The following is a 229,528-nucleotide window of genomic DNA, read 5'->3' on the forward strand; positions in this document are numbered from 1 at the left end:
CCTCGGCAACGGCCTCGGCCGTGTCGACGGCAGCGGTCGCGGCCTTGCGCGTCCGGCGGCGGACGGGCTTGGCGGGAGCCTCGGTGACCTCCGCGGCGACGGTCTCGACGACGGCCTCGGCCGCCGGCGCCGTCTCCACGACCGCGGACTCCACGGCCGTGACGGACTCGGCGGCCTTGCGGGTCCGCCGACGACGGGGCTTGGCCTCCGCGACGACGCTCTCGGCGGTCGTCACGGCAGTCTGAGCGGCCTCGGTCACCGCGGGCTCCACGAAGGTCGCCGCGGGCGTGGCCGCCGCGACCGGCTCCGTGGCACCGCTACGCGTACGCCGACGACGGCGCGGAGTGCGGGGCTCGGAGACCTCGGCGTCCGCGGGAACGGACTCCGGCGTGGCCGCCGGAGCCGCGGGGGAGGCGGTCGCCTCGTCCAGCGGCGTGCCGTTGCGCGTGCGGCGACGGCGGCGCGGCGTGCGCGCCGGGCGCTCGCGCTCGGCGGACGACGGCGCGGAGGAGCGCCCGCCGCGACCGCGCGCCCCGCGGCCACCGGTCTCACCGAGGTCCTCGACCTCCTCGGCCGCGAGCCCGGCGCGGGTGCGCTCGGAGCGCGGCAGGACACCCTTGGTGCCGGCCGGGATGCTGAGTTCCTCGAAGAGGTGCGGGGACGTGGAGTACGTCTCCGGCGGGTCGTTGAAGGTGAGCTCCAGCGCCTTGTTGATCAGCTGCCAGCGCGGGATGTCGTCCCAGTCGACGAGCGTGATCGCCGTACCGGAGGCACCGGCGCGGCCCGTACGGCCGATGCGGTGCAGGTACGTCTTCTCGTCCTCGGGGGACTGGTAGTTGATGACGTGGGTGACGCCTTCGACGTCGATGCCGCGCGCGGCGACATCGGTGCAGACGAGGACGTCGACCTTGCCGTTGCGGAAGGCGCGCAGCGCCTGCTCGCGGGCGCCCTGGCCGAGGTCGCCGTGGACCGCGCCGGAGGCGAAGCCGCGCTGCTGGAGCTGGTCGGCGAGGTCCGCCGCCGTCCGCTTGGTGCGGCAGAAGATCATCGCCAGACCGCGGCCATCGGCCTGCAGTATGCGCGCGACCATCTCGGCCTTGTCCATGTTGTGCGCGCGGTAGACGTGCTGCGAGATGTTGGCGACCGTCACGCCCTCGTCGTCAGGCGCGGTGGCGCGGATGTGCGTGGGCTGCGACATGTACCGGCGGGCGAGGCCGATGACCGCGCCCGGCATGGTCGCCGAGAACAGCATCGTCTGGCGACGCGCCGGAAGCATGTTGATGATCTTCTCGACGTCGGGCAGGAAGCCCAGGTCGAGCATCTCGTCGGCCTCGTCGAGGACGAGCGCCTTGATGTGCTTGAGGTTGAGCTTCTTCTGGCCCGCGAGGTCCAGCAGACGCCCGGGGGTGCCGACGATGACGTCGACGCCCCTCTTGAGGGCCTCGACCTGGGGCTCGTAGGCACGGCCGCCGTAGATGGCGAGGACGCGTACGTTGCGGACCTTGCCGGCGGTGAGCAGGTCGTTGGTCACCTGGGTGCACAGCTCGCGCGTCGGGACGACGACGAGGGCCTGCGGTGCGTCGGTGAGCTGCTCGGGCTGGGCCCGGCCCGCCTCGACGTCCGCGGGGACGGTGACGCGCTCGAGGAGCGGCAGGCCGAAGCCCAGCGTCTTGCCGGTGCCGGTCTTGGCCTGGCCGATGACGTCGGTGCCGGAGAGGGCGACCGGGAGCGTCATCTCCTGGATGGGGAAGGGGTTGATGATGCCGACGGCCTCCAGGGCCTCGGCCGTCTCGGGAAGGATTCCGAGCTCTCGGAAAGTCGTAGTCAGGGTGCTGCCTCTTCTGTGTGCGCGGTGCGAGGCGAGCGCGGGGGTCGTGTCGGACCGTGCCGGGACGTCGGCCGCTTGTCAGGCGGGCCGAGTGGCATGGGACCACTGCCGACGCTCTAGCGCTCGTACCGCTGAGGGTGTCCCTCCGGATGTCGTACGCACAGTGCCGTACGGACGAGGAGGGCTGTCGGGTCGGAGCCGATCGGGCCACCGACCGGGCATCCTCATTCGTGCGGCCCGTCGAATACTCGCCGGGCGCATTACCACCATACCCTGGAATCGCGCACATGCGATGGCCGATTCGGTCACGTCGTCGGCGTCACACTGGTTGACCAGGGACTTCCGTCCTGCGGTGAGCGGGCTATTGTGCGCTTCATGACGACGCCTGACAACGCCGCTGAGAAGCCCGCCGAGGCCACCGACGCCGCCCCGGCGGCAACCGGAGTCGCCGCCCAGGACTGGGACACGGCCTCCGCCGACCCTCAGTACCGCGCCGCGGTCGTGGACCTGCTCGGAGCGCTCGCGTACGGCGAGCTCGCGGCGTTCGAGCGGCTCGCCGAGGACGCCAAGCTGGCGCCCACGCTGAGCGACAAGGCCGAGCTGGCGAAGATGGCCTCCGCCGAGTTCCACCACTTCGAGCAGCTGCGCGACCGGCTCGCGGCGATCGGTGCCGAGCCGACTCAGGCAATGGAGCCCTTCGTCGCCGCCCTCGACGGTTTCCACAAGCAGACGGCGCCCTCCGACTGGCTGGAAGGGCTCGTCAAGGCGTACGTCGGCGACTCGATCGCCAGCGACTTCTACCGTGAGGTCGCCGCGCGCCTCGACTCGGACACCCGCGGTCTCGTCCTCGCCGTCCTCGACGACACCGGCCACGCCGGGTTCGCCATCGAGAAGGTGCGCGCCGCGATCGACGCCGACCCGCGTGTGGGCGGCCGCCTCGCGCTGTGGGCCCGCCGGCTGATGGGCGAGGCGCTGTCCCAGTCGCAGCGTGTGGTCGCCGACCGGGACGCGCTGTCGACGATGCTCGTGGGCGGTGTCGCGGACGGCTTCGACCTCGCCGAGGTCGGCCGGATGTTCTCGCGGATCACCGAGGCACACACGAAGCGGATGGCGGCGCTGGGCCTGGCCGCCTAGGGCTCGTCGGACAAGCCATGGCCCGGGGCCGCCTGCGCGGCCCCGGTCAGCTGTGGTCGTGCGGTCGGTGGTGTGCCCGGTCCCGGGCATGACCCAGCGCGTCGCTCAGCGCCTTGCGCAGGGGGTCACGCCGTCGCCGAGCGGCGCCGAAATCTTTCCGCCGGACGGAGCAGCAGGGACAGCAGGGCCGCAGAGACGGCGGCCGCGCCGAGCAGGATGACCAGGAAGTGGCCGGCGCCCAGAGCGGTGTGCGTCAGGAAGGCACCGAACAGGGCTCCGGCCACTCCGGTCGAGAGCACCAGACTGCGGGCGGGCAGCCGGTGCGGCAGGCGGTACGCGGCCGCCCACGCCAGTGCGAAACCGAGCAACGCGGAGCCGAGCGTTTCCAACAGCATGGTGGGGGTCCCTCCCGCACGGCCGGGTGCAAATCGGTCGTAGGCGGTCTTACCCGTGACGTGCGGAATGCAATCCTCCCCAATGATCGATCCGTGCTCCGAGCGGGGCTGTCACGGACGTGCCCGCACCACCGCCCACACCCGTCGCGGGCAGGGCGGCCAGGGCGTCGACGGCGGAGCGGAGCAGGCGGAACGGGTCCGGCGGTACGAGCAAGGGCCCGGTGACGTCGTCACCGGGCCCTTCATGCTTCCGCTCGCCGAACTACAGCGCGCTGAATCCCACCTTGCGCTGGGTGGGCTCGCCGAGCTCCACGTACGCGAGGCGGTCGGCCGGAACCAGGACCTTGCGGCCGTGGTCGTCCACGAGGCTGAGCAGCTGCGACTTGCCGGCCAGCGCCTCGGACACCGCGCGCTCGACCTCTTCCGGGGTCTGACCGCTCTCCAGAACGATCTCGCGGGGCGCGTGCTGCACGCCGATCTTGACCTCCACGGCTTTGTCCCTCCGACGGTCAGTGATGTGCGCGTCCGTACGCGCCGTACGCAGCACACATTAGCCCGGTGAGGGGACGTACACGCTCCGCCCGAGAACGCCAGGAGCGAACAGGGGACGGGAACAAAATGCCGGTCAGTGATGATCCGTGCCGTGCAGGGGGAAGCCCGCGATGCCCCGCCAGGCCAGCGAGGTCAGCAGCTGGACCGCCTGGTCGCGCGGAACACTGCGGTCACTGTGCAGCCAGGAGCGGGCCACCACCTGGGCGAGTCCGCCGAGACCCGAGGCGAGGAGCATCGACTCGGCGCGCGAGAGACCGGTGTCCTCGGCGATGACCTCGCAGATCGCCTCCGCGCACTCGTGCGTGACCTTGTCCACGCGCTCGCGGACCGCGGGTTCGTTGGTCAGGTCCGACTCGAAGACCAGCCGGAAGGCGCCGCCGTCGTCCTCGACGTACGCGAAGTAGGCGTCCATCGTGGCGCGCACGCGCAGCTTGTTGTCCGTCGTCGACGCGAGCGCCGTCCGCACGGCCTGGAGCAGCGACTCGCAGTGCTGGTCCAGCAGAGCGAGGTAAAGGTCGAGCTTGCCCGGGAAGTGCTGGTAGAGGACCGGCTTGCTGACGCCCGCGCGTTCGGCGATGTCGTCCATCGCGGCCGAGTGGTACCCCTGCGCAACGAACACTTCCTGGGCGGCGCCGAGGAGCTGGTTGCGCCGTGCCCGGCGCGGCAGTCGAGTGCCCCGCGGGCGTGCCGCCTCTGTCTGCTCGATGGCTGTCACGCCGCCTCCCAAAATCGTCCACATGCGGTGTGCGCCGCGCGGCCATCGTACTTTTCGGTAACCGTGCTGTGCGCGGTGCGAGCGCAGAATTTCACGGACCGGACGCGACCGATAGCGCGCAGAGCGGCCCGAATCGGGTGAGATGCATTCCATCTCACCGCGACTTGCCTGGTCAGCGGCGTCCCGTCACCGGTAGTCGTCCTCGTTCAGCTGTACGACCCTGGCCTGTTCGGCGAGATCGGCCTCGTTGGCGTTGAGGGGGTCGCCCGGCGGTACGGCCACCTCTTCCACGGGGTCCAGCTCGGTGCGCTGCTCGGCGGTGTCGGCCTCCGGGGCTTCCTCGTCGAGGATCTCCCGGAACTGGTCGTCGAACGTCCCGGGGTCTGTCGGGTCGACTGTCATGATTCCTCTTCCCGAACGGTGCGCGTGCGTTGCCTCACGCGTACGAGTGCCCTCGACTGAAGCCTAGGAGACACGAGATCCGGACGCTATGCGATCCGCACGCCATCTGTGACGGCGAACACATGAACCACTGCGTGATCGTCTCGTAACATTGCCCGCATGTCTTCGACCGAGCTGCCGCCCGCGCTGGCCACCACCGTCACGCCCCGGGTCGGCGCCGTCAGGGTCGGAGACGGGGAGCGGCTGCGATCGGTCGGCCTTCCGGGCATCACCCTGACCGTGCGGTCGAGACCGGCGACACGCAAGGGACGGCCTCCCGCGCTGTACGTGCACGGCCTCGGCGGTTCCTCGCAGAACTGGTCGGCGCTGATGCCGCTCCTCGACGGGCTCGTGGACAGCGAGGCCCTCGACCTGCCCGGGTTCGGCGACTCCCCGCCGCCCGACGACGGGAACTACTCGGTCACGGCGCACGCACGCGCCGTGATCCGCTATCTGGACGCGGCCGAGCGCGGCCCCGTGCACCTCTTCGGCAACTCGCTCGGCGGCGCCGTCACGACGCGTGTCGCGGCCGTACGCCCCGACCTCGTCCGCACGCTCACCCTGGTCTCGCCCGCGCTGCCGGAGATCCGCGCGCAGCGCACCGCGTGGCCGACCGCGCTGCTGGCCCTGCCCGGAGTGGCGGGGCTCTTCACCAGGCTCACCAAGGACTGGAGCGCCGAGCAGCGCGTCAGGGGGGTGATGGCCCTCTGTTACGGCGACCCCGGCATCGTGACGCCGGAGGGGTTCCGGCACGCCGTGGAGGAGATGGAGCGCCGACTCGCGCTCCCTTATTTCTGGGACGCCATGGCCCGCTCGTCACGCGGGCTGGTGAACGCGTACACGCTCGGCGGCCAGCACGGACTGTGGCGTCAGGCCGAGCGGGTGCTCGCGCCGACCCTCCTCGTCTACGGGGGCCGGGACCAGCTCGTCGGCTACCGCATGGCCCAGCGCGCGGCCCGAGCCTTCCGCGACTCCCGGCTGCTGTCCCTGCCGGAGGCGGGGCACGTGGCGATGATGGAGTACCCGGAGACGGTGGCCACCGCGTTCCGTGAACTGCTCGCCGACGCGGGCGAGCAGACCTCCCCGTCCGGCACCGGCGCGGGAAGCTGAGGCGGGGCGTGGGACGTCACAGTCGCCGGGGGCGGAACGGCAGGACCGACACCTCCGAGATACCCGAGATACCCGCGGTTCCCGAGCAGGAGGCGGGTCGCGCACGGGGTGCCGCCCCGGGGGCCGCACCGGCCGCGGGCCAGACCCCGGGCTCCGGTTTCCCGTCCGCCCGGCGGGGGTCGATTCCGCCGCAGGGGGCACCGGGCCCACGGGCCGCGACGGACGGGACGCCTGCGCAGGGTGTGCCGCGGTTCTCGGACGGGACGCCTGCGCACGGTGTGCCGCGTTTTCCGGACGGGACGCCCGCGCGCGGTGTCCCGCGGTTCTCGGACGGGACGCCTGCGCACGGTGTGCCGCGTTTTCCGGACGGGACGCCCGCGCACGGTGTCCCGCGGTTCTCCGACGGGACCCCCGCCCACGGTGTCCCCCGGGTGCGCGGTGGCCATCCCGAGCAGCGTGAAGCCGGCGGAGGCTGGGGCGAGTTCGGGAGCGCCGGGACGTCCGGTGCCCCGGGCGGGGCACCGCAGGGTGCGCCCCACGGCGCGCCGCCCGGTTCCACGGGTCCCCGGATCCCCCGTCAGCGCCAGGAACCGGGCTCCACGCCCCGCCAGGCGTACATCGACGCGTTCGACGCCGACGAGGACGAGGACCGCGACGTCTTCGCACCGCGCGCCGGCACCTTCGCGACCCGTGGCGAGGAAGCCCACCGCGCCGACCCGTACGGCTCCGTCACCGACTGGGACGCACCGGACGCGGAGACCGGCGAGAGCCCGCTGCCGGACACCCAGGAGAAGGCGCAGGGCAAGGGCGGCAAGGGGCGCGCGTTCACCGGGATCGCGGCGGCAGCCGTCACCACCGTGCTGGCCGTCGTGGTGGCCGGACAGGTCGTCTCCGGGCGGCAGGACGCCAGTGCGCACGCCCGGTCCACCGGTGGCGACCGCCAGACGCACGACTCCGCCTCGCGCGGCGACGACCGGCCGACCCCGGCCGGGGTGCCGAGCGCGGTGACGCTGACCTACGACCAGAAGATGGCCAGGACGTACGCGCTCGGCGCGACGCTCAAGGGCTCGGGGAAGTTCGACACCGTCCCCGGCTTCGACAAGGCGCCGGGCAAGGGACGCAAGTACACCTATCGCGTCGACGTCGAGCGGGGCCTCGGCCTCGACGCCGCGCTCTTCGCGCAGGCCGTGCAGAAGACCCTGAACGACAAACGGAGTTGGGCCCACGGAGGTGCCCGTACCTTCGAGCGGATCTCCTCCGGCAAGCCCGACTTCGTCATCACGCTCGCGAGCCCGGGCACCACCGCCACGTGGTGCGCGAAGTCCGGGCTCGACACGACCGAGGACAACGTGTCGTGCGACTCGGCCTCGACCGAGCGGGTCATGATCAACGCCTATCGCTGGGCGCAGGGCTCCGAGACCTATGGTGATCGAATTCACTCCTACCGGCAGATGCTGATCAACCACGAGGTCGGCCACCGGCTCGGATACGGCCACGTCAGCTGCGACAAGGACGGCGAACTCGCCCCCGTGATGCAGCAGCAGACCAAGTTCCTCGACCACGACGGGATCCACTGCAAGGCCAACCCCTGGGCGTATCCCGGGAGTTGACAGCAGGCCCACAGGTCACATTGACATGCGGCGAAAGTTCGTTCATATTTCTCCGCATGTCGCCTCGTCACGTCTCCGTCCGCGCCGCCATTGAGCTGGCGCTGATCGGCGTGACCGCACTCTGCGTGGCCGACATTCACTGTCGCTGACGCCCGCCCCCGGCGAGTGCGTCGCTCTTCCTCTCGTTACTCCTTCTCCGTGTGCCGTCTTTCGTGACGTGCGCGGTCCGGTCGGATGCCGACGCCTGACGCCCTGGGCGAACTCTGCGCTCTTCCGTCTCACATTGCGTCAATCAGTCTCACCATTCGAGAGGTCGTCTTCCGATGCGTCATCCGTCCGTCATAGCGCGCCGCGTGGCCGCGGCATCCGTCAGCCTGGTCGTGGCAGCGGGCGCCGCCGCGTGCGGGCCGAAGGACAACGATGCCAGCAGCGCCGGTGCCGACTCCAAGCCGCAGAAGGGCGGCACCCTCACCGTCCTGAACGCCAACCCGCAGGAAGACTTCGACCCGGCGCGGCTCTACACCTCCGGCGGCGGCAACGTCCCCTCGCTCGTCTTCCGCACGCTCACCACGCGCAACCGCGAGAACGGTGCGGCGGGCGCCCAGGTCGTCCCCGACCTCGCCACCGACACCGGTCGCCCGAGCAAGAACGCGACCGTGTGGACGTACACCCTGAAGAAGGGCCTCAAGTACGAGGACGGCACGCCCATCACCTCCGCCGACATCAAGTACGGCATCGAGCGCTCCTTCGCCGCCGAACTCTCCGGCGGCGCCCCCTACCTGCGGGACTGGCTGATCGGCGGCGCCGACTACCAGGGCCCCTACAAGGACAAGAAGGGCCTCGACTCGATCGAGACGCCCGACGACCTGACGATCGTCTTCCACCTGAACAAGCCCGAGGGCGAGTTCCCCTACCTCGCCACGCAGACGCAGTTCACGCCCGTCCCGAAGGCCAAGGACACCGGCACGAAGTACGAGGAGCACCCCGTCTCCTCCGGCCCGTACAAGGTCGTCAAGAACGAGAACGACGGCGAGCGGCTCGTCCTGGAGCGCAACACCCACTGGTCCGCGTCGACCGACGCCGAGCGCAAGGCCTACCCGGACAAGATCGACGTACGGTCCGGCCTGGACTCGTCCGTGATCAACCAGCGGCTCTCCGCGTCTCAGGGAGCGGACGCCGCCGCCGTCACCACGGACACCAACCTCGGCCCCGCCGAGCTCGCCAAGGTGTCCGGCGACAAGGCCCTCGCCGCGCGCGTCGGCACCGGTCACTTCGGCTACACCAACTACCTCGCCTTCAACCCGAAGGTGAAGCCGTTCGACAACCCGAAGGTCCGCCAGGCGATCTCGTACGCCGTGGACCGCACCTCGGTGATCAACGCGGCCGGCGGCTCGTCGCTGGCCGAGCCCGCGACCACCTACCTGCCCGACCAGAAGTCCTTCGGCTACACGCCGTACGACCACTTCCCGGCGGGCAAGTCCGGCAACCCGGCCAAGGCCAAGGAGCTGCTGAAGGAGGCTGGCTACAAGAACGGCCTGAGCATCACGCTCACGCACTCCAACAGCAAGGACTTCGAGACCAGCCCCGAGATCGCCACGGCTCTCCAGGACGCCCTGAAGAAGGCCGGGATCACCGTCAAGCTCCAGGGCCTCGAGGACAACGACTACAGCGACAAGATCCACAGCGCCAAGACCGAGCCCGGCCTCTTCCTCGCCCACTGGGGCGCCGACTGGCCCTCCGGCGGTCCCTTCCTGGCCCCCATCTTCGACGGCCGCCAGATCGTCAAGGACGGCGCCAACTTCAACACCGGCTTCCTCGACGACAAGTCGGTCAACGCCGAGATCGACGCGATCAACAAGCTGACCGACCTCGACCAGGCCGCCCAGCGCTGGGGCGCCCTGGACAAGAAGATCGGCGAGCAGGCGCTGACCGTGCCGCTGTTCCACCCCGTCTACAAGCGCCTGTACGGCAAGGACGTCAAGAACATCGTGATCAGCGACTGGACCGGCGTGCTGGACATCTCCCAGGTCGCGGTGAAGTAGCACCGTGAGCGAGGCACTTGTCGCCTCTCAGGCCCCCGGGACGGACTCCTCCGTCCCGGGGGCCTCGGGGGCCCGTCAGTTCTGGCGGCGGCTGCGAGCGCAGCGCGCCGCCCTCGTCGCGGCGGGCGTCGTCGCGCTGCTCGTCCTGATCGCACTCGCCGCGCCGCTGCTCACCGCGATCGAGGGCCAGGACCCGACCACCTACCACCCCTCCCTCGTGGACTCCGCGCGCGGCGGTGTGCCCGTCGGCCCGCTCGGCGGCATCGGCGGCGACCACTGGCTCGGCGTCGAACCGCAGACGGGCCGCGACCTCTTCGCCCGCCTCGTGTACGGCGCCCGCGTCTCGCTCGGCGTCGCGCTCGCGGCCACGCTCGTCCAGGTCCTCATCGGCATCGTGGTGGGGGTCGCGGCCGGTCTCGGGAACCGGTGGGTCGACCAGCTGCTCAGCCGGGCCACGGACGTCATCGTCGCCATGCCGCTGATGATCATGTCCCTCGCGTTGCTCGCGATCGTCCCCAGCAGCTTCCCGCGGCCCGTGCTCGTCGCGCTCATCATCGGTCTGGTGGCGTGGGGTTCGATCGCGAAGATCGTCCGCGCTCACACGCTGACCCTCAAGGAGCTCGACTACGTGGCCGCCGCCCGGCTCAGCGGCTGGGGCGCCTGGCGCGTCGCCCGCCGCGAGCTGCTGCCCGCGCTGGCCGCGCCCGTCATCACGTACGCCGCCCTGCTCGTCCCCACGAACATCACCGTCGAGGCGGCGCTCAGCTTCCTCGGCGTCGGTGTGAAGCCGCCGACGCCGTCCTGGGGACAGATGCTCACCGCGGCCGACATCTGGTACCAGGCGGCCCCGCAGTACCTGCTGCTGCCGGCCGGCGCGCTGTTCGTCACCGTGCTCGCGCTGACCGTGCTCGGCGACGGCGTGCGCACCGCACTCGACCCGCGCGCCGCCTCGCGGCTGCGCATCGGCACGGGACGCAGGCGGGAGGCCAAGGCATGAGCGCCCTCAAAGGGCTGAGCGGCTCGCTCGCCGGATTCCCGGGCTTCGCGCTGCGGCGCCTGGTCGGGGCCGTCGTCACCCTGTTCGCGATCTCTGTGATCATCTACCTCGTCTTCTACGTCGCGCCCGGCGACGTCGCACAGATCACCTGCGGCCCGCGCTGCTCGCCCGCCCAGGTGCACCAGGTCGCCGAGCAGTTGCGGCTCGACGACCCGCTGTACGTGCGCTACTGGCACTTCCTGCAGGGCGTCTTCGTCGGCCAGGACTACTCGACCGGCACGTCCGTGCAGCACTGCGGTGCGCCCTGCCTCGGCGTCTCCTACCAGAGCGGCCAGCAGGTCACCCAGCTGATCTGGGCGAAGCTGCCGGTCACCTTCTCGCTCGTGCTCGGCGCGATGGTGCTGTGGCTGATCCTCGGCGTCGGGACCGGTGTGCTGTCCGCCTGGCGGCGCGGCCGGTTCACCGAGCGGGCGCTGACCGCCGTCACCCTCGCCGGCACGGCCACCCCCGTCTTCGTCATCGGCCTGGTGCTGATGATCGTCGTCTGCGGACAGCTGCAGCTGCTGCCCTTCCCGCAGTACGTGCCCTTCACCGAGGACCCCGAGCAGTGGGCGTGGAACCTGCTGCTGCCCTGGCTGTCGCTGGCGCTGATCGAGTCCGCCAAATACGCCCGTCTGACCCGGTCCTCCATGCTGGAGACGCTCGCGGAGGACCACGTCCGCACCTTCCGTGCGTACGGAGTGGGGGAGCGCTCGATCATCGGGCGGCACGCCCTGCGGGGCGCCGTGGCGCCGGTCATCGCGCTGAGCGCCAACGACTTCGGGTCGGCGATCGGCGGCGCCGTGCTGTCCGAGACGTTGTTCGGTCTTCCGGGGCTCGGGCGCGAACTCGTGCACGCGGTGACCGTCGTCGATCTGCCGGTGGTGGTCGGCATGGTGCTGGTCACCGGCTTCTTCGTGGTCCTGGCCAATGCCGTCGCGGACGTGCTGTTCGCGGTGGCCGACCGACGGGTGGTGCTGTCGTGAGTCCTGCGGAAGCCGACGACGGTGTGCTGCGTGCCGTCGGTGACGGTGTGCTGCCTGCAGCCCGTAACGGGGTGCTGCCTGCAGCCCGTAACGGGGTGCTGCGTGCCGTCGGTGACGATGTGCCGGGTGCCGTCGGTGACGGCCGTGGTGCCGGCGGGGACGGTCTCGCCGAAACCGGTGACGGATCCGGTCCCGCCGCTCCGGGCGGCGGGAGCCTTGTCGAGGTCACCGACCTCTCCGTGGCGTTCGGGGACCTGCGCGCCGTCGACGGGCTCTCCTTCCGGCTGGAACGGGGAGCCGCGCTCGGACTCGTCGGCGAGTCCGGGTCCGGCAAGTCCACCGTGGCGTCGGCCCTGCTGGCGCTGCACCGGGGCACCGGAGCACGGGTCGGCGGCGCGGTGCGGGTGGCCGGCGTGGACGTACAGGCGGCCTCCGACGACGAACTGCGGCGGCTGCGGGGCGGGAAGGCCGCCATGGTCTTCCAGGACCCGCTGTCGTCCCTCGACCCGTACCACGCGGTCGGCGACCAGATCGCCGAGGTGTACCGCGTGCACACCAGGGCGTCACGGCGAGCGGCACGCGCGCGTGCCGTCGAGGTGCTCGACCGCGTCGGCATACCGGACGCGGCCCGTCGTGCCCGTTCGCGTCCGCACGAGTTCAGCGGCGGCATGCGCCAGCGCACCCTGATCGCCATGGCCCTGGCCTGCCGGCCCGACCTGCTGATCGCCGACGAGCCGACCACGGCCCTCGACGTGACCGTCCAGGCCCAGATCCTCGACCTGCTGCACACCCTGCGCGAGGAGACCGGCATGGGGCTGCTGCTCGTCACGCACGACGTCGGGGTCGCGGCCGAGAGCGTGGACGAGATCCTCGTCATGCGCCACGGGCGCGCCGTCGAGCACGGCCCGGTCGGAACCGTTCTCGGGGCACCCCGCGACACGTACACGCGTGAACTGCTCGGTGCCGTCCCGCGGGTGGACGCACCACGTGTCGCCGAGGGCGACGTCGGCGACGAGACCGTCCTCGAAGCGGTGGGGCTGCGGCGCGAGTTCGGCACGGGGAAGCGGCGGTTCGCCGCCGTCGACGACGTGTCGCTGACGGTCCGCCGGGGCGAGACCCTCGGCGTCGTCGGCGAGAGCGGCAGCGGGAAGACCACGCTGGGACGGATGCTGGTCGGGCTCCTGGAGCCCACCGCCGGCACGGTCCGCCACGAGGGGCGCGAGCAGACCGGCGTGAGCCCTTCGGTGCAGATGGTCTTCCAGGACCCGGTGTCCTCCCTCAACCCCCGGCGCAGCGTGGGCGAGTCGATCGCCGACCCGCTGCGGGCCCGAGGCGAACGCGACGAGGGCCGGATCGAGGGGCGCGTGCGGGAGCTGCTGGAACGCGTGGGCCTCGACCCGGACCACTACGACCGGTACCCGCACGAGTTCAGCGGCGGGCAGCGGCAGCGGGTCGGCATCGCGCGGGCCCTCGCCGCGGAGCCGCGCGCCATCGTGTGCGACGAACCCGTCTCCGCGCTCGACGTCACCACCCAGGCCCAAGTCGTCGCCCTGCTCGGTGAGCTTCAGCGCGAACTGGGGCTCGCGCTGGTCTTCGTGGCGCACGACCTCGCGGTCGTGCGCCAGGTCAGCGACCGGGTGGCGGTGATGCGGCGCGGCCGGATCGTCGAGTACGGGCCCGTCGACGAGGTGTACGAGTCCCCCCGGGACCCCTACACCGAGCAACTGCTCGCCGCCGTACCGGCGCTCGACCCGGAGGTCGCGGCACGGCGCCGTGCCGCCCGCGGGGAGCCGGCGACGGCCTGAGCCGCAGGGTCGGCATGCGCGGTGCGGTTCGAGCGGGGCCGTCGGCACGTGCGGAGCGGTCCGAGAGGTGCAGCGTGCGCGGTGCGGTCCGAGCGGTGCCGCCGGCGTGTGCGCGGTGCGGTTCGAGCGGGGCCGTCGGCATGCGCGGTGCGGTCCGAGCGGGGCCGTCGGCATGCGCGGTGCGGTCCGAGGGGGGCCGCCGGCGTGCGCGGTGCGAGTGGCGCCGTCGGCGCGTACGGCCAGGCATGCGTGACGACGAAGCGTAGTCGCATGATCTCTTAGCGCGACAGAACGCGGCCTGCGCGGGAAAGTTACGACCGTTCACCCCTTTTGGTGGCGTGATGGACAACCGTCCGTCGCGCCACCGTCATGTCCGCATACGTTCTTCCCGCTGCGAGCCGCCGGGTCAACGGCGGCTCCCCATATGGGAGATCGGGGGTGTGGTCGTGCGCATCGGACTGCTTACGGAGGGTGGCTATCCGTATGTGAGCGGTGACGCCAGACTCTGGTGCGACCGGCTCGTACGCGGGCTCGGGCAGCACGAGTTCGACATCTACGCGCTCAGCCGCAGCGAGCGCCAGGAGGACGAGGGCTGGATCCAGCTGCCGCCGCAGGTCAGCAGGGTGCGGACGGCGCCTCTGTGGACCGTCGAGGACGACGGGGTGGTGTACGGACGCCGGGCGCGGCGACGCTTCGCCGACGCATACGGAGAGCTGGCGGCGGCCGTGTGCGAGGGGCCGGGGGCTCCCGACGGCTCGGCGCTCGGCGGCGGTGCGGGAGCCCATGACGACCCGGCGACCTCCGCCGGCGTTGAGGCGGACCGTTTCGGCAGCGCGCTCTACGCCCTCGCGGAGCTCGCCCGCGACGAGGGCGGTCTCGCCGGCGCCCTGCGTTCGGAGGGTGCCGTGCGCGCACTGGAACGCGCCTGCCGTGCGCCCGGCGCGCTGCGCACCGCCCGCACGGCGCGCGTGCCCGACCTGCTCGCCTTCGCCTCCCATGTCGAACGTGCCCTGCGGCCCCTGTCGCTGGACTGGTACGAGGGCGACGGACTCGACTCGGTGGACCTCTGCCACGCCACCGCGGGCGGCACCGCGGCGCTGCCCGGTCTCCTCGCCCGGCACTTCGCCGGTGTGCCCCTGCTGGTCACCGAGTACGGGGTGCAGTTGCGCGCGCACTACCTGGCCTCCGCCACCGTCGGCGAGAGCCCGGCCGTACGCGCCCTGCTCGCCGGGTTCCACGGCAGGCTCGCCGCCGAGGTCTACCGCGCCGCCGCGCTCATCACGCCCGGCAACACGCACGCTCGCCGCTGGCAGGAGCGCTGCGGCGCCGACCGCGCCAAACTGCGCACCGTCTACCCCGGCATGGAGGCGTCCCGCTTCGCGGACGTGGGGGAGAGCGCGGAGGGCAGCGGATGCGCCGACCCGGACACGCTGGTGTGGGTCGGGCGCATCGAACCCGCCAAGGATCTGATCTCGCTGCTGCACTCCTTCGCGGAGATCCGCAAGGAGGAACCGAAGACGCGGCTGCGGATCGTCGGCGCGCCCGCCGACGGCCCCGAAGGCACGACCTATCTGGCCCACTGCCGGGCCCTGGCCGCCCAGCTCTTCCCCGACGAGGCGGAGGGCGTGCACGCCGTCGGCGACAACCCGGTGTCCTTCGAGGAGATCGGCGGCCCCGAGGTCCCCAGCCTGGCGGAGGCGTACGCCTCCGGAGCCGTCGTCGTGCTCTCCAGCGTCGTCGAGGGCTTTCCGATCAGTCTCGTCGAGGCCATGTTCTGCGGTCGCGCGACCGTCTCCACGGACGTGGGCGCGGTCGTCGAAGTCATCGGCGGTACGGGGCTGGTGGTGCCGCCCCGCAATCCGCGGGCGCTGGCGGAAGCGTGCGTGACGCTGCTGCGTGACCCCGAGCGCCGTGAGCGCCTGGGCGCGGCCGCGCGCGCACGCGCCCTCGAACTGTTCACCGTCGAGCAGAACGTCGCCGCCTTCCACGGCATCTACCTGGAGATCGTCTCGCACTCCCCGGTCCGGCGGGTGGTCGTGGACGAAGAGGGCGAGCCGTTGCCCTTCGGAGTTCCCGCGGAGGCCCATGTGCCGGGCCGCTGGACCGAGGTCCGTCCCATGGCCGTGGGCCGGCCGCGTTGGGCGGCGGGTGCGCCCGTGCGCGCCACGGTTCCCGTCCCCGCGGGGGAGGGAGCGCGATGAGCGAGACGACCGGACCGCGCGCACCGGGCGGACCACACACCCTGCACGACCTGGACGACCTGGACGACCTGGCCGGCCTGGGCGGCGGGGGCTTGGACAGCGAGGACGCCGGGGACTCGGGCGACGCGAGCGGCCGGGACGCGGGGGGTGCGAGCGACCGAGAGGCGGGTGACGCGAGCGGGGGAGCCGTCGGCGGCGCGGGTCGCATCGGTGAGTCTGCCGGCCGGGACGGCGGCGGCGCCGGTGAACGGAAACGCAAAGGTGGTGCGAGCAGCAGTGAGGGGAGTGCGAGTCGTACCGACGGCGCGCGCAGGCCCACCGCGCGCCGTGGCGCCGCGGACCCCGTGAAAGCGCTCATGCACCGGCACCGCGAACTCTGCGAGCGCGCGGTCGACCCGCTGGAGATCGCCGCCGGTCTGGAGGCCCACGGTGTGACCGATCGGACGGCCACCCGATTCCGCCACCGCGACGTGTTCTCGCTCGCGGAGGAGATGTACGCCCGTGCCTCGCGCGACGGCGAACACACCCCGCGCCCGGAGGAGCCGGAACGCTCCGGTGCGCGCGCCGACTGGGCGGTGCTCGCCCTGCTGCCCGGCGTCCTCTGCCTGGCGGCCACGCTCGGACTGCGCGTCACCGAGGGCAGGCCACGCCTCGCGGTGGCCGCGGCCGGCGTCCTCGCCGTGACCCTCGGTCTGCGGTACGCCCTGCGCCGCGGCCCCCTGAGCGCCGGTCAGCGCACGACCGGCGCCACCCGTGGCTGGATGTGCTGGCTCGTCGCCTACGCCCTCCTCGGTGACGGACTGCTCAGCGCCGCGCTCGACGGCGGACCCGACGGCCCCTGGCCGCTCGCCACGGCACCTGTGCTGGCCCTCTCGACGGCGTGTGCCCCGGCGGCCTGGTGTGCGCAGCTCTTCGTGGTGAGCGCCCGCCGCAGACTGACCGCAAGCCGCGGCCTCGACGAGTTCGCCACCACCGTCCGCCCCCTGCTCCTCGGCGTGTTCGCCCTGTTCCTGTGCACCCTCGGCGGGCTGCTCGCCCTGAGCGCGACCGTGCTCGACGAGCCCCCCGCCTACACCGGGGCCGGCGCCCTCGGCGCCCTGCTCCTGCTCGCCCGTCTGCTGACGGCGCGCGGCTTCACCCACGCGCCCGCCGTGATGCTCGCCGGCGCCGGAGCCACCGAAGCGATCGCGCTCGCCACCGTCTTCGCGGGCCGCCTGCCCGGCTGCTCCTTCCTCGCCACGCCCGTCGAGACCGTCGTCGAGGCCTGGGGGCCCGGCGCCGTACCGGCTCTGGTGTGCGGCACGGCGGCGTTCGTCCTGCTCGTCCACTCGACGCGCACCCTGACCAGGGCCTCCGCCCACGCACTGCCCATCGAGGCGGTGTGAACCGTGCTTCCGCGCCCGGTACCCGAGCACGGACCCATTTCTCCCGCGGGGCCGACACCGCGGGCCCTCTCCCGACCCACGGCATCACCTGAAGGAGTAAGCCAGATGATCACCTCCCGAACCGGAGAGTCCGCCCCGGGAGCCGCCCGATGAGGGTCCTGCTGATCGGAGCCAACGGATACCTCGGCCGCTTCGTGGCCGACAGACTGCTCGCCGACCCGGCCGTGCAGCTCACCGCGCTCGGCCGGGGCGACGACGCCGACGTCCGCTTCGACCTCGCCTCGGGCAGTCCCGGCGCACTCACCCGCTTCCTGGACGCGGTGCACCCCGGAGTCGTCATCAACTGCGCCGGCGCCACCCGCGGAGGCGCCCGCGAACTGACCCGGCACAACACCGTCGCCGTCGCCACCGTCTGCGAGGCCCTCCGCCGCAGCGGCTGCGGGGCACGGCTCGTCCAGATCGGCTGCGGCGCCGAGTACGGGCCCAGCCAGCCCGGCTCCTCCACCGCCGAGGACGCCGTGCCACGCCCCGGCGGCCCCTACGGCGTCAGCAAGCTCGCCGCCACCGAACTGGTCCTCGGCTCCGGCCTGGACGCCGTGGTCCTTCGGGTCTTCTCACCCGCCGGACCCGGCACACCCGCCGGATCCCCGCTGGGCCGACTCGCCGAGGCCCTCCGCCGCGCCATGCAGTCCGGCGACGGCGAACTCAAACTCGGCGGACTCGGCGTCCAGCGCGACTTCATCGACGTACGCGACGTCGCCCGTGCCGTCCACGCGGCCTCGCTCTCCGCCGCACAGGGCGTGATCAACATCGGTTCGGGACGTGCCGTACGACTCCGCGACGCGGCCGCCGTCCTCGCCCGGGTCGCCGGCTACGGCGGCGCCCTGCACGAACTCGACGGCCCTCCCGGCCCCCTGAGGACATCCATCGGCCACCCCCGCAACGAACCGGACCACGCGGCCCCGGTCGCGTACCCGTACCCGGACGGCTGCGGCAGCTGGCAGCAGGCCGACGTGCGTACCGCACGCGACCGGCTCGGCTGGCGGCCCCGCATCAACCTCGAGGAATCCCTGGCAGACATCTGGATGGAGGCGGCATGCCGTATCTGACCAGCACCGCAGCCGGCACCGCGAGCACCGACCTCAAGGTCGGCTTCGGCATCCCCGGCTATGCACATCCCCTCGTCGCTCCGCTGGAGTGGGCCGAACTCACCCGGCCCGGCGCCCCTTTGCACTGGGTCGCCCTGAACGTGTCCAACGGACCCGGCAGCCGTCCCGACCCGCACTGCCTGGAGGCCGTCGGGCGGCTGCGCAACGCGGGCGTACGCGTGCTCGGGCGCCTGGACGCGACGTACGGCGCGCGCGCCTTCGGCGAACTGGTCTCCGACGCCCAGCGCTACATCGACTGGTACCGGGTCGACGGCTACCTCCTCGACCGCTGTCCCACCGAACGCACCGCGCTCGCCGAGGTCCGCCGGACGGTCGGCACGCTCCGGACGCTCCGTGAGGATGCGCACATCGTGCTCGGGCACGGCGCCCACCCGTATCCCGGCTACGCGGAGAACGCCGACCAGCTGGTCACCTTCTCCGGCTCCTGGAGCGACTACCGCTGGTCCCAGGTCGCCGAGTGGACCGCCGACTACCCGCCCGAGCGGTTCTGCCACTTGGTGCACAGCGTGCCGCGCGGTCATCTCGACGAGGCGCTGCGCATCGCCCGCTGGCAGGGCGCCTCGACGATCTACTTCACCGACCGCACCGATTTCGGTGGGCGGGCCGACCCCTGGGAGACGATGCCCGGCTACTGGGACGAAATCGTCTCGCGGATCGGAACGGGTGTCTCGGAATGAAGAAGGGCGTGGCAGTGTTACGGGGAGAACAACTGTAGTGATTGACCGACCAACGGAGCCCCCGTGTCGCTGCCACCCCTGGTCGAGCCGGCTTCCGAGCTCACCGTAGACGAGGTCCGCAGGTACTCCCGCCACCTGATCATCCCCGACGTGGGCATGGACGGGCAGAAGCGGCTGAAGAACGCCAAGGTGCTGTGTGTCGGCGCCGGCGGCCTCGGATCGCCGGCGCTGATGTACCTGGCCGCGGCGGGCGTGGGCACGCTCGGCATCGTGGAGTTCGACGAGGTCGACGAGTCGAACCTGCAGCGCCAGATCATCCACAGCCAGGCGGACATCGGCCGCTCCAAGGCCGAATCGGCCCGCGACTCCGTGCTGGGCATCAACCCGTACGTGAACGTGATCCTTCACGAAGAGCGGCTCGAAGCCGAGAACGTGATGGACATCTTCAGCCAGTACGACCTGATCGTCGACGGCACGGACAACTTCGCCACCCGCTACCTGGTCAACGACGCGTGCGTGCTCCTCAACAAGCCGTACGTGTGGGGTTCGATCTACCGGTTCGACGGTCAGGCCTCCGTCTTCTGGTCGGAGCACGGCCCCTGCTACCGCTGCCTCTACCCGGAGCCCCCGCCGCCGGGCATGGTCCCCTCCTGCGCCGAGGGTGGCGTGCTGGGCGTGCTGTGCGCGTCCATCGGCTCCATCCAGGTCACCGAGGCGATCAAGGTCCTCACCGGCACCGGCGAGCCCCTCGTCGGCCGACTGATGATCTACGACGCCCTGGAGATGCAGTACCGCCAGGTCAAGGTCCGCAAGGACCCGAACTGCGCCGTCTGCGGCGAGAACCCCACCGTCACCGAGCTCATCGACTACGAGGCCTTCTGCGGCGTCGTGTCCGAGGAGGCCCAGGAGGCGGCGGCCGGTTCGACGATCACTCCCAAGCAGCTCAAGGAGTGGATCGACGACGGCGAGAACATCGAGATCATCGACGTCCGTGAGATCAACGAGTACGAGATCGTCTCGATCCCCGGCGCCAAGCTGATCCCGAAGAACGAGTTCCTCATGGGCACTGCCCTGGAGTCCCTGCCGCAGGACAAGAAGATCGTCCTGCACTGCAAGACGGGTGTCCGCAGTGCGGAAGTCCTCGCCGTCCTGAAGTCCGCGGGCTTCTCCGACGCGGTCCACGTCGGCGGCGGCGTGATCGGCTGGGTCAACCAGATCGAGCCCGACAAGCCGGTCTACTAGGCATACGCCCTCTTCGGAGGTGGGGCCCGGCACTCTGCGTGCCGGGCCCTTTGCCGTGGGCCGAGGGCACCCGAACCGGTGCCCTCGGCCCCCGCGACCTAGGAGGCGCAGACCTTGCCGTCCTTCGGCACGGTCCCGTCCAGCAGATACCTGTTCACGGTCGAGTCCACGCAGTCGCTTCCGCTGCCGTACGCGCCATGGCCCTCGCCCTTCCAGGTGAGCTCCACACCGACGTCCTTGCCCAGCTCGTCGGCCATCTTGCGAGCGCCCTCGTACGGTGTAGCGGGGTCGCCGGTGTTGCCTACGACCAGGACCGGCTCCGCACCCGGTGCGCTGACCTCCGGGTTGTCGAACTGGCCCGCCACCGGCCAGTCGTGGCACCAGCCCGCCGTGTCCCAGCCCATGAAGTCGCCGAAGACGGGCGAGATCTTCTCGAACTCGGGCAGCAGCTTCCTCGTCTCCTCGGGAGTCGGCCGCTGCTTGTCGTCCAGGCACGATATGACCCGCTGTGAGTGTGTCGTCGTGCCGTAGTGCCCCGAGGGGTCGCGTTCGTTGTAACCGTCGGCGAGCGTCAGCAGCTCCGAACCGTCCCCGTCCTCGGCTGCCTTGAGCGCGCTGGTGAGGCTGGGCCAGCCCTGCTTGCTGTAGAGCGGCAGGACGATGCCGGTGAGGGCCAGCGTCTGGGTGAGCTTGCGTCCGCCGGAGGCGGGCAGCGGCCGGGCGTCGATGCGCTTCAGCAGGTCCACGATCTTCTGCGAGCCCTGCTTCGGGTCCTGGCCGGTGGACTTCAGATAGTCGTCCAGGGCCCGCTGGAAGCCGAGCGTCTGGTTCTTGGCGTGGCCGACGGTGTCGGCACTCGGGTCGACGACGGCGTCCAGCACCAGGCGCCCCACGTTCTTCGGGAACAGGTGGGCGTACACCCCGCCCAGTTCGGTGCCGTACGAGATGCCGAAGTAGTGCATCTTGCGGTCGCCGAGGACCTCGCGCATCAGATCCATGTCGCGTGCCGTGTCCGTGGTCGACACATGGGACATGAGCTTGCCCGCGGCCTTCTCGCAGCCCTTGCCGAAGTCCGTGGCGTCCTTGAAGTACGTGGCTTCCTCGGTGGCGTCGTCCGGTGTGGCGTCCACCGACTCGGCCGCCTGGATGTCCTTGTCGCTGCGGCAGCGCACCCCTTCGCTCGCCGCAACGCCGCGCGGGTCCCAGCTCACCAGGTCGTACCGGTCGTGGAGGGAGCCGACGATCGAGCCGTACGACGGCATGGTGGAGATGCCCGAGCCGCCGGGTCCGCCGAAGTTGAACAGGAGCGAGCCGATGCGCTTGTCCGAGCCGCCCGTCGCCTTCGAGCGGATCACCGCGAGGCCGATCGTCTCGCCGTCCGGCTTCGCGTAGTCCAGCGGGACCTTGAGCGTGGCGCACTGCCAGTCGCTGCCCGGCGCGGGAGAGTCGGACGTGCCCTTGCAGCGGCCCCAGTCGAGCTTCTGCGAGGTGAGTTTGCCGGGCAGCCCCGACGGTGTGCCCGAAGAAGGCGCTGTGGACGACGACTTGTCGCCGCCCTTCCCCTCGTCCGTGTCTTCGCCGGACGACCCACTGCTGCAACCGGCCACCAGCAACGCGGCGGCGGCCGCGGCCGTCCACCGTGCGAAACGTGCCATGCGCTTCCCCCCTCACCCGTGGTCCGCCCGATCCGCGGATCACATGCAGGCAATAGTAGGCGGCGGCGCCCGAAGCCGTCACAGCCTGTGGATAACTCATTGACCTGCGGTTTTCTACGAACAGACGGTTCCAGCGGGCGGGATGGTTCCCTCCAGCAGATAGCCGTTCACGGCGCCTTGCACGCACTTGTTCTTGCTGTCGTAGGCCCCGTGCCCCTGGCCCTTGTACGTCAGCTCGACGCCGACCCCCTTGCCCAGCGCCTCCACCATCTTCCGGGCGCCCTCGTACGGCGTGGCCGGATCGCCGGTGTTGCCGACGACCAGGATGGGCGCCGCACCGGCGGCGGCGACGTTCGGGTGGTCGGCGGCGCCCGCCACGGCCCAGTCCGTGCAGCTGATCATGCCCCAGGCCAGATAGTCGCCGAACAGCGGCGATGCGGCCCGGAACTGCGGCAGCCGCGACAGCACGAAGTCCGGGGTGTAGCGCGGCTTGTCGTCCGCGCAGTTGATGGAGATGTTCGCCGGGACGAGATTGCTGTACTGGCCGTTCGCGTCGCGTCCGTTCATGGAGTCCGCCAGCAGCATGAGCACTTTGCCGTCTCCGTCGTAGGCCTGCTCGAGACCCTCGGTCAGGTACTCCCAGAAGTCCTTGGAGTACAGCGCCTGGGCGATGCCGCTGGTCGCCGCGGTCTGGGTGAGCTCGCGGGGGAAGACGCCGGGGATCGGCTTCACTTCGAGGTCCTTGAGCAGCTTGGCGATGCGGTCCTTCACGTCCTGAGGCGTGTCGCCGATCGGGCAGTCCTCGACCTTGGAGGTGCAGTCCTTGGCGAAGTTGTCGAGTGCGAGCTGGAACCCCTTGGCCTGCCCGAGCGAACTCTGCTCGGGGTTCTGCGTCGGGTCGACGACCGCGTCGAACACCGCGCGTCCCACGTTCTTCGGGAACAGGTGGGCGTAGACGCCGCCCAGTTCGGTCCCGTAGGAGATGCCGAAGTAGTGCAGCTTCGCGTCGCCGAGGACCTGGCGCATCAGGTCCATGTCGCGGGCCGCGTCCGTGGTGCGCACATGGGGGAGGATCGTGCCGGAGTTCTTCTCACAGGCATCGTTGAAGTTCCTGGTGTTCTGCAGGAACTCCTTCTGCTCCGCGGTGTCGTCCGGCGTGGCGTCCTGCTGGAAGAACTCGTCGAGCTGCTGGTCGTCCTCGCATTTCACGCCCGCGCTGCGGCCCACGCCGCGCGGGTCGAAGCTCACCAGGTCGTAGCGGGTGCGCAGGGCGGCGTAGTCCTCACCGAAGGCGGGCAGCGTGGTGACGCCGGAGCCGCCCGGGCCGCCGAAGTTGAAGATGAGCGAGCCGATCCGCTTGCTCGGGTCGCCGCTCGTCTTCGCCCGGATCAGCGCCAGCCCGATCGTGTCGCCCTTGGGATCGGCCCAGTCGAGGGGCGCCTTCATCGTGGCGCACTGCCACTCCGTGCCGCCCGGCAGAGGGGACGGAGCGTTGCCCCCGCCCTCGGACTCGGAGGGTGCCGGGCACTCCTTCCAGCTCAGCTTCTGAGCTGTCAGATCCTCGTCCCCGTCCTTGTCCTTCGATCCGTCGCTGCAACCCGCGAGCAAGGAGATCAGCACAACGGCGGTCAGGGTCAGGGCAGCGGCGCGCGACTCGGGAGGGTTCGGCATGTCCCCATCGTGCGGTCGTACGGGGCGGTGCGCGCGGGGCGCGGGCCGTGTGGGTGAGTGCGCCGCAGCGCCCGGACCAGGTGCTTCGCGGTAGGCGCGACAGCGGTGCGCGCGACGCCACGGGCAGCGGTGCGCGGCAGTACGCGGGGCGGCGCGCGGCAGTACGCGGGGCGGTGCGCGGCACTACGCGCGGCGGTGCGCGCCCGCGCCTTCCGGCTAGAGCGCGCCCTTGCGCGTCAAGTGGTTGAAGAACAGCCAGCCCGGCAGCACGGGCAGCCACAGCGTCAGCAGCCGGTACAGCAGGACCGCGGGCGCCGCGACCTCCTTGGGGAGCCCGACGGCGATCAGACCGACCGTGAGGGTGGCCTCGACGGCGCCCACGCCGCCTGGGGTCGGCGCCGCCGACCCCAGCGCGTTGCCGGCGAGGAAGACGACGGCGACGCTGGCGAGGCTCAGCGTGGTCGACTCCTCGTGGCCGAACGCCCGGATCGACGCGTCCAGGCACATCACGAAGCAGGCGGTCAGCAGCAGCATGCCGCCGATACCGGTGACCAGCTTCTGCGGCCGCTGGAGCACGTCGAGCATGCGCGGCACCACGCCGGCGAACAGGGAGCGCACGCGCGTGACGACGAACTTGCGCAGGAACGGGACCGACGTCACCACCAGGACCAGTACCGCCACCGTCAGCAGGCCCGCGATGACCGTGCGGGACGGCGACAGGGACGGTGTCTTCTCGGTGCCGGTCAGATAGCCGAAGGAGAGCAGCATCAGGATGTGGCAGCCGAGGCCGAACAGCTGGGAGGCGCCGACGCTCGCCACCGCGAGACCGGGCCGCACCCCGGCGCGCTGGAGGAAGCGCGTGTTGAGCGCCACACCGCCGACCGCGGCGGGCGCCACGATCTTCACGAACGAACCGGCGACCTGCGCCGCCACGGTCCGCGCGAACGGCACCCGCTCGGGCACGAAGCCCAGCAGGCTCATCGCCGCCGCGACGTAGCTGAGCGCCGAGAACAGCACCGCCGCGGCGACCCAGCCCCACTCGGCGTTGTCGAAGAGGGTCCCGAACTCGATGTGGGTGAGCTGCGTCAGCAGGAAGTACGCGCCGATCGCTCCGGCGATGAAACTGATCAGCGTGCGCGGTCTGACCCGCTCCAGGCGGGCGGGCTCGACCGGTGCCTGCGGCCTGATCAGCAGCACCTGGTGGCGGATCTGGGTGAGCAGGTCCTCCTCGCGCGCCTCGTCCAGGGCCTCGTCTATCGCCCGCTTCTCGGCACGCTGCTCCGCCCGCACTGCCTTCTTGCCGGGCTTCTCCTGCACGGACGTGGCGTTCTGCCGGGCCTCCTCCGCGCGGGCGAGCTTGTCCTGCCGGGAGGCCTCGAGGACGGCCTCGCGCTCCCGGTGCGCACGCTCCCGGGCGAGCTTGCGCAGCGTCGCGCGCGTGGAGCGCGTCAGGGCGATCGGCTGGAGCATCGGCAGACAGTCCGCGACCGCGTCCGGGCCGAGCACGCCGACCGCCGACGCCACCGCGCGCTCGGCGCCCACCCGCAGTCCGAGCGTGGTGACCAGCTGGGCGATGTCCATGCGCAGCAGCAGGTCGCCGGCCGCGATCTCGCCGCCGCGCAGATCGGTGAGGATCACCGTGCCGGAACGATCCACCAGAATCGCGTCGCCCGCGAGCCTGCGGTGCGCGATGCGGCGGGACTGAAGGGCCTGCACCTGGTGCCAGGTGTCGCGCAGCAGGTCGTCGGTGATGAGCTCGTCGGGAACCGCGTCGAGGGTGCGCCCGCCGGTGTGCTCGTAGACGAGCATCACGGCGTCCGGGCCCAGCTCGGAGGTCGCGATCAGCTTGGGTGCGTTGGCGCCGGCCGCGATGGCCGCGTACGCGAGGAGTGCCTCCTGCTCCAGTGCCTGGCGCAGTGACTGCAGGCTCCGGCGGGTGGTGATGCCGCGCAGGGTCAGGCGTCGCCACACGCGGTAGAAGAACCCCTGCGCCTGCTGCTCACGGTCGACGACCGTGACGTCCAGGGGCCGGCCGTCCTCCAGGGTGACGAAGTAGCGTCTGCCGCGGTCGCCGTTCTCCGTGGCGTCCGGCGCTTCCTCGCGGGCCGCGCTCACCGGGTGGAAGCCGACGTGGCGCAGGCCGGCCATGAGCGTCCGGCCGGTGGGTCGCACGTTCGGTGAGCCGACCGCGTACAGCGTCCCGTAGGCGACGGTCCAGCCGATGAGCACCGTCAGGATGATCGAGAACGGCGTCGTGTAGCCGGTGACCAGCATGGAGAAGGCGTCCAGGAGGAGCACCACCCAGAGCACCGCGCGCCAGCGCGGTCTGCGGGACATGCCGACGGCCGTCATGTACGCGATGACGGGTGCGAGATAGCCGTGCACCGGGTCGGTGAGGGCGTGGATGTCCCCGGGGGACGGCTGGGTGAGGGCTTCCTGGATGGAGTCCGGCGCCGCCTTCGCCACCCACAGGTCGGTGGCGAGTGTCACCCCGTGCGCGAGGACCGCGGCGAGCACGCCGTCGGCGATGCGCAGCCCGTCCCGTTTGATCAGCCGCTCGATCGCGAAGGCGACCGGCACCAGGAGGATCGCGATGCTCGACGCCAGACCCGCGATCTTGATGAGCAGGTCGGGCGCCTGGCCGGTGCCCTTGTTGATGTCCTGTTCGAGCCCCGAGGTGGTGCCGTGCGCGAACGCGGCGATGGCGAGGAGCACGACGATCGCGAGGACCCCGACCAGAAGCCGCATCAGATCGGACGGACGGTGCACGCGCGCGGGGAGCAGGGGCTCGTCGCCCTCGACCTCGTCCGTGTGACCGTCGTCCGTGCCCGCCTCGACCTGCGCTTCCACGCTCTCGCGGGCTTCAGCGGCGGTCTCGTCGGCGGCCGTGGGGACGGACCCGTGGTTCTTCTTGCCCCCGTCGTTCACCTCGGCGCCACCGGTGTCCGGGCGTGACGAGGCCTCGGAGGTGCCCTCTGCGTCTTCGGGGTGCACGCTCTGCTGCCTCATGGTCTCTTCTTGATCTCGTATCACCAGTCACCGCCCGGACGATGGTGGCATGCCCGACCGACACACGGGGGCATCAGGGTGCAATACGGGGGCGCACAGTCTGCCCGAAGCACGGCGGCCGGGGCGAGCGGTACGCACAGTGGTCGCCGCGTCGCACTGTCGGTGGGGTGGGGCAGGATGGGACGGATGAGCGAGGAGAGCCTTCCGGCGGACGCGCTGCCGGAGTATGCGGAGCGGGTCCTCGACGTCGCCGAGTCGATCCCGCCCGGACGTGTGATGACGTACGGCGACGTCGCGGAATGGCTGGAGGAGGGCGGGCCGCGCCAGGTGGGCCGCGTGATGGCCCTCTACGGAGGAGCGGTTCCGTGGTGGCGTGTCATACGCGCCGACGGCGTGCTGCTGCCCGGTCACGAACTGGAGGCGCTCGCGCGCTACCGCGAGGAGGGCACGCCGCTGAGGGAGGCGGGCCGGTCCTCCGAGGGGCATGTGCCGCGCGTCGACATGAGACGAGCGCGATGGGACGGCGGCGAGCACGCGGAAGGTCACACCTGACAGCTTCCGCCATTCGAGGGGCGGACGGGGCGCCTGTGGCCCGTACGAGGGAAACGAGGCACATCCGTGACATGCCGTACGTTCGTGGTGCGGGGGACGTGAGTGACGCGGGTGATGTGAGGGAAGAAGGGGAAGCCCTGCTTCCGCGAAGCTCACCGGCGTAGCGTCTTCGGCGCGCACCTTCCTCACCCCGCGGCCACCGCGCCCCATGCGCGGCGGTCCTTCCGTCCGTCTCCCGACCACCGTCCCCCGACGACGGCGCTCCGCGCCCGCAGTGACGAACCGCACAACCACCAGGACCGGCGAACCACGTGAGCTCCTCTTCCTCCACCAGGCGCCTGACGCACCCCTCGGTGCGTCAGGGGGCCCGCGGCGCGTACCGGCTGGTGCGTACCCCGCCGGCCCGGGTGGACCCCCCTCGTCTGGACGCGGGGCAGCGTGCGGTGGTTGACCACAGGAGCGGTCCGCTGCTCGTCCTCGCAGGTCCGGGCACCGGCAAGACGACCACGCTCGTCGAGTCCGTGGCCGCCCGGATCGCCCGCGACGGCGACCCGGAGCGGGTGCTCGTGCTGACGTTCAGCAGAAAGGCCGCCGTCGAGCTGCGCGACCGCATGGCGCTGCGCATAGGGGCCGCCCGTGCGCCCCAGGCCACCACCTTCCACTCCTTCTGTTACGCCCTCGTGCGCGCGCAGCAGGACAGCGACCTGTTCGTGGAGCCGCTGAGGCTGTTGTCCGGCCCCGAACAGGACGTGGCCGTGCGTGAGCTGCTCGCCGGGCAGCCCGACCTGGAGCGGCTCGGCCTCGCGCATGTGCGCTGGCCCGACGAACTGCGAGCCTGCCTCACCACGCGCGGCTTCGCCGACGAGGTCCGCGCCGTCCTCGCCCGCAGCCGTGAACTGGGCCTCAGCCCCGACGCCCTGGACGCCTTCGCCCGCCGCATCGGCCGTCCCGACTGGGGCGCGGCGGCGGCCTTCCTCGCCGAGTACCTCGACGTACTCGACATGCAAGGGGTGCTCGACTACGCGGAACTGGTCCACCGCGCGGTGCTCCTCGCCCGGCGCCCCGAGGTCGCCCGGCATCTCGCCGCGCGGTACGACGCGGTCTACGTGGACGAGTACCAGGACACCGACCCCGCGCAGGTACGGCTGCTGCACGCCCTAGCGGGCGGCGGACGTACCCTCGTCGCCTTCGGTGACCCCGACCAGTCGATCTACGCGTTCCGCGGAGCCGACGTCAACGGAATCCTGGACTTCCCCGACGCCTTCCCGAGCGCCGACGGCCGTCCGGCACCGGTCGAGGTGCTGCGGACGTCCCGCCGCTCCGGCGCGGCCCTGCTCTCGGCCACCCGCCTGCTCACCCAGCGCATGCCGCTGACCCGCCTGCCGGCGGAGAAGGTGCGCGCCCACCGCGAGCTGTCGCCGGTCCGGGACGGGGGCCGCGTGGAGGTCCACACGTACCCGACGCCCGGTACGGAACTCGACAACATCGCGGACCTGCTGCGCCGCGCCCACCTCGAGGACGGTGTCCCCTGGGGCGAGATGGCCGTCCTGGTGCGCGCGGGTGCCCGCACGATCCCGACGATCCGGCGGGCCCTCACGGCGGCGGGGGTCCCCCTCGACATCGACGGCGACGACCTGCCGCTGCGGCACGAACCGGCCGTCGCACCCCTGCTCGCGGCCTTGCGGGCGGTGGCCCGCGCGGAGGACGCCGGCCCGGAGGACTCCTCCCCCGAGGTGGGCGAGCCGTCGGACACCGAGACCACCGAGGCCGATGGGGGCGCCGGTGCCGATGGTGTGGAAACCAGTGACGTCAACAGCGGCCACCCTGGTGCCGATGGTGCGGACGCCAGTGACGTCAACAGCGGTGACGCGGGTACCGATGCTGTGGAGGCCGGTGACGCGGAGGGCGACGCGACTGTCGGTGACGTGGAGGCCGGTGACGCGGAGGGTGATGCGACTGCCGGTGGCGTGGAGGCCGGCGACGCGGACAGCGGTGACGTGGAGGCCGGTGACGCAGGCACCGACGACGTGACGGCGACCGCGTCGTCCTGGCTCGACACCGAGACCGCGCTCGCCCTGCTCGCCTCCCCCCTGGCGAGCATGGACGCCGCCGATCTGCGCCGCCTGGGCCGTGCGCTGCGCGAGGAGGAGCGCGCCGCCGGGAATCTCGTACCGCCGCCGTCCGACGAACTGCTCGCCCGTGCGCTCGCCGAGCCGGAGCGGCTCGTCGCGCACGACCCCGCGTACGCCCGCGGGGCGCAGCGGCTGGGTGCCCTGCTGCGCAAGGCACGCGAGCGCCTCGCCGGCGGCGGGACCGCCGAGGAGGCGCTCTGGGACCTGTGGGAAGGCACCCCGTGGCCGCAGCGCCTGGAGCGGGCCGCCCGCCGCGGCGGCGCGGCCGGGCGCAACGCCGACCGAGACCTGGACGCCGTCTGCGCGCTCTTCGCGACCGCGGCCCGCGCCGAGGAGCGCACCGGCGGCCGGGGCGCCCTCAACTTCCTGGAGGAGATCGAGGCCGAGGACATCGCCGCCGACACCCTCACCCGCAGGGCCGTGCGCCCCGACGCCGTGCGCCTGATGACCGCACACCGCTCCAAGGGCCTGGAATGGCGCCTGGTCGTCGTGGCCGGGGTCCAGGAGGGCCTCTGGCCCGACCTGCGCCGCCGTGGCTCGCTGCTGGAGGCGGACCGCATCGGCCGTGACGGGCTCGCCGAACCCCTCACCCCCGGCGCCCTGCTCTCCGAGGAGCGGCGACTGTTCTACGTGGCCGCCACGCGCGCGCGTGAACGCCTCGTCGTCACCGCCGTGAAGGCCCCCGCCGACGACGGCGACCAGCCCTCCCGGTTCCTGACCGAGCTCGGCGTGGAGCCGAAGGACGTGACCGGCCGCCCGCGCCGTCCGCTGGCCGTCGCCGCGCTCGTCGCCGAACTGCGCGCCACGACCGTCGACCCGCGCGTCTCGGACACCCTCAGGCAGGCCGCGGCCCAGCGCCTCGCCCGGCTCGCCGCACTCGCCGACGAGGACGGCCGTCCGCTGGTCCCGTCGGCGCACCCCTACCGCTGGTGGGGCATGTACGAGCCGACCGAGAGCAAGGTGCCGCTGCGCGACCGCGACCAGCCCGTCGTGCTGTCCGGGAGCGCCCTCGACCAGCTCGCCAACACCTGCGCCCTCCAGTGGTTCCTGGGCCGCGAGGTGAAGGCCGACGCACCCGCCACCGCCGCCCAGGGCTTCGGCAACGTGGTGCACGTCCTCGCCGACGAGGTCGCCTCCGGGCACACCCCCGCCGACCTCGCCGTCCTCATGGAGCGCCTCGACTCCGTGTGGAACGCGCTCGCCTTCGACGCGCCCTGGAAGTCCGCCCAGGAGAAGGAGCACGCGCGCGTGGCGCTCGAACGCTTCCTGGAGTGGCACGTCATGGACCGCACCGGCCGTACGCCGGTGGCCAGCGAGCACGACTTCGACGTCACGCTCGACGCGGGCTCCTACGAAGTGCGCATCCGCGGCTCCATGGACCGGGTCGAGGCGGACACCGAGGGCCGCGCCTACGTGGTCGACTTCAAGACCGGCAAGCAGGCGCCGACCGCCGCCGAGGTGGCCCACCACCCGCAGCTCGCCGTCTACCAGCTCGCCGTCCGGGAGGGCGCCGTCGACGACGCCTTCGACGGTGTGCGCCCCGAGCCGGGCGGTGCCGAACTGGTCCAGCTGCGCCAGGGCGCCGCCAAGAAGAACGGCGGGGAGACGCTACCCAAGGTGCAGGCCCAGGAGCCGCTGGAGGGCGAGTGGGTCGGCGACCTGCTGGCCACCGCCGCCGGGAAGGTCCTCGACGAACGGTTCTCGCCGACCGCCGGACAGCACTGCACACACTGCGCCTTCCGGGCATCCTGCAGCGCCCGGCCGGAGGGACAGCAGGTCGTCGAGTGAGCCGCAGCCCTGGGACCGCGCAAGCGAGCCGGCCGGCGCCCCGGGACCGCGTCGGCGAGTGAGCTGCCCCGGGACCGCGTCGGCGAGTGAGCCGCCCCGGGACCGCGTCAGCGAGTGACGTACGGCACCACACGTGCTGACCAGCGGTTCTTCCGCCCCGACGGCCGATGTGGCCCCCGCTGTCAGTGGGCGCCGCTAGCCTCTCTGACGTGTCCGCCCGTATCACTGATCCCGAGCAGCTCAAGGAGCTCCTCGGGATCCCGTTCACCCCGGAGCAGACGGCCTGCATCACCGCACCGCCAGCCCCGCAGGTGATCGTGGCCGGAGCCGGCTCGGGCAAGACCACGGTGATGGCCGCGCGTGTGGTGTGGCTGGTCGGCACCGGCCAGGTCGCCCCCGAGCAGGTCCTCGGCCTGACCTTCACCAACAAGGCCGCCGGCGAACTCGCCGAGCGCGTCCGCAAGGCACTGGTCAAGGCGGGCGTCACCGACCCCGACGTCATCGATCCGGACAACCCACCGGGCGAGCCGGTCATCTCCACGTACCACGCCTTCGCCGGCCGCCTGTTGACCGACCACGGCCTGCGCATCGGACTCGAACCGACCTCCCGGCTGCTGGCCGACGCCACCCGCTACCAGCTCGCCGCGCGCGTGCTGCGCGAGGCACCGGGGCCGTTCCCGGCGCTGACCCGCTCGTTCGCCGATCTGGTCGGCGACCTCCTCACCCTCGATTCCGAGCTCGCCGAACACCTCGTACGCCCCGAGGACCTGCGCGCGTACGACGCCGGGCTGCTGCGCGCACTAGCGGGCGCCAAACTCACCAACGCCGACCTGCGCAAGGTCCCCGAGGCGGCGGCCGCCCGGCGGGAACTCGCCGAGCTGGTCGGGCGCTACCGCGCGGCCAAACGCGAGCGCGACCTCCTCGACTTCGGCGACCAGATCGCCCTGTCGGCCACCCTCGCCCGCACCCGCCCCGAGGTGGGGGAGATCCTGCGCGACGAGTTCCGCGTCGTCCTGCTGGACGAGTACCAGGACACGTCGGTGGCCCAGCGCGTCCTGCTCGCCGGACTGTTCGGCGGCGGCACCGGACACCCGGTCACCGCGGTCGGCGACCCCTGCCAGGCGATCTACGGCTGGCGCGGCGCCTCCGTCGCCAACCTCGACGACTTCCCCGACCACTTCGCCCACCGTGACGGCCGCCCCGCCACCCGTCAGGCGCTCAGCGAGAACCGCCGCAGCGGCGGCCGCCTCCTCGACCTCGCCAACGGCCTGGCGGAGCCCCTGCGCGCCATGCACGCGGGCGTGGAGGCACTGCGCCCCGCACCCGGAGCCGAGCGCGACGGCCTGGTCCGCTGCGCACTGCTGCGGACCCACGCCGAGGAGATCGACTGGCTCGCCGACTCCCTCGCCCATCTCGTACGCACCGGCAAGGCGCCCGGCGAGATCGCGGTCCTGTGCCGTACGGCCGGGGACTTCGCCGAGATCCAGGGCGCCCTCGTCGCCCGCGACATCCCCGTCGAAGTCGTGGGCCTCTCCGGCCTGCTGCACCTGCCCGAGGTCGCCGACCTCGTCGCCGTCTGCGAGGTGCTCCAGGACCCCGGAGCCAACGCCTCCTTGGTACGGCTGCTCACCGGTCCGCGCTGGCGCATCGGACCCCGCGACCTCGCTCTCCTGGGCCGGCGCGCCCGGCTGCTGGTGTCCCACGCGCGCGTGGGAGCCGACGACGACCCGGAGCGCCGGCTCGCCGCGGCCGTCGAAGGCGTCGACCCGTCCGAGGTGATATCGCTCGCGGACGCCCTCGACACGTTCCTGGAGCTGCCCATCGCGGCCGAGGGGGACGACGACGGGCTGCCGTTCTCGCCGGACGCGCGCGTACGGTTCGCGCGGCTCGCGGCGGAACTGCGCGACCTGCGCCGCTCGCTCGCCGACCCGCTGATGGACGTCCTGCACCGGGTGCTCGCCGTCACCGGCCTGGAGGTCGAGCTCTCGGCCTCCCCGCACGCCCTCGCCGCCCGCCGCCGTGAGACCCTGTCGAACTTCCTGGACATCGCCGCGTCCTTCGCCGCCGGCGACGGCGAGGCGACCCTGCTGGCCTTCCTCGGCTTCCTGCGCACCGCCGCGCAGTACGAGAAGGGCCTCGACAACGCCCTCCCGGGCGGCGAGAACACCGTCAAGGTGCTGACCGCGCACAAGTCCAAGGGCCTGGAGTGGGACGTTGTCGCGGTCCCCGGCCTCGTCACCGGAACCTTCCCCAGCAGCCAGGGCCGGGAGAAGTGGACCGCCCAGGGCAAGGTCCTGCCGCACGAGCTGCGCGGCGACGCCGACACACTGCCCGACGTCGAGACCTGGGACGCCAAGGGCCTCAAGGGCTTCCACGAGGCCATGAAGGACCACCAGCACACCGAGGAACTCCGTCTCGGCTACGTCACCTTCACCCGCCCCCGCTCCCTCCTGCTCGGTTCCGGCCACTGGTGGGGCCCCTCCCAGAAGCGGCCGCGCGGCCCCTCGGACTTTCTGCACGCCCTGTACGAGCACTGCGCGGCCGGACACGGCGAGATCGAGGTCTGGGCCGACGAGCCCGCCGAGGACGAGGAGAATCCCGCCCTCCAGGAGGCGGCCGCCGACCACGCGTGGCCGCTCCCGCTCGACGAGGCGGCACTCGCCCGCCGTCGCGCGGCCGCCGAGACCGTACTCGCCCACCTGGAGCGGGTCGCGTCGCACGAGGAGGCCGGTCCCGGGACCTGGCAGGCCGGGCCGCGGGCCGCGCACGACCCGGCGTCCTACGACGACCCCGACTGGCCGCCCCCGCCGGACGACGACGAATCCCTCTACGGGCCGCCCGACGAGCCGCCTTACGAAGAGGGCGACTTCGCCGACGGAGACCCCTTCTCCGACGACGATCCGTTCCTGGACCACGCTCCGGTGCCCGACGGCGATCAGCTCTCCGCCGGCGATCAGCACTCCGACAGAGATCGGCTCGCCGGCGGCGACCAGCGCTCCAGCGCCGATCCGTTCCCCGAGGGCGATCAGGCCGACTGGGAATCGTGGACGACGGACCGCCCGGCCGGACGGCCGACGGTTCCCCGTCAGGCGGCCGGCCCGGGAAGCCGTCCGCATCGCGAGGGCCCCGGGCAGCTCACCCCCGAGGAATCCCGCACCCTCGCCTCCTGGGACCGCGACCTGGACGCGCTGGCCGGGGAACTGCTGCGTGCCCGCGCGACGGTGACCGACGTCCCCCTGCCGGCTTCGCTCACCGCGTCGCAGCTGCTGCGGCTGGCCGCCGACCCGGACGGCTTCGCGCAGGAGCTGGCACGTCCCATGCCACGCCCCCCGCAGCCGGCGGCCCGCCGGGGCACCCGCTTCCACGCCTGGGTGGAGTCCCGCTTCGAGGAGCTGCGGCTGCCGATGCTGGGGCCCGAGGAGCTGCCCGGCACCGACGCCGAGATCGCCGACGAACGTGACCTGGAGTCCCTCAAGGAAGCCTTCGAACGCACTCCGTACGCCCAGCGCACCCCGTACCGCGTCGAGGCGCCCTTCCAGCTCGCCATCGCCGGACGCGTCGTGCGCGGCCGCATCGACGCCGTCTACAAGCAGGGCGACGGCCGGGCGGCGACGTACGAGATCGTCGACTGGAAGACCAGCCGCGCCCGTACGGCCGACCCGCTCCAGCTCGCGCTCTACCGCCTCGCCTGGGCCGAGCAGCAGGGCGTGCCCCCGGAATCCGTCACGGCCGCCTTCCTGTACGTCCGCAGCGGCGAGGTCGTCCGGCCCGAGCTGCCGGACCGTGCCGCGCTGGAGCGGCTGATCGTCGAGGACCCGACGGGCTCCCGGGACGGGTCACCGGGGGAAGAGCAGGGCTCCCGGGACGGGTCGCCCGAGGAACCGCCGGGCGGACACGCCTCCGAGGGCGGATAGGCTCGTGAGCATGAGCAAGCCCGTTGACAACGCCGTCAGCACCGTCCGTGCGTACATCCAGACCCACCGAGCCGCCTTCCTCGACGACCTCGCGGAATGGCTGCGCATCCCCTCCGTGTCGGCCCAGCCCGACCATGCCGCGGACGTGGCACGCAGCGCCGACTGGCTTGCCGCCAAGCTCTGGGAGACCGGTTTCACCACCGCGGAGGTCTGGCCGACCGCCGGTGCCCCGGCCGTCTTCGCCGAGTGGCCCTCCGACGACCCCGAGGCACCCACCGTCCTCGTCTACGGGCACCACGACGTGCAGCCCGCCGCCCGCGAGGACGGCTGGGACAGCGAGCCCTTCGAGCCGGTGATCCGGGGCAACCGCCTGCACGCGCGCGGGGCCGCCGACGACAAGGGCCAAGTGTTCTTCCACACACTCGGTGTCCGCGCCCACCTCGCCGCCACCGGGCGCACCACCCCGGCCGTCCACCTCAAGCTCCTGATCGAGGGCGAGGAGGAGTCCGGCTCCCCGCACTTCCGTGACCTCGTCGAGGCGCACGCGGATCGCCTCGCCGCCGACGCGGTGATCGTCTCCGACACAGGCATGTGGTCCGAGGACACCCCCACGGTGTGCACCGGCATGCGCGGTCTCGCGGAGTGCGAGATCGAGCTGCACGGCCCCGACCAGGACATCCACTCCGGCTCCTTCGGCGGCGCCGTGCCCAACCCCGCGACCGCCGCCGCCCGCCTCGTCGCCGCCCTGCACGACGAGCACGCGCGCGTGGCCGTGCCCGGCTTCTACGACGGCATCACCGCACTCACCGACCGCGAGCGCGAGCTCTTCGCCGAGCTGCCCTTCGACGAGGAGACGTGGCTGCGCACGGCCAGGTCGACGGCCACCCACGGCGAGGCCGGCCACACCACCCTGGAGCGCATCTGGGCCCGTCCGACCGCCGAGGTCAACGGCATCGGCGGTGGCTACCAGGGCCCCGGCAGCAAGACGATCATCCCGTCCTCGGCCATCGTCAAGCTCTCCTTCCGGCTGGTCGCGGGGCAGGACCCGGACCACATCGAGAAGGCGGTACGCGCCTGGGCCGCCGAGCAGCTGCCCGCCGGCATCCGGTACGAGATCACCTTCGGCGCGGCCACCCGCCCGTGCCTCACGCCCCTGGACCACCCGGCGCTCCAGTCCGTCGCACGTGCCATGGGCCGCGCCTTCGAGCAGCCGATCCGCTTCACCCGGGAGGGAGGCTCCGGGCCCGCGGCCGACCTTCAGGAAGTCCTCGGGGCCCCCGTGCTCTTCCTCGGGATCTCCGTCCCGTCCGACGGCTGGCACGCCCCGAACGAGAAGGTCGAACTCGATCTCCTCATGAAGGGCGTCGAGACGGCAGCCCACCTGTGGGGCGATCTGGCCGAGAACTGGCGCGAGGCACACTGAAGGAGCCGATCCGCGCCCTGGAGGGCGTCCCGCACACCCGTCCTGCTGAACCGCCCGCCGAAACAACCGTTACACCGGGGGAGTTGGAAGCACCCGTGACCACCTGGACCGACAGCACCGCCGACCGTCCCATCTCGCTCACCGCCCCGAGCGGCATCGACCGCGCCGCCCACCACCGGCTCGACGAGGCCTGGCTCGCGGCGGCCTGGAGCCACCCCACGACCCGTGTCTTCGTGGTCTCGGGCGGTCAGGTACTCATCGACGAGACCGCGGACGGCACCACCGAACTGGTGATGACGCCCGCCTTCGAAGCGCCGCTCACCGAGGCGCACCGTTACTTCCTCGGCACGGACGACGACGGTGTGAGCTACTTCGCACTGCAGAAGGACACGCTGCCGGGCCGCATCGACCAGTCCGCGCGCCCGGCGGGCCTGCGCGAGGCCGGACTCCTGCTCTCGCCGCGCGACTCGGGCCTCATGGTGCACGCGGTCGCCCTGGAGAACTGGCAGCGACTGCACCGGTTCTGCTCGCGCTGCGGCGAACGCACGGTCATCGCCGCCGCCGGTCACATCCGCCGCTGTCCCGCCTGCGGGGCCGAGCACTACCCCCGCACCGACCCGGCCGTGATCATGGCGGTGACGGACGACGCCGACCGCATCCTGCTCGGCCGCCAGGTGCACTGGCCCGAAGGACGCTTCTCCACGCTCGCCGGCTTCGTGGAGCCCGGTGAGTCCATCGAGCATTCCGTGCGCCGCGAGGTCTTCGAGGAGGTGGGCGTCACGGTCGGCGAGGTGGAGTACGTCGCCAGCCAGCCCTGGCCCTTCCCCTCCAGCCTCATGCTCGGCTTCATGGCCCGTGCCACCTCGTCGGAGATCGACGTCGACGGCGAGGAGATCCACGAAGCCCGCTGGTTCTCCCGGGACGAGCTGCGGGCCGCTTTCGAGTCCGGGGAGGTGCTGCCTCCCTACGGAATCTCGATCGCGGCCCGCCTCATCGAGCTCTGGTACGGCAAGCCCCTGCCCACGCGGGCGGTCGCTTGATCCGGCTCAGACGCCGATCTTCTGCTTGACCTGCGCCAGCGAAGGGTTCGTGAGCGTCGAACCGTCCGGGAAGAGAACGGTGGGAACCGTCTGGTTTCCGCCGTTCGCCTTCTCCACGAACGCCGCGGACTGCGGGTCCTGCTCGATGTTGATCTCCGTGTACGCGATGCCCTCGCGGTCCATCTGGCTCTTCAGCCGACGGCAGTAACCGCACCACGTGGTGCTGTACATCGTCACAGTGCCCTGCATGTCTTTTGCGCTCCTTCACGGCTCGGGGGTGCGTCGTAGCTGCCAGTGGAACGCAAGTGACCTGCCCGGCATTCCCACCGGGGGTATGCGATACGTCGCTCCTGATCCGGCCCTCCCGTCGGATCAGGAGCGTGACGCCTGTCGCATTAGTACGACTGCGGGCGCCTCCCTGTGGACAACCGGCTCGTGCGCCTCCGGCGACCTGGCAGCATGGCGGGGTGACAGCAGCAACGCACTCCACCCTCTTCCCGCAGGTTCCGGACACGGCCGACGCGGTGCTCGACGGGCTCGACCCGGAGCAGCGCGAGGTCGCCACCGCGCTGCACGGTCCGGTGTGCGTGCTGGCGGGGGCGGGCACCGGCAAGACCCGGGCGATCACCCACCGCATCGCCTACGGGGTCCGGGCGGGGATACTCCACCCTTCCAGCGTGCTGGCCGTCACCTTCACCAACCGCGCCGCCGGCGAGATGCGCGGCCGGCTGCGCCAGCTCGGCGCCGGGGGAGTCCAGGCCCGCACCTTCCACTCCGCCGCCCTGCGCCAGCTCCAGTACTTCTGGCCCAAGGCGGTCGGCGGCGGCCTGCCCCGGCTCGTCGACCGCAAGATCCAGCTCGTCGCGGACGCGGCGGCCGCCTGCCGCATCCGCCTCGACCGGGGTGAGCTGCGGGACGTCACCGGCGAGATCGAATGGTCCAAGGTCACCCAGACCATCCCCGCCGACTACGCGGCCGCCGCCGCCAAGGCCGGACGCGAGGCCCCCCGCGACCCGGCCGAGATCGCCCAGATCTACGCGGCGTACGAGGACCTCAAGCGGGACCGCGCGGTCATCGACTTCGAGGACGTCCTGCTGCTGACGGTCGCCATCCTTCAGGACCGGCACGACATCGCCGAGCAGGTTCGCTCCCAGTACCAGCACTTCGTGGTCGACGAGTACCAGGACGTCAGCCCGCTCCAGCAGCGCCTGCTCGAACTGTGGCTCGGCGAGCGCGACAGCCTCTGTGTGGTGGGTGACGCCAGCCAGACGATCTATTCGTTCACCGGTGCAACTCCTGACCATCTCCTCGACTTCCGCACCCGCCACCCCTCGGCCACCGTCGTCAAGCTCGTCCGCGACTACCGCTCCTCGCCCGAGGTCGTCCATCTGGCCAACGGCCTGCTCGCCCAGGCCCGTGGCCGGGCCGCCGAACACCGCCTCGAACTGATCTCGCAGCGTTCCCCCGGCCCCGAGCCCGTGTACGCGGAGTACACGGACGAGCCCGCCGAGGCCGAAGGAGCCGCGCGCCGCATCCGCGACCTCGTCGCCTCGGGCGTCCCCGCGGGCGAGATCGCGATCCTCTTCCGTACGAACTCCCAGTCGGAGATCTACGAACAGGCCCTCGCCGACGCCGGTGTGCCCTATCAGCTGCGTGGTGCCGAGCGGTTCTTCGACCGTCCCGAGGTGCGAAAAGCGGGTGCCGCGCTGCGCGCCGCGGCCCGGTTCGGCGGCAACGACTCACTGCTCGACGACACCGTCGACCTGCCCTCGCAGGTCCGTGCCGTGTTGTCGGGCGAGGGCTGGACCAGCCTGCCGCCCGCCGGTTCGGGCGCGGTCAGGGAGCGCTGGGAGTCGCTCGCCGCCCTGGTGAACCTCGCGCAGGACTTCGCCGCGGCCAAGCCCGCCGCCACGCTCGGTGACCTCGTCGCCGAGCTCGACGAGCGGGCGAGCGCGCAGCACGCTCCGACCGTGCAGGGTGTCACCCTCGCCTCCCTCCACTCCGCCAAGGGGCTGGAGTGGGACGTCGTCTTCCTGGTCGGCGTGGCCGAGGGCATGATGCCGATCACCTACGCAAAGACCGACGAGCAGATCGAGGAGGAGCGCCGCCTCCTCTATGTGGGTGTCACCCGCGCCAGGGAGCATCTCTTCGTCTCCTGGGCGTTGTCCCGCTCGCCCGGCGGACGCCCCGGCCGGCGCCCCAGCCGATTTCTGGACGGCCTGCGCCCCGGCTCCGTCAGAACCGCGGGCCGCACCGGGTTCGGCGGTGCGGGGGGCATCGAGCGGGGTGTCGGGAGCAGTGGCGGTCCGGCCGTGCGGCGCACCGGCCGGACCCCGGCTCGCTGCCGGGTCTGCGGCCGCACCCTCACCGACGCCGGTGAGATGAAGCTGATGCGCTGCGAGGACTGCCCCTCCGACATGGACGAGGGTCTCTACGAGCGGTTGCGCGAGTGGCGTGCGGTGCAGGCGGAGCGCAGCGGACAGCCCGCGTTCTGCGTCTTCACCGACAAGACGCTCATGGCGATCGCCGAGACCGTGCCCGAGGACGAGCGAGAGCTCGCCCGGATCCCCGGCGTCGGAGTACGCAAGCTCAACCGCTTCGGAGCCGATGTTCTGACCATCTGCGCAGGTCAGGACCCTGAGGGGGAAGACGAGGGTGACTGATGCAAACTCGTCGAAAAAATAGTTTGCGCATGCCCCAGCAATCCCCATAGGTTCTAAGCACGGAAACGGCGGCCTTCTCCAAGGCCCCGCTTCCGTGCTGTACTTAATAACCGTCGGACCGGCTCACCCTGGTCCCCCAAGACGCCGAGAGGAGGCGATTCCAGTGATCAGCATCAACGCCAGCTCCATCAGCACCGTCAAAATGACCGATCGCTCGGTCGTCTCCACGTGCATGCTCGGCGTCTCGAACCTGGGCACCGGTCTGTCCGGCATCCGTGCCGCCCGGCCGGCGTCCTCCCTGTCTCTCGCGGGCCTTCCCGTCCGTGAGCGCAATGAGCGACCGACCCAGGCACTGGAAGCGGCAGTAGTGGCAGAGGCGCAGGCCTATGCCTTTGCGGCGGCCGGTGCCGGAGCCCTGAAGCAGACGACGCAGCACCACACGATGTGGGCCTTCCGTGGGCCTGAACCCTGGAGTGATCCAGCCTGATCCTCGATCAGGCCGGCGCCTTCAGGGCCGCGGAACCCCACCCGGGATCCGCGGCCCTTCTGTTTGTCCCCGACCAGGGACGGCAGAGCGAAGGGGCCTCGGGACAAGAAAAGAACCCGGTACCAGCCGCCAACCGGCCAACAGGCCGGCACGACCAGACGAGGAAGACGAACCGTGCAACTCGAAGCGCACGCCCCGTCCGTACCGCCTTCCGAAACGATCCCCCCGCCCGGCCTCACGGAGGACTCCACCTTGATCCCGCTCACCGCGCTCACCGCGCTCGACGACGCCATCGAGAACCTCGGCGTACCCGTCCCGTGCCGCTCCTACGACCCGGAGGTCTTCTTCGCCGAGTCGCCGGCCGACGTCGAGTACGCCAAGTCCCTCTGCCGCACCTGCCCGCTGATGGAGGCCTGCCTCGCCGGCGCCAAGGAGCGGCGTGAGCCCTGGGGCGTCTGGGGTGGCGAGCTCTTCGTCCAGGGTGTCGTCGTGGCCCGCAAGCGGCCGCGTGGCCGCCCGCGCAAGAACCCGGTCGCGGCATGAACATCCGCGGAACCATTGATCGCCCCCTGACGCACGACCCCAAGAAGCAGGCCCCGATGAAGCCGTCCACCAGCGAGCCCGCCGGCTCCGCCATCCCAGACTTCACCACCACCGGCGCGAACGACTCGCGTCAGAACAGGACCCGAGAGATGCAACTCATCCCAGAAGCCTTGGCTCGTGCGCATATGCACGAGCGACTGCACGAGGCCGAGCAGGAACGCCGGGCCGTGCGCCTGGCGACTGCCCGCCGGATGCAGCGTCGGGCCGAGCGCGCTTCGATGCGAGCCCGGCGCGCGCTGGCCATGGCGGTCATGCAGTAAGCCGAAGCAGTCGCAGTCAGCAACTCCTCGCGGGGGTCGGTCCGAAGGGACCGGCCCCCGCGGTGCGTTGTGCCGGGCCGTGCACCGGTCGCGGGGATATCGTCGCCGAGTGACGAGTCTTCCCGGGGACAGTGACAGCACCGACTCCGCACCGCGGTCCGACGGCGGCGAGGACGAGCGCATCGTGTGCGCATGCTGTGGGACCCCGGCCGACGGTCCCCAGCCGACATGGACCTGTTCCGTGGAGAACGGCGCCCGCCATTACTTCTGCGACAACTGCGCCCGCAGCAACCTCAGGGCCATCGAGGGCCGGCTCGACTCGGCCTGGTGGTAGCGGCGGGACTCACGTCCCGCTCGCCGACGCCTCGCCGTTCGGCAGGGGTTTCGCGGGCTCACGCCTCCGCCGCCGACACCTCCTCGTCCACCAGGTCCTCGGCCAGGTCCTCCGCGATCTCCTCGTCCGTCAGGAACCCCGGCAGCCACTCCTCCAGTTCGTCGCGCAGACGGACCGTCGCACCCAACTGGCACAGGACACCGATGGTGCTGAGCGTCACCCGGTGTATCAGCAGGTAGGACGGGGGCAGGTTGAGCTGCTTGCCCAGCTGGTAGGCGGGGGAGCGCGGGTCGGCGATGCGGGCGGCCTGACTGCGCATCCAGCCTCGGGTGAAGGTGAACTCGTCCGCCTGGGCCGGCTCGATGATCGGCAGCAGATAGTCCAGGACCGCGTCGGGGTCGAGCTCTATGGACTCCTTGACGAAGCCTTCCTCGCAGAGCAGTCCGTAGACCGACTCGGCCTCGCCGTCCAGGGTCATGCGCAGGGAGTGGCCGATGGGCAGGGGCAGCCCGCCGGGGAGCCGGTCCACCGTGCCGAAGTCCAGCACGCCCAGCCGCCAGCCGCTCTCCTCGTCCGGGAGGAGACGGAAATTCCCCGGGTGCGGATCGGCATGCAGCAGTCCGGTGCGCGCAGGCCCCGAGAAGAGGAAGCGCGCCAGCAACTGTCCGGCGCGGTCCCGCTGCTCCTGACTGCCGTCGGCGATCACCTCCGACAGGGGGGTTCCGTCGATCCATTCGGTCACCAGGATCTGGTCGCACTGGTGGACCACGGCCGGCACGACGACGTCCGGGTCGTCCGCGAACTCCTCCGCGTGAGCCGTCTGGGCCTGCGCCTCCAGGGCGTAGTCGAGCTCCTCGGAGACCCGGTCGCGCAGCTCCGAGATGAGCGGCTTGATGTCCATGCCGGGGATCAGCGGACCCAGAAGCCGGGCAAATCGGCTCAGTTGTGTCAGATCGGACAGGAGGGCCTCGCCCGCTCCGGGGTACTGGACCTTGACCGCGACCTCGCGCCCGTCGTGCCACACGGCCCGGTGCACCTGGCCGATCGAGGCCGCCGCGGACGGCTTGTCCTCGAACTCCAGGAACAACTCGGACCAGTCCTCGCCGAGCCGCTCCTCGAGCACGGAGTGGACGGTGCGGGTCGGCATGGGAGGCGCCGCCTCCTGGAGTTTGGTCAGTGCCGCGCGATAGGGCCCGGCGACCTCCTCGGGGAGCGCCGACTCGAAGACGGACAGCGCCTGCCCGAATTTCATCGCGCCGCCCTTCAGCTCGCCGAGCACACGGAACAACTGCTCCGCCGTGCGCTGCTGGAGCTCGCGGCCCACGATCTCCGCCGACTTCCCGCCGATCCGTTTCCCGAGGCCCCAGGTCGCCCGCCCGGCGAAGCCGAGCGGTAGCGCGGCGAGTTTGGCGGTACGGGTGACCGCCTTCCGGGGAAGATCAGACATGCGCCCTCCAAGTCCCAGACGGCCGTGCCGCGTACGGCTGTTGCCCCGCCATTGTCTCGTGCGGCCCGGCATCCTCCGAGGGGCGCTCCCCCTCGGCTTTCGTCCCGGCGCCGCAGGGGCATGCAGCATGCCCCCGGACCGGCCTCGCGTGCCAGTCGAATCCGGGAATCGACGCCTCCCAGCGCGCCCCCGCGCTGGAGGGCAACTCCCCGTCCAGGAAGGTGAGTACATGCCCCGCGGCCAGTCCGGCGACACCGGCCGCCAGGGCGAGATCGCAGGCGGGTACCCGGTGCGACTGCCCCGAGCGCCACTGCGCGACCATACGGGGCCAGGTCGGATCCCGGTCTGCTCGCCCCTGGTCGAGACAGCCGGCGCACGCCGTCTCACCGGGGAGCACCAAGGGGCCGACGACCCCGGTGCCCTCGACGACACCCGCATAAAGGTGGGGTGTTCCGGAGGCGATCAGCGGTTCCGCCGCGACGGGATCGGGTGCGTGGACGGCGACGCCGTCCCGGGGAGCGAGGACGACCAGGGCCAGCGCGGGGACCCGCTCCGACTCCGTGGCCCTCGCTCTCTCCCTCTCCTTCTGTTTCCGCTCGGCGGACATCCGGGGCGGGCGGTCGGGTGCGGCTCGGCGCGTGGCGCGGCGGGCGGCGTCCTCGCGGCGCTCGCCGACGGAGTCGGCGGGCAGCCCGCCGGGCGCCACGTCCCACGGCTCGACGCACCCGACGTCGCGCACCTCGACCTCGCCCACGCCCGCGCCCGCGAGAAGGGAGGCGAGGACCACACCCACGCGTCCGGCCCCGCGCACCTGCACCCGCAGGGAACGACGGGTGGCGAGGCGCCTGATGGCGTCGCCCGGATCCGGTGAGACGAGGGACAGGGAAGCGAGGTCCGGCCGCAGCCGGTCCAGGACGTCCCTCTTCTCGCGCAGGGCGTCCGCGGCCGGGCCGCCGCCGGTCGCGTCGTCCAGCAGACCGGACCGGGCCAGCCGGTCCACCAGCTCGTCCACACGGTCCTCGGGCAGCCCCATGCCGCGTCCCTGCTCATGCAGCAGCGGCAGACCGCGTGTCCCGTCCAGCAGATCGAGGAAGCCGGCCGTCGCCGTGTCCATCGGGCCGAGCACCATCGCGTGCGCCGGTGCCATCCCGAACTGCACGGTGTCGAGATCCCGCCAGCCGCGCCGCAGCGCGGGCTTCACGATCGGATGCATGACCTACCCCCGTAGCCCGTAGAGCGTCCTCGTGTGCCGCCGGCGGTGTGCCTCCCACGCCGCCGACCGAGTGCCAGCATGCCCGTCCGTGACGAACCGTGCCGAAAGTTGTCCACAGGCGGCGGGGTCAGTCGTACAAATCAAGCGCTCGGGGTGCGGATCAGCATCGAACCGTCCCGGGGGCGGGACTTCCCCCATGTGCAGCGGGTAACGTCGTGGCGTGCCCGCCGACCCACTGCACCGCGCCGGAAAACCACAGCGCAGCACGACGAGCCCGCCGCCGAGCGGCTCGGTGGCGAGCGCGATCGAGGTCCGAAGGAGCACGCGACGGCGCAGAACGGTCTCCGCGTACCGCGAGGGCGATCGCACCGTCGTGCTCATCCCCGCCCGCATGTCCGAGGCGGAGGAACAACGCTGGGTGACCGTCATGCTCGACAAGCTGGCCGCCCAGGAGAGCAAACGGCTCCTCGGGGACACCGAGCTCGCCGAGCGTGCCGAGCGCCTGTCGGAGCAGTACTTCGACGGCCGGGCCCGTCCCAAGTCGGTGCGCTGGGTCACCAATCAGAACACGCGCTGGGGCTCGTGCACCCCGTCCGAGGGCAGCATCCGCCTGTCGCACCGGCTCCAGGGCATGCCCGAGTACGTCGTCGACTACGTTCTCCTCCACGAGCTCGCCCATCTGCTCGTACCCGGACACGGGCCGCGCTTCTGGCGGCTCCTGGAGGCATATCCGCGCACCGAGCGTGCCCGCGGATACCTCGAAGGTGTGGTCGCCGCCGACCGGCTGCCCCATTCGCCGGCCGCGCGCGAGGAGTAGGGGCGGTTCACCCACGTCCCAAGGGGCGATTGTGTACCGGGTCTGTACCGGCTTCGTCCACTCCCGGAGTTTGCCGTTAGCCTGACGCGACGCACTCGCATTCGGGATGGGGGACGGTCGTTACGCATGGCCAGGGAATTCCAACGCGGCCACAAGGCCAGGATCAGTGACCTCACCGCGGGCACCGATCTGTACGTAGGTGTGCAGATCGCCGGCCCCGGACTGACCTTCGACATCAGTTGCTTCGGTCTGGACGCCGACGAACGGCTCTCGGACGACCGGTACTTCGTCTTCTTCAACCAGCCGAAGTCCCCCGAGGAGTCCATCCAGCTTCTGGGCGCCCAGTCGGGCGACACCGAGTCCTTCCGCGTCACCCTCGACAGGATCCCGGCGCAGATCCAGAAGCTGTCCTTCACGGCGACCATCGACGGCTCCGGGCAGATGTCGCAGATCGCCCCCGGATACCTCCGAATCGTCGCGGGTGGCGAGGAGGTGGCCCGGTACTCGTTCAGCGGCGCGGAGTTCTCCACGGAGCGTGCCGTGATGCTGGGCGACTTCTACCTGAAGGACGTCTGGCGTTTCGCCGCGGTGGGCCAGGGCTTCGACGGCGGCCTCGACGCGCTGCTGAAGAACTTCGGCGGCGAGGTCGCCGAGGAGGAGCCCGCCGCGCCGCAGCCGCAGAGCGGGGCCGCTCCGTCCTTCGCCCCGCCGGCCCAGGCCACCGCGCCTCCCGCGTTCGGCGCCCCGGCCGCTCCCGCCCCGGCTCCGGCCCCCGCGCCGCAGCCCGCCGCGGGCTTCGCTCCGCCGCCGGGAGCCACGCCGCCCCCCGCACCGACGCCCAGCGCGCCTCCGGTGCACGCCGCGCCGACCATCATCGCGCCCCTGAACCCCCCGCCGGGCGGCACCGTGCACCCGCCCGGCCCCGCGCCGTACGCGCAGCCGCCGGGGCAGCCCGGCCCGCCCCCGGGCTACGGCCAGCAGCCCCCCGGCCAGACGGCCCCGATGCCTCCCGGCTACGGGCAGCAGCCGCCCTCCGCGCCTCCCGGTTACGGCCAGCAGGCCCCGCCCGCGCCCCCCGGCTACGGCCAGCAGCCGCAGTACGGCCAGGTGCCCGGCCAGTACCCGGGCCAGCCCGGGGCCCCCTCCCCGTACGGTGCGCCCCAGGGCGCCCCGCAGGGCGGTGCCGGTGTGGCGGCGGCACTCGGCGCCTTCAAGGAGACGCCCACCGGCCAGCGATGGACGCAGCAGAACAAGAAGCTCGTCCGGGTCGACCTCGGTGTCGGCGGCCAGCCCGTGCTCGCCCGCCAGGGCAGCATGGTGCTCTACCAGGGCAAGGTCGACTTCAGCTACAAGGGCGCCGGGTTCGCCGGCCGGATCGTGGGCAACGCGACCGGCCAGGAGATGCAGCTGATGCGCTGTACCGGCCAGGGCCAGGTGTTCCTCGCCGAGAACTCCACGATGCTGCACCCCATCGAGCTCCAGGGCGACGCGATCTGCGTCTCCGCGGAGAACGTCCTCGCCTTCGACGAAGCCCTCCAGTACGAGGTACGCCGCATCGAGGGGCACGGCATCCCCGGTGGCGCGCTGTTCACGATGCAGTTCCAGGGGACCGGCACGATCGTCGTGAAGACGCACGGCGCCCCCGTGGTGCTGCCCGTGACACCGACGACGTTCGCCGACTGCAACGCTGTCGTCGCATGGTCCGCGGCCTCCCAGGTGGTCGTCTCCAGCCAGGTGCGGATGCGCCGGAACGCGTACCCCGGAGACACCGGCGAGAGCGTGAACCTCCAGTTCCGCGGCGCGCCCGGCAATTTCATCGTCGTCCAGCCGTACGAGGTCTGAGGGAGCCCGTCATGAACCAGCCACTCGCGGGCTTCGCCCCTGCACCTGTGTCCGCCCGCATGGAGAACCACGGCAACCACATGCTGAAGGTCGCCATGCAGACCGGAAGCGACCTCCTCGCGCGCGTGGGGTCGATGGTCGCCTACGAAGGGTTCGTCCAGTACGAGCCCAATCCGCCCGCCGTACGCCAGATCGCGCGCGACTGGGTCACCGGCGAGGGCGCACCCCTCATGAAGTGCTCGGGTGACGGCCTGCTCTACCTCGCCGACTACGGGGCGAACGTGGTCGTCATCAACCTCAACGGGGACGCGATCTCCGTCAACGCCACGAACCTGCTCGCCTTCGACGCCCACCTCCAGTGGGGTGTCGAGCGGGTGAAGGGGCTCGCCAAGTTCGCCGGGCAGGGCCTGTGGAACACCAAGATCTCCGGTCAGGGCTGGGTCGCGCTGACCTCCCGGGGCAAGCCGATCGTCGTCGACTGCGGCGGTGGTGAGGACGAGACGTACGTCGACCCGGACGCGCTCGTCGCCTGGTCCCCGAACCTCAAGGTGAAGGGCAAGCGCAGCTTCAAGGCACAGTCGCTGATCGGACGCGGCAGCGGCGAGGCGTACCAGATGGCGTTCTCCGGGACGGGCATCGTCGTCGTGCAGCCCAGCGAGGACAGCACCGACCGCCTCCGAGTCCGGGGCTGAGGGGGAGCAGGACACCATGCAGAGCTCGCTTTTCGGCTACAACGAGCAGCAGACCCAGGACCGCTACAGCCTGCAGAACTCGCAGATGCTGCGGGTCGTCCTGGAGGGCCACGACGACATCCTCGCCCGCAAGGGCACGATGGTCGCGTACCAGGGGCTCGTCGAGTTCGACGCCGAGTACCAGAACAACAGCCAGCACCGGGCCCGCGCCTACACCGGTGAGGGCCTGGACCTGATGCGCTGTCATGGGCAGGGGACGGTCTACCTGGCCAATCTCGCCCAGCACGTGCACGTCATGGACGTGGACCAGGAAGGCCTCACGGTCGACAGCAGCTACGTCCTCGCTATGGACTCCTCGCTGCACCACGAGGTCATCGCCGTCGACAGCCAGTACGGCATCTCCGGCTCCGGCAAGTACCAGCTCAACATCACGGGACGTGGCAAGGTCGCGCTGATGACCTCGGGGATGCCGCTGCTGATGCAGGTCACGCCCGACCGGTACGTCAACTGCGACGCCGACGCCATCGTGGCGTGGTCCACCGGTCTGCGGGTGCAGATGCAGGCGCAGACGCACTCCTCGGGTGTGTGGCGGCGCCGCGGCAACACCGGTGAGGGCTGGGAGCTCAGCTTCATGGGGCAGGGCTACGCGCTGGTGCAGCCCAGCGAGCTGCTGCCGCCGCAGAACGCCGTGATCGGCCAGGGCCTGCGCGCCCAGTACGGCATGGGGCAGCACGGCGCGCACGCGCAGAACCAGGGCAACGCCTGGAGCTGACCATCGGATGACGGTCCCGGATCCGACCGCCCACGTCAGGGGCCCGGATCCGACCGTCCGGGCGACGGTTCGGCTTCGACCGTCCAGCAGGCAACGTAAGGGGCGACCGCCACTGCGGTCGCCCCTTACACGTTGCTCAGGGTCACAGGCGGGCGCGCGTGGCCTCCACCAGACGGACCACCGACTCGTCGGCCACGTCCGCGACCTCGTCGTAGGCGAACCAGCGCAGGTCCAGGGACTCGTCGCTGATCGCCTCCACGGCCCCGGACGGAGCGAGCGCCGCGTACTGCACGTCGAGGTGCCAGGCGCACGGCGTGTGATGCCGGTCCAGGCGCACGGGGCCGCCGGGCAGCAGCGTCAGACCCGAGACGCCCGACTCCTCGGTGCCCTCACGCAGGGCGGCCGACGCCAGGGTCTCGTCGACCGGCTCGCAGTGGCCGCCCATCTGGAGCCACATGCGCAGCTTCTTGTGGAGCGTCAGCAGCACACGCCCCTGCTCCGGGTCGATCACCAGGGCACTGGCCGTGATGTGCCCGTCCCGGCAGGCCTTCCACATCCCGTCCGGATGCGCGGCGAGATGGTCCAGGTAGGTCTGGCACAGCTGTTCCTGGCCCTCGTAGCCCTTCAGGACGAGGACCGCGTCGTCGTGCAGGTTCACTCGGCGCCGTCACCCTTGTCGTCGTCCTTGGGGGCGTCGTCCTTGCTGAGGTCCGTCTTGCCCTCGGAACCGCCGGCCGCCTCGCCGAGCATCTTGTCGAGCTCGGAGAAGTCCAGCTGCTCGCGGTGCACGAAGCCGTCCGGGTCGTCCAGGTCGGACGCCGTGGGCAGCATGTCCGGGTGGGCCCAAAGGCCGTCACGGCCGTCGACGCCGCGCGCGTCCGTGAGCGAGGCCCACAGGCGCGAGGCATCCCGCAGACGGCGCGGACGCAGCTCCAGACCGATCAGCGTGGCGAACGTCTGCTCCGCGGGACCGCCGGTGGCGCGGCGGCGGCGCAGGGTCTCCCGCAGCGCGTCCGCGGACGACAGGCGCGGCTTCGCGGCCGAGTGCACGACCGCGTCCACCCAGCCCTCGACCAGTGCCAGCGCCGTCTCCAGGCGGGCCAGCGCGGCCTTCTGCTCCGGGGTGTCCTCCGGCTGGAACATGCCCTGCTGGAGCGCCTGCTGGAGCTCCTCCGGGTTCTGCGGGTCGAACTGGCCGACCACGTCCTCCAGCTTGGCGGTGTCGACCTTGATCCCGCGCGCATAGCCCTCGACCGCGCCGAACAGGTGCGAGCGCAGCCACGGCACGTGCGCGAAGAGACGCTGGTGGGCCGCCTCACGCAGAGCGAGATACAGGCGTACCTCCTCCTGGGGGATGCCCAGGTCCTTGCCGAACGATTCGATGTTCAGCGGCAGCAGCGCGGCCTTGCCGGCCGGGCCGAGCGGCAGACCGATGTCCGTCGAGCCGACGACCTCGCCCGCGAGCACGCCCACGGCCTGCCCGATCTGCGTACCGAACATGGCGCCGCCCATGGAGCGCATCATGCCGATGAGCGGGCCCGCCATGGCCTGCATCTCCTCGGGCAGGACGTCGCCCATGGCCGCTCCGACGCGCTCGGCGACCGGGTCGACGAGCTCCTTCCACACCGGAAGGGTCGCCTCGACCCACTCCGCGCGGCTCCAGGCCACCGCGGTCCCGGCGCCCGAGGGCAGCGACGTCGCGTCGTCCAGCCACAGGTCGGCGAGGCGCACGGCCTCCTGGACCGCGGAGCGCTCGGAGGGGCCGATGCTGGAGTCCTTGGTGCCGTCGGACGTGCCCTGGGCGACCGTCTGGCGGGCGATCTGCTTGGCCATGTCCCAGTTCACCGGGCCGCCCTCGTACGAGAGCATCTGGCCCAGCTGCTGGAACGCGGCGCCCAGGTCATTGGGGTTCATGGAACCGAACATGGCTGCGAGCGGATTGTCGGCGCCGGGGCCACCGGCTCCGGGCAGCCCGAAGCCGAACGGTCCCTGAGCACCGCCGCCCTGCTGGTCCTTCTTCTTGCCCTCGTCGCCGTTCTCCGGCTCCTCCGGCGGAAGGCCGAATCCGAATGGGGTGTCACTCACGGGGTTCCTCGGCTGGTAAGGCCGCCGGTTCTTCCCGACGGCGGCTGCCCACAACACCACCCAGCGTAGACACCACAGCCCGATCGGGCCTCAGTGCTTCGCCGACTCTCGGCCTGCGGCAGGATGGATGCCACCTGGTACGGACGCGTCCTGCGCATCCGTTACTGAAGACAACCGCTGGAGACGCCCGGTGAGTTCCCCAGATCCGCAGGTTCGCGCAGCGCGAAACCACTCAACCAGCCCCGCCTCGCGCGGCCCCGTCGTCGCGGTCACCGGCGCCGCGGCCGGCGTGGGAGCCCTGCTCACCGAGCGGCTCGCCGCCAGCGAGGCGATCAAGCAGGTCATCGCGATCGACGAGCGGCGCGGCGAGTGCGCGGCGGCCCAGTGGCACATCCTCGACGTGCGGGACCCGGCGATCGCCGAGAAGCTGCGCGGGGCGGACGTCGTGGTGCATCTGGCGCTCGACCTCGATCTGGAGACGGACGCGGCCGCCCGGACCGCCTACAACGTCCGGGGGACGCAGACCGTCCTGACCGCCGCCGCGGCGGCCGGGGTCCACCGGGTGGTGCTGTGCACCTCGGCGATGGTCTACGGGGCGCTGCCCGACAACGAGCTGCCCCTGTCCGAGGACGCGGAGCTGCGGGCGACGGCCGAGGCCACGGGCGTCGGCGACCTCCTGGAGATCGAGCGGCTCGCTCGGCGGGCGCCGCGCGCGCATCCCGGTCTCAACGTCACGGTGGTGCGGCCCGCCGTCCTCGTCGGCGGTACCGACACCGCGCTGACCAGGTATTTCGAGTCGCCGCGACTGCTCGTGGTGGCCGGGTCGCGGCCCGCCTGGCAGTTCTGCCACGTCGAGGACCTGTGCAGTGCCCTGGAGTACGCGGTCGTCGAGAAGGTCGAGGGGGAGCTCGCCGTCGGGTGCGACGGATGGCTGGAGCAGGAGGAGGTCGAGGAGCTGAGCGGGATCCGGCGGATGGAGCTGCCGTCCGCCGTGGCGCTCGGGGCGGCCGCGCGACTTCACCGGATCGGGCTCACCCCTTCGCCCGCCGGGGACCTCGCGTACACGATGTACCCGTGGGTGGTCAGCGGGAGCCGGCTGCACGACGCCGGGTGGCGGCCGCAGTGGACCAACGAGGAGGTTCTCGCGGAGCTGCTGGAGGAGGTCTCCGGGCGGCACACCGTGGCGGGGCGGCGGCTGGGGCGCAAGGATGCGACGGCGGCGGGGGCCGCGGGGGCGACGGTTGCGCTGTTGGGTACGGCTGCGTTGGTGCGGCGGGCGCGGAAGGCTCGGCGGCGCATCTGAGGGTGTCCTCGGGCGCCGGGCTCCCTTTCCACCGGGTGGCTGCTTCCATCTGGGGTGGCTGTTTCCGCCGGGCTTTCCCTGGGGAGCCGTCGCCGTCCGGCCGGGGTGATCGCCGGCTTGTCCCGCGGCAGGTGTCGCGGGCGGCGCTTTTCGCCCCGTCCGCCCCTTTCCGTCCCGTTGTCCTGGGGGCTGCCGCCCCCGGACCCCCGCGTCGGCCTGGACGGCCTCGTCCTCAAGCGCCGGACGGGCTGAAAGCACCCCCCGGCGCGGAGCTGGACGGCGCCCCACCGGTGCGTCCGTTCTGTAGGAGGCTCCAAAGGGGCACGCGCGTGTGCCGGGGGAATGGTCTATTTCTTGTTGTCAGTGGTGTGGGGCACGATGGGCTCATGGCATCCACGAACGACCATCCCGGTGAGCAGGCGGCGCAGGACGCGATCAGGCTGATCGCCATCCGGGAGACGCCGCTGTCGCTGGACGAGGTCTTCAAGGCGGTGGGGGACGACGCCGCCGGCGGGACGGCGCTGTTCGTCGGGACCGTGCGGAATCACGACGGGGGTGCCGACGTCGACGAGCTGGGGTATTCGTGTCATCCCAGCGCCGAGGCGGAGATGCGGCGGATCGCCGAGAAGGTGGTCGCCGAGTATCCGGTGCGGGCGCTGGCCGCCGTCCACCGTGTCGGGGACCTGAAGGTGGGGGACCTCGCGGTCGTCGTCGCCGTCTCCTGCCCGCACCGGGGCGAGGCCTTCGAGGCGTGCCGCAAGCTCATCGACGACCTGAAGCACGACGTGCCGATCTGGAAGCACCAGAAGTTCTCCGACGGCACGGAGGAGTGGGTCGGCGCCTGCTGAGGGCCGACCGGGTGGCGCCTGGTCCTCCGGTTGCGTAACTCGCCCCCTGCCGTGAGCGTTAGCACTGCGGATGGTTAATCTGCTGATCAGTCAGTTGCGGTCGCTCATGGGGTTGGGAGGTCGACATGGCGGCGCTTGCCTGGTTGCTGATTCCGCTTGTGGCTGCGGTCGGTGCCGGACTGTGGGGCAGTTGGGCCGGCCGGAATCGCAAGACGGCCGGGGACGGTGTCGAGCTCGCGGGATACACGCGCTTCCGCGAGGCCATGGAGCGGACCGAGGTCCGGGCCGAGGCCAAGGAGAAGTCGCACTCCGACGCCCACTGATCCCGCCGCTCCGCGCCCCCGGACGGACGGCCCCGACGGTGCGCTTACAGCACCGTCCCGTACTGTCGTTCCATGCCACGCCGCACCGCGACGATGCTCGCCTCGACACTCATCCTGATCGCGCTCCTGTGCGCGGGGGTGTTCATCAAAGTGCCGTACTCGGAGATGTCCCCGGGTCCGACGGTGAACACGTTGGGCGACCACGACGGCGAGCCGGTGCTGCAGATCTCCGGTCACAAGACGTACCCGGCCACCGGGCACCTGAACATGACGACGGTCCGCGTCACCAGCGCCGACTACAACATGAACCTCGTCGAGGCCGTCTACGGCTGGCTGGCGCACGACAACAAGGTCGTGCCGCACGACACGCTCTACCCGGACGGCAAGACCGAGGAGCAGTCGACGCAGGAGAACGCCGAGGAGTTCAGCCAGTCCCAGGAGAGCGCGAAGGTGGCGGCGCTGAAGGAACTGGACATCCCGGTGAAGTCCTGGGTGATCGTCTCCACCGTCCTCAAGGGCTCCCCGGCCGAGGGCCGACTGCACGCCGGTGACGTGATCAAGGCCGTCGACGGCACCGTGGTGAAGGCGCCCGACGACGTCGCGAAGCTGGTCACCGAGCACAAGCCCGGCGAGAAGGTCGTCTTCACGATCGTGCCCGCCAAGGAGCAGGCCGCGGCCGAGAAGGAGAACCGGACGGCGACGGCGACGAAGGACGTGACGATCACCACGGCCAAGTCCGACGACGGCGGGACGCAGCGCGCGATCGTCGGGATCTCGGCCGGGACCGACCACACGTTCCCGTTCACCGTCGACATCAAGCTGGCCGACGTCGGCGGACCGAGCGCCGGCCTGATGTTCTCTCTCGGCATCGTCGACAAGCTGACCCCCGGCAACCTCACGGGCGGGAAGTTCGTGGCCGGCACCGGCACCATCGACGACAACGGCAAGGTCGGCCCGATCGGCGGCATCGAGATGAAGACGGTCGGCGCACGCCAGAAGGGCGCCGAGTACTTCCTGACGCCCAAGGACAACTGCGCGGCCGCCGCCAAGGACACCCCCGCGGGCCTCACGCTCGTCAAGGTCGACACCATCGACGACGCGCTGAACGCCCTCAAGGACATCAAGTCCGGCAACACCGCCGCCCTGCCGAAGTGCTCCGCCAAGGGCTGAGCCGACCACAGCCGTTCGTCCCCGGACGGGGACGCACCCCGCCCTCGTCCCCGGACGGGGGCGCACCTCGCGGCCGGGCCGCCCCCGCCGCGACGGTCAGTCCGCGAACGTCGCCGAGAGTGCCTCAGCGAGCCCCGGCACCAGGTCCGAACCGGTGAGCACCTCGGTCGCGGCGTCCTTCTCGCGCAGCCGGAGCGCGGAGTCGCGGGTGCCGTCACGCAGCACGCCGACGGTCATACGGACCTCCTGGCGGTCCGGGTGCTCGGCGACCCAGCGCGCGAGCTTCTTCTCGCTGAGACCCTCCGGGACGGAGGCCTCGGCCGACGGCGGCAGCATCAGCCGCTCCACGGTGAGCGCGCAGCCGATGACGGCGTCCGGCCACGCGATGGTGCCGAGGAACTCGTCCAGCGCCTTGCCGGCGGGGATCTCGTCCTGCTCGATCGGGGTGAGACCGGAGGTCTCCTGCTGCTCGTCCGCCAGGCCGAGCTGGGCGGCGAGGCCGGGTTCCTGGGCCCGCAGCCGTGCGGTGTCTACGAGGGCGAAGAGGCGAGCGGGCTGGTCCCAGCCGAGGCCCGAGGCGTACTCGTCGATCTCGAGTACGGCCCGGGTGAGGGGGGTCGCTGCCATGGGAGTGTTGGACATGGTCACAATCCTGCCTCGTTCGTACCCGAATCCGGGAACCGAGTAAAGCGTGAGTAAGTTGCATAGATGAGGCCCCACGATCACGGAGCCTTGCGGACGGTCCACCATCACGGGGGCCTGACGGATCAACAGCGACTTCGAGGTGCGCACCTTGGCTTTCCAGATGCCGGACCGCGGCGGAGGCCCGACGGGGCCACGGATCAGAGTGGGCCGACCGTCCCGGCGTGTCCGGACCCTGCTCATGACACTGGGCGTGCTGGCCGTGCTGGCCATGGCCTTCGTCATGTTCGCGGGGTTCTGGACGGACTGGCTCTGGTATCGGTCGGTTCACTACTCGTCGGTCTTCACGACCACCCTGTGGACCAAGATCGGACTGTTCTTCGTCTTCGGCCTGCTGATGGCGGCCGCGGTCGGGGTGAACATCTGGCTCGCGCACAAGATGCGCCCGCCGCTGAGCGCCATGTCGATGGAGCAGCAGAGCCTCGACCGCTACCGCATGGGCATCGCCCCCTACAAGCGGTGGCTGCTCCTCGCGATCACCTCGCTGGTCGGGCTGATCGCCGGCGCGTCCGCCTCGGGCCAGTGGCGCACCTGGCTGATGTGGGTGAACGGGGTGCCCTTCCACCAGAAGGACCCCCAGTTCCACCTGGACGTCTCCTTCTACGCCTTCGACCTGCCCTGGTACCGCTTCCTGCTCGGCTTCGGCTTCGCCGCCGCCGTGCTCTCGCTGATCGCGGCCGCGCTCACGCACTACCTGTACGGCGGGCTGCGGATCACCAGCCCGGGGGCGCGCGCCACGGCAGCTGCGACCGGGCACCTGTCCGTGCTCCTCGGCATCTTCGTCGCGCTGAAGGCCGTCGCCTACTGGCTCGACCGGTACGGGCTGGCCGTGAAGTCCAGCGACTTCAAGGCCACGGGCAACTGGACGGGCCTCAGGTACGTCGACGCGAACGCGTACCTGCCCGCCAAGACGATCCTGTTCTGCATCGCCGTCATCTGCGCGCTGCTCTTCTTCGCCACCCTGTGGCGGCGCACCTGGCAGCTGCCCGTGATCGGCTTCGGCCTGATGGTGCTCTCGGCAATCCTCATCGGCGGCCTGTACCCGGCGATCGTCCAGAAGTTCCAGGTCCAGCCGAACGAGCAGGCCAAGGAAGCGCCGTACGTCGAGAAGAACCTCAAGGCGACGCGTGAGGCGTACGGGATCGACGGCACCGACGTGACCGACTACCCGGGCGCGAGCACCACCAAGGACAAGACCAAGCTGCGCGACGACGCGGACAATGCCGCGAGCATCCGTCTCATGGACCCGAACGTGGTGTCGCCGACCTTCCAGCAGCTCCAGCAGGTCCGGAACTACTACGGCTTCCCGTCGAACCTGGACGTGGACCGCTACAGCAAGGACGGCAAGGACCAGGACACGGTCATCGGGCTGCGCGAGCTCAACCTCCAGGGCATCCCGAAGAGCAACTGGATCAACGACCACTTCCGTTACACGCACGGTTACGGCGTGGTCGCGGCCAAGGGCACCGAGGCCGACTCCGAGGGCCGGCCCGTCTTCACCGAGTACAACCTGCCGTCCCGCGGAGACCTGGGCCAGTACCAGCAGCAGATCTACTACGGCGAGAAGACCACCCAGTACTCGATCGTCGGCGGTCCCCAGAAGGAGATCGACTACTCCGACGACAGCGGTGAGAAGACCACCAGCTACAAGGGCAAGAGCGGGGTCAGCCTGTCCAGCCCGGTCAACCGCGCCGCGTACGCGGTGGCGTTCGGCGAGCCGCAGATCCTCTACTCGGGCGCGATCGGTGACGGTTCGCGGATCCTCTACAACCGCACGCCCAAGGACCGGGTCGAGGCGGTGGCCCCGTGGCTGACCATCGACGGCGACGCCTACCCGGCGGTCGTCGACGGGAAGATCCAGTGGATCGTCGACGCGTACACGACCACGAACGGCTATCCGTACGCCTCTCGCACCACCCTCGGTGACACGACGGCGGATTCGCTGACGGCGGCCAACAACCAGCGTGCGGTGGTGGCCCAGCAGAACCAGGTCAACTACATCCGCAACTCGGTGAAGGCGACCGTCGACGCGTACACCGGTCAGGTCAAGCTCTACCAGTGGGACACCAAGGACCCGGTCCTGAAGACCTGGATGAAGGCGTTCCCGAACACGGTGGAGTCCAAGGACTCGATCTCGCCGTCGCTGATGGCTCATCTGCGGTACCCGCAGGACCTGTTCAAGGTCCAGCGCGAACTGCTCACCCGCTACCACGTGAAGGACGCGCAGACGTTCCTCAGCGGCAGTGAGGTGTGGCAGATCCCGGACGACCCGACCAACAAGTCGGGCGACGCCGTGCCGCCGTACTACCTGAGCATGAAGCTGCCGGGCCAGACGTCCCAGGCCTTCTCGCTGACGACGACGATGACACCGAACGGCCGGGACAACCTGAGCGCGTTCATGTCCGTCAACGCCGAGGCGGGCACCGGCGATTACGGCAAGATCACCATCCTGAAGCTGCCCACCGGAAGAACCGTCGACGGACCCAAGCGGGTGCAGAGCCAGTTCAACTCCGAGCCGTCCATCGCCGAGTCCATCAGACTCCTCAGAGGTGGCGACTCGGAAGTCGAGTACGGCAATCTGCTGACTGTTCCGCTCGACGGTGGACTCCTCTATGTGGAGCCCGTCTACGTACGCGGTGGTGACCTCAAGTACCCACTGCTGCGCAAGGTGCTGGTCACGTACGGAGGCAGCACCGCCTTCGAGAACACGCTCGGTGAAGCCCTCAACAAGGTCTTCGGAGCGAACAGTTCGACCGTGCCACCGAAGAACGAGGGCACCACGAAACCGCCCACGTCGAACAACCCGACGGTCCAGGAGGCGTTGAACGACGCGCAGAAGGCCTTCGACAAGGGCCAGGAAGCCCTGAAGAAGGGCGACTGGCAGTCGTACGGCGAGGCGCAGAAGGATCTTGAGGACGCGTTGAAGCGGGCCGAGGACGCCCAGTCGAAGGCCGACAAGACCGCGGGCGGCAGCGGCAACAATGCGAACAAGACCAGCGACAACGCCGACAAGAGCAGCGACAAGAGCTCGGGCGGCGGCTGAGCGAAGGCACACCCCGCGCCGTGATACGGTTGGCTCACAACGGCGCGGGGTGGAGCAGCTCGGTAGCTCGCTGGGCTCATAACCCAGAGGTCGCAGGTTCAAATCCTGTCCCCGCTACTGAAGTCGAGGGCCCGGATCCTGATCAGGATCCGGGCCCTCGACGTGTGTCACGCCACGCCGAGCCACCCGCGGTGACCTGGTGTCTCGTGCGAAGTGCTGCTTCCTGCGTGGGGAGTTGGGAAAACTGTGTTTGACTTGTCTCTCTGTGGGCATGTCGACAAAACGCTGAAGTGACCTCACTGGCTGCGGTATACCAGGTGTACCCAGGTTGCAGGTGGTGCGACGATGGACGTTATGGGGGACAAGGCAACTCTGTTGGAAACGGGGCGATTTGCGCAGCCTGCCGACTTTGAGCAGTCTGCGGATCTCGCGCAGCCTTCCGACCGGGACGAGGCCGGCGAGGCCGCCGAGGAGGCGCGTCGGCGGCTCGCCGCCGAGAGCGGCGACGTCGAGGCGATGAGCGTCCTCGGCGCGATGCTGCTGCGCCGCGGCGATCTCGACGGAGCCGAACCCCAGCTGCGCGCCGCCACCGCGGCCGGTGACCGTGCCGCCGCCAACAACCTCGGCGTCCTCCTGCACCAGCGCGGATATCCCGAAGAGGCCGCCGGATGGTGGCGGATCGCCGCCGTCGCCGGGTCCGCCGCCGCCGCGCACGCGCTCGGCCGGCACCACCGCGAGCGTGGCGACGAGCCCGCGGCCGAGTACTGGCTGCGTCAGTCCGCCGAGCAGGGGCACGCCCTCGGCGCGTACGCGCTCGCCGATCTGCTGGAGCACCGCAGCGACGTCGGCGCCGAGCAGTGGATGCGAGCCGCCGCCGAACGAGGACACCGCGAGGCCGCCTACCGGCTGGCCCGAACGCTTGACCGGAAGGCCGCCGACGCGGGCGAGAACGGCGCCGACAACGGTGTCATCGGTGTCATCGGCGCGGCCGGCGAGGAGGCCGAGCAGTGGTACCGGCAGGCCGCCGCGCGCGGCCACCGGCGGGCCGCGCTGCACCTCGGAGCGATCCTGGAGAAGCGCGGCGACCTCAAGGAGGCCGGGCGCTGGTACCTGACGTCCGCGAAGGACGGCGAGGCGCGGGCCGCCTGCGCGCTCGGCTTCCTGCTGCGCGACGCAGGTGACACGGAGAGCGCCGCCGTGTGGTGGCTGCGTGCCGCGCAGGACGGCGACGGCAATGCCGCGAACGCGCTCGGCGCGCTGCACGCCGAGCGCGGCGAGACGCAGACCGCCGAGAGGTGGTACCGCGCCGCCATGGACGCGGGCGACGTGAACGGCGCGTACAACCTGGGGCTGCTCTGCGCCGAGCAGGGCCGGACCGGGCAGGCCGAGCAGTGGTACCGGCGGGCCGCGTACGCGGGGCACCGCGAGGCGGCGAACGCGCTGGCGATCCTGTTGCTCCAGGTCGGCGACGCCGCGGGGGCCGAGCCCTGGTTCTCCAAGGCCGCGGAGGCCGGCAGCGTCGACGCCGCGTTCAACCTCGGGATCCTGCACGCCGGGCGGAGCACGGAGGACGACGACACCGCCGCGCTGCGCTGGTACGAGCGGGCCGCTGCCGCGGGCCACACCGAGGCGGCGCTCCAGGTCGCCATCGCACGGCTGCGGGAGGGCGACGAGCAGGACGCCGAACGGCATCTGCGGTGCGCGGCGGGCGGTGGCAGCGCGGAGGCCGCGTACCGGCTCGCCGCCGTGCTCGACGCGCGCCGGCCGCCGGCGCCCGCCCACGAGCTGGGTGAGCCCGCGCAGGAGAAGAGCGAGTGCGAGGAGTGGTACGAGCGGGCGGCGTCCCAGGGTCACCGCCGGGCGCAGGTGCGGGTCGGCATGCTGGCCGCCGCGCGCGGGGACGTGGTGGAGGCGGCCCGGTGGTACCGGTCCGCGGCGGAGGCCGGGTCGCGGAACGGCGCGTTCAACCTCGGGCTGCTGCTCGCCCGCGAGGGGAGCGAGCCGGAGGCCGCGCTGTGGTGGACCCGGGCGGCCGACGCGGGGCACGGGCGGGCGGCGCTCCGGCTCGCCCTCGTGTACGCGCGACGCGGCGAGCTCGCCGAGGGGCAGCGGTGGGCCGACCGGGCGGTCTCCCTGGGGCCGGCGGAGGTGTCCGAGCGGGCCGCTCGGTTGCGGGACGCCCTCCGGGAGGAACTGTCCGCCTGACGCTGCGCGGGCCGTGGGTGGTTTCGGTGCCGGGGAGCCGCGGGCTGTTGCTTGGCCCCCGCCGCCCTTGCCGGCACTGGGCGGCCGCGCGGGCCCGTTCTCGCCCCCGCCGCCCCTAGCCGTCCCGTATCGGGGGCTGCCGCCCCCGGACCCCCGCTTCGGCCTGGACGGCCTCGTCCTCAAGCGCCGGACGGGCTGGATGTCGCGGTGCTGCGCCGCCCCCGTGCCCGTGCCGGACGGGCTGGATGTCGCGGTGCTGCGCCGCCCCCGTGCCCGTGCCGGACGGGCTGGATGTCGCGGTGCTGCGCCGCCCCCGTGCCCCGCGCCGGACGGACCGGGGGCGCTCGGCGAGGGTGGCTTCGTGGCGCGCGCTCAAAGCGATTTGCGCTGGTCCACATGGTTGACGTAATGTTCAGTTCACCGACGCGGGGTGGAGCAGCTCGGTAGCTCGCTGGGCTCATAACCCAGAGGTCGCAGGTTCAAATCCTGTCCCCGCTACTGAAGGCCGAAGGCCCGGAACCAATGGTTCCGGGCCTTCGGTGTGTTCCCGGCCGGGTCGGCAGGAGCGGCGCAGGGCCGGGGAGAGCGCTACGGAGGCAAGGCGAAGGCCCCGGCACCTGTCACAGGTGCCGGGGCCTTCGTGTGCGTTCTAGGCCGCCGCGCAGTTCGGGCAGACGCCGCGGTACGTCACCTCGACGTCCGAGACGGTGAAGCCGAAGCGCTCCGAGTCCGGAAGGTCGGCGAGCGGATTGCCGTCCGGATGCACGTCGCGGATCGCGCCGCAGCGGGCGCAGACCAGGTGGTGGTGCGGGCGGTGCGCGTTCGGGTCGTACCGCTTGGCGCGCTTGTCCGTGGCGACTTCCAGCACCTCGCCGAGCGAGACCAGCTCACCCAGCGTGTTGTAGACGGTCGCCCGGGAGATCTCGGGCAGCTTGACCACGGCCCGCGCATGCACCTCGTCGGCCGTCAGATGGACGTGATCGCCGTCGAGGACCTCGGCCACGACACGTCGCTGCGCGGTCATCCGCCATCCGCGTCCGCGCAGCCGTTCCAACAGGTCACTCATGAGAGTCAGCGTATCAGCAACGGGACCAGTTCACGAATAGGTGTGACTTTGGATGCTGGCTTGACTTAGACAATGTCTATTGTAGGGTCGAGATCGAAGTCGGCCGATGGACAGGATTGGCCTGGAACGACGCAGGAGGCGCACGTGACGCAGGGACCGCTTACGACGGAGGCCGGCGCGCCGGTGGCCGACAACCAGAACAGCGAGACCGCGGGCGTCGGCGGCCCGGTCCTCGTCCAGGATCAGCTCCTGATGGAGAAGCTCGCGCACTTCAACCGTGAGCGCATCCCGGAGCGCGTCGTGCATGCCCGGGGCGCGGGCGCCTACGGCACCTTCACGGTCACCGCCGACGTCACCCGGTACACGCGTGCCGCGTTCCTCTCCGAGGTCGGCAAGCAGACGGAGACCTTTCTGCGCTTCTCGACCGTGGCCGGCAACCTGGGCGCGGCGGACGCGGTCCGCGACCCGCGCGGCTGGGCGCTGAAGTTCTACACCGAAGAGGGCAACTACGACCTCGTCGGCAACAACACCCCGGTGTTCTTCATCAAGGACGCCATCAAGTTCCCCGACTTCATCCACACGCAGAAGCGCGACCCGTACACCGGCTCGCAGGAGGCGGACAACGTGTGGGACTTCTGGGGGCTGTCCCCCGAGTCCACGCACCAGGTGACCTGGCTGTTCGGCGACCGCGGCATCCCGGCCTCGTACCGTCACATGAACGGCTACGGCTCGCACACGTACCAGTGGAACAACGAGGCCGGCGAGGTCTTCTGGGTCAAGTACCACTTCAAGACCGACCAGGGCATCAAGAACCTCACCCAGGCCGAGGCCAACCGACTCGCCGGTGAGGACCCCGACTCCCACCAGCGCGACCTGCGCGAGTCCATCGAGCGCGGCGACCTCCCGACCTGGACCGTGCAGGTGCAGATCATGCCGGCGGCGGACGCGGCGACGTACCGCTTCAACCCGTTCGACCTCACCAAGGTGTGGCCGCACGAGGACTACCCGCCGATCGAGATCGGCAAGCTGGAGCTCAACCGCAACCCGCAGAACGTCTTCGCCGAGGTCGAGCAGTCGATCTTCAGCCCCGCGCACTTCGTGCCGGGCATCGGCCCCTCGCCCGACAAGATGCTCCAGGGCCGCCTGTTCGCGTACGGCGACGCCCACCGCTACCGCGTCGGCATCAACGCCGACCACCTGCCGGTGAACCGCCCGCACGCCACCGAGGCCCGGACCAACTCCCGTGACGGCTTCCTGTACGACGGACGCCACGGAGGCGGGAAGAACTACGAGCCCAACAGCTTCGGTGGGCCGTTCCAGACGGAGCGGCCGCTGTGGCAGTCCACTTCGGTGACCGGCGGGACCGGCAACCATGCGGCTCCCGTGCACGCCGAGGACGACGACTTCGTGCAGGCGGGCAATCTCTACCGTCTGATGTCCGAGGACGAGAAGGGCCGGCTCGTCGAGAACCTGGCCGGCTTCATCGCCAAGGTCTCGCGCGACGATATCGCCGAGCGCGCGATCGACAACTTCCGGCGTGCGGACGGCGACTTCGGCAAGCGGCTGGAGGCCGCGGTCCAGGCCCTGCGCGGCTGACCACCAGCAAGGGAACGCTTGTCGTGGGCGGCGGGCCGGATCTCCTCGGTGTCCCGAGGGGGTCCGGCCCGTCGGCATGGGCGGGGACGAGGGAGTGCGGGTCAGGCGGGCACCTGCTGTCGCGCCGGGGCCCAGCAGCGGATGATGTCGCGGACCGAGACGATGCCGACCGGGCCGCTGTCGTCCAGCACGATCAGATGGCGGAAGCCGCCGTGGGCCATCGCCGACGCGGCCTCCTCCAGCGTCCAGGCGGGTGCGGCGAAGACGACGTCGGTGGTGGTGTGGGTGCCCGCGGTCTCGGCGTCCGGATTCTGGTCGTGGGCGAGGGAGTTGAGGATGTCGCGCTCGGTGAGGATGCCGAGGCCGGAGGAGTCCTCGTCGAGGACCACGGCCGCGCCGACGCGGCGTGCGGACATCAGGCGGGCCGCCTGGCGGAGGGTGTGTGCCGGGCCGATGGTGAGGACCACCGTGCTCATGGCGTCGCGGACGAGCATGGACGGAGCCACCTCCTACGAATCCCTCGCGCTTGCGAGCGGGTTCACAAATTCACAAGTGGGGGGATTCTCAGGGTGGCAGTTAAAGAGAGGGTCAACAAGAGGGCGCGTGCGGCGAGTTCGGGGCGCCCGGGGAGTGTGCGCAGGAGTCCCGGTTCAGTACCGCTGGTTCAAATACCCCAGCAGTTCGTCGTGCAGGACGCCGTTCGACGCGGCCGCGTTGCCGCTGTGCGGGCCCGGACGGCCGTCGAGGCCGCTGAACGAGCCGCCCGCCTCGGTCACGACGATCGCGTTCGCCGCCATGTCCCAGAGCGACAGCTCCGGTTCGGCGCAGATGTCCACCGAGCCCTCGGCGACCATCATGTACGGCCAGAAGTCGCCGTATCCGCGGGTGCGCCAGACCGCCCGGGTGAGGTCGAGGAAGCCGTCGAGGCGGCCCTGCTCCTCCCAGCCGCTCAGTGACGAGTACGCGAACGAGGCGTCGGCCATGCGCGAGACGCGCGAGACCTGGAGCCGGGACGCGGAGGAGAGACTGCGGCCGGAGAACGCGCCGTGCCCCTTCGCCGCCCACCAGCGGCGGCCCAGCGCGGGCGCGGAGACCAAGCCGACGACGGGCTGGAAGCCGCCCTCGCCCGCCTCCATCAGAGAGATCAACGTCGCCCAGACGGGCACGCCGCGCACGTAGTTCTTGGTGCCGTCGATCGGGTCGACGACCCAGCGGCGCGGGCCCGTGCCCTCGATGCCGTACTCCTCGCCGAGAACCGCGTCGCGTGGCCTCGCCCGCTGGAGCTGACCACGGATGAGCTCCTCGGCGGCCTTGTCCGCCTCGCTCACCGGCGTCATGTCCGGCTTGGTCTCGACCTTCAGGTCGAGGGCTTTGAACCGGTCCATCGTCGCGGCGTCGGCGGCGTCCGCGAGGACATGGGCGAGACGCAGGTCATCGAGATAGTCGGGCATGACCGAACCGTATCTGCCCGCGTCAGGCCGGGGCTACACGGGCCGAGGATCATTGCGGCACCGGCAGGTGGGCGGGCACCCGGCGCGTGCCGGCCTCGACCGGTCGGCGGCCTCCGGCGCTGCGGCACCCGTGCGGCTCGCGCGCCCCGGCCGGTGCGCGTGCGGGACGATGCGCGCCCCTCGGGGCCACCGCGAACCCTTGACAGTGCCTTTGTGCGCGTCAAATCTGAGCTGCAGACTCGCTCGCCCCAGGGAGGCGATGATGCCTGCAGCGCGGGATTCCCTCTTGGACGCCGCGTACACGGCGTTGGCGCGTCGCGCATGGTCCGCGGTGCGGATGGTCGATGTGGCCGCCGTGGCCGGAGTGTCGCGCCAGACGCTGTACAACGAGTTCGGGAGCAAGGAGGGGCTCGCGCGGGCCCTCGTACGGCGGGAGGCGGACGCCTATCTCGCCGGCGTCGAACGGGCGCTGGCGGGGCACACCGACGCGCGGGACCGGCTCGTCGCGACCGCCGAGTGGACCGCTTCGGCCGCGCGGAGCAACGCGCTCGTGCGGGCGATGCTCACGGGGTGCTGGAGCGAACGGCTGCCCGCGCCGACGCTGTCGGCGGTGCCCTCGTCGTCCGCGGTGCCCGCGCAGCGACGGGCCGACGGGCCGCTGCCCTCACCCGTGGACTTCGTGGCGCTGGTGCGCGACCGTGCCGTCGCGGCGCTCGCCGCCTCTCCGGCGGACACGGCGGAGGTGGCCCGTTCCTGTGAACTCGTCGTCCGGCTGGCCCTGTCCTGCGTGGCGGCACCGCCCGGAGACGGCGGGGTCACCGATCTGGTGAAGACCGCGCTGGCACCGTCCCACCGGCTGGGCATCTGAGCGGTCCGCACGGGAGGGGCGGGTCTGCGGGACGGCGGGGTCGGCAGAGCCTGCGGGCCGCCTGCGGGACTGACGGGACTGACGGGACTGACGGGGTCGGGCAGAGCCTGCGGGACCGCCGAGACCCACGGAGCCGACGGGACCGATGGGCGGTACGCGCCTGTGGCCCGCGCCCGTATCGCGGCCCGCGGCCCGTATCGCGCTGCCCGGCGCCCCCGCGAGCGAGCGCGTGGCTAGTGGGCCGATCCGGACAGTTGCAGCCCGATGACCCCGATGATGACGAGGCTGATCGAGACGATCTTGAGGGTCGACACCAGGTCGCCGAGGAAGATCATGCCGTAGATCGCGGTGCCCGCCGCGCCGATGCCGGTCCACACCGCGTACGCGGGACCGACGTCCAGCTTCTTCAGGGAGAGGGTCAGCAGGCCGAAGCTGCCGAGCGCGAAGACGCAGAAGGCGACCGTCGGCCAGAGTCTGGTGAAGCCGTGCGAGAGCTTCAGACAGACGGCGAAGCCGGTTTCGAGCAGTCCCGCCACAACGACCAGCAGCCACGCCATTTCTTTTCCTCCCGTGTCCGCACGTCGACTGCTTCGTCTGGGGCGGACCCGGCCGGCGGCCCCGGACGCGGTGCGTGCCGGGCGGCGTGGGGTGTGCCCGAACCTCTCCGGGTCGCTCGGTGTGATTATGCATTTGCCGACCGGCCAAACCCTTACCGACGGGCCGCGGACGCAAACACCGCCGAGGTCAGATCGTCCCTCGGACACCTGGCCACGGCCGCCGCGGCCCTCCTGGTCAGTCTCCCTCGTGGCGCTCCCGCGTCGCCAGCAGACGGCGCAGGGAGTACAGCCGCTGCGGATCCGCGTGGCCGTCCGCCACCCATTGGTCCAGCGCGCAGTCCGGCTCGTCGTGGCTGCAAGCGCGGGGGCAGCCCTCGGTGCCCGGTTCGAGATCGGGGAAGGCGTGGATGACCCGCGACGGATCGACATGGTGCAGACCGAAGGAACGGACGCCCGGGGTGTCGATGACCCAGCCCTCGTCGTCCGAGAGCGGCAGCGCCAGCGCGGAGGTGGTGGTGTGCCGACCGCGGCCGGTCACCGCGTTCACGTGTCCTGTCGTACGCCGCCGGTCGGCCGGGACGAGGGCGTTCACCAGGGTCGTCTTGCCGACGCCGGAGTGCCCCACGAAGGCGGTGATCCTGCCGTCCAGCTGTTCGCGGACCCGGTCCGCCGCGTCGCCGTTCTCCAGCTCCTCACGGCTGGTGACGACGTACGGGATGTCCAACGCGCCGTACAGCTCCAGGAGTTCGTCCGGCGGGGCGAGGTCCGACTTGGTCATCACCAGCAGCGGCTCCAGACCACCGTCGAACGCCGCGACGAGACAGCGGTCGATCAGCCGGGGGCGCGGTTCCGGGTCGGCGAGCGCGGTCACGATGGCGAGCTGGTCGGCGTTGGCCACGACCACCCGCTCGTACGGATCGTCGTCGTCGGCCGTGCGGCGCAGGACCGAGTCGCGCGGCTCGATGCGGACGATGCGGGCGAGCGTGTCCTTCTTGCCGGACAGGTCGCCGACCAGGGCGACCCGGTCACCGACGACGGCGGCCTTGCGACCCAGCTCGCGGGCCTTCATCGCCAGCACCACGCGGTCCTCGACGAGGCAGGTGAGACGCCCCCGGTCGACGGTGAGGACCATGCCCTCGGCCGCGTCCTCGTGCTTGGGGCGGATGTTCGTACGGGGACGGTTGCCCTTGCGGTTGGGGCGCGCGCGGATGTCGTCCTCGTCGGTGTGCTTGCCGTAACGGCGCATGATCCCGGTCCGCCCGTCAGTTCCCGAGCATCCCGGCCCACAGCTCGGGGAAGTCCGGCAGGGTCTTCGCCGTCGTCGCCACGTTCTCGATCTGCACGCCTTCCACCGCCAGACCGATGATCGCGCCCGCGGTGGCCATGCGGTGGTCGTCGTAGGTGTGGAAGACGCCGCCGTGCAGGGGGCGCGGGCGGATGTGGAGGCCGTCGGCGGTCTCGGTGACGTCGCCGCCGAGTTCGTTGATCTCCTTGGTGAGCGCGGCCAGCCGGTCCGTCTCGTGCAGACGCAGGTGGGCGACGCCGCGCAGCGTGGAGGGCGAGTCGGCGAGTGCCGCGACCGCCGCGATGCCGGGGGTCAGCTCGCCGACCTCGCCCAGGTCCACATCGACGCCGTGGATCGCACCCGAACCGGTGAACTCGAGTCCGATGTGGGTCAGTTCGCAGGAGCCGCCCATCTCGGTGAAGATCTCCCGCAGCCGGTCGCCCGGCTGGGTGGTGCGCACGGGCCAGTCGGGGATGACGACCTTGCCGCCGGTCACCAGCGCCGCGGCCAGGAACGGCTGGGCGTTCGACAGGTCCGGCTCGATGATCAGGTCGCGGCCGAGCAGTGCGCCCGGCGTGACCCGCCAGACGTTCGGCTCGCCGCCCGACTCCGGGGTGTCCACCTGGGCGCCGACCGCGCGCAGCATGTCCACCGTCATCCGGATGTGCGGCATGGAGGGCAGGGTGGAGCCGACGTGCCGCACCTCCACCCCCTGGTTGAAGCGCGGGCCGGAGAGCAGCAGGGCGGAGACGAACTGCGACGAGGAGGAGGCGTCGATCTCCACCGGGCCGCCGTCCAGGGCGCCGCCGCCGTACACGGTCAGCGGCAGCGCGCCGCGCGCGTCGTCGTCGATGCGGGCGCCGAGCAGGCGCAGGGCGTCGATCACGCCGTTCAACGGGCGCTCGTACGACCGCGGGTCGCCGTCGAAACGGATGGGGCCGTCGGCGAGCGCGGCGACCGGCGGGAGGAACCGCATCACGGTGCCCGCGTTGCCGACGTCGACCGTGGCCGGGCCGCGCAGGCCCGAGGGGATGATCCGCCAGGCCTCGCCGGAGGAGTCCGGGCCCGCGGCGACCGTGGAGCTGGAGGCCACCGTCTCCTCGATGCCCACGCCCATCGCGCGCAGGGCGCCCGCCATCAGCAAGGTGTCGCGGGAGCGCAGCGGGCGGCGCAGCCAGCCCGGCTCGGAGGCCAGCGCGGCCAGCACGAGAGCGCGGTTGGTGACCGACTTGGACCCCGGCACGTGGACCGTCGCGTCGACGGCTCCGCTCGCGTGCGGGGCGGGCCAGAGGGCGGTGTGGGCGGGGTTCACGGTCATGCGCCCCACTTTAGTGGCTGGCGATGGATGGAAATCTTGATCAAAAGCGGCGAAACATGAGCGAAACAGCCCTCGGATGCGTGCGCGGGCGCGGGCTGTGTCAAGTGCGGCGCCGCCTCTTGCCCGCTTGGGCGCGAATGTGGCGCACTTCCCGGTCCGCACGACGTCCCGCGATCTCACGCGGCCCCACGCCCGCGCGCACGCCCACGGCCCCGCGCGCACGCCCCGCCCCCGCGCCGCGCTCCGGAAGGCGGCCCGCCAGGGACGCGCCCGAGAGCCCTTCGGACCTGCCCGGACTCGGCTCAGGACCCGTTCGGAGTCCGCTCAGGACCCGCCCGATATCCCCTCGGGACGCGCCCGAGATCCGCTCGGCCCGGCCCGGAGTCCCCGCGGGCCGCGTGCCGGGAGCCGACCCGGCCGGCCCGGAGCCCGCCCGGACGGTGGCGCGGACGGTGGCCCGGCCGTCACACCTCCAGCAGCCACCGCCCGCCGCCTATCAGCGAGCACAGCGACACCGCGTGGAAGAGGAACAGCCACATCCCGGCCGGCACGTGCGTGAGCCGCGACAGCTGGTCCGCGTCGGAGTCGCCCGCCCCGCCCCGGCGCCGCTTGGCCTGGAGCTCGAAGGCGGGCCGGACACCGCCGAGCAGCAGGAACCACGCCACCGCGTACGCGAACGCCGCCTGCACCTGCGGTCCCGCCAGCCAGGACACCAGCAGGAAGGTGCCGCCGGTGGCGATCACGGTGAGCGCCCCGTACGCGTTCCTGATCATCACCAGCATGGCCACGAGCAGGGCCGTCGCCAGCCACAGCAGCGCGGTGATGTGCCCCGCCGCGAGCAGGGCGGCGCCGCCCAGGCCGAGCAGCGGGGGAGCGGTGTAGCCCGCGGCGGCGGTGAGGATCATGCCCAGCCCCGTGGGCTTGCCCCGGCTGACCGTCAGGCCGCTGGTGTCGGAGTGCAGCCGGATACCGCTGAGGCTGCGCCCCGTGAGCAGGGCCACCAGACCGTGGCCGCCCTCGTGGGCGATGGTGATGGCGTTCCGGGACACCCGCCAGACGCCGTGCGGGACGATCACCGCGAGGGCGGCGACCAGAGTGGCGATCACCACCCACAGGTCGGGGTCCGGCTGACTGCCGAAGACCTGGTCCCAGAGGCTCGCCAGCGAGGTGGATGCGGTGCTGTCCATTGTCTGCGGTGGCTCCCTGTGGTGTCGCGGAATCTGGCAGTGTGGCACGTATGTGCGGACGGTATGCAGCGAGTCGCAGGCCCGAGGATCTCGCAGGAATCTTTGAGGTCGAGAAGTGGGAGCCCGAGGAGACCCTGGCCCCCGACTACAACGTCGCCCCGACGAAGGAGGTGTACGCGGTTCTCGACCGTCCTCTCAAGGACGCGGACAGTCCGAAGCCGGTTCGCCAGCTGCGCCGGCTCAAGTGGGGACTCGTGCCGTCCTGGGCCAAGACGCCCGAGGGCGGCGCCCGCATGATCAACGCACGTGCGGAGACGGTGCACGAGAAGCCCTCGTACCGCCGTGCCTTCGCGGCCCGGCGGTGCATCATCCCCGCCGACGGCTACTACGAGTGGGTCACCGCGGCGGCCGAGCGCGAGCTGGAGGTCGAGGGCAAGAAGAAGCGTCCGCGCAAGCAGCCGTACTTCGTCACGCCGGCCGACGGTTCGGTCTTCGCGATGGCCGGACTGTACGAGTTCTGGCGCGACAGGACGCTCCCCGACGATCACCCGCAGGCCTGGTGGGTGACGTGCTCCGTGATCACGACCGAGGCCGAGACCACGCCCCTGGCGGTCGCACCCGCCGACGGGCCGTACGCGCTGGCCGACATCCACCCCCGGATGCCCCTGATGCTGACCCCGGACCGCTGGGACTCCTGGCTCGACCCCGCCCGCACGGACGCCGAGGACCTCCGCGAACTGCTCGCACCGCCGCCCGCCGGACTGATGCGCGCCTACCCCGTCTCCACGGCCGTCAGCAACGTCCGCAACAACGGCCCGGAGCTGCTCAGGGAGCTGGAGGGCCCCGAAGAGGGCACACTCTTCTGACGTGACCGAGACCACTGGGACGACCGGGACGAACGAGACCACCGTGACCACCGAGACGATCGAGACCGACGCCGGCACGGCCCGGATCACCTGGCACCGGGCCGCGAAGGCGCGGCTCGTCCTCGCCGCGAGTCACGGCGCGGGCGGCGGCATCGAGGCGCGCGACCTTCGTGCGCTGGCCGCGGTGCTGCCCGCGCACGGCGTGAGCGTCGCGCTCGTCGAGCAGCCCTGGCGGGTGGCGGGCAAGAAGCTGGCACCCGCGCCGAAGACGCTGGACGTGGGGTGGCGCGGACTGTGGCCGGCGTTGGTGCGGCCGGGCCTGCCGGTGATCGCCGGGGGACGCAGCGCCGGCGCCCGCGTCGCCTGCCGGACCGCGACGGAACTGGGCGCCGCCGCCGTGCTGGCCCTCAGCTTCCCGCTGCACCCGCCGGGCAAGCCGGAGAAGTCCCGCGCCGACGAACTGCTCGGCGCCGGGGTGCCCACGCTCGTCGTCCAGGGCGGCAACGATCCGTTCGGGAAGCCGGAGGAGTTCCCCGAGGGCCCGTACGAGCTGATCGAGGTGTCGTACGGCGATCACGGCTTCGCGGTGCCGAAACGGGCTCCGCTCGGCCAGGACGAGGCGCTGAAGATCATCACGGACGGTGTCGCGAAGTGGACCGCGTCACTCGGGTGACGCACGGGAATGCCGGGCGGCGGACAACTGTTGTGTGGAGCAGACAGCACGAACCGTGCTGACCGTTCCGAGGAGAGGAAGTCCGCCGCATGGGTTCGACCATCTGCCCGAGCCGTCGCAGCAGCGCTGACCTGGACTGGACGGTGCTGCACGCGGGTAAGAACGCCCCTATTCGGGCGGCGGGTGGGCCTGATGTTCGTCTATCCTCCGATTCCAGTGGGACCGGTCTCGGTCTCACGACATCGCTTGAGGAGGTGGGTCCGGTCACTGGGACCGACGCAGGGACCGAACACGGCCAGGCGGAGCAGCCCGAGGGCCAGGGCACGGGCACGGAGTCGTCCGCCGAGCGCACCGCGCGCTTCGAGCGGGACGCGCTCGAATTCCTCGACCAGATGTATTCGGCCGCCCTGCGCATGACGCGCAATCCGGCCGACGCCGAGGACCTGGTGCAGGAGACGTACGCGAAGGCGTACGCGTCCTTCCACCAGTTCCGCGAGGGGACCAACCTCAAGGCGTGGCTGTACCGCATTCTCACCAACACCTTCATCAACTCGTACCGCAAGAAGCAGCGCGAACCTCAGCGCAGCGCGGCCGAGGAGATCGAGGACTGGCAGCTCGCACGTGCCGAGTCGCACATGTCGACGGGACTGCGCTCCGCCGAGTCGCAGGCGCTGGACCACCTGCCCGACTCGGACGTCAAGGCGGCGCTGCAGGCGATCCCCGAGGAATTCCGCATCGCGGTCTATCTCGCCGACGTAGAGGGCTTTGCGTACAAGGAGATCGCGGACATCATGGGGACACCCATCGGTACGGTGATGTCCCGGCTCCACCGGGGCCGTCGCCAATTGCGCGGCATGCTTGAGGACTACGCGCGTGACCGCGGGCTGGTTCCGGCCGGCGCCGGAGAGTCGAACGAAGCGAAAGGCTCGGGCTCATGAGCTGCGGAGAGCCGCACGAGACGGATTGCAGTGAGGTACTCGACCATCTGTACGAGTTCCTCGACCATGAGATGCCGGACGCGGACTGCACCAAGTTCGAGGTGCACTTCGAGGAGTGCTCCCCGTGCCTGGAGAAGTACGGCCTCGAGCAGGCCGTGAAGAAGCTGGTCAAGCGGTGCTGCGGCCATGACGACGTGCCGACGGACCTGCGCGCCAAGGTCATGGGCCGCATCGACCTGATCCGCTCCGGGCAGGCTGTGCCCGAGCACGACGTGACCGCGACGCCGCAGGAGTCCTGACTCCCGGCGCGGCGTCGCCTCCTCACGGAGATCGTCCACCAATCACCCGAACGTGCTAATCCGCGGGCTCCGAGCCCGCGGATTCGTTCATACGCGTCCCCGTGCAGTCCCCGCCGCCCTAGGCTCCGGAGCCGGAAGCCGGGGAGGGGGCGAGGAGATGGGGTCGGTCCAGGCGTGGGCCCGCGTCTACGTGGCGTGTGTCGCCCTCGCGGCCCTGGCCTGTCTGGCTCCGCTGCCCGACCTGCGCGCCCCGTGGTGGATCGTCGCGCTGATGGCCCTGCTCTACGCCGGGTGCGAGCGGATCCCGCTCCGGCGCGCCTCCAGAACCGCCCATGGCCGCGATGCCCCGCCGGGGATGGGCACGTTCCTCCCCGTGCTGCTGGCCGGGGCCTTTCTGCTGCCGCCCCCTGCCGCCGCGCTGGTCGCCGTGCCCGGCGCCCTGCTCACCCGGGTCGAACAACGCCCGCGGTGGCTGCGTCGTGTCTGGCGCGCCGCGCAACTCGCCGTCGCGGTCTGGACGGCCTCCCGTGTGCACGGGGCGCTGGGCGGCCGGGACGCGGTCCTCGCGCCCGACTTCCCGTACGCGCTGCTGCCCGCCGGGGCGGCGGTGCTCACCTTCTGCCTGGTCCTGACCGCCCTCGACGGTGGCATCCTGGCGCTCGCCGAACGGGTGCCGGCGCGCGCCGCATGGCGCGGGCTGTTCGCGCGCTCCCTCGCGCCGGTCGGCGTGCACGGGCTCGCGGGGCTGATGATGGCGGTCCTGTGGCGCAGCCCGTACGGGCCCGTCGCCGCGCTGCTCGTGCTGCTGCCGATGTATGTGTCCTGCTGGGTGTTCGCCCAGTATCACCGGGAGCGGGCCGCCCATCAGGCCACCATCCGCGCGCTCGTCCAGGCCGTCGACATCAAGGACGGCTACACCCGCGGGCACAGCGAACGGGTCGGCCAGGCGGCCATGATGATCGCGCGGGAACTGGACATGGACGACCGGCGCGTCGAGGTGCTCCGGTTCGCCGGCATCCTCCACGACGTCGGCAAACTGGGCGTCCCGACGCGGCTGTTGCGCAAGGACGGCCCGCTCACCCCCGAGGAGCGGCGGGTGATCGAACTCCATCCCGAGTACGGGCACGAGATGGTGCGGGGCATCGGGTTCCTCGGGGAGGCCCGGTCGGCGATCCTCCACCACCACGAGCGGCTCGACGGAAGCGGATACCCGTACGGCCTGGTCGGGGCGCAGATTCCCGAGTTCGCGCGGGTCGTGGCCGTCGCGGACGCCTTCGACGCCATGACGTCCACCCGCTCCTACCGGCGGGCCCGGCCGGTGCCCGCCGCGCTGGCGGAACTGGAGCGGTGCGCGGGAGCGCAGTTCGACCCCGGGATGGTGCGGGCGCTCGTCCGGGCGCTCTCCCGGCACGGCTGGCATCCCGTGGTCACCGCGGACACCACGTCGCCGGCCGGCGTCCCGGCGGGCCCGCGGGAAGCGGGGAGCCGCCAGGGCCCCGCGCCAAGCGGCCCCGGCCCGAACGGCTCCCGCCCGCCGGGCCCGCCCGCACCCGACGGCGGCCCCGCCGCCACGCGCGCGACCGACGTCCGGGCGGACGGTCCGCGTACGAGCGGCAGCCGGGCGGACGGTCCGCGTGTCGCCGGGCCCCGGGCGGGTGGCTCGGGTGCGGCCGGCCCTCGGGCGGACGGGCCGCCGGTGAACGGCACCCGGCCGGATGGCCTTCGTGTCACCGACCCCCGGGCCGGTGGCCCACGTACGGCCGAGTCCCGGGCGGACGGTCCGCGGGTGAACGGTCCGCGGGTGAACGGGACGCGGGTGAACGGGACGCGGGTGAACGGGACGCGGTCGGGTGGCTCGCATGTCACCGAACCCCAGGCCGGCGGCCCGGGCACGACCGAACCTCAGGCCGGCGGCCCGGGCACGACCGAACCTCAGGCCGGCGGCCCGGGCACGACCGAACCTCAGGCCGGCGGCCCGGGCACGACCGAACCTCAGGCCGGCGGCCCGGGCACTACGGAACCTCAGGCCGGCGGCCCGGGCACGACCGAACCTCAGGCCGGCGGCCCGGGCACGACCGAACCTCAGGCCGGCGGCCCGGGCACGACCGAACCTCAGGCCGGCGGCCCGGGCACGACCGAACCCCGGGCCGGCGGTTCGCGTGCGACCGGTGCCCCGCTGGACGGTTCGCGTGCGGCCGGGGCCCGGCGGGTCGGTCCGTGGGCGGGTGATGCCGAAGAGGACGGCCCGCCCGTGAGCCAGGCGCCGTCCGGTGCCGGCGGCGGCCCGCGTGTGAACCGGCGACCCTTCGAGGGTGCGGTGTCCGGTGCCGTGCCGGGGGACGGCGCGTCGCAGGAGGACGGTGTCCGGGGTGGCCCCGAGGACATCGGGATCGGGAGGGGCTCATGAGCCTGTCCCGGCCGCTCCCGGCGCCCGCCCTCACCCGTTCGGGCACGGCCTCCTTCAGCGCCCTCGCCCGCACGGGTGCCGCCCTGCTCGGGCTCGCCGCCCTCGCCTCCACGCTGTGGAACGGGCTCGACGACCGGGGCACCGCCCTCGCCTTCGGCCTCCTCGTGACCCTCGGGGAACTGACCCGCTGGAGCGGCGCCGAGGAACGCGAGTCCGCGCCGCTCGGTGCCGCCGCGGCCCTGTCGTACGCCCTGCTCGGGGAGCAGGCGGGACGGCCCAGCGAGCACGGTGCCCTCCAGGTCGTCGCCGTGGTGTCGGCCGCCACCCTGCTCGGCAGCGTGCCGCACGTGGCCAGGGGCCACGCGCCCACCACGGATCACCTCACCCGGCGGGTGCTGACCGTCGGCTTCGCCGCCATCTGCTTCCAACCGCTCTACAACCAGGGCAGGTTGCTGGAGTGGGGCGGTCCGGCGTACGCGGTTCTCCTGGTCGCCCTGCTGGTGCTCACCGCGCTGTGCGACGCCGTCCTCACGGCGGCGATGGCGCACTCGCGCGCCCGGTGGCCGTTCGGGCCGCTGCTGCGGGACGAACTGCGGGCCACGCTCGGCATCGGATCGGCCGTCTGCGCGACCGGGGCCGTGATGTCGCTGGCGGTCGCCGTGGTCGGACTGTGGGCCCTGCCCGTCTTCTCGCTCCCCCTGCTGCTCACCCAGCTCTCCTTCCGCCGGTACGCGGCCGTGCGGGTCACCTACCGGCAGACCATCGCCTCCCTGGCACGGGCCACCGAGATCGCCGGGTACACGCCCGTGGGGCACGCACGCCGGGTGGCGGCCCTCAGTCGGGCCGTCGGCCGGGAGCTGGGGCTCACCGCGCCCGACCTCGTCGTGCTGGAGTACGCGGCACTCATGCACGACATCGGCCAGCTCAGTCTCGTCGACCCCGTGCCCGCCGGGGCCACCGCCGCGCTGTCCGCGGACGAGCAGCGGCGCATCGCCCTGCTGGGCGGGGCCGTCGTCCGCCAGACCGGGGTGGACGCCGAGGTCGCCGTGGTCGTGGAGCGGCAGGCCGACCCGTACCGGGAGCAGCCGATGACCGCGCGGATCGTCCGGACCGTGAACGCATACGAGGAGATGGCCCGGGAAGCAGGACCCGGAGGGCCGCTGGCCGCGCTGGAGAGACTCCGGCTGGCCACGGCCCACGACTACCAGCCGGAAGTGGTGGAGTCGCTGGCCAGGGTGCTGTCGCAGAACAGGGCCGACGGGTGAGAGCCTCGGACCGGAGACGGCGACCGGGCACCGACGGCCGGTCTGACCTCGCCCCGGGCGGGGTAACCCATGGGTAATGAGCGCCCGTCCGACGGTACGTGGTTGGATGCGAGGAAGAGGGTGTTCGGGGGCACGGGCCAGCCCGGGGCTGCACTGTCTTCAAGGGACTCTTCGAAGGACCAGCAGGCGGGAAACGCGAGGAACTGGCAGGCGGGAATCGTGAGGATCTTCGGCAAGGGACGGCACCGGCCCTCCGCCTCATGGCGGCAGGCCACCGACCGTGCGTTCACGCTGATCGGCGACGGCCGGTACGAGGACGCGGGCGCGCTGCTGACACGCGCCGCGGACCTGGAGCCGTGGCTCTCCGAGTCCTGGTTCAACCTGGCTCTGCTGCACAAGTTCCGGCACGACTGGGAACAGGCACGGGCGGCGGGCCTGCGGGCCGTCGCGCTGCTCGACCGGGAGACCGGGGCGCCCGACTGGTGGAACGTGGGCATCGCGGCCACCGCCCTTCAGGACTGGCCACTGGCCCGGCGCGCCTGGCAGGCGTACGGGCTGCGGGTGCCGGGCGGCGCCGCGGTCTCCGGGGAGCCGGTGGGCATGGACCTCGGCAGCGCTGCCGTACGGCTGTCCCCCGAGGGGGAGGCCGAGGTGGTGTGGGGGCGGCGGCTCGACCCCGCCCGTGTGGAGGTGCTGTCCATTCCGCTGCCGTCCTCCGGACGGCGCTGGGGCGAGGTCGTGCTGCACGACGGGGTGCCCCATGGGGAGCGGACCACGGCCGCCGGACACGCCTACCCGGTCTTCGACGAGATCGAGCTGTGGGCGCCCTCGCCCGTTCCCACCTGGGTGGTCCTCCTGGAGGCCGCCACCGAGGACGACCGTGACGCGCTGGAGCAGCTCGCGGCGGACGCGGGCTTCGCCGCCGAGGACTGGTCGTCCTCCGTACGGCTGCTGTGCCGGATGTGCTCCGAGTCGCGGATGCCGTCCGACGAGGGTGACGGCGAGCACCTGGACCCGCACGACCACAGCGAACCCGGGCACCCAGGGCCGCTCGGCCACCGCACCGACGGGCAGCTGTGGGTGCCCGAGCGGGAGTGCGGTCTCGCGGCGCCGGCCGCGCTGGTGCGCGGTCTGCTGGACGGCTGGGTGGCCGACAGCCCCGACTCCCGGGACTGGCGGGACCTGGAAGAGGTCTGCTGAGCGCGCTGGTCCGACGGCCGCGGAAGCCGGCCGGGCTGCGACCGTCCCGCGGGATCGCCGGGAAGTCACCCGGTCGCTCCCCGTAGGCTGTACTCGCAGAATTTCCCAAGGTTTGAGGAAGGCGTACGTCGTCATGGCGCAGCAGGACACCGATCAGCAGCACGCGGGCGTGCTCCCCGTGGACGACGACGGCTTCGTCATCGACACCGAGGACTGCGAGGAGCGCGAGACGGCCTACCGCGAGCGCGGGACCTCGCGGCCGATCACGGTCGTCGGGAATCCCGTGCTGCACAAGGAGTGCAAGGACGTCACGGAGTTCGGCGCGGAGCTGGACCAGCTGGTCGCGGACATGTTCGCCAGCCAGCGCACCGCCGAGGGCGTCGGCCTGGCCGCGAACCAGATCGGCGTGGACCTGAAGGTCTTCGTGTACGACTGCATGGACGACGAGGGCAAGCGGCACGTCGGGGTCGTCTGCAACCCCGTGCTGGTCGAACTGCCCGCCGAGCTGCGCCGTCTGGACGACAGCAACGAGGGCTGCCTCTCGGTGCCGACCGCGTACGCCCCGCTCGCCCGTCCCGACTACGCCGAGGTCACCGGGCAGGACGAGAAGGGCAACCCGGTCAAGGTGCGGGGCACCGGCTACTTCGCCCGTTGCCTCCAGCACGAGACGGATCACCTGTACGGCTACCTGTACATCGACCGTCTCTCCAAGCGTGAGCGCAAGGACGCGCTGCGGCAGATGGCCGAGAACGAGCCCCGCTACCCGATCGTGGCGAACGACTGAGCGGTCCGGCGACCTTCCCGGGAGCGGCCGAGCCACCCGGCGCCCGCCCTCGCGAACGACTGAGACACAAAATGACAGCTGGGACTCACGACCTCTCGTGAGCCCTCTCGAACGGCGCCTGGCCAGGGAACCTTCCTGACCAGGCGCCGTTCGTGTGTGCGTCGCACGTTCGATCCCTTGTGCTCCTCTAGTGATCCATATTCAGTCACACAAGGGGAGATTCTCGGCACCGTGGGGTAGTGAGTGAAGCAAATCCGTTCCCAGAACGGTCAGTTGTGGTGCTGAATGGGAAGGCGGGGATACGCAACGGCGCACGCCCGGCACAGGGAGGGGCGTACCGCCAACAGGCGGCTGAGAGGGGTTTGTTCGTGCATGCTTTCTCACACGGCACTTCATCGACACCGACAGCGGTCGCGGTTCCACCAGCGCTCTCTCTTCCGGTGATCGAGTCAGAGTTTCCCCGTCAACTGCACCCGTATTGGCCCAGACTCCAGGAGAAGACCAGGACCTGGCTCCTCGAAAAACGGCTCATGCCGGCGGACAAGGTCGAGGAATATGCCGACGGCTTGTGCTACACGGACCTCATGGCGGGCTACTACATAGGCGCCCCCGACGACGTCATGCAGGCGATAGCGGACTACAGCGCCTGGTTCTTCGTCTGGGACGACCGGCACGACCGGGACGTCATCCACGGCCGGACCGACGCCTGGCGCAGACTCAGGTTCCGGCTCCACGCGGCCCTCGACTCTCCCGGGGACCACCTGCACCACCCCGATCCCCTGGTCGCGGGGTTCGCGGACAGCACGGTGCGCCTGTACTCGTTCCTCGGCAAGAAGTGGAACGAGCGGTTCGCACTCCACTTCCATGCGGTGATCGAGGCGTACGACCGAGAATTCCGCAACCGTACGTCCGGCACCGTCCCCACGGTCGACGCATACCTGGAACTACGCCGACTGACATTCGCGCACTGGATCTGGACCGATCTGCTGGAGCCCAGCGCGCAGTTCGAACTTCCCGTCGCCGTACGGAAAAACCCGGCCTATGAGCGTGCGGCACTGCTCAGTCAGGAATTCGCCGCCTGGTACAACGATCTGTGTTCGCTTCCCAAGGAAATAGCGGGTGACGAGGTCCACAATCTCGGAATCAGTCTCATTCATCACGACGGGCTGACACTCGAAGAGGCGGTCACGGAGATAAGGCGGCGCGTCGAGGAATGCATCAGTGAATTCCTCGTCGCCGAACGGGACGCATTACGGTTCGCCGACTCCCTCATGGACGGCACCGTGGAGGAAAAGGCGACGGGCGTCGCCGTCAGGGCGTGCATCGGAAATATGCGGAACTGGTTCAGCTCCGTGTACTGGTTCCACCACGAGTCGGGCCGGTACATGGTCGACAACTGGGACGACCGCTCCACACCCCCGTACGTCAACAATGAAGCGGCAGGTGAGAAATGACCGTCGAGTCATCCCCCGAGCTCTCGGCCGCGCCCGACCGGGCGGCACCCCCGCGGACTCCGGCCCCCCGTGCGCCGGAGCTGTCCGTCCCGCCCCTCGCGGGCGGCGGTGTGCCGGGCCTCGGCCACGGCTGGAAACTGGTCCGCGACCCGCTGGGCTTCCTCGCCCAGCTGCGCGACCACGGCGACGTCGTCCGGCTCAAGCTGGGCCCCAAGACGGTGTACGCCGTCACCACTCCCGCGCTCACCGGGGCGCTGGCCCTCGATCCCGACTACGAGATCGGCGGCCCGCTGTGGGAGTCCCTCGAAGGACTGCTGGGCAAGAAGGGCGTCGCGACCGCCAACGGACCGCTGCACCGGCGCCAACGGCGCACCATACAGCCGGCGTTCCGGGCCGACATCATCCCCGAGTACGGGCCGATCATGGAGGAGGAGGCGCGTGCGTTCGCGGCCCGCTGGGAGCCGGGGACGGCGGTCGACTGCACCTCGGAGTCGTTCCGTGTCGCCGTCCGGATCGCGGCCCGCTGCCTGCTGCGCGGCAAGTTCATGGACGAGCGTGCGGAGCGGCTGAGCATCGCGCTCACGACCGTGTTCCGCGGCATGTACCGGCGCATGGTCATCCCGGCGGGGCCGCTCTATCGGCTGCCCCTTCCCCCATTGCGCAAATTCGACCACGCATTGGCCGATTTGCATGACCTCGTCGACGAGATCATCGACGAACGACGGTCATCTGGTCAAAAGCCGGACGATTTGCTGACGGCATTGCTGGAAGCGAAGGACGACAACGGCGACCTCATCGACGAACAGGAGATCCACGACCAAGTCGTCGCGATACTCACGCCCGGCAGCGAAACCATCGCGTCCACGATCATGTGGCTCCTCCAGGTCCTCGCGGAACATCCGGAACAGGCGGACAAGGTGGCCGCAGAGGTCAAATCCGTCGTGGGGGACCGGCCCGTCGGATTCGACGACGTCCGGAAGCTGTCCCACACGAACAATGTCGTCGTCGAGGCGATGCGGTTGTGCCCCGCCGTATGGATATTGACGCGGCGGGCGGTGACCGAAACCGAGCTCGGTGGCTATCGCATTCCGGCCGGTGCCGACATCGTCTACAGCCCGTACGCGATCCAGCGCGACCCCCGCTCGTACCGGCAGCACCTGGATTTCGATCCCGAGCGCTGGCTTCCGGAACGGTCCAAGGACATCCCGAAGTACGCGATGCGCCCGTTCAGCCTGGGCAACCGGAAGTGCCCGAGTGACCACTTCTCGATGGCGCAGCTCACCCTGATCACCGCGACCGTGGCGTCCCGCTGGCGCTACGAGCAGGTGTCCGGGTCCAATGACACGACCCGTGTCGGCATCACCCTGCGCCCGCACAAGCTGCTGCTCACGGCACGTCCGCGCTGATCCCGCGCGCCCACCGGCGCACCTTCAGGCCGCCCGCGGGCCCCTGAAGGTGCGCCGGTACGTCTGCGGGGTGGTGCCCAGGATCCGGACGAACTGATGGCGCAGGGCCGCCGCGTTGCCGAACCCGGTCCGGCTCGCGATCGCATCCGTCGTCTCGTCCGTGGCCTCCAGCAACTCCTGTGCCAGCAACACCCGTTGACGCAGGATCCAGCGGTACGGGGTGGTGCCCGTCTCCTGCTGGAAGCGGCGCGCGAAAGTGCGCGGAGCCAAGTGGGCGCGGGCCGCGAGCTGTTCGACGGTGACGTCCTCGGCGAGGTGCCGCTCCATCCAGGCCAGCACGTCGCCGATCGTGTCGCCCGGGGAGCGGGGCAGCGGGCGCTCGATGTACTGGGCCTGACCGCCGTCGCGGTGCGGGGGCACCACCATCCGGCGGGCGATGGCGTTGGCGACTTCCGGGCCCTGCTCCTTGCGGACCAGGTGGAGACAGGCGTCGATGCCCGCGGCGGTGCCGGCGGAGGTGAGCACCGGGTCCTCGTCGACGTACAGCACGTCGGGTTCGACGATCGCCCGGGGATGGCGGCGCGCGAGCTCCTCCGCGTGGCGCCAGTGCGCGCTGCACCGCCGTCCGTCGAGGAGCCCGGCCGCGCCGAGGGCGAAGACCCCGGAGCAGACACTGAGGACCCGGGCTCCGCGGCCGACGGCCCGGCGCAGGGCCTCCAGCAGTGCGGGCGGGTACTCCCGGCCGGTGAAGTTCTCGCCGGCCGGGACGACGACGAGGTCGGCCTCCTCGACCCGGTCGAGGCCGTACGGGGTGGACAGGGTGAGGCCCGCGACGTGCGTACCCAGGTCCGGGCCCTCGGCCGAGGCGACGGCGAAGTCGTAGACGGGCAGGCCGTCGTCGCTGCGGTCGAGCCCGAACACCTCGCAGACCACGCCGAGTTCGAAGGGATGCACGCCGTCGAGCAGGACGGCGGCCACGTTCTTCAGCATGCGCCCCAGTGTGCCGTGGAAGTGGCAGTAATTCGAGGGTGTGCGGCAGTACTGCCACTGCCGGTAAGGAGTGAACGGCGCGACACTAGTGTCCATGAACGCACTCATGGACAACTTCGTCGGAATCCTGACCGTCCTGGGGATCTTCGGAGCGGTGGCCCTCCCGTCGCTGATCGGACTCGCCCACGAGCGGCGCGTGGACAGGCAGCTGAGGGAGGCACGCTCCCGCGCGGAGGCCGACCGCCCCGGGCGCGGGGCCCTGCCGCCCGCGGGCGGTGAGCGCTCCTCACGGACTCACGGCTTCGTCACCACCACGGTGACCGCCCACTCCTGAAGCCCCTCGCAGGAGATCCGGGCCGGATCGCTCGGGCACAGCGGGCGGGACGAGGTGAGCCGCACCGTACCCGCCGAGACGGCCTTGAACGCGGAGGACGCGTCACCGGCCTGGAGGACGACACCGCTGTTGGTGGCCTCCAGGCCGCTGCCGCCGGCCTTGACGGGCGCCCACGGCCGCGCGGACGTGCCGTCCAGCCCGATCCGGATCACCTCGCCCACGGACAGGCAGAACGTACGGCCGGTGTCGGTGGCGGCGAGCTCCGCCCGTGCCGCGGCACAGCCCTTCGGGGTGGTGGGGGCAGGTGACACGGTGCCGCTGCCGCCCGCTTCGCCCCCGCCCTGCGTGCCGCAGCCCGCGAGAAGCAGTGCCAGCGCGGCGAGGGCCGGCATCCGGTGGTGGGTCGTTCGGCGCATGAGATGACCTCCTTGCCCTTTGGACGTGCCACGGGCGCCCCAGGATCCACTCGCTCCTGGACGCGGTGCCACGGCCAGGCAGCTCCCGCCCCGCCGTACGCGCGACACGGCACCGCGGCGAAGGCCCCGCCGGCCGGGCGGCACGCGGGACACGGCGCCGCAGCGAAGGCCTCGCCGGCCCGGCTGGGCGCCGCGGGGCCGGCGCGACACGACGACGCCGGGCCGCACAAGCGGCCCGGCGTCGCCCACGGTGCACCCGTCAGAAGTCCTCGTCGAGGTCGACGGTGCCCTCCACGGCGACCTGGTACGCCGACGGGCGCCGCTCGAAGAAGTTGGTCAGCTCCTGCACGCCCTGGAGCTCCATGAAGGAGAACGGGTTCTCCGAGCCGTACACAGGCGCGAAGCCCAGCCGCGAGAGCCGCTGGTCGGCGACGCACTCCAGGTACTGGCGCATCGAGTCGGTGTTCATGCCCGGCAGACCGTCACCGCACAGGTCGCGGGCGAACTGCAGCTCGGCCTCGACGGCCTCCCGCAGCATGTCCGTCACCTGCTGCTCCAGCTGGTCGTCGAACAGGTCCGGCTCCTCCTTGCGGACCGTGTCGACCACCTCGAAGGCGAACGACATGTGCATCGTCTCGTCGCGGAACACCCAGTTGGTGCCGGTCGCGAGGCCGTGCAGCAGGCCGCGGCTGCGGAACCAGTAGACGTAGGCGAAGGCGCCGTAGAAGAAGAGCCCCTCGATGCACGCCGCGAAGCAGATGAGGTTGAGCAGGAAGCGGCGGCGGTCCGCCCTGCTCTCCAGCCGGTCCAACTTCTCGACCGAGTCCATCCACTTGAAGCAGAACTCGGCCTTCTCGCGGATGGAGGGGATGTTCTCCACGGCCGCGAAGGCGGCGGTCCGGTCCTCCGGGTCGGGCAGATAGGTGTCCAGCAGCGTCAGATAGAACTGGACGTGGACCGCCTCCTCGAAGAGCTGCCGGCTCAGGTAGAGCCGCGCCTCCGGGGAGTTGATGTGCTTGTACAGCGTCAGCACCAGGTTGTTCGCCACGATCGAGTCGCCCGTCGCGAAGAAGGCGACCAGACGGCCGATCAGGTGCTGCTCCGCCGGGGACAGCTTCGCGAGGTCGGCGACGTCCGAGTGGAGGTCGACCTCCTCGACGGTCCAGGTGTTCTTGATGGCGTCCCGGTAGCGCTCGTAGAAGTCGGGGTAGCGCATCGGGCGCAGAGTCAGCTCGAAGCCGGGGTCGAGCAGGTTCTTCTCGGTGTTCGGGGCGGTGGTCACTGGCAGGCCTCGCAGGACTCGGGGTTCTCAAGGGAGCAGGCGACGGCGTCGGGGTCGGCCACCTGCTGGACGGGGATGGTCTTCTCGGGCTGCGCCTGCGCCTGGGCCGCGCGGGCGATGCGGGTCGCCGGGCGCGAGCGCAGGTAGTACGTCGTCTTGAGGCCCTGCTTCCAGGCGTACGCGTACATCGAGGAGAGCTTGCCGATCGTCGGCGTCTCCATGAACAGGTTCAGCGACTGCGACTGGTCCAGGAACGGGGTGCGCGCCGCGGCCATGTCGATCAGGCCGCGCTGCGGGATCTCCCACGCCGTGCGGTACAGCGCCCGGACCTCGGCGGGGATCCACGCGAAGTCCTGCACGGAGCCGCTGGAGTCGCGCAGCGCCTCCCGGGTGCGCGCGTCCCAGACGCCGAGTTCCTTGAGGTCGGCGACCAGGTAGGAGTTGACCTGGAGGAACTCGCCGGAGAGCGTCTCGCGCTTGAACAGGTTGGAGACCTGCGGCTCGATGCACTCGTACACGCCCGCGATGGACGCGATGGTGGCGGTGGGCGCGATGGCCAGCAGCAGCGCGTTGCGCATGCCGACCGCGGCGATGCGTTCCCGCAGTGCCGCCCAGCGCTCCGGCCAGGTCGGCTCGGCGTCGAAGTGGTCGGGGTGCAGCACACCGCGGGCCGTACGGGTCTTCTCCCAGGCCGGCAGCGGACCGTTGCGCTCGGCGAGGTCCGCGGAGGCCTCGTACGCGGCGAGCATGATGCGCTCGGCGATCCGCGTGGACAGCGCCTTCGCCTCGGCCGAGTCGAAGGGCAGCCGCAGCTTGAAGAAGACGTCCTGGAGGCCCATCGCGCCGAGGCCCACCGGGCGCCACCTGGCGTTGGAGCGGCCCGCCTGCTCGGTCGGGTAGAAGTTGATGTCGACGACCCGGTCCAGGAAGGTCACGGCCGTGCGGACGGTCTCGTCCAGCCGCTCCCAGTCGATGTCGCCGTCGCGCACGAAGGCGCCGAGGTTGACCGAACCGAGGTTGCAGACCGCCGTCTCCCCGTCGTCCGTGACCTCCAGGATCTCGGTGCACAGGTTCGAGGAGTGGACGGTGTGGCCCGGCTCGGCGGTCTGGTTGGCGGCCCGGTTGGCGGCGTCCTTGAAGGTCATCCAGCCGTTGCCGGTCTGCGCGAGGGTGCGCATCATCCGGCCGTACAGGTCGCGGGCCGGGATGGTCTTCCGGGCGAGCCCGGCCTCCTCGGCCTTGCGGTACGCGGCGTCGAACTCGTCGCCCCACAGGTCGACCAGCTCCGGCACGTCGGCCGGGGAGAACAGCGACCAGTCACCGTTCTCGTTCACCCGGCGCATGAACTCGTCCGGGATCCAGTGCGCCAGGTTCAGGTTGTGCGTGCGCCGGGCGTCCTCACCGGTGTTGTCACGCAGCTCCAGGAACTCCTCGATGTCGGAGTGCCAGGTCTCCAGGTAGACGGCCGCCGCGCCCTTGCGCCGGCCGCCCTGGTTCACCGCGGCGACCGAGGCGTCGAGGGTCTTCAGGAACGGGACGATGCCGTTGGAGTGTCCGTTCGTGCCGCGGATCAGCGAACCGCGCGAACGGATGCGGGAGTACGACAGCCCGATGCCGCCCGCGTGCTTCGAGAGCCGGGCCACCTGGTGGTAGCGGTCGTAGATGGAGTCGAGCTCGTCCAGCGGGGAGTCGAGGAGGTAGCAGGACGACATCTGCGGGTGCCGCGTACCGGAGTTGAAGAGCGTGGGGGAGGAGGGCAGGTAGTCGAGGCGGCTCATCAGGCGGTAGAGCGCGGCGACTTCGTCCACGGAGCGGACGGTGTCGTCCTCGGCGAGACCCGACGCCACCCGGAGCATGAAGTGCTGGGGTGTCTCGATCACCCGGCGGGTGATCGGGTGGCGGAGCAGATAGCGGCTGTGCAGGGTGCGCAGGCCGAAGTAGCCGAAGCGGTCGTCGCCCTCGACGTCGACGAGCGCGTCGAGGCGGGCCGTGTGCAGGCGGACGAACTCCGCCGTACGGTCCGCGACAAGACCCTCGCGGTGGCCGACGGCGACCGACTCGGAGAAGGACGCGACGCCCTGCGAGGCGGCCTCGGCCGCGATGCTGATCGTCAGCAGCCGGGCGGCCAGCCGCGAGTACGCGGGGTCCTCGGAGATGAGTCCCGCCGCCGCCTCGGTGGCCAGCTCACGCAGCTCCGCCTCGTCGGCCCGTGCGGACCGGCCGCGCAGCGCGGCGGCCGCGACCCGGCCGGGGTCGGCGTCGGGGAGGTCGGCGGTGAGATCGGTCAGGATCCGCAGCAGCGCGGTACCGGGACCGTCCGTCTCCACCGGGGCCTGCTGCGCTGACGCTGAAGCCGGATCGGCTGGCGCGATGGTCACGTGGGGCTCTCCCTGCTCGGCACGGGGCCTGTCGGGAGGCACGGAGGCACACGGGGGCGCCGGCCGGAGGGCAGCGCACCGCGTCCACCGGCCCATTCCGCGAGGCCCGGACGTCGTCGGCACCCGGGCCGGACGGCCGGGGTGCGCTGTCGACAGGTCCTCGGACTGAAGCCAGCGCGTGCAGGCGGATACGCGAACACGCACAAGTACACCGTTGCGGGACAGTTCCGGATTCGCACCGGATTCCCCTGCGGCGACAGCGAGCATGAGCATACATCTTGTGCCGGGCTGCGGGACCACCCCCACATGTTGTGTCGTGTCGGCTTCGGAGGGTGGCAGAGGAGCTGTCAGAGCGTCAGTTCGTAGGTGAGCAGCCGGACGTCGTCCAGTTCCGGGATCGGGTTCCAGTCGCGGTCCGGGGTGCGGGTGAAGCCGAGGCGCTCGTAGATCCGGTGGGCGGCGTGCATGGAGTGCTGGGTGGACAGCACGATGCGTACGCAGCCCTCCGTGGCCCGTGCGCGGTCGACGCAGTCGCGGACGAGTGCCTCCCCGGCACCCCGGCCGCGCGCCTCGCGGGCGACCGCGAGCATGCGGATCTCGGCTTCGCCGGGGCGGGCGATGTCGGCCATGGCGCCGCCGCGCGGCACGAAGGTCACCCCACCGAGCAGCCGCCGCGCGCCGGGCGCGGACTCGCGTTCGACCGCGACGAGCACGTCGGCCGCGGCGGCGCGCTTGGCCACGTCCCGCAGCTCTCCCAGGTACGCGTCGCTCTCCCCGAAGTCGAGCAGTCCGTCGCGGAGATAGGCCTGGGCGGTGATCTCGCCGAGGCCCGGGTACTCCTCGGGACGCGCGACGCGGATGACTATGTCCATGCGCACAGTCTGTGGGAGATCGCGCGGGAGGGCCGCCGAATTCCCAGGGGGCGGGGCACTCTGTCGACGTCGCCCGGCCCCGGCGGCCCGCCCGCACCTGTGCCGGTCGGACCCGGCGATCTGCACCGGCCCGTCGGCGTCGGTCGGACCCGGCGGACCCGCCCCGTCGCCGGCCCGGGCGGTGGGACCTGTCACCGTACGACGGCAGGACCGCGGGCGCGAAAAGACCGCGGCGCCCCCCTGACCGAGGGGCGCCGCGGAGTGTGGAACCGTTGGGTCAGTGGGCCGCCACCGGCAGCTCGACCTCGACCCCCGGGTCGCCCGCGTCCGCCGTGTAGTCCTCGGCGGACGTCTCGTCGACGCCGTCCGGGGCCTTGAACGCACGCAGCGCGAACGTGAGGACGACCGTCACGACCACGTTCAGGGTGAACGCCGTGAAGCCGATGTAGCCGATCTCCCCGATGCCGGGGATCTCCTTGGCGCTGCCGCCGAAGTGCTTCTGCGTCGGCGAGGCCACCCCGTACGCGGCGATCGTGCCGTAGAGCATGCCCACGGCCCAGCCGGCGAGGAGCGCCCAGCGGTGGAACCAGCGTGTGAACAGGCCGCCGACCAGGGCCGGGAAGGTCTGCAGGATCCAGATGCCGCCCAGGAGCTGGAAGTTGATGGCGACCGTCTTGTCCATGGTGAGGACGAAGACCAGCGCGCCCACCTTCACCAGCAGCGAGACCAGCTTGGAGACCTTGGTCTCCTGCTGCGGAGTGGCGTCCGGCTTGATGAAGTCCTTGTAGATGTTGCGGGTGAAGAGGTTCGCGGCGGCGATCGACATGATGGCCGCGGGGACCAGCGCGCCGATACCGATGGCCGCGAAGGCCACACCCGCGAACCAGTCCGGGAACATGTTCTCGAACAGCTGCGGGATCGCGAGCTGGCCGTTGGTGACCTTCACCCCGGCCGCGATCGCCATGAACCCGAGCAGCGCGAGCAGGCCCAGCATCAGCGAGTACAGCGGGAGGATCGTGGTGTTGCGGCGGATCACCTCACGGCTGCGGCTGGACAGCGTCGCCGTGATCGAGTGCGGGTACATGAACAGCGCGAGCGCCGAGCCGAGCGCGAGCGTGGCATAGGTCCACTGGCCCGCCTCGGGAGGCACGAGCCCGCCCGCGCCGGCCGCGGTGTACTTGTCGCCCGCCGCCTTGAAGATCTCGTCGAATCCGCCCAGCTTGATCGGGATGTAGATGATGGCCACCGCGATCACGATGTAGATCAGGGTGTCCTTCACGAACGCGATCAGGGCGGGGGCGCGCAGGCCCGAGGAGTAGGTGTAGGCGGCCAGCACACCGAAGGCGATGAGCAGCGGAAGGTCCTTGACGAACCAGTTGGTGTTGTCGCCGCCGCCCACGCCCATCACGTCCAGGACGGCCTGGATGCCGACCAGCTGGAGCGCGATGTACGGCATGGTCGCCAGGATGCCGGTGATCGCCACGGCCAGGGACAGACCCTTGGAGCCGAAGCGGCCGCGCACGAAGTCCGACGTCGTCACGTATCCGTGCTTGTGGGACACCGACCACAGGCGCGGCAGGAAGGTGAAGATCAGCGGGTAGACCAGGATCGTGTACGGCACGGCGAAGAAGCCGGCCGCGCCCGCCGCGTAGATGGCGGCCGGTACGGCCACGAAGGTGTACGCGGTGTACAGGTCGCCGCCGAGCAGGAACCAGGTGATCCAGGTTCCGAACGACCGTCCGCCCAGGCCCCATTCGTCGAGGCTGTGCTCGTTGTCGGCCTTGCGCCAGCGCGCGGCCAGGAACCCTACGACCGTGACGGCCAGGAAGAAGAAGATGAAGACGCCGAGTGCGACGCCGTTGACGCCGTCCTTCATGCTCCGGCACTCCCCTCGGCGGATGCTTCGGCACCCTCGGCGGAGGCCGGGGCGCCCTTGGTGGAAGTGCGGGTGGCGGCGGAGGCGCGGGCCCGCTGGTCACGTCGCCACAGCTGGTACGCGACCATCGTGAGCGCTGTTGAGATGAGCACCCACGCCATCTGGTACCAGTAGAAGAACGGGATGCCTATGAAGGCCGGGTCGGCCTTGGCGTAGGAGCCGACCCACAGCATCGCCACGAACGGCGCGAGCAGACACAGGGCGATCACCACGCGTACCGGTGTGACCACCGGTGGTTTCACTTCAGGCACATCTGACATACGGCGACTCCGTCCCCTCGCTGATCACCTGTGTAGCGCGCAGGCAATGTAGGCGACGGCGTCAGCAAAGCGGAACCCCTCGTCCGCATATCGGTCCCCAACAGCAATGAGACCGCGACGCCCCGTCAACTCGACAGCATGCGAAGCGGCGTCCCGGACGCCGCTCCCGACGGGGTGCGCGGGCCCGTTCCGGCGCCGCCGACCGGGTGCCCCTAGTCCTGGGGGCGCTTGAGGCGGGCCACGAACTTGTACCGGTCGCCCCGGTACACCGAACGCACCCACTCCACCGGCTCGCCCTGCTTGTCGAGCGAGTGACGGGAGAGCATCAGCATGGGCAGGCCGACGTCGGTGCCGAGCAGCCCCGCCTCGCGCGGGGTGGCCAGCGAGGTCTCGATGGTCTCCTCGGCCTCGGCGAGATGGACGTCGTACACCTCGGCGAGCGCGGTGTAGAGGGAGGTGTACTTGACGAGCGACCTGCGCAGCGCGGGGAAGCGCTTCGCGGACAGATGGGTCGTCTCGATCGCCATCGGCTCGCCGCTCGCCAGGCGCAGCCGCTCGATGCGCAGCACCCGGCCGCCGGCCGAGATGTCGAGCAGGCCGGCGAGCGTCTCGTCGGCGGTGATGTAGCCGATGTCCAGGAGCTGCGAGGTGGGTTCGAGACCCTGCGCGCGCATGTCCTCGGTGTACGAGGTGAGTTGGAGCGCCTGGGAGACCTTCGGCTTGGCGACGAAGGTGCCCTTGCCCTGGATGCGTTCGAGACGGCCCTCGACGACCAGCTCCTGAAGGGCCTGCCGCACGGTGGTGCGCGAGGTGTCGAACTCGGCGGCGAGGGTGCGCTCGGGCGGTACCGGTGTCCCGGGCGGCAGGGTCTCCGTCATGTCGAGCAGGTGCTTCTTCAGGCGGTAGTACTTGGGCACGCGCGCGGTACGGATGGGCGCGCCACCCTCGTTCTCCGCACTGCTGACGTCGGTGCTCATGCTCTGCCTTCCCGGCTCCGGATGCCGAAGCGGCCGACCTACGCATCGGCCACGGCTCACATCGTGGCACGGCTTCATGTGCGAGTACCCCCCGCACCTTCCGTGATCCCCTCTATATACCGTCGGCTCACCCGTTGGTCTAGTCCATCGCGGACGCGCGGCCTGTGCGTCGCGTGTCGGTGGTCCGGTCGGGGCACCGGGTCGGACGCTTGAACACTCCTGCCCGATATGCGGATTACCTAGTTAAAGGTCCCTGCATATGTAGGTCCCATAACGGACGGTCGGGGTGCCCGCGAATGTCTTGACACCCCCCTAGGTCTAGGCCAAGCTCCCCGTACTGGTCTACACCATTGGTCCAGTCCCGGCCCCACGGGCGGTACGGCGTATGTCACCGCGGGGAGGCAGGGGGGTTTGTGGCATCCCTGAGGAGGGTGGCGTGAAGCGCAAGCTGATAGCCGCGATCGGTATCGCGGGCATGATGGTCTCCATCGCGGCATGCGGGGACAGTGACAACAAGTCCGGGGGGTCGGGCAAGGGCGCGGACGCCAAGGAGCTGACCGTCTGGCTCACCGTCGACGCGCAGAACAACTGGCCCGAGCTGGTCAAGGCCGCCGACGCGGCCGTCAAGGCCAAGCACCCCGGCATCAAGATCAACCACGAGTACTACGGCTGGCCGGACAAGAACACCAAGCTCGACGCGGTCCTGGCCACCGACAAGGCCCCCGACGTCGTCGAGATGGGCAACACCGAGATGCTCGGCTACATGGTCAAGGGCGCCTTCGCTCCCCTGGACGCGAGCAAGTTCGAGAACTCGGACGCCTGGCTGGACGGCCTCAAGGCCTCCGTCACGTACGAGGGCAAGACCTACGGCGTGCCGTACTACGCCGGTGGCCGCGTCGGCAACTGGCGCAAGGACCTCGCCGCCTCCGTCGGCGTGAAGACCGCGCCGAAGACGTACAAGGACCTCACCTCCGCCCTGGACAAGATCCAGAAGAAGGAGGGCAACAAGTTCAACGCCTGGTACCAGCCCACCCGTGACTGGTACGCCGCGATGTCCTTCGTCTACGACGCCGGCGGCTCCATCGCCAAGGAGGAGGGCGGCCAGTGGAAGGCCAACCTCTCCTCGCCCGAGTCGATCAAGGGCCTCACCGAGTTCAAGAACGTCGTCGACAAGTACATGCACGGCGACAAGACCAAGGACGAGTCCGACCGCTACATCGTCTACGGCCAGGGCAAGTCCGGCATGATCTTCGGTGCCGCCTGGGAGGGTGCGACCGCCGAGGACCCGAAGAGCGACAAGACCGGCAAGCTCAAGGGCAACCTCGAGAACTTCGTGATGCCCGGCCCGTCCGGGAAGAACCTCCCGGTGTTCCTCGGCGGCTCCGACCTCGCCGTGCCGGTGAAGTCCGACGCGCAGGCCGTCGCCGGCGAGTGGATCAACGCCTTCACGGGTGCCAAGGGCCAGAAGGGCCTGATGGACAAGGGCAACCTGCCCAACAACAAGACCGACCTCGCGACGCTGAAGAGCGACCCGAAGACGGAGGTCCCGGCCACCGCGGCCGAGTCCAACTGGTTCGTCCCGATGGCGCCGGGCTGGGGCCAGGTCGAGAAGGCCCAGGTCCTGCAGACCATGCTGCAGAGCATCGGCACCGGCAAGAAGTCGGTCGAGGCCGCCGCGAAGGACGCGGACGCCGCGATCGACAAGGTCATCAACACCAAGTGACCTGAGAGCAGGGCCCCGTCGGTCCTCCGCCACGGAGGGGCGGGGCCCTGCCTTCCGTACGGCACGGCCGTGCGGGGCTCTGCTTACGTACGACCAGAGGGACCGCTGAGGAGCGCGCGATGAGTGCCGCAGACACGACCACCCCTGCCAAGGTGCCGCCCCCGCGGCAGGCACCGCCACCAGCCGTCCCGAAGGCGCCACGCGCACGGCGGAGTCCGGGTGGAGTCGCGCTTCCCTGGATGCTGCTCGCGCCCTGTCTGCTGATCCTCGCGCTCGTCCTCGGCTATCCGCTCGTCCGCCTGGTCACGCTGTCCTTCCAGAAGTTCGGGCAGTCCCAGCTGTGGGGCTTCCAGCCCGCCGAGTCGGTCGGCTTCGACAACTTCAGCAAGGTGCTCGGCGACGGCGAGTTCTGGGCCGTGGTCGTCCGGACGTTCGTCTTCGCGGCCGGGTCCGTCATCTTCACGATGGTCGTCGGCATGCTGATCGCTCTGCTGCTCCAGCGGGTCTCGGGCTGGGTGAAGACGCTCATCAACATCGCGCTGGTGGCCAGCTGGGGCATGCCGATCATCGTGGCCACCACCGTCTTCAAGTGGCTCTTCGACTCCGACTACGGCATCTTCAACGCGCTGCTCAGCAAGCTGCCGGGCGTCGACATGATCGGCCACAACTGGTTCGCGAGCGGTCCGCAGGGACTGGCCGTGATCATGCTCCTGGTGGTCTGGGGCGCGGTGCCGTTCGTCGTCATCACGCTCAGCGCGGGGCTCACCCAGGTGCCGCAGGAACTGGAGGAAGCCGCACGCCTCGACGGGGCGGGCTCCTGGGGCGTCTTCCGGTACGTCACGCTGCCGATCCTCAAGCCCATCGTCGTGATGCTCACGACGCTCTCCGTCATCTGGGACATGGGTGTCTTCCCGCAGGTCTTCGTCATGCGAGGCGGCCACCCGGAAGCCGAGTTCCAGCTGCTCACCACCTACTCCTACGACCGCGCGTTCGTCGTCAACGACTACGCGCAGGGATCGGCGATCGCCCTGCTCACCGTGTTGCTCCTGCTCGGCGTGGTGGCCGTGTACATGCGTCAGATGCTGAAGATCGGAGAGGTCGAATGAGCGCCGTCGCCACCCCGGGACGTACGTCCTCCCCGCAGCGCGAGGGCTCCGGGCCCAGCAAGGCCCGCAAGTCCAAGGCCGGCTGGAACCTGCTCGGACTGCTCGTCTTCGTCACCGCGGGATTCCCCGTCTACTGGATGCTGAACACCGCGTTCAAGCCCGCCAAGGACGCCATCGACCCCGATCCGAGCCTGCTGCCCACCGGGCTCACGCTCGACAACTTCCGGCGCGCCCTCGACATCGCCGACTTCTGGGGGCCGGTGGGCCGCAGCCTGATCGTCTCCCTGGCGGTGGTCGTGATCGGCGTCGCCGTCGGCCTGCTCGCCGCACTCGCCATCTCCCGCTTCGCCTTCCGCGGCCGGAAGATCGTGATCGTCGGCATCCTCGCGGTCCAGATGGTCCCGCTGGTCGCCATGATCATCCCGGTCTTCCTGCTGCTGAACGACCTCGACCAGTACGACAAGCTCTCCGGCCTGATCATCACGTACCTGACCTTCATCCTCCCGTTCACGGTCTGGACGCTGCGCGGCTTCATCGTCAACATCCCGAGGGAACTGGAGGAAGCGGCCATGGTCGACGGCTGCAGCCGCACGGGTGCCTTCGTCCGCGTGGTCTTCCCGCTCCTCGCCCCCGGCATGGTCGCCACGTCCGTGTACGGGTTCATCCAGGCGTGGAACGAGTACATCTACGCCCTCATGCTGATGAGCCAGAAGAACCAGACGGCCACCGTCTGGCTCGGCAACTTCACCACCAAGCACGGCACCGAATACGCCCCGATGATGGCCGGTTCCACGATGATGGCCGTGCCGATCGTCGTCCTGTTCCTCATCGTCCAGCGCAAGATGGCCGCGGGGCTGACCGCGGGCGCCGTGAAGGGATAACGCCACCCGATGACGACACTCGCCAGTGGTACCACCGCGTCCAATTCGGCCCAGGACGGTCCGACACGCGACGCCCTGACCGTCCTCCAGCCCGGCTTCACGGGCACCACGGCCCCCGACTGGCTGCTCCGCCGCCTCGGCGAGGGCCTCGCCTCGGTCGGCCTGTTCGGCCGCAACATCGCCTCGCCCGAGCAACTGGCGGCCCTGACCGCCCAGTTGCGCGCGGAGCGCGACGACGTCCTCGTCGCCATCGACGAGGAGGGCGGCGACGTCACCCGCCTGGAGGTGCGCACCGGGTCCTCCTTCCCCGGGAACCACGCGCTCGGGGCGGTGGACGACGTCGCGCTCACCCGGGACGTCGCCCGCGAACTCGGCCGCCGCCTGGCCGCCTGCGGGGTGAACCTCAACTGGGCGCCGTCCGCGGACGTCAACTCCAACCCGGACAACCCGGTCATCGGGGTACGGTCCTTCGGCGCCGACACCGACCTGGTGTCCCGGCACACGGCCGCCTACGTCACCGGACTCCAGTCCGCCGGCGTCGCGGCCTGCACCAAGCACTTCCCGGGACACGGTGACACGGCCGTCGACTCGCACCACGCGCTGCCGCGCATCGACGCCGGGCTCGACGTGCTCCAGTCCCGTGAACTCGCCCCGTTCCGCGCCGCGATCGCCGCGGGCACCCGGGCCGTGATGAGCGCGCACATCCTCGTCCCGGCGCTGGACCCCGACCGGCCCGCCACCCTGTCCCGCCGCATCCTCACGGGCCTGCTCCGCGAGGAACTCGGCTACGAGGGCCTCATCGTCACCGACGGCATGGAGATGCAGGCCATCGCCGCGACGTACGGCATCGAACGCGGCAGCGTCCTCGCCATCGCGGCCGGCGCCGACGCGATCTGCGTGGGCGGGGGACTCGCCGACGACGAGACCGTGTGCCGCCTCCGCGACGCCCTCGTCGCGGCGGTCCGCGGCGGTGACCTCCCCGAGGAGAGGCTCGCCGATGCCGCCGCCCGGGTGCGGGCGCTGGCCGGCTGGACGGCCGCCGCCGCACGCGAGGCGGCAGCCGCGGACACGGAGGAACGGGCCGGGATCGGCCTGGTCGCCGCCCGCCGCGCGCTCACGGTGACCCACTCCGAGACGTACGCGCCGCTCACCGAGCCCCCGTACGTCGCCGCTCTCACCCCGGTCGCGAACATCGCCGTCGGTGACGAGACCCCCTGGGGCGTGGCCGCGGAGCTGGCCCGGCTGCTGCCCGGGACCGAGACGGGCAGCTTCACCGGTGAGGGCGCAGGCCCCGCAGCCCTCGAGGCCGCGGGATCCCGCCGCATCGTCGCCGTCGTGCGCGACGAACACCGTCACCCGTGGATGGCGGGCGCCCTCGACGCCCTGCTCGCCGTCCGCCCTGACACCGTTGTCGTGGAGATGGGCGTACCCCAGGCCGCGCCCCGGGGCGCCCTGCACATCGCCACGCACGGCGCGGCGCGCGTGTGCGGCCAGGCGGCGGCGGAGGTCGTCGTCGGGGCGTGACCCACGACGTGCGAAGGCGCCGGGTGCCCTCGGGGGAGGAGCACCCGGCGCCTTCGTGTGCACGCCTGCGGGGGATCGCCTTCGCATCGACGGCGCGGTGCGGACGCTTCCGTGCGGTCGTCCTCGCACCGACCGGCCGCGAGCTGTCGGCACCGCCGACGGCACCGGGAGCGGCGACGGCACAGGGACCGGCGACGGCGCCGGCGCGGGGACCGGCGACGGCACCGGCAGCGGCGCCGGCGCGGGCGGACGGCGCGGCGGCCGGAGACCCGTCGGCACCGGCAGAGCAGGGGCCAGGAGACAGCGGGCGAACGTGCCGGACCCCGTGGTCCGGCGCGCGCGATCCGGTCGGCGGCGGAGCCTAGATCCCCTGCCAGTCGGGCTTGTTGGCGAAGGTGTGCCGGAAGTAGTCCGCCAGCTTCAGCTTGGAGGCGGCCGCCTCGTCCACGACGACGGTCGCGTGCGGGTGGAGCTGCAACGCGGACGCCGGGCACACCGCGGCCACCGGTCCCTCGACCGTCGCGGCCACCGCGTCCGCCTTGCCCTCGCCGGTCGCGAGCAGCACCAGGTGCCGTGCCTCCAGGATCGTGCCGATGCCCTGGGTGATCACGTGGTGCGGGACCTGCTCGATGTCGCCCTCGAAGAACCGGGCGTTGTCGACCCGGGTCTGCTCGGTCAGCGTCTTGATCCGGGTCCGCGAGGCGAGCGAGGAACACGGCTCGTTGAAACCGATGTGCCCGTCCGTGCCGATCCCGAGGAGCTGGAGGTCGACCCCGCCGGCGGACGCCAGCGCCTTGTCGTACGCCTCGCACGCGGCCTGCACGTCCGCGGCGGTGCCGTCCGGACCCATGAACGCGTCCATGCCGAGACCCAGCGGCTCCAGCACCTCGCGGCGGAGCACCGAACGGTACGACTCGGGGTGCTCGGCCGGCAGTCCCACGTACTCGTCGAGCTGGGCGATCCGCGCCCGCGAGGCGTCCACGGCACCGGAGCCCACCTTGGCCGCCAGCGCCTCGTAGATGGGCAGCGGGGTCGAGCCGGTGGCCACGCCGAGCAGGGCGTCGGGCTTGCGACGGAGCAGCTCGGCCATGGCTTCGGCGATCAGCTCGCCGCCCGCCTTGGCGTCCGGGACGATGACAACTTCCACGCTGGGCCTGCCGATCTGGAGAGGGGACTCAGGGGACTCAACCGGAACCCGAAAGGGGACACATGTGGTATAGACCAATCTAGCAGAGGCCCCGCCTCACGTCGCCCCGGAGAACGCACCCGGACACCCCGCCCCCAACCGGACATGTCCGCTCCCGTTCACACCACCACCCCTGCCCGGACGCGCGTGCCCCCGCTCCCGGGAGTGCAATGGAAGCCGCGCACCGACTCACGAGGAGGCACCATGACCGCCACGCCCCCGGAATCCCAGGGCGACCGTCCCGGCCGGATCATGGCCCGTGAGATGGCCGAGCAGCCCGACGTGATGCGCCGGATCCTCGACTCGGGAGCGCCGCGGATCCAGGACGTGGCCCGGCAGGTCGCCTCCCGCTCGCCGCGCTTCGTCCTGCTCGCCGCGCGGGGCACCTCCGACAACGCGGCCCTGTACGCCAAGTACCTCCTGGAGATCCGTCTCGGCATGCCCTGCGGACTCACCTCGATGTCCACGATCACGGCGTACGGCGCACGGCCCGACCTCAGTGACGTCCTGGTGATCACCGTCAGTCAGTCCGGTGGCTCGCCCGACCTCGTCGCCTCGACCCGGGCCGCCCGGGAGGCCGGTGCGATCACCCTCGCGGTGACCAACAACCCGGACTCGCCGCTCGCCGCCGTCTCCGAGTACCACATCGACATCATGGCCGGGCCGGAGAAGGCCCTCCCGGCGACCAAGACCTACACCGCCTCCCTCCTCGCGCTGTATCTCTTCGTCGAAGGTCTGCGCGGCGGGGACGGCGCCGCCGCGAAGGTGCTGCCCGAGCTGGCCGCGGGACTTCTCGCCCGCCAGGACGAGGTCAGGGCCCTCGCCTCCCGCTACCGATTCGCCGGGCGCATGGTGATCACCTCCCGCGGCTACGGCTATCCCACCGCCAAGGAGGCCGCCCTGAAGCTGATGGAGACCAGCTACATCCCCGCGCTGTCCTACTCCGGTGCCGACCTCCTGCACGGCCCCCTCGCCATGGTCGACAACATCTCCCCGGTGATCGCGGTGGTCACCGACGGCCGCGGCGGCGAGGCGCTCCAGCCCGTCCTCGACCGTCTGCGCGGGCGTGGCGCCGACCTCGTCGTGGTGGGCCCGCGGGCCCAGGTGGAACAGGCCTCGGCCGGTTTCGTGCTGCCCACCGAGGGCGTCGCCGAAGAGGTGCAGCCGATGCTGGAGATCCTCCCGCTCCAACTGCTGGCCTATGAGGTCACCATCGCCCGCGGCCAGGACCCGGACGCGCCGCGTGCCCTGGCGAAGGTGACGGAGACCCACTGACAGAGGCGCCCCGCACCCGCACGACCTGCCGTTGCGGCACCAGGTCGGCGCCCCGCCCCGGCGCTACGTCAGCGAACCCCCTGTCGCGTCCAGCCAGGCCCCTGTCACCCAGCGCCCGTCGTCCGAGACGAGGAAGGCCACCACGTCCGCGACGTCGGCGGGGGTGCCCACTCGGCCGAGGGCGGACAGTGCGGCGGCGCCCGCCCAGGCCGCTTCGTCGGCCCGCAGCCAGTCGGCATTGACGTCGGTGTCGATGATGCCGGGCGCCACCGAGTTCACGGTGATACCGCGGGGGCCGAGGACCTTGGACAGGTCGCGGGTGAAGACGTCCAGGGCGCTCTTCGTCATCGCGTACGCCATCTTGTCCGGCATCACCGCGTTGCGAGCGAGTCCCGACGATATGTTGACGACCCTGCCGCCGTCCCGCAGGCGGGAGGCGCCGTACTTGGTGATGAAGTGGGGCGCTCGCACGTTCACCGCGAAGACCCGGTCGTACTCCCGCTCGTCGATCGCGCCGAAGGGCTGCGAGGTGCCGATCGCCGCGTTGTTCACCAGGATGTCCAGGCCGTCCGCCTGCCGGTCGAAGGCCTCCCACAGGGCCTGAGCGTCGCCCGGCGGCCCCAGCTCCACGCCGATCGTGAACGCCGAGCCGCCCGAGGCCTCGATCGCCGCGACCGTCTCGTCCGCCGCGGCCTCATTGCTGCCGTAGTGCACGGCCACCCGCGCACCGTCCCGCCCGAGCCGCTCGGCGATGCCCCGCCCGATGCCCCTGCCGCCACCCGTGACCAGTGCCGTCCTGCCTGCGAGCACACCCATGTCGGCACCCCCTCCGCATTTGCCTAGTGATCGCTACAGAAAAAACCGTACAACGACCCGACGACATTTCTCTAGTACCCGCTATAAAATCCACCCCATGGTGAGCAGGCAGCAGACCGAGTCCGGAACCACCGCGCGCACGGGCGTCGAGGCCGTGACCAAGCAGCGCGGCCGGCCCCGCTCCTTCGACCGGGAGACCGCGTTGGAGAAGGCGATCCTGGCGTTCTGGGAGCACGGGTACGAGGCGACGTCCGTCTCCGACCTCACCCGGGTCATGGGCATCGGTGCCCCGAGCCTGTACGCGGCCTTCGGCGACAAGCGGTCCCTCTTCGACGAGGTCGTCCGTGTGTACGGCACGCGGTACGGGTCCTTCGGCGAGCGCGCGCTGGCCGAGGAGCCCACCGCCCGTGCCGCGGTCGAGCGGATGCTGCGCGAGGCCGCGGCGGAGTACACCGCTCCGGGCCGCCCGCACGGCTGTCTGGTCATCCACGCCGCCACCAACTGCACGTCGCCGGAGGTCGAGGAGGACCTCCGCGAGCGGCGCAACGCGAACATCGCCGCGTTCGAGAGTCGTATGAAGGCGGGCATCGCCGCGGGCGAACTGCCCGCCGGAACCGACGCCGCCGCGCTCGCCCGCCACACCGGCGCGATCGTCCAGGGCATGTCGCAGCAGGCCCGTGACGGCGCCACGAGGGAGCAGTTGGAGGCCCTCGCCGCGCTCGCCATGGCCGTCTGGCCCGATTCATCGGCCAATCCGGCCCGTTCACGAACCGAAGCGGGTTAGTCTGCGTGATGGACAGTGCTGCATGTTGGATAAACAGACAGCGGCGAACACCTGCCGACGCATGGACAGAAGGCATGCGGGCGCAGGAGCATGGACGCGGCAGCATGGTCTAGTCCACAATGATGGTGCGACTGAACAAGCCTCCGTCTTCCCCGCACAGGAAGGCGGACCGAGGAACCGGCGCTCTCTGCCCTGACTGCACCGGATCCTCTCTTCGGCCGACCGGGACCGCACACCCCGCGGCCGTTGTTGCTCCGGGCTGCGGTGCCGGGAGGGTTGAGGGTCCCTCCCAGGCGCCGCGGCCCGCGGGTGTCTCCGGGGCCCTCCGAGGCCGCCGTACGAGCCCAGAGGCGGCCGTTTTCGAGGCCTGCCGCATCCGCCGGGTACGCTCGCACACGTGCCCTCCATGAACGACCTCGTACGCCAGCACACCGCCCTCGGTGACTCCGATCTCGAGTGGCTGCACCTGCTGGTCTCGGAGTGGCAGTTGCTCTCCGACCTCTCCTTCGCCGACCTCGTGCTGTGGGTTCCCACGCGTGACGGCACCCGCTACGTCTCCGTCGCCCAGATGCGGCCCAACACCGGCCCCACCTCGTACCAGGACGACATGGTCGGCCATCTCGTCCCGCGCGGCCGCCGGCCCATGCTGGACGCCGCGCTCGACGAGGGCCGGATCGTGCGCGAGGGCGACCCCGAGTGGCGCGAAGAGGTCCCGGTGCGGGTCGAGTCGATTCCGGTACGGCGTGAGGGGCGCGTCCTCGGCGTCATCGCCCGCAACACCAACCTGCTCACGGTGCGCACCCCGAGCCGGCTGGAGCTGACGTATCTCCAGAGCGCCTCCGACCTGGCGCAGATGATCGCCGCGGGCACGTTCCCGTTCCCCGACCAGCAGGTCGACATGGACGCCTCCCCGCGGGTGGGCGACGGGCTGATCAGGCTCGACGCGGACGGCATCGTCCAGTACGCCTCACCGAACGCGCTGTCGGCCTACCACCGCCTCGGCCTGGCCTCCGACCTCGTGGGGCACAACCTCGGCGTGACCACCGCCGAGCTGGCTCCGTCCCGCGGCCCGGTGGACGAGGCGCTGTCCAAGGTCGCCAGCGGCTGGGCGCCCCGCGAGTTCGAGATCGAGAGCAACGACGGCGTGATCCAGCTGCGCGCCATCCCGCTCAAGCCCAAGGGCACCCGGGTCGGCTCCCTCGTCCTGCTCCGTGACGTCACCGAACTGCGGCGCCGCGAGCGGGAGTTGATCACCAAGGACGCGACCATCCGGGAGATCCACCACCGGGTGAAGAACAACCTCCAGACCGTGGCGGCGCTGCTGCGCCTGCAGGCCCGGCGCATCGAGTCGGACCGGGGCCGCGAGGCACTGGAGGAGGCCGTGCGCCGAGTCGGTTCGATTGCGATCGTGCATGAGACGCTCTCTCAGAATCTGGACGAGCGCGTGGAGTTCGACGAGATCGCGGACCGGGTGCTCGCCATGGTCGCGGAGATCTCGCCCGGCAAGGTCACCGGCCGGCGCACCGGCCGCTTCGGGATCCTGGACGCCGAGGTCGCGACCCCGCTGTCGATGGTCCTCACGGAGATCCTGCAGAACGCGCTGGAGCACGGCTTTCGCGAGGGCGACCGGGGCACCGTCGAGGTCTCCGCGGTGCGCGGCGGCACCAGCAAGGAGGCCCGTCTGCTGGTCACGGTCCAGGACGACGGGGTGGGTCTGCCCGAGGACTTCGACCCGCACCGTTCGGGCAACCTCGGCCTGCAGATCGTACGGACGCTGGTGGAGGGCGAGTTGGGCGGCACCTTCGACATGGTGGCGGCCCCGGAGCGCGGCACGCAGGTGATCCTGGACATCCCGGTGCGGGGCCACAAGTAGTCCCGCCCGGCCGGGCGGGAGCGGTTCGCCCTGCGGCCGGCCTGCGCGACGGTGGAGCAATCCACACGGTCGCAAACAGCAATGAGCCCCGGATCACCAGGTGATCCGGGGCCGAAAGCTCGTTGCTCAAATGCGCATCGGGGGTACTGCGCGCTGCGGCTCGGGGGCGGGAGATGCGTACTCGCTGTACGCGCCGCCAAGCCCAGGCTCGTGCGGGGTGGGGTGTCAGGCGGAGGCCTGACGAGCCCGGTTGCGGGCGGCGCGACGCTTCATGGCACGGCGCTCGTCCTCGCTGAGGCCACCCCAGACGCCGGAGTCCTGGCCGGACTCGAGCGCCCACTGCAGGCACTGCTCCATGACGGGGCAGCGGCGGCAGACGGCCTTGGCTTCCTCGATCTGCAGCAGCGCAGGACCGGTGTTGCCGATGGGGAAGAAGAGCTCGGGGTCTTCCTCGCGGCAAACGGCGTTGTGACGCCAGTCCATGGCTGCTACCTCTCCTTGGTATTACATGCAAGTTGCTTGTGAATGTGAACGCTTTCACGAATCCCTCAACAAGTGAAGGGCCGACTGTCAGGTTGCCTGACGTGGTCCTGTGATTTGAGGAGGGGTTCTGGCTCTCTGTGGGGCCGATGTTGCGGGCCGTCCCGATCGCCACGTAGAGACTCGCAAACCTCAGCGGCGGATACAACCCCTTCCGGAAAGTTTTTTTTGATTCCTCGGTGTCGACTAGGTCACAGCCGTACTTCCATGGGGTGGATCCTGGCCTAAACGTTCGAGTGAAAGGACTTTGGCCCCTTCTACTCACACAATCACACGCAGTGCACGGCGTACGCCTGTGAACGTCACGCTTGTTCGCAGCCCGAGGTGGTCACCGTCCATCTGGAGGGGCAGCGGGACCTTCGAATGCAAGGTGAAGTCTGTCAAGTCGTGCAGGGAGACGGCGTGCTTGCCATGGGGGCCGCGCTCGGGGGACGAAGTGAGCAACTGTGTGGCATACCGGGCAACCGAGGCCGTCGACATGCGGCTGAGACCGAGTACGTCGAGCCCGGTATCGAACGAAGCCTTAGGCGAGGCGTACACCGGACGATTGCCGAGAAACGTCCACGGCGAGGTGTTGCAGATGATGGACAGGACCAGATCGGTCACCGGGTCCACGCCGGGGCGCTCCAGCGTGATCGTTCCGTGCCGGCGGTGAGGTTCGTCCAGAAACTGGCGCATCACCTGGCGGAGATACAGCGCATGGGTGGAGCGCTTGCCGCGCTCGCGCTGCTGCTCGACGCGCCCGACCACCCCCGCGTCGAAACCGAGTCCGGCGCAGAAGGTGAACCAGCGGGACGGCACGGCTTCGTCCTCCGTGCCGGGAGTGCCCGAGGCGAGACCCAGGCCGACCGTGCGCTCACGGCTCTCGCGCAGCGCGTCCAGCAGGGCGCCGGTCGCCTCCACCGCGTCGTTGGGCAGGCCGAGGGCACGGGCGAAGACGTTGGTGGAGCCGCCGGGGACCACCGCGAAGCCGGGCAGCCGGTCCGGGGCGGGGCCGTCGTGGAGCAGTCCGTTCACGACCTCGTTGACCGTGCCGTCGCCGCCGAGGGCGACGACCAGGTCTATGTCCTCGCTCTCCGCGGCCTGTCGGCCGAGATCCCGGGCGTGCCCGCGGTACTCGGTGGTGACCGCCTCCAGCTTCATCTCGCTGGCGAGCGCGTGGATCAACACGTCGCGCGTGCGCGCACTCGTGGTGGTTGCTGCCGGATTGACGACGAGAAGTGCACGCATGGGTTGCAGCGTACCTACTGGGGGGTACCGGGCCCAGAGCGAGGTAGGGATCGGGTAAGAGATCGCAACGTGAGCCTGCGCACGTCGGACGCGCTCCGGCGCCGCCCCCGCGCCCCGGCCGCCGCAGCGCCGACGGCTACCCTTCAGGGGTGAGCGCTGAGCAGAACCCCACCACTTCGCACGCCCCCGCCGCGGAACCCCGACCCGCGAGGCTGACCGCCGCGGCTGCGCTGGCCGCGCTGCAGGGCCTCGCCCTCGTCGCGGGGGGCGTGTACGTGCTCGTCCGGGGTTTCACGGGCACCCCGGACAGCCGGGGGCAGGCCATCACCGGCGGCGTCACGCTGATCGTGCTGGCCCTGCTGCCCTTGCTGGCGGCGCGCGGACTGCTGCTGCGCCGCTCCTGGAGCCGGGGCCCGGCGCTCATCACCCAGATCCTGTCGCTGCCCGTGGCCTACACCCTGCTCCAGGCCGACAGCGTCGCGATCCCGGGCGGCATCGCGCTGGCGGTCGTCGCGATCGTGGGCCTGGTGCTGCTGCTGAACCCGGAGACGACGAAGGCCCTCGGCATCCGAGGGCCCGGCGCCGACGCGCCCGACCAGAAGTGACCGGCCGGGGCGCCGGCCGACGGGGGCTGTAGCCGGCCTCCGTCCGGGGCCGAGGCGGCCGGTGCGATCGGCAGTGACCGGTCGGGATGTGTTTGTCGATCGGGTCGGTGCACCTGTGCCATCGGGCGGACCTGTCGCGGGATCCGGTGTGCTCGGAGGTGACCGGTCCGTGCGCGGGACCCGGGCAGGGGCGGAGGTGTTCAGCCGGTGCGGGAGGCGTCCGGGGCGTGTCCGGTGGGTCCGGAAGCGGCCGAGGACGCGGTGGTCGGACCGGACGTGGTCGGTCGTGACCGATCATGACTTGGTGGGGCCGGAAGGGGCCGGTGGTGGGTCCCGACGAGACCGGAGGTGACCGGTCGGTGCGTGGGACCCGAGTGGACCGGAAGCGCCCGATGCGGCGCTGAATCGCCCGGTGGGGCCGGGGTGACCGCGGACGTGTCCGTCGGACCGGGGTGACCGGTCGGCGCGGAGCGGTTCCGCGGGGGCAGCGGCCCAGAGCGGTCCCGCAGGGCCGGCGGCGCGGAGGTCTCCCACGAGGTCGGCGGTGCGGGGGTTTCGATCAGGGCGGGAGGGGTCGGCGGGGCCGGCTCACTCCTCGACGAGGAGCTTCTCCCGCAGCTGGGCCAGGGTGCGGGCCAGCAGCCGTGACACGTGCATCTGGGAGATGCCGACCTCCTGGGCGATCTGCGACTGCGTCATGTTCCCGAAGAAACGGAGGAGCAGGATGCGCTTCTCCCGCGGCGGCAGATCTTCGAGCAGCGGCTTGAGGGACTCGCGGTACTCGACGCCCTCCAGCGCCTCGTCCTCGGCACCCAGGGTGTCCGCGACGGCCGGCGACTCGTCGTCCGTGTCGGGCACGTCCAGGGACAGTGTCGAGTAGGCGTTGGCGGACTCCAGGCCCTCCAGCACCTCTTCCTCGGAGATCGCGAGCTTCTCGGCCAGCTCGTGGACGGTGGGGGAGCGGCCGTGCAGCTGCGAGAGCTCCGCGGTCGCCGTGGTCAGCGCCAGCCGCAGCTCCTGGAGGCGGCGCGGGACGCGGACCGCCCAGCCCTTGTCGCGGAAGTGCCGCTTGATCTCGCCGACGACCGTCGGCGTCGCGTACGTCGAGAACTCGACGCCGCGCTCGGGGTCGAAGCGGTCGACCGACTTGATCAGGCCGATGGTGGCGACCTGCGTCAGGTCGTCCAGCGGCTCGCCGCGATTGCGGAAGCGGCGGGCGAGATGCTCCACGAGCGGGAGGTGCATGCGGACGAGCTGGTTGCGCAGCTCCGCGTACTCGGCGCTGCCCTCTTTGAGCTTGCGCAGCTCGACGAACATCGCCCGTGCACCGCTGCGGTCCTGAGGGTCGTGCTCGATGTGCTGGGCGCTCGGCCCGTGCTGCGCGCCCTGCACGCTGTGTGCCCCTGGTTTGTCGTGTCGCTCTTGCTCGCTCATAGTCCCGCCCGTCACCAGCCGCCGCCCTCCCGAGGACGTGCTCAGCGCGGCACCCTCCGGATCCCGTTGTCCATCGCCCCGGCCGGAGAGCTCCTCCCGTTCGTCCTCGTCGGTCCGCGGTTCGGCCGCGGCCTGCGCGACGACCGGTGAGGCGCCGTCCTCCGGATGCGGCCGGGCCTGCTCGGGAATGCCGTCGACGCCGTCGACGCCGTCCGCGGTCCGCCGCGGCCCGTCGAGGCCGTCGACGCGCCCGGACGGAAGCTCCCGTGTGCCGCGCTCTTCGTCCCGCACCGGCCCGTCCCCGTTCCTCACGCCGGCCCGGGTCCCGCGCCGCGCTGTTTGTAGAGGCTGATCGACACGGTCTTGTCCTCGGCGACGGAGGAGTCGACCTTGCCCGCGAGCGCCGAGAGGACGGTCCATGCGAAGGTGTCCCGTGACGGAGCGTGACCGTCGGTGGTCGGCGCGGAGACCGTCACCTCCAGCGAGTCGTCGATGAGCCGGAAGACGCAGCTGAGCACCGAGCCGGGGACGGCCTGTTGCAGCAGGATCGCGCAGGCCTCGTCCACCGCGATGCGCAGGTCCTCGATCTCGTCGAGGGTGAAGTCCAAACGGGCCGCGAGCCCGGCCGTGGCCGTACGCAGCACCGACAGGTAGGCACCCGCGGCCGGCAGCCGGACTTCCACGAAGTCCTTCGTCGCGGGCTCGCCTGCGATCTGGGACACCCTCACCTCCATGGTGGTACAAGCTCTTTCAGGGGCCGAGGGTCGCCCCCCGGGTAACGCGCTATGTCGTTCAGCCGTGACGCTACCGCGCTCCCAAGTGTCCTGTCCTGGGGACCCCGCCCCTTGCTGTCACTCATAGTAAGCCTATGAGTACGGACAGTGGCTAGGGGTCTGCGGGCCCAATTAGGAAGAGCGGGCGCCGGGTTGACGTACCCAGGCGTCAGACGGTCGAACCGTCCGGATCGCCGGTCACACGCGTATGCGATCCGCGGGCTGTTCCAGTATGCCTGCGTCGTGTCATACGAGTACGTGGTCGACGAAGCACCAACGCCAGTTCTCCCCGAGCTCGAACGTGCGCATGATCGAATGCCCGGTGGTCTTGAAGTGCTCCGTCGCATGTTGGAGCGGAGAGGAGTCGCAGCAGCCGAGGTGCCCGCACTCCAGGCACAGGCGCAGCTGCACCGGGTGCGTGCCGGCCGCGAGGCACTCCAGGCACGTCTCGCTGAGGGGCTGGGGTTCGGGGTGCGGCAGCGCTTCGGCGTGCGTGCACTGTTTCATGATGGCCAGGTTACGTCGGGTGTGCGGGAAGTCGCGCGAAAACGAGGGCGGGCGGAAAGACAGATGCACGTTTTGCCACTGCTGTTGCTGGTCGCGGGAAGCGCCGCGGTCGCCGGGGCGGCTCGCCGCACACCGGTGCCCGCGCCGCTCCTGCTCGTCGCGGCGGGCCTGGTCTTCTCGTACATCCCGGGAGTGCCCGTCTACGAACTCGATCCCGAGATCGTGCTGCCGCTGGTGCTGCCCCCGCTGCTGTACACGGCGGCCACCGACAGCTCGTACCTCGACCTGAGGGCACAACTGCGGCCCGTCGCGCTGCTGTCCGTCGGCTACGTCCTTTTCGCGACCCTCGTGGTCGGCTGGGCCGCGTACCTGATCGTGCCGAGCCTGCCGCTGACCGCGGCGCTCGTCCTGGGCGCGGTGGTCGCGCCCCCGGACGCGGTCGCCGCGACGGCGGTGGCGCGGCGCGTGGGCCTGCCCTCGCGGATCACCACCATCCTGCAGGGCGAGTCCCTGGTGAACGACGCGACCGCGATCACCGCCTACAAGGTGGCGCTCGCCGCCGCGATCGGCGAGGGCGCGACGTGGGCGGGCGGCATCCGCGAGTTCCTGATCGCGGCGGTCGGCGGTGTGGCCGTCGGTCTCGTCCTGATGATCCCGATCCACTGGCTGCGCACCCACATGAAGGAGGCGCTGCTCCAGAACACGCTGTCCCTGCTGATCCCCTTCGTCGCGTACGGGGTCGCCGAGCAGCTGAAGGCCTCCGGCGTGCTCGCGGTGGTGGTCGTCGCCCTCTACCTCGGGCACCGTGCCTGGGAGGTGGACTTCGCGACGCGGCTCCAGGAGGAGGCCGTGTGGAAGATGGTCGCGTTCGTCCTGGAGTCGGCGGTGTTCGCGCTGATCGGACTCCAGCTGCCGGTCGTCCTCAAGGGGCTCGGGCAGTACGAGGGCACGAGCGCCGCCTGGTACGCGCTCGCCCTCTTCCTGGTGGTGGTCGCGGCGCGGTTCGTGTGGGTGTACCCGGCGACGTTCCTGCCGCGGCTGTTGTCCGCGCGGATCAGGAAGCGCGAGGACAACCCCACTTGGAAGGGCCCCTTCATCATCGGCTGGGCCGGCATGCGCGGCGTGGTCTCGCTGGCCATCGCCTTCTCGATCCCGCTGACCTTCCACGGCGGCGAGGCCTTTCCCGACCGCAACCTGATCCTGTTCCTGACCTTCACGACGGTCATCGGGACGCTGGTCGTGCAGGGGCTGACCCTGCCGCCGCTGATCCGCCTCCTGAAGCTGCCGGGGCGCGACGTCCAGGCCGAGACGCTCGCCGAGGCCAATGCGCAGGCGCAGGCGTCCCGGGCCGCCGAGCAGCGGCTCGACGACCTGCTCACCGACGAGCGCAACGCCCTGCCGCCGCCACTCGCCGACCGGCTGCGCGGAGTCATGGAGCACCGCCGCAACGCCGTCTGGGAGCGGCTCGGCGCGGTCAACCCGGTGACCGGCGAATCGGCCGACGACACCTACCGGCGGCTGTCCCGGGAGATGATCGGCGCCGAGCGCGAGGTCTTCGTGAAGCTGCGCGACCTCCGCTTCATCGACGACGAGATGCTGCGCACGCTGCTGCGCCGGCTGGACCTGGAGGAGGCGGCGGCCTACCGCGAGACGGCGTAGGGCGTCGGTGCGCCGGCGCCGTCCGGGTGCGCCGCACCCTCAGGGAAGCGGTGCCGCGGTGATCACCGCGGCCACGGTCGTGCCGTGCGGGAACGCGCCCTCCTCGGCCAGGGCGACAAGTCCGTACAGCATCTTGGCGACATAGAGACGTTCGACGGGCAGCCCGTGCCGGTCCTCGAAGTCCTCGGCGAAGGCGTCGAGTTCGGGGGTGGTGCGGGCGTAGCCGCCGAAGTGGAAGCGGTCGTCCAGGGACCACAGGCCACGGCGGGCGCCGAACGCGGCCCGCTGGAGGGCCAGTACGTCGGCGTCCAGGAAGCCGCCCTTCAGGACCGGAATGCCGAGGGCGCGGCGGCCGGGGGCGAGTCCGGCGGCCAGGCCCGCGAGGGTCCCGCCGGTGCCGCAGGCGACGGCGACGACGTCGGCCGCGTCGCCCAGCTCGCGGCCGAGCTCCTGGCATCCGCGCACGGCCGGGGAGTTGCTGCCGCCCTCGGGCACCACGTACGCGTCCTCGGCGTCCACCGCCCGCAGGATTCCGGCCAGCGTCTCCGGTTCCGCCTTGGCGCGGTACGTCCGTCTGTCGACGAAGCGCAGGCGCATGCCGTCGGCCGCGCACCGGGCGAGCGAGGGGTTGAGCGGGCGTTCGGCGAGCTCCTGGCCGCGGACCACGCCGAGCGTCGGGATGCCGAGGAGACGGCCGGCGGCGGCCGTGGCCCGCAGATGGTTCGAGTACGCCCCTCCGAAGGTGACCACCGTGCGGCCCGCCGCCGCCTCCAGGTTCGGGGTCAGCTTGCGCCACTTGTTGCCGACCAGCTCGGGATGGATCAGGTCGTCCCGCTTGAGCAGCAGCCGGACGCCGTGGCGTGCGAACCGCTCGTCCCCGGCCTCCAGCAGCGGCGACGGCAGCCGCGGCCGCAGCACGGCGGCGCCGGCCGCCCCGGCGGCGGGAGGCTCGGGGGCACCGGCGGTGTCCTGGACGTCGGGGCTGGTCATCCGCCCATTGTCGGACACGTGTCCGGAGCGGGCGCGGGCTGGGTTCACGGAGCGGGCGCCACCGCCTCGCGGCCGGCTCCGGTGCCCCGCCTCGCAGCCCGCTCCGGTGCCCCCGCCTCGCGGCCCGCTCCGGTGCCCCCGGTGGCGCGCGCCTGTCTCGTCGCCCCGGGGAGACGGCACAGCACGGGTCCGCGCTGCCGGCCAGGTTCCGTCGGTCGACGCGGGGCCACTCGGCTCTTTCCCCTCCGGCCGGCGCGGGGCGGGCCGGTTGCTTCCCTCCCGGCGGACACGGGCGGGGCCGCCGTTTCTCCTCCGGCGGGCGGGACGGGTCACCGTGGTCGGTCCCGGAGGCAGGGTCCCGCGCCGGGACCGACGGGGCTGCCGCCCACGCCGGTCATGACTACCGCCGGTCCCCGACCCTCCGGCCGGCGCGCGGCGGCCGTTCTCCCTCCGGCGGGCGCGACGGCCTGGCGCCGCAGGCCGGTCACGACCGTCGCCGGTCCCCGGCTCCCGCCCCTCGGGCCGGTGGGGGCGGGTCGCCTGCTTCTCCTTCGGCCGACGCGACGGTTCACCGTTGTCGGATCTCGAGGCCGGGTCCCGCGCCCGGTCCGAACGGGCTGCGGTTGCCGGCCGGTCATTACTGCCGCCGCCCCGGATCAGGTCGCCGGGCTCCCCTCCGAACGGGCTGCGGTTGCCGGCCGGTCACTACTGCCGCCGCCCCGGATCAGGTCGCCGGGATCCCCTCCGAACGGGCTGCGGTTGCCGGCCGGTCACCACTGCCGCCGACCCCGGACCAGGCCGCCCGGCTCCCCTCGGCCCCGGACTCTCCGGATCGCCCTGGGCCGGACCGGCCGCCCCGGCCGCCCCGGCCGCCCCGGCCGGACCGGCTGGACCGGACGGGGCGGCGGTCGCCCCGTCACTTCAGGCGGTCGCGGATGCGCTCCCGCATGGATCGCATCGTGAAGCCCCGCGGGTCGATCTTGCCCGGCTGCCATTCGAGGTGGCCGATGACCGAGCGTTCCGTCCAGCCGTGGTGGCGGCAGATCGCGGCGGAGACCCGCTCGACGGCCTCCAGCTGTGCCTCGGGCCACGGGTCCTCCCCGTCGCCGAGGTTCTCGCACTCGAAGCCGTAGAAGTGGCGGTTGCCGTCGGTGTTCGCCTCGTTGTCGTGGGGGAGTGCCTTCTCCGCGATCACCGCCCGCAGGACGTCGTCGTCGCCCAGGCCCGCGTGGTTGGCGCGTCCGTAGCCGACGAGGTGGACGACGCCGTCCTTGGTGATGACGCCGTGGCACAGCGGCCCGGGCAGTTCCGAGTGGCCCTTGCGGCAGATCTCGACGGTGCGCTCGCTGCCGGAGGTCACCGTGTGATGGATCATCACGCCGTGCACCGGACCCCACGGGCCCTTGTGGTTGCGGTTGTGATGCTCCCAGTCGCCGACCTCGACGACGGTGACGCCTTCGTCCCTGAGCCGGTCCAGGAAAGTACGCGCGGACATGGGTGGGGCCACGGCCGCCTCCTTCGTGCTGCACGGCGGCCACCTTTCGTGGCCGTCTCGTACCGCAGCTCTACCCGCAACAGCGTGGCCGGTACTACTCGTTCGCACAGCGTGCGAGCCGATCCGGACATGCGGGACGGAAGCGGTGGAACCGGTGGATCGGCGGGCCGGGTGGACCGCCCCACCGGCCCGGCGGACCGCCGAACTGCTGGGCCGGTGGCCGCCGGGACCGCGAAATCCGGCCGGGCCGCTCAGGAGTGCAAGAACGCGTCCCCGTGCGCGGCGATGTGACTCTCCAGGGCCTGGAGGGCCTGCTGGGTCGCCTCGGGAGTGCCGCTGCCGCGCCGCTCCGCGTAATACGCCGCGCCGAGTTTCTTCAGGAGGTCGCCGCCGGCGCGCTGCGCCTGCACCTCGTCGAGCTTCTGCTTGCCCTGTGTGAGGCCGCGCTGCGCCTGTTCCTTGGCGCGGTCCAGGAAGCCTGCCACTGCCGTCTCCCTTCGTTGTCCGTCGCTGGGTCAAACGGTTGGCCGGATCTTGGAGTTCCCTGGACAGAATCGCGGCCAGTGCCCACTCGCCGGTGATCCATTCCCCCTCATTCGTGTAATAGCACCGGCACGCTCCGTGATGGAAGGCTGGTCGGCGCAGATCAGTGCACGACCGGGAGGGCAATTCATGTCGGTAGGCGAAGAGGCCCGCGCGCAGCAGGGCAAGCCGCAGCAGAGCCTCGGCACATCCGCCGCGCGGAACCTGGCCACCACCACCAAGTCCGCACCCCAGATGCAGGAGATCAGCTCCCGCTGGCTGCTGCGCATGCTTCCGTGGGTGAACGTGCAGGGTGGCACGTACCGAGTCAACCGGCGGCTCAGCTACTCCGTGGGCGACGGCCGCGTGACGTTCGTGAAGACCGGCGACCGGGTCGAGGTCATCCCGGCGGAGCTCGGCGAGCTGTCCGTGCTGAGGTCGTTCGAGGACCAGGAAGTACTGGGCGAGCTCGCCCAGCGCTGCCGGCAGCGGGAGTTCGCACCGGGCGAGGTGCTCGCCTCGTTCGGCAGCCAGGCCGACGAGGTGTTCCTGCTGGCGCACGGCAGGGTCGAGAAGATCGGCACCGGTCCCTACGGGGACGACGCGGTCCTCGGTGTCCTCGCCGACGGCGCCTACTTCGGCGAGCAGGCGCTCATCGACCCGGACGCGATCTGGGAGTACACGGCTCGCGCGGTCACCTCGGTCACCGTGCTCACCCTGCCACGCCAGGACCTCGAACAGGTCGCGGAGCGCGCCGACTCCCTGCGCGACCATCTCCAGAGCCTGCGCTCCATCCCGGCGCAGCGCACCAACAAGTACGGCGAGAAGGAGATCGACCTCGCGGCGGGCCACACCGGTGAGCCGGACATCCCCGGCACCTTCGTGGACTACGAGGCGGCGCCGCGCGAGTACGAACTGAGCATTGCCCAGACCGTGCTGCGCCTGCACACACGTGTGGCCGACCTCTACAACCAGCCCATGAACCAGACCGAGCAGCAGCTCCGGCTCACCGTCGAGGCGTTGAAGGAGCGCCAGGAGCACGAGCTCATCAACAACAGGGAGTTCGGACTGCTCAACAACTGCGAGTACGACCAGCGGTTGCAGCCGCACGACGGCGTGCCCAGCCCCGACGACCTCGACGAGCTGCTCAGCCGACGGCGCGGCACCAAGCTGTTCCTCGCGCACCCGCGCGCGATCTCCGCGTTCGGACGCGAGCTCAACAAGCGCGGTCTGGTCCCGGAGACCGTCGAGATGGCGGGCAACCGCATCCCGACCTGGCGCGGGGTGCCGATCTTCCCGTGCAACAAGATCCCGGTCAGCGACACCCGAACGACCTCGATCATCGCCATGCGTACGGGCGAGGCCGAGCAGGGTGTGATCGGCCTCCAGCAGTCGGGCATCCCGGACGAGATCGAGCCGAGCCTGTCGGTGCGCTTCATGGGGATCAACGAACAGGCGGTCATCTCCTACCTGGTGACGGCGTACTACTCCGCCGCCGTCCTCGTGCCGGACGCCCTCGGCATCCTGGAGAACGTCGAGATCGGCCGCTGGCGGTGACGTCACCGCACGCCGGGCGCCGTGTCCCCGTCCTGCGGGGCGGGTGCACGAGGGGGTGCGCGCCCGGCAGCCGTGGAGTTGCCATTGTCCGCAGACCCTCCGAGGCGGTCCCATGGGTGAGTTCATGACGGACACGAAGCAGGGCCCGACCGAGATCCTGGAAAGGCGGAGCCCCACCGGGAGGCCCATGGACAGGCAGGCCCTGCCGGGTCCGCTCGACGGGCAGGAGGCGGCGGGCATCCTGGAGCGCGCGCGGGCGTCCGTCGACCCCGAGCTGCGCAGGGCGATCGACACACTGCCCGGCTCCATGCGCCGGGTCGCGCTGTACCACTTCGGCTGGGAGCACGCCGACGGCACCCCGGCGGCGGGCAACGCGGGCAAGGCGATCCGGCCCGCGCTCGTGCTGGCCGCGGTCAGGGCGCTCGGCGGGCGGCACAGCGCGGCCGTGCGGGCCGCGGCGGCCGTGGAGCTGGTCCACAACTTCACGCTGCTGCACGACGACGTCATGGACCGGGACACCACCCGCAGGCACCGTCCCACCGCATGGACCGTGTTCGGCGACGCCGACGCGATCCTCGCGGGGGACGCGCTCCAGGCGCTGGCCCAGCAGCTGCTCGCCGAGGACCCGCATCCGGCGTCCTCGGCCGCCGCCGCCCGGCTCGCCGCCTGCGTCGTCGAGCTGTGCGCGGGCCAGCAGGCGGACACGGCCATGGAGAAGCTGGGCCCGGACGAGGTCACCCTCGACGACTGCCTGGTCATGGCCGAGGCCAAGACGGGAGCGCTGATCGGCTGTGCCTGCGCGGTCGGCGCGCTCTACGCGGGGGCGGACGACGAGGACGTCGCGGCGCTGGACGCGTTCGGCCGTGCGGCCGGGCTCGCCTTCCAGCTGATCGACGACGTGATCGGGATCTGGGGGGACCCGAGCCGCACCGGCAAACCGGCCGGAGCGGACCTCATCGCCCGCAAGAAGTCCCTGCCCGTGGTCGCCGCGCTCGGTTCGGGGACCCCGGCGGCGGACGAACTGGCCGAGTTGTACGGAGTGCCGTACGGGGAAGGAGACGCGGGAGAGCTGGAGCGCACGGTGCAGGCCGTCGAGCGGGCGGGCGGCCGTGACTGGGCGCAGGTCCAGGCGGCCGACCGGATGGCCCGGGCGATGCACGAGCTGTCCCGGGCGATCCCCGACCCGGAGGCGGCGGGCGGCCTCCTCGCGCTGGCGGAGTTCGTCACGCGGCGCAGTAACTGACCGGAGCGGCGCGCAGGTCACCCGGCCCGCGCGCCGGCCGCAGGCCCCGGGGCCCGGTTCCGTACGGCACCTGACCTCCGTACGGCACCGGGCCCCGGACGGGGCGGGTCCCGCACATCCCCACGGTGTGCGGGCTCCGCCCCCTTTCGTCGTCCCCGGTGCGTGGCCTCCGGTGCCCGCCCTGCGCGGAGACCGACTAGGCTGCAACGGCCATACGATCAAGGTGAGTTGGGGCGAAGGGCGGGGCGGGACATGGGCGTGGCGATCCGGGCGGCGGACGAGGGCGACAGAGAGCTGGTCGTCCGGCTGCTGGACGAGGCCTTCCAGGACGATCCGGTCAGCGGCTGGGTCTTCCCGGACGAGGCGGACCGCCGTGCGACGCACCACAAGCTGATGGCCGCCTTTCTCGACGCCGTGCTGGCCGAGGGCCGGGTGGACCTGGCCGAGGACGGCACGGCCTGCGCCCTGTGGCTGTCCGTCCCCGCCGGTGACCACGGCGGGGGAGACGCGGACGAGGAGGGTCCGGCGCAGCTGCGCGAGGCCGTCGACCCGGGCAACGAACGCGTCGAGCTGATCGGCCGGCTGACGGCGGACATCCACCCCGCGGGCCGCGCCCACGAGTATCTGTGGATGATCGCCGTGGCGCCGGAACGGCAGGGCGAGGGACTCGGTACGACGCTCATCCGGTCCGTCCTCGACCGCTGCGACCGGGAGGGCCTGCCCGCGTATCTGGAGGCGAGCAGCGCGCGCAGCCGCGCGCTGTACGAGCGGCTCGGGTTCGCCGTCGAGGGCCGCCCGCTCGACCTGCCGGACGGGCCACAGATGTGGCCCATGTGGCGCGAGCCGCAGGACTGAGGCGTCAGGCCTCGGGCACGATCGTCGCCACGATCCGTTCCAGCAGCTCGTCCGGGACGGCGACACCCGGCAGTACCCCGTCCAGGACACTCGGCAGGGTCAGCTGCTCCAGGAGCAGCCCGAGCACGGCCAGGTAGAGCACCGTCACGGTCTCGTCGCCGCCGGGCAGCCCCGCCGCCCGGTGGAACGCCATGCCCTGCTCCAGGTCACCGCGCACCGAGTCGGTGTACGAGGCCCGCAGCGCGGGGCGGCGGGTGGCCTCCAGACGCATCTCGAACAGGGCCAGGTAGCCGGTGCGGTCGCCGGTGGCGCGGGCCAGCAGGTCCCGCATGAATTCCAGCACCAGCGAGCGGTCCTTCGGTCTGGTGAGCAGGTCGGCGAGCACCGCCGGGTCGGGGGCGAGGCGGGTGTGGAGGTGGGCGTCGACCTGGTTCAGCAGGTCGTCCCGGTCGGTGAAGTAGTTCGACGAGGTCCCCACCGGCACGGCGGCCTCACCGTCCACGGCACGGAACGTCAGCCCGCGCGCCCCCTCGCGTGCCAGCACCGCCACGGCCGCGTCGACGAGGGCGGCCCTGCGCTCCGGGTTCCTTGCCATGTGGACGTCCTCCGGGAATCCCCTTGTAACCACTACAGGTGAAGCACTATAACTGAAGTGGTTCGGCCGATGCGGCCGGACCACCGAACGTGTCGTCCACGAAAAGAGACCCGCTTGCGCAAGCTCACGTACTTCATCGCCTGCTCGATCGACGGCTTCATCGCAGACCCGAAGGGTGACTGGCAGTTCTTCATGCCGTTCGTCGACGCGGAGTACTTCGACTTCCTCAAGGCGGAGTACCCGGAGACCCTGGCGACCCACGGCCGGCAGGCGCTCGGCATCGACGATCTGGCCAACCGCCGCTTCGACACGGTGATCCAGGGCCGCGTCAGCTACGACCTGGCGCTGGACATCGGCGTGACCAGCCCGTACGCCCATCTGCGGGAGTACGTCGCCTCGCGCGGCCTCGCGGAGTCGCCCGACCCGAACGTGACGGTCGTCGGGGACGACGTCCTCGGGAAGGTCCGCGAACTCAAGGCCGAGGACGGCGAACTCGGGATCTACCTCTGCGGCGGCTCGCAGCTCGCCGGAGCCCTGATCGACGAGGTCGACGAGCTCGTCATCAAGACCTACCCCGTGGTGCTCGGCTCGGGTATGCCGATGTTCGGGTCCGGGTTCGACGTCGCCGAGTTCGCGCTCGACTCGGTGCGCACCTTCGAGAACGGCGTGCTCGTGCGCACGTACAGCAGGAAGCGCTGAGGCCGCCGCCGCAATACCCTGGGGTCATGGGCACCGACGAGCACGTCTGCCCCTCCTGCGGGCAGCCGGTCGACACGGTAGTGCGACGCCACAAGACCCTGGGCGCCTGGGTCCCCGTGTGGGGCCCCGGACCCTGCCACAACCCCGAGTGCGAGGCCGGGCTCGCCGAGCCCGGTCGGCACCCCGTCCATCAGCCGGCCGACGCGCCGGGCCGCACACCGGACGACGTGCCCGGCGGACGGGCGGACCGAGCGGCCGCCGACCGGCCGGAACAAGGACCGGGCGACCGTCCCGAGGAGCCGGCCCGCCCGAACGCCTCGCGCCCGAACGCCTAGGGAGCGGGCAATATCCGTGTGCGGGCCGCGGACGGGGGACCGTAGCGTGGGCGCATGCCTGAACCTCTGCTGCACATCACCGAGCGCTCCCTGTGGGACGCGGCCCGCGCGTCGGGCACGTACGAGATGTCCACGCGCGGCCGCACCCTCGGCGAGGAGGGATTCGTCCACTGCTCCACACGCCGCCAACTCCCAGGCGTGGCCTCCTTCCTCTACGGCTCGTACACCGGTCCCGACGAGCTCGTCGTCCTCGTCATCGACGCCGAGCGGGTCGGTGCGCCGGTGCGCTACGAGGCGATGAAGCCCGGGGGCGAGGAGTTCCCGCACGTCTACGGCCCCATCCCGGTGGAGGCCGTCGTGGACGTGGAGACCTGGGAACCGCAGACCGCGGGGCCGGCCTAGGGCCTGTCGAAACCCCCTAGGAGAGGCTGCCCGTCACGGGATCCCGGGGCGTCAGGCAGTACGTGCCGCCGGCAGGGTCCCGCATGACGTTCCAATGGGCGCCGCGTGCGACGAGGGCGGCACCGAGGCTCTCGTGGTGGGCGCGGACCGCGTCGACGTCCGAGCACGCGATGTCGTGGTGGGCGGACGCGGGACGCTCGTCGTCCCGGCGTTGCAGGAGGATGCGGAACGGCAGCGTCGCGGGCGGCCTGACCACGTGGAACTCCGGGAACGCGCCGGGCCGGGACGCCCAGCCGGTCAGCTCGCCCCAGAAGGCCACCTCGGCGTCGTACACGGACGGAGCCAGGTCCAGGCACACCTGGTCGAGGCGGCTGGTCGCCCCGCCGCCCGGGACCTCGACCACCGGTGGGCGCGTCGACTCGCCCTGCCAGGGCACCACGCAGAACGACTGCCCGCCGGGCGAGCGCAGGACGGCCCATCCCTCGTGCCCGGCGACGACCTCGGCACCCAGGCGCCGCGCCGACCGCACCAGCCCGGTCACGTCCTCGACGGCCAGGTCCAGGTGCGCGCCCCCGTCGCCGTCCTCGACGCCCTGCATCTTCACGCACGCGTCCGCTCCGTCGTGCAGCAGCGTGACGAACTCGTCCCGGTCGCCGCGCGGTGCGGACAACCGCGTCCCCGTGACGGCGGTCCAGAAGTCGTGGGCGGTGCCGGACTCCTTCAGGGGCCGGTCGACGAAGGCGTAGGTCCACCGGATCGGCTCGGTCATCGGGGCGCTCCCTGTCGGTCGGCCGGTACGGCTCGTACCGTCTCCCGCGCGATCAGCCCGCGCAACGAGGTTTTCACGCTCGCGACGAACGAGTCCCGGACGCCGGGCGGGAGGACGTCCAGGGAGAGGTACGGGTTGAGGTCCTCCAGCTCCACGAGCAGCAGTTCACCGCCGGGGGCACGGCAGGCGTCCACGCGCTGGACGCCGTGGTCGATGTCGTTCCAGTCGACGAACCGCTGGGCGAACTCACGGTCGGCCGCGGTCGGCTCGTACGGCTCCAGGGCCCACCGCCGGTCGGGGTCGGGGGCGTACAGGGCGTACTGGAAGGTGCGGTCGACGAAGTAGAAGGACACCTCGTAGCGGAAGTCGATACGGGGCTGGACGAGGACGTCGCCGTACGCGCGCCCGGCGAGCTGCTCGCGCGAGACGAACTCCAGGCCTATCGAGTCCGCGCCCAGCTTGGGCTTCACCACGTACTGGACGGCGTCGGGCAGCAGGCCCAGGTCCTCGGCACGGTCGACGGTGGGGATGACCGGATACCCGGCGGCCGTCAGATCGAGCAGGTACCGCTTGCCCGCCATGTCCCCCTTGCCGGAGAGCTCGTTGAACACACGCACACCGTCCGCCACCGCCCGCGCGCGGAATGCGTCGTACTGCTCCTGATAGTTCAGCACCGGCCCGCTGTTGCGCACGACCACCACGTCGAAGGCGTGCATCAGTCGCTCGGCGTCCAGCGGGTGGCACAGGGCGACGTCGAACGCCTCGCGCAGCCGGGAGGTGAGGAAGATGTCCTCGTCGCAGTAGCGGCGGCCCTTGGCCGGGTAGGCCAGGTCACTGACGAACAGGACGCGGGGGCGCGCGGACGGCATGGGGACTCCTCGGCGTTCATCGTGCTTTCTCGAACGCACTCTCTCAGGGACCGCCGCGTCCGGTGAAGCGGGGGAGGCCGCCGGCCGGGACGCGCCCGGCCGGCTCGGTCACTCGGCGACCGCGTCGCGCGACGCCGCGTGACGGGCGCGTGCGATGTCGGGGAAGCGCACCGTGAACAGGACGGGGAGGACGAACGCGGCGACGGTGAGCAGGGTGCGGGCCGTGTCCGCCTCCGGCCGGTAGCGCCACAGCAGCGCCCCACCGATGCCGCAGAGGGTGAACGCCGTGGCCCATACGACGGTGATGACACGGTTGACGTGCAGGAAGAGCGGACTGTTCCACCGGTTCTCGGGCACCTGGGTGCGGGCGATGCCGAGCGTGAAGGGGCGGCCGATCGCGAGCGAGCCCCAGGCGGTGACCGCGAGCCAGAGCGAGGAGAGCGGCGGGCCGTAATGGACGACGGCGGACGAGCCGGGCGCGACGCACGCGGCGACGGTGTAGGCGGCGAAGAACACGACGGCGCTGCCCTCGATCACCTGGGCGTCCCAGCCGCGGCCCGCGCGGCGCTGGACCGCGACGAGTCCGGCGGCCAGGACGAGGCCGGTGAGCGCGGCGACGCGGATGTCGACCGTGCCGGTGAGCGCGGCCACGGCGATCCACGGGACGAAGCTGCGGATGTAGCCCATGACGGTGGTCCCCCAGTGCTCGTGCGACCCGGGTTCGGTCGGACCCGGGGCCCTCAGCTTCTCGGTCACCTGTGCGCCTCGGCACGGGGAGAAGATGCAAGACTCGGTGCAGGAAGCTGCACGGGACGGGGGGACCGATGAGCCTGGAGAGCCTCGGGCTGACGCATGATCAGGAACGGGTCTACCGCTATCTCCTGCGCACACCGCACGCCGACCCCGACGAGGCCCGGGCGGAACTCGGCCTGCCCCGTCTCGCGGCGGTCCTCGACGAGTTGCGGACGCTGGGCGTGATCGACCGCTCCCTGGTCCCGCTGCCGCCCGCCGCCACCGTGGACCTGCTCGTCCGCCACCAGGTGGAGCGCACCTCGCGCGAACTGGCCCGCCTGGACGCGGCCTTCGACGTGGTGCGCGATCTGGCCGAGGAGGCGCGCCGGGGCCGCCCCGTCGAACTCGTCGAACGCATCGAGGACAGCGCGGGCGTGAACCGGCGCGTCGACGCGATGCGCGACCGGGCCGAGACGATGAACGCCAAGCCCCTGCCGCGCGGCCGGCACCACACCGAGGAGGCCACCCGCCGCTACCGCCGTCAGCTCGCCGACGGTCTGGTCAGCCGGACCCTGGTCGGCGCCGCGTCCCTCGACCTGCCCGAAGAGCTGGCCTACGCCCGGCATTTGCACGGCCTGGGCGATCTGCACCGCGTCACGGCCGAGCCGTTCCTGCCGCTGCTCGTCATCGACCGGCGGGTCGCCTTCGTGCTGCTCGAACCGGGCCGGTCGGACACCGACGCGCTGATGATCCGTCAGCCCGGGATCGTGGCCGCGCTCGTCGCGCTGTTCGAGAAACTGTGGGAGCGGGCCGCGGATCTCGACGGGCTCGACCTCAGCGCGACGGAGGCGCGGGTCCTGCGCGCGCTGGCCGAGCACGACAAGGACGAGACCGCCGCCCGCGCGCTGAACGTGTCCTTGCGCAAGTACCGCGCGCACGTGGCCGCTCTGATGACCCGGCTCGGTGCCACCACCCGCTTCCAGGCCGCCCTGCGGGCGAAGGAGCGCGGCTGGCTGTGACAGGACGACCGCACCCGGCCCGTGGCGGACGCCGTGCTCGGCGCCCTGTACGGACCGGGTGCGGTCGGGAGACGCCGCGGTGACGGAACCGCGGCGCAGAAGGAGGTGATCCGGGATCAGGCCTTCTTGGTCTCCCAGAAGATCTTGTCGATCTGGGCGATGTAGTCCAGCGCCTTCTGGCCCGTCGCCGGGTCGGTGGACGCCTTGGCGGCCGAGAGGGCCTTCAGGGTGTCGTTGACCAGCTGGTGCAGCTCCGGGTACTTCTCGAAGTGCGGGGGCTTGAAGTAGTCGCTCCACAGCACCGACACGTGGTGCTTGGCGAGCTCGGCGCGCTGCTCCTTGATGACGGTGGCGCGAGCCTGGAAGTGCGGGTCGTCGTTGCCGGCCATCTTTTCCTGGACGGCCTTCACCGACTCCGCCTCGATGCGGGCCTGGGCCGGGTCGTACACACCGCAGGGCAGGTCGCAGTGTGCGCTGACCTTGACCTTGGGGGCAAACAGGCGGGAGAGCATTGAGCTGTCCTTCCTCGTGATCGTCTTCTCAGGTGGGACATTACTCCGTGGAAGACGGGTTTTCGCGAGTGCCCCCATGGGCTTAGGACAAAAGTCCAGGGTGAAACTGGGACTGGTGGAGGATAGGACCGGGGAGGTGCCGGTGATGCCGGAGCTGTCGCAGGAGACCGAGCGTGGGAGGGCCGTCTTGCCGTTCGGTGCGGCCGAGGTGACGGGACCGTCCATGGTGCCCACGCTCCAGCACGGGGACCGGCTCGTCGTGCAATGGGGGGCGCGGGTCCGAGTCGGCGACGTCGTCGTCCTGCGCCATCCGTTCCAGCAGGACCTGCTGGTCGTCAAACGGGCCGCGGAGCGGCGCGAGGGCGGCTGGTGGGTGCTCGGGGACAACGCCTTCGCGGGCGGGGACAGCACCGACTACGGAACCGTCCCCGAGGAACTCGTCCTCGGGAAGGTGTGGTTCCGCTACCGGCCCCTGAAGCGGGGTCAGCGCTCGCCGGTCGCGCTGGCGCGCTGGGCGTTCGGCGCGGCCAGGCCCGTGCTGTCGGACCGGTCCGCCTCCAGGCGCTTGCGGGCCCGGTAGGCCGCGACATTGGCACGGGTCGCGCAGCGGTCCGAGCAGTAGCGTCGCGAGCGGTTGGTCGAGGTGTCCAGGTAGGCGTTGCGGCAGGGTGCTGCCTCGCACAGGCCCAGCCGGTCGACGCCGTACTCGGTGAGGTGGAAGGCGAGCCCCATCGCGGCGATCGCCGCGTAGCCCGCGGTCGCGTTCGACGGGTGGTCCGCCAGGTGCATGTGCCACAGGGGGCGGCCGTCGTCGTCCCGATGGTCGTGGCCCGAGATCTGGGGGCTCACGGGGAACTCCAGGAGCAGTGAGTTCAGCAGGTCGACGGCGAGGGTCTCGTCGCCGCCGTCCGCCGCCTCGAAGACTCCGCGCAGCCGCGCCCGTACGGAGCGGAAGCGGGTGACGTCCGCGTCCGTGGCGCGGCGCGCGGCCGAGGAGTTGCCGCCGAAGAGGTCGCGGACCGCCTCGACCGAGGTCAGCGCGTCCTTGCCCCGGGCCGGTTCCTCGCTGTTGACGAGACGGACGGCGTAATCCGAGTAATAGGCCAGTTCCACTTGTAGTCCTTACGGGCGCGCTCTATCGTCATGCCTGCGGTCGGGTAACGGCTGATCGTGCTTCCAGGGTATTACGAGGTGCGGCGAAGAAGGGGACTCCATGACCACCACGACCGGAACCACACCGGGAACCGACTGGGCAGCCTGGCAGACGAGCTGGGACCGGCAGCAGGAGTGGTACATGCCGGACCGCGAGGAGCGCTTCCGGGTCATGCTCGACATGGTCGAGGCCCTCGTCGGTCCCGAGCCGCGCATCCTGGACCTGGCCTGCGGCACCGGCACCATCACCGCCCGGCTGCTCGCCCGCTTCCCGAAGGCCGTCAGCACCGGAGTCGACCTCGACCCCGCCCTGCTCGCCATCGCCGAGGGCACCTTCGACGGCGACGACCGGGTCTCCTTCGTCACGGCCGACCTCAAGGACCCGGACTGGGTGTCCCTGCTGCCGTACGACTCCTACGACGCCGTCCTGACCGCGACGGCCCTGCACTGGCTGCACAGCGAACCCCTCGCGGCCCTCTACGGTCGGATCGCGGGACTCGTCCGCGACGGCGGTGTCTTCATGAACGCCGACCACATGATCGACGAGACGACCCCCAGGATCAACGCGGCCGAACGCGCCCAGCGGCACGCCCGCATGGATCAGGCCAAGAAGGACGGCGCCCTCGACTGGGCCGAATGGTGGGAGCTGGCCGCCGCCGACCCCGTCCTCGCCGGCCCCACCGCCCGGCGCTTCGAGATCTACGGCGAGCACGCCGACGGCGACACCCCGTCCGCCGACTGGCACGCGCGCGCCCTGCGCGAGAAGGGCTTCGCGGAGGCCCGGACGGTCTGGCGCTCCCCCTCGGACGCGCTGGTCCTCGCGGTCAAGTAACCGCTGCGGTACGTCACTTGAGAGGCGGTACGGAAAATCCGTACCGCCTCTTCTGCAACCCCCGCAGGAGCCCACCGCACTGGAAGGGTGAGACGGCCCGCGACCGCGGGCCGGGGAAGGGGGCGGGATGACGCGCGGCGAGGAAGCCGCACTGCACGCCTTCGTGGAGGGCAGACGGACGGCGCTGTTCCGCAGCGCCTATCTGCTGTGCGGAAACCGGGACGAGGCCGAGGACCTCGTCCAGACGACCCTGGTGAAGGTCGTCCTCGGTGCGCGCCGGCACGGCCGCCTCGACAACCTCGAGGCCTATGCGCGCAGAACGCTGGTCAACACCTTCATCTCCGCGCGCCGCCGCTTCTGGCGGCGCGAGCAGGCGTACGGCGACGTGCCGGACGTCGCGGAACTGTCGGTCGACAGCGACACCGGACTCGTGGTGCGGGCCGCCCTCGCGCGGCTCGCGCCCAAGCAACGCGCCGTACTGGTGCTGCGCTACTGGGAGGACCTGAGCGTGGCCGCCACGGCCCAGCTGCTCGGGATGCGGGAGAGCACGGTCAAGAGCCACACGGCCAGGGGACTCGCGGCGCTGCGGGCCGCGGTGCGGGAGGAATACGTATGAACCTGCAGGAGATGGAGACGGAACGCGTCCGGGAACTGCTCGGGCGGGCCGTGGACGACGTCCGGACGCCGCGCGGCCGCGGAACCGAGGCCGTCTTCGCACAGGCCTCCCGGATCCGGTGGCGGCGCCGGGCGGCGACGACCGGCGTCACCGCGGCGGCCGTGGCGGCGGCACTGGTCCTCGGACCGGGACTGCTCGACGACCAGGGCCGGGAGACGAGCGTGGCCGGCCGGCCCACCGCCGGAGAGCTCACCTCCAGGGCGGGCCGGTTCGCGAAGCTGCTGCCCGCCGGGACCGGCAGGATCAGCGAGGTCTCGCTGCTGCGGCTGGTCAAGCAGGTGCCGAAGGCCCCGCTGCCCAAGCCCGTCGGACCGTACGACGGGGACTACGCCGTCAGCCGGGACGGCGGAGTCGGCTACATCAGCGTCCACCTGTCCACGGCCAAGGAGGTCAAGGCCAAGACGGGCGGCCTGGGGCTTCAGGACCCCTGCAAGGACTCGCCCCGTGACGGCACCGTGGACTGCACCAGCGAGAAGCTCCCGAACGGCGACGTGCTGGGCATCCACCGGACGGGCGCGCCGGATCCCGGCACCTACTCCTATCCGACCTGGGGCCCGGAGCTCGTCGCGACCCTCCGGCTCGCCGACGGCGGGGTCCTGCATGTGCGCGCCAACGGCGGCTTCCAGGGCAAGGGCCAACTCGGCCCGCTGCTGAAGACACCACCGCTCGACCGGGACCAGCTGCGCAAGCTGACGCTGAACCCGAAGCTGCTGCCGTAGCCGGGCGGACACCGAGAAGGGCGGACACAGGCAGGGCGGACACGGAGAAGGGGCGGTACGGGAAAATCCCGTACCGCCCCTTCTCGTGCTCTCGCGGAATCGAACGCCGAGGTCAGAGCACCTTCGACAGGAACGACTTGGTGCGCTCGTGCTGCGGGTCCGTCAGGACGTCACGCGGGTGACCGGACTCGACCACCACACCGCCGTCCATGAAGACCAGTGAGTCGCCGACCTCACGGGCGAAGCCCATCTCGTGCGTGACGACCACCATCGTCATGCCGGACTCGGCGAGGTCGCGCATGACGTCGAGGACGTCGCCGACCAGCTCCGGGTCGAGCGCCGAGGTCGGCTCGTCGAAGAGCATCAGCTTCGGGTCCATCGCCAGCGCGCGGGCGATCGCCACACGCTGCTGCTGTCCGCCGGACAGCTGCGAGGGGTAGTTGCCGGCCTTGTCGGACAGACCCACCCGGTCCAGGAGCTCCATCGCCCGGTGGTGCGCGTCCGACCTCTTGGCGCTCTTCACCTGGACGGGCGCCTCCATGACGTTCTCGACGGCCGTCATGTGCGGGAACAGGTTGAAGCGCTGGAAGACCATGCCGATGTCCCGGCGCTTCAGAGCCACCTCGCTGTCCTTGAGCTCGTACAGCTTGTCGCCCTTCTGGCGGTAGCCGACCAGCTCCCCGTCGACGTACAGGCGACCGGCGTTGATCTTCTCCAGGTGGTTGATGCACCTGAGGAAGGTGGACTTGCCGGACCCGGACGGGCCGATGAGGCAGAACACCTCGCCGGAATTCACCTCCAGGTCGATGCCCTTGAGGACTTCGACCAGGCCGAAGGACTTGTGGACGCCCTCGGCCTTCACCATGGCGGTCATCACACGGCTCCCCTCGGGCTGCCCTTCGAGAACAGGTTCGCCTTGATCTTCTCGAAGACCGTCGGCGGCAGGCTGCGGCTGGAACCGCGGGCGTAGTAGCGCTCCAGGTAGTACTGGAAGACGCTGAACACGCTGGTCATCGCCAGGTACCAGATGGAGGCCACGAAGAGCATCTCCATCACGGCGTAACTGGTGGAACCGATCGCCGACGTCGAACGCAGCAGCTCGTTGTAGGTGACCGCGTACACCAGCGACGAGGTCTTCAGCATGTTGATGAACTCGTTGCCCGTCGGCGGCACGATCACGCGCATGGCCTGCGGGATCACGATCCGGCGCAGCGTCTTGGCGTGGCTCATGCCCAGCGCGTGCGCGGCCTCCGTCTGACCCTCGTCGACGGCCAGCAGGCCGGCGCGGCAGATCTCCGCCATGTACGCGGCCTCGTTCAGGCCGAGGCCCAGCAGGGCGCACATGAACGGGGTCATGACGTCCGTCATCTCGTTCTTGTAGATCGGACCGAGATTGAGGACCGGGAAGATCAGCGCCAGGTTGAACCACAGCAGCAGCTGGACGTAGACCGGGGTGCCGCGGAAGAACCAGATGTACAGCCAGGCGACGCTGCTGGTCACCGGGTTCTTCGAGAGCCGCATCACCGCGAGGAGGATGCCCAGCAGCACACCCACGATCATGGCGAGCACGCTGATCAGCAGCGTCCGGCCCGCACCCTTGACGACACTGGACTCGAAGAGCTGGTCGCCGACCGTGTGCCACTGGATGTTGCCCTGCGAGAACGCGTACCCGAGCGCCACCAGGAGCGCGACCACGATGACGGCGCTGGCCCACCGGCCGTAGTGCCGCACGGGGATCGCCTTGATGGCCTCCGGGCCGCCCGCGGGCACCGACGTCTTGGAGAGCGTCGGCCCCGAGGGCGGAGTGTCCGCGGGGGACTTGTCGAGATTGTCAGTCACGTGACTGCCCTTCAGTGGTGCGCTCGGCTCACTTGCCGCCGTTGATCGCGGACTGGTCGATCGCGCCCGACTGCGCGCCCCACTTCTCGAGGACCTTCTTGTACGAGCCGTCCTTGATGATCGCGTCGACGGCTTCCTTCAGGACGTCGCGCAGCTCGGTGTTCTTCTTGCTGAGGACGATGCCGAACGGGCCGGCGTCGTACTGCTTGTTGATCACCTCGAAGGCGTTGCCACCGTCCGCCTTGCGGGCCAGGTCGACCGCGACCGGGTAGTCGTTGATGCCGGCCACGGCACCGCCGGACTTCACACGGGTCTGGGCCTCGGTGTCGTTCTCGAACGACTCGATGTCGATGGCCTTCTTGCCCGCGTCCTTGCACTTCTTGGACTGGTCCTGGAGGGCCTTCTCGTACGTGGTGCCCCGCTGGACGGCGGCGGTCCGGCCGCACAGGTCCTCGAGCCCCTGGATGTTCTCCGGGTTGCCCTTCTTCACGTAGATGGCCGTACCGGCGACGAAGTAGTCGACGAAGTCGACGCCCTCGCCGAGCTTCTTGCCCTTGTCGTCCAGACCCTCCTGGCGCTGCTTGTTGTCCGTGATGGACGACATCGCGATGTCGTAGCGGCCGGAGTTGACGGCCGTGATCAGGCCGTCGAAGGAGCCGGAGGTGAACTCGAACTTCACGCCGAGCTGCTTGCCCAGGGCGTCTGCCAGGTCGGGGTCGACACCGACGATCTTGCCGCCCTCGGTCGACTCCATGGGGGCGTACTCGGCGTTCGTGCCGACCTTGATGACGCCCGCGTCCTGGATCTTCTTCGGCAGCTTGGAGAACAGCGGAGCACTGTTCGACTTGGCGGTCTCCGAGGAGCTGCCGCCCTTGTCGGTCTGGTCACCGCAGCCGGTGAGGATCAGGGCGCCAGCGACCGCGATCGCACCGACCGCTGCTATCCGGGACTTCGCGGTCGTACGACGGGTGGAGCTTGCGGTCATGGTGGGTTCCTCCGGCGGATGAGGGAGTAGCCGATAGGTCGACGAGAACACACACCATCGGGTGTCGCGACCTCGTGTGATGACCGCATCTTGCCATTCGGACTGCGCGATTCAGGGAACTCGCTATGTCAAAATCGGATAACGGGTGACCCCCGAACCCCTACCGACCGGTACATCGATGCCGGATCTTGTGCGGGAATCTTTCATTCCGGCCGGAAGATCTTCGGTGCAGCTCGCGATGCGGGCGACCGTTACTCCGCGCTCGCGACAACATGAGTGCATGTCCGGACTTGTCAATGCATCTGGCCATGAGTCATGTCACCGTCGTGTGACCTTCACGTTATGGACTCGTCGGCGGCACTGTCGGTCGGGTAAGAAGGTTCTTTACACCCCTCATCCGGGGCTCAGGGCGCGTGTGCGGCGCGCCCGTCGCGCACGGCCCGTACGCAATCACGGCGGCAGGGTCTGCGCGGTGCCCGCCCACCCCTCAACCAGGAGTGGTCACCCTCAACCCATGAAGATTTAAGGGGTAAAACAAAGTGGCAGCGGAGATCGTCAATCCTCGCAGCGACAGCAATACGGATCAAGACGGAGGGGCCGAGCCCCTCGATTCCTTCGATCCCGCATTCGCGCTGCACCGCGGCGGCAAGATGGCCGTGCAGGCCACCGTGCCCGTCCGTGACAAGGACGACCTGTCCCTGGCGTACACGCCCGGCGTCGCGAAAGTGTGCAGCGCGATCGCCGAGCAGCCCGAACTCGTCCATGACTACACCTGGAAGTCGTCCGTCGTCGCCGTGGTGACGGACGGGACGGCTGTCCTGGGTCTCGGGGACATCGGTCCCGAGGCCTCCCTCCCGGTCATGGAGGGCAAGGCGATTCTTTTCAAGCAGTTCGGCGGCGTGGACGCCGTCCCGATCGCGCTCGACTGCACGGGCGTCGACGAGATCGTCGAGACCGTGGCACGGCTCGCTCCCTCCTTCGGTGGCGTCAACCTGGAGGACATCTCGGCACCGCGGTGCTTCGAGATCGAGCGGAAGCTCCAGGAGCGGCTGGACATTCCCGTCTTCCACGACGACCAGCACGGGACCGCGGTGGTCACCCTCGCGGCCCTGCGGAACGCCGCGAAGCTGACCGGGCGCTCGCTCGGCGACCTGCGTGCGGTGATCTCCGGCGCCGGTGCGGCCGGGGTCGCGATCGCCAAGTTCCTGCTGGAGGCGGGGCTCGGCGACGTCGCCGTCGCGGACCGCAAGGGCGTCGTGTCGCGCGACCGGGACGACCTGACGGACGTCAAGCGTGAGCTGGCGGAGATCACCAACAAGGCCGGGATCAGCGGGTCGCTGGAGTCCGCCCTGGCGGGCGCCGACGTCTTCATCGGCGTCTCCGGCGGTACGGTGCCGGAGCCGGCGGTGGCCTCGATGGCCGAGGGCGCGTTCGTCTTCGCCATGGCCAACCCGAATCCCGAGGTCCACCCCGACATCGCCCACAAGTACGCGGCCGTCGTCGCGACCGGGCGGTCGGACTTCCCGAACCAGATCAACAACGTGCTGGCCTTCCCCGGCATCTTCGCCGGAGCGCTCCAGGTGCGGGCGTCCCGGATCACCGAGGGAATGAAGATCGCGGCGGCCGATGCGCTGGCCGCGGTCGTCGGGGACGACCTCTCCGCCGACTACGTGATCCCCTCGCCGTTCGACGAGCGGGTCGCTCCGGCGGTCACCGCGGCGGTCGCCGCGGCCGCGCGGGCCGAGGGTGTGGCTCGACGCTGACGGGACGCGTCGCCGCTGACGCGGTGCGCGCTGTGGCCCCGCCGGGTTGTCCCGGCGGGGCCCTTTCCTTTCCCGGGGCGGTCGGGTTCCTCTCCCAGGGCCGGTGAGTCCGGTGCCTTCCCGGGGGGTCCGTGGGACCGGGTCCTTTCCCGCCGGGCGGTCGGTCCGGCTGGGCTCTTCGCCCGGGGGTTGGTCCGGGCGGGTGGTGTTTCGCCCCCTCCGCCCCTGCCCGTCCCGTCCCCGGGGCTCCGCCCCGGACCCCGCTCCTCAAACGCCGGAGGGGCTGCATCTTGCCCCGCTCCTCAAACGCCGGCGAGGCTGATTTCAGCCTGTCCGGCGATTGAGGACGGGGCCGTCCAGGCCGATCGGGGGTCTGGGGGCGGAGCCCCCAGGGGCACGGGACGGGCAGGGGCGGAGGGCCGAGAGACGTGGGGAGGCGTGCCGCCGGGCGTGGCGGGACCTGTGTCACACCGGGACATGGTTCCGTGCGGCGGGGGCGGAGCCTATCGTCAAGGTCATGTTCGCTGCCTATGCCGCCCGAATCGACCGTGACCAGCCGCTGAGCGGCCTGGAGTTGGGGGAGCGCCCGGCCCCGGAGAAGAGGCCGGGCTGGACCACCGTGAACGTACGGGCCGCCTCGCTGAACCACCACGACCTGTGGTCCCTGCGCGGGGTCGGCCTGGCCGAGGACAAGCTGCCGATGATCCTCGGCTGTGACGCCGCCGGAGTCGACGAGGACGGCAACGAGGTCGTGCTGCACTCCGTCATCGGCCAGAGCGGACACGGGGTCGGCCCCGACGAGCCCCGTTCCATCCTCACCGAGCGCTACCAGGGCACCTTCGCCGAGCAGGTCTCCGTCCCGACGTGGAACGTCCTCCCGAAGCCCAAGGAGCTGTCCTTCGAGGAGGCCGCCTGTCTGCCGACCGCCTGGCTGACGGCGTACCGCATGCTGTTCACCAACGCCGGGGTGCGGCCCGGCGACTCCGTGCTCGTGCAGGGCGCGGGCGGCGGCGTGGCCACCGCCGCGATCGTGCTCGGGAAGGCCGCGGGGCTGCGGATGTTCGCCACCAGCCGGGACGAGGCCAAGCGGAAGCGGGCCGTCGAGCTGGGAGCCGTCGAGGCCTTCGAGTCCGGCGCGCGGCTGCCGCAGCGCGTGGACGCCGTCATCGAGACGGTCGGCGCGGCCACCTGGTCGCACTCGGTGAAGTCGCTGCGCCCCGGCGGCAGTCTGGTCATCTCGGGCGCCACCAGCGGCGACCGGCCGTCCCACGCCGAGCTGACGCGCATCTTCTTCCTCGAACTCAAGGTCGTCGGTTCCACGATGGGCACCAAGGACGAGTTGGAGGACCTGCTGTCCTTCTGCGCCGCGACCGGTGTGCGTCCCGTCATCGACGAGGTGCTTCCGCTCGACCGTGCCCGCGAGGGGTTCGAACGCCTCGAGTCGGGCGACCAGTTCGGGAAGATCGTGCTGACGAACGGCTGACGTTCCCTCTTCTTCTGTCGCGCTTCCTTCACGGCCGGTCCGGATTCCCGGGCCGGCCGTCGGCATGTGTCAACTATGGTTGACATGAAGGGGCGTGTCAACGTAAGTTGACATCATGACCGAAGCAACGGATCTCGCCGAGCGCGCGGGTGATCGCGATCCGCGGATCGGGCTGCGGGCCGTCTCCGCGCTGCGGAGGCTGCTGGAGCAGCTGGAGGCGGTACAGGTGCGCAGTGCGCGCAATCAGGGCTGGTCCTGGCAGGAGATCGCCGCGGAACTCGGAGTGAGCAGGCAGGCCGTGCACAAGAAGTACGGGAGGCAGTGATGTTCGAGCGGTTCACGAAGGATGCACGTGCCGTCGTCGAGGGGGCGGTGCTGCACTCCGAGCGAACGGGCGCCGACACCGTGGCGGAGGAGCACATGCTGCTCGCGCTCCTCGACCGGGAGGGCAGCCGGGGCTCCTTCGCCCTGGCCGCGCTCGGTCTCGCCGACCGCCGGGACTCGGTCGAGCACGACCTCGCCGAGGCGCGCCGTCGCGGTGGCCTGTCCCGTGCCGACGCCGAGGCCCTCTCCGGGCTCGGTATCGATCTGTCGGAGATCGTCTCCCGGGTCGAGGAGGCGCACGGGGAGGGCGCGTTGGAGCCGGGATCCGGAGCGGGGGCGAAGTCCGGGGACGGGCGGCGGATGCGGCGGCGGCCCTTCGCGCCGGAGGCCAAGGGGGTGCTGGTGCAGTCCCTGAGGATGGCCCATGCCCGCCGGGACCGGCACATCGGTGACGAGCACCTGCTCATGGCACTCACCGCGCGCGGCGGTGTCGCCACGGAGGTCCTCGCCGACCACGGGGTGACGTACGAGTCGGTGACGCGGGTGCTGTACGGCGACGGGGGCGCGGCCGAGGCGGGGTGAGGTCCGGGGGCGTAGGGCACCTCCGAGACCGAGGCCGCCCACCGCTTGCCCGGTCCCCGCGTCAGGCCGCCGTCCGGGTCCGCTCTCGCGTCACGCGGAGATGGTGGAGCGGGCATCGACTCCAGCGGGGCGGACATCCCGTGCCTTGGATGGCTCGGACGGGCCTGGGGTAGAGGGGGGCCGGGGACCCGGGGATTCGGGGATTCGGGGCCCGGCCGTCCGGCAGCCGGGCAGCCTGGCTGGGTGGCAGCCTGGCTGGGTGGCTGGGTCGCCCGCGCGGCTCGGGCGGCTGGAGCGGCTTGGGTGGTGCTCGGGCGCCTCTGTCGATCCCCGTGACTCTGTTGGCCCGGGTGGCCCGGGCCGCCTCGGGCCACGTGGGGGCGGGAAGCCCTGCCCCCACCGGGCCAGGTCACCCCACTCGACCCCGGCGGCGCGAACCACCGGGGTCGACGGCCCCTACCCGCCCCGGGGTCGGCGATCCGCAATGCCGGGGGCCGGGGCAGGGTGATGGTCCCGAGGTCAGCGCTCGCCGGAGGCGAGCGGCCCCCGCAGCGCCGCACCGATGTGGGCCGCCGCCGTCGACAGGTGGCGGCGGGCCTCCCGCAGTTGCTCCTCCGTGACCCCGTGGTCGCGGGAGGCGTCGCGGATGTCGTCGCGGAAGCGGTCCAGTAGGCGGTCGAGATCGCGGGCCGGGTTGCCGGTGGACTCCTCGTGGGCCCATGAAGGTTCGTAGTCGGCGGGGAAGTCCTTCGGTGTGTCCGTGTACTCCGGATCCGTGGGCGCCCCGGACGGGGTGCGGCCGAAGCCGAAGTCCTTTCCGAAGTTCTTGCCGAACTCGCCGAACTCCTTGGCCAGTTCACTCAGGCCCTCACGAACGCCCGTGGGCCAGTCGCCGCGGGCGAAATGGTCCTGGACCTGCTCCTGGACCCGCTTGGCCATCCGCTGCATCTCCTCCTGCGCCTGGGCGCGGGCCCTCTCCTGGGCCTCCTTGGCCTGGCGGCGGGCGCGCTGGGCCTCGTCGCGGGCGCGGCGGCTCTCGTCCTTGGCGCGGCGGGCCTGTTCCTTCCACTCCTGGCGGACGCGCCGCATCTCCTCCTTCGCGGCCCGCCACGACTCCTTGTCCTGGAAGTCGCCGATGCCGCCGAAGTCGCCCGTGGAGCCGTCGCGCTCCTTCGCCCCGCCGCCCTTCGGGCCCCGCCTGGCCTCCGTGGCCGCGGCCCGCATCTCGCGGCGCAGGTCGCCCGCGGCGCCTCGGACGTCGGCGCGGATCTCCGCCGCGAGCTCCGCCACCGACTCGCGGATCTCCAGCTCCAGATCGGCCAGTTCGCCGCTGCGGTCGGCCAGCTCGGCGCGGCCGGCGTCCGTGATCGCGTACACCTTGCGGCCGCCCTCGGTGGTGTGGGTGACCAGCCCCTCCGCCTCCAGCTTGGCCAGCCGCGGGTACACGGTGCCGGCCGACGGTGCGTACAGACCCTGGAAACGCTCCTCCAGGAGCCGGATCACCTCGTACCCGTGGCGCGGGGCCTCGTCCAGCAGTTTGAGGAGGTAGAGGCGCAGACGGCCGTGGGCGAAGACGGGAGGCATGTCAGAGCACCTTCTTGTCGGTCGATGCGTCCTTGTCGGCGGTCGATGCGTCGGACGGGGTGGTGCCGGCCGTCGGAGTGGGGTCATCGGCTGCGGTGTCGTCGGCTGCGGTGTCGTCGGTAACCGTGTCGTCGGCCGGGGTCTGGGCCACGGTGTCCGCGGGGGCCTCGACCGGGGTGTCGTCGAGCGGCTCCGGGCCGTCGTCGTACGGATCGTCCTCCGCCGGTGGCCTGCGCAGCAGTGCGATGGAGCCGGAGGCGGTGATCGCCTTCAGCCTGCCATTGCCCGCGCCGAGCCTGCCGGTGATCTTCTTGGCGCCCCACTGTCCGCTGACCCTGAGGTCCTCGAAGGCGTTGGAGACGGTACCGCTCGCGGTGTTCGCCTCCACCTCCGCGTCCGCCGGATGCGGGAGGCGGATGGCGATCTCGCCCGATACGTTCGTCAGCTGGACGTTCGTCGGGGTGCCCGTGGGGTCGAGATCCACGATCATCGAGCCGCTCACCGAGTCGGCGCGCACGGATGCCCCGGAGCCCTCGACCACGGTCAGGTCGCCGGAGACGGAGTTGAAGCGGAGGTCGCCCGTGACGGCCTGCGCCTCCAGATTCCCGGACACCGTGTCCACACGCACGGGCCCGGCGACGCGGACGAGCGTCGTGTCGCCGGTGACGCCCTTCACCTCGACGCGCCCGTCCATCCCGGAGACCACGGCGGCCGCGCCCACCACCCCGACCTCGACCCGGGTGTCGCTGGGGACGGCGAGCGAGACCACCACGTCACGCCGCCAGCCCTGGCGGTCGAGCCACTTGAGGAAGCCCTTCCAAGGAAGGTCCTCGTACGCCACGGTGAGGGTGCCGTCCTGCTGGGTCACCCGGATCGGCGGGCCCTCCAGGTCGGAGACCTCCAGGCGGGCGGAACCCTCGTCGGTGCCCACGACGTTCACCGTTCCGTTGACGACGCGCACGTGCAGTGCCGTCACCGGGTCGTCGAAGGAGAGCTTCTGCGGCTCTGCGACGGACCACTCGGACATGGTGCAGACCTCCTCGACCGGGCCGGACCCCCACGTGAGCCCGAACGCGACGCGCCATATCGCGTCTTCTGTCATTCACGATATATCGCGGATCGCGAAAGTCAAGACACCCGTTCTGGGGGTCAAGTGCGGTTTGAAGTGGGCAAATCGTCCTAAAGTGTGACCATGTCGACTGCGTCCGGTGAGCCCTCGGCCCAAGGTCCCGGTGCCCTGCTCCTGTGCCGTGCGCACCCCGCGTCCGTCGGTCCCGCCGCCCGGCTGCTGCACGAGCGGATGCTGCTCGCCGGCGCCGGACCCGAGTGGAGCGTGCTGGTGCCGGAGGGCGGTCCCTGGCGCCACGGCGCCGAACCCGTCGACCGGGTTCTCACCGGGTGGGCCGCGGCCCTGGCCGTCAGCACCTCCTGGCCCGTACTGGCCCTGTGGTGGGACGCCGACCGCAGCGGCTGCACCCTGGCCTCGGGGTTCCGCCGCCCCGTGGGCTACGAATGGCTGGCGGACGGCACCCCGGTCGGCGAGGACGAGGCGATGCGCACCTTCGCCGCCCGGCTCGGCCTGGACCCGGTGCTGGACATGCAGGACCTGGAGCACCTGACGAAGCCCGACCCCGGTGCCGACGGGCACGCGCGCGTGCGGGCCCTCCTCGCCGTCCTCACGCGCACGGGAATGGTGCTCCCCGCCGGGCTCGGTCCCGGGGTGCCCGTGGACCGGCTCCGTGAGGTGGCCCGCATCCTGCCCGGTGCCGAGCAGACGGACTGGGACCGTCGGAGCGCGGCCGTGCGCGCGGAACCCGGCACGGCCGAGGACGGAGTCCTGGGGCCCTGGCTCCGTGGCACGAGGGCACGCGTCCTGGCCTCCGCCGAAGTCGGCGCAGGCCTCCCGCTCACCGTCTGGGGCGTGCGGCGGCGAAGCGCCGGGTGGATCGCCGCGGGAGCGCTCCTGACGGTCCACGGCGGTCTCGGTCTGGCCTACGACCGGCTGCGCGCCTTCGACTGACTCGGGACCACAGGTCCCGGCGCGGTCGGGGCCACACGCCCGCGGAGCAGGCGCTGCGACAGCGGGTTCCCCGGGGGCACGGAGCAGTCTCGGGACCCGTCGCCGTGCGCTGTGCGATCTCGTCGTGGCGGCCACGGTGCGCACCCGTCGCCCGGGCTCCGGGTATACCCCGGTCGAACCCGGCACGTTCCTCGGAAGTGGCTTGTTCGTCGCTCCGAACTGGGTTCCGACCTGTGCCCGCGGATCCGCGGGACGGGTGCCGGTGCTCTGCCACCAGGGGGACCGGCTTCACGACGACCAGAGGGGAGTGCCTTGTCGCACACATCGTGCAGGGCGGCCCCGGGTCGTGCCGTGAAGGGGCCGGCCCGACGCCGTGTGCGGGGATTTCCACCGGTGGGAAGGCCGGTCGGTGACTCTCTGGGCCGACGACGTCGCCCTGTTCTACGACGACCCGTACCGGCCGCTGCCCGATACCGGACACCTGCTGGAGGGCCGGCTGCGACACCTGATTGCCGTGCCGATCACCCGGTACGGTCCCGCCGGCGGCAACAGCCTTGCAGGAAAGGGATGTCGAGTCCCCTTCGCCGCGGCCCTGCGCTCACAGGTGCCGTCACGCGTGGTCCGACGCTCCGACGAAGGGAGGACGAGACAGGTGCGGCCCCCTGCGCTCACAGGGGGCCGCGTGCGTAGCCCAACAGCTCCACCGATCAGGGAGAGAACCATGGGTTGCAAACCCGATGCTACGAGTGACCCGGAAGACACATCGATCTGCCCGGTTCACGGGCGTCCGACAGACACCTCGCCCTCGTCCCACGTCGGGCGAGGCCTCCGGGTGAAGCGACGAAGCGGTCTGCGGTCCTTGGGCCGCACCGCCGGTCACGGCCTGGTCCAGGGCCTGACGTCCGCGGTCGGCGCGGCCGCGGTGACCGGCCTCGTCTGGTGGACGCAGCGGTGAACGGCGGGGTCCGTCGTCCCTTCGGGCGGCGGGCCCCATTCCCGCAGGCGGCACAGGCGGCACAGGCGGGCCGCAGGCGCCGTGTCCGGCACTGCTGCCCGGCCCGGGGCAGGGGCCCGGGGAACCTCCGGGCTACTCCTCGTCGTCCTCGTCGTCCAGGCGTGCCAGCCAGGTCGCCAGCCGCTCCACGGGCACCTCGAAGTCCGGGTTGAGGTCGACGAACGTGCGCAGCTGCTCGGCGAGCCACTCGAAGGTGACCTCTTCCTCGCCGCGCCGCTTCTCAAGTTCCTCGATGCCACGGTCGGTGAAGTACATGGATGGTGCTCCGTCGGTGAAAGTGAAGTGCAACGCTGGGAAAAGGATAGGTGGGGCGGGTGGCGCGCGGAGGTCCTCTGTCGTGGGCGCTCCCCTGCGGCTAGCCTGCAAGGTCGGCGGTACCACGGGGGCGTGGGGGAACGGGGGATGCCATGGGTGACGCAGTGACCCGGATCGCACGGATCGAGTTGCCGGACGGGACACCGGTGTGGGCACGGATCTCGGGGGCGGAGGAACTGGAGCTGTCCTCGGGCGAGCTGTCCTTCACGGACACCGGGTTCGGTGAACGGATCGAGGCGCAGGTCGAGAGTCTCCAGTCGGTGATCACGGGAGTGGCGCGTTCGCTGGCCGCGCCGCTGCGCGCCGTGCGGCCGGACGAGGTCAGCGTGGAGTTCGGGATCGAACTGACGGCGAAGGCCGGCAAGGTCGTCGGCCTGCTCGCCGACGGGGAGGCCAAGGCCGGGATCACGGTGACGCTCACATGGAACGGCGGCCCGCCGGACCTCGACGGCACCGGGGGCGACACACGCGCCACGGCTGCCGACGCGAACGCCCGGGTGGACGGGAGGGCCGGCCCGCACGCGGGCGCGTCCCCCGGCGCCCCGGCGCACGGCGGCTCCGGTGACTCCTCCGCCGGGGGCGGGGCATGACGGACGGGCACGCCCCGGGCGCACCGGGCGGCCCCGGGAACGCTCACCGTGCGCTGCGTGATCTCGTCATGGCGGCCACGGTGCGCATCCATCGCGCGGGCTCCGGGTATGCCCTGGACGAACCCGGCACGTTCCTCGGGAGCGGCTTCTTCCTCGCTCCGAACTGGGTTCTGACCTGCGCGCACGTGGCTCGGAGCGGCGAGGGGGGCGAGGTGACGGTGGTCTACGAGACGGGGCCGGGCCGGGGTACGTCCGCCGTGGCGGGCGAGGTCGCGGCGGCCCTCCCGGAGCACGCCGAGCGTCCCGTCCGGGGCACGTGGCCGGCCCCGGACCTCGCGCTCGTGCGGCTGCGCGAGCCCGTGGACCACGACTGCGCCTATGTCACCGAGCGGCCCGCCGCGTACTACGAGGAGGCGGTCGTCCTCTACTCGGGCTGGTCCGTGGTCGGCGGCGAGCTGCGCCGGCTCAGCGGGACGTGCAAGGTCCAGGGGACCCTCGGCGGCTGGTCGGACGACGAGCAGATCCGGCTGGGCGGCGACGTGCTGCCGCCCGGCGTCTCCGGCGGGCCGGTCGTCGATCTCGCGCGCGGGGAGGTCGTCGGCGTCCTGAAGTCCCAGGCGGACCGCGGCCTCGGCGGCACCTGCACGGGAGTGGAGCAGTTACGGTCCCTGCCCGTGCCGGCGGACGAGGTGCTGGCCGAGCACGACGACGTCTATCAGGCCGTCTTCCATGCCCACGACCGCTACCACCGCGACCGGCAGCGGCACCCCGACACCGCCCGCAGCACCTGGGCCGACGTGCAGAACGAGCTCGGTGCGCGGCCCGGGCGGGCGCTCAGCCCGGAGGAGCGGACCCAGCTGCTCGGCAGGCTGGCCGACCTGCCGCCCCCGGTCAGCACCCGCTCCCTGCTCGGTCTGCTCGAATCGCTCCTCGGCGGCCGGGCCGCGATCCCGCATCCGGCGCCGCGCGGCTGGCGCGACGCCCTGGGGGCGCTGTACGAGAGCTCGCGCCAGGACGGCGCCCTGGAACTCGTCCTCGACTACGCGATGCGGGCCATGTCCGCCGAGCGTCCCTTCGTCACCCCGGGCACCCAGGCCGCCGAGCGGGCGCTGTGGGAGTGGGTGCGGCAGATCGCGGAGGGCCGCCCGGGCCCGGCGTACCGGCGGCGACTGAGTCAGCAGTGGATCGAGCGGCTCCAGGTGCCGCGGCGCGACCCGTCCCCGGCCGATGCACGGGCGGCGCGCGCGGCGGCGCATGCGGCCGATCGCGCGCCCCGCATGTTCGTCCTGCTCGAACTGGAGCAGCTCGGCTGGGAACCAGGCCGCTGCGACTGGCACGTCTCGGTGGGCCACCCGACCGGTGAGGTGGCGCGCCTGCGCGACGGCGAGCGGGCCCCGCTGGAGGATCTGCCCGGTGTCCTCGCCCAGCCGCTCGCGGAGGCGTTCCGCCAGTGCGACGAACCGGGGCGGCCCGCGGACCTCCAGGTCGCGCTGCCCCATCTGCTCCTCGGTCTCGACGTCGACGCCTGGGAGCTCGGGCCGGACGAGCCTCCGCTCGGCGCCCACCGGCCCGTCGTCGTGCGCTGCGCCGACCGCGAACAACTTCCTGACGGAGACGCCCTCTTCGCGGTCGGCGGGAAGGAATTCGCCCCGGACGACGAGCAGGACGAGCGGGAGGCCAGATGGCGGTGGATCCATGCCTACGGCGCACGGGCCGAAGTCCTCGACTGCGAGGACGGGTTGCGGGTACCCGTGCCGCCCGGAGAGTGGCTGCGCGGGCTGCCGCACAGGACGATCCCGGTGCTGTGCCGCTACGGCGACCACCGCTTCGACGGCGACCCCGTGGCGCTCGTGCGGATCGTGCACGGCGGGTACGGAGTCGCCCTGTGGCGGCGCTGGCGGGGCCAACTCGACGCAGTATGCGGGGAGTTCCACCGAAGGGCCGGGGACACGGTGGCCGGTGCGGGCAGCGCGGACCGGCTCCCGGAGCTGGTGCACGCGCTGCGCGCCGGACTGTGGGCGGGCAAGCCGGAGACCTTCTGGGCCGACGGAATCGCCCTGTTCTACGACGATCCGCGCCGGCCTCTGCCGGGGGCCGGGGATCTGTTGGAGGCGCCGTGACCGCGACCGCCGGAGGAACCGGGGGAGGGCCGCACCGAGTCACCGTCAGGAGCCCCTTCCGGGCCCTTACGGCGGTCACCGAGGGTCGATACGGTGAAGCACGATCGACGGCTGCCGTGGGGGGTCGAGTGACGACGAGGGCTGGGCAATGACCGAATCCAGTGAGTGGCTCATCTATCGAGGCGCCGGCGAACCCCATGACGGCCTGGCCCGTCTCCCCGCACCGCCTCCGTGGCGGGACTTCGCGAGCCGGGACACGGCCGGGAGTGACGGCGACGGCTCCGAGGACCGCAGGCTCGGCGCGCACCGGCACCTGGCCGAACTGCACCGGCCCGGCGCCGAGGAACTCGAAATGATCAACGCGGCGCTCTATCTGCGCCGCCCGCTGCTGGTCACCGGCAGCCCCGGGGCGGGCAAGAGCACGCTCGCGCACTCGGTGGCGTACGAACTGGGCCTGGGCAACGTGCTGCGCTGGCCGATCGTCAGCCGGTCCAGCCTCCAGGACGGGCTGTACCACTACGACGCGATCGCCCGGCTCCAGGACGTCCAGATCGCCGCACCGCTGGGCAGCGATCCGGCCACTCCCGGGGCGCCCGGCTCCGTCGAGGGCATCGGCAGCTACATCCGCCTCGGCCCGCTCGGCACCGCGCTGCTGCCCTCCGACACTCCGCGGGTGCTGCTCATCGACGAGCTCGACAAGAGCGACATCGACCTGCCCAACGACCTTCTGAACGTGCTGGAAGAGGGCGAGTTCGCCATCCCCGAGCTGGAGCGTGTCGCCGACCGGCTGCCCGGCGGCGAGGCCGAGGTGCTCACCGCGGACGGCACCAAGGCGAAGGTGCGCGACGGCCGGGTGCGCTGCCGCGCCTTCCCGTTCGTGGTGCTCACCAGCAATGGCGAGCGCGATTTCCCCGCCCCGCTGATGCGCCGCTGCATCCACCTCGAACTGGGCCGGCCCGACCACAAGCGGCTCGCCACCTTCGTACGCGCGCACCTGGGCGACGAGGCGGCGCGGGCCGGGGACGACCTCATCACCCACTTCCTGGAGCGCTCGCGCAGCGAACTCGTCGCCGCCGACCAGTTGTTGAACGCCATCTACCTCACCGACGCGGCGGCACCGCCCAGTCGTGACCGGCTCGCGGATCTCCTCATCCAGCGACTCGACCGTCCGAGGTGATGCCTGATGCCTGATGCCGCGGCGCGCCACGGGCCCGAGCCCGCCGTGCCTGCCGTACCCCCCGGACCCGACGGTCCGTCCGGGCCCGCCGACTCTGCCGGTCCGTCCGGGCCCGCCACGCCGTCCGGGCCCGCCGGACCGTCCGGCTCCGGCGGACCCGTGACCGGCTCCGGCGGTGATCCGATCGCCGAGCTGGTCGCCAGGATGCGGCAGATCGGTCTCGACCCGGACGCCGGACAGCTCTGCGACACGCTGTGGCTCGCCCGCTGGGCACGTCCCACCGACGCCGCCGAACCACCGGCGGGCCAAGGCGCGCCCACCGGTACGACGCCGGGGGCGGGGCGCGACCCGGTGCCGGAACGCGCGGACCCGCGCGATGCCGTCCCGCCCGTGACGGACGACCGGCCCGAGCCACCGCCGCAGGACGAGAGCGCGGACCGGCGCGTCGCCCTCTACCCGGTGCCGCGGGACGGCGCGCCCCGGGGGTACGGACAGGGCCGGGTGACGGTGCTCCCGGTCGGGGTTCCCGCGGCCCCCGCGTTCCCCTCCCCGCTCGAACTCCAGCGCGCATTACGCCCCTTGCAGGGGTACCGCACCGCGGCACCACCCCTGCGCACGGTCCTCGACGAGACGGCGACGGCGGAGCTGAGCGCGCGGGCCGGCGGACTCGTCCTGCCGGTGTTCCGCGGCGTGACCCGGGCCGACGCGGCGCTCCAGCTGGTGATGGACGCCTCCTCGTCGATGCGTGTCTGGGACCGGATGTTCGCCGAACTGGAGCAGGTCTTCGGCCAGTTGGGTGCCTTCTGGGACATAGAGGTCAGTCATCTGCACCAGGGGCCGGACGGCGAGCCCGCCGTCAGCCGCAGCGCCGAGCCCGGCGCGGCCCCCCTGCACTCCGCCGACCGGCTCAGCGACCCCACCGGCCGCCGGATCACCCTCCTGGTCAGTGACTGCGCGGGCCCCCTGTGGCACAGCGGGCACGCCCACCGGCTGCTGCACCACCTGTCCCGGCTGGGCCCGGCCGCCGTGCTCCAGCCCCTGCCGCAGCGCATGTGGAACCGCACCCGGCTGCCCGTCTCGTACGGGGACCTGACGCGCGGCGAGGCCCTCGCGGGCGCCGCGACGCTCAGAGTCCGGCTGCCGGCCGGCAGCCCGCCCGAGGCCCGCGCCGGGGCGCTCCCCGTGCCCGTCCTGCCGCCCGAGCCCGCCGCGCTCGGTGCCTGGGCCCGCCTGCTGTCCGGTGCGGGCGCGGGACCCGTGGCCGGAGCCGTCGGCTGGGTGCGCCACGACCATCCGCCCGCCCGGGCCGCCCGCCCCGGCCGACGGCTGTCCGCCCTCGAACTGGTCAGCCGGTTCCGCTCGAACGCCTCGAAGGCGGCCGGACGCCTCGCCGGCTATCTGGCCGCGGCCCCGCTCAGCCTGCCGGTGATGCAGCTGGTGCAGCGGACCATGCTGCCCGACTCCGGACCGTCCGAGCTCGCGGAGGTGCTGCTCAGCGGCCTGGTGTCGCGCGCCAAGGCGGAGGAGCACGGCGCGGACGGCACCCAGTGGTACGAGTTCGCGCCCGGCGTGCAGGAGGCGCTGCTGTCGCCGCTGGGCCGCGACGAGGCCATGCTGGTGCTCAAACACTGCTCGGAGTACATCGAGTACCGCTTCGGCAAGGGCGGCCCGAACTTCCCGGCCCTCGCGCTGGCGCAGCTCGGCGACGGCGGCTCCGGGCGGCCCTACGCGCCGGGCACCGGATATCCGGGCGGCCACGGGGACAACGGCGACAACGGCGGCACCACGCTGGTCCCGCAGCCCTTCGCGGAGGTCGCCGCCCGGGTCCTGGAGCGGTTCATGCCGCTGCCCGAGCAGTTCGCGCTGTACGGCGGCCGGGGCCGCGCGGACCTGACCGACGAGCGGCCCACGCACACGGCGGTGATCCGGGCCCGCACCCTCGTCGAGCAGTTCGACACGGACGGGATGGTGCAGGACCTCATCGACGCCGTGCAGTTCCTGCGCGGTGCCACCGAGCACGAACGGCCCGCCGGCGCCGACCCGGAGCTGTGGGCCGAGTACGCCAACTGCCTGCTGCGGCTGTGGGAGGTGCAGGGCGGCGCCGAGCTGCTGCGCGAGGCGGAGACCGCCGCCGAGCGGGCCGTCGCGCACCCACGGGCCCTGCGCGAGCGGGCGGTACTGGCGCGGGTGCTGCACGCCGCCGCCACCGACCGCAGGCGGCGCGGGGACCGGCGCGGCGCGCTCGACCTGCTGCGCCGCGCCGACCGCGAGTACGCGGTGGCCTGCGCGGCACCCGGTCTGGACGCCGCGGAGGCGCTGCGGCTCACCCTGGAGCGGGTGCGAGCGCTGGAGGCCCAGTGGCGCCTCGGCGGCGACAGCGCGTTGCTCCAGGGCGCGGTCGGGATGCTGGAGGCGTTCGCGGACGCCTGGCCCGACCGGCGCCACCGGCCGCCCGAACTCCCGCTGGCGCACGGCCGTGTGCTGCTGCACCTGTCGCGGGCCACGCCCGACCACGAGCAGGCCAGGCTGTACGCGGAACAGGGCGCGCGCTCCCTGCGGGCCGCCCTGGAGTCGGAGCCCGAGGGCGACCGGCCGGCCGGGGCCGAGACCCCGCGCGAACGTGTCCGCGTGCTCCTCGACCTGGTCGACGCGCTCCTGAAGTCGGGCGGCGCGCTGGACGACGCGCAGGCCCATGTCGACGAGGCGCTGGGCCTGACCCGTGAACAGGGGCTGCGCGCGCAACTGGCCGTCCGTGCCGGGCGCATCAAGGTCGCGCGCTACGGCGAGTCGGGCGACCCGCGTGAACTCCAGGACGCCGCGGAGCGGTTCGAGCACGCTGCGCGCGGCGTGCCCCGGGACGCCCCCGCGCACGCGGACGTGCTCGCCGAATGGGGCGAGGCGCTGCTGCGCCGCGCCGTGCTGGACGACGGCGACGGCACGCGGGAGACGCTCTCCCGGGCCATCCGGGTGCTGCGGGACTGCCGGACCGAGACCCCGGCGGGCAGCGCGGAGCTGGCGCACCGCCTGCTGCTCCTGGGCCGTGCCCTGATGCTGCGCTACCGGGTCCGCGGCGACCGGGTGGACCTGAGGGAGGCCGAGCACCTCTTCGGGCTCGCGGCCCTGGAGGCCGGCGAACCGCTGACGGCCGCGCGCTGCTGGCTGGAGCTCGGGCAGGCGCAGTTCGAGGCGTACCAGAGCCTCGGCCGGCCGGCGCGGCTCGACGAGGCCATCGACGCCTTCCGCGCGGCGGCGGAGTCGGCGCGTGAGGCCGAGGAGGACGCGGAGACGGACCGGCGGCGCCAGGAGGCCGTGGAGCTGGGTGCGCAGGCGCACCACTGGCGGGGTATGTCCTACGAGGCGGCGGCGCGTCCGCGAGCCGCGAGGGAGGCCTACCGGGCCGCCAGGGGCGAGTGGTCCCGGCTGCCGGACGGCGCCGTGCGCACGGGCGAGCCGACGGCCCGGCAGACGGCTCAGCGACTGGCCGAGCTGGAGTGAGGGAGCGCGTACCGGCGGCCGCCGGGGCGAGTGAGGATGAGGGGGAGGACATGGGTGCACGGGACGAAGCACTGGATTGCGACGTCGCCGCGGAGCGGCTGCCCGGCCCGGCGGACCTGCCGGCTCCGGAGGAACTGCCGGACCTGCTGGAGCTGGACCTCGCCGATCTCAGGACGATCCAGCACCCGGTGCTGGCCGAGGTGCTGACGGAGCTGAGGGACCGGGCCGGGCAGCCGAGCGAGATGCTGTGGGGGTTCAACAACGCGTTCTGACGGGCGCACGAGGCCGGTGAGCCGAGCGAAAAGCGGTCAATCTTCGCTCATTAAGCGTCAGTTCCGGTCGGCGCTGTGGTTGAACCGGACAAGTTCCAACGTGCCGCGTTTGTGTCGGGCCCCTGTCAGGGAATGGCGCCCCGTACGGACCGCCGGGGGATGGCGCTCTGTACGGGCAGGGGCCCGTGGCACGGACCGTACGGTCGAAGCCGCGGGCCGGACAGCATGGGGGTGCCGGAGTGTCTGACGAGGTGACCTCCGTGATCCCGACGACACCCGCCACCCCTGCGGCCCCTGCCGCGCCCGCGCCCCGCACGGGGGCTCCGGGCCGCCTCACCGGTACTCCGACACCCACCGGTACTCCGGCTCCCGCAGCCGCCACGGCGCAGGTGGCGTCCGCCGGGTCGCCGGCGCGCTCCCCGGTCCCGCGCGGCCGCGTGAGTACTCCCGAACCGCCGTTCCCCTTCCGGCAGTTCATCGTGAAGATGCACGGCCGCTGCAACCTCGCCTGCCGCTACTGCTACCTCTACGAAGGCCCCGACCGCGGCTGGCGCACCCGCCCCGCCGCCGCCTCGGCCGCCGTGCTGGAGCGGACCGCGGGACGCATCGGCGAACACGCCCGCGCCCACCGGGCCACGGCTGTCTCCCTGGTGCTGCACGGCGGCGAGCCGCTGCTCGCGGGCGCGGACACGCTCGCACGCTTCACCGGTCTCGTGCGGGCCCGTGTTCCCGACGCCTGTGCCGTCCACGCCACCGTCCAGACGAACGCCACCCTGCTCGACGAGCGGCGGCTCGCCGTCCTCGCCCGGCACGGCATCCGTGTCGGGATCAGCCTGGACGGCGGCCTGCCCGCCCACAACGCGCTGCGCACCGACCGCGCCGGGCGCCCGTCCTGGCCCGCCGCCGCGCGCGGCGCCCGTCTGATCGCCGACCGCCACCCCGAGGCGTACGCCGGCATCCTCACCGTCGTGGACCCCACGACCGACCCCGTCGAGGTCTACGAGTCCCTGCTCGCGCTGCGGCCACCGGCTCTGGACCTGCTGCTGCCGCACGGCAACTGGTCCGCCCCGCCACCGGGCCGGGACGGCACCGGAACCCCGTACGGGGACTGGCTGTGCGCCGTCTTCGACCGCTGGTGGGGAGCCGGACGCCGGGAGACACGGGTACGTCTCTTCGAGGAGTGCGTCGCGCTGCTGCTCGGGCTGCCCGCCGCCACCGAGTCGCTGGGCCTGGCCCCCTTCGACGCCGTGGTGGTGGAGACCGACGGGTCGATCGAACAGGTCGACTCGCTGAAGTCCTGCTACGAAGGAGCGGCCGAGACCGGCCTCGACGTCTTCCGGCACAGCTTCGACGACGCCCTGCGTCACCCCGGTGTGGTGGCCCGGCAGGCCGGCTCCGCCGGGCTCGCCACGAGCTGCCGCGCCTGCCCACTGCTCTCCGTCTGCGGCGGCGGACACTACGCGCATCGATACCGGGCCGGCCACGGCTTCGCCAACCCCTCCGTCTACTGCGCCGACCTCCAGCGCTTCATCCGCCATGTGGCGGTGAGGCTCGCCGGGGCCGCGCCCGTCCCCGCCTCTCGCGAAGGAGGCATCCCGTGATCCTGCCGGCGGTCCCGGAGCGGGCCCTGACCGAACTCGGCCGCACCGAAGGCGGCCCCGAGACCCTGGGGCTCCTCGTCCGCGACCAGCACACGCGACGGCTGCTGTTGCTGCGGGCGGTGCTCGACGCGGCGGAGGCGGCCGGCCCGGCGGTCTGCTCCGCCGCGGCACGGGCCCGGTTGCGGGACGACTGGGCGCTCCTGGAGGAGGCCGACCGGGTGGAACGGCCGGGCCGGGCCCACCGGTGCCCGGTGTCCTCCGCACGGGCGGAGGGCGGGTACGCCGGGCCGCACGGCGATCTCGGCACGCGGGGCGCCCTCGGGACGCGCGGCGATCGCTGGACGCAGGGCGACCTCGGGGCGTACGGAGACCCTGGGCCGCCCCCGGACCCCGCACCGCACGCGGACCCCGTGGTGCACGCGGATCCGGTCGTGCACGCGGACCCCGTGGTGCGTGGCGCGGCCGAGGCCGTCTCCGCCCTCGCCGCCCCGCCGTTGTCCCCCGTCCGGGCCCTCCTGCTGCATCCGTTCGTGGGCCCGTGGGCCCGGCACTGCCTGAGCGGGCTGGGTACCCTGCCGGGGCCGCGCACGGACCGCGACGCGCGTGAACTGGCCTGCGGGCTCGCCCATTTCGGGGCACTCGCCGCCGCCGCGGCCACGCGGGCCGGCATCGCCTTCGCGCTACGCCTGACCGCACTCGACGGCGTGCTCACGCTGCCCTCGCTCGGCGCGCTGCGCACGCCCACCTCGGGGGACACCCCGGTGGACGTGGTGCACCGCCGCGGGCGCCTGACGTTCCGCAGGGCCGGCGCGGCGGACGTGGTCGTGCACCTCCAGACCGGCGTCGGAGCGTGGTCCGACGCCGCCGCCTGGACCCCGGCGCACGCGCTCCCCGGTCTGCTCCCGGGCTCGGTGCCCGTCCCCCTGGACGACCTCGACCCCTACCGCACCGCACGCGGCGGGTCCCGCCCCCACACGCTCAGCGGCCCGGTGACGCTCGACGACGAGGAACGCAAGCACTGGCTGCACGCCTGGTCGGGTACCGCGCCCGAACTCGGACTCGGCGGCACGCAGCGGCTCGCGGAGGCCGTGTCCCTGCTGCGCTGTCTGGTCCCGCTGTCCGCGCCGCCCGGCTCGGTGCCCGGCGGACGCCCCGGCGGCAGTTGCAGTGTCACCCGGCGCGAGGCCTTCGGCGCCGTGCTCAGCAGCACCCCGGCCGGGCCCACCGCGCTGGCCGCCACCCTCGTCCACGAGGTCCAGCACACCAAACTTGCCGCGCTCACCGACATGCTGACGCTCCATCACGCAAGCGCGAACGCACGCTACTTCGCACCGTGGCGACCCGACCCGCGGCCGTACGACGGCCTGTTGCAGGGCACCTACTCCCATCTCGCGCTGGCCGACTTCTTCCAGCGCCGCGCCCTCGCCACCGACCGCCCGGCCGACCGGGACGCCGCCTGGGCCCAGCACGCGCGCTACCAGGAGCAGGTAGGAGCCGCCCTGCCGACGCTCGTGGGGTCGGGTGATCTCACCGAGCCGGGACGCAGGTTCGTGAACCAGATGGTCCGGGTGTACGAACGACTGGCCGAGCGCCCGGCACCCCGGGGCCAGGCCGCACGGGCGGCGGCGTACGTCCGGGCGGCGCGCGCCCTGTGGACGCAGCGCCATGCACCCGCCGAATAATGCCGGATGCCAGCCGTTTCAAGATCCTTGCGCGAAGATCGTCGCGTTTGAGGAAACGAACCACGGCAGCGGCTACTGGTGGCAGGCCACTGGTTGTTGCCGGGCTCAGGTTCTAAAATCACGCGGGGAGGCCGCTGCATGTCTGGAGCTCGTACGCCGGTCGGGCCAACCGAGAGGGGGGCCGCGAAGCAGACCGTCACGATCAGCTTCGCCGGTTTCAACCGGGCCTGGGCGGCCTGGATCGGGGACCGCCTGGAGCGGCGCGGCCATCGCGTCGTGTACCAGCGCTGGGACTCCCCGGCCGAAGTCGCGCTCGTGGACCTGCTGCGCGACCTGATGCTGGCCCAGGGCCGCATCCTCGTCATCGTCAGCGAGTGGTACTTCCAGCTGGGCCCGCGCACCCACGAGGAGTGGAACACCGCCCTGCGCGAGGTCGTCGCCCCCGATCCGGCCCGGTTCGCGGCCGTCTCCGTCACCAACAGCACCCTGCCGGCCGCCGCCGCCGTCCTCGGCGCGGTCGAGCTGAACAACATGGGTGCCGACGAGGCCGAGCGGCGCGTCCTGGACCGTCTCGACCTGCCCGCCGACCCGCTCCCGGCCCCCGCCGACGGCACCCGCCAGGGCCCCCGCTTCCCCGCGGCCATGCCCGAGGTGTGGGGCGGAGTACCGCGCCGCAACACCCGCTTCACCGGCCGTGAGCCGCTCCTGAACGACGCCTACCACCTCCTCCAGGGCGCCGAGCCGGGCGCGGGCGTGGTCACCCTGCACGGCATGTCCGGCGTGGGCAAGACACAGCTGGCGGCCGAGTACGTCTACCGCTTCGGCTCCGAGTACGACGTGGTGTGGTGGGTCAACGCCGAGAAACGCGTCACCTACCGGCGCCGACTGGCCGAGCTGGCACCCCAGTTGGGTCTGAGCACCGGCGCCGAGTACGGCGAGCGGCTGCGCGCCGTGCGGGACTCGCTGCGCCGCGGCGACCCGTACGCGCGCTGGCTGCTCATCCTGGACGGCGCGGACGAACCGGACCAGATCTGGGACCTGGTGCCCAACGGTCCCGGACACGTCCTGATCACCTCGCGCAACCCCGAGTGGAGCGAGCACAACAGCCGGCTGCTGGAGGTCCCGGTCTACGACCGCGACGAGTCGGTCGCCTTCATCCGCCGGCGCGCCCCGCGGCTCTCGGAGGCCGAGGCCGACCAGCTCGCCGAGGCACTGGAGGACCTGCCCCTCCTGCTCGACCAGACCGCCGGCTGGCTCAACGACTCGGCCCTCTCCGTCGAGGAGTACATCGGCCTCCTCGAAGGCGGCATCGACCAGGACGTCGTCAAGATCTCGACCGACTTCCCGGTCGCCTTCCAGACCGCCTGGTCGATACTGCTGAACAAGCTCCGCGACACCGTCCCGGAGTCCGTGGACCTGCTGCGCCTGTGCACCTTCTTCGCGCCCGGATTCATCCCCGTGCGGCTGCTGAAGGAGATGCCGCACGACGAGCTCCCCGAACAGATCGCCGGCCTCCTCAACGACCCGCTGCTGTGGAACAAGGCGATCAACCAGCTCCGCCAGTACTCCGTCGTCCGCCTGGAGTCCCACGAGTCGGCCGGCGACGAGACCGCCTCCTCCGGCGAGTCCCTCTATCTGCACCGCATGGTCCACCAGATCGTCCACAAGGACATGCCCGACGAGGACCGCACCGAGTTCATCGAGGTGGTGCGGCGGGCCCTGGCCGCGGCCGACCCCCGACGGCCCACCGACACCCGGCTCTGGCCCGGCTACGCGGAGATCGTCCCGCACCTGAAGTACGCGGACGTCCTGCAGAGCAAGGACCCGGCCGTGCAGTCGCTGGTCTTCAACTGCCTGCGCTACATGTACATCTCGGGCGAGTACCGCGCGGGCATCAAGCTCGGCGAACGTGCCCTGAAGGCTTGGCGCAGGCTGCTCGGCGAGAACCACCCGAGGATCTGGGAGCTGACCCACCACTACGCCAACCTGCTCCGCGCGGTCGGCGACTACCAGCGCACCGAGGCCATCGAGCGTGCCGCCGTCGACCATCTGCGCGAGCAGCGCGGCGAGCAGGACCTCGACCACTCCCGCGCCGTCAGCGGCCTCGCCGCCGACCTGCGCGGCCTCGCCCGGTACGACGAGGCCCTGACGCTCTCCCAGAGGCTCCTGGTGACCTACCGGGACCTCCTCGGCGAACAGGACTCCCGCACCCTCGGCGCCCAGAACAACCTCGCGGTCTCGCTGCGCCTGCTCGGCCGGTACCAGGAGGCCCTCGACACCGACCGGCGGACGCTGGAGGCACGCAGACTGCTGCTGCGCGCCCGCCACCCCTGGACGCTCAACTCGGAGAACTCGTACGCCACCGACCTGCGCCTGCTCGGCCGTTACGCCGAGGCCGCGTCGATCCAGACGAAGAACATGCGGGAGAACCGCATCGTCATGGGCGCCGACCGGCCGCAGACCCTGGACGCCGAGCACAACCTCGCCCTGTGCCACTACCGCAGCGGCGACCGCGCCACCGCCGGACCCATGCTCAGCCGCGTCCTGGAGCGCTGCGAGCGCGTCCTGGGCGAGACCGACCCGCAGACACTGCGTTTCGCGACCACCACCAGTTGCTTCGCCCGCGAGCACGGCGACATCGACCAGGCCCGGGAGCTCGGCGAGTCCGTCGTCGCCCGCTACGAGGTGATGCTCGCCGAGGGGCACCCCTACATCGCCGGGGTGCGCGCCAACCACGCCCTGGTGCTGCGCAGTGTCGGCGAACGGGACCACGCCCACGTCCTCATCGAACAGTCGCTGGCCGACATGACCGCCGCGGTGGGGGAGGCCCACCCCTGGACGCTGGGCTGCGCCATCAACGCCGCCGCCCTGCGCAACCTCGTGGGCGACCCCGAGGGCGCCGCCGCGCTCAGCCGGACCGCGGTCACCCAGGCCGGCGAGACCCTCGGCCGCACCCACCCCCTGACGCTGTCCGCGCGCGTCGCCCTCGCCGCCGACCTGCGCGGCCTCAGGGAGCGCCAGCAGGCCGAGAAGATCGAGCAGGAGGCTCTCGCCGACCTGGCCGCCACCCTCGGCGACCAGCATGTCCACACCATCTCTGCGCGCTCCCGCAACCGGCCCTACTGGGACTTCGAACCCCAGTCGACCTGAGCGTCACCGCACGCGCGCCGAAGGCCCGTACCCCTGGTGAAAGGGGTGCGGGCCTTTGTGGTGCGCACTGTCGAATACCAGGTCGACTCCCAGAAGTGTGGGGCAAGCACTTTCAAGTTGTCGCGGACCGGACGCCTTCGGAAGTTCACTGCTGAACGGGAGAAAACCGCAGTGCCGAAGGGAGAAGCTGTGCCGCACGACGATGAGCCGGCCAAGCGGAATGTGGCGCTGGTCGAACGGATGTATGAGCTCTTCAATACCGGGGACCTGAGCCTCCTGAAGGAAGAAGTCTTCGCGGCGGACCTCGTATGGACGCTGCCCGGACGCAATCCGGTCGGTGGGGTCAAGAACGGACCGGACGAGGTCATCGCCTTCTTCGGCGGTCTCGTCAATTCGGGAATCAAGGTCGACATCGTTCAGATCGACGCCTGGGGCGACGACACCGTGGTCGAGGTGCACCGCGGATACGGCGAATCCCGGGGCGCCGTGCTGGACGCGCTGAACTGCACGCACTACCGCATTCGCGACGGGCGCATCGCGGAAGTCCAGGTCTACATGAGCGACCAGTACGCGGCCGACAACTTCTTCTGGGCCGCTTACGACTTGGCCCCCATTCCGGACAGGTGGGCCAAGTAGCAGGCCCGCACCCTTAGGTCGGAACCCAGACAGGAGACACACATGCCCATCATCGAGCTCACCCTGGTCGAGGGATTCGCCGACGACGACCAGAAGTCGGATGTCATCACCCGGCTCGCGAACGTGGTCGTCGACGTCTTCGGCGAGATCACCAAGCCGAACATCTTCTCCCTCATCCGGGAAGTGAAGCCCGGCTCCTGGTCCATCGGCGGTGTCGTCGCGGACGCGGAGATGGTGGCCGGCGGCAAGGCCATCTCCAACGAGCAGATCGCCCACCGTCTCGACGAGGCGCGCGTGGTCGCCGCCTACGCGGCGCTGGCGAGCGGCGACCGTGCCGAGATCGACAAGTACTGGGATGCCGACATGACGTGGCTGGTTCCCGGTGAGGCGCCGGTCTCGGGCCTCAAGCAGGGCCTCGACAACTTCCTCTCCTTCATGGGCGAGGTGGGCGCGCTCGCCGACAACTCCTTCGTCATGGAGCGTTCGGCCACCCTCGTGCTCGGCGACACCAGCGTCGACCTGACGCACAACACCGCCACGCGCGCCGGTGACACGTCCCGCAAGCTCGACATCGACGTGGTGCACGTCATGCGCTGGCGCGACGGCAAGATCGTCGAGGGTCGCGGCGCGATCTTCGGCAGCGGCACCACCGAGTACAACGAGTTCTTCGCCTGAGCTGCCCGGCCGCGGCCCGCGACGCGGGCCGCGACCGGACGACGGTGGGCCGGGAGGCAGGTGCCTCCCGGCCCACCGTCGCGTCGTGCGCCGACTCCGCGCGCTGTCCCGGGTGTTCAGCGACCGCGCGGGACGACCCGGTGCCCCACCGAGCCGTAGACCCACTGAGCCGTCTGCTCGATGAAGTCGAGCGGGAACCCGCGGCTGAACTCTGTCGGCGCCTCCAGCCTGGTCAGCTGCTCCGCGGAGAGCGACAGGCCGGCGGCGCCCAGGTTGTCGGTGAGCTGGTCGAGCGTACGGACGCCCACGATCGGGTGCACCGACCTGTACCGTGCCCGCGTCCAGGCGATCGCCACCTGGGAGGGCGTGGCGTCCAGTTCGTCCGCGACCTCGGCCACGGCCTCCGCGACGGCACGGTCGCGCGGACTCATGTCCTGCGCCGACATGCGGGTCGGGCCGGTCGGCCTGCGGTCGGGCCGGGTGTACTTGCCGGAGAGGGCGCCGCTGGCCAGCGGACCCCAGCCCGCCACGGACAGCCCGGTCGCCTCCGCCATCGGCAGCACCTCGCGCTCGACGTCCCGGTTGAGCAGGTTGTACGGCACCTGGACCGCCGAGAACGGGGTCCAGCCGTGCTGCTCCGCCAGTGTGTTGGCCCGCGCCACCACCCAGGCGGGAGTGTCGGAGATGCCGAGGTAGAGGACCTTCCCCGAGCGCACCACGTCGTCGAGGGCGCGCATCGTCTCCTCGATCGGCGTGTTCGGGTCCCAGATGTGCACCCAGTAGAGGTCGATGTAGTCCGTCCGCAGCCGGCGGAGACTGGTCTCGAGGGACAGCCTCAGGTTCTTCCGGTGATTACCGGAGGCGTTGGGGTCCGAGGCGTCGCGGTAGAGCGTGTACTTGGTGGACAGAACGAATCGGTCCCGGTCCTTCTTCAGTAATTCCCCGAGAATTTCCTCGCTTTCCCCTTCGCCATAGTTCACCGCGGTGTCGATGACATTTCCGCCGGCCTGCGCATAGGCTTCGACGATACGTTCGTATTCCTTGTGCGCATTACCGTCGCGGTCCCGTCCGTGGAACGTCATGGCGCCGAGGAACAGTTCAGACACCCGTAGCCCCGTCTGCCCCAGCAGTTGATAGAGCATGTCTGTCCTCCTGTGTAGAACTCGGCCGCATGCTAGACGGCTGAGCTGCCGTGACACGCGTAGCACCGCGCGAGGCGACCGCACTGCGTCAGGTCGCGGCGCCCGGCGGTCCTCGCGCGGCACACCATCGTGGGCGGTGCGCCGTGGCCCGTGGCGGGCGTCATCACGAAGCACCGGCGGCGACTTGACACAGTTCCCGCACGGCGGCCACGGCCCCGGGCGGGCCCGCATTTCCGGTGCTAGCAATAAGAGCGGGCGATATCGCCTTCGTATGCCGGACAACCGGAAGGATGCATCGCATGCGCATCGGCGTATTGGGCACCGGAATGGTCGGAAAGGCCATAGCTTCTCGCCTTGTGGAAGTCGGACATGAAGTGCGTCTGGGGTCGCGGACCTCGGACAACGCGAATCTGCTGAATTGGGTCGAGGAGAACGGCGAGTCGGCCAGTGGCGGTACGTTCGCCGACGCCGCCGCCTTCGGATCCGTCGTCGTGAACGCCACCCGGGGCATCATCTCGCTCGACGTGCTGGAGGCGGCCGGCGAGGAGAATCTCGCCGGCAAGACCATCATGGATGTGGCGAACCCGCTGGTCATCACCAGTGAGGTGGAGCCGCCCTCGCTCGGCATTCTCAACGACGACAGCCTCGGCGAGCGCATCCAGCGCCGTTTCCCGACGGCGCGGGTGGTGAAGACGCTCAACACCATGAACTGCGACATCATGGTGAATCCGAAGGTGCTGTCCGGACACCACAACGTCTTCGTGAGCGGCAACGACAAGGCCGCCAAGGACGAGGTCGCCTCCCTGCTCGGCCAGTTCGGCTGGGGCGAGGACACCATTTTCGACCTGGGTGACATCACGACGGCCCGGGGTCCCGAGATGTTCGTCGCTCTCTATTCCCGGATGTTCCTGAAGATCCGGCACCTGCACTTCAACATCTCGGTCGTCTGGGACCCGAACGTGGAGCCGTTGCTGCCCGACGGGGTGTGACGGAAGGCGGCTCGGTCCCCACGGGGCAGAGTTCAGAATTCGAGGAGCGTATGACAGCCGTGAAATCGGTAATCGACCGGCGCTGGGGTGTCTTCACCCTGCTGGCCATAGCGCAGTTCGTGGTAATCCTGGACATCAGCGTCGTCAACATCGCACTGCCGTCGATGCAAGCCCCGCTGGGGTTCACCCAGGACGGTCTGCAGTGGGTTGTCGACGCCTACATGCTGACATTCGGCGGCTTCCTGCTCCTGGGCGGGCGTGCGGCCGACCTGTTCGGCCGCAAGCGGGTCTTCCTGCTCGGGCTGACCCTGTTCGGGCTCGCCTCCTTCGCCTGCGGTTTCGCCGACACCAGCGGACAGCTGGTGGCGGCGCGTGCGGCACAGGGGCTGGGCGGTGCGCTGATGTCGCCCGCGGCCCTCTCACTGGTCGTCGTGACCTTCCCGGAGGAGCGTGAGCGCAACCGGGCGATGGCCCTGTGGGGCGCCGTCGCCGCCGCCGGTGGCGCGGCCGGCGTGGTGCTCGGCGGTGTGCTGACCGACGCCTTCGGCTGGGAGTGGGTCTTCTGGATCAACGTGCCCCTGACGCTGGGCGGCGCGCTGGTCGGCGTACGCCTGCTCACCGAGGCCGAACGCAGCGGCAACGCCCGCCACTTCGACCTGCTCGGCGCGATCAGCGTGACGGCCGGTCTGTCCGCGCTGATCTACGGGTTCGTGCGGATCGGTGAGCACGGCTGGGACGGTCGCGCGGGCGTGGCGCTGGCCGCCGCGGTGGTCCTGCTCGCCGTCTTCGTGGTCACCGAGCTCAATGTGCCCGAGCCCGTGGTCGACTTCAGCATCTTCCGGGTGCGTGGGCTCAGCGCCGCGAACGTCATCATGCTGATGTTCTCGGCCGGTGCCGTGGCCATGACCTTCTTCGTCACCATCTACGTCCAACGCGTGCTGGACTACGGTCCGATCGCGGCCGGGCTGTGCTTCCTGCCGATCGCGGTGGGCCAGGTGATCACGTCCCAGGTGGTCGTCGGCCGGCTCATGGGCAAGCTGCACATCTTCACCATCCTCGTGATCGGGCTCGGCCTGACCGCCGTGTCCTTCCTGTGGTTCGCCCAGCTGTCGACGGACGGCTCCTTCCTCCGGAGCATCCTCGGCCCCGGGCTCCTGCTCGCGGTCGGCAGCGGGTTCGCCTTCACGGCGCTCGTGGTGTCCTCCGTGTCGGGTGTCGACCCGGAGCGCTCCGGCATCGCCGGCGGCATGATCAACATGTCCCAGCAGATCGGTGGCGCCCTGGGGCTCGCCATCCTCGCCTCCGTGGCGAACTGGCGGAGCGACCGGATCGCGGACGGGCCGGTGGACGACTCCGCGCTCACCGCCGGGTTCCGGCTCGGCTTCCTGGTGGCCGCCGCGTTGATCATCGTGGGTGCGCTGATCGGCTGGATGGCGACGCGTACGCGGCCGGCCGCGCAGAGTGCGCCCGCCGCGCGGGTCATCGAGACCGCGGTCGACGAACAGCACGCCTCGGGGGCCGCCTCCTAGCGAGTCGCGGGCCCACGTCGCACCGAACGTGGCCGCCCCCCTGCCCCCGCCGTCATCTCCTCCCCCGACGGCGGGGGCCTTCGCATGCGCCGGCCCACCTGGGAACGGCCGTTCTTTGCCCCCTCCGCCCCTGCCCGTCCCGTACCCGGGGCTCCGGCCCCGGACCCCGCTCCTCAAACGCCGGAGGGGCTGTTTCAGCCCGTCCGGCGCTTGAGGACGAGGCCGTTCAGGCCGATCGGGGGTCTGGGGGCGGAGCCCCCGGAGGGCGCGCACACGCGTGCACCGGGCGGCGTGTTTCCGGTGCCGCCCGGTGCGGGTGGGGGGTCCTGCGGGGGTGTGGGCCGTCAGGCGTTCGCGCCCAGCGCGCTCACCACGTACTCCAGGGCGCCCATGGCCTTGGCGGTGCCGAGGCCGTCCATGTAGTCGCGGGCGTGGACGATCCGGCCGTCCCGGACCCGCAGGACCAGGATGCTGGGGACGAGGAAGGACTCGCCCGTCGTCGAGATCGTCCCCTCGAAGAAGCGCTCCGCGATGACGAGTTCGCGGTCCTTGCCCTCGTGGACGGCGACCTCGACGACCTTCTCCGTCCGCGCCGGGCTCTGCTCCCAGGCGGCCCGGTAGCCGGCCCGGACCTCTTCGCGGCCGTGGTAGTCGGTGACCCCGGGGAACAGGAACGGGAACTCGTGGACGGCGTCGACCGCGTACAGCTCGGCGACGGCGTCCGCGTCCGCAGCGACGATCGCTCGGTGGTAGGCCTCCAGGACCTCGCGGGGGCTCAGGTCCGTGCTCGGGGTGTCGGGCATGGCTGGGGATCCTTTCGGTCGGCGCACGGTTCGGGCGGCGCACGGACGCTCCTCGTCCGTCGGCGCACAGCCGGTTCTCATCCTTGGCCCCGGGGACCGGCGCGACCGGGCTCCCGCGCGACAGCGGGCGTACATCGCCAAGTCGGGGCGGAGACAGGCTGATCTCGGCTCGGGGCCGCCCGCGGACCGCACGGCACACGCCGCCGGCACCCGGCCGCGACCCGCACGGAAAGCCGCTCCGGCCCCGCACGGGAACACACCCCGACCTGCGAAGGAACCGGTCGACGCGCTTCCGGGCACCGGTCCGTCGGCTACCGGGACCGCGCCCCGCCCGGCAGGCACCGGAGGAATGCCCGATGTGCGGAAGTGTTTCCGGCCACTTGCCGATATGGACCCATCACATCAGCCACTCGTGGTCGGCCCGAACCCGCGGAACGTAGACATGAGTTCGACGGTTCGCGGACCGAACCGAACGAGAGGACATCCCCATGAGCAAGCGCATCCTCGTCGTCCTGTCCGAATACGGGTACTGGGGCGAAGAGTTGATCGGCCCTCTGGAGACCTTCGACAAGGCCGGGTACCACGTCAGTTTCGCCACGCCGACCGGAAAGCGTCCGGTGGCGCTGCCGCCGAGCATGGACCCCGACTACATCGACCCGCCCCTCGGCCGCTCGGTCACGACGCCCGAGATGGCGGCGAAGGTCCGGGCCATCGACAGCTCCTCCCGCCTCGACGACCCGCTCGACCTGTCGTCCTGGCTGCCCGACCGCCCCTACCGCAGCAAGCCGTACTTCCTGCGGGACTGGGAGGCGTACAACACCCGCCTGGAGCAGATCCGCGAGCAGATCGCGGGCCGCTACGACGCGCTGCTCGTCGTCGGCGGCAGCGGCCCGATCGTCGACCTCGCCAACAACTGGCGGGTCCACGACCTGATCCTCGCCTTCCACGCCCTCGACCTGCCGATCGCCGCCGAGTGCTACGGAGTGGCCGCGCTGGCCTTCGCCCGCGATCAGGAGGACCGCAGCTCCATCATCCGCGGCAAGCACGTCACCGGGCACTGCATCGAGTACGACTACAAGGACGGCACCGGCTTCATGGGCACCGACTTCGTGATCGGCCCGCCGCCGTACCCGCTGGAGTACATCCTGCGCGACGCGACCGGCCCCGACGGCGCCTTCCACGGCAACTTCGGCAGGACGACCTCCGTCATCGTCGACTACCCGTTCATCACCGGTCGTTCGACGCCCGACTCGTACCTGACCGGCGAGAAGGTCGTCGAGGTGCTGGAGAACGGCCTGCGCCAGTGGGGTTTCAGGGCCGCCGGCTGACGGCCCGGGCACGGCCGGGGGTCCGGGGGACCCCCGGAAGGCACAGTCGATCGAGAGGTGGACGCATCATGGTCAGCAGGCCCGCGCGGGTCGCGATCCTCGAACAGCTGCGGGCCGACGGGGTCCGGTACATGTTCGGAAACCCCGGCACGGTCGAGCAGGGTTTCCTCGACGAGTTGCGCAACTTCCCAGAGCTCGAATACGTCCTCGCGCTGCAGGAGGCCACCGCCGTCGGCATGGCGGACGGCTACGCACGGGCCACCCGCACGCCCACCGTCTGCCAGCTGCACACCGGCGTCGGCCTCGGCAACGGCATCGGCATGCTCTACCAGGCGATGCGCGGACACGCCCCGCTGGTGGTGCTCGTCGGAGAGGCGGGCCTGCGCTACGAGGCCATGGAGGCGCAGATGGCCGCCGACCTGGTCGGCATGGCTGAGCCCGTCACCAAGTGGGCCACCCGGGTCGTCGACCCCGAGTCCACGCTGCGCGTCCTGCGCCGCGCCTTCAAGGTGGCCGCGACACCGCCGTACGGGCCCGTCCTCGTGGTGCTGCCCGCCGACGTGATGGACCGCGACACCTCCGAGGCGGCCGTACCGACGTCGTACCCGGTCACGGACAGCGTCCCCGACGCGGAGACGCTCGACCGGGCCGCGGGGCTGCTCGCCGGCGCGGAGCGGCCGATCGTCATCGCCGGCGACGGCGTCCACTTCGCCGGGGCCGAGAAGGAACTCGGCGACCTCGCCGAGACATGGGGCGCCGACGTGTGGGGCGCGGACTGGGCCGAGGTCAACCTCCCGGCCGAACACCCCGCCTACGCAGGCCAGTTGGGCCACATGTTCGGCGAGTCCAGCAGGCGCGTCACCGCCGCCGCCGACGCCGTGCTCGTCGTCGGCACGTACACGCTGCCCGAGGTCTACCCGCTGCTCGACGGGGTCTTCGCCGAGGGCGCCCCGGTCGTCCACATCGACCTGGACACCGACGCGATCGCGAAGAACTTCCCCGTCGACCTCGGCCTGGTGGCCGACCCGCGGCGGACCCTCGCGGGACTCACCCGCGCGCTCGGCACCCGCATGGACGACGCGAGCCGCGCACGCGCCGGGGAGTGGCTGCGCCGCAGGACCGCCGAGCGGGAGCGGCAGATCACGGACGCCCGCCGCCCCGACGACGGCGAACTGGCTCCCACGGCCCTGCCGACCACGGCGTTCCTGCGCGAACTCGCCCGCAGGCTCCCCGAGGACACCATGGTGTTCGACGAGGCGCTGACCGCCTCGCCCGACATCTCGCGACACCTTCCGCCCAACCGCCCCGGCCACTGGTTCCAGACCCGCGGCGGCTCCCTGGGCGTGGGCATCCCCGGCGCGCTCGGCGCCCGGCTCGCGCACCCGGAACGTACGGTCGTGGGCTTCACCGGCGACGGCGGGTCCATGTACACCATCCAGGCGCTGTGGACGGCGGCCCGCCACGGCATCGGCGCCAAGTTCGTGATCTGCAACAACAGCAGCTACCGGCTCCTCGAACTCAACATCGAGGAGTACTGGAGGTCGCAGTCCATCGACGCGCACGAGCAGCCGGAGATCTTCGACCTCTCGCAGCCCGCGATCGACTTCGTCGGACTCGCCCGCTCGCTCGGCGTGCCCGCCGTGCGCGTCGAGAAGCCCGACCAGGTCGAGGCGGCCGTCGCCGAGGCGCTGGGCACCGACGGGCCGTTCCTGATCGACTTGGTCACCGGCAGGGGGAGGGACTAGCCGTGCGGCTTTCCGGCCACAAGATCGCCGTCCTGATGGAGAGCGACTTCTACGAGCCCGAGATTCTCTACTACCAGTTCCGCTTCCCGGAGGAGGGCGCCGAGGTCCACTTCCTGTCCCGGCTCTGGGGCCAGGACTCGATGACCTTCCAGGGACACGAGCACCGGATGCCCTTCGAGGTCTCCGAGTCCTTCGAGGACATCGACGAGTTCGCCCTCAAGGAGTTCTCCGCCGTGATCGTCCCCTCGGGGATGGTCTCCGACCGGCTCCGCTACACCGAGGACCCGGACAAACTGCCGCCCGCGTCCGCGTTCCTGCGCCGTGCCTTCCAGGACCCGGCCATCGTCAAGGGCATCATCTGCCACGGCATGTGGCTCACCGCGCCGCTGCCCTCCCTGGTGCGCGGGCGACGCGCCGTCGTCCACAACAACCTCCTCGGCGACCTGCGCAACATGGGCGGCGAGTACGTCGACGAGGACGTCGTCGTCCACGACGACCTGGTCACCGCGCGCACCGGCCAGCACTGTCACGTGTTCGCCCGCACCATCATCGACCTCCTCGCGAGCAAGGAGAGGCCGGGCGTCCCTGGGCGCCGGACACCGGTGAGGAGCGGGACATGACCGCCATCGTGCCCTCGCACGCCCACCCGACGACTCGGGAACGCATCCCGATCAGGGACATCCGCCCTCAGGTGCGCGGCGGGCAGGTGCCCGCCAAGGCGGTGCGCGGCGAGACCCTGACCATCAGCGCCACCGTCTTCCGTGAGGGCGCCGGCACGGTCGGCGCCAACGTGGTCCTCTACGACCCGGCCGGCCGCCGGGGCCCCTGGACCCCGATGACCCTCGTGGACGCCGACTCGGACCGCTGGGAGGCCACGGTCGTCGTCGGGGCGGGCCGCACCGGACTGTGGACGTACACCGTCGAGGCCTGGGCCGACCCGCTCACCACATGGCGCCGCGACGCGCATCTGAAGATTTCCGCCGGGGTCGACGTCGAGCTGATGCTCGCGGAGGGGGCCCTGCTGCACGAGCGGGCCGCCCTCGGCATCCCGGACAAGGACCGCCGGGAGGCGGTGACGGCAGTGGCCGGAGCGCTCCGCGACGAAGCGAGCCCCTCCCCCCGCCGGCTCGAAGCGACCACCGGCCGTGAGGTGGTCGCCGCGCTGGAGAGCCACCCACTGCGAGAACTGGTCACCGTCTCCCGGCCGTTGCCCCTGCTCGTCGAGCGGCGGCGCGCCCTGGTCGGCTCCTGGTACGAGATGTTCCCGCGCTCGGAGGGCGCCGTGCTGCGGCCCGGCGCGCCCCCGGTGAGCGGCACCTTCGAGACGGCGGCCCGGCGGCTGCCCGCGATCGCCGCCATGGGCTTCGACGTGGTGTACCTGCCGCCCATCCACCCCATCGGGCACACGCACCGCAAGGGGCCGGACAACACGCTCACCGCCGGGCCCGACGACGTGGGGTCGCCCTGGGCCATCGGCTCGGCCCGGGGCGGGCACGACGCCGTGCACCCGGACCTCGGAACCCTCGACGACTTCCGCCGGTTCGTCGCCCGGGCGGGGGAGCTGGGCCTGGAGATCGCCCTCGACTTCGCGTTGCAGTGCTCGCCCGACCACCCCTGGCTGACCGAGCACCCCGAGTGGTTCACCCAGCGGGCGGACGGCACCCTCGCCCCGGCCGAGAACCCGCCGAAGAAGTACGAGGACATCCATCCCCTCTCCTTCGACACGGACTTCGAGGGGCTGGTGGAGGAGACCTTGCGGCTGCTGCGCCACTGGATGGACCAGGGCGTGCGCATCTTCCGCGTCGACAACCCGCACACGAAGCCGGTCGCCTTCTGGGAACGGGTCATCGGCGACATCGCGCTGACCGACCCCGATGTGGTGTTCCTGTCCGAGGCGTTCACCCGCCGGGCCATGGTGCACGCCCTCGCCCAGGCCGGATTCCAGCAGTCGTACACCTACTTCACATGGAAGAACGACAAGCCGGAGCTCACCGCGTACGCGACCGAACTCGCCCACGAGAGCTCCGACTTCCTGCGGCCCAACCTGTTCGTCAACACCCCGGACATCCTGCACGGCTACCTCCAGGACGGCGGCCGGCCCGCGTTCGAGGCCCGCGCGGTGCTCGCCGCGACCCTCGCGCCCACCTGGGGCGTCTACGCCGGGTTCGAGCTGTGCGAGAACGACGTGCTGAAGGGCGGCACCGAGGACTACCGGCATTCCGAGAAGTACGAACTGCGCCCGCGCGACTGGGCCGCGGCCGAGGCCGGGGGACGCACCATCACCCCGCTCATCACCCGACTCAACCAGCTGCGCCGCGCCCACCCCGCCCTCCAGGAACTGCGCAACCTGCGCTTCCACCCCACCGGTCACGACCAGGTGATCGCCTACTCCAAGCAGGTGGTACGGCCCGACGGCGACACCGACACCGTGATCGTCGTCGTCAACCTCGATCCGCACCGCATGTGCGAGACCACTGTCGACGTGGACCTCGCGGCTCTCGGCCTGCCCGAGGACGGCTCGCTGAAGGTGCGCGACGAACTCACCGGCGAGATCCACAGCTGGGGCCGTCACACGTACGTACGCCTGGAACCCGGGCTGACGCCCGCCCACCTGCTGGTTCCCGCCGGTTCGGGGGAGGCGTCATGACCGTCGCCGTCGCGGAGCCCGTGCTCGAACCCCTGCTGCCCGCGCTGACGCCGTGGCTGCGCACCCGCCGCTGGTTCGGCGGCGGGGTCCTGGACTCCGTGAGGCCCGTCGTGGTCTCGGTCGTCCACGACGAGGCGCCCGTCCTCGTGCACGCCGTGCTCGGCGTCCCGCGGCCGGACGGCGCCGAACAGCTCTACCAGCTCTTCCTCGGCCTGCGCCCCGCGCTGCCGGCACGTCTCGCGGGCGCGGCCGTCGCCACCGTGCCCGAGGGCCGCTGGCAGGGCTGGACGCTGTACGAGGCGACGGAGGACGCCGCACTGATGGGGGTGCTGCTGCGCTCCCTCGCCGTCCGCGGCCGACGCGACGGACCCCGCCTGGAGCGCACCTCCGCGCACCCCCTGCCCGTCGGTCTGGTGCCCCGTCTGCTGTCCGCCGACCAGAGCAACAGCGCGGTGGTGTACGGCGACCGGCTGCTGTTCAAGATCTACCGACGTCCCGAGCCGGGGCCGCACCTGGAGGTGGAGGCCCTGCGCGCCCTCACCGAGCGGCACTGCGCCCGTACCCCCGCACTGCACGGCACGCTGTACACCGACGCCCCCGGCGGGGAAGGCCTGGTCCTCGGCATGTTCGAGGAGTTCCTGCCCGTCGAGGCGGACGGGTGGCAGAGCGCCCTGCGCCAGGTCGGCGACTGCCTGGAGGGGCGGGACAGCGCGGCCCCCGTCACCGGCGGCTTCACGGCGCACGCCCGCGCCCTCGGCGAGGCCGTCGCCGAGGTGCACGCCGTGCTCGCCGACGCCTTCCCGCGGACCAGGGTCACGCCGGAGGAGGTGGCCGAGGAGGCCCGGCTGATGAAGCAGCGGCTGAGGCTGGCCGCCGACGAGGTGCCCGCCCTCGACCGCTACCGCGGCCGGATCGGCGCGCTCTACGACGACTACGCACGGCACGCGGGGCGCGGCTGCCCCGTCTTCGCCCAGCGCGTCCACGGCGATCTGCACCTGGGGCAGGTGCTGCCCACGGCGGACGGCTGGCGCCTGATCGACTTCGAGGGCGAGCCGGACCGCTCCGCCGCCGAGCGCGCCGAGCCCCAGCCCGTCCTGCGGGACGTCGCCGGGATGCTGCGTTCCTTCGACTACGCCGCGCAGACCGGTCTCGCCGCCGTGCGGAAACGGTCCGCCGACCGGACCCCGGGGCTCCGTCTGCGGCACGCCCGCCGCGCGGAGGCCTGGGCGATCCGCAACCGCCGCGCGTTCATCGCCGGATACGCCGCTGCCGGGGGCGCCGACCCGCGCTGCCACCCCGTGCCGCTGCGCGCGTTCGAGGCCGACAAGGCGGTGTACGAGGCGGTGTACGAGGCCCGGCACCGTCCGGACTGGCTCGGCATCCCCCTCACCGCCGTCCACCGTCTCGCCGGAGTGCGCGGCTGAGTGCCGCGTCGCCCGACCCGGGCCGCCATGGAGGACCCCCCGCACGGAAGTCACGCCGATCCGACGGTTCGCCCGGCACCGGCCCGGCACCACGCCCCCACCGGTACCGGTAGCCACCGACAACGAGAGGACCCCCACCGTTGCTGCAGACACGGGACGCCGACGCCCTCACCGCCGGACCCGGGCTCACCGGGGCACGGATGGCCGACGCCGAGCTCGACCGACTGCTCGCCGGGGCGCACCACGCCCCGCACGCGGTCCTCGGCGCCCACCGGGCCGAGGACGGCTCCGGGGTCGTCGTACGCGTGCTCCGTCCGCGCGCCGGAGCCGTCGCCGTGCTCACCGACCGCGGCGCCCGGGTCGACCTGGTCCACCAGTCGGCGGGGCTGTTCACCGGCACACTGCCGGTCGACGAGATCCCGCGCTACCGCCTGCTGGTGACGTACGGGGAAGGCGAGGAGGCGCACGACGACGGCTACCGGTTCCTGCCCACCCTCGGCGAGCTCGACCTGCACCTCATCTCCGAGGGCCGCCACGAGGAGCTGTGGCGTGTCCTCGGCGCACGGGTGCTGACCCTCGACGGCGTCACGGGCACCGCCTTCGCCGTCTGGGCTCCGAACGCCCAAGGGGTGCGCGTCGTCGGTGACTTCAACGGCTGGGACGGTGTGGCCCACCCCATGCGCTCGCTCGGGTCCAGCGGGGTCTGGGAGCTGTTCGTGCCCGCGGTGGGCGCCGGCACCCGGTACAAGTACGAGATCCGCACCCGCGACGGACGGCTGATCCAGAAGGCCGATCCGCTGGCCCGCGCCGCCGAGTGCCCGCCGGCCACGGCGTCCGTCGTGCACACCTCCACGTACGAGTGGACGGACGCGGAGTGGATGGCGAGCCGCGGCGGGCAGGACTGCCGGCTCACCCCGATGTCCGTGTACGAGGTCCACCTGCCGTCCTGGCGCCCCGGGCTCACCTATCGGGAGCTCGCCGAGGAACTCCCCGCCTATCTCACCGACATGGGATTCACCCATGTCGAGTTCATGCCCGTGATGGAGCATCCTTTCGGCGGCTCCTGGGGATATCAGGTCTCCGGTTTCTACGCCCCCACCGCGCGGATGGGCGGACCCGACGATTTTCGGCATCTGGTGAATGCGCTTCACACAGCCGGAATCGGAGTCGTCGCCGACTGGGTCCCCGCGCATTTCCCCCGGGACGACTTCGCCCTCTCCCGTTTCGACGGAGAGCATCTCTACGAACCGTCCGACCCGCGGCGCGCGAATCACCCGGACTGGGGCACCCTCGAATTCGACTACGGCCGCCGCGAGGTCCGTAATTTCCTCGTGGCGAACGCGGTCTACTGGTGTTCCGAGTTCCACATCGACGCGCTGCGGGTGGACGCGGTCGCCTCCATGCTCTACCTCGACTACTCCCGCCCGGAGGGCGGTTGGGCCCCCAACGAGCGCGGGGGCAGGGAGAACCTCGCCGCGGTCGCCTTCCTCCAGGAGCTGACCGACACCGTCCGCCGCCGGGTGCCGGGCGCCCTCACGATCGCCGAGGAGTCCACCGCCTGGCCGGGCGTGACCCGGCCCACTTTCGACGTCGGACCCGACGGATTCGGCGGACTCGGCTTCGATCTGAAATGGAACCTCGGCTGGATGCACGACACGCTCGGCTATCTGGAACGTGACCCTGTGCACCGGGTCCATCACCACGACGACATGACCTTCGCGATGGTCTATGCCTACAGTGAGCGGTATCTGCTGCCGCTCTCCCACGACGAAGTCGTGCACGGCAAACGCGCCATGGTGGCCAAGATGCCGGGGGACTGGTGGCAGCAGCGGGCGAATCTGCGGGCCTGTCTGGCATTCATGTGGGCCCACCCCGGAAAGCAACTCCTGTTTATGGGACAAGAGTTCGGGCAGGGCGCGGAGTTCGACCACGACGCGGGCCCGCAGTGGTGGCTGCTGGACGAGAAGTGGCCCTCGCACGACGACCACCGGGGCGTCCAGTCCCTGGTCCGCGATCTGAACCGGGTCTACGTGGCAACGCCCGCCCTGTGGGAGCTGGACACCTCACCGGACGGCTTCGCCTGGATCGACGGGTCCCACGCGGAGGCCAACGTCCTGTCCTTCGTGCGCCGCGACGCGGAGGGGCGCCCGCTGGTGGCCGTCTGCAACTTCTCCCCGGTGGTGCGCGCCGGGTACCGCGTCGGGCTGCCGGAGGCCGGCCCGTGGCGGGAGGCCCTCAACACCGACGCCGTCGCGTACGGCGGAACAGGCGTACGCAACGGCAGGGTGATCCGGACGGAGCCACTGCCCTGGCACGGGCAGGCGCGGAGCGCGGTGCTGACGCTGCCGCCGCTGGGGGTGTTCTGGCTGTCGCCCGCGTCTCCGGAAGGCGATGAGGAGTGACGGGCGGGGATGTTCCGTACCGGCGCGGGGCCGTCGCTATCCCCGGTCGTCGGCGAGCGATGCCTGGACGTGCGGGGTGCGGGCCACACCGGCCGCCGAGAGGGCCATGTCGTAGGCCTGGAGGGCCTCCTTGACGTCCCCGCCGTGGCGCTGCCACAGGTCGCCGATGTAGCGCCAGTTGAGGGTGGTGTCCCGGGACGGCGGGAAGTGCCGCAGGTGCCGGGTCGCCGCCTTCAGGTACTGCAGTGCCCGGTCGGGATCCTGCCTCAGGAAGTAGATCTCGGCCAGGGTCACCCGGGCGGTCACGGACTGGATCCGGGGCTCGGTGCCGAGCAGTCCCAGCGCGCGCTCCGCGTGGGCCACGGCCTCGTCCCAGTGTCCGAGGGCCTTCTCCGCGTCGGCGAGGGAGATCTCGCAGTGGGCGAGTTCGTCCGCGTTGCCGACCTCGGCCAGGGACTGCTGGGCGGATTCGAGGAGCTCCTTCGCCCGGTCGGGGTCGGGCATGCTGCTCTGCATCAGCAGGTAGCTGAAGTTCAGCTTGAGCATGGCGACGTGGCGCTGGTTGTCTCCCTCGGCCATCATGGCCAGGGCCCGTTCGACCAGGGCGAGTGCCTCGTTCAGCTTGCCTCTGGAGTTGGCGACGAGCCCGGCGTTCCAGTAGACGGCGCCGCGTGCCGCGTAGGAGCCTTCCGCCTCGGAGGCCGGGATGAGCCGTTCACCGAGAAGGTGCGCGCGGGTCAGGTCGCCCCTCATGCGGTACGACCCCATGAGCGTCGAGCCGAGCTGGATGTGATCCATCGTCACATCGAGTCCGAGCGAGTCCAGTTCTGCCAGCGCCCGCTCGCCGATCTCGATGCTGACGGTGATGTCACCGGCGTTGCGGTAGCAACGGGACAGAGCGACGGCGATCCTGCACCAGTCGTCCGAGCCGGCGGCGAGGGTGGGGTCGTTGAAGACGTCCTCGAGGATCGGGATGGCGGCTTCCAGGCGGTCCAGCTTCTCGAGCGCGGTGGCCTGGCCGACCAGGGCGCGGCGTGTCGTCGCGGCGTCCAGGGCTGAGCGGCGGGCCAGGACTTCGCTGAAGGTCTGCAGGGCCTCGCCGTTGACGCCGTTGCGCAGGGCCATCTCGCCGAACGCCAGCTTGAGCTGGGTCTCGCCGAGCTCCTGCCCGTCCCGCCCCGTGCGGAGGTACTCGACAGAGCTTCCGAGCTTGGCGGCGATCGTGGCCAGCACCGCGTCCGACGGGGTGCGCTTACCGGCTTCGATCAAGGAGATGTAGCTGATCGACACATCTTGGGAAGCCAGATCCTGCTGCTTCAGGCCATGCCTCGTGCGGAGCGTCCTTATGCGATCGCCAAGGCCTGTGGGTACGTGCGCCTCGGTGTAGTCCACCTGGACTCCTTCCGGAGCTTTCACAGTCCAGATTACAAACCCAAGTTACCAGTTTGACCGATGGTTGTCAAAAAGTCAACTCGATGTACACGCTGGCACGCGTCAATTAACCCACAGCGACGCCAGGTAAAGCGGGAGTGGTCATTCGAAGTGGATTCTTATATTCCGATTTCAATCAAAGGTCATCTTTTACCAAATCAAAACTTGACTGCATGAGTAAGATGAACTTGACTCATGGAGTCAATTCGCCGTGGATTGAAAGGTGAAGCAATGAGAAGGCGCTTCTTTCTGGTCGTCGCTTCTTTGATCTGTGCGATCGGTGTTTCCTCCAGTGCATTCGCCGCGGCTTCCGAGGGGTCTGCAAATGGAGCGATTATCGGGGCACCGAGTGCGACGGTGAAGCCCCTCTGCTGTGACTGCTGCTGACAGCGGTGTAAAGCCCCGCGTGGACATCCTCACCCGCGAATACCCACCCGAAATCTACGGTGGAGCGGGCGTCCACGTCGCCGAACTGACCAGGAGCCTGCGCAGGCTCACCGACGTGAGGGTGCGCTGCCTGGGAAGCCCCAGAGCGGAACGTGACGTCGAGGCGTATCGACCGCTCGAGGAACTCGCCTACGCCGACGGGGCGATGAAGTTCCTCGGGGTCGACCTGGCGATGGCGGGTGACTGTGCCGGTACGGGAGTCGTGCACAGCCACACGTGGTACGCCAACATGGCCGGTCATCTCGCGGGACTGCTGCACGGGGTACCGCACGTCGTGACGATGCACAGCCTGGAACCACTCCGCCCCTGGAAGGCCGAGCAGTTGGGAGGCGGGTACGCGCTCTCGTGCTGGATGGAGCGCACCGCCGTCGAGTCGGCCGACCAGGTCATCGCGGTCTCCGCCGCGATGCGGGAGGACATCCTCCGGGTCTACCCGGAGGTGTCGCCGGCGCGGGTCCGGGTGATCCACAACGGCATCGACACAAGGGAGTACAGAGCCGATCACGGCACCGAGGCGCTCCGCCGCTTCGGCATCGCCGAGGACAGGCCGATCGTGCTGTTCGTGGGCAGGGTCACCCGGCAGAAGGGGCTGCCGCACCTGCTGCGTGCGGCGTTCGACCTGCCGGCGGACGCCCAGCTCGTACTGTGCTGCGGCCAACCGGACACACCGGAGATCGCCGCCGAGGTGGCGGCGCTCGTAGAGGAACTGCGCAAGGAACGGGACGGCGTGATCCGCATCGACGGGATGCTGGACACGACGTCGGTACGACAACTGCTGACCCACGCCAGCGTGTTCGTGTGCCCCTCGCTGTACGAGCCGATGGGCATCGTGAACCTGGAGGCGATGGCGTGCGGTACGCCCGTGGTGGCGTCCGCCGTCGGCGGGATCCCGGAGGTCGTCGACGACGGGACGACCGGAACGCTGGTCGGTTTCGAGGCACATTCCGATGCCTCGGGCGAGCCACGGGATCCGGAGAAGTTCGCGGGCGGACTGGCCGCGGCGATCGGTGAACTGCTCGACGATCCCGTACGGGCCGCTGCCTTGGGGACAGCGGGCCGGGCGCGGGCGGTCGAGGAGTTCTCGTGGGACCGCGCCGCCGAGCGGACGATGGAGGTCTATCAGGACGTCCTCTCCGTACGGTGAACCAGGGCGCCGGTCAGGCGTCCCGCTCGATGCTTCAGAGCTGCCCCTTCGACGCCGGCCGGTGTCGGAGGGGCGCTTTGCCGTCCGGGTAGGGGAAGTGGCAGGCGGCCACGTGCGGATCGTCGGCGCTCCGGCCGGCCGGTATGGGCGTCTCCCGCTCGCACAGGGCACGCGCTTCGGGCGCCGCCGTCTGGTACACCGGGCAGCGCGCACGGAACAGGCAGCCGGCCGTGCCTCCTCCGGCTCGCGGCGGGTCACCGGGCAGGATGATCCGCTCACGGGCCCGCTCGGCACGCGGGTCGGGCAGCGGGACCGCGGACAACAGGGCCTTGGTGTACGGGTGCCGGGGCCGGGTGAACACCTCGGTGACGCCCCCGGATTCGATGGTCCGGCCTCCGTACATCACCACCAGCCGGTCCGCGATCTGCCGGACGACCGCCAGGTCGTGCGTGACGAAGAGGCAGGCGGGGCCGAGTTCCCGTTTGAGCCGGCGCAGCAGCTCCAGGATCCCGGCCTGCACGGAGACGTCGAGCGCGGAGACCGGCTCGTCCAGGAGCAGCAGTTCCGGCTCGACGGCCAGGGCGCGGGCGAAGGCGATGCGCTGCCGCTGGCCGCCGGAGAACTCGTGCGGGTAGCGTCCGGCGGCGGAGGGGTCGAGGCCGACCTGCCGGAGCAGCTCCGGTGTGCGGGCGGCGGCCCGCGCCTTGTCGGTCCGCTGGGCGAGCAGCGGTTCGGCGATGATGGCGCCCACCGTCATCCGCGGGTCGAGGGCGGCCATGGGGTCCTGGAGGACCAGCTGGACGCGACCGCGCAGCCCCCGTACGTCCGCCCGGCGCAGGTGCGCCGTGTCGTGGCCGAGTATCTCGATGCGGCCCGCCTCGGGCGCCGCGAACGCGATGACCTCGGACAGCGTGGTGGACTTGCCGGCGCCCGACTCGCCCACCAGGGCGACGGTCTCCCCGCGCCGGACGTGCAGGTCCGCCCGCTCCACGGCGTGCAGGGCCTCCGCGGGGCGGCGGCGCAGCCGGAGGCCGGAACGGCGGGGGAGCGGGTAGCTCTTGGTGAGCCCGGTGATCCGCAGCACATGGTCCGCCCCCGGTCTCAGTCCGGGGGCCGTCGCCTTGGCTCCGGCGATCGCCGCCTTGGCCGCGCCGGCCCCCGGCTTGGACCCGGCGACCGGCCCGCCGGACCGTTCGCCCGGCACCGCCGGTGGGAACAGCTCCTGTGCGGTGTGCCGGGCGGTCGTGCCGGTGTGGAAGCAGGCGGCCAGGTGCCGGTCCCCGGCGCCCGGCACCGCCACTGCGGTCGTACCGGAGACGCGGGCCAGCGGGGGCTCCGCCTCCTCGCAGTGCGCGTCCGCGATCGGGCACCTCGGCGCGAAGGAACAGCCCGGCGGAGCGGTCCCGGGCGCGGGGGGCGTGCCCGGGACCGGGGTGAGCGTCCCCACGTCGTCCAGCCGGGGGACCGAGCCGATCAGGCCCAGGGTGTAGGGCATCCGGGGGCGGGAGAACAGGTCGTCCACCGGCGCCGACTCCACGATGCGTCCCGCGTACATGACCGCCACCCGGTCGGCCGCGCCCGCGATCACTCCCAGGTCGTGGCTGACCAGGAGCAGCGCGGCGCCGGTCGCCTTGCGGGCCACCGCGAGGGCGTCGAGCACCTGCGCCTGCACGGTGACGTCGAGGGCGCTGGTGGGTTCGTCCGCGACGATGACGTCGGGGCGGTTGGCGACGGCCATCGCGATCATGGCCCGCTGGCGCAGTCCGCCGGACAGCTCGTGCGGGTACGCGCGGGCGGCCCGGTCCGGCTCGGGCACCCCCACGCTCTCCAGCAGCCCGACGGCTCGGCGCAGGGCCGACTCCCGGGTGGGCCGGGGCCGTTGGTGGATGCGGAGCGCCTCGCCGATCTGGTCCCCGACGCGCCGCACCGGGGTGAAGGCGGTCAGCGGATCCTGGAACACCATGGCGATCCGGCGCCCGCGCTGCTGCGCCAGCTCCCGGACGGGGAGCCCGACGAGTTCGGTGCCGAGCAGCCGGACCGAGCCGCGGACGACGGCACCGGGCGGGGTCAGCCCGAGCAGCGAGAGCGCCGTCATGGTCTTGCCGGCCCCCGACTCCCCGACGATGCCGAGGACTTCGCCGGCGCGCAGGGTCAGGCTCACACCGCGGACGACCGGAACGGGCGCGGACCGGCGCCCGCCCGGCAGCGAGACATGCAGGTCGCGGACTTCGAGTATCGCGCCCCCCGTCATGCGCGTACCTCCGCGCGGACCGCCACCGGGTCGAGCGCGTCACGCAGCGCCTCGCCCACGAGGTTCACGGCGAGGACGAAGCAGAGCAGCAGACCGGTCGGGAAGAAGAACATCCACGGATAGGTGAGGGCCACGTCCGTGCTGTCGGCGATCAGCGTGCCCAGGGAGACGTCCGGCGGCTGCACGCCGAAGCCGAAGTAGGAGAGGCCCGTCTCGCTGATCACCGCGCCGGCCACCGCGATGGTCGCGTGGGTGATCAGGAAGGACGCCATGTGCGGCACGACGTGGCGCCGGATGATCAGGAAGGGCCGGACGCCCATGTGCCGTGCGGCGACGACGTAGGGGCGTTCCTTCAGCGAGAGTGTCATGGCGCGCACGGCCCGCGCCGTGAGCATCCAGCCCAGCGCGGCGAGCAGCCCCACGAAGGCCATCCAGCCCGCGTCGCGCAGTGCCGGCGCCACCACGACCAGGACCAGGAATCCGGGGATCACCAGGAGCAGGTCGACCAGGAACATCAGGAGGCGGTCCGTCCAACCGCCGAAGTACCCCGCGCAGGTGCCGACGGCCGCGGCCAGCCCCGTACTGAACAGGGCGACGAACAGCCCGATGAGCAGGGATTTCTGCAGACCGCGGACCGTCTGCGCGAAGACGTCCTGGCCGATCCGGCTGGTGCCGAACCAGTGCCGGGTGCTCGGTGCGGACCGCAGCGCGGTGTAGTCCACGTCGGTGTGGCTCCAGGAGGTGAGGTGGGGACCCACGAAGGCGAGCAGGAAGAGGGCGACGATCAGCACCGCGCCGGCGACGGCACGCGGTGAGCGGGCCAGGCCGCGCAGTCCCGGCGTCACCCGCGCCGCACCCTCGGGTCGAGCACGACGAGCAGGACGTCGGCGACCAGGCCCGCGAGCAGGACCGTCACGGAGGCGAACAGATTGACCGCGACGACCGAGTTGACGTCGCCCTTCTGCGCCGCGTCCATGAACCAGCTGCCCATGCCGGGCCAGCCGAAGATCTGCTCGGCGAAGACCGAACCGGTGAACAGGGTCAGGAACCCGAAGGAGAAGAAGGTGGTCATCGGGATGAGCGAGGTCCGCAGCCCGTGCCGCAGCAGGGCCCGGCCGGGGGTGAGTCCCTTGGCCTGGGCCGTGCGCAGGTGGTCGGAGCCCAGCACGTCCAGGGTGGCCCCGCGCTGGTAGCGGCTGTAGGACGCGATCGAGCCGAGTGCGACCGTGGCCGCCGGCAGCACCAAGTGGCCCGCTCTGTCCTGGAGATGGGAGAGCAGGCCGCCGGAGCGGCCCGGGGTGCTCTCGCCCGTGTAGCGGATGACCGTGTGGCCCACGGCCTGGTTCAGCTGGAGCGCGCCGTCCTTGAGGAGCAGCGCCAGTACGAAGGTGGGCACCGAGAGCACGAGGAAGGAGAAGACCGTCAGCATCCGGTCGGGCAGTCGGCCTCTGCGCACCGCGGCCCACACCCCCGCGAGGACGCCGAGGCCGGTCCCGACGAGCGTGCCGATGAGCAGCAGCCGTACCGAGACGCCCACCCGGCGGCCGAACTCGTCGTTGACCGAGGCCCCGTCGATGGTGCGTCCGAGGTCGCCGTGGAGCGCGTGCCAGGACCAGTGCGCGAACCGGTCCAGGACCGGCTCCCGTTCGTCGAGCCGCAAGGAGGCGAGCTCGCGGTCGACGGAGGCCGCGGGCGGCGGCGGCTGACGGTCCGCGAAGTACGCCCGCGGGTCGAGTGCGGCGGAGCTGACGAGATACGAGAGAAGGGTCGAGACCACGAGCAGGATGGCACTGTGGATGAGACGCTGGGACAGGCGGCCGACCATGCGACTCCTCATGGTCAGTGGGGGTCATGGGCTTCACCGATGTGACACTCGGCAATGCTATGGTCTCCGCGCGTGAATCGTAGATCAGTTCGCCCAGTTCACCTCAATGTCAGTGAAGGAGCTGGTGTGGGGCGTTTGCGTCGGGTGTGGCTCGGGTTAGGTCTGGCAACGACGGTCGTACTGGCGGGATGTACCTCCTCAGGAGGCGCGCATCCCGACGGAGGAAGCCCGTCCAAGCCGGTCGAGTTCGGCACACATGACATCAACGCCCATCCCGCGAGCGAGCTGCGCAAGGGCGGCACCTTCACACTGGCGATCCCGCAGTGGGCGACGCAGTACAACTACAACCAGACCGACGGCGCCGTCGACCAGGTCGCGCAGATCGACAGCCTGGTGGAACCCGTCCTCTTCCACCTCGACGCGAAGGGCGTCCCGCACGCCAACCCGGACTACCTCGCTTCCGCGGCCGTCACCTCCACCTCGCCGCAGACCGTGACCTACCGGCTGAACCCCAAGGCCCGCTGGTCCGACGGGAGGCCGCTGTCCGCGACGGACTTCGAGGCCCAGTGGCGGGCCCTCGGCACCGGCGACGAGCGGTACAACATCGCCGATCCGTCCGGGTACGACCGGATCAAGGAGGTGCGGCAGGGAGCCGGACCGCACGAGGTGAAGGTGGTCTTCCGCACCCCGTACGCCGACTGGCAGCGGCTGTTCACGCCGCTCTTCCCGGCGTCAGCCGTCGGCACCCCGGAGCAGTTCAACAAGGGCTGGGTCAACCGGATCCCGGTCACCGCGGGCCCCTTCAGGATCGCGTCGATCGACCGCACGGAGCAGACCGTCACCGCGGTGCCCGATCCGCACTGGTGGGGCACGCCGCCGCGGCTGGACAAGGTCATCTTCCGTACGCTGCTGCCCGCCGCCGCCCAGCAGGCCTACCTCAACGGAGAGATCGACGCGGTCAACGCGGCGACCACGGAGGACTACGGGAAGCTCAAGGGCGCCAAGAACAGCGACATCAGGATCGGTTCGGCCTGGGACGAGGTCCATATGTCCCTCAACGGCGCCGGCGGTCCGCTGTCCGACATCGACGTCCGGCACGCGGTCCAGCGGGCCGTGAACCGGCAGGCCCTCGCGGACGTCGCCGCCGAAGGACTGCCCGTCGGCGTCCCGCTGCTCGGCAACCACATCTTCATGACCAACCAGCCCGGCTACGTCGACCACTCCGCACCGTGGGGCAAATACGACCTGGCGGAGGCCGGGCGCATCCTCGACCGGGCGGGCTGGAAGAACCGGGGCGAAGGCCGGCCACGGGTCAAGGACGGCAAGGAACTGCGGTTGCGGTTCGTGCTGAGCAACGCGACCAACCGCCTCGGCCTCGACCTCGCCCAGCTGGTCCAGCAGATGCTCGCCCAAGTGGGCATCATGGTGGACATCACCAAGGTGCCGGCCAACGACTACGGCCCGAAATACCTGTTCACCGGCAACTTCGACATGGTGATCTTCCGCTTCACCGGGCTCGTCTACCCCAGCTCCACCGTGTCGATCTACCAGCAGCCCAAGGGCGACCAGGCCTACCTGAACTACGGGCGGGTCTCCGACGCCAAGCTGGACCACCTGCTCAAGCAGGCCGCCGGCACCCTCGACCGGACCCGCGCCACCGAGCTCTACAACCAGGCCGACGCCGAGATATGGCGGCTCGGCCACGACGTCGAGCTCTACCAGCGCCCCCAGGTGATGGCCGTGCGCAAGGGCCTCGCCAATTTCGGCGTCCCGGGGCTCGGTGACATCGACTTCGCCAAGGTCGGCTGGGTGAAGGGTGCCCCCGGCGGCTGAGGAACCGCCGCCGGGGGCACCCCCTCAGGTCGTCACCGGGAGCCGTCCGCGTCGTCCGGCAGGGACACGAGGAGGACGACACTGCGGCCGTGCGCGTGCAGGGAGTGGCCGTCGACCGGCTCCTCCCGGCCCTCCGCGAGGATGTCGTGCGGCCCGCGGCAGGCCGTGTCGAGGACGCGGTGCCACCGGTGGCCGTGGATCCGGGGCAGCTCGAAGTCCAGCCCCAGGTGGTACATGTTCAGGATCAGATGCAGGTCGGGATCGCCCTCGAACCCGCCGAGCGTGCACGCCAGTACCCGGGCGTTGGTGTCCTCCCAGCCGGGCTGCTCCAGCCGGGTGCCGTGCCAGGTGACGTCGGGCAGCCGCCGGGCGTTGAGGTGCCCGTTGAAGAACCGGGCCTCACGGAAGGTGCGGTAGCGCCGGCGCAGCTCGATGATCCGGTGGGTGAAGTCCTTGGTCTCCTGCTCCTTCTCCGCCTGGTCCCAGTCCAGCCAGGACGTCGCGTTGTCCTGGCAGTAGGCGTTGTTGTTGCCGCCCTGGCTGTTGCGGAACTCGTCGCCGGCCAGCAGCATCGGCACACCGCGGCTCAGCATCAGCACGGACAGCAGGTTCTTGATCTGCCGCACCCGCAGCCGCTCGACGTCGTGCTCCTCGCTGGGGCCCTCGACCCCGCAGTTCCAGCTGAAGTTCTCGTTGGCGCCGTCGGCCTCGGCCTCACCGTTGGCGTAGTTGTGCTTGTGGTCGTACGACACCAGGTCGTTGAGGGTGAAGCCGTCGTGACAGGTGATGAAGTTGATGCTGTTGGTGGGCAGTTCGTTCTGCGGGCCGAAGAGGTCCTCCGAGCCGCCGAGCCGTTTGGCGACCTCTCCGACGAGTCCGGCGTCGCCGCGGACGAACCGGCGCACGTCGTCGCGGAACGGGCCGTTCCACTGGGACCAGCGTTTTCCGGGGAACCGGCCCACCTGATAGAGCCCGCCGCCGTCCCAGGGCTCAGCGATGATCTTCGTCTCGGCGAGCACCTTCGACAGTTCGATCGCCCACAGCACGGGCGGCACGGCCATCTCGTAGCCCTTGTCGCCGCGGGAAAGTTCCGAGGCCAGGTCGAAGCGGAAGCCGTCGACGTGATGCTCGGTGACCCAGTACTCCAGGGACTCGACGATGAACTTGGAGACGAAGGGATGGTTGGCGTTGACAGCGTTGCCGCAGCCCGTGAAGTCCATGTAGTGGCTGCGGTCCTGCGGCCACAGGTGGTAGTACGCCTCGTTGGCCTGGCCGCGGAAACTGATGGTCGGGCCGAACTCGTTGCCCTCGCTGGTGTGGTTGAAGACGACGTCGAGGATGACCTCGATGCCCGCCTTGTGGAAGGCCTTCACCATGTCCCTGAACTCGCTGATGTGCGTGTTCAGATGGGGCGAGGTGCAGTAACCGGTGTGCGGCGCGAAGAAGCCGTAGGGGTCGTAGCCCCAGTAGTTGGGCAGCCGTTCGCCGTCCGGGCCGACGCGCAGCACCTGCGTCTCGTCGAAGTCGAAGACGGGCAGCAACTCGACCGCGGTGATGCCCAGTTCCTTCAGATACGGAATCTTCTCGACGACCGCGGAGAAGGTGCCGGGGCTCGCCGTGCGCGAGGTCGACGACGCGGTCAGACCGCGCACGTGCATCTCGTACAGGACGGTCTCCGCCATCGGGAGCCGCAGCGGCCGGTCGCCCTCCCAGTCGTAGTCGTCGAGGTCGACGACCAGACTGCGCATGGACTGCGCGACGTTGTCCTCCAGGCCGATGGCGGCGGTGCGGTCCCAGCGGCTGTTGATGTTGGCACGGGCGTACGGGTCCAGCAGCACCTTGCGGTGGTCGAACCGCGCACCCGACTTGCTCGTGTCATGGGGGCCGTCCATGCGGTAGGCATAGACCTGCCCCGCGCCGATGCCACCGACGTGGCAGTGCCAGAAGTGGAAGCTGCGATGCGTCTCCGCGTGGAGCTGGACGGTGCGGGAGGGCTCGGGGTCGTCGCAGTGGTCGAAGAGCAGCAGGTCGACACGTGTCGCATGCTCCGAGAAGACGGAGAAGTTGACGCCCTCCGCGTCCACGGTGCTGCCCAGCGGCTGCGGACGTCCTGCTGTGATGTCCGGCGCCTCGGTCATGATCTCTCCCCGGTCTCATGACAGGGATGTCGAGTCACCCCTGGTCATCTGCCTCGCTGATGTGCGGATGGTCGGTCGCGCTGGTCGCGTGACGCCCGGGGTGAACCGGGCCGTCGGAACCCTCAGACGGTGGGGCGGTACACGGCTTCGACGCAGGCCTCGGTGAGGTCCTCCTCGGTGAGCCGGCCGGGCCGCACCACCGTGCAGGGCAGCCCCGACGCGCGCACCGCGGCCTCGCCCGCACGGCTGAGCAGGACGAACCGCGGCCTCCCCGGGACGGCCCCGCTCCGCAGCACGTCCAGCGTGTTGATGACCCCGGTCTCCATGGAGTCCCCCGGGGCGTCCGGGCCCGGCTCCACGGCGTAGACGACGGCCCCGCAGCCGTGCAGCGGGGTGCGCAGGGTCTCGGGCCGCCGCAGGTCGGCCAGGAAGTACTGGGCCAGGGGCGGCAGATGACGGTGGGTGCGCAGGGTGCTGCGGCCGATGACGCGGATGGTCTCACCCCGCGCCATCAGCTCGCGTGTGACGAGCCGGGCCACGCTGCCGGTGCCGCCGATGACGGCGATGGGACTCTTCACGGAACTCTCCCGATCAGGCTTCATATCCACTGCAACACGTCGTCCGAGCTGGTGAGCTGGGTGCCGGCGGGCACCCCCGACAGGGCGGGGACGCGCAGCCGCGGATAGACACTGACCCCGGACAGCCGGGTGCCCGGCCACAGGTGCGCGCCGTCCCCGACCGCGGTGTGCTGTTCCAGCCGGACCGGAGCACGGCGGTCCGACTGCACCTGGACCATCGGGCCGACGTACGAGTCGCTGATGTGCGCGTGCGAGCCGATGACGGCTCCGTCGCCGATGACGGTCCGGTCCAGCCGTACTCCCTCGGCGACGTCGACACCGTCGCCGATGTCCGTGTACTGGAGGTGGACACCGGTGCCGATCTCGGCGTGCCGGCCGATGCGCACCCCGGGGCCGAGGACGACACTGCCCTCGGCGATCTTCTGGGCGAGGGTCGTGCCGCTCACGCTGTCCTTGGTGCGCAGGCTCGTCTCGTGGATCCAGTAGCGGGGATTCTCGCTGAGCGGGTCGCCGAGCGCGCGGTTCATGTAGGGGTAGAGGCCGTTGAGGGCCTCGCCGAGCGTGCCGAGGTAGTCGCCGATGCTGCCCAGGTCGCCCAGGCGCGCGATGGGTTCGACCGCCACCGGCTGATCGTGACCCACCAGCCAGGGCAGCAGGTCGTGCCCCCAGTCCAGACGCTGCTGGGCGAGCCGGATCAGCTCGGGGGTGCGCGCGGCGAGCCGCAGCCGGGCGCAGTCGATCAGGTACATCCCGGCGTTGGTGGGCAGCGTGGACGACGCCCACGGAACGCCGATGCTGGCGAACTCCTCGTGGATACGGCCCAGTCGGGGCTTCTCCAGGAACCCCGAGACGAGGCCGTCGCGGGTGGTCCGCATGACGCCGTACTTCCCCGCGATCTCCTCCGGGGTGCGGGGGACGGCCGCCACGGTGACCACCGCGTCGGTCGCCTCGTGGGTGGCCCGCAGGTCGTCGAGCGAGTAGTCGAACAGCGAGTCAACCGGCATGACAAGCGCGGAGCCGGTCAGGTTCCATTGCTCCAGATTGTGCAGCGTGGCCGCTCCGGAGCCCACGTTGTACTGGTCGAAGCGGGCCCGCGAGTAGTCGATCTCCACGCCGTAGCGTTCGCCGTGGCCCAGGACGAGCTTGATCTGGCTGCGGTTCTCCGCTCCCTGCGCCACCACGTAGAAGCAACGGATGCCTTGGTCACGGCAGGACTCGACGATCCACTCGATGAGCGGTCTGCCGGCGAACGGGATGAGTGCCTTGCTGCGGATGTAGTCGGCGGACTGCAGGGTGATGGGCTTCGCCCTCTCCCCCCGGCCGCCGGCCAGGATGATGCCGACTGTGCTGTCGTCCCCCATCGCTGTCCTGTCTCCTCGACCGACTTCCCGATGCATCAATTTCAACAGTCGCAGTCATCCTCAGTCAAGTTTCTTGTCAAGAGGGTGGGCTGCTTCCGCATGTGTGCCGGGACGGCTCGCCAGGACGCCCGTCGCCCCGTGGCCGCGACCGCACGCGAAAAGCCCGAAGGGCCCGGTGCCGAACCCCGCGGACGGGGATCGGGCACCGGGCCCTTCGGGCTGTCGTGCTCCGAGGACTAGGCCTCGAACACCTCACGGACCAGCTGCTCCTGCTCCGCCTGGTGCCGCTTCGCGGAACCGACGGCGGGGGAGGAGGAGTGCGGACGCGAGATCCGGCGCAGGCGCTCGCCGTGCGGGACGTCCGCGCCGACCGCCAGGTCGAGGTGGTCGATCAGGTTGAGCGCGATGAACGGCCAGGCACCCTGGTTCGCCGGCTCCTCCTGGGCCCACAGGTACTTCTCGGCGTTCGGGTACTTGTTGACCTCCGCCTGGAGCTCGGCACCCGGCAGCGGGTACAGGCGCTCGATGCGGATGATCGCCGTGTCCGTGACGCCGCGCTTCTTCCGCTCGGCCTCGAGGTCGTAGTACAGCTTGCCGGCGCAGAAGACGACCTTGCGGACCGCCGCGGCGTCGACCGAGTCGTCGCCGATGACGGGGCGGAAGGCGCCCGTGGTGAACTCCTCCGTCTTCGACGCGGCGGCCTTGAGGCGCAGCATCGACTTCGGGGTGAAGACCACCAGCGGCTTGTGGTGCGGGTTGTGCACCTGCCACCGCAGGAGGTGGAAGTAGTTCGACGGCAGGGTCGGCTGGGCGACCGTCATGTTGTTCTGCGCGCACAGCTGGAGGAAGCGCTCGATGCGGGCCGAGGAGTGGTCCGGGCCCTGGCCCTCGTAGCCGTGCGGGAGCAGCAGGGTGACGCCGGACGTCTGGCCCCACTTCTGCTCGGCGGCCGAGATGTACTCGTCGACGACGGTCTGCGCGCCGTTGACGAAGTCGCCGAACTGCGCCTCCCACATGACCAGCGCGTCCGGGCGGGCCAGCGAGTAGCCGTACTCGAAGCCCATGACCGCGTACTCGGAGAGCAGCGAGTCGTAGACGTTCAGGCGGGCCTGCTCGTCCGAGAGGTACTGGAGCGGGGTGAAGTCCTCGCCCGTGACCCGGTCGATCAGCACCGCGTGACGCTGGCCGAAGGTGCCGCGGCGGGAGTCCTGGCCCGACAGGCGGACCGGGGTGCCCTCCAGGAGCAGCGAACCGATGGCGAGGGTCTCGCCCATGCCCCAGTCGATCGTGTCGTCCTCGATCATCGCGGCCCGGCGCTGGAGCTGCGGCAGCAGACGCGGGTGGACCGTGACGTGGTCGGGGATGTTGACCTGGGACTCGGCGATCCGCTTCACGATCTCCTGGGAGACCGCGGTCTGCACGGCCACCGGGAACTCGGCCTGCGGGTCGGGCACGTGCGCCTCGGCCGGGGCCGAGATCGCCTCGCGGACCTCGGTGAAGACCTTCTCCAGCTGGCCCTGGAAGTCCTGCAGCGCCTGCTCGGCCTCTTCCAGGGTGATGTCGCCGCGACCGATCAGGGACTCGGTGTAGAGCTTGCGCACCGAGCGCTTCTTGTCGATCAGGTCGTACATCAGCGGCTGCGTGAACGCCGGGTTGTCGGACTCGTTGTGTCCGCGGCGGCGGTAGCAGATCAGGTCGATGACGACGTCCTTGTTGAACGCCTGGCGGAACTCGAAGGCCAGGCGAGCGACGCGGACGACGGCCTCGGGGTCGTCGCCGTTCACGTGGAAGATCGGCGCCTCGATCATGCGGGCCACGTCGGTGGCGTACATGGACGAGCGCGACGACTCCGGGGCGGCGGTGAAGCCGACCTGGTTGTTGATGACGATGTGGACCGTGCCGCCCGTGCGGTAGCCGCGCAGCTGCGACATGTTGAGCGTCTCGGCGACCACACCCTGGCCGGCGAAGGCCGCGTCACCGTGCAGGGCGACCGGCAGGACGGTGAAGTCCGTGCCGCCCTTGTTGATGATGTCCTGCTTGGCGCGGGTGATGCCCTCGATGACCGGGTCGACGGTCTCCAGGTGGGACGGGTTCGCGGCCAGCGAGACGGCGATCTGCTCGCCGTCCAGGCCGGTGAAGGTGCCCCGGGCGCCCAGGTGGTACTTCACGTCGCCGGAGCCGTGCATCGACTTCGGGTCGAGGTTGCCCTCGAACTCGCGGAAGATCTGCGCGTACGACTTGCCGACGATGTTCGCGAGGACGTTCAGGCGGCCGCGGTGGGCCATGCCGATGACGACCTCGTCCAGGCGCGACTCGGCCGCGGAGTCGATCACCGCGTCGAGGAGCGGGATGACGGACTCGCCGCCCTCCAGGGAGAACCGCTTCTGGCCGACGTACTTCGTCTGCAGGAAGGTCTCGAAGGCCTCGGCGGAGTTCAGCCGGCGCAGGATGCGCAGCTGCTCCTCGCGCTCGGGCTTGGCGTGCGGGCGCTCGACGCGGTCCTGGATCCACTTGCGCTGCTTCGGGTCCTGGATGTGCATGAACTCGATGCCGGTGGTGCGGCAGTACGAGTCACGCAGCACGCCGAGGATGTCGCGCAGCTTCATCATCGACTTGCCGGAGAAGCCGCCGACGGCGAACTCGCGCTCCAGGTCCCACAGGGTGAGCCCGTGCTCGGTGATGTCCAGGTCGGGGTGCTTGCGCTGCTTGTACTCCAGCGGGTCGGTGTCGGCCATGACGTGGCCGCGGACCCGGTAGGAGTGGATCAGCTCGAAGACGCGGGCGGCCTTGGTGACGTCGTCGTCGTGGCTGGCGTCGATGTCCTTGAGCCAGCGGACCGGCTCGTAGGGGATCCGCAGCGACTCGAAGATCTCGTCGAAGAAGCCGTTCTCGCCGAGCAGCAGGTTCGCGACGATGCGCAGGAACTCGCCGGAGGCGGCGCCCTGGATCACCCGGTGGTCGTAGGTCGACGTGAGCGTCATGACCTTCGAGATGCCGAGCTTGTTCAGGGTGTCCTGGGAGGTGCCCTGGAACTCCGCCGGGTAGTCCATGGAGCCGACGCCCATGATGACCGACTGGCCGGGCATCAGACGCGGCACGGAGTGGACGGTGCCGAGGCCGCCGGGGTTGGTCAGGGAGACCGTGACACCGGTGAAGTCGTCCATCGTCAGCTTGCCGTCACGGGCGCGGCGGACGATGTCCTCGTAGGCCTGCCAGAACTCGAAGAAGTTCAGCGTCTCGGCCTTCTTGATGCCGGCGACGACGAGCTGGCGGTCGCCGTTGGGCTTCACCAGGTCGATGGCGAGACCGAAGTTGATGTGCTCCGGCTTGACCAGGGTCGGCTTGCCGTCCTTCTCCGCGAAGGAGTAGTTCATCGACGGCATGGCCTTGATGGCCTGCACCATCGCGTAGCCGATGAGGTGGGTGAAGGAGATCTTCCCGCCCCGGGCACGCTTCAGGTGGTTGTTGATCACGATGCGGTTGTCGAAGAGCAGCTTCACCGGGACCGCGCGCACGGACGTGGCCGTGGGCAGCTCCAGGGAGGCGTTCATGTTCTTCGCGACCGCGGCGGCGGGGCCGCGCAGCGTGACGAGCTCGGGACCTCCGGCGGCCGCGGTGGCCTCGGCGGCCTTCGGCTTGGCGGCGGCCGGGGCGGCCTTCGCGGGAGCCGGGGCGGCGGCGGCGGGCTTCGGGGCCGCGGGAGCGGGCGCGGGAGCGGGAGCCGCCGGAGCGGTCCTGGCCGGAGCCGCGGGCGCGGCGGGCGCGGCAGGGGCCGCGGGAGCGGCCGGAGCCGGCGTGATCGTGGTCCCTGCGGCCCCCGCGGCCGCAGTACCCGCCGGAGCCGAGGCGGCAGCCGCCCCCGGCTTGTAGTCGGCGAAGAAGTCCCACCAGGCACGGTCTACCGAATTCGGGTCCTGGAGGTACTGCTGATAGATCTCGTCGACGAGCCACTCATTGGGACCGAACGCAGCAGCGGGGTTCTTCCCGGCTTGGTCGTCGGTGGAGATGCTCGAGTTACTGGGGGACTGTGGCGACACGGCGGCAACCGCCCTCTTCCGCTTCACAAGGTGATGGACAGCGGAAATAAAGGCTACGCCCCCATGGCCGAGAAGGTCAGGCCGGGCCCGTCCAACGTCGTGTAAGTCACACCGGAAAGCGTGTTTCGGGCATGGAAATGGCGGGAAACAAGCGAGGTTCCGGTACGGAATGGGTACGGCGACTCAGGGTCGCGGCAGTCCTCACGCGGCCCTCTGCCTGATCACACGTGTCCGCCAGCGCCGACACGGATGGATCTTGTGGCTCCGGTTCGAACTTTACGTCAACTTGGCAGAGAGGGGAGCCCCGGAAGGGTGACCTGAATCCGGCAACCCCGCTGAGATTCGGCCACACCGATCCGGCCGCCGTGCAGATCGACCGCCCAGCGCGCGATCGCCAGGCCCAGTCCCGTGCCGCCGTCGCTGCCCGGACCGTGCGGCGCGGGCACCCCGCCCCGGTTGAACCGCTCGAAGACACGGTGCCACTCCGACTTGGGGATGCCCGGGCCCTCGTCCAGGACCTCCAGGGCCAGCGACTCCGGGTAGTCGCCGCGCCGCGCCTTGACCGTCACCCGGCCGTGCGGCGGACTGTGCTTGACCGCGTTGTCGATGAGATTCGCCACCACCTGGTGGATCCGCTCCGGGTCCGCGTGCGCGGTCAGCTCGGGCGGGGACACGTCGAGGTGCAGATGCACGTCGGTGCGTGTGTGGCTGCCGGAGCCCGAGGCGATGCCCCCGCGCGCGGAGGACACCATGTTGGCCTCCTTGAGCACTCCCGACAGATACGGCCAGACCTCGAAGCGCCGCTTGTGCAGCGGCACCACGCCGTTGTCCAGCCGCGACAGGTCCAGCAGCGTCTCCACGAGCCGCCCCAGCCGCTCCGTCTGCTTCAGGGCCGTACGCATCGTCTCGGGGTCCGCGGCGGAGACGCCGTCCACGACGTTCTCCAGGACGGCGCGCAGACCCGCGATGGGGGTGCGCAGCTCGTGCGAGACGTTCGCCACGAGCTCCTTGCGCTGGCGGTCCTGGGCCTCCAGCTCGTCGGCCATGAGATTGATCGTCTCGGCCAGGTCGCCGAGCTCGTCGCGGCGGTTGTCGCTCACCCGGCGCGTGTAGTCGCCGTGCGAGATGTACCGGGCGACCGCGTTCATCTCGTCCAGCGGCGCGGTGAGCGAATGCGCCACGAACTGCGTGATCAGCAGCGTGGCGATCATCGAGAAGACCGTGATGAAGCGCAGCTCGGTCTTGGTGTGCACCGCGATCATCGACAGCCCGGTCGTGATGAACACGGCGACGACGACGAGCGTGCCGAGCTTCGTCTTGATCGAGAAGGGGCGCAGGCCGCCCCAGGGGCTCACGCTCCCGCGCTCTTCGAACTCGTGCCGGCCGAACTCGCGCCGGCCGGTTCCGTGCTCCCCGAGCCCGCTCATCACATCAGCCCCCTCGAAGGTCCCGACGACCCGGCTCAGGGAGTCGGGGTCTCCAGCGCGTAGCCGACACCGTGGACCGTGCGGATCCGCTCGGCGCCGATCTTCCGGCGCAGGGCCTTGATGTGGCTGTCCACGGTGCGGGTCCCGGACGCGTCCGCCCAGTCCCACACCTCGGCGAGCAGCTGCTCGCGCGAGAGTACCGCGCGCGGGGTGTTCGCCAGGCAGACCAGGAGGTCGAACTCGGTGGGCGTCAGGTGCACGTCCTCGGAGCGGACCCGAACCCGGCGCTGCGCGTGGTCGATCTCCAGCTCGCCGAGCCGCAGGATGCCGCTGCGCGGCGTCGACGCCGCGACCACGGCGCGCTCGACCCGCCGCAGCAGGACGTGCACGCGGGCGGCCAGCTCGCGCATCGAGAACGGCTTCGTCATGTAGTCGTCGGCGCCGACGCCGAGCCCGACCAGCATGTCCGTCTCGTCGTCGCGCGCGGTGAGCATCAGCACCGGCACCGGGCGCTGGGCCTGCACGCGGCGGCAGACCTCCAGCCCGTCGAAGCCGGGCAGCATGATGTCGAGGATCAGCAGGTCGGGCTGCCAGGCCTCGGCGGTGTCGACGGCGGCCGGGCCGTCGCCCGCGGTTTGCACCAGGAATCCCTCGGCACGCAGGCGGGCCGCGATGGCGTCGACGATCGTCGGGTCGTCCTCGACCACCAGCACCCGGCGTTGAGCGCCCGGAGTCGCCGCCGTGCCGTTTTGGGAGGTGTGTGTCTGCTCCATCGCCCGCCCCTGAGGTGTGCTTTCCGGAATCCGTGGGGTGATCCCATGACTGCGCTTGACGCTTGAATGATCCGCGTCAGGGAAGCAGAGTACGGGCAGTCACCGTGCCGCGGCTATCCAGGCCTGACCGCGAGATGCACGACGTCCGGAACGCCCCGGGCAACCGGGATCTCTTCGGTACGCACCCGTTGGAACCCGGCATTCCGCAAGGTTCCTTCAAATTCCGGAGAGGGCTGGGCCGACCAGACCGCGAGTACTCCGCCGGGCTTCAACACCCTTGCGCAGCTTGCCAGTCCGGCGTTCGCGTACAGCCCCTCGTTGCTCTCGGTGACCGTCCAGTCGGGTCCGTTGTCGATGTCCAGGCAGAGCGCGTCGTACGTGTCGGATGTCTCATTGACGTACGCGAGCAGGTCGGCCTCGACGATGTCCGTGCGCGGGTCGGCGAGAGCCGCCGCGGACAACTCGCCCAGGGGGCCGGACCGGTGCCAGCCGATGACGGCGGGCTCGCGCTCGACGACGGTGATGCGCCCCCAGCGCGGATCGGCGGCCGCGTGTGCGAGCGAGAACCCGACGCCCAGACCCCCGATGAGCACGTCAGGATCCCGGCGCCCGTCCAGGGCGTCGTACGCGGCGTCGACGAGCAGACGCTCCGAGCGGCCGTCGGACGTGTCCATCAGGAAGCACCCGTTGGCGATGATCTGCAGCAGCGCACCGTGTCGCCGCAGCACGACCTCGCCGTAGGGGCCCTCGCTGCGGTCGACGACTACAGGAGTGTCGTACGAGGTGGTCATGGCGCCCATCCTGGCAGGTCCCCCGGGACAGGCTTCCGAACTTCCGCTTCCGGGGCGGTGCCCGCGGGGGAAGCCCGGCGCCGGACGCCGCCGGACCCCGCGTCGAGGGGCGCCGTCGCCGGCCCCCTGCGCGGCAGCCCGCCGGGGCTGCCCGGCGGATTCATCCGAACGTGTCCCGGTGGGGCGCGGGCCGCCCGGCCCGACGGCCGGCCACGGTGGCCGACCGTCGGGCCGGGACTCCGCACCGGACGCCGGGGACGTGCCGTGGCGGGCCCGCGCGGGGCGACGGTCATGGACAGTGACACCCGGGACGCGAAGGGTGGGGTGCGACAGAAGGCCGCACCGTGGACCGGAGCACCGCCGTGGAACGCAGCACAACAGAGCGGGCCGACACCGCGCTCGCCCACCCGGAGGCGGGCGCACCCCTCGGCGACGCGCTCGACGGTGTGCCCCACCAGCGCGCCGGCCACGGTGCGGCGTCCATGCCGGTCCCGGACCGGGCGCCCGGTCCGGGACCGGCATGGACGCCGGCGACGGCATCGGCCTCGGCCCGCGCGGCCGCGGCACCGGCAATCGGGTCGCCCGAGCCGGACCCATTCGCCCCGCGCCCCCGCGCGGCGCGCATGCGTGCCCCGCGCCTCCGGGGGCTGTTCCCCACGCCCGTCGGAACGCCCTTCACCTTCACGTACGCGGTCGTCCTGGCGGCCGTCTCGGTCGCCGCCGGCCACGCGGACCCCTCCCTCGTGCACGCGCTGCACCAGGGCTCCAGCACGGACGTGGCCCATCTGGCGGCCCACCCGATGCTCGTGCTGATCGCCAGCGCGCTCTGGATCGCCGGGGGCGTCACCTCCCCGTACGCGATCGGCTTCCTCCTCGTCCTCACCGCACTGGAGCGGCGGACCGGCGGCCTGCGCGCGGCCGGCGTCTTCCTGCTCGGGCACATGGCCGCCACGCTGGCCACCGAGGTGCCCGTCGGTCTCGCGGTCCTGGCCGGCCACCTGCCGGGCAGCTCTCTGCACCGCCTCGACTACGGCATCAGCTTCGGCGTCGCCACGAGCGTCGGCGCGCTCGCCGGACTGCTGTCCCCGTGGCTGCGCCTGCCGCTCCTGACCGGCTTCGGCGCGATGCTCGTCGCGGACCTGATCGCCTTCACCGACCCCATGACCGAATGGGGACACCTGATGGCCCTCGCCGTGGGGATCTCCACGTGGCCCCTGGTGCGGCGCGTGCGGGCGGCACCGTGCGCACCGGAGTCGCCCGGCGCCGCCGACCGCGGCCCTCTCCCCATCGAGGTCCATGGTCCTCGCCCGGCGCCGACCACCGGCTTCACCAGGCATTCCCCGGGCGAACCGCCGTAGGCGGACCTCCCGGGCCGAGCCCGGAAATGAGCGATCGCTCACAGCGAACGGAACCCGGGGAACAATCGAAGCGCGCCCAGCATTGAGTCGGCATAGCTCAACTTGACTGCCGAAGGGGAGATCATGGCTTCGACGTCCACACCGCTCACCTTGCCCGTGCTGCCGCTCGATGACGAGGTCGTGCTGCCCGGAATGGTGGTTCCGCTGGACCTGAACGACACCGATGTACGCGCCGCGGTGGAGGCCGCCCAGGCCGCCGCCCGTTCGACGCCCGGCAAGCCGCAGGTGCTGCTGGTTCCACGTATCGACGGGACGTACGCGGGCACCGGCGTGCTCGGCACCGTCGAGCAGGTCGGCCGCCTGGCCGACGGCGACCCGGGTGCGCTGATCCGCGGGCGTGGGCGTGTGAAGGTCGGTGCGGGGACGACGGGCCCCGGTGCCGCACTGTGGGTGGAGGGCACCCGGGTCGACGAGACCTTGCCCGAGCCCCTGCCCGGCCGGGTCGCCGACCTGGTCAAGGAATACAAGGCCCTCGCCACCAGCTGGCTGCGCAAGCGCGGCGCCTGGCAGGTCGTGGACCGCGTACAGCAGATCGACGATGTTTCCGCCCTTGCCGACAATTCCGGTTACTCCCCGTTCCTGTCCATCGAACAGAAGGTGGAGCTGCTGGAGACCGCCGACCCGGTCGCCAGGCTGAAGCTGGCCACCGAGCAGCTCCGCGAGCACCTCGCCGAGCAGGATGTCGCCGAGTCCATCGCCAAGGACGTGCAGGAGGGCGTCGACAAGCAGCAGCGCGAGTTCCTGCTGCGGCGCCAGCTGGAGGCCGTGCGCAAGGAGCTGCGCGACCTGAAGGGCGAGTCCCCCGAGGACGAGTCCGACGACTACCGCACCCGCGTCGAGGCCGCCGATCTTCCGGAGAACGTCCGCGAGGCCGCGCTCAAGGAGGTCGAGAAGCTGGAGCGGTCCAGTGATCAGTCGCCCGAGGGCAGCTGGATCAGGACCTGGCTCGACACCGTCCTCGAGCTGCCGTGGAACGAGCGGACCGAGGACCAGTACGACATCCAGGGCGCGAAGGAGCTGCTGGACGCCGAGCACGCCGGTCTGGAGGACGTGAAGGAGCGGATCACCGAGTACCTCGCCGTGCGCAAGCGGCGCTCCGAGCGCGGTCTCGGAGTGGTCGGCGGACGTCGCGGCGGTGCCGTGCTCGCCCTCGTCGGCCCGCCCGGCGTCGGCAAGACCTCGCTCGGCGAGTCCGTCGCGCACGCGATGGGCCGCAAGTTCGTCCGCGTCGCCCTCGGCGGCGTCCGGGACGAGGCGGAGATCCGCGGCCACCGGCGTACCTACGTCGGAGCGCTGCCCGGCCGTGTCGTCCGTGCCATCAAGGAGGCCGGGTCCATGAACCCGGTGGTCCTGCTGGACGAGATCGACAAGGTGGGCTCGGACTTCCGCGGCGACCCGGCCGCGGCCCTGCTCGAAGTGCTCGACCCGGCACAGAACCACACCTTCCGCGACCACTACCTGGAGGTCGAACTCGACCTCAGCGACGTGGTGTTCCTGGCCACGGCCAACGTGCTCGAAGCCATCCCGGAGGCCCTGCTCGACCGTATGGAGCTGGTCCGTCTCGACGGCTACACCGAGGACGAGAAGGTCGTCATCGCCCGGGACCACCTGCTCCCGCGTCAGCTGGAGCGGGCCGGTCTCAAGCCGGACGAGGTCAACCTCGACGAGGGTGCGCTGCGCAAGCTGGCCGGCGAGTACACGCGGGAAGCGGGCGTGCGCAACATGGAGCGGGCCGTCGCGCGACTGCTGCGCAAGGTCGCGGCCCAGCACGAACTGGGTGAGCGTGAGCTGCCGTTCACAGTGACCGAGGCGGACCTGCGCGGTCTCATCGGACGGCCGCACCACGTGCCCGAGTCCGCTCAGGACCCGGCCGAGCGCCGCACCGCGGTGCCCGGCGTGGCGACCGGTCTGGCCGTCACGGGCGCCGGCGGCGACGTGCTCTTCGTGGAGGCGTCGCTCGCCGACCCGGAGACGGGCGCGGCCGGACTGACCCTGACCGGTCAGCTGGGCGACGTGATGAAGGAGTCGGCGCAGATCGCGCTGTCCTTCCTGCGCAGCCACGGCGCCGAGCTGGAGCTGCCGGTCGGCGACCTGAAGGACCGGGGTGTGCACATCCACTTCCCGGCGGGTGCGGTCCCCAAGGACGGGCCGAGCGCGGGCGTCACCATGACGACGGCGCTGGCGTCCCTCCTGTCGGGCCGGCTGGTCCGCACGGACGTGGCGATGACCGGTGAGGTCTCCCTGACCGGGCGGGTGCTGCCGATCGGCGGCGTGAAGCAGAAGCTGCTCGCCGCGCACCGGGCGGGTGTCACCACGGTGATCATCCCGAAGCGCAACGAGGCCGACCTGGACGACGTCCCGGCCGAGGTCCTGGAGAAGCTCGACGTCCACGCCGTCACGGACGTCCGCCAGGTCCTCGAACTGGCCCTCGCCCCGGCGACGAACGGCGCGAGCCCGCGGGTACCGCTCGCGGCATGACCCCGGAGGCACCGGTGGTGGCGTGACGGCCGCCGCCGGTGCGTCCGGTACGGGAAGGCCCGGGTCCGTGAGGGAGCCCGGGCCTTCCTCATGTCCGCCCGCGGTGTCAGCCGTTGGCGAGTGCCTGCACCCGGTCGAGGGCTCCGTTGAACTTGTCGTGGTCGCCCACCGTCGGTCCGGACGACGTGTACTGCCACATCGTGTAGTAGGACCAGCCGGCCGGCAGGGTGCCCGGGGCGGAGGCGTAGCGGGCGATCCACAGCGGGTTGGCCGAGGCGAAGCCGCCGTAGTTGCCGGTGCAGTCGACCCACCAGCTGGTGGCCGTGTAGATCACGGCGTCCCGGCCGGTGCGGGCCTTGTACTGGGCGAGGAAGCTGCTGATCCAGCTGACCATCGCGCTCTGCGTCTTGCCGTAGCAGGCGGCGCCGTACGGGTTCCACTCGATGTCGAGGACACCGGGGAGCGTCTTGCCGTCACGGGACCAGCCGCCGCCGTGGTCGACGAAGTAGTTGGCCTGTGTGGCGCCGGTCGTCGTGTCGGGCGTCGCGAAGTGGTACGCGCCGCGGATCATGCCGATGTTGTACGAGCCGTTGTACTGCTGGGCGAAGTACGGGTTCGTGTAGTACGTCCCCTCGGTCGCCTTGGTGTAGGCCCACTTGACCCCGCTGTTCCACAGGGTCGACCAGGCGACGTTGCCCTGGTGGCCGGAGACGTCGACGCCTTCGGTCTGGGTGGCGTCGCCGCTGTTGGGGGTGCCGCCCTGGCCGTCGTGCGCGACGACACCCATGCCCATACGGGCGGTGCCCCGCGCCGGGGTGTCGGCGGCGGACGAGGGGAGTGTGCTGAGCGAGGAGAACGCGGCGAGCAGGATTCCTACCGCGAGCAGACGCAGGCGGTGGGCCGTTCCGGATCTGTGCACGGGCATGTGCGTGCCTCCGAAGGGCTCGGTGGAGCTCGGTGGGGGGAGTGCGCGGGCATGCGCGCCGCCGTGGAACTGGGGAGTCAGGTCTTCGTCGACCCGGAATGGCGTGCGCATGCCAGTAAGTGCCTGATAAAGAAGCTACGCACGTAGAGCGCGGCGTGGGAAGAGGGGTCGGAGGCTGCCGTTGGTCTACGCCTGCGAAATACTGACGGAGCTGCGGCAATGGCGAGTTCTGGCGGAAACTTTCAGGATCGGGAAACCGGGTCAGGGGTGCTGACGTGCACGACAACGGAAACGGCGGCGGGCAGCGTGTCGAATCCGCGACGTCGGGAAGTGGTGTGGACCAGGAATTCCCGGCACTGGAACGCGAGTTGACGGTGTTCCTGCGGCGTGCCCGCGCCTCCTCCGGCGAGATGGCCCGGGAGGTCCATCCCGACCTGGAGTCCTCGGCGTACGGGCTGCTCTTCCGGCTGGAGGAGTGTGGCCGGCAGCGCGCCACGGAACTCGCCGCGTACATCGGCGTGGGCAAGGCCACGATGTCGCGGCAGCTCCGGGCCCTCGAAGACCTCGGCCTGGTCGGCCGCGAGCCGGACCCCGCCGACGGCCGCGCCTGGCTCGTCCACCTCACCGAAGAGGGGCGGGAACGCTTCCGCAAGGTCCGCGAGGCCCGCCGGGCGCGCTACGTCCGCCAGCTCGCGGACTGGGACCCCCGCGAGGTCGCCGAACTCGCCCGTCTGCTGCACCAGCTGAACACGGGCATGGAACAGCGCTAGCGGGCGTCGTTCGGGTCGGCCCGGACCTCCCCGCCGGGCCCCGCACCCCGCCCGCGCCCCAGCCGGGCCCCGCTCACAGCTCCACGTACACGACCGTCGCGTCGTCGTGCGTCTTGCTCCGGCGCAGATGCACCCGCTCCTCCGCGTCCGCGGCCTCCAGGGCCCGTACACGGTCGACGAGCGCCTGTGCGCCCTCCTTCCGCACGAGGCCGAGCAGTTCGGACCAGCCGCCCGCGCGGAACTTCTCCGTCCAGCGGGTGGCGCCGTCCGTGAGCGCGGCCAGGGCGCGGACGGAGTCCCGCGGCAGTGTGCCCGTCACCGCGCGGGAGGCCACCGAAGGATCCGCCGCCGCCGTGAAGAAGCCGTCCTCCTTGTTGCGCACGGTCGCGTCGGCGACGGCGTCCGTGGCGAGGGAGGCGCGCGGCAGGCGCGACAACCGGTCGTCCAGCAGCGCCGTCACCTCGCCGGTGGGGGACTCCACCAGCAGGGCCGAGTCCGAGAGGACCAGGTACTCCACCTCGGTCGGGGACCACCGGGCGAGGACCACGGTTGCCTGGGGCGTGCGCGGGTGAGAAAGGTCACATGTGTCGGCATGGGTCTCGGCCACCCTCGTGATGGCACGCGAAAGGATCTCGGTCAGCGTCAAATCCCTGAGCGAAACGGACAGTTCGGTCAGGGCGCCGCCGAGCCGGGCGGAGAACCAGGAGACGGAATGCAGACAGCCGTACTCCCCCTGGGGAGGTGTCACCCCGTCGAGGACGACCAGTGAACCCCCTTGTCCCGAGGCGGGAAGTCCGACCGATGCGAAGTCCTCATTGGGGCGGCCCGGGGCGCCCGCTTCCGAGACGAGTTCAGTGCGCATCCAGCCAGTCTGCACGAGCCCTTCACAAGGCCCACGAAAGGGCGACATCGGTTGCCGAACACCTGCGGACCAGCAGCTCAGGCGCCGGGTTTGGCATGGAATGATCGACTCCGGGAATGCGTGGCGGCGAATACTGCCAAAGGGCGTCGCCGACGTCCAACCGGCCCGCCGCACGGGGCGTCGGCGGGCGCCGGAGGAACTTGCCCGCCAACTCCCGTCCGGGGTTCACTCCTTCGAGTGGCGGGTCAGATGATGCGGGACCACTGCCCACCGGCACTGGGAGGGTCGGGGCCGTACCGGGCGGACGCCGCAGTTGACGGGATGTCACCCGGGCCCATGGGTTAACGAGTCAGGAATGCGAGCACCGGTGCAGAAGACGCGGCCGAGGCGCACAGGCAAGCAGACGGCCACCGGGCCCTCCGGGCCCTCGGGCCCCTTGGCAGGGGCCGCCACCGGCGACGGCGCCGACACGGCGGGCCGGGGGAGGCGCGCCCACGTACGCAACCGGCTGATCGTCGCCGTGGCGGTCGTCGCGGCTGCCATCGCCGGCGCGGGAGCCCCGACCGTGCTCGCCGCCTCCGAGCAACTGAACGACTCCCAGAACCTCGTGACGCTCGCCCAGCGGACCCAGCAGGCGCTGACTCTCGCGCACTCGCTGGCCGACGAGCGCGACGAGGTCACGTCCTACGTCGCCGCGGGCCGGCCGAAGGACAAGGCACCCTCGGAGCAGCGCAGCGCCCGGGTCGACCGGCAGGTCGAGGAGCTGCGGGCGGACGAGGACGCCCCCGCGACCCTCCTGAAGGACCTCGACGGCATCTCTGCCCTGCGCAGGTCCGCGCTCACCGGCAAGAGCACCGCCCTCGAGGCGCACCAGGCGTACTCCGCCGCCATCACCGAACTCCACGCCCTCGCCGAGGACCTGGCCGACCAGCTGCCGCCCCGCGCGGGCTCCGGCGCGCACGCCCTCGCCGAACTCGACTCCGCGGTCCAGCAGTCCGCCGCCGCCCGGGGCCTGCTCCTCGCGGCGCTCGCCGTCCCGCGCTCCACGCAGACGGTCATCGACCCGGCCACCGGTCTGCCGACCACGACCAGCAGTTCGTCCGCCGCCGACACCAAGCTGCGGGACGCGCTGAGCACGGCGGCCCAGCAGGCCCGCCTCCGCTCGGACGCGGCCCTCGCGGACTTCCGGGAGACGGCGCCGAAGAGCGCCAAGGCCTCCTACGACTCCACGGTCACCGGACCCGACGTCGGCACCGCCGACCGGTACCTCGCGCGCCTGACCGACCAGCCGACGCTCGCCGGCGCCGAACTCGACACGTCCGTGAAGAAGCTGGACGCCGCGCTGTCCGCCCGTATCGAGCTGATGCGCGGCGCGGAGGCCTCCCTCAACGAGCACCGCACCGAGGACCTCGAACAGCTGCGTGACGACGACGTCACCGCGCTGGAGATCCGTATCGCGGTGATCGGCACGCTGCTGCTCGTCGCGGTCGGCGTCTCGATGGCCATGGCCCGCTCGCTCACCCGCCCGCTGGCCGTGCTGCGCCTGGGCTCCGCCCGTCTCGCCGCCGACCCCGGAACCGAGGAACCGGTCAAGTTCACCGGCCGCAACGACGAGTTCGCCCAGGTGGTCCGCTCCGTCAACGCGCTGCACGGGCACGCGGCCGGACTCCACGAGCGGCTCGCCACCCTCGAGGGCGATCGCAAGCACCTCATCGGCCAGCGCCAGCTGATGGCCGACGAACGCGACCGGCTGCGCGGCGAACTCGCTGAGGCCGCCACCCACCTGGAGCAGGTGCGCGGCACCATCCACGGCACCTTCGTCAACCTCGCGCTGCGCACGCTCGGCCTCGTCGAGCGTCAACTCGGCGTCATCGAGGGTCTGGAGGACCGCGAGCAGGACCCGGACCGCCTCTCCACGCTCTTCAAGCTGGACCACTTCGCCACCGTCATGCGGCGGCACAGCGAGAACCTGCTGGTCCTCGCGGGCGCCGAGCACGTCCAGCACCACGCGGGCCCGGTCCCGCTCGTCGATGTCGTCCGTGCCGCGGTCAGCGAGATCGAGCGCTACGAGCGGGTCCGGATCGCCGCGCTGCCGCCGCACGCCCACATCGCCGGTTTCGCCGCCGACGACATGAGCCACCTGCTGGCCGAACTCCTGGAGAACGCCACGTCGTTCACGCCGCCCGACCTCCCCGTCGAGGTCTCCGGCTGGCTCCTGGAGAGCGGCGAGGTGATGCTCTCCGTGCAGGACGAGGGCATCGGCATGACGTCGGAGCGGATGACCCAGCTCAACGACCGCCTCGCCGCCTTCGACCCCGAGGACACGTACGACCAGGAGAGCGGCGAGGGCCTCGGCCTCGGCCTGTACGTGGTGGCGCGGCTCGCGCACCGGCACGGTGTGCGCGTGCAGCTGCGTGAGCAGAAGCAAGGCGGCGTCGCCGCCGTGGTCGTCCTCCCGAAGGCGCTGCTCGCCGCCGCGCCCTCCGCGGCCGTCCCCACGACCGCGCGGCACGTCGGGGGCGCGCCCTCGGTGACCCTCCCCGGAGCGGACGCCGAGGCCAACTCCAACGTCCTGCGCGGGCGTGCGGCGCTCACCGCCTCGGACCCCGCCGGGGACGAGGACCCGCTGATCGCCGCGGCCCAGGCGGCCGTCCGCGAGGCCGACACCGAACCCCGGCCCGAAGACACCGATCAGTCTCAGGGCACCGATCTGCCTCAGGGCACCGGCCGGTCGCAGGACATCGACCTGTCTCAGGGCACCGGCCGGTCGCAGGACGTCGTCGCGTCGGAGCCGGAGCGGACGCCGGAGCCGGAACAGGCGCCCGAGGCGCCGGCCGCCGCCGAGCCGCACCGCGTGCCCGGACCCCGGCGCGAGGCCGAGCCCCGGACCGCGCCCGAGGCGGACTTCGCGGACACGTCGGCACCCGAGACCACGATGGAGCTCCTGCTCCCGTTCCCGCCGGCCGAACCGGCGGCGCCGGAACCGGCTACGTCCGGACCGGCCACGTCCGGACCGGCCACGTCCGGACCGGCCACGTCCGGACCGGCCACGCCCGGGACCGGAGCGCCCGAGACCGCGGCCCCCGCGCCGGAATCCGGCCCGGTGGCACCCGAGTCGGAGCCGGCGTTCGAGCCCCGGGCTGAGACCTCCCGGACCACGGGAACGGCTCCCCGGTTCTCCGGACCCGCCGCCGGCCCGGCCCAGGACGCGGACGGAGCCGCCGAGGCGGCCCCCGATCCGTACGCCATAGGCCCGGACACCCATGAGCGGGTGCCGGACGAGACTCCGCGGATCACCGACAAGGGCCTGCCCAAGCGGACGCCGAAGATCTCCGCGCCCGCCCCGGCCCCGCGCCCGCGCACCGGCGGTGTGGACGCCGAGGCACTGCGGCGCAGGCTCGGCGGCTTCCACCGGGGCGCCGTCGAGGGCCGCCGCGACGTGGAGGCGGAGATCGCCGAACGCACCACGGAGACCAACGCGCCGCAGACGCTCAACGCGCGAGACGCAGAAGCATCGGGGGGCACCGTCGAGGAGGCAAGCAGTTGACCGCGTCCAGTACCTTCGGCCTGAGCAGTGAGGCCCGCAATCTGCACTGGCTGCTGACGAACCTCGTCGAGGAGGTGCCGGGACTCCTGTCGGTCGCGGTCGTCTCCTCCGACGGGCTGCTGCTGCTCTCCTCCGACCCCGGCAGGAACGCCGAGGCCCGGACGGCGGAGACGGAGCGCCCCAGCGGCCCCAAGGGATCCTCCGCCGACCTCGCCACCATCGTCTCCGGCATCGGCAGCCTCACCATCGGCGCCGCCAAGCTGATGGACGCCGGCGGGGTGAAGCAGACGATGGTCGCGATGGACGAGGGCAGCGTCTTCGTCATGTCGATCAGCGACGGTTCGCTGCTCGGGGTGCACGGTTCGCCGGACTGCGACATGAGCGTGGTGGCCTACCACATGGCGCTCTTCGTCGGCCGTGCCGGACATGTGCTGACCCCCGAACTGCGCAGTGAACTCCGAAAATCCCTTGAGTCCGACTCGATGGGGAGTACCCGATGAGTACGTCGAGCAGTTCGTCCGCCGCGGCCCGGCTCCCGGTGCGCGGCGGCGATCGCAAGCCCGCCCGCGTACGGCCCTATTCGCTCACGGGCGGCCGGACCCGCTTCGGGCACGTCCTGCTCGTCGAGACGTTCGTGGCGGCGCTGGAAGCTCCCGAGGAGCGCAAGGAACTCACCGACGGCCGGCCCGCGTACCGGGTGATGCCCGAGATGCGCGCCATCGTCGAACTCTGCCGCCGGATGCGGACGGTGGCCGAGATCGCCGCCCTCCTCAGGATGCCGCTCGGCGTGGTCCGGGTCCTCCTGAGCGACCTGGCGGACCAGGGAAAGATCCGCGTGTACGGAACAGGTCACGGCCCGGGACAGCCGGACCGCGCTCTGCTGGAAAGGGTGCTGAGTGGACTCCGTCGTCTCTGACGCCGCCCCTGGCGTCGCCCCTCTCCTCGACGAAGAGGAGAATCTGCAGGCCTGGCAGACGGACCGCACCCGCGCCCCGATCGCCACCAAGATCGTCGTCGCGGGCGGCTTCGGCGTGGGCAAGACCACGCTGGTCACCGCGGTCTCCGAGATCCAGCCCCTCCAGACGGAGGCGCTGATGACACAGGCCAGTGAGGAAACCGACGACCTCACCGGTACGCCGGACAAACTGACCACCACCGTGGCCATGGACTTCGGCCGCATCACGCTCGACGACGACCTGGTGCTCTACCTGTTCGGTACGCCGGGTCAGCAGCGGTTCTGGTTCATGTGGGACGACCTGGTGCGCGGGGCGATCGGCGCGGTGGTCCTCGCCGACACCCGCCGTCTGTCGGACTGCTTCCCCGCGCTGGACTACTTCGAGAGCTGCGGACTGCCGTACGTCGTCGCCGTCAACCACTTCGACGGCAGCGAGCGGTTCGAGCCCGAGGACGTGCGCGAGGCCCTCACGGTGCCTCCGCACATACCTGTCATGATCATGGACGCGCGTCGCCGGATCTCGGTCGTGGAGACCCTGCTGGCCCTGGTCGGCCACGCGCTCGAAGTAAGCCCCGAATAGGGACGCCTAGGTCCTAGGAGAAACAAGCCGCATGCGGAAGATACTCGTCGTCGGAGCCGGTCAGTCCGGACTCCAGCTCGCCCTCGGCCTCCAGTCGCACGGGTACGAGGTCACCCTGATGTCGAACCGGACGGCGGACGAGATCCGTACCGGCCGTGTCATGTCGACGCAGTGCATGTTCGACACGGCCCTGCAGCACGAGCGCGATCTCCAGCTGAACTTCTGGGAGACCCAGGCCCCGAAGATCGAAGGGCTCGGCGTCTCGGTCGCCGCTCCCGGCTCCTTCGACCCGGGCCCCTCGCAGCGCGCGATCGACTGGGTGGGCAAGCTCGACGGGTACGCCCAGTCGGTCGACCAGCGGGTCAAGATGGCCGGCTGGATGGAGACGTTCGCCCAGCGCGGCGGCCAGCTGGTCATCCACGGCGCCGCGGTCTCCGACCTCGACTACTTCTCCCGCACCTACGACCTGGTGCTGGTCTCGGCCGGCAAGGGCGAGCTGGTGTCGATGTTCGGCCGCGACGCCTCCCGCTCCCCGTTCAGCGAGCCGCAGCGCGCCCTCGCCGTCGCCTACGTCCACGGTCTGGGCCCGCGACCCGAGCACCCCGACTTCGACGCGGTCCGCTGCAACCTGGTGCCGGGCGTCGGCGAGCTCTTCGTGATGCCGACCCTGACCACCTCCGGCCGCGCCGACATCCTCTTCTGGGAGGGCATCCCCGGTGGCCCGCTCGACGCTTTCAACGGCGTCAAGGACCCCGCCGAGCACCTCTCCCTGACCCTGGAACTCATGGAGCGGTTCACGCCCTGGGAGTACGCGCGCGCCACCAAGGTCGAACTGACCGACGCGAACGGCACGCTGTCCGGGCGCTACGCCCCGACCGTCCGCAACCCGATCGGCCGGCTGCCCGGCGGCGGCCTGGTGCTCGGCGTCGCCGACGTGGTCGTGGCGAACGACCCGATCACCGGCCAGGGCTCCAACTCGGCCTCCAAGTGCGCGGCCGCGTACCTCGCTTCGATCCTCGAACAGGGCGACAAGCCCTTCGACGAGGAGTGGATGCAGGCCACCTTCGACCGCTACTGGGACACCGCCCAGCACGTCACGAAGTGGACCAACGCGATGCTGGGCGTGCCGCCGGAGCACGTCCTGAACCTGATCGGCGCGGCCGGCCAGCTCCAGCCCGTGGCGGACCGTTTCGCCAACGGCTTCGACAACCCGGCCGACTTCGAGAGCTTCTTCTTCGAGCCGGAGAAGGCGGAGGCGTACCTGGCGTCGGTCGCCGGGGCGTGACATCCGCCTGACCGGCGCCCCGGCCGTTCGCTGCCGGGTTGCCGCCGGACACCCTCGGACGGCCCGCAGACGGCCGGCGTGACCCGTCACGTACGAGACTCAGAGCCCCTGGACACGGCGTCCGGGGGCTTCCGAGTCTGGATCGAGTCTTGATCAAGTCATGCGAGGTTGACGGTCAGGGAGCCGCTCGCGGGCTTCTTGATCTGGATATTGCTGATCTTGTACGTATTCGTGTCGCCTTCGTCGTCGGCGCAGACAACCTTGGCGGTGCCGACCGTGCCGCCCTTCGGAATGCCTCCGAGGCTGACGGTGTACTTCTCGACCTTGGCCTCGCCGGGCGGTTCGTCCGAGTCGGCGGTCCCCTTCTTGGGGGTTATCGTCACTGTCTTCGGTGCTGAATCAGGGAATTTGGCGCAGCTCACGGTTCCAGAGACAGTGACCTTGACGGCGGCGTGCGCTGTGCTGATTGTCGCCAGGGATGCGGCGAGTGTCAGCGAGGCCACGACCGCGACGGGGCCGAGTGTCTTTCTCTTGCTGCTGAAATTCCGCATCTCAGACTCCCGTACTGATTCCAGAAATATTTGTCGAGAGTGTCGGCCCGCGTAAGACGCAGGCCGCGGCACTGCATCGCGAATATTCGACTGCGCCGTCATGTGACTCCGTGCGCCTGCCGCCGAGGGCCGCACCCGACCGCTGATTCATGCAATGGGGTCGGCCGTGCGTCGCGCTGGAAGACGCCGAATGTCATTGGTGAACCGGTTGACTCCGGTATTTCCACGCCAACTTCCATGCGTGCCCAGTGCTTCTTCAGGCGTGGCGTTCGTCATTCGAGCCTAGCCAGAGGCGGGCATCGTGTCCACTTTTGGCCCCATGTGCGTGATTGACGACTAGATCACTGGGGCAGCGCAGCCGACTGCCGGTCGGAATGGTTGATTTCGAAAGTCGATGCTTGTGGCACGCCGACGCCGTGCGAACGGTCTGGACGGCTCTGTATGAGGTTGCCCGAGACGAAAATCGAGACGAACAAGAGACCTGTGACCCTCCAGCCTCACACGGCACTGGCCGCCGGGCTTCGTTCGCTACCTTGTCATGAGGCGCCAGGACTATGGGGGGTTCCATGGCCAGCTTGCGACCCAAACCAAAGCCAGAGCCAGAGCCGCAGACGTCGCCGTCCGTGGTGGAGCGGCGCACGCCGCAGCCTCCGGAGCCGGCGCGGACGCCGTCGCGAGGGGAGCCGTCGCCGCGGACGCCGTCGCGGGGGGAGCCGTCGCCGCGGACGTCGTCGCGGGGGGAGCCGTCGCCGCGGACGTCGTCGCGGGGGGAGCCGTCGCCGCGGACGTCGTCGCGGGGGGAGCCGTCGCCGCGGACGTCGTCGCGGGGGGAGCCGTCGCCGCGGACGACGGTGCGAGGGTCGCGGGCGGTGGAGGTGTCGTCGTCGCAGACGCCGGCGCGGGGGTCGAGGTCGGTGGAGGTGCCGTCGCTGGAGACGCCGGCGCGGGGGTCGCGGTCGGACGGGTCATCGCCACGGACATCACCGGCCGTCGGGCCGCGGCGGTCCTCGCAGCCCGTGCGAGAGTCTCCTCTCGATCCGGGCGCCTTGCCCGGAACGACCCAGCCCTCGAGTGTCGACACACCGGACACCTTGATGGTGCTGTTCCTCGGCGAGATCACCAACAGCCAGGTGGCGATCAACAATGGCACAGTGACTCAGACCATGGTGGAGGGGCCGTCCGAGTCATATCGGGCGAATGCGGCCCGGACACCCCGACGGCCGGACGGTGATTCCCCGTCAGGCAAGAATGCCTTGCCCAGTGAGCCGGTAGGGAAGTCATTGCCGGCGGACACGGCCGGCCAAGTCAGCGCCTCATCGGTGCCGAATCGCTCTGTCGAAGAGCAGCTGCTGCGCGCGCTCGACGACCTGCTGGCCCGACTTGATCAACTGGGATTGGACATCGGGGCTCAGCAGGCCGTCCGGCGGGCAGTGGCGGAGCTTCAGTCCGAGCTCAGTCGCACCCCGGTCGACACAGCCCGCGTTCACGCGGCAATTACGGAGATCCGTGCCCAACTGGCAGGGAAACTGCAGGCACCTGGCTCCTCACCGGCTGATTCGCGTGTCGGGAACAGTTCGTGTTCATCCGAGAGCCGGCGAGACCGCAGCGGACTCGTGTGAGGAGCAGGGTCATGACGAGTGCGGGCGGTCCCCAGTTCCACGGGCCCATACATGGAAGCCAGATCGCGATCGGCAACCATGATGTGTCACAGACGCAATATGTGACCGCTGACGGCGGCCTCGGCGACCGTCTCACCACGGCGGTGAATTCGGTCTTGGAAGCGCTGGAGAATCTCAGGCTCGGTGCCGAGGAGGAGGCGGCAGTACGCCAGGATGCGGAAGCCGCTCTGGAGGAGGCGACGGGATCAGCGCCGGACGTAGGGCGCCTGCGTCGCTTGCTGGGGCGTATCCAAGGTGTGTTGGCTCCGATAGCCGCGGGTGCCGCCACGGGTGCTGCCAGCGGGACGGCGGAGCTGGCACACACGGTCCTTGCCGATCTTCAACGAGCTCTGCCTTGAGGCGCGGACGAGCAAGGCCGGCCAGGCGACAAAGCGATCGCAACTGTGTGCGACAAAGGCCGGCATGAGCTTGACGGCCCACGGCCCGCGATGAGCCCTCCTGTTGGGGAGGTCTTGCAGGCGAACGGCTCATGGGGCCGTGGGCGCGCGTCTGCGAGGCGGAGAAGGCTGAGGCGTACCTGGTGTCGGTCACCGGGGTCGCCGGGGTCGCCTGACCGTCGGCCGCGGGCTACGACGTCCTGTTGTTGCCCGTGTCCGAGCCCTTCGTCGCCGGTGCCGGGAGCTTCGGAGGGGTGTAGTGCCGCAGGGGCTTCCCGGCGGGGTCGGGGCGGACCGCGCCGAGCAGCGGGTTCGCCGCGATCGGTGACACCTTCACGTTGGTTCCCGGCCGCGGCGCCTGGACCACCATGCCGTCGCCCAGGTAGAGGGCGACATGGGTGGCCTCGGGGAAGTAGATCACCAGGTCGCCGGGGCGCAGCTCGCTCAGCGGGATCCGCGGCAGCCGCGCCCACTGCTCCTGGCTGGTCCGGGGGATGGGGTCCCCGGCGTGGACCCACGCCTGCGAGGTGAGCCCCGAGCAGTCGTAGGACTTCGGGCCCTCGGCACCCCACACGTACGGCTTCCCGATCTGTCGCACGGCGTACCGCACCGCCTTCTCGCCCTCCCGCGACGGCGGCTTCGCGCTGCTGAGCGAGCCCGAGGCCAGGAACTTCTTCTGCGCCGCGGCCACGCCCGACTTCTCGAACCGGTCGAGCTCGGCGAGCTGATCGGCGGTCAGCGAGGCCAGCACGTCCTGCACCGCGTCGAGCCGCTTGCGCACATCGTCCTGGTCCTTCTTCTGCCGTTCGGCGAGGCCGAGTTGGGTGTCGAGTGCCTTGCGGGCCGCAAGCGCCAGCGTCTCCGTGCGCTTCTCGCTCCCGGTCACCCGCTGCACCGTCTCGGCGCGCTCCAGCGACAGCTGCCCGAGTACGTGGCCCTGGTCGAGGGCGTGCTGCGGGTCGCGGGCGAGCAGCAGCCGCACGTACGAGGAGATCTCGCCGCTGCCCTGGTACTGCTGGCGGGCCAGCCGCCCCGCCTCCCCGCGGCTGTCGTGCAGGGACAGGCGGGCCTGCGCGAGGTCGGTGTCGAGCCGGGTGACCTCGGCGCGCTGCTTCTTCAGCTTGTCCGCGGTCCCGTTGTACGTCTCGGTGGCGCGTTCCGCGTCCCGGTAGAGCCGCTGAAGGTCCGTCAGCAGCTGGGCGACGGAGCGCTTTCCGGCGGTACCCGCGGACGTGTCCGCCTGGGTGCCCGTACCCGGGCCCGGTTCCGGGACGGCCGCCGCCGGCGTGGGCGCGAGCAGCGTCCCGGCCGCGACCGCCGCCGTACAGACCAGACGCAGAAGCCTTCCTGACACGTCATCACCTCCGGTGCCGGGGTGGTACCTCCACCTCGCACCGGCAGGATGGGACGAGCGCATCCCGATCGCGCGCAGACTGGCCGCTTCGGCCCAAGAAGGTCACTCGTCGGCATGGGGGCCCGGCGTGGCGCCGCCGGCCGTCTCCCCGTTTTCGCCCTCGGCCCCGGTCGTGGTCCCGCCCTTGTTCCTGGACCACGGCCACACCGGCCCGCGTCCCCGCTTCCCCTCGGGGTCGTACTCGTACTTCCAGCCCTGGTGCAGCCCGAGCCGCTTGCTGCGGCCCGCTTCGACACGCCGGTAGACGAGCACGGTGGGCGGGCCGCCGTCCTTGTCCGGCACCGGGACGCGGTAGGTCTTCGGCGGATGTCCGGTCGGTCCGAGCAGGATCGGCAGCACCCGCCCGTCGAGGGGGCCGCCCACGAAGGGGGTGTCTTGGCTCTTCACGCCCCCAGTGTCACAAACGCAGCGGTCGCACCGGCCCATGAGCGCCCCGGCCGCGGCGGCACGCGCGTCACAGCAGGTGCGCGGCGTCCCCGAGCACCGGGATCACGCGGCGGGCCAGCGAGCCCACCGCCCCGTCCGCCGTCTCCATGGCCAGTGCCGCCTTCACCACCGCCGCGGTCTGCGCGTCCCGGCCCGCACCCGCCGCGAGCGTCGCGACGAACTGCTCCACGAGCCAGTCCCGCAGCTCGTCGAGCGGCGGCTCCTTGTCCTCGTCCAGCCAGATCAGCGAGGCGGCCTCCACGGCGGTGATCCACATCCGCACGGTCATGCGCAGCCGCGGCCCGGGATCGCGGACGGCCAGATGATCGAGGATGTGCTGGGCGGCGGCCCGGCGCACCCCGTCCACGATGGCCGTGGTCCGGGACGTCTCCACGACACTGCCGCCCTGGAGCAGGGCGCTGAACCCGGCGTCGTGCTCGTCGACGAAGGCGAGATAGCGGTCGAGGGCCCGCCCGAGCCGCTGGGTGAGCGGCCCCTGCGGCGGCTCCGCGAAGCACTGCTCCAGCTCCTCCGCGGCGGACCGCAGGGCGGCCTCGTACAGCTGCTGCTTGCCGCCCGGGAAGTACCGGTACACCAAGGGCCGTGACACCCCGGCCGCCTCCGCCACGTCGTCCAGCGAGACCTCCTCGGGCGCTCGCTGGGCGAACAGCGACAGCGCCGCGTCGAGGAGCTGGCTGCGCCGTTCCTCGACGCTGAGCCGACGGTATGCGGGGGTGGGCGCCTGCGAGGTCATGTCCGGCAGCGTAACCGGACAGCGACGGACAGCCCTCACGCGCCCGCGACCGCCCCGGGCCGGAACGCCGGCACAGGCGTACGGACCCGTGGCCGCCCGGGCGGGCGATCGTACGCCGGGCGGACGGGCGTCAGGCCAGCAGACCGGACGACTTCCACAGCCTGCGCCCGGCGCCCCGCAGCACCCCGATGTCGTCGAGGAAGTCCGTCAGCCGCTTGGCGCCGGTCTGCATCACCTCGCGGCGGTGGCCACTGGCCTTGACCTGGGCCAACGCCTCGCGCTTGTCGAGTCCGACGTTCGTGTAGACCTCGGGATTGACGAAGGCGACCGAGAAGACGCGCGCGAACTCGCCGGAGGTCAGCCGCGTGAACTCCTGGGACCAGCGCGGGGCGGTCACCATCTGGCGCCGCAGCTCCTCCCGCGCGTAGCGCACGTGCCGGGCCTCCTCCACCACGTGGATGCGGGTGACGCCGCGGATGAGGGTCTGCACCCGCTCGTCCGGGAAGGTCAGCCGCTGCATCCAGTCGAGGATCTCCTCGCCGAGCAGCGTGGCCGTGAAGGACCCGGGCGTGGTCGAGATGGTCTTGAAGAGCCGCCCGAGGTTCTGATGGGCGCGGCTGACCGGGTAGTACGGCGTTCCACCGCGCGTGATCAGCCGGGCGAACATCTTCGAGTGCCGGCACTCGTCCTCGATCTCGGTCAGCGCGTAGCGCACGTGCGCGCTCGTCGCCGCCTTGTCGTAGATGTGCCGCACCAGCAGCTGCATGAGGATGATCTCGAACCAGATCCCCAGCGACGCCAGGGCCGCGGCCTCGTGCTGCGAGAGCGCGATCCGCTGCTCCTCGCTCATCCGCCGCCACAGCGGGGTGTCGTACAGGGACACGAGCTCCGGGGGCCAGAACCACTTGCCCTCCTCGAAGGGCGCCTCCCAGTCCAGCTCCTTGTCCGGATCGAAGGAGTGCTTGGCGGAAGAGTCGAGCAGCCGCTCGGCCACCTGTTCCCGGTCCTTGAGCCGACCGAGCGCGTCGCGGAGACCATCGAGTGCGTCTTCCGTCACCGTCGTCATGACTGTTCCCACCTCGTCGTACGGGATCTACAGGAGTTACCGGCGGTCACGTCTTATGAGACTGCTTGTCAGCAAGCTCGTCAATCCCCTGCGCGCGACTTGTTGACGACGCGTCTACCCCGTGTGAGCCTGCGATGTATGTCCACTCATGAGCTGTACGCGAAGGACGCGGGGGATCCCCGCTGGGAGGTTCCGGCCTCCGGGGCGGCACGTTTCAGCTGGGAGTACGACGACGGTCGCGACCGGCTGCTCGCCCTCTACCAGAAGGGCAAGGACAAGCAGTGGGACGGCCAGAAGCGCATCGACTGGGCGCTGGAGGTCGACCCGTACGACCCGCTGGGCACCCCCGACGAGTCGATGACGCTGTACGGAACCCCGTACTGGGCGAAGCTCACCGACCGGGACAAGAGCGAACTGCGCATGCACTACGCCTCCTGGCAGTTCAGCCAGTTCCTGCACGGTGAACAGGGCGCGATGGTCTGCGCGGCGCGCATCGTCGAATCGGTCCCCGACCTCGACGCCAAGTTCTACTCGGCCACCCAGACGATGGACGAGGCCCGTCACGCGGAGATCTACGCGCGCTTCCTGCACGAGAAGATCGGCATGCTCTACCCGATCAACGACAACCTCCAGGCACTCCTCGGCGACACCCTCCGCGACTCCCGCTGGGACATGCCGTACCTCGGGATGCAGGTCCTGATCGAGGGGCTGGCCCTCGCCGCCTTCGGCATGATCCGCGACACCACCGACAAACCCCTGCCGCAGCAGATCCTCGCCTACGTCATGCAGGACGAGGCCCGCCACGTCGCCTTCGGCCGCATGGCCCTGCGCGACCACTACCGGCAGCTCTCCGACGCCGAACTGCGCGAGCGCGAGGAGTTCGTCATCGAGGGCTGCTACCTGATGCGGGACCGGCTGCGCGGCACCGAGGTCCTGGAGAACTTCGGCATCCCGAAGGCCGAGGCCGAGGAGTACAGCGAGCAGTCCGAGTTCCTGCACCTGTTCCGCCGGCTGCTCTTCAGCCGCATCGTCCCCTGCGTCAAGGACATCGGTCTGTGGGGCAAACGCCTCCAGCAGGCCTACGTCGACATGGGCGTCTTCGAGATGGGCGACTCCAACCTGGACCTGCTGATGGCCCAGGACGAGGAGATCGCCGAACAACTGGACGCGCGGCGGTTCGCCGAGGAGGAGAAGGAACGCGTCGCCGAGGTGGCGGACGCCGTCGAGCAGGGCGCGCAGTCCTGACCGGCCGGACCGGGGCGGTCCCGGCCGACCCCGTCGCATCGACGGCACCGGCCCCCGCACCGCGGGCGGAAATCGACGGCGCCCGCACCGGGCCGCGTACCGAAACCCCCTAGCCCTGCGGAGGGAACGACGTCCGCAGGGTGAACGCGTGCGCCGTCGGCCCGTGCTCACGCAGGTGGAGGAGACGGGCCTCGGCCTCCCGCACGGTCGGCCGGTGCCCCGCCGGGACCCACCACAGCACCGTCACCGCCTCGTCGAGGCGTTCGAACCACTCGCGGCGGCGGGCCAGCAGCTCACGGTGCTGCCCCTGGTACATGAACGCGGTCAGCGCGTTCGTGTCGCGCCAGGTGGACATGTTGACGATCAGCCAGTCGTCCCCGAACACGGGGACGTCCGTCGCGTTGCCCGACTCGCTCTGCAGCCGCCAGACGAAGCCGTCCGCCGCGTCCGCGACGGCGTTCACCGGGTCGAGCGCCTCCACGAAATCCTTCAACTGAGGCGAGTCCAAAGGGGCCTTGAGACGGGCGATGTTCACCTGGGCGAGCTCGTGCACGGCAGGAGACTGAGTCATGACCGAACGTTAGGTCGGCGTGGGTGCCGGGCGACACCCCCGTCTCAGAACCCGAGCACCGCCTTCATCACCGCCTTGGCGATCGGCCCCGCGTTCCCGCCGCCGCTGATCTCCCCGCGGTCGGCGGCCGCGTCCTCGACGACGACCGCGACGGCCACCGCCGGCTCCAGCGAGCCCTCGGCCTGCGCCCAGGAGATGAACCATGCGTACGGCACCCCGGAGTTGCCGATCCCGTGCTGGGCGGTGCCGGTCTTGCCGCCGACGGTGGCGCCGGGAATGGCGGCGTTCCTGCCGGTGCCCTCGCGCACGACGTCGGTCATGAGCTCGCGCATCTGCTGCGCGGTCGCCGGGCTCATCGCCTGGTGGAGGGTCCGCTGCCCGGTCGTGGCGACCGTGCGGCCCCCCTGCGTGGTCGTCCGCTCCACCAGGTACGGCGCCTTGACCGAGCCGCCGCCCGCGACGGCCGACGAGATCATCGCCATCTGCAGGGGAGTCGCCCGGGTGTCGAACTGTCCGATGGAGGAGAGCGCCAGCTGCGCCCTGTCGAGCGTCAGGTCGAAGTTGCTCGGCGAGACGGAGAACGGGATCTTCAGCTTCCGGTCGTTGAAGCCGAAGTCCGTCGCCGCGCGCGTCATGTCGCCGAGGCCGATGTCCACTCCCAGCTTCGCGAAGACCGAGTTGCAGGACCATTCGAAGGCGTACCGCACGGAGGCGTTCTCGCAGCCGTCGACCTCATTGGTGAGCGAGGTCGTCGTGCCGGGGAGCCGGTAGGGGTCGGGCGACTCGGTCCGCGCGTCGAGGTCCCTCACCACGCCCGCGTCCAGCGCCGCGGCGGCGGTCACCACCTTGAACGTCGACCCGGGCGGATACGTCTGCCGGATCGCGCGGTTGAGCATCGGCTTGCTCGGCGCGTCGTTCAGCCGGTTCCAGGCCCGTGTCGCCGACGGTCCCGTCCCGGACAGCTCCGCGGGGTCGTACGACGGCGTGGACACCAGCGCGAGGATCTTCCCCGTGGCCGGTTCGACCGCGGCGACCGCGCCCCGGCGCCCGGCGAGCCCGTCGTACGCCGCCCGCTGGGCCGCCGAGTTCAGAGTGGTGACGATCTTTCCGCCGGGGTTCTGGGTGCGGGTGACGTCGTTCCACAGGGGGAGCGGGGCGAGCATCGGGTCGGTGCCGGAGAGGATCTCGTCGCCCGCGTTCTCCAGGAACGTCGTCCCGTACAGCTGGGAGGCGAAGCCGGTGACGGGCGCGTACAACGGGCCGTCCGTGTACGTCCGTTCGAAGCGCAGCTGCTCGCCCGTGTCCGCGGAGCCGGTGACCGTCCTGCCGTCGACGAGGATGTCCCCGCGCGGTTGCTCGTAGCGTGCGATCGCCTGACGGCGGTTCGCCACGTTGTCGTCGTAGGACGAGGCCAGGAAGACCTGGACGCGGGCGGCGTTCACGAGGAGCGCGACGAGCAGCACGGCACACAGCCCGGCGGCCCGGCGGATGTACTTGGTCATGGCGCGACCTCCCGGCCGTTCACGGCGCCGCCGTCCCGTCGTACTGGCTGCGGGCCACGTCGCTGATCCGGATCAGCAGCGCCACGATGATCCAGTTGGTGACGACCGACGAGCCGCCCTGCGCGAGGAAGGGCATCGCCATCCCGGTCAGCGGGATCAGGCCGGTCACCCCGCCCGCGATCACGAACACCTGGAGCGCGACGATCGACGCCAGGCCGATCGCGAGGAGCCGCCCGAACGGGTCGCGCAGCGCGAGGCCCGCCCGGTAGCCGCGCTCCACGAGCAGGGCGTAGAGCAGGAAGATCGCCGACAGGCCGGCCAGCCCCAGCTCCTCGCCCGCGGTCGCCAGGATGAAGTCCGACTTGGCGGCGAAGCCGATCAGGATGGAGTGGCCGAGCCCCAGACCGGTACCGGTCACCCCTCCGGCGGCGAACGAGAAGAGGGACTGGGCGAGTTGGTTGGGTCCCTGGCCCGCCTCGATCGAGGCGAAGGGGTGCATCCAGTCCTGCACCCGGCCGTGCACATGCGGTTCGAGGCGGCCGACGGCCATCGCGCCCGCGCAGGCCAGCAGCAGCCCGACGGCGATCCAGCCGGTGCGTCCGGTGGCGACATACAGCAGGATCACGAACAGCCCGAAGAACAGCAGGGACGTCCCCAGGTCCCGCTCCAGCACCAGCACGCCCACGCTCAGCAGCCAGATCGCGACGATCGGTCCCAGCACCCGGCCGGCCGGCAGCTGGAGCCGCTCGAACCGCCAGATCCGGCGGCCCGCGTAGGCGAGCGCGTTGCGGTTGGCGGCGAGGTATCCGGCGAAGAACACCGCCAGCAGCACCTTAGCGAACTCGCCCGGCTGGATGGAGAATCCGGCGATCCTGATCCAGATGCGGGCGCCGTTCACCGCCGGGAAGAAGATCGGCAGCGTCAGCAGGCCCAGCGCGGCGACCACGGAGACGTACGTGTACCGCTGGAGCACCCGGTGGTCGCGCAGGAAGAGCACGGCCGCGATGAAGAACGCGACGCCCAGCGTCGACCAGATCAGCTGGATGGGGGCGGCCTGGTCGGCCGGGGTGTCGAGGTCGAGCCGGTAGATGAGGATCAGTCCGAGACCGTTGAGGAGGACGGCGATGGGGAGCAGCAGCGGATCGGCGTACGGCGCCCGGAACCGCACGGCGACGTGCGCGAGGAGGGCGAGCACGCCGAGCCCGGCGCCGTATCCGGCGGCGCCGGGCGGGACGGTGCCGTGCCGTGCGAGACCCACGGCGCAGTAGCCGCACACGCAGAGCAGGACGGCGACGACGATGAGGGTGAACTCGATGCCACGGCGCCGGGGCAGGCGTACGGCCGGGGTGGGCGGGTCCGCCACCACGGTCGTTCCGGGCAGTCCGGGCTGGATCATGTCCGGAACGTAGCAAGCGGTGAACCTGATGTCCCGTTATGTAGTGATAAACGGGCTGTTCCGGTGTACCTCACGGGGTGCGATCCCGGTGAGGTACACCGGTGAGCCGGAACTCAGCACCACGGGGGCGTGACGCCGAAGGTCTCGATGGAACGGGCCGGGGCCCAGGACCAGGTGCCGTCGGCGAGCAGGTACCAGATCGTGTCGCCGTCGACCGGCTCGCCATTGGTCCTGCAGAAGATCCCGACCGGCTCGCCGTGCCGGGCGATACGGATCAACCGCCCGCCGCGGAACGGGTCGCTGCGCAGCGCCAGCCCGCGGGGGGCGTCGACCCTGCCCCGGGTCACGAACCCCGCGTCGATGCCGCTGAACCCGAAGCCGAACTCGTCGTCGAAGCCGATGCTGCGCCCGATGCCCGTGTCGAAGGTGGCATCGGCCTCCTGGCTGAGGCCGACGTCGAGCCCCGAGGTCATCGCCTCGTCGGCGAGGGCGGGGCCGGCTCCGGCGAGGGCGAAGAGGCTCGCGGCGGCGACCGCTATGCCGAGCCTGCTGCACGTGGACCGCAGGAACATGGGGGACTCCTCCGAGTAGGCGCGGATCTGACTTATCGCCACATTAGGAGCGGAGTCGGGCGCACGCAGGTCACGCTGCGCCATCGGGGACCGGGCTGCTCCGTACGGTCGTCCGCGGGGCCGGGTGCGGGTGCGGCGCTCAGGAGGGACCGGACTGAGGGAGCGTCAGCGTCGCCACCGCGCCGCCGTCGGGGGCGTTGGCGAACAGCAGCCGGGCGCCCAGCACCTCGGACTGGCCCAGGGCGATCGTCAGCCCGAGCCCGTGTCCCTTCGCCCCGCCCTCCGTGCGGAAGCGCTGCGGCCCGTGATCCAGCAGGTAGTCCGGATAGCCCTCGCCGTGGTCCCGCACCGTGACGACCGGCCCGTCCACCGTCAGCATCACCGGGCCCGCGCCGTGGTTGTGCGCGTTCGCCACGAGATTGCCGAGCACCCGCTCCAGCCGCCGCCGGTCGGTCTCCACCCGCGCGTCCCGTACGACCCTGACCTCGGTGTCCGTCCCGGACGCGCGCACCACCCGCTCGGCCAGCGGGGCGAGCTGCTCCGAGTCCAGGTCGAGGCGTTCGCTGCGCGCGTCCAGGCGGGAGATCTCCAGCAGGTCCTCGGTGAGCGTGCGCAGTGCCGCCACCCGGTCGCGCACCAGCTCCGTCGGCCGTCCCGGCGGCAGCAGTTCGGCCGCCGCGTGCAGCCCGGTCAGCGGGGTGCGCAGTTCGTGCGCCACGTCGGCGGTGAAGCGCTGCTCGCTCAGCAGCTTGCTCTGGAGCGACGACGCCATGGTGTCGAGGGCCCCCGCGACGGCGGCCACCTCGTCCTGCGGGCGCGTGGGGTCCTGCGCGCACGGGTCGTTCACGCGGGCGTCCAGATCACCCGCGCTGATCCGCCGCGCCACCAGGGCCGTCGCGTGCAGCCGTCGCGTCACCCGCGTCACCGCGAACGAGCCGACCAGCAGCGTCGCGCCGATCGCCAGCGCCGAAGACCACACGATCGACCGGTCCAGGGTCTCGATGGTGTGCGCGCCCTGCGCGTAGTCGTACTGGACGGCGAGCGCGCGTCCCCCGTCCGCGGGCCCGGCCGCCCACATGGTGGGGTGCGCCGTCCGGTCGGCGACCATCGTGCCGCGCTTCCCACCCGCCGCCAGCGCGCGCAGCGTGACCGGCAGCCCGGGCGGGTCGACGCCCGCGCCGGCCGGCAGCCGGTCGCCCGCCTCGTACGCGGCCGTCACGTCCGTGAGCCGGTCGAGCGCGCGCCCGCGTGCCTCGCCGACCGTCTGGTTGGTCACCGAGACGTGCACGAGGATCCCGAGGAGCGCGGCCAGGCCGCAGCAGATCACCGTGATGAAGGCGGCCGCCTTCCAGGTGAGGGTGGCGGTCCAGCGCGGCAGACGCAGGAGGGGCCGCCTCATGAGGCCCTCGCGGACGGCGCGGGCGTGCCTGCCGACGCGGACGGCGGGGCCGGGGGCGCGGCGGAGGGTGTGGGTGTGGCGGAGGGAGTGGCGGAGGGCGTGGGTGTGGCGGCCCCGGTGGGAGGCCCGACGCGGAGGATCTCGTCCCGCGTCGCGAGCATCGCGTTCTGGTGCGGATCCCAGCTCCAGACCGTGCGGAACTCGTAGCCCGGCAGTGTCGACGGCGAGCGGATGATCACCTGGCGGCCCGCGAGCTCCACGCTGACCACTCTGTCCGCGGTCCCCATCACCTGCACCAGCCTGTGGTCCAGGAACGTGTAGACGCGCACCGCGAGCTGGTCCGCGGGGAAGCGGATGCCGAGCACCATGTCGTCCTTGCCGTCCCCGGTCAGATCGCGGTAGTACGCCTGGAGGACCGGGCACTTCTCGCCGGTCGCGCCCTTCTTGCCGCAGTCCTTCAGCCGGTCGGCGGTCTGCGCGTACGTCGCGTGCGGACCGCTGTACTCGGCCGGGTGCGCGGCGACCTCCGCGCGCACCACGGCGAGCGGGTCCACCTTGTGGATGTCGTCGCCGGGCGCAGTGATGCCCTTGACCGTCTCGGTGTCGGCCTCCCCGTAGTCGATGGCGGGCGTGGAGGCCGGCGGCAGCTGGGGCCACAGCCGGGTCGGGCCGACGGCGGTGGGCGTCGCGCCCGCGCCGCGCAGGTCGCCCGGGTCGCCGCAGCCCGCCGGCGCCGCCACCAGCAGGGCGCTCGCGGCGGCGGCACCGAGGGCTGTGCGCGCACGGCGGCTGTGGATCACTGCACTCCCGCGTCCGGGCCACCCCGGCTCGCAGGCGCTCGGGCACGGGGTCGGCGTGGAGAACGATGTCGTCGAAGCGGTGACCGTCCGCGACCGGTTCGCGACGGGTGTGCGGACACGGCGCGAGATGATCGGTCGCCGTATACACCTTATTCGTATGGAAGTCCTTTTTGTTCAGCCACCGGGCCGCGCCGCCGTCCCGAGGGCCGCGTCCGTCCTCCCGTGGACCGCGTCCGCCCTCCCGCGTGCCGCGCCCGTCCTCCCGCGTGCCGTGCGCTCCTGCCGGGCGGTGCGCCTGCCCCGGCGACATCGGGTGCGCGCCCGGGTCGGACCGCGCGCGACCCCTGTGGGTGCGGTCGCGGACGAGCCTCCCGCCGGCTCACGGCTCCGCGAGCTCCTCCAGGAGCCGGGCGGTGGCGAGCCCGGCGCGCAGGTACTCCTCGAAGAGCTCGTTGTGCAGCGCCCAGGGCGAGCGCCGGCTCCGTATCAGCCGGATCGCCTCGTCGGTGGAGTGCCCGGCCAGGACGAGCGCGTGCGCCACGACCAGTCCCGAACGGTTGTAGCCGTGGTAACAGCGGACCAGGACCCGGCGCCCCGCCTCCAGCGCGTCGTCCGCCGCCTGGGCGAGCCGGATCACGCCCGCCAGCTGCGTACCGTCGAGGGGTCCGTCCGGAATCGGCCATACATGGTGCTCTATCCCCGGGTCCGGCCCGTGCCCCGGCAGCCGCAGCAGCGTGAGCACGAGGTCGAACTCGTCGTGCACGACGGCGAATTCCGGCTGCCCGGCGCGGCCCGCGAACGCGTGCCCGCCCATCCACAGGCCGGGCACGATCTCGCTCCACGGGCTGTCCGGAGCCGGTACATCGGGTTGTGTCCTGCGGGTCCGCAACGGCGCCTCCCACCCAACTCCCCAGCTGTCCACAAAGGTATCCGGGTTCTTGCCCCTGGAGCACCCCGCCTGTTCCCATGGTCAAGGGGTGATGGTGCATGAAGGGACTGCGCGTCGTACCGACCTGGCGGCACGGTCAGGAGCGGCTGTACGTGTGCCTGACGGACGGCAGGAACGTCGCCTGGTACGACCGCGAGACGGCCCGGGTCAACCTGCTCAGCGAGGACCGGCGCGAGGACGTGCTCGACGCGCTCGGCCCGTTCCTGTCCGGCCCCGTGACGGTGGGCCCGCCGCCCGTCCCGACCCCGGCCGAGCTGGCCCGGCTGACCCTCCACCCCGACGACGACCTCGCGCCCAACCGGCCCGGCGAGGCCCTGGTGGTCGCCCTCGACCGAGACCCCGGCCCGCCACGCCGCCTGCGGCCCGACCCGCGGCGCCGCGCGCTCGCCGCCGAGCAGGCGGTCGGCGAGGCCCTGGACCGGATGGAGGGCGCGGGGTGGCACACCCTCCACTCCGTGCCCCTGCCCGGCGGCGAACGCATCCACCACCTGGTCGTCGGCCCGGCCGGCATCTTCGCCGTACGCACCCTCTACGCGCGCAAACAGCGCGTCCTCGTCACCGACCCCATGGTCACCGTCGGCCGCCACGAACCGCGTCCGCTGCTGCGCCGGCTCCGCGCGGACGCCGACCGCGCCGCGTACGCGCTGACCGCCGAGGTCCACCCCGTGCTGGCCGTGGCGGGCCCCGCCACCCTGGACGTCGTGGCACCACCGCGGGAGATCCGCATCCTCCAGGACGCCGACTTGTCGAACCTCGCCCGCCTCGGCGGCGTCCTGAAGCCGGCCGACGTCGAGGCCCTCCACGCCATGGCCCGCGACCGCCACACCTGGCTGCGCGTTTAGGGCGGCGAAGCGCCGCCCTGGGCCGTCACGGCAGGGCGGCCGCCCGCCCCGCGTCGAACAGGGGCGCCAGCAGATCCCCGTACCGCTCCAGCCTCGGCACGACGTCCGGAGCGAGGAAGGCGAGCTGTGACGCCCGCGTGCAGGACGCGACCTCGTCCCACGTCACCGGCGTGGACACGGTGGGCTCGGGCCGCGCGCGCAGCGTGTACGGCGTCGCCGTGGTCTTGCGCGCCGCGTTCTGGCTGAAGTCGACGAACACCTTGCCCGGCCGCAGGTTCTTCGTCATGCGGTGCGTGACCCGCCCCGGCATCGCCCGCTCGGCCTCGACGGCGAGTTCCTTCGCGTACGCGCTGACGTCCTCGGACGGCGTCGGCGCCACAGGGGCGAGCAGATGCAGCCCCTTGGCCCCCGACGTCTTCGCGTACGCCTCGATCCCGTCCTCGCCCAGCCGCTCCCGCAGCCACAGGGCCACCTCGCAGCACTCGACCACCGTCGCCGGCGCCCCCGGGTCCAGGTCGAGGACCAGCCGGTCGGCGATCCCGGGCGTGCCGATGGTCCACTGCGGCGTGTGGAACTCGGTCACCAGGTTCGCCGCCCACATCAGCGAGGCGAGGTCCTGGACCAGGACCATGCGGGCGGGTCCCTCCATGCGCGGCACCTCGGCGGTCGTGACCCAGCCGGGCGTACCCGGCGGCACGTTCTTGGTGAAGAAGACCTGGCCCTCGGGCCCGTCCGGGTAGCGCAGGAAGGACACCGGCCGGTCGCGCAGGTGCGGGAGCAGGGCGTCCGCCACCGTCGCGCAGTAGTGCAGCGCCTCGCCCTTGGTGAAGCCGGTGGCGGGATAGAGGACCTTCTCCAGGTTGCTGAGCGCGAGCCTTCGCCCCTCCACCTCCGTGATCGGCGTCATACGATGAGAATCCCACGAAACCGGCTGATATCGGATATCGATCGGAAGGATGCCGCACGTGCGATCCATCTGGAACGGCGCCATCTCCTTCGGCCTGGTCAGCATCCCCATCAAGCTCGTGAACGCCACGGAGAGCCACTCGATCTCCTTCCGCCAGATCCACACCGACGACGGTGGCAGGATCCGCTACCGCAAGGTCTGCGAACTGGAGGACCGCGAGGTCACGACCCCGGAGATCGGCAAGGCGTACGAGGATGCCGACGGCACGCTCATCCCGATCACGGACGAGGACCTGGCCTCACTGCCGATCCCCACCGCCCGGACCATCGAGATCGTCGCCTTCGTGCCGGCCGACCGGATCGACCCGCTCCAGATGGACACCGCGTACTACCTCTCCGCCAACGGCGTGCCCGCCGCCAAGCCGTACACCCTGCTGCGCGAGGCCCTGAAGCGCAGCAACAAGGTCGCCATCGCCAAGTTCGCCCTGCGCGGGCGCGAGCGGCTGGGCATGCTGCGGGTCGTCGACGACGTCATCGCCATGCACGGCCTTCTCTGGCCGGACGAGATCCGCGCCACGGACGAGGTCGCCCCGGACACCGGCGTCACCGTCCGCGAGCAGGAACTGGACCTCGCCGACGCGCTGATGGACACCCTCGGCGAGGTCGACCTCGAAGACCTGCACGACGACTACCGCGAAGCCGTCGAGGAACTCATCACCGCCAAGGCCTCCGGCGTGGAGGCGCCCAGCATGCCCGAGCGCGAGGCGGGCGGCGGCAAGGTGCTGGACCTGATGGCCGCGCTGGAGAAGAGCGTGCGCGTGGCCAAGGAGTCGCGGGGCGAGGCGGCCGGCGGGGAAGCGGGTGCGGCGGAAGCGGGCGGGGAGGCGGAGGTCACCCCGCTCCCGGCCCGCCGCAAGTCCGCCCGTACGGCCCCCAAGGAGGTCGGCGGCAAGAAGTCCACGTCGACGAAGCGGACGGCGGCCAGGAAGACCACGGCCCAGAAGTCGGCGGCGCACAAGTCGACGGCGCAGAAGTCGACGGCCCGGAAGTCGACCAGCCAGAAGACGGCGTCCGGCACGGCGTCCAAGAGCACGTCCAAGACCGCCAAGAGCACCGGCAAGGAGGCGGCGGCCAAGAAGACCGCCGCCAAGAAGACGGCCGCGAAGAAGACGACGGGACGCAAGCGGGCTTCCGCCTGAGGGCGGGGTCGACGGGCTCGACGGGCTCGGCGGGCGCGCCGCGGGCGGAGCCGTGCGGAGACCGGCCCCGGGCCGGGGCCCGTGGGGACCGTTGCCGCGAGGCCCGCTCCAGGGGTCCGGGCAGGGGTTCCCGTGGCCCGACGGACCGGACCGTTAGCCCCTCCGGAGGCCGACCCCCTACACCCGGAGGACCCGCCCTCGCAGGTGGGCGCCCCATACGCCCGGGCGCCCCTCCCGCGTAGGCGTGGTCCGACGGGTCCGGGGTCAGGCCGTGCGGCGCAGGGCCAGTACCGCGTTGTGGCCGCCGAAGCCGAAGGAGTTGCTGAGCGCCAGGTCGCCGAGGGCCGGAAGGGCACGGGGAGCCTTGGTGACCACGTCCAGCTCGATGGCGTCGTCCTGCTCCTCGCAGCCGATGGTCGGCGGGATCAGGCCGTGATGGAGCGTGAGGACGGTGGCCACCGCCTCCACCCCGCCCGCCGCGCCCTGGAGATGACCGAGGTGCCCCTTGAGCGCGGTCACCGGGACGTCCCCGCCGAGTACGGCACGCAGAGCGCTCGCCTCGGCGAGGTCGCCGTCCGTGGTGGCGGTGGCATGGGCGTTGACGTGCACGACGTCCACCGCGTGGGCGCCCGCGTCCCGTACCGCCCGGCGCAGCGCGAGCGCGACACCACTGCCCGACGGGTCCGGCGCCGCCATGTGGTGGGCGTCGGCCGACAGCCCCCAGCCGGCGGCCTCGCAGTAGATCCGCGCGCCCCGTGCGCGCGCGTGCTCCTCGGACTCCAGCAGCAGGAAGCCCGCCCCCTCGCCGTTGACGAAGCCGTCACGGTCCTTGGCGAAGGGCCGCGACGGGCTGGTGGCGCCGAGCCCATGGGTGGACAGGGCGCGCATCGCCGCGAACGAGGCCATGATCGCCGGGGTGACCACGGCCTCGGCGCCACCTGCGAGGGCCACGTCGACGTGCCCGTACCGGATGCGGTCGATGGCCTGCCCGATGGCCTCGGTGCCGGACGCGCACGCGCTGGTCACCGTGCGGGCCTCGCCCGTGATCCGCAGTGCGAGCGACACCTGGGAGGCGGCCTGCGAGGGCACCGTCATCGGCGTGGTCAGCGGTGACACGGCGCGAGGCCCTTTGTCGCGGAGCTTGCGGTCACCGCCGACCAGCACGGAGGCGTCGCCGAGGATGGCGCCGACGCTCACACCGACGCGCTCGGGGTCCAGCCCGCTCTCGGCGGTGCCGGCCACGTCGAACCCGGCGTTCTGCCACGCCTCGCGCGCGGCGAGCACCGCCAGCTGGGCGGCGCGGTTCATCCGCCGCGCCTGCGGCCGCGGCAGTAGCCCGGCCGGGTCGACGGGGACGCTGCCCGCCACCCGTACGGGCAGTTCGGCGAACTCCTCGCCCTCCAGCTCCCGTATCCCGCAGCGGCCTTCCACCAGCCCCTGCCAGAGCTCCTCGACGCCGATGCCAAGTGGCGTGACCGCACCGAGGCCGGTGACGACGACCCGCCGGGGCGTGCCTGCCCCGCCCGCCGCGTCGCGCCGCGGCCGGGGGAAGTGCCGTACGACACGACCGTCCTGGGCCGCGGCGTCGAGACGCTCGCGCAGCACGGCGTCCGGCACGGGCTCCTCGGTCCGGCTCTCCAGGTCCCGGTGCCACCGGCCCCACCGGCGGGTGTACGACTCCTCGACGGCCTTGGGGTCGACGGTGCGCAGCGAGGTGACGCGGTCACCATCACGGAACTCCACCTCGGTGAGATCGGCCGACGTGATCCGCGGAATTCCGGAGACGTCCATGCGACGGCAGGCCACCGTCACCCGGTGGTCGCGCTCGAGCACCTGGTCGTGATCGATTCCCCCGAGGGGCGGCCGCAGGGTCAGCCGAATGGTGTGCGGGCTTTCCGGAAGTGTGTGCATGACCACGTGCCACGTGTCCTCCGCCACCTCTTGTTCCGAGAGGGCGAGGAGATCACCGGGAATCACTTCGGCGACGGTGACGGCGTGGGGCTGTACGGGAACGTCGGACGAAACGCGCATGGCGGAGCCTTCGGTGCATGGGGGGAATGTCGGCATCAACGGTCGCCGACGATTCGCCAGTTGCCTAGGTTTCCGTGCCCGGTAGTGCGCAACGTCACGAATACCGCGAAATCGATTCCCGTACCGCCAAGGACGCCGAAATGTCGCATGGAATATGCCAATGGCATATGTTCACGCGGCCCGAAATTCCACACCTGCCCGCAGATCCCACAGAAACTGAACTACCACCGCTGTGAACGGTCGCGGCATCTCACCGTACGACGCACGGACACGGCGTCATGTCCTTTTACAGCAGCCGGACTTGGAGATTACTGGGAGAAGTCGACACCCTGCGCCAGTGTCACCCGCCCTGAATAGTTCACCATGTTGGTCGCCCGGCGCATGTACGCGCCAGTTGCTGACCTTGAGGAAGTCCGCCGGCCTCGACCGAACGACCGATCACGAGGCCCCATCACGGTCACGGTGAGGACACGAAGCCTGTGGTCGGCCCCACCACGCCCCGGGTCGCCCCCACCATTCGCTCGCCAGCCCAGCGGTCACGAAGCGGCTGGGACCGGTAGACAGTTACACACCGCAGAACCGACAGCACCGGCCGACTACACAGAAGCAGGCCCGATCCATTGCGCACAGCTCGCTCGTTTTCCCCGCGGAGTTCGATCCCTTCGCGCCCATTGGCGCACCGCCGCCCAGGACGCCCAGTCCCGGCTGAGCTGCTGGACTCCGGTGCTGTTCACCGACGTTGATGTCAGCGATGGATGTCGCTTGGCCGCGGAATCGGAATTGAGTCCCAGTTCTTCCACGAGGTGGTTGCGGCTGGTGACTACGCGTCGGGGAAGGACGTAGGCGAGCCGCCAGGTGGCGCCGGCCGCATTGGAGAGAGGAGCGAGGCAGGGAAGCTGCCCTGTCGAGCGCCTGCGCGATGCGGTGGAAGCTGTCCACTCCCCGGAGCTGGTTGCGATGCCGCGGCATCTGTAATGGCAGCAATCGGGTATCCACGGTCGGCCTCTGGTCGAGGCTGCGAGGACTGCATCGGTTGCTGTCTTCCGTGTGACATCCACAACGGAATGGGGATCTTGAGACGGCCGTGGAAGCGGACATACCGTATGCGGGTACTGACCTCAACTGCCCATTGACCAAGGCCTAGTTGGAGTCAGTTATCGCTCCAGGCGATCCAACGCTACCCACACAAAACGGGGTTGACCTTGAAAGCTCTTCGTAAGTCCGTGCTGTTTGCCGCAGCCGCCGCGGCCCTGACCGCCGGAGCCGTCATCGCCCCGGCTGCGTCGGCCGGCGCGGCTGAACTGAAGCCCGCGAAGTCAGGCATGGCCGTCATCAACATCAACTCATCGTTGAGGTCGGCGAGCGGTGAGACTCACACCAAGGACGTCGGTGGTGGCTCCTGGACCTATGGCTGGGAGCTGACGACCGGCGGCAAGCGCTGTTTCTCCCACTACTTCCATGGCTCGAAGATGCACCATGCGACGGCGCGAATAGGCAACGCCGAGAACAAGGATTACGCCTTCGCCCGACAAACGGCCAAGGCCAGCGCAACGGCAGGCTCCGCGTACACGTGCAACGCGTATTGGAGCCTCGACGAGTAGGCTCTGCGGCCGCGCCAACACTCAAGGGGGTCCGCGAAGCCACGCCTGTCCGGTGAGTGGGTGCTCTCACCACGAGCCTCACGCTGAAGGCGAATTGGGCGACTTCGCGGACACTCCCGAAACCCGTCAACCCTTCGCCTCCGCATCCCCTTCGCGAGCGAGCGTGGGGAGGCTGCCGTGTCACTCGCCCCGCCGTCCGACCCGCGAGCGACACGGTGAGCACCTCCGCCGTTCCGGCAAGGGAACCGCCACACCACATCAGTTATTCACTCAGCGCCTCATGTCCCACCGACCTCACCGGTTGGGTTGAGCGAATAGCAGCCGTGAACTCACGACGACGACGATCGGAGACCTGTGCAGAGGCCGGGTCTCAGACGCCTGGTTACCGAAAAGGACTCTGTGGAACGCCGTGTTCTCATCACGCTCCTTCATCTTGGCACCCGTGGCCGCGCTGGCAGCCGGTGCGGCACTCGGAGTCCTCACCCGCCTCCTTGAGACGAACACCTCCACGGCAGGCCGTTCCGCGTATCTCGTCCTGAACGAGGCATGGCCCTGGTCGGCCCTGGCCTTCTGTGCCGGCCTCGCCTGCGCATCCAGGGTCGCGTCCGCCGCCGTGGCTGCAGCGTCCCTGGCAGCGGCTGTCACTGCCTACTACGCGGTGCATGAGCAGACCACCTGGGCAGGGGCTTTGTCGGCCACACTCGCATGGGGTGCGGTCGCTCTGGCAGTCGGGCCCATTCTGGGACTGGCGGGGAACCTGGCACGCAAGCGTGGACTTCGCGGTCTCCCCTTTCGACTGATGATCCCACTGCTGGCTGTCGTGGAGACGTCGGCGCGGCTGCGAGCCGAGGTCTCAGTGCAAGGGCCAGTCGGTGAGACAGCATGGAGCATTACCCGCCTTGCAGCGGTAGCTGCCTGTCTCGCCCTGGCCGCACACACAATGCTGATCAACCGGCGGCACCGGAGTGAAGGGTGAAGCCCTGCGGCCCACCGGGAGTCCGCCCACGTCTTCACCACTCGCACCGGTCGCCCGGGCGAGCCACGGAACCTCTACCAGCCCTTCACGCGCATCGCCCAGTCCGCCGGCCTCCGCGTGATCCGGCTGCAGGACGCCTGCCACGGCACCGTCAAAGGCCTCGGACCAAGATCGGTCCGAGGCGTTTGCCCATGTGTCCTCGGCAGGGTTCGAACGACGGTCACGAGGATGCAGCCAATGCGAAGATCGAAAAGGCGCTGGGGGAGGAGGGCGACGCGGCCTAGTCGCCTCTGCATCCCGCTGAGACCCACCCCTTGCTGGGGGTGCGTGTTTCGCCTGCCGTACCGCACCGACCTCTCCGTCTCGCGGGTGGCGGAGATTGTCTGATACCCCATCGTGATTCGCGGGTGTACAACCCCGTGTGGATGCCGGCTGTCTGTAAGGCGCTGGAGGGGTGATCCTTTGGTGCCTTTCCGTAAGGAGATTGGGGATCAGGTGGGGAAGCGGGTCTGGAGAGTCGTCGTGGCCGGGGGTGCGGCCGCGGTGTTCACGGCCGTGGCCGCGGTGCCGGCCGGAGCGGCCGAGGGTGGAGTCTCGTTCACCCGTGTCCAGGTGAACGGCGGCAAGTCGATTGTGATCGGGGTGTCGAAGGAGGTCGCGGTGCCCGCCTCCTTCCGGATGGCGACCACTCACAAGTGGAAGTGGCCAGCGGTGTTCCTGTACCGCAGTGGTGCGGGTGATCGGCTGTGGCACGCCGTCGAGACGAGCGACTGCATCAAGGTGAGTTCGGGCGTCTGCGACTTCAACGAGACGATGTACTTCGACCCGAGCGTGTGGGACATGCGTAACAGCGAGGCCGGGGCCTGGAAGGTCGGGGCAGAGGTGTACTTCGAGGGAGGCGGTGGTGACACCGACGACAAGGGTCTGACGGTCCACGTCAAGCGCAACTCCCGCCTGACCGTCAACGCCTCGCCCGAACCGGTGTCCAAGGACAAGACCATCACCGTGACCGGAAAGGTCACGCGGGCCAACTGGGAGACCAGGAAGTACGCCTCCTACGGAGGCCGCCTGGTGAGCCTGCAGTTCAAGCCTGCCGGCACCGCCTCCTACACCACGGTGAAGAAGGTGTACGCGAACGGCTCGGGTGATCTCAGGACGACCGTGAAGGCCTCCAAGACGGGTACGTGGCGCTGGGTGTACTACGGCAACACCACCACCGGGCCGTCGACGTCGTCCGGGGACAACGTCGTGGTGAAGTGATGCCCGCGGTGCTGGCGGGCTGGTGGGGGCCGAGCCGGCGGTAACGGCTGCGACGGTCAAGGTGTCGGGTCCGCCGCGATCGCTGCGGACCCGACACCTTGCGTCCTGGCCGACCGCGAGCGGCCGTGCGCGGGCCTCAGCGCAACGTGAGCCAGCGCGCCGTGCGGACCATGAGGCCGGTCACCGCTCCGGTGGGCAGGTCCGGATCTCGATGAGGCGACGACCACGGTCTTCAAGGCTGTCCCCGTCGTACAGGGTCGGACGTATTCGACGCGGTGGGTGTACTGGCGGGACCGTGCCGCGAGCCTGCGCCCAGCCGCCGGCGTAACACCCCATGGCGCCTAGCGCCGCGCTGGCAATGCTGATCCCTGCTCCCAGCTTTACTGCCCAGGTCTGATCCACGGTCGCCCGTAACCCAGCGGTGGGTCTCTCGCGTGTCGGAGGTGTGTCGTGTGTATCGCAGACAGTGCGAGACAGCGAGAAAGAGCGGGAGTCAATGAGGCTGACTCACGCTCTCTCTTCTCAGCATCCGCCCAGCTCCGCGCGTAATTTTTGCTGGCTGTGTGGCGAGTGCCCGGGCAGGATTCGAACCTGCGCACACGGCTCCGGAGGGGGCTTAGCTATATGGAAACACCGCAGGTCACGGGCGCGCTAAGTGGCTGTAGATGGTTCCGTGTCCACGTTTGGTCCACAGCCCTCGTGCGGGCACTCACCGCTCTGGCCGACTGGCAGAGGTCGCAACACCTCCACCGACCTTCTTCACGACGTGGAACCGCCATGTCCTGTCATCGATTTACGTACCAGGCCCTTCAGGGTGGCAAATTCGCTCATCAGCTTGTCGACGGCTGCGTCCAATAGCAGCACTGGGTCCCCAGTTGCCCAGAACCGCACGACCTCTGCCAGCTGGCGCTCCCAGAATTCTTCACCCTCATCCTCAGCAGCGATGCCACACTCGCGGGCGAGCTGGATGTAACCTGAGCCGGGCTTACGTGAATCTTCACGAACTACGAGAGCCGATAGCATCGGTCGACCGTGCTCTGCTTCGTAGGCGCTTACATGTCCAAGAGCGGGGAACATACGGCGGAATGGGGCTCGCGACACCGCTCGATCCTTGGCTTCCGGATCGATCATCAGCCCCAGTTCCTTGTAGCTGATGCAAGCCGTGGCAGGATGCGCCGGATTGGCACCCTGAGCGCGTGCACGAAGAGCGCGGTGAATGTCGCGCTCGACGGGTGTGAGAGTGATCAAAAGGATCCCCTACGAGAGGCCCGAAGGCAGTTGGTCCGGAGACGAGGTGCCCGAAGGCGCCACGACGGTACTCCTGGCCCAACGCGCCGTGCAACGTCACGCTAGTCTTCCGAGTCGGGAATTCTGTTCAGATATGAGGCGAGGCGTTCGAGGATTTCGTCCGCGCTCTTCGTCCAGATGTAGGGCTTGGGGTCGGTGTTCCAGGCGGCGATCCAGTTACGGATGTCCTTCTCCAGGGCCTGGACGGATCGGTGGACGCCTCGCCGTATCTGCTTGTTGGTCAGTTCGGCGAACCAGCGCTCGACGAGATTCAGCCAGGACGAGCCGGTCGGCGTGAAGTGCAGATGGAATCGTGGGTGGGCCAACAGCCACTTCTTGATCGCAGGGGTCTTGTGGGTGGCGTAGTTGTCGCAGATCAGGTGGATATCCAGGTCGGCAGGCACTTCTTTGTCGAGCTTGACCAGGAACTTCTTGAACTCCTCCGCCCGATGCCTGCGGTGCAGGGAGCCGATCACTTTGCCTGTGGCGACCTCGAGCGCGGCGAACAGCGTGGTGGTGCCGGCGCGGACGTAGTCGTGGGTTGCCCGCTCGGGAACCCCCGGCATCATCGGCAGCACGGGCTGGGACCGGTCCAGAGCCTGGATCTGCGACTTCTCGTCGACGCAGAACACCAGGGCCCGCTCCGGCGGATCCAAATACAGGCCCACGACATCGTGGACCTTGTCGACGAAGTAGGGATCGGTCGACAGCTTGAAGGTCTCCGACCGGTGCGGCTGAAGGCCGAACGCCCGCCAGATCCGTGACACGGACGACTGCGAGAGGCCCATCTCCTTCGCCATCGACCGCGTCGACCAGTGCGTTGCGTTCTTCGGAGTGGATTCCAGCGTCTTGGCGACCACTGCGGCGACCTGCTCGTCCGTCACCGTCCTGGGGCCGCCCGGACGTGGCATGTCACCCAGGCCCGCGATCCGGTACTGCACGAACCGGGCCCGCCAGCGGCCTACCGCATGAGGGGTCGAACCCAACTGTTCCGCAACGTCCTTGTTCGACGCGCCGGTTGAGCAGGCCAGGATGATCCGGCACCGCAATGCCCACGCCTGCGGCGTGGAACGACGCCGCACCCACTCCTCAAGCGCGGCCCGTTCCTCGTCCGACAGCGTCAACTCGGCCTTCGGCCGCCCCATCCGTGCCATAGAGCAAGCCTATACATCTGAATGGAAATCCCGACTCGGAACACTAGCTGGCAGGCCAGATGTCCAGTTGCCAAGCCGCCGGCTGGCCTGCAGCCCGCCTGATGCGGCTCAGTTGACCTCGCCTAGGTCCACAGTCGGCCCGGGCACTGCCGCCCCGTCGCGACTTGTGGAGACCGCGACGAGATGACCCTCGGCCGACTTAGAGACGCCCGGAACAGCATCTCGCTCTGCCGCAGTCGCAGTCGCAGCCGCGGATCGCGGACTCTTGACCCGCAGACCGAGCCGCTGTGCGATGATCCGTGGAACTGGGGTGGAGAAGACGGACTGAGAGCAGCCAGCAGCGGATGAGCGATCCAATCGGGGAAGTTAACAACGTCGAAGACCTCATGCGTGTCCTGGAGCCAGTGGGAGGGCTTGAGCCTCGTTGGTACAGAGGCCACGCAAACGTTCAGTGGGAGCTCACTCCTTCCTTGGCGCGAAAACGAGAATGGATGGAGAATGAACTTCTCCTGTTGAAAAAGTTCAAACAGAACGCGATTCCTCGTCTCGTGAGCGCTCCTGTTGGTGAATGGGATTGGCTATTTCTTGCTCAGCATCATGGTCTTCCGACGCGTCTTCTCGACTGGAGCGAGAATCCGCTCATCGCCCTGTACTTCGCTTGCGAATCTGATCACGACACAGACGGTTGCTTGTGGGTTCTTCGTCCGAGTGATCTGAATGCGAAGAGTAGTCCAGGTTCTCCGGGAGTCCTGCTGTTCGGACAGGACGAACTCCTTGACTCCTATCTTCCAGAGAAGGCAAGAGGCCCAGTCGCGGTTCAGCCTCCTGTGGCGGCTGTAGCTGCCCGTTCCTTCGACAGAATCGTGGCCCAGAGTGGAACCTTCACTATTTGTCATCGTTCTTTCGACCCGCTGGAGAAAGCCCACTCTGGAGACTTCCTAGATAGCTATGTCATACCGTTGGCCCGAAAGGCGTTTATACGCGAACAGCTAAAGACGCTCGGCATCAACGCAATGACGGTGTACCCGGATCTCGCACATCTGGCTGTGTATGTGAAAGAGGAATTCTAATGGAAGACTTTTCTATCGCGCCGCTGCGCAATAGCTCTGTCGCATATATTCATCAGCAGCGTCCTCAGATTGAGATGGACCCCGTCTACCAGCGTCAGGGCGGTATTTGGTCTGTCGAAAAGCAGCAGTTGCTTATCGACTCACTGATCAATGGATTCGACGTGCCAAAGATCTATTTCCACGAATTCGCCGCCCGGCGGACGGTGGATGGGAAGCGTCTGCGGTACGCGATCATCGACGGCAAGCAGCGCCTGCAAGCAATCTGGGAGTTTATTGACAACAAGTTTCCCCTAGCGGATGATTTCAAGTACTTTGAGGATCCGGACGTAGATGTCAGGAACCTGACCTACTCTCAGCTGGCGGAAAAGAACCCGGAAATTGCGGCTTATTTCAATGCGACCACTCTTGATATCATCGCCATCAGGACGGATGATCTCGAAATAATTGAAGAAATGTTCTCTCGCCTAAACGAGGCTATCCCGCTGAACGCCGCAGAGAAGAGGAACGCCCTCGGGGGCCCTGTTCCTCCTGCTATTCGGGCATTGGCTGAACACCCGTTCTTTAAAGAGCGTCTCACGTTCGGCAACACAAGGTACCGCCATTGGGATTTGGCGGTTAAGTTCCTTTATTGGTCCCACATGGGTCGGGTTGTCGATGTGAAGAAGTTCCATCTGGACTCGTTCGCCAAGGACATGAAGAAGAAGGATTCGGAGGGTCAGGCAGCGGTCAATGACGCTGAGATGGCTGCGATGAGCGTGCTCGATGCAATGGGCGCCTGTTTCCAGGAGAGGGATAAGCTCCTGTCCCAGGTGGGGATGGTCTCGGTCTACTACCTTGTATTTCAGGAAGTTGCTCGAACGAAGCGGGAAGCGAATCCAACCCGAGAGAAATTTGCCGAGTTTGAGGATCTTCGGAAGTCTAATCGCGTCGTAGCCGAAGCCGACCTCTCAGAGGCACAGTTTGAGCTGCTTGAGTTCGACAGGTACGGACAAAGTGCCAACGATGGAAAGGCGCTGGCTTATCGTGTCAGGGTCCTTATGAATTTCCTGGAAGGGAAGCTTGGCCAGGACCCAGGACTTTTGTAGCGGTCGCTTATCCGCGCTAAGTGATGAAGGTAATGCATTGGAGCCCGGCCCGAAAGCTCACCCTCTCGGGCAGTATGGTCACGCCTACACGGCAGCCAGCTATCACAGCTGGTACCACTATCCAGACCTGGTCATCGCAACCAGGCCGTGCCGACGAACGGCATGTCCTCCAGCTGCAAAATGATTACCCGACTGCCATCGCTTAGCGAGAGATCCGTTTTAGCGTTCGGTCATCCTGTTGCCCAGCGCCAATTGCACGGCATCACCACGGATCGCTGTTGCTGGATACGCAGCTATGTCGTTCTTAGTCTTCGTCGTGCTCTTCCTCATCGAGGATTTCGCCAGCTTCCTCGATCTCAGGATCAACGTCTAGAACCTGCTTACCTCGGTAGTAGCGCCACACGCTGGGGTAGGTTCGCCGGCTGTCCGGATACATGATGGCTCGACCGGGAAGGAGAGCGATCTGCCAGTTCTCCGGGAGGGCGGCAGCGATGATCTCGAAGAAGTGATTGATCGTCAGGTCGGCAGGTACGTCAATGACGGTCTTGTAGGTGTCGCCGCAGCCCTTTTTCAGATAGCGGAAGGTGTATGGGATCTCCTTCGCGGCGGCAGGCAACAGCTTGTGCAGGGTCATGGAGCCCTGGGGGAGGGAGGACAGCACCCGATCGATGTCGATCCGGTGGAGGTTGTCGAAGTGGTTGGCTTTGACCACGGTCTCATCTCGGCGCTTGCCGGGATCGTTGTTTCCAAATCCGTTGTTGTTCCAGGGTATTTGACCCTGCTTCGAGTAGTGCTTGATGAGGAGCTTCTCCGGCGCGAGAGCGGAAAAGTCCTCCGCAACGTACAGGCAGGTAAAGGTCATCTCGGACAGAGATATGTTCGTGCGTCCAGAAACCTTACGCAGGTGCTTGTGGATCCGCGTGGGTAGGGACTTGTCTGCCTTGCCTACATAGACGAACTCGCCGTTGCGGTACAGCTGGTACACCCCGGGACGCTGGTCCAGCTCGTCCAGGTTCTGGACCGTGAGGGGCGCCGGCGAAAGTTCGTCTAGAGCCTTGGCGAGTTGGTCGCCGAGTGCCTGAGTGATACTCAGCCGGAAGTCGCGATGGTTTTTGGCCCCTAGACCGTCTCGTCGCAACGAGTCCTCCCCTGCTGGTCGCCTGCGGGGCACCCTATGGGATCTTGGGTACCTCTAGCGACCTCGTATCGGAATCGCGTCACAAGATCGTCAACTCCGCGGTACGATTCCGGCATGGTTGAGCAGCGTGGACACGAACTAGTAGGTCGCACCAGCGTTGAGTTGTTCGCAGGTGGTGGAGGCCTGGCGATGGGAGTCCACCATGCCGGATTCCGGCCACTGCTGTTCAACGAGTTCAACAATCACGCTTGCGAGACGCTGGAAGCGAGCGCCACGCGGACGCTAGGTCGAGACGGCATTGAGCGCACCGCGGAGACCAAGCCAGAGCCGCCCGGGGAGGGTGAGCCAGCTCCTCTGTTCCCCGGTGACGTGAGAGACCTCGATTTGACCGCCTTCCACGGCAAGGTCGACGTTCTCGCTGGCGGTCCCCCGTGCCAGCCTTTCAGTGCGGGCGGTGTGGCCAAAGGCGACGAGGACAAGCGGAACATGTTTCCCGCCATGTTCACGGCTATTCGCCAGATCCAGCCGAAGGCCGTCATCTGCGAGAACGTGCGTGGACTGTTGCGCCCATCGTTCGAGGGCTACTTCGAGTACATCAAACGCGAGCTCACCTTGCCGTTCGTCGAACGTGACGAAGAGGTGCCCTGGCAGGAGCACGACCAAGAGCTGACCAAGCTCATCAAGGGAGGCGGGGGAGGGGCTGCCGATCAGCGATACGTAGTCCGGCACATCCCTGTCAACGCGGCTAACTATGGGGTGCCCCAAATCCGTCACCGTGTGATCCTCGTGGCTTTCCGTGAAGACCTAGATGTGGACATGGATGCATTTGTCCAGGATGTCACCCGTATTCGCTTCAGTGACGATGCTCTACTTCGCACGATGCGGGACGAAGACAGTTCCTATTGGGTGCGGCATAAGGAGGCTGTTCCGGAACATGTACGCGATGCAGTCAGAGCCCGGCTCCCGAAGGGGCTCGGCCATGAGGAGGAGAACGAGGAGCGCGGGGTCAGGCCATGGCGGACCTTGCGCGATGCCATCCACGGCTACGGCACCGACGAGCGTCTTCCAGCACTGCCCAAGATTGACTTGGAGAAGCTAGACAGAAAGACGGAGCAGGCTGGCAGCATCACTGACCACATCGGCTGGCCTGATGCCCGAATCTATAAGGGGCACACCCCCAACGATCTCGATCGTCCGGCCAAAACTGTCAAGGCTGGCGTGCATGGAGTCCCCGGCGGCGAGTCGGTAATGCTTCTGGACGACCAAGTGCCCGATGCCAGCGCTGAGGACGGATGGCGGAGGCTGCACCGCTACATGACTGTTCGTGAGACAGCGCGAGTCATGACGTTTCCTGATGAATGGCACGGAGCTGGACGGCGTGGCGAGAAGATGCGCCAGCTTGGCAATGCTGTGCCCGTCGTGCTCGCTGAGTTCTTCGCGAAGAAGGTCGCTGCCGCCCTCGCGTCGGTCGGTCATTAGGCGGAGTGATGGTCTCGGACTCACGTACCTGGAAGGAAGCGCGGCCACCAGAAAGCGCGTACAAGCCGCGCAGAGGTGCCAAGCCGACTGTGGAGCAGGACCGCGCCGCTGGCGGCCGTCATCGTCGCACCGTAGCAATTGGAGATGGCCGGTACGCGCGTGCGTCTGTCTCGCTGCGGTTGCCCAGGTGCAACCGCCGCATCCGTGCGTACTTGCGATGGTCCCAAGAAGGCAAGACCGAGGAGCGCTATATCGGAGAGGTGGACCAAGCTACGCGCGCCGCTAACCTCGCTCAGGCCTGGCAGCAAGCTGCGGCCTCTGGCCTCTTGGCCGAAGAGCCGTTGCCCCCCG

General features: G+C 70.9%; 193 protein-coding genes, 2 tRNA genes, 1 pseudogene and 1 riboswitch. Of the genes and pseudogenes, 113 read left to right on the top strand and 83 right to left on the bottom strand.

Translation table 11 applies throughout. The features are described 5' to 3' along the window. Positions 1–1,735 (bottom strand): DEAD/DEAH box helicase (locus tag BKI49_RS24730; protein WP_257004941.1); only part of this gene is annotated, 1,735 nt, incomplete at its 3' end. Between the two features lie 459 nt (positions 1,736–2,194). Between BKI49_RS24730 and BKI49_RS24735 the strand changes: the two genes are divergently transcribed. After that, positions 2,195–2,962 carry a ferritin-like fold-containing protein gene (locus BKI49_RS24735; RefSeq protein WP_095936491.1) on the top strand — a complete coding sequence of 256 codons (768 nt, stop codon included), beginning with the start codon at positions 2,195–2,197 and terminating at the stop codon, positions 2,960–2,962. A 125-nt stretch (positions 2,963–3,087) separates the two neighbouring features. On the opposite strand, the gene BKI49_RS24740 is transcribed toward BKI49_RS24735, so the two are convergent. The 4 genes from BKI49_RS24740 to BKI49_RS24755 all read right to left on the bottom strand — a co-directional run bounded on the left by BKI49_RS24740 (position 3,088) and on the right by BKI49_RS24755 (position 5,026). Further along, positions 3,088–3,357, bottom strand: coding sequence for a hypothetical protein (locus tag BKI49_RS24740; protein WP_028801992.1), 270 nt, complete (start codon positions 3,355–3,357; stop codon positions 3,088–3,090). 262 nt (positions 3,358–3,619) lie between these two features. Beyond that, on the bottom strand, positions 3,620–3,847 hold the full coding sequence (locus BKI49_RS24745) for a DUF3107 domain-containing protein (RefSeq protein ID WP_028801993.1): 228 nt from the start codon (positions 3,845–3,847) through the stop codon (positions 3,620–3,622). 135 nt (positions 3,848–3,982) lie between these two features. Further along, positions 3,983–4,624, bottom strand: a complete 642-nt coding sequence (locus BKI49_RS24750) for a TetR/AcrR family transcriptional regulator (RefSeq protein WP_095936492.1) — start codon at positions 4,622–4,624, stop codon at positions 3,983–3,985. A gap of 186 nt (positions 4,625–4,810) precedes the next feature. Beyond that, positions 4,811–5,026 (bottom strand): hypothetical protein, encoded by a 216-nt coding sequence (locus BKI49_RS24755; protein ID WP_095936493.1) that lies wholly within the window; start codon positions 5,024–5,026, stop codon positions 4,811–4,813. A 159-nt stretch (positions 5,027–5,185) separates the two neighbouring features. On the opposite strand from BKI49_RS24755, the gene BKI49_RS24760 reads away from it, so the two are divergent. The 12 genes from BKI49_RS24760 to moeZ all read left to right on the top strand — a co-directional run bounded on the left by BKI49_RS24760 (position 5,186) and on the right by moeZ (position 20,328). Beyond that, entirely contained in the window at positions 5,186–6,175 is a 990-nt protein-coding gene (locus BKI49_RS24760) for an alpha/beta fold hydrolase (RefSeq protein WP_095936494.1), read from the top strand. An 8-nt stretch (positions 6,176–6,183) separates the two neighbouring features. After that, entirely contained in the window at positions 6,184–7,785 is a 1,602-nt protein-coding gene (locus BKI49_RS24765; RefSeq protein ID WP_373557585.1) for a DUF3152 domain-containing protein, read from the top strand. A 56-nt stretch (positions 7,786–7,841) separates the two neighbouring features. Next, on the top strand, positions 7,842–7,934 hold the full coding sequence (locus BKI49_RS36355; RefSeq protein ID WP_361527425.1) for an Ms4533A family Cys-rich leader peptide: 93 nt from the start codon (positions 7,842–7,844) through the stop codon (positions 7,932–7,934). 174 nt (positions 7,935–8,108) lie between these two features. Continuing rightward, positions 8,109–9,827 (top strand): ABC transporter substrate-binding protein, encoded by a 1,719-nt coding sequence (locus tag BKI49_RS24770; protein ID WP_095936495.1) that lies wholly within the window; start codon positions 8,109–8,111, stop codon positions 9,825–9,827. Positions 9,828–9,831: 4 nt separating this feature from the next. Continuing rightward, positions 9,832–10,824 (top strand): ABC transporter permease, encoded by a 993-nt coding sequence (locus BKI49_RS24775; protein WP_095936496.1) that lies wholly within the window; start codon positions 9,832–9,834, stop codon positions 10,822–10,824. Next, on the top strand, positions 10,821–11,849 hold the full coding sequence (locus BKI49_RS24780; protein WP_095936497.1) for an ABC transporter permease: 1,029 nt from the start codon (positions 10,821–10,823) through the stop codon (positions 11,847–11,849). Before BKI49_RS24775 ends, BKI49_RS24780 begins: the two co-directional genes overlap by 4 nt. A gap of 239 nt (positions 11,850–12,088) precedes the next feature. Beyond that, positions 12,089–13,654, top strand: a complete 1,566-nt coding sequence (locus BKI49_RS24785; protein WP_257004958.1) for a dipeptide ABC transporter ATP-binding protein — start codon at positions 12,089–12,091, stop codon at positions 13,652–13,654. Between the two features lie 446 nt (positions 13,655–14,100). Then, the gene (locus tag BKI49_RS24790) at positions 14,101–15,855 is read left to right on the top strand and encodes a DUF3492 domain-containing protein (protein WP_257004943.1); all 1,755 of its coding nucleotides are present in this window, start codon (positions 14,101–14,103) and stop codon (positions 15,853–15,855) included. Continuing rightward, complete coding sequence (locus tag BKI49_RS24795; protein ID WP_257004944.1) at positions 15,852–17,240, top strand: hypothetical protein; 1,389 nt, start codon at positions 15,852–15,854, stop codon at positions 17,238–17,240. Before BKI49_RS24790 ends, BKI49_RS24795 begins: the two co-directional genes overlap by 4 nt. A gap of 149 nt (positions 17,241–17,389) precedes the next feature. Beyond that, positions 17,390–18,349, top strand: a complete 960-nt coding sequence (locus BKI49_RS24800) for an NAD-dependent epimerase/dehydratase family protein (RefSeq protein WP_095936499.1) — start codon at positions 17,390–17,392, stop codon at positions 18,347–18,349. Next, on the top strand, positions 18,337–19,086 hold the full coding sequence (locus BKI49_RS24805; protein ID WP_095936500.1) for a spherulation-specific family 4 protein: 750 nt from the start codon (positions 18,337–18,339) through the stop codon (positions 19,084–19,086). The genes BKI49_RS24800 and BKI49_RS24805 overlap by 13 nt, the downstream gene beginning before the upstream one ends. Before the next feature lie 63 nt (positions 19,087–19,149). Beyond that, positions 19,150–20,328 carry an adenylyltransferase/sulfurtransferase MoeZ gene (gene moeZ, locus BKI49_RS24810; protein ID WP_095936501.1) on the top strand — a complete coding sequence of 393 codons (1,179 nt, stop codon included), beginning with the start codon at positions 19,150–19,152 and terminating at the stop codon, positions 20,326–20,328. Between the two features lie 98 nt (positions 20,329–20,426). Here the strand turns inward: moeZ and BKI49_RS24815 are convergent, their stop codons facing one another. The 3 genes from BKI49_RS24815 to BKI49_RS24825 form a co-directional block, all read right to left on the bottom strand. Then, complete coding sequence (locus tag BKI49_RS24815) at positions 20,427–21,983, bottom strand: alpha/beta hydrolase (RefSeq protein ID WP_095936502.1); 1,557 nt, start codon at positions 21,981–21,983, stop codon at positions 20,427–20,429. Positions 21,984–22,097: 114 nt separating this feature from the next. Then, positions 22,098–23,654, bottom strand: a complete 1,557-nt coding sequence (locus BKI49_RS24820) for an alpha/beta hydrolase (protein ID WP_095936503.1) — start codon at positions 23,652–23,654, stop codon at positions 22,098–22,100. A gap of 216 nt (positions 23,655–23,870) precedes the next feature. After that, positions 23,871–26,663 (bottom strand): lysylphosphatidylglycerol synthase domain-containing protein, encoded by a 2,793-nt coding sequence (locus BKI49_RS24825; RefSeq protein WP_179332568.1) that lies wholly within the window; start codon positions 26,661–26,663, stop codon positions 23,871–23,873. A 186-nt stretch (positions 26,664–26,849) separates the two neighbouring features. On the opposite strand from BKI49_RS24825, the gene BKI49_RS24830 reads away from it, so the two are divergent. From BKI49_RS24830 to nudC, 5 genes are all read left to right on the top strand, one after another. After that, positions 26,850–27,215 carry an MGMT family protein gene (locus BKI49_RS24830; protein WP_257004945.1) on the top strand — a complete coding sequence of 122 codons (366 nt, stop codon included), beginning with the start codon at positions 26,850–26,852 and terminating at the stop codon, positions 27,213–27,215. Between the two features lie 311 nt (positions 27,216–27,526). Further along, a complete protein-coding gene (locus tag BKI49_RS24835) occupies positions 27,527–31,135 on the top strand; it encodes an ATP-dependent helicase (protein ID WP_095936506.1) in 3,609 nt (1,202 codons plus the stop codon). Between the two features lie 209 nt (positions 31,136–31,344). Continuing rightward, the gene (locus BKI49_RS24840) at positions 31,345–35,049 is read left to right on the top strand and encodes an ATP-dependent DNA helicase (protein WP_179332569.1); all 3,705 of its coding nucleotides are present in this window, start codon (positions 31,345–31,347) and stop codon (positions 35,047–35,049) included. 10 nt (positions 35,050–35,059) lie between these two features. Then, a complete protein-coding gene (locus BKI49_RS24845) occupies positions 35,060–36,472 on the top strand; it encodes a dipeptidase (RefSeq protein WP_095936743.1) in 1,413 nt (470 codons plus the stop codon). A gap of 83 nt (positions 36,473–36,555) precedes the next feature. Continuing rightward, positions 36,556–37,512: an NAD(+) diphosphatase gene (gene nudC, locus BKI49_RS24850; protein WP_095936508.1), complete on the top strand. Its 957-nt coding sequence runs from the start codon at positions 36,556–36,558 to the stop codon at positions 37,510–37,512. A 6-nt stretch (positions 37,513–37,518) separates the two neighbouring features. Here nudC and BKI49_RS24855 read toward each other — a convergent pair whose 3' ends face one another. After that, on the bottom strand, positions 37,519–37,761 hold the full coding sequence (locus BKI49_RS24855; protein ID WP_095936509.1) for a mycoredoxin: 243 nt from the start codon (positions 37,759–37,761) through the stop codon (positions 37,519–37,521). Positions 37,762–37,892: 131 nt separating this feature from the next. Between BKI49_RS24855 and BKI49_RS24860 the strand changes: the two genes are divergently transcribed. From BKI49_RS24860 to BKI49_RS24880, 5 genes are all read left to right on the top strand, one after another. After that, complete coding sequence (locus BKI49_RS24860; RefSeq protein WP_373557586.1) at positions 37,893–40,175, top strand: ATP-dependent DNA helicase UvrD2; 2,283 nt, start codon at positions 37,893–37,895, stop codon at positions 40,173–40,175. A gap of 163 nt (positions 40,176–40,338) precedes the next feature. After that, on the top strand, positions 40,339–40,662 hold the full coding sequence (locus tag BKI49_RS24865) for a hypothetical protein (RefSeq protein ID WP_095936510.1): 324 nt from the start codon (positions 40,339–40,341) through the stop codon (positions 40,660–40,662). A gap of 174 nt (positions 40,663–40,836) precedes the next feature. After that, positions 40,837–41,205 (top strand): WhiB family transcriptional regulator, encoded by a 369-nt coding sequence (locus BKI49_RS24870; protein WP_028802016.1) that lies wholly within the window; start codon positions 40,837–40,839, stop codon positions 41,203–41,205. After that, positions 41,202–41,525 carry a hypothetical protein gene (locus BKI49_RS24875; protein WP_095936511.1) on the top strand — a complete coding sequence of 108 codons (324 nt, stop codon included), beginning with the start codon at positions 41,202–41,204 and terminating at the stop codon, positions 41,523–41,525. The genes BKI49_RS24870 and BKI49_RS24875 overlap by 4 nt, the downstream gene beginning before the upstream one ends. Positions 41,526–41,634: 109 nt before the next feature. Next, a complete protein-coding gene (locus tag BKI49_RS24880) occupies positions 41,635–41,859 on the top strand; it encodes a hypothetical protein (RefSeq protein WP_095936512.1) in 225 nt (74 codons plus the stop codon). 58 nt (positions 41,860–41,917) lie between these two features. On the opposite strand, the gene BKI49_RS24885 is transcribed toward BKI49_RS24880, so the two are convergent. Continuing rightward, entirely contained in the window at positions 41,918–43,306 is a 1,389-nt protein-coding gene (locus BKI49_RS24885; RefSeq protein ID WP_095936513.1) for an ABC1 kinase family protein, read from the bottom strand. After that, positions 43,299–44,519 carry a ThiF family adenylyltransferase gene (locus tag BKI49_RS24890; RefSeq protein ID WP_095936514.1) on the bottom strand — a complete coding sequence of 407 codons (1,221 nt, stop codon included), beginning with the start codon at positions 44,517–44,519 and terminating at the stop codon, positions 43,299–43,301. The genes BKI49_RS24885 and BKI49_RS24890 overlap by 8 nt, the downstream gene beginning before the upstream one ends. Before the next feature lie 220 nt (positions 44,520–44,739). Here BKI49_RS24890 and BKI49_RS24895 point away from each other — a divergent pair, with 220 nt between their 5' ends. From BKI49_RS24895 to BKI49_RS24910, 4 genes are all read left to right on the top strand, one after another. After that, entirely contained in the window at positions 44,740–45,336 is a 597-nt protein-coding gene (locus tag BKI49_RS24895; protein ID WP_095936515.1) for a M48 metallopeptidase family protein, read from the top strand. Positions 45,337–45,462: 126 nt separating this feature from the next. Continuing rightward, the gene (locus tag BKI49_RS24900) at positions 45,463–47,178 is read left to right on the top strand and encodes a TerD family protein (RefSeq protein WP_095936516.1); all 1,716 of its coding nucleotides are present in this window, start codon (positions 45,463–45,465) and stop codon (positions 47,176–47,178) included. 11 nt (positions 47,179–47,189) lie between these two features. Next, positions 47,190–47,870, top strand: a complete 681-nt coding sequence (locus BKI49_RS24905) for an AIM24 family protein (RefSeq protein ID WP_028802023.1) — start codon at positions 47,190–47,192, stop codon at positions 47,868–47,870. A 16-nt stretch (positions 47,871–47,886) separates the two neighbouring features. After that, positions 47,887–48,642 (top strand): AIM24 family protein, encoded by a 756-nt coding sequence (locus BKI49_RS24910; RefSeq protein WP_028802024.1) that lies wholly within the window; start codon positions 47,887–47,889, stop codon positions 48,640–48,642. A gap of 142 nt (positions 48,643–48,784) precedes the next feature. Here BKI49_RS24910 and BKI49_RS24915 read toward each other — a convergent pair whose 3' ends face one another. Together BKI49_RS24915 and BKI49_RS24920 are read right to left on the bottom strand one after the other, a co-directional pair. Beyond that, the gene (locus BKI49_RS24915; RefSeq protein ID WP_095936517.1) at positions 48,785–49,300 is read right to left on the bottom strand and encodes an NUDIX hydrolase; all 516 of its coding nucleotides are present in this window, start codon (positions 49,298–49,300) and stop codon (positions 48,785–48,787) included. Continuing rightward, positions 49,297–50,727 carry a zinc-dependent metalloprotease gene (locus BKI49_RS24920; RefSeq protein ID WP_095936518.1) on the bottom strand — a complete coding sequence of 477 codons (1,431 nt, stop codon included), beginning with the start codon at positions 50,725–50,727 and terminating at the stop codon, positions 49,297–49,299. The genes BKI49_RS24915 and BKI49_RS24920 overlap by 4 nt, the downstream gene beginning before the upstream one ends. 190 nt (positions 50,728–50,917) lie before the next feature. Between BKI49_RS24920 and BKI49_RS24925 the strand changes: the two genes are divergently transcribed. The 4 genes from BKI49_RS24925 (at position 50,918) to BKI49_RS24940 (ending at position 54,371) form a co-directional block, all read left to right on the top strand. Then, the gene (locus BKI49_RS24925; protein WP_095936519.1) at positions 50,918–52,030 is read left to right on the top strand and encodes an SDR family oxidoreductase; all 1,113 of its coding nucleotides are present in this window, start codon (positions 50,918–50,920) and stop codon (positions 52,028–52,030) included. Between the two features lie 386 nt (positions 52,031–52,416). Then, the gene (locus BKI49_RS24930) at positions 52,417–52,878 is read left to right on the top strand and encodes a molybdenum cofactor biosynthesis protein MoaE (protein WP_028802028.1); all 462 of its coding nucleotides are present in this window, start codon (positions 52,417–52,419) and stop codon (positions 52,876–52,878) included. Positions 52,879–53,003: 125 nt separating this feature from the next. Continuing rightward, on the top strand, positions 53,004–53,201 hold the full coding sequence (locus BKI49_RS24935) for a hypothetical protein (protein ID WP_095936520.1): 198 nt from the start codon (positions 53,004–53,006) through the stop codon (positions 53,199–53,201). Positions 53,202–53,273: 72 nt separating this feature from the next. Beyond that, a complete protein-coding gene (locus BKI49_RS24940) occupies positions 53,274–54,371 on the top strand; it encodes a YlbL family protein (protein ID WP_095936521.1) in 1,098 nt (365 codons plus the stop codon). 96 nt (positions 54,372–54,467) lie between these two features. Here BKI49_RS24940 and BKI49_RS24945 read toward each other — a convergent pair whose 3' ends face one another. Next, entirely contained in the window at positions 54,468–55,013 is a 546-nt protein-coding gene (locus BKI49_RS24945; protein ID WP_095936522.1) for a PPA1309 family protein, read from the bottom strand. A gap of 163 nt (positions 55,014–55,176) precedes the next feature. Between BKI49_RS24945 and BKI49_RS24950 the strand changes: the two genes are divergently transcribed. The 4 genes from BKI49_RS24950 to BKI49_RS24970 all read left to right on the top strand — a co-directional run bounded on the left by BKI49_RS24950 (position 55,177) and on the right by BKI49_RS24970 (position 60,819). Further along, the gene (locus BKI49_RS24950; RefSeq protein ID WP_095936523.1) at positions 55,177–58,116 is read left to right on the top strand and encodes a UPF0182 family membrane protein; all 2,940 of its coding nucleotides are present in this window, start codon (positions 55,177–55,179) and stop codon (positions 58,114–58,116) included. Between the two features lie 43 nt (positions 58,117–58,159). Continuing rightward, a tRNA-Met gene (locus tag BKI49_RS24955) sits at positions 58,160–58,233 on the top strand. 228 nt (positions 58,234–58,461) lie between these two features. Further along, on the top strand, positions 58,462–60,321 hold the full coding sequence (locus BKI49_RS24960) for a tetratricopeptide repeat protein (protein ID WP_179332571.1): 1,860 nt from the start codon (positions 58,462–58,464) through the stop codon (positions 60,319–60,321). A gap of 424 nt (positions 60,322–60,745) precedes the next feature. Further along, positions 60,746–60,819 (top strand) — tRNA-Met (locus BKI49_RS24970). Positions 60,820–60,970: 151 nt separating this feature from the next. Here BKI49_RS24970 and BKI49_RS24975 read toward each other — a convergent pair. Continuing rightward, the gene (locus BKI49_RS24975; RefSeq protein ID WP_095936526.1) at positions 60,971–61,387 is read right to left on the bottom strand and encodes a Fur family transcriptional regulator; all 417 of its coding nucleotides are present in this window, start codon (positions 61,385–61,387) and stop codon (positions 60,971–60,973) included. Positions 61,388–61,459: 72 nt separating this feature from the next. On the opposite strand from BKI49_RS24975, the gene BKI49_RS24980 reads away from it, so the two are divergent. After that, the gene (locus BKI49_RS24980; RefSeq protein ID WP_095936527.1) at positions 61,460–62,983 is read left to right on the top strand and encodes a catalase; all 1,524 of its coding nucleotides are present in this window, start codon (positions 61,460–61,462) and stop codon (positions 62,981–62,983) included. Between the two features lie 101 nt (positions 62,984–63,084). Here BKI49_RS24980 and BKI49_RS24985 read toward each other — a convergent pair whose 3' ends face one another. Continuing rightward, positions 63,085–63,477, bottom strand: coding sequence for a CBS domain-containing protein (locus BKI49_RS24985; protein WP_028802035.1), 393 nt, complete (start codon positions 63,475–63,477; stop codon positions 63,085–63,087). A gap of 156 nt (positions 63,478–63,633) precedes the next feature. Then, complete coding sequence (hisN, locus tag BKI49_RS24990) at positions 63,634–64,434, bottom strand: histidinol-phosphatase (protein ID WP_095936528.1); 801 nt, start codon at positions 64,432–64,434, stop codon at positions 63,634–63,636. 262 nt (positions 64,435–64,696) lie between these two features. Here hisN and BKI49_RS24995 point away from each other — a divergent pair, with 262 nt between their 5' ends. After that, positions 64,697–65,302: a TetR/AcrR family transcriptional regulator gene (locus BKI49_RS24995; protein WP_095936745.1), complete on the top strand. Its 606-nt coding sequence runs from the start codon at positions 64,697–64,699 to the stop codon at positions 65,300–65,302. Between the two features lie 233 nt (positions 65,303–65,535). Here the strand turns inward: BKI49_RS24995 and BKI49_RS25000 are convergent, their stop codons facing one another. The 4 genes from BKI49_RS25000 to BKI49_RS25015 form a co-directional block, all read right to left on the bottom strand. Next, positions 65,536–65,859 carry a DMT family transporter gene (locus BKI49_RS25000; protein ID WP_028802038.1) on the bottom strand — a complete coding sequence of 108 codons (324 nt, stop codon included), beginning with the start codon at positions 65,857–65,859 and terminating at the stop codon, positions 65,536–65,538. A 235-nt stretch (positions 65,860–66,094) separates the two neighbouring features. Continuing rightward, positions 66,095–67,105 (bottom strand): ribosome small subunit-dependent GTPase A, encoded by a 1,011-nt coding sequence (rsgA, locus tag BKI49_RS25005; protein ID WP_095936529.1) that lies wholly within the window; start codon positions 67,103–67,105, stop codon positions 66,095–66,097. A 16-nt stretch (positions 67,106–67,121) separates the two neighbouring features. Then, positions 67,122–68,462, bottom strand: coding sequence for a 3-phosphoshikimate 1-carboxyvinyltransferase (aroA, locus tag BKI49_RS25010; protein WP_095936530.1), 1,341 nt, complete (start codon positions 68,460–68,462; stop codon positions 67,122–67,124). A gap of 464 nt (positions 68,463–68,926) precedes the next feature. Then, positions 68,927–69,649, bottom strand: a complete 723-nt coding sequence (locus tag BKI49_RS25015; protein WP_095936531.1) for a M50 family metallopeptidase — start codon at positions 69,647–69,649, stop codon at positions 68,927–68,929. Positions 69,650–69,699: 50 nt separating this feature from the next. Here BKI49_RS25015 and BKI49_RS25020 point away from each other — a divergent pair, with 50 nt between their 5' ends. The 10 genes and pseudogenes from BKI49_RS25020 (at position 69,700) to BKI49_RS25065 (ending at position 80,941) form a co-directional block, all read left to right on the top strand. Continuing rightward, positions 69,700–70,515, top strand: coding sequence for an SOS response-associated peptidase (locus BKI49_RS25020; RefSeq protein WP_095936532.1), 816 nt, complete (start codon positions 69,700–69,702; stop codon positions 70,513–70,515). A 43-nt stretch (positions 70,516–70,558) separates the two neighbouring features. Continuing rightward, on the top strand, positions 70,559–71,188 hold the full coding sequence (locus BKI49_RS25025) for an alpha/beta hydrolase family protein (RefSeq protein ID WP_095936746.1): 630 nt from the start codon (positions 70,559–70,561) through the stop codon (positions 71,186–71,188). Between the two features lie 254 nt (positions 71,189–71,442). Further along, the gene (gene sigR, locus BKI49_RS25030; protein WP_179332573.1) at positions 71,443–72,126 is read left to right on the top strand and encodes an RNA polymerase sigma factor SigR; all 684 of its coding nucleotides are present in this window, start codon (positions 71,443–71,445) and stop codon (positions 72,124–72,126) included. Further along, a complete protein-coding gene (rsrA, locus tag BKI49_RS25035) occupies positions 72,123–72,425 on the top strand; it encodes a mycothiol system anti-sigma-R factor (protein ID WP_028802045.1) in 303 nt (100 codons plus the stop codon). Before sigR ends, rsrA begins: the two co-directional genes overlap by 4 nt. A gap of 157 nt (positions 72,426–72,582) precedes the next feature. Further along, positions 72,583–73,900, top strand: a pseudogene (locus BKI49_RS25040) (HD-GYP domain-containing protein); the annotation flags it as partial. A 928-nt stretch (positions 73,901–74,828) separates the two neighbouring features. After that, entirely contained in the window at positions 74,829–76,097 is a 1,269-nt protein-coding gene (locus BKI49_RS25045) for an HD-GYP domain-containing protein (RefSeq protein WP_257004946.1), read from the top strand. A 219-nt stretch (positions 76,098–76,316) separates the two neighbouring features. Continuing rightward, positions 76,317–77,297, top strand: a complete 981-nt coding sequence (locus tag BKI49_RS25050; RefSeq protein WP_095936534.1) for a tetratricopeptide repeat protein — start codon at positions 76,317–76,319, stop codon at positions 77,295–77,297. 133 nt (positions 77,298–77,430) lie between these two features. Further along, positions 77,431–78,081, top strand: coding sequence for a peptide deformylase (def, locus tag BKI49_RS25055; RefSeq protein ID WP_095936535.1), 651 nt, complete (start codon positions 77,431–77,433; stop codon positions 78,079–78,081). Positions 78,082–78,449: 368 nt separating this feature from the next. Beyond that, positions 78,450–79,535, top strand: a complete 1,086-nt coding sequence (gene cyc1 / locus BKI49_RS25060) for an epi-isozizaene synthase (RefSeq protein WP_095936748.1) — start codon at positions 78,450–78,452, stop codon at positions 79,533–79,535. After that, the gene (locus tag BKI49_RS25065; RefSeq protein ID WP_095936536.1) at positions 79,532–80,941 is read left to right on the top strand and encodes a bifunctional albaflavenone monooxygenase/terpene synthase; all 1,410 of its coding nucleotides are present in this window, start codon (positions 79,532–79,534) and stop codon (positions 80,939–80,941) included. Before cyc1 ends, BKI49_RS25065 begins: the two co-directional genes overlap by 4 nt. A 24-nt stretch (positions 80,942–80,965) precedes the next feature. Here BKI49_RS25065 and BKI49_RS25070 read toward each other — a convergent pair whose 3' ends face one another. Next, a complete protein-coding gene (locus BKI49_RS25070) occupies positions 80,966–81,931 on the bottom strand; it encodes a helix-turn-helix domain-containing protein (protein WP_095936537.1) in 966 nt (321 codons plus the stop codon). A 94-nt stretch (positions 81,932–82,025) separates the two neighbouring features. Between BKI49_RS25070 and BKI49_RS25075 the strand changes: the two genes are divergently transcribed. Then, positions 82,026–82,265 carry a hypothetical protein gene (locus BKI49_RS25075; RefSeq protein WP_095936538.1) on the top strand — a complete coding sequence of 80 codons (240 nt, stop codon included), beginning with the start codon at positions 82,026–82,028 and terminating at the stop codon, positions 82,263–82,265. Here the strand turns inward: BKI49_RS25075 and BKI49_RS25080 are convergent. The 7 genes from BKI49_RS25080 to BKI49_RS25110 form a co-directional block, all read right to left on the bottom strand. Continuing rightward, positions 82,226–82,681: a hypothetical protein gene (locus BKI49_RS25080; protein ID WP_095936539.1), complete on the bottom strand. Its 456-nt coding sequence runs from the start codon at positions 82,679–82,681 to the stop codon at positions 82,226–82,228. The two genes, BKI49_RS25075 and BKI49_RS25080, sit on opposite strands and share 40 nt — an antisense overlap. Positions 82,682–82,940: 259 nt before the next feature. Continuing rightward, on the bottom strand, positions 82,941–83,897 hold the full coding sequence (locus tag BKI49_RS25085) for a ribonucleotide-diphosphate reductase subunit beta (protein WP_373557590.1): 957 nt from the start codon (positions 83,895–83,897) through the stop codon (positions 82,941–82,943). 62 nt (positions 83,898–83,959) lie between these two features. Further along, positions 83,960–86,341, bottom strand: a complete 2,382-nt coding sequence (locus BKI49_RS25090; protein ID WP_095936541.1) for a ribonucleoside-diphosphate reductase subunit alpha — start codon at positions 86,339–86,341, stop codon at positions 83,960–83,962. Positions 86,342–86,475: 134 nt separating this feature from the next. Then, positions 86,476–86,614, bottom strand: a riboswitch (cobalamin riboswitch). Between the two features lie 74 nt (positions 86,615–86,688). Then, on the bottom strand, positions 86,689–87,213 hold the full coding sequence (locus tag BKI49_RS25095; protein WP_095936542.1) for a GNAT family N-acetyltransferase: 525 nt from the start codon (positions 87,211–87,213) through the stop codon (positions 86,689–86,691). Positions 87,214–87,490: 277 nt separating this feature from the next. Further along, entirely contained in the window at positions 87,491–89,089 is a 1,599-nt protein-coding gene (gene mctP / locus BKI49_RS25100) for a monocarboxylate uptake permease MctP (protein ID WP_095936543.1), read from the bottom strand. Continuing rightward, the gene (locus BKI49_RS25105) at positions 89,086–89,409 is read right to left on the bottom strand and encodes a DUF3311 domain-containing protein (RefSeq protein ID WP_257004948.1); all 324 of its coding nucleotides are present in this window, start codon (positions 89,407–89,409) and stop codon (positions 89,086–89,088) included. The genes mctP and BKI49_RS25105 overlap by 4 nt, the downstream gene beginning before the upstream one ends. Positions 89,410–89,621: 212 nt before the next feature. After that, positions 89,622–90,386: a GntR family transcriptional regulator gene (locus BKI49_RS25110; protein ID WP_028802055.1), complete on the bottom strand. Its 765-nt coding sequence runs from the start codon at positions 90,384–90,386 to the stop codon at positions 89,622–89,624. A 436-nt stretch (positions 90,387–90,822) separates the two neighbouring features. On the opposite strand from BKI49_RS25110, the gene BKI49_RS25115 reads away from it, so the two are divergent. The 4 genes from BKI49_RS25115 to BKI49_RS25130 all read left to right on the top strand — a co-directional run bounded on the left by BKI49_RS25115 (position 90,823) and on the right by BKI49_RS25130 (position 95,620). Then, positions 90,823–92,109, top strand: a complete 1,287-nt coding sequence (locus BKI49_RS25115) for an extracellular solute-binding protein (protein ID WP_095936544.1) — start codon at positions 90,823–90,825, stop codon at positions 92,107–92,109. A gap of 119 nt (positions 92,110–92,228) precedes the next feature. Further along, positions 92,229–93,215: a carbohydrate ABC transporter permease gene (locus tag BKI49_RS25120; protein WP_095936545.1), complete on the top strand. Its 987-nt coding sequence runs from the start codon at positions 92,229–92,231 to the stop codon at positions 93,213–93,215. Next, positions 93,212–94,096, top strand: a complete 885-nt coding sequence (locus BKI49_RS25125) for a carbohydrate ABC transporter permease (RefSeq protein WP_095936546.1) — start codon at positions 93,212–93,214, stop codon at positions 94,094–94,096. Before BKI49_RS25120 ends, BKI49_RS25125 begins: the two co-directional genes overlap by 4 nt. Positions 94,097–94,105: 9 nt before the next feature. After that, the gene (locus tag BKI49_RS25130; protein ID WP_095936547.1) at positions 94,106–95,620 is read left to right on the top strand and encodes a glycoside hydrolase family 3 protein; all 1,515 of its coding nucleotides are present in this window, start codon (positions 94,106–94,108) and stop codon (positions 95,618–95,620) included. A 361-nt stretch (positions 95,621–95,981) separates the two neighbouring features. On the opposite strand, the gene nagB is transcribed toward BKI49_RS25130, so the two are convergent. Continuing rightward, on the bottom strand, positions 95,982–96,767 hold the full coding sequence (gene nagB, locus BKI49_RS25135; RefSeq protein WP_095936548.1) for a glucosamine-6-phosphate deaminase: 786 nt from the start codon (positions 96,765–96,767) through the stop codon (positions 95,982–95,984). A gap of 243 nt (positions 96,768–97,010) precedes the next feature. Between nagB and BKI49_RS25140 the strand changes: the two genes are divergently transcribed. Beyond that, positions 97,011–98,081 carry an SIS domain-containing protein gene (locus tag BKI49_RS25140; RefSeq protein ID WP_095936549.1) on the top strand — a complete coding sequence of 357 codons (1,071 nt, stop codon included), beginning with the start codon at positions 97,011–97,013 and terminating at the stop codon, positions 98,079–98,081. A 63-nt stretch (positions 98,082–98,144) separates the two neighbouring features. Here BKI49_RS25140 and BKI49_RS25145 read toward each other — a convergent pair whose 3' ends face one another. Continuing rightward, positions 98,145–98,897 carry an SDR family oxidoreductase gene (locus BKI49_RS25145; protein ID WP_095936550.1) on the bottom strand — a complete coding sequence of 251 codons (753 nt, stop codon included), beginning with the start codon at positions 98,895–98,897 and terminating at the stop codon, positions 98,145–98,147. Between the two features lie 97 nt (positions 98,898–98,994). Here BKI49_RS25145 and BKI49_RS25150 point away from each other — a divergent pair, with 97 nt between their 5' ends. Both BKI49_RS25150 and BKI49_RS25155 read left to right on the top strand, forming a co-directional pair. Next, entirely contained in the window at positions 98,995–99,681 is a 687-nt protein-coding gene (locus tag BKI49_RS25150) for a TetR/AcrR family transcriptional regulator (protein WP_095936551.1), read from the top strand. A 406-nt stretch (positions 99,682–100,087) separates the two neighbouring features. Next, positions 100,088–101,554 carry a sensor histidine kinase gene (locus BKI49_RS25155; protein ID WP_028802062.1) on the top strand — a complete coding sequence of 489 codons (1,467 nt, stop codon included), beginning with the start codon at positions 100,088–100,090 and terminating at the stop codon, positions 101,552–101,554. A 225-nt stretch (positions 101,555–101,779) separates the two neighbouring features. Here the strand turns inward: BKI49_RS25155 and BKI49_RS25160 are convergent, their stop codons facing one another. Both BKI49_RS25160 and BKI49_RS25165 read right to left on the bottom strand, forming a co-directional pair. Beyond that, on the bottom strand, positions 101,780–102,037 hold the full coding sequence (locus tag BKI49_RS25160) for a WhiB family transcriptional regulator (RefSeq protein WP_016639615.1): 258 nt from the start codon (positions 102,035–102,037) through the stop codon (positions 101,780–101,782). 318 nt (positions 102,038–102,355) lie between these two features. Then, positions 102,356–103,324 carry a diacylglycerol/lipid kinase family protein gene (locus BKI49_RS25165; protein ID WP_095936553.1) on the bottom strand — a complete coding sequence of 323 codons (969 nt, stop codon included), beginning with the start codon at positions 103,322–103,324 and terminating at the stop codon, positions 102,356–102,358. A 149-nt stretch (positions 103,325–103,473) separates the two neighbouring features. Between BKI49_RS25165 and BKI49_RS25170 the strand changes: the two genes are divergently transcribed. Continuing rightward, positions 103,474–103,929 carry a hypothetical protein gene (locus tag BKI49_RS25170; RefSeq protein ID WP_095936554.1) on the top strand — a complete coding sequence of 152 codons (456 nt, stop codon included), beginning with the start codon at positions 103,474–103,476 and terminating at the stop codon, positions 103,927–103,929. A 588-nt stretch (positions 103,930–104,517) separates the two neighbouring features. Here the strand turns inward: BKI49_RS25170 and BKI49_RS25175 are convergent. The 3 genes from BKI49_RS25175 to BKI49_RS25185 form a co-directional block, all read right to left on the bottom strand. Continuing rightward, positions 104,518–105,675: an RNA polymerase sigma factor SigF gene (locus tag BKI49_RS25175; protein ID WP_095936555.1), complete on the bottom strand. Its 1,158-nt coding sequence runs from the start codon at positions 105,673–105,675 to the stop codon at positions 104,518–104,520. Continuing rightward, positions 105,672–106,085 carry an ATP-binding protein gene (locus tag BKI49_RS25180; protein ID WP_028802066.1) on the bottom strand — a complete coding sequence of 138 codons (414 nt, stop codon included), beginning with the start codon at positions 106,083–106,085 and terminating at the stop codon, positions 105,672–105,674. The genes BKI49_RS25175 and BKI49_RS25180 overlap by 4 nt, the downstream gene beginning before the upstream one ends. Before the next feature lie 297 nt (positions 106,086–106,382). Next, complete coding sequence (locus BKI49_RS25185; protein WP_028802067.1) at positions 106,383–106,643, bottom strand: UBP-type zinc finger domain-containing protein; 261 nt, start codon at positions 106,641–106,643, stop codon at positions 106,383–106,385. A 63-nt stretch (positions 106,644–106,706) separates the two neighbouring features. On the opposite strand from BKI49_RS25185, the gene BKI49_RS25190 reads away from it, so the two are divergent. Next, complete coding sequence (locus BKI49_RS25190; RefSeq protein WP_095936556.1) at positions 106,707–108,302, top strand: Na+/H+ antiporter; 1,596 nt, start codon at positions 106,707–106,709, stop codon at positions 108,300–108,302. A 39-nt stretch (positions 108,303–108,341) separates the two neighbouring features. On the opposite strand, the gene BKI49_RS25195 is transcribed toward BKI49_RS25190, so the two are convergent. The 3 genes from BKI49_RS25195 to BKI49_RS25205 all read right to left on the bottom strand — a co-directional run bounded on the left by BKI49_RS25195 (position 108,342) and on the right by BKI49_RS25205 (position 111,272). After that, the gene (locus BKI49_RS25195) at positions 108,342–109,292 is read right to left on the bottom strand and encodes a 1-aminocyclopropane-1-carboxylate deaminase/D-cysteine desulfhydrase (protein WP_095936557.1); all 951 of its coding nucleotides are present in this window, start codon (positions 109,290–109,292) and stop codon (positions 108,342–108,344) included. Positions 109,293–110,208: 916 nt separating this feature from the next. Further along, on the bottom strand, positions 110,209–110,799 hold the full coding sequence (locus BKI49_RS25200; protein WP_095936558.1) for an N-acetylmuramoyl-L-alanine amidase: 591 nt from the start codon (positions 110,797–110,799) through the stop codon (positions 110,209–110,211). Positions 110,800–111,038: 239 nt separating this feature from the next. Continuing rightward, positions 111,039–111,272 carry a hypothetical protein gene (locus BKI49_RS25205; protein ID WP_095936559.1) on the bottom strand — a complete coding sequence of 78 codons (234 nt, stop codon included), beginning with the start codon at positions 111,270–111,272 and terminating at the stop codon, positions 111,039–111,041. Between the two features lie 187 nt (positions 111,273–111,459). Between BKI49_RS25205 and BKI49_RS25210 the strand changes: the two genes are divergently transcribed. The 3 genes from BKI49_RS25210 to BKI49_RS25220 all read left to right on the top strand — a co-directional run bounded on the left by BKI49_RS25210 (position 111,460) and on the right by BKI49_RS25220 (position 114,964). Continuing rightward, positions 111,460–112,866: a family 2B encapsulin nanocompartment shell protein gene (locus BKI49_RS25210; protein WP_095936560.1), complete on the top strand. Its 1,407-nt coding sequence runs from the start codon at positions 111,460–111,462 to the stop codon at positions 112,864–112,866. Between the two features lie 112 nt (positions 112,867–112,978). Beyond that, a complete protein-coding gene (locus tag BKI49_RS25215) occupies positions 112,979–114,109 on the top strand; it encodes a family 2 encapsulin nanocompartment cargo protein polyprenyl transferase (RefSeq protein WP_095936561.1) in 1,131 nt (376 codons plus the stop codon). A gap of 252 nt (positions 114,110–114,361) precedes the next feature. Beyond that, entirely contained in the window at positions 114,362–114,964 is a 603-nt protein-coding gene (locus tag BKI49_RS25220; RefSeq protein ID WP_095936562.1) for a GNAT family N-acetyltransferase, read from the top strand. Between the two features lie 4 nt (positions 114,965–114,968). Here the strand turns inward: BKI49_RS25220 and BKI49_RS25225 are convergent, their stop codons facing one another. Continuing rightward, complete coding sequence (locus BKI49_RS25225; RefSeq protein ID WP_095936563.1) at positions 114,969–115,559, bottom strand: TetR/AcrR family transcriptional regulator; 591 nt, start codon at positions 115,557–115,559, stop codon at positions 114,969–114,971. Between the two features lie 114 nt (positions 115,560–115,673). Between BKI49_RS25225 and BKI49_RS25230 the strand changes: the two genes are divergently transcribed. Genes BKI49_RS25230 through BKI49_RS25240 form a run of 3 tightly spaced genes read left to right on the top strand, consistent with a single transcriptional unit; the run spans position 115,674 to position 116,995 of the window. After that, positions 115,674–116,258: a dihydrofolate reductase family protein gene (locus BKI49_RS25230; protein ID WP_095936564.1), complete on the top strand. Its 585-nt coding sequence runs from the start codon at positions 115,674–115,676 to the stop codon at positions 116,256–116,258. A 26-nt stretch (positions 116,259–116,284) separates the two neighbouring features. Further along, positions 116,285–116,593: a hypothetical protein gene (locus BKI49_RS25235; RefSeq protein WP_095936565.1), complete on the top strand. Its 309-nt coding sequence runs from the start codon at positions 116,285–116,287 to the stop codon at positions 116,591–116,593. 54 nt (positions 116,594–116,647) lie between these two features. Further along, positions 116,648–116,995 carry a DUF952 domain-containing protein gene (locus BKI49_RS25240; protein ID WP_095936566.1) on the top strand — a complete coding sequence of 116 codons (348 nt, stop codon included), beginning with the start codon at positions 116,648–116,650 and terminating at the stop codon, positions 116,993–116,995. Positions 116,996–117,011: 16 nt separating this feature from the next. On the opposite strand, the gene BKI49_RS25245 is transcribed toward BKI49_RS25240, so the two are convergent. The 3 genes from BKI49_RS25245 to BKI49_RS25255 form a co-directional block, all read right to left on the bottom strand. After that, complete coding sequence (locus tag BKI49_RS25245; RefSeq protein ID WP_095936567.1) at positions 117,012–117,764, bottom strand: VOC family protein; 753 nt, start codon at positions 117,762–117,764, stop codon at positions 117,012–117,014. Beyond that, the gene (locus BKI49_RS25250; RefSeq protein ID WP_095936568.1) at positions 117,761–118,633 is read right to left on the bottom strand and encodes an ATP-grasp domain-containing protein; all 873 of its coding nucleotides are present in this window, start codon (positions 118,631–118,633) and stop codon (positions 117,761–117,763) included. Before BKI49_RS25250 ends, BKI49_RS25245 begins: the two co-directional genes overlap by 4 nt. Positions 118,634–118,741: 108 nt before the next feature. After that, positions 118,742–119,389: a hypothetical protein gene (locus BKI49_RS25255; protein WP_218835047.1), complete on the bottom strand. Its 648-nt coding sequence runs from the start codon at positions 119,387–119,389 to the stop codon at positions 118,742–118,744. A 68-nt stretch (positions 119,390–119,457) separates the two neighbouring features. Here BKI49_RS25255 and BKI49_RS25260 point away from each other — a divergent pair, with 68 nt between their 5' ends. After that, positions 119,458–120,384: a LuxR C-terminal-related transcriptional regulator gene (locus tag BKI49_RS25260; protein WP_095936569.1), complete on the top strand. Its 927-nt coding sequence runs from the start codon at positions 119,458–119,460 to the stop codon at positions 120,382–120,384. A 116-nt stretch (positions 120,385–120,500) separates the two neighbouring features. Here BKI49_RS25260 and sodN read toward each other — a convergent pair whose 3' ends face one another. Next, on the bottom strand, positions 120,501–120,896 hold the full coding sequence (gene sodN / locus BKI49_RS25265; RefSeq protein ID WP_004983535.1) for a superoxide dismutase, Ni: 396 nt from the start codon (positions 120,894–120,896) through the stop codon (positions 120,501–120,503). Positions 120,897–121,041: 145 nt separating this feature from the next. On the opposite strand from sodN, the gene sodX reads away from it, so the two are divergent. Continuing rightward, on the top strand, positions 121,042–121,476 hold the full coding sequence (gene sodX / locus BKI49_RS25270) for a nickel-type superoxide dismutase maturation protease (protein WP_095936750.1): 435 nt from the start codon (positions 121,042–121,044) through the stop codon (positions 121,474–121,476). Here the strand turns inward: sodX and BKI49_RS25275 are convergent. Then, positions 121,380–122,009, bottom strand: a complete 630-nt coding sequence (locus tag BKI49_RS25275; protein ID WP_028802091.1) for a CGNR zinc finger domain-containing protein — start codon at positions 122,007–122,009, stop codon at positions 121,380–121,382. The two genes, sodX and BKI49_RS25275, sit on opposite strands and share 97 nt — an antisense overlap. Positions 122,010–122,109: 100 nt before the next feature. Here BKI49_RS25275 and BKI49_RS25280 point away from each other — a divergent pair, with 100 nt between their 5' ends. The 3 genes from BKI49_RS25280 (at position 122,110) to BKI49_RS25290 (ending at position 124,275) form a co-directional block, all read left to right on the top strand. Next, the gene (locus BKI49_RS25280; protein ID WP_095936570.1) at positions 122,110–122,880 is read left to right on the top strand and encodes a class I SAM-dependent methyltransferase; all 771 of its coding nucleotides are present in this window, start codon (positions 122,110–122,112) and stop codon (positions 122,878–122,880) included. A gap of 127 nt (positions 122,881–123,007) precedes the next feature. Further along, positions 123,008–123,496 carry a sigma-70 family RNA polymerase sigma factor gene (locus BKI49_RS25285; RefSeq protein ID WP_028802093.1) on the top strand — a complete coding sequence of 163 codons (489 nt, stop codon included), beginning with the start codon at positions 123,008–123,010 and terminating at the stop codon, positions 123,494–123,496. Next, on the top strand, positions 123,493–124,275 hold the full coding sequence (locus tag BKI49_RS25290; RefSeq protein WP_095936571.1) for a hypothetical protein: 783 nt from the start codon (positions 123,493–123,495) through the stop codon (positions 124,273–124,275). The genes BKI49_RS25285 and BKI49_RS25290 overlap by 4 nt, the downstream gene beginning before the upstream one ends. Positions 124,276–124,387: 112 nt before the next feature. Here the strand turns inward: BKI49_RS25290 and BKI49_RS25295 are convergent, their stop codons facing one another. Genes BKI49_RS25295 through BKI49_RS25305 form a run of 3 tightly spaced genes read right to left on the bottom strand, consistent with a single transcriptional unit; the run spans position 124,388 to position 127,099 of the window. Further along, positions 124,388–125,149: an amino acid ABC transporter ATP-binding protein gene (locus tag BKI49_RS25295; protein WP_028802095.1), complete on the bottom strand. Its 762-nt coding sequence runs from the start codon at positions 125,147–125,149 to the stop codon at positions 124,388–124,390. After that, positions 125,149–126,114, bottom strand: coding sequence for an amino acid ABC transporter permease (locus BKI49_RS25300; RefSeq protein ID WP_095936572.1), 966 nt, complete (start codon positions 126,112–126,114; stop codon positions 125,149–125,151). Before BKI49_RS25300 ends, BKI49_RS25295 begins: the two co-directional genes overlap by 1 nt. A gap of 28 nt (positions 126,115–126,142) precedes the next feature. Beyond that, positions 126,143–127,099, bottom strand: coding sequence for an ABC transporter substrate-binding protein (locus BKI49_RS25305; protein WP_095936573.1), 957 nt, complete (start codon positions 127,097–127,099; stop codon positions 126,143–126,145). Positions 127,100–127,638: 539 nt separating this feature from the next. Here BKI49_RS25305 and BKI49_RS25315 point away from each other — a divergent pair. From BKI49_RS25315 to BKI49_RS25330, 4 genes are all read left to right on the top strand, one after another. After that, on the top strand, positions 127,639–128,862 hold the full coding sequence (locus BKI49_RS25315) for an NAD(P)-dependent malic enzyme (RefSeq protein WP_095936575.1): 1,224 nt from the start codon (positions 127,639–127,641) through the stop codon (positions 128,860–128,862). Between the two features lie 517 nt (positions 128,863–129,379). After that, entirely contained in the window at positions 129,380–130,345 is a 966-nt protein-coding gene (locus BKI49_RS25320) for a zinc-binding dehydrogenase (protein WP_095936576.1), read from the top strand. Between the two features lie 115 nt (positions 130,346–130,460). Next, positions 130,461–130,670 (top strand): helix-turn-helix domain-containing protein, encoded by a 210-nt coding sequence (locus BKI49_RS25325; protein ID WP_010984411.1) that lies wholly within the window; start codon positions 130,461–130,463, stop codon positions 130,668–130,670. Next, positions 130,670–131,251: a Clp protease N-terminal domain-containing protein gene (locus BKI49_RS25330; protein ID WP_095936577.1), complete on the top strand. Its 582-nt coding sequence runs from the start codon at positions 130,670–130,672 to the stop codon at positions 131,249–131,251. Before BKI49_RS25325 ends, BKI49_RS25330 begins: the two co-directional genes overlap by 1 nt. 519 nt (positions 131,252–131,770) lie before the next feature. Here BKI49_RS25330 and BKI49_RS25335 read toward each other — a convergent pair. Next, positions 131,771–132,835, bottom strand: coding sequence for a PadR family transcriptional regulator (locus BKI49_RS25335; protein ID WP_095936578.1), 1,065 nt, complete (start codon positions 132,833–132,835; stop codon positions 131,771–131,773). A gap of 1 nt (position 132,836) precedes the next feature. Continuing rightward, positions 132,837–133,862 (bottom strand): DUF4097 family beta strand repeat-containing protein, encoded by a 1,026-nt coding sequence (locus BKI49_RS25340; protein WP_095936579.1) that lies wholly within the window; start codon positions 133,860–133,862, stop codon positions 132,837–132,839. A 165-nt stretch (positions 133,863–134,027) separates the two neighbouring features. Here BKI49_RS25340 and BKI49_RS25345 point away from each other — a divergent pair, with 165 nt between their 5' ends. Together BKI49_RS25345 and BKI49_RS35995 are read left to right on the top strand one after the other, a co-directional pair. Then, positions 134,028–134,855, top strand: a complete 828-nt coding sequence (locus BKI49_RS25345) for a hypothetical protein (RefSeq protein ID WP_095936580.1) — start codon at positions 134,028–134,030, stop codon at positions 134,853–134,855. An 832-nt stretch (positions 134,856–135,687) separates the two neighbouring features. After that, positions 135,688–135,810 (top strand): hypothetical protein, encoded by a 123-nt coding sequence (locus BKI49_RS35995; protein ID WP_257004949.1) that lies wholly within the window; start codon positions 135,688–135,690, stop codon positions 135,808–135,810. A gap of 132 nt (positions 135,811–135,942) precedes the next feature. Here BKI49_RS35995 and BKI49_RS25355 read toward each other — a convergent pair whose 3' ends face one another. Then, positions 135,943–136,125, bottom strand: coding sequence for a DUF6104 family protein (locus BKI49_RS25355; RefSeq protein WP_005312030.1), 183 nt, complete (start codon positions 136,123–136,125; stop codon positions 135,943–135,945). A gap of 152 nt (positions 136,126–136,277) precedes the next feature. Here BKI49_RS25355 and BKI49_RS25360 point away from each other — a divergent pair, with 152 nt between their 5' ends. The 10 genes from BKI49_RS25360 (at position 136,278) to BKI49_RS25405 (ending at position 151,583) form a co-directional block, all read left to right on the top strand. After that, positions 136,278–136,775 carry a CU044_2847 family protein gene (locus BKI49_RS25360; RefSeq protein WP_095936582.1) on the top strand — a complete coding sequence of 166 codons (498 nt, stop codon included), beginning with the start codon at positions 136,278–136,280 and terminating at the stop codon, positions 136,773–136,775. Continuing rightward, complete coding sequence (locus tag BKI49_RS25365; RefSeq protein ID WP_095936583.1) at positions 136,772–138,895, top strand: VMAP-C domain-containing protein; 2,124 nt, start codon at positions 136,772–136,774, stop codon at positions 138,893–138,895. Before BKI49_RS25360 ends, BKI49_RS25365 begins: the two co-directional genes overlap by 4 nt. A 148-nt stretch (positions 138,896–139,043) precedes the next feature. Then, positions 139,044–140,072 carry an AAA family ATPase gene (locus BKI49_RS25370; protein ID WP_095936584.1) on the top strand — a complete coding sequence of 343 codons (1,029 nt, stop codon included), beginning with the start codon at positions 139,044–139,046 and terminating at the stop codon, positions 140,070–140,072. 6 nt (positions 140,073–140,078) lie between these two features. Beyond that, positions 140,079–143,567 carry an SAV_2336 N-terminal domain-related protein gene (locus tag BKI49_RS25375; protein ID WP_373557587.1) on the top strand — a complete coding sequence of 1,163 codons (3,489 nt, stop codon included), beginning with the start codon at positions 140,079–140,081 and terminating at the stop codon, positions 143,565–143,567. Between the two features lie 50 nt (positions 143,568–143,617). Continuing rightward, a complete protein-coding gene (fxsA, locus tag BKI49_RS25380; RefSeq protein WP_095936585.1) occupies positions 143,618–143,839 on the top strand; it encodes an FxSxx-COOH cyclophane-containing RiPP peptide in 222 nt (73 codons plus the stop codon). Between the two features lie 437 nt (positions 143,840–144,276). Next, positions 144,277–145,440, top strand: coding sequence for an FxsB family cyclophane-forming radical SAM/SPASM peptide maturase (locus BKI49_RS25385; RefSeq protein ID WP_095936752.1), 1,164 nt, complete (start codon positions 144,277–144,279; stop codon positions 145,438–145,440). Then, on the top strand, positions 145,440–147,122 hold the full coding sequence (locus BKI49_RS25390; protein ID WP_095936753.1) for an aKG-HExxH-type peptide beta-hydroxylase: 1,683 nt from the start codon (positions 145,440–145,442) through the stop codon (positions 147,120–147,122). The genes BKI49_RS25385 and BKI49_RS25390 overlap by 1 nt, the downstream gene beginning before the upstream one ends. Positions 147,123–147,260: 138 nt before the next feature. Then, the gene (fxsT, locus tag BKI49_RS25395) at positions 147,261–150,272 is read left to right on the top strand and encodes an FxSxx-COOH system tetratricopeptide repeat protein (RefSeq protein WP_095936586.1); all 3,012 of its coding nucleotides are present in this window, start codon (positions 147,261–147,263) and stop codon (positions 150,270–150,272) included. Positions 150,273–150,461: 189 nt separating this feature from the next. Next, positions 150,462–150,908, top strand: a complete 447-nt coding sequence (locus tag BKI49_RS25400; protein ID WP_095936587.1) for a nuclear transport factor 2 family protein — start codon at positions 150,462–150,464, stop codon at positions 150,906–150,908. Between the two features lie 42 nt (positions 150,909–150,950). Then, positions 150,951–151,583, top strand: a complete 633-nt coding sequence (locus tag BKI49_RS25405; RefSeq protein WP_051370789.1) for a nuclear transport factor 2 family protein — start codon at positions 150,951–150,953, stop codon at positions 151,581–151,583. Between the two features lie 116 nt (positions 151,584–151,699). On the opposite strand, the gene BKI49_RS25410 is transcribed toward BKI49_RS25405, so the two are convergent. Further along, entirely contained in the window at positions 151,700–152,725 is a 1,026-nt protein-coding gene (locus tag BKI49_RS25410) for an aldo/keto reductase (RefSeq protein ID WP_095936588.1), read from the bottom strand. Positions 152,726–153,024: 299 nt separating this feature from the next. On the opposite strand from BKI49_RS25410, the gene BKI49_RS25415 reads away from it, so the two are divergent. Both BKI49_RS25415 and BKI49_RS25420 read left to right on the top strand, forming a co-directional pair. Then, on the top strand, positions 153,025–153,714 hold the full coding sequence (locus BKI49_RS25415) for an NADPH-dependent F420 reductase (RefSeq protein WP_095936589.1): 690 nt from the start codon (positions 153,025–153,027) through the stop codon (positions 153,712–153,714). A gap of 59 nt (positions 153,715–153,773) precedes the next feature. Continuing rightward, complete coding sequence (locus tag BKI49_RS25420) at positions 153,774–155,243, top strand: MFS transporter (RefSeq protein ID WP_179332574.1); 1,470 nt, start codon at positions 153,774–153,776, stop codon at positions 155,241–155,243. Positions 155,244–155,587: 344 nt separating this feature from the next. Here the strand turns inward: BKI49_RS25420 and BKI49_RS25425 are convergent, their stop codons facing one another. Further along, the gene (locus BKI49_RS25425) at positions 155,588–156,046 is read right to left on the bottom strand and encodes a nuclear transport factor 2 family protein (RefSeq protein WP_095936591.1); all 459 of its coding nucleotides are present in this window, start codon (positions 156,044–156,046) and stop codon (positions 155,588–155,590) included. A gap of 488 nt (positions 156,047–156,534) precedes the next feature. Here BKI49_RS25425 and BKI49_RS25430 point away from each other — a divergent pair, with 488 nt between their 5' ends. The 6 genes from BKI49_RS25430 (at position 156,535) to glgB (ending at position 165,592) form a co-directional block, all read left to right on the top strand. Beyond that, positions 156,535–157,374, top strand: coding sequence for a type 1 glutamine amidotransferase domain-containing protein (locus tag BKI49_RS25430; RefSeq protein ID WP_095936592.1), 840 nt, complete (start codon positions 156,535–156,537; stop codon positions 157,372–157,374). Positions 157,375–157,442: 68 nt separating this feature from the next. Beyond that, entirely contained in the window at positions 157,443–159,119 is a 1,677-nt protein-coding gene (locus tag BKI49_RS25435; RefSeq protein ID WP_095936593.1) for a thiamine pyrophosphate-binding protein, read from the top strand. A gap of 2 nt (positions 159,120–159,121) precedes the next feature. Next, positions 159,122–159,739, top strand: coding sequence for a DJ-1/PfpI family protein (locus BKI49_RS25440; RefSeq protein ID WP_051370795.1), 618 nt, complete (start codon positions 159,122–159,124; stop codon positions 159,737–159,739). Next, on the top strand, positions 159,736–161,766 hold the full coding sequence (locus tag BKI49_RS25445; protein ID WP_095936594.1) for an alpha-1,4-glucan--maltose-1-phosphate maltosyltransferase: 2,031 nt from the start codon (positions 159,736–159,738) through the stop codon (positions 161,764–161,766). Before BKI49_RS25440 ends, BKI49_RS25445 begins: the two co-directional genes overlap by 4 nt. Continuing rightward, a complete protein-coding gene (locus tag BKI49_RS25450) occupies positions 161,763–163,190 on the top strand; it encodes a maltokinase N-terminal cap-like domain-containing protein (protein ID WP_095936595.1) in 1,428 nt (475 codons plus the stop codon). The genes BKI49_RS25445 and BKI49_RS25450 overlap by 4 nt, the downstream gene beginning before the upstream one ends. 200 nt (positions 163,191–163,390) lie before the next feature. Continuing rightward, entirely contained in the window at positions 163,391–165,592 is a 2,202-nt protein-coding gene (gene glgB / locus BKI49_RS25455) for a 1,4-alpha-glucan branching protein GlgB (protein WP_095936754.1), read from the top strand. Positions 165,593–165,628: 36 nt separating this feature from the next. Here glgB and BKI49_RS25460 read toward each other — a convergent pair whose 3' ends face one another. After that, positions 165,629–167,008: a helix-turn-helix domain-containing protein gene (locus BKI49_RS25460; protein ID WP_306453575.1), complete on the bottom strand. Its 1,380-nt coding sequence runs from the start codon at positions 167,006–167,008 to the stop codon at positions 165,629–165,631. Positions 167,009–167,429: 421 nt separating this feature from the next. Between BKI49_RS25460 and glgA the strand changes: the two genes are divergently transcribed. Continuing rightward, a complete protein-coding gene (gene glgA, locus BKI49_RS25465) occupies positions 167,430–168,614 on the top strand; it encodes a glycogen synthase (protein WP_095936597.1) in 1,185 nt (394 codons plus the stop codon). A 34-nt stretch (positions 168,615–168,648) separates the two neighbouring features. On the opposite strand, the gene BKI49_RS25470 is transcribed toward glgA, so the two are convergent. Genes BKI49_RS25470 through BKI49_RS25480 form a run of 3 tightly spaced genes read right to left on the bottom strand, consistent with a single transcriptional unit; the run spans position 168,649 to position 172,690 of the window. Next, the gene (locus BKI49_RS25470; protein ID WP_095936598.1) at positions 168,649–170,865 is read right to left on the bottom strand and encodes a dipeptide ABC transporter ATP-binding protein; all 2,217 of its coding nucleotides are present in this window, start codon (positions 170,863–170,865) and stop codon (positions 168,649–168,651) included. Next, positions 170,862–171,710, bottom strand: coding sequence for an ABC transporter permease (locus BKI49_RS25475; protein ID WP_179332575.1), 849 nt, complete (start codon positions 171,708–171,710; stop codon positions 170,862–170,864). The genes BKI49_RS25470 and BKI49_RS25475 overlap by 4 nt, the downstream gene beginning before the upstream one ends. Next, the gene (locus BKI49_RS25480) at positions 171,707–172,690 is read right to left on the bottom strand and encodes an ABC transporter permease (protein ID WP_095936599.1); all 984 of its coding nucleotides are present in this window, start codon (positions 172,688–172,690) and stop codon (positions 171,707–171,709) included. The genes BKI49_RS25475 and BKI49_RS25480 overlap by 4 nt, the downstream gene beginning before the upstream one ends. A gap of 126 nt (positions 172,691–172,816) precedes the next feature. On the opposite strand from BKI49_RS25480, the gene BKI49_RS25485 reads away from it, so the two are divergent. After that, complete coding sequence (locus BKI49_RS25485) at positions 172,817–174,523, top strand: ABC transporter family substrate-binding protein (RefSeq protein WP_257004950.1); 1,707 nt, start codon at positions 172,817–172,819, stop codon at positions 174,521–174,523. Positions 174,524–174,555: 32 nt separating this feature from the next. On the opposite strand, the gene glgX is transcribed toward BKI49_RS25485, so the two are convergent. The 7 genes from glgX to BKI49_RS25520 form a co-directional block, all read right to left on the bottom strand. Further along, positions 174,556–176,661 carry a glycogen debranching protein GlgX gene (gene glgX / locus BKI49_RS25490; RefSeq protein WP_095936601.1) on the bottom strand — a complete coding sequence of 702 codons (2,106 nt, stop codon included), beginning with the start codon at positions 176,659–176,661 and terminating at the stop codon, positions 174,556–174,558. A gap of 122 nt (positions 176,662–176,783) precedes the next feature. After that, on the bottom strand, positions 176,784–177,239 hold the full coding sequence (locus BKI49_RS25495; RefSeq protein ID WP_095936602.1) for an SDR family oxidoreductase: 456 nt from the start codon (positions 177,237–177,239) through the stop codon (positions 176,784–176,786). A gap of 20 nt (positions 177,240–177,259) precedes the next feature. After that, positions 177,260–178,600, bottom strand: a complete 1,341-nt coding sequence (locus BKI49_RS25500; protein WP_095936603.1) for a sugar phosphate nucleotidyltransferase — start codon at positions 178,598–178,600, stop codon at positions 177,260–177,262. Between the two features lie 236 nt (positions 178,601–178,836). Then, positions 178,837–182,637: a multifunctional oxoglutarate decarboxylase/oxoglutarate dehydrogenase thiamine pyrophosphate-binding subunit/dihydrolipoyllysine-residue succinyltransferase subunit gene (locus tag BKI49_RS25505; protein ID WP_095936604.1), complete on the bottom strand. Its 3,801-nt coding sequence runs from the start codon at positions 182,635–182,637 to the stop codon at positions 178,837–178,839. Between the two features lie 281 nt (positions 182,638–182,918). Beyond that, the gene (locus BKI49_RS25510) at positions 182,919–184,064 is read right to left on the bottom strand and encodes a HAMP domain-containing sensor histidine kinase (protein ID WP_257004951.1); all 1,146 of its coding nucleotides are present in this window, start codon (positions 184,062–184,064) and stop codon (positions 182,919–182,921) included. Between the two features lie 35 nt (positions 184,065–184,099). Further along, positions 184,100–184,837 (bottom strand): response regulator transcription factor, encoded by a 738-nt coding sequence (locus BKI49_RS25515; protein WP_028802127.1) that lies wholly within the window; start codon positions 184,835–184,837, stop codon positions 184,100–184,102. Positions 184,838–184,950: 113 nt separating this feature from the next. Beyond that, a complete protein-coding gene (locus tag BKI49_RS25520) occupies positions 184,951–185,628 on the bottom strand; it encodes a spermine/spermidine synthase domain-containing protein (RefSeq protein WP_095936605.1) in 678 nt (225 codons plus the stop codon). A 362-nt stretch (positions 185,629–185,990) separates the two neighbouring features. Here BKI49_RS25520 and BKI49_RS25525 point away from each other — a divergent pair, with 362 nt between their 5' ends. Further along, entirely contained in the window at positions 185,991–186,986 is a 996-nt protein-coding gene (locus tag BKI49_RS25525; protein ID WP_373557591.1) for a rhomboid-like protein, read from the top strand. A gap of 123 nt (positions 186,987–187,109) precedes the next feature. Continuing rightward, positions 187,110–189,524 carry an endopeptidase La gene (lon, locus tag BKI49_RS25530; protein WP_095936606.1) on the top strand — a complete coding sequence of 805 codons (2,415 nt, stop codon included), beginning with the start codon at positions 187,110–187,112 and terminating at the stop codon, positions 189,522–189,524. A gap of 106 nt (positions 189,525–189,630) precedes the next feature. Here lon and BKI49_RS25535 read toward each other — a convergent pair whose 3' ends face one another. Continuing rightward, a complete protein-coding gene (locus BKI49_RS25535; RefSeq protein WP_095936607.1) occupies positions 189,631–190,449 on the bottom strand; it encodes a lysozyme in 819 nt (272 codons plus the stop codon). 275 nt (positions 190,450–190,724) lie between these two features. On the opposite strand from BKI49_RS25535, the gene BKI49_RS25540 reads away from it, so the two are divergent. After that, positions 190,725–191,219: a MarR family winged helix-turn-helix transcriptional regulator gene (locus BKI49_RS25540; RefSeq protein ID WP_095936608.1), complete on the top strand. Its 495-nt coding sequence runs from the start codon at positions 190,725–190,727 to the stop codon at positions 191,217–191,219. A 73-nt stretch (positions 191,220–191,292) separates the two neighbouring features. Here BKI49_RS25540 and BKI49_RS25545 read toward each other — a convergent pair whose 3' ends face one another. After that, the gene (locus BKI49_RS25545) at positions 191,293–192,081 is read right to left on the bottom strand and encodes a protein phosphatase 2C domain-containing protein (RefSeq protein WP_095936609.1); all 789 of its coding nucleotides are present in this window, start codon (positions 192,079–192,081) and stop codon (positions 191,293–191,295) included. A gap of 355 nt (positions 192,082–192,436) precedes the next feature. On the opposite strand from BKI49_RS25545, the gene BKI49_RS25550 reads away from it, so the two are divergent. Genes BKI49_RS25550 through BKI49_RS25570 form a run of 5 tightly spaced genes read left to right on the top strand, consistent with a single transcriptional unit; the run spans position 192,437 to position 198,448 of the window. Next, on the top strand, positions 192,437–195,628 hold the full coding sequence (locus tag BKI49_RS25550; RefSeq protein ID WP_095936610.1) for a sensor histidine kinase: 3,192 nt from the start codon (positions 192,437–192,439) through the stop codon (positions 195,626–195,628). Further along, the gene (locus BKI49_RS25555) at positions 195,625–196,128 is read left to right on the top strand and encodes a roadblock/LC7 domain-containing protein (RefSeq protein WP_095936611.1); all 504 of its coding nucleotides are present in this window, start codon (positions 195,625–195,627) and stop codon (positions 196,126–196,128) included. Before BKI49_RS25550 ends, BKI49_RS25555 begins: the two co-directional genes overlap by 4 nt. Continuing rightward, entirely contained in the window at positions 196,125–196,544 is a 420-nt protein-coding gene (locus BKI49_RS25560; RefSeq protein ID WP_095936612.1) for a DUF742 domain-containing protein, read from the top strand. The genes BKI49_RS25555 and BKI49_RS25560 overlap by 4 nt, the downstream gene beginning before the upstream one ends. Next, positions 196,525–197,163, top strand: coding sequence for a GTP-binding protein (locus BKI49_RS25565; protein ID WP_095936613.1), 639 nt, complete (start codon positions 196,525–196,527; stop codon positions 197,161–197,163). The genes BKI49_RS25560 and BKI49_RS25565 overlap by 20 nt, the downstream gene beginning before the upstream one ends. Before the next feature lie 31 nt (positions 197,164–197,194). After that, the gene (locus BKI49_RS25570) at positions 197,195–198,448 is read left to right on the top strand and encodes a styrene monooxygenase/indole monooxygenase family protein (protein WP_095936614.1); all 1,254 of its coding nucleotides are present in this window, start codon (positions 197,195–197,197) and stop codon (positions 198,446–198,448) included. A 158-nt stretch (positions 198,449–198,606) separates the two neighbouring features. Here BKI49_RS25570 and BKI49_RS35110 read toward each other — a convergent pair whose 3' ends face one another. Beyond that, positions 198,607–198,999 carry a hypothetical protein gene (locus tag BKI49_RS35110; RefSeq protein ID WP_143658518.1) on the bottom strand — a complete coding sequence of 131 codons (393 nt, stop codon included), beginning with the start codon at positions 198,997–198,999 and terminating at the stop codon, positions 198,607–198,609. A gap of 1,094 nt (positions 199,000–200,093) precedes the next feature. Here BKI49_RS35110 and BKI49_RS35115 point away from each other — a divergent pair. Next, complete coding sequence (locus BKI49_RS35115) at positions 200,094–200,618, top strand: hypothetical protein (RefSeq protein ID WP_143658520.1); 525 nt, start codon at positions 200,094–200,096, stop codon at positions 200,616–200,618. 11 nt (positions 200,619–200,629) lie between these two features. Beyond that, a complete protein-coding gene (locus tag BKI49_RS25580; protein ID WP_095936616.1) occupies positions 200,630–201,016 on the top strand; it encodes a hypothetical protein in 387 nt (128 codons plus the stop codon). Positions 201,017–201,245: 229 nt separating this feature from the next. Here BKI49_RS25580 and BKI49_RS25585 read toward each other — a convergent pair whose 3' ends face one another. The 4 genes from BKI49_RS25585 to BKI49_RS25600 all read right to left on the bottom strand — a co-directional run bounded on the left by BKI49_RS25585 (position 201,246) and on the right by BKI49_RS25600 (position 204,715). Continuing rightward, positions 201,246–202,409: a C40 family peptidase gene (locus BKI49_RS25585; protein ID WP_095936617.1), complete on the bottom strand. Its 1,164-nt coding sequence runs from the start codon at positions 202,407–202,409 to the stop codon at positions 201,246–201,248. Positions 202,410–202,511: 102 nt separating this feature from the next. Beyond that, positions 202,512–202,856 carry a hypothetical protein gene (locus BKI49_RS25590; RefSeq protein ID WP_095936618.1) on the bottom strand — a complete coding sequence of 115 codons (345 nt, stop codon included), beginning with the start codon at positions 202,854–202,856 and terminating at the stop codon, positions 202,512–202,514. 67 nt (positions 202,857–202,923) lie between these two features. Continuing rightward, a complete protein-coding gene (locus BKI49_RS25595; protein WP_095936619.1) occupies positions 202,924–203,649 on the bottom strand; it encodes a TetR/AcrR family transcriptional regulator in 726 nt (241 codons plus the stop codon). Positions 203,650–203,779: 130 nt separating this feature from the next. Beyond that, complete coding sequence (locus BKI49_RS25600; RefSeq protein ID WP_095936620.1) at positions 203,780–204,715, bottom strand: AurF N-oxygenase family protein; 936 nt, start codon at positions 204,713–204,715, stop codon at positions 203,780–203,782. Positions 204,716–204,853: 138 nt separating this feature from the next. Here BKI49_RS25600 and BKI49_RS25605 point away from each other — a divergent pair, with 138 nt between their 5' ends. Next, positions 204,854–205,960 (top strand): ferritin-like domain-containing protein, encoded by a 1,107-nt coding sequence (locus BKI49_RS25605; RefSeq protein ID WP_095936621.1) that lies wholly within the window; start codon positions 204,854–204,856, stop codon positions 205,958–205,960. 109 nt (positions 205,961–206,069) lie between these two features. On the opposite strand, the gene BKI49_RS25610 is transcribed toward BKI49_RS25605, so the two are convergent. From BKI49_RS25610 to BKI49_RS25640, 7 genes are all read right to left on the bottom strand, one after another. Continuing rightward, on the bottom strand, positions 206,070–206,531 hold the full coding sequence (locus tag BKI49_RS25610) for a DUF3291 domain-containing protein (protein WP_095936622.1): 462 nt from the start codon (positions 206,529–206,531) through the stop codon (positions 206,070–206,072). 44 nt (positions 206,532–206,575) lie between these two features. Further along, entirely contained in the window at positions 206,576–208,033 is a 1,458-nt protein-coding gene (locus BKI49_RS25615) for a penicillin-binding transpeptidase domain-containing protein (protein ID WP_095936623.1), read from the bottom strand. A gap of 19 nt (positions 208,034–208,052) precedes the next feature. Continuing rightward, positions 208,053–209,429, bottom strand: coding sequence for an FtsW/RodA/SpoVE family cell cycle protein (locus BKI49_RS25620; protein ID WP_095936624.1), 1,377 nt, complete (start codon positions 209,427–209,429; stop codon positions 208,053–208,055). 113 nt (positions 209,430–209,542) lie between these two features. Then, complete coding sequence (locus BKI49_RS25625; protein WP_143658522.1) at positions 209,543–210,085, bottom strand: SH3 domain-containing protein; 543 nt, start codon at positions 210,083–210,085, stop codon at positions 209,543–209,545. Positions 210,086–210,140: 55 nt separating this feature from the next. Beyond that, the gene (locus BKI49_RS25630) at positions 210,141–211,400 is read right to left on the bottom strand and encodes an ATP-binding protein (RefSeq protein WP_095936626.1); all 1,260 of its coding nucleotides are present in this window, start codon (positions 211,398–211,400) and stop codon (positions 210,141–210,143) included. Beyond that, positions 211,397–212,200 carry a hypothetical protein gene (locus BKI49_RS25635; protein ID WP_095936627.1) on the bottom strand — a complete coding sequence of 268 codons (804 nt, stop codon included), beginning with the start codon at positions 212,198–212,200 and terminating at the stop codon, positions 211,397–211,399. Before BKI49_RS25635 ends, BKI49_RS25630 begins: the two co-directional genes overlap by 4 nt. 379 nt (positions 212,201–212,579) lie before the next feature. Further along, complete coding sequence (locus tag BKI49_RS25640) at positions 212,580–213,089, bottom strand: protein-tyrosine phosphatase family protein (RefSeq protein ID WP_095936628.1); 510 nt, start codon at positions 213,087–213,089, stop codon at positions 212,580–212,582. A gap of 98 nt (positions 213,090–213,187) precedes the next feature. Here BKI49_RS25640 and BKI49_RS25645 point away from each other — a divergent pair, with 98 nt between their 5' ends. Further along, positions 213,188–213,991, top strand: a complete 804-nt coding sequence (locus BKI49_RS25645; protein WP_095936629.1) for a nuclease-related domain-containing protein — start codon at positions 213,188–213,190, stop codon at positions 213,989–213,991. 25 nt (positions 213,992–214,016) lie between these two features. On the opposite strand, the gene ligD is transcribed toward BKI49_RS25645, so the two are convergent. Next, positions 214,017–214,898 carry a non-homologous end-joining DNA ligase gene (ligD, locus tag BKI49_RS25650; protein ID WP_095936630.1) on the bottom strand — a complete coding sequence of 294 codons (882 nt, stop codon included), beginning with the start codon at positions 214,896–214,898 and terminating at the stop codon, positions 214,017–214,019. A 58-nt stretch (positions 214,899–214,956) separates the two neighbouring features. Here ligD and ku point away from each other — a divergent pair, with 58 nt between their 5' ends. Next, positions 214,957–216,096: a non-homologous end joining protein Ku gene (ku, locus tag BKI49_RS25655; protein ID WP_441350892.1), complete on the top strand. Its 1,140-nt coding sequence runs from the start codon at positions 214,957–214,959 to the stop codon at positions 216,094–216,096. Positions 216,097–216,360: 264 nt separating this feature from the next. Here ku and BKI49_RS25660 read toward each other — a convergent pair whose 3' ends face one another. Beyond that, positions 216,361–218,127, bottom strand: a complete 1,767-nt coding sequence (locus BKI49_RS25660) for a beta-ketoacyl-[acyl-carrier-protein] synthase family protein (protein ID WP_095936632.1) — start codon at positions 218,125–218,127, stop codon at positions 216,361–216,363. Between the two features lie 1,196 nt (positions 218,128–219,323). Here BKI49_RS25660 and BKI49_RS25665 point away from each other — a divergent pair. From BKI49_RS25665 to BKI49_RS25685, 3 genes are all read left to right on the top strand, one after another. Further along, complete coding sequence (locus BKI49_RS25665) at positions 219,324–219,728, top strand: lactococcin 972 family bacteriocin (RefSeq protein ID WP_143658524.1); 405 nt, start codon at positions 219,324–219,326, stop codon at positions 219,726–219,728. A gap of 409 nt (positions 219,729–220,137) precedes the next feature. Next, positions 220,138–220,704 (top strand): DUF6518 family protein, encoded by a 567-nt coding sequence (locus tag BKI49_RS36000; RefSeq protein ID WP_095936634.1) that lies wholly within the window; start codon positions 220,138–220,140, stop codon positions 220,702–220,704. A gap of 495 nt (positions 220,705–221,199) precedes the next feature. After that, entirely contained in the window at positions 221,200–221,964 is a 765-nt protein-coding gene (locus BKI49_RS25685) for a hypothetical protein (protein ID WP_179332576.1), read from the top strand. Positions 221,965–222,723: 759 nt separating this feature from the next. Here BKI49_RS25685 and BKI49_RS25690 read toward each other — a convergent pair. Both BKI49_RS25690 and BKI49_RS25695 read right to left on the bottom strand, forming a co-directional pair. Further along, complete coding sequence (locus tag BKI49_RS25690; protein ID WP_095936637.1) at positions 222,724–223,212, bottom strand: hypothetical protein; 489 nt, start codon at positions 223,210–223,212, stop codon at positions 222,724–222,726. 101 nt (positions 223,213–223,313) lie between these two features. Next, positions 223,314–224,396 (bottom strand): IS630 family transposase, encoded by a 1,083-nt coding sequence (locus BKI49_RS25695; protein ID WP_179332582.1) that lies wholly within the window; start codon positions 224,394–224,396, stop codon positions 223,314–223,316. Positions 224,397–224,749: 353 nt separating this feature from the next. On the opposite strand from BKI49_RS25695, the gene BKI49_RS25700 reads away from it, so the two are divergent. Both BKI49_RS25700 and BKI49_RS25705 read left to right on the top strand, forming a co-directional pair. Continuing rightward, on the top strand, positions 224,750–225,475 hold the full coding sequence (locus tag BKI49_RS25700) for an FRG domain-containing protein (protein WP_095936639.1): 726 nt from the start codon (positions 224,750–224,752) through the stop codon (positions 225,473–225,475). Then, positions 225,475–226,560 (top strand): DUF262 domain-containing protein, encoded by a 1,086-nt coding sequence (locus BKI49_RS25705; protein ID WP_095936640.1) that lies wholly within the window; start codon positions 225,475–225,477, stop codon positions 226,558–226,560. The genes BKI49_RS25700 and BKI49_RS25705 overlap by 1 nt, the downstream gene beginning before the upstream one ends. Positions 226,561–226,864: 304 nt before the next feature. On the opposite strand, the gene BKI49_RS25710 is transcribed toward BKI49_RS25705, so the two are convergent. After that, positions 226,865–227,545 carry an Eco29kI family restriction endonuclease gene (locus BKI49_RS25710; protein ID WP_257004952.1) on the bottom strand — a complete coding sequence of 227 codons (681 nt, stop codon included), beginning with the start codon at positions 227,543–227,545 and terminating at the stop codon, positions 226,865–226,867. Positions 227,546–227,812: 267 nt separating this feature from the next. On the opposite strand from BKI49_RS25710, the gene BKI49_RS25715 reads away from it, so the two are divergent. Next, positions 227,813–229,177 carry a DNA cytosine methyltransferase gene (locus tag BKI49_RS25715; RefSeq protein WP_107469426.1) on the top strand — a complete coding sequence of 455 codons (1,365 nt, stop codon included), beginning with the start codon at positions 227,813–227,815 and terminating at the stop codon, positions 229,175–229,177. Positions 229,178–229,528: the final 351 nt, after the last annotated feature.

The sequence above is a fragment of the Streptomyces sp. Tue6028 genome, from assembly GCF_002300165.1.
Lineage (GTDB): Bacteria > Actinomycetota > Actinomycetes > Streptomycetales > Streptomycetaceae > Streptomyces > Streptomyces siamensis.

What these genes read in the sequence shown, in the direction of transcription:
- BKI49_RS24740 (WP_028801992.1), bottom strand. Translation starts at nt 3,357, where the DNA reads ATGCTGTTGGAAACGCTCGGCTCCGCGTTGCTCGGTTTCGCACTGGCG.
- BKI49_RS24755 (WP_095936493.1), bottom strand. Translation starts at nt 5,026, where the DNA reads ATGACAGTCGACCCGACAGACCCCGGGACGTTCGACGACCAGTTCCGG.
- BKI49_RS24760 (WP_095936494.1), top strand. Translation starts at nt 5,186, where the DNA reads ATGTCTTCGACCGAGCTGCCGCCCGCGCTGGCCACCACCGTCACGCCC.
- BKI49_RS36355 (WP_361527425.1), top strand. Translation starts at nt 7,842, where the DNA reads ATGTCGCCTCGTCACGTCTCCGTCCGCGCCGCCATTGAGCTGGCGCTG.
- BKI49_RS24770 (WP_095936495.1), top strand. Translation starts at nt 8,109, where the DNA reads ATGCGTCATCCGTCCGTCATAGCGCGCCGCGTGGCCGCGGCATCCGTC.
- BKI49_RS24780 (WP_095936497.1), top strand. Translation starts at nt 10,821, where the DNA reads ATGAGCGCCCTCAAAGGGCTGAGCGGCTCGCTCGCCGGATTCCCGGGC.
- BKI49_RS24795 (WP_257004944.1), top strand. Translation starts at nt 15,852, where the DNA reads ATGAGCGAGACGACCGGACCGCGCGCACCGGGCGGACCACACACCCTG.
- BKI49_RS24800 (WP_095936499.1), top strand. Translation starts at nt 17,390, where the DNA reads ATGAGGGTCCTGCTGATCGGAGCCAACGGATACCTCGGCCGCTTCGTG.
- BKI49_RS24805 (WP_095936500.1), top strand. Translation starts at nt 18,337, where the DNA reads ATGCCGTATCTGACCAGCACCGCAGCCGGCACCGCGAGCACCGACCTC.
- BKI49_RS24815 (WP_095936502.1), bottom strand. Translation starts at nt 21,983, where the DNA reads ATGGCACGTTTCGCACGGTGGACGGCCGCGGCCGCCGCCGCGTTGCTG.
- BKI49_RS24820 (WP_095936503.1), bottom strand. Translation starts at nt 23,654, where the DNA reads ATGCCGAACCCTCCCGAGTCGCGCGCCGCTGCCCTGACCCTGACCGCC.
- BKI49_RS24825 (WP_179332568.1), bottom strand. Translation starts at nt 26,663, where the DNA reads ATGAGGCAGCAGAGCGTGCACCCCGAAGACGCAGAGGGCACCTCCGAG.
- BKI49_RS24830 (WP_257004945.1), top strand. Translation starts at nt 26,850, where the DNA reads ATGAGCGAGGAGAGCCTTCCGGCGGACGCGCTGCCGGAGTATGCGGAG.
- BKI49_RS24845 (WP_095936743.1), top strand. Translation starts at nt 35,060, where the DNA reads ATGAGCAAGCCCGTTGACAACGCCGTCAGCACCGTCCGTGCGTACATC.
- BKI49_RS24855 (WP_095936509.1), bottom strand. Translation starts at nt 37,761, where the DNA reads ATGCAGGGCACTGTGACGATGTACAGCACCACGTGGTGCGGTTACTGC.
- BKI49_RS24875 (WP_095936511.1), top strand. Translation starts at nt 41,202, where the DNA reads ATGAACATCCGCGGAACCATTGATCGCCCCCTGACGCACGACCCCAAG.
- BKI49_RS24885 (WP_095936513.1), bottom strand. Translation starts at nt 43,306, where the DNA reads ATGTCTGATCTTCCCCGGAAGGCGGTCACCCGTACCGCCAAACTCGCC.
- BKI49_RS24890 (WP_095936514.1), bottom strand. Translation starts at nt 44,519, where the DNA reads ATGCATCCGATCGTGAAGCCCGCGCTGCGGCGCGGCTGGCGGGATCTC.
- BKI49_RS24900 (WP_095936516.1), top strand. Translation starts at nt 45,463, where the DNA reads ATGGCCAGGGAATTCCAACGCGGCCACAAGGCCAGGATCAGTGACCTC.
- BKI49_RS24905 (WP_028802023.1), top strand. Translation starts at nt 47,190, where the DNA reads ATGAACCAGCCACTCGCGGGCTTCGCCCCTGCACCTGTGTCCGCCCGC.
- BKI49_RS24910 (WP_028802024.1), top strand. Translation starts at nt 47,887, where the DNA reads ATGCAGAGCTCGCTTTTCGGCTACAACGAGCAGCAGACCCAGGACCGC.
- BKI49_RS24930 (WP_028802028.1), top strand. Translation starts at nt 52,417, where the DNA reads ATGGCATCCACGAACGACCATCCCGGTGAGCAGGCGGCGCAGGACGCG.
- BKI49_RS24935 (WP_095936520.1), top strand. Translation starts at nt 53,004, where the DNA reads ATGGCGGCGCTTGCCTGGTTGCTGATTCCGCTTGTGGCTGCGGTCGGT.
- BKI49_RS24940 (WP_095936521.1), top strand. Translation starts at nt 53,274, where the DNA reads ATGCCACGCCGCACCGCGACGATGCTCGCCTCGACACTCATCCTGATC.
- BKI49_RS24945 (WP_095936522.1), bottom strand. Translation starts at nt 55,013, where the DNA reads ATGTCCAACACTCCCATGGCAGCGACCCCCCTCACCCGGGCCGTACTC.
- BKI49_RS24950 (WP_095936523.1), top strand. Translation starts at nt 55,177, where the DNA reads ATGCCGGACCGCGGCGGAGGCCCGACGGGGCCACGGATCAGAGTGGGC.
- BKI49_RS24960 (WP_179332571.1), top strand. Translation starts at nt 58,462, where the DNA reads ATGGACGTTATGGGGGACAAGGCAACTCTGTTGGAAACGGGGCGATTT.
- BKI49_RS24975 (WP_095936526.1), bottom strand. Translation starts at nt 61,387, where the DNA reads ATGAGTGACCTGTTGGAACGGCTGCGCGGACGCGGATGGCGGATGACC.
- BKI49_RS24980 (WP_095936527.1), top strand. Translation starts at nt 61,460, where the DNA reads ATGTCTATTGTAGGGTCGAGATCGAAGTCGGCCGATGGACAGGATTGG.
- BKI49_RS24985 (WP_028802035.1), bottom strand. Translation starts at nt 63,477, where the DNA reads ATGCTCGTCCGCGACGCCATGAGCACGGTGGTCCTCACCATCGGCCCG.
- hisN (WP_095936528.1), bottom strand. Translation starts at nt 64,434, where the DNA reads ATGCCCGACTATCTCGATGACCTGCGTCTCGCCCATGTCCTCGCGGAC.
- BKI49_RS24995 (WP_095936745.1), top strand. Translation starts at nt 64,697, where the DNA reads ATGCCTGCAGCGCGGGATTCCCTCTTGGACGCCGCGTACACGGCGTTG.
- BKI49_RS25000 (WP_028802038.1), bottom strand. Translation starts at nt 65,859, where the DNA reads ATGGCGTGGCTGCTGGTCGTTGTGGCGGGACTGCTCGAAACCGGCTTC.
- rsgA (WP_095936529.1), bottom strand. Translation starts at nt 67,105, where the DNA reads ATGCGCCGTTACGGCAAGCACACCGACGAGGACGACATCCGCGCGCGC.
- aroA (WP_095936530.1), bottom strand. Translation starts at nt 68,462, where the DNA reads ATGACCGTGAACCCCGCCCACACCGCCCTCTGGCCCGCCCCGCACGCG.
- BKI49_RS25015 (WP_095936531.1), bottom strand. Translation starts at nt 69,649, where the DNA reads ATGGACAGCACCGCATCCACCTCGCTGGCGAGCCTCTGGGACCAGGTC.
- BKI49_RS25020 (WP_095936532.1), top strand. Translation starts at nt 69,700, where the DNA reads ATGTGCGGACGGTATGCAGCGAGTCGCAGGCCCGAGGATCTCGCAGGA.
- rsrA (WP_028802045.1), top strand. Translation starts at nt 72,123, where the DNA reads ATGAGCTGCGGAGAGCCGCACGAGACGGATTGCAGTGAGGTACTCGAC.
- BKI49_RS25045 (WP_257004946.1), top strand. Translation starts at nt 74,829, where the DNA reads ATGAGCCTGTCCCGGCCGCTCCCGGCGCCCGCCCTCACCCGTTCGGGC.
- def (WP_095936535.1), top strand. Translation starts at nt 77,431, where the DNA reads ATGGCGCAGCAGGACACCGATCAGCAGCACGCGGGCGTGCTCCCCGTG.
- BKI49_RS25065 (WP_095936536.1), top strand. Translation starts at nt 79,532, where the DNA reads ATGACCGTCGAGTCATCCCCCGAGCTCTCGGCCGCGCCCGACCGGGCG.
- BKI49_RS25070 (WP_095936537.1), bottom strand. Translation starts at nt 81,931, where the DNA reads ATGCTGAAGAACGTGGCCGCCGTCCTGCTCGACGGCGTGCATCCCTTC.
- BKI49_RS25075 (WP_095936538.1), top strand. Translation starts at nt 82,026, where the DNA reads ATGAACGCACTCATGGACAACTTCGTCGGAATCCTGACCGTCCTGGGG.
- BKI49_RS25080 (WP_095936539.1), bottom strand. Translation starts at nt 82,681, where the DNA reads ATGCGCCGAACGACCCACCACCGGATGCCGGCCCTCGCCGCGCTGGCA.
- BKI49_RS25085 (WP_373557590.1), bottom strand. Translation starts at nt 83,897, where the DNA reads ATGCGCTACCCCGACTTCTACGAGCGCTACCGGGACGCCATCAAGAAC.
- BKI49_RS25095 (WP_095936542.1), bottom strand. Translation starts at nt 87,213, where the DNA reads ATGGACATAGTCATCCGCGTCGCGCGTCCCGAGGAGTACCCGGGCCTC.
- mctP (WP_095936543.1), bottom strand. Translation starts at nt 89,089, where the DNA reads ATGAAGGACGGCGTCAACGGCGTCGCACTCGGCGTCTTCATCTTCTTC.
- BKI49_RS25105 (WP_257004948.1), bottom strand. Translation starts at nt 89,409, where the DNA reads ATGTCAGATGTGCCTGAAGTGAAACCACCGGTGGTCACACCGGTACGC.
- BKI49_RS25110 (WP_028802055.1), bottom strand. Translation starts at nt 90,386, where the DNA reads ATGAGCACCGACGTCAGCAGTGCGGAGAACGAGGGTGGCGCGCCCATC.
- BKI49_RS25120 (WP_095936545.1), top strand. Translation starts at nt 92,229, where the DNA reads ATGAGTGCCGCAGACACGACCACCCCTGCCAAGGTGCCGCCCCCGCGG.
- BKI49_RS25125 (WP_095936546.1), top strand. Translation starts at nt 93,212, where the DNA reads ATGAGCGCCGTCGCCACCCCGGGACGTACGTCCTCCCCGCAGCGCGAG.
- BKI49_RS25130 (WP_095936547.1), top strand. Translation starts at nt 94,106, where the DNA reads ATGACGACACTCGCCAGTGGTACCACCGCGTCCAATTCGGCCCAGGAC.
- BKI49_RS25140 (WP_095936549.1), top strand. Translation starts at nt 97,011, where the DNA reads ATGACCGCCACGCCCCCGGAATCCCAGGGCGACCGTCCCGGCCGGATC.
- BKI49_RS25145 (WP_095936550.1), bottom strand. Translation starts at nt 98,897, where the DNA reads ATGGGTGTGCTCGCAGGCAGGACGGCACTGGTCACGGGTGGCGGCAGG.
- BKI49_RS25150 (WP_095936551.1), top strand. Translation starts at nt 98,995, where the DNA reads ATGGTGAGCAGGCAGCAGACCGAGTCCGGAACCACCGCGCGCACGGGC.
- BKI49_RS25155 (WP_028802062.1), top strand. Translation starts at nt 100,088, where the DNA reads ATGAACGACCTCGTACGCCAGCACACCGCCCTCGGTGACTCCGATCTC.
- BKI49_RS25160 (WP_016639615.1), bottom strand. Translation starts at nt 102,037, where the DNA reads ATGGACTGGCGTCACAACGCCGTTTGCCGCGAGGAAGACCCCGAGCTC.
- BKI49_RS25165 (WP_095936553.1), bottom strand. Translation starts at nt 103,324, where the DNA reads ATGCGTGCACTTCTCGTCGTCAATCCGGCAGCAACCACCACGAGTGCG.
- BKI49_RS25185 (WP_028802067.1), bottom strand. Translation starts at nt 106,643, where the DNA reads ATGAAACAGTGCACGCACGCCGAAGCGCTGCCGCACCCCGAACCCCAG.
- BKI49_RS25190 (WP_095936556.1), top strand. Translation starts at nt 106,707, where the DNA reads ATGCACGTTTTGCCACTGCTGTTGCTGGTCGCGGGAAGCGCCGCGGTC.
- BKI49_RS25195 (WP_095936557.1), bottom strand. Translation starts at nt 109,292, where the DNA reads ATGACCAGCCCCGACGTCCAGGACACCGCCGGTGCCCCCGAGCCTCCC.
- BKI49_RS25210 (WP_095936560.1), top strand. Translation starts at nt 111,460, where the DNA reads ATGTCGGTAGGCGAAGAGGCCCGCGCGCAGCAGGGCAAGCCGCAGCAG.
- BKI49_RS25215 (WP_095936561.1), top strand. Translation starts at nt 112,979, where the DNA reads ATGGGTGAGTTCATGACGGACACGAAGCAGGGCCCGACCGAGATCCTG.
- BKI49_RS25220 (WP_095936562.1), top strand. Translation starts at nt 114,362, where the DNA reads ATGGGCGTGGCGATCCGGGCGGCGGACGAGGGCGACAGAGAGCTGGTC.
- BKI49_RS25225 (WP_095936563.1), bottom strand. Translation starts at nt 115,559, where the DNA reads ATGGCAAGGAACCCGGAGCGCAGGGCCGCCCTCGTCGACGCGGCCGTG.
- BKI49_RS25235 (WP_095936565.1), top strand. Translation starts at nt 116,285, where the DNA reads ATGGGCACCGACGAGCACGTCTGCCCCTCCTGCGGGCAGCCGGTCGAC.
- BKI49_RS25240 (WP_095936566.1), top strand. Translation starts at nt 116,648, where the DNA reads ATGCCTGAACCTCTGCTGCACATCACCGAGCGCTCCCTGTGGGACGCG.
- BKI49_RS25245 (WP_095936567.1), bottom strand. Translation starts at nt 117,764, where the DNA reads ATGACCGAGCCGATCCGGTGGACCTACGCCTTCGTCGACCGGCCCCTG.
- BKI49_RS25250 (WP_095936568.1), bottom strand. Translation starts at nt 118,633, where the DNA reads ATGCCGTCCGCGCGCCCCCGCGTCCTGTTCGTCAGTGACCTGGCCTAC.
- BKI49_RS25260 (WP_095936569.1), top strand. Translation starts at nt 119,458, where the DNA reads ATGAGCCTGGAGAGCCTCGGGCTGACGCATGATCAGGAACGGGTCTAC.
- sodN (WP_004983535.1), bottom strand. Translation starts at nt 120,896, where the DNA reads ATGCTCTCCCGCCTGTTTGCCCCCAAGGTCAAGGTCAGCGCACACTGC.
- sodX (WP_095936750.1), top strand. Translation starts at nt 121,042, where the DNA reads ATGCCGGAGCTGTCGCAGGAGACCGAGCGTGGGAGGGCCGTCTTGCCG.
- BKI49_RS25280 (WP_095936570.1), top strand. Translation starts at nt 122,110, where the DNA reads ATGACCACCACGACCGGAACCACACCGGGAACCGACTGGGCAGCCTGG.
- BKI49_RS25285 (WP_028802093.1), top strand. Translation starts at nt 123,008, where the DNA reads ATGACGCGCGGCGAGGAAGCCGCACTGCACGCCTTCGTGGAGGGCAGA.
- BKI49_RS25290 (WP_095936571.1), top strand. Translation starts at nt 123,493, where the DNA reads ATGAACCTGCAGGAGATGGAGACGGAACGCGTCCGGGAACTGCTCGGG.
- BKI49_RS25295 (WP_028802095.1), bottom strand. Translation starts at nt 125,149, where the DNA reads ATGACCGCCATGGTGAAGGCCGAGGGCGTCCACAAGTCCTTCGGCCTG.
- BKI49_RS25305 (WP_095936573.1), bottom strand. Translation starts at nt 127,099, where the DNA reads ATGACCGCAAGCTCCACCCGTCGTACGACCGCGAAGTCCCGGATAGCA.
- BKI49_RS25320 (WP_095936576.1), top strand. Translation starts at nt 129,380, where the DNA reads ATGTTCGCTGCCTATGCCGCCCGAATCGACCGTGACCAGCCGCTGAGC.
- BKI49_RS25325 (WP_010984411.1), top strand. Translation starts at nt 130,461, where the DNA reads ATGACCGAAGCAACGGATCTCGCCGAGCGCGCGGGTGATCGCGATCCG.
- BKI49_RS25330 (WP_095936577.1), top strand. Translation starts at nt 130,670, where the DNA reads ATGTTCGAGCGGTTCACGAAGGATGCACGTGCCGTCGTCGAGGGGGCG.
- BKI49_RS25335 (WP_095936578.1), bottom strand. Translation starts at nt 132,835, where the DNA reads ATGCCTCCCGTCTTCGCCCACGGCCGTCTGCGCCTCTACCTCCTCAAA.
- BKI49_RS25340 (WP_095936579.1), bottom strand. Translation starts at nt 133,862, where the DNA reads ATGTCCGAGTGGTCCGTCGCAGAGCCGCAGAAGCTCTCCTTCGACGAC.
- BKI49_RS25345 (WP_095936580.1), top strand. Translation starts at nt 134,028, where the DNA reads ATGTCGACTGCGTCCGGTGAGCCCTCGGCCCAAGGTCCCGGTGCCCTG.
- BKI49_RS25355 (WP_005312030.1), bottom strand. Translation starts at nt 136,125, where the DNA reads ATGTACTTCACCGACCGTGGCATCGAGGAACTTGAGAAGCGGCGCGGC.
- BKI49_RS25360 (WP_095936582.1), top strand. Translation starts at nt 136,278, where the DNA reads ATGGGTGACGCAGTGACCCGGATCGCACGGATCGAGTTGCCGGACGGG.
- BKI49_RS25365 (WP_095936583.1), top strand. Translation starts at nt 136,772, where the DNA reads ATGACGGACGGGCACGCCCCGGGCGCACCGGGCGGCCCCGGGAACGCT.
- BKI49_RS25370 (WP_095936584.1), top strand. Translation starts at nt 139,044, where the DNA reads ATGACCGAATCCAGTGAGTGGCTCATCTATCGAGGCGCCGGCGAACCC.
- BKI49_RS25375 (WP_373557587.1), top strand. Translation starts at nt 140,079, where the DNA reads ATGCCTGATGCCGCGGCGCGCCACGGGCCCGAGCCCGCCGTGCCTGCC.
- fxsA (WP_095936585.1), top strand. Translation starts at nt 143,618, where the DNA reads ATGGGTGCACGGGACGAAGCACTGGATTGCGACGTCGCCGCGGAGCGG.
- fxsT (WP_095936586.1), top strand. Translation starts at nt 147,261, where the DNA reads ATGTCTGGAGCTCGTACGCCGGTCGGGCCAACCGAGAGGGGGGCCGCG.
- BKI49_RS25405 (WP_051370789.1), top strand. Translation starts at nt 150,951, where the DNA reads ATGCCCATCATCGAGCTCACCCTGGTCGAGGGATTCGCCGACGACGAC.
- BKI49_RS25410 (WP_095936588.1), bottom strand. Translation starts at nt 152,725, where the DNA reads ATGCTCTATCAACTGCTGGGGCAGACGGGGCTACGGGTGTCTGAACTG.
- BKI49_RS25415 (WP_095936589.1), top strand. Translation starts at nt 153,025, where the DNA reads ATGCGCATCGGCGTATTGGGCACCGGAATGGTCGGAAAGGCCATAGCT.
- BKI49_RS25425 (WP_095936591.1), bottom strand. Translation starts at nt 156,046, where the DNA reads ATGCCCGACACCCCGAGCACGGACCTGAGCCCCCGCGAGGTCCTGGAG.
- BKI49_RS25430 (WP_095936592.1), top strand. Translation starts at nt 156,535, where the DNA reads ATGAGCAAGCGCATCCTCGTCGTCCTGTCCGAATACGGGTACTGGGGC.
- BKI49_RS25435 (WP_095936593.1), top strand. Translation starts at nt 157,443, where the DNA reads ATGGTCAGCAGGCCCGCGCGGGTCGCGATCCTCGAACAGCTGCGGGCC.
- BKI49_RS25445 (WP_095936594.1), top strand. Translation starts at nt 159,736, where the DNA reads ATGACCGCCATCGTGCCCTCGCACGCCCACCCGACGACTCGGGAACGC.
- BKI49_RS25450 (WP_095936595.1), top strand. Translation starts at nt 161,763, where the DNA reads ATGACCGTCGCCGTCGCGGAGCCCGTGCTCGAACCCCTGCTGCCCGCG.
- glgB (WP_095936754.1), top strand. Translation starts at nt 163,391, where the DNA reads ATGGCCGACGCCGAGCTCGACCGACTGCTCGCCGGGGCGCACCACGCC.
- BKI49_RS25470 (WP_095936598.1), bottom strand. Translation starts at nt 170,865, where the DNA reads ATGACGGGGGGCGCGATACTCGAAGTCCGCGACCTGCATGTCTCGCTG.
- BKI49_RS25480 (WP_095936599.1), bottom strand. Translation starts at nt 172,690, where the DNA reads ATGGTCGGCCGCCTGTCCCAGCGTCTCATCCACAGTGCCATCCTGCTC.
- glgX (WP_095936601.1), bottom strand. Translation starts at nt 176,661, where the DNA reads ATGACCGAGGCGCCGGACATCACAGCAGGACGTCCGCAGCCGCTGGGC.
- BKI49_RS25500 (WP_095936603.1), bottom strand. Translation starts at nt 178,600, where the DNA reads ATGGGGGACGACAGCACAGTCGGCATCATCCTGGCCGGCGGCCGGGGG.
- BKI49_RS25510 (WP_257004951.1), bottom strand. Translation starts at nt 184,064, where the DNA reads ATGAGCGGGCTCGGGGAGCACGGAACCGGCCGGCGCGAGTTCGGCCGG.
- BKI49_RS25515 (WP_028802127.1), bottom strand. Translation starts at nt 184,837, where the DNA reads ATGGAGCAGACACACACCTCCCAAAACGGCACGGCGGCGACTCCGGGC.
- BKI49_RS25520 (WP_095936605.1), bottom strand. Translation starts at nt 185,628, where the DNA reads ATGACCACCTCGTACGACACTCCTGTAGTCGTCGACCGCAGCGAGGGC.
- lon (WP_095936606.1), top strand. Translation starts at nt 187,110, where the DNA reads ATGGCTTCGACGTCCACACCGCTCACCTTGCCCGTGCTGCCGCTCGAT.
- BKI49_RS25535 (WP_095936607.1), bottom strand. Translation starts at nt 190,449, where the DNA reads ATGCCCGTGCACAGATCCGGAACGGCCCACCGCCTGCGTCTGCTCGCG.
- BKI49_RS25545 (WP_095936609.1), bottom strand. Translation starts at nt 192,081, where the DNA reads ATGCGCACTGAACTCGTCTCGGAAGCGGGCGCCCCGGGCCGCCCCAAT.
- BKI49_RS25550 (WP_095936610.1), top strand. Translation starts at nt 192,437, where the DNA reads ATGCGAGCACCGGTGCAGAAGACGCGGCCGAGGCGCACAGGCAAGCAG.
- BKI49_RS25560 (WP_095936612.1), top strand. Translation starts at nt 196,125, where the DNA reads ATGAGTACGTCGAGCAGTTCGTCCGCCGCGGCCCGGCTCCCGGTGCGC.
- BKI49_RS25570 (WP_095936614.1), top strand. Translation starts at nt 197,195, where the DNA reads ATGCGGAAGATACTCGTCGTCGGAGCCGGTCAGTCCGGACTCCAGCTC.
- BKI49_RS35110 (WP_143658518.1), bottom strand. Translation starts at nt 198,999, where the DNA reads ATGCGGAATTTCAGCAGCAAGAGAAAGACACTCGGCCCCGTCGCGGTC.
- BKI49_RS35115 (WP_143658520.1), top strand. Translation starts at nt 200,094, where the DNA reads ATGGTGCTGTTCCTCGGCGAGATCACCAACAGCCAGGTGGCGATCAAC.
- BKI49_RS25580 (WP_095936616.1), top strand. Translation starts at nt 200,630, where the DNA reads ATGACGAGTGCGGGCGGTCCCCAGTTCCACGGGCCCATACATGGAAGC.
- BKI49_RS25595 (WP_095936619.1), bottom strand. Translation starts at nt 203,649, where the DNA reads ATGACCTCGCAGGCGCCCACCCCCGCATACCGTCGGCTCAGCGTCGAG.
- BKI49_RS25600 (WP_095936620.1), bottom strand. Translation starts at nt 204,715, where the DNA reads ATGACGACGGTGACGGAAGACGCACTCGATGGTCTCCGCGACGCGCTC.
- BKI49_RS25605 (WP_095936621.1), top strand. Translation starts at nt 204,854, where the DNA reads ATGTCCACTCATGAGCTGTACGCGAAGGACGCGGGGGATCCCCGCTGG.
- BKI49_RS25610 (WP_095936622.1), bottom strand. Translation starts at nt 206,531, where the DNA reads ATGACTCAGTCTCCTGCCGTGCACGAGCTCGCCCAGGTGAACATCGCC.
- BKI49_RS25615 (WP_095936623.1), bottom strand. Translation starts at nt 208,033, where the DNA reads ATGACCAAGTACATCCGCCGGGCCGCCGGGCTGTGTGCCGTGCTGCTC.
- BKI49_RS25620 (WP_095936624.1), bottom strand. Translation starts at nt 209,429, where the DNA reads ATGATCCAGCCCGGACTGCCCGGAACGACCGTGGTGGCGGACCCGCCC.
- BKI49_RS25625 (WP_143658522.1), bottom strand. Translation starts at nt 210,085, where the DNA reads ATGGCGCAGCGTGACCTGCGTGCGCCCGACTCCGCTCCTAATGTGGCG.
- BKI49_RS25630 (WP_095936626.1), bottom strand. Translation starts at nt 211,400, where the DNA reads ATGAGGCGGCCCCTCCTGCGTCTGCCGCGCTGGACCGCCACCCTCACC.
- BKI49_RS25645 (WP_095936629.1), top strand. Translation starts at nt 213,188, where the DNA reads ATGAAGGGACTGCGCGTCGTACCGACCTGGCGGCACGGTCAGGAGCGG.
- ligD (WP_095936630.1), bottom strand. Translation starts at nt 214,898, where the DNA reads ATGACGCCGATCACGGAGGTGGAGGGGCGAAGGCTCGCGCTCAGCAAC.
- BKI49_RS25660 (WP_095936632.1), bottom strand. Translation starts at nt 218,127, where the DNA reads ATGCGCGTTTCGTCCGACGTTCCCGTACAGCCCCACGCCGTCACCGTC.
- BKI49_RS25695 (WP_179332582.1), bottom strand. Translation starts at nt 224,396, where the DNA reads ATGGGGCGGCCGAAGGCCGAGTTGACGCTGTCGGACGAGGAACGGGCC.
- BKI49_RS25700 (WP_095936639.1), top strand. Translation starts at nt 224,750, where the DNA reads ATGAGCGATCCAATCGGGGAAGTTAACAACGTCGAAGACCTCATGCGT.
- BKI49_RS25705 (WP_095936640.1), top strand. Translation starts at nt 225,475, where the DNA reads ATGGAAGACTTTTCTATCGCGCCGCTGCGCAATAGCTCTGTCGCATAT.
- BKI49_RS25715 (WP_107469426.1), top strand. Translation starts at nt 227,813, where the DNA reads ATGGTTGAGCAGCGTGGACACGAACTAGTAGGTCGCACCAGCGTTGAG.